The organism is Rhodanobacter sp. sgz306013, from assembly GCF_057031145.1.
In genome coordinates this window covers 563,750-794,435 of record NZ_JBXCIJ010000001.1, presented here as the reverse complement: position 1 = coordinate 794,435, position 230,686 = coordinate 563,750, and the positions used below count along the sequence as shown (strand labels likewise).

The window sequence follows — 230,686 nt, the reverse complement described above, 5'->3', positions numbered from 1 at the left end:
CGAGCCCATCCACGGCGTGTTGAGGTACTGCTGGCCGACGCGCACCAGCGTGTTGTCGGCCTTGTACTGCACGTAGGCCTGGCTGAGCGCACTGACCGAATTGGTCGGCCCCATCAGGGTGGTGTCGATCTTGGAAGCCGTGGACGACTGCGTGCCGAAGGCGTTGGCGCTGACCAGCGAGGCGCCGAGGCTGAACCCGCCGCCGAATTCGCCAGTCTGCGCGTTCAGCAGGATCGCGCCAGACAGGGCGTGCGCATCCGGCACGGAGTCGGTGGAGTACATGCGGTTGAAGTTGTACAGGCGCAGCTCGCCGTCAACATGTCCCTGCGTGAAGATGTTGTCGGATGTATCAGCGTGGGCGCTGAAGCTGGCGTAGCCGAGCGCAAGGCCCACGGCGGCGACGATCAGGGTATTACGCATGAGGCAGTGCTCCGCAATCTTGGGTTGGACTGGCCGGCCCGGGCGGCGGGTCTGCCGCGCGGGCCGGATTGTTTGGAAATCGTTGTGATGTCGCAAGGATGCGGACCTTCCATTACAGACGCTCACCAATTTCATGACAAATGCGTGACATTGCCCGGGCGGACCGGCCCGTGACTCCACGGCAGATCCGGGCCAGGGATCTTCCGGCCGGGACTTCCGGCGCGGTCAACACGCTATGATGGCGCGGTGAATTCACCTTCTTTCTCCACCTCCAAGCTTCTCTCCCAGCGCTTCCGCGGCTTTCTGCCGGTGATCGTGGACGTGGAAACCGGCGGTTTCGATGCCGAGCGCGACGCCCTGCTGGAGATCGCCGCGATCACCGTAGGCATGGACGCACACGGCTTCCTGCACCCGCAGGCCACCGTCCACGCCCACGTCGAGCCCTTTCCCGGCGCCAACCTCGACCCGCGCGCGCTGGAAGTCACCGGCATCGACCCGGACAACCCGCTGCGCGGCGCGCTGAACGAGCGTGCCGCACTGGAGCACGTGTTCCAGGCAGTGCGCACCGCGGTGCGCGACAGCGGCTGCCAGCGCGCGATCCTGGTGGGCCACAACGCCGCGTTCGATCTGGGTTTCATCAATGCCGCGGTGCGCCGCACCGGGCACAAGCGCAATCCGTTCCACCCCTTCAGCTGCTTCGACACGGCCACCCTGGGCGGCCTAGCCTACGGCCAGACGGTGCTCAGCAAGGCGGTACAGGCCTCCGGCCGGGAGTTCGACACGCGGGAGGCGCATTCGGCAATCTACGACGCCGAGTCCACCGCGGCGCTGTTCTGCGGGATCGTCAACCGCTGGCGCCAGCTGGAAATGTTCGAGCGCGAGCGGGTCGGGGCCGACATCGACTGAGCGCTGCGCATGGCCTTGTCATCTTTCTGCAATATTCATCTCATTTCATTGCAACACGCCACCGCTGCAATGAGCGGCACCCGGGCGCCGCCCGTGCCCTCCCAAGGAGCCAACGTGTTGACCTCATCCCGTTCCATGTTCCGCCTCGGCGCGCTTGCCGCGTTGGTCGCCGCCTCGCTGGCTGCGGTATCCGCGCAGGCCACCGACATCACCGGCGCCGGTTCGAGCTTCGTCTATCCCGTGATCTCGAAGTGGTCGGCCAGCTATGCCGAGAAGACCGGCAACCACGTCAACTACCAGTCCATCGGCTCGGGCGGCGGCATCGCCCAGATCAAGGCCGGCACCGTGGACTTCGGCGCTTCCGACATGCCGCTGGATCCGGCCACCCTGCAGAAGTTCGGCTTCGGCCAGTTCCCCGACGTGATCGGCGGCATCGTGCCGGCGTTCAACGTGCAGGGCGTGGCGCCGGGCAAGATGGTGCTGGACGGCGCGACCCTGGCCGACATCTACCTGGGCAAGATCACCAGCTGGAACGATCCGGCCATCGCCAAGCTCAACCCGGGCCTGAAGCTGCCCAGCGCCAAGATCACCGTGGTGCACCGCTCGGACGGTTCGGGCACCACCTTCAACTTCTCCGACTACCTGTCCAAGGTCAGCCCGGAGTGGAAGTCCAAGGTGGGCGAAGGCACCGCCGTGAACTGGCCGACCGGCATCGGCGGCAAGGGCAACGAGGGCGTCTCGGCCTACATCAAGCAGATCCCGAATTCGCTGGGCTACGTCGAGTACGCCTATGCCCTGCAGAACCATATCGGCTACGCGCTGATGAAGAACGCCGCGGGCAAGGTGGTCAAGCCGATGACCTCCAGCTTCCAGGCTGCCGCCGCCACCGCCGACTGGGCGCACGCCAAGGACTTCGACCTGCTGATGACCAATGCGCCGGGCGCCGACGCGTGGCCGATCACCGCTACCTCGTGGGTGATCATGTACAAGCAGCCGAAGAACGCCGCCAACAGCAAGGTCACCTTCGACTTCTTCAAGTTCGCCTATGAGCACGGCCAGGAACAGGCCCGCTCGCTGGACTACGTGCCGCTGCCCGCCGCGCTGGTGAGCCAGATCGAAAGCTACTGGAAGACCGAGTTCAAGCAGTAAGCCCCGATGAAGACCCCTCCTCCTTCCGGGGAGGAGGGGTTGGGGGGTGGGTCCGGATACACTACCGGGGCGACGCAATCATCCGAACCCTCGGCCGCCCGTCGGGCACCTTCCCCGGAGGGGGAGGAAATGCACCCTCCACGCGAAGATCGCATGTCATCGACCCCCGCCGCCAATTCAGCCCCGGACGCCGACCAGCGCAGCCGCATCGATGCTCGCCACGACGCCTGGTTCCGCTGGCTGCTGAGATTCTGTGCCCTGCTGGTGCTGGCCGCGCTGCTGGGCGCCGCGCTGTCCACGCTGTGGGGCGGCCGAGAGGTGCTCTTCAAGGACGGCTTCCATTTCCTCAGCAGCGACGCCTGGAATCCGGTCACCGACGACTACGGCGCGCTGGCGCCGATCTACGGCACCCTGGTGACGTCGCTGATCGCCCTGATCCTGGCGGTCCCGGTCAGCTTCGGCATCGCCCTTTTCCTCACCGAGATCGCCCCGACCTGGCTGCGCGGCCCGGTCGCCACTGCCATCGAGTTGCTGGCCAGCATTCCGTCGATCATCTACGGCATGTGGGGCCTGTTCGTGTTCGTGCCCTTCATGGCAAGCATCGAGCCGACGCTGAGCGACACGCTGGGCAGGCTGCCGCTGGTCGGCACGCTGTTCCAGGGCCCGCCGATCGGGCTGGGCCTGCTCACCGCGGGCATCGTGCTGGCGGTGATGATCCTGCCCTTCATCTGCTCGGTGATGCGCGAGGTGTTCCAGACCGTGCCCACCCGGCTCAAGGAATCCTCCTATGCGCTGGGCTCCACCACCTGGGAGGTGGTGTGGGACATCGTGCTGCCCTACACGCGCTCGGCGGTGATCGGCGGCATCTTCCTCGGCCTCGGCCGTGCGTTGGGCGAGACGATGGCGGTGACCTTCGTGCTGGGCAACGCCTACGACCTTTCCAGCTCGCTGCTGATGCCGGGCACCTCGATCTCGTCCGCCATCGCCAACGAGTTCAACGAGGCCGTGGGCACGCACCGCTCGGCGCTGATCGCGCTGGGCTTCCTGCTGTTCGTGGTGACCTTCGTGGTGCTGCTGGTGGCCCGCCTGATGCTGCGCCGGCTGGCGCGGCGGGAGGGCGCGTGATGGCCGGTTCGGTCTACCTGCGTCGCCGCATCGTCAACGTGGCGGCCCTTGTCCTGAGCGCCTGCGCCACGCTGCTGGGCTTAGTGTTCCTGGCCTGGATCCTGTGGGTGACGCTGAAGAACGGCCTCAGCGCGATCACGCCGAGCCTGTTCACCAAGATCACCGCCTACGCCGACCAGGGCGGCCTGTCCAACGCCATCGTGGGCAGCCTGATCATGGACGTGATGGCGCTGCTGATCTGCGCGCCGATCGGCGTGCTGGCCGGTACCTTCCTCGCCGAATACGCAAACCGCACCAAGCTCGGCGCCACCATCCGCTTCCTCAACGACATCCTGCTGTCGGCACCATCCATCGTGCTGGGCCTGTTCGTATACGTGATCGTGGTGTTGCCGATGTCGAACCTCACCCACGGCAACGTCTCGTTCTCCGGCTTTGCGGGCGGGGTGGCGCTGGCGCTGATCGGCCTGCCGGTGATCGTGCGCACCACCGACGAAATGCTGCAGCTGGTGCCCGGCACGCTGCGCGAGGCCACGCTGTCGCTGGGCATCCCGCAATGGAAGATGACCGTGCAGGTGCTGATGCGCGCGGCCACCTCCGGCATCGTCACCGGCGTGCTGCTGGCGCTGGCGCGCCTGGCCGGCGAGACCGCCCCGCTGCTGTTCACCGCCTTCGGCAACAACTTCATGACCATGCACCCACTGGACAAGATGGCGAGCCTGCCGGTGGCGATCTACCAGTACACCAACGATCCCAACCCGGCCCTGCACGCCATCGCTTGGGCCGGCGCGCTGCTGATCACCCTGTTCGTGCTCACGCTCAGCCTGCTGACCCGACTGATGTTCTCCCGCCACAAGGTGCGTTATGACTGACCCCGCCGCCAACGCCGCTGACTTTGCAGCCGCCGCGGAAAGCGCCACGGCACGCACCAAGATCACGGTACGCGACCTGCACTTCCACTACGCTGCCTCCCATGCGCTGAAAGGCATCAGCATGGACATCCCGGAGAAGCAGGTCACCGCGATCATCGGCCCCTCCGGCTGCGGCAAGTCCACCCTGCTGCGCATCTTCAACCGCATCTATGCGATCTACCCGAACCTGGTGGCCAGCGGCGAGGTGCTGCTGGACGGCGAGAACATCCTCGACCCGAAGTACTCGCTGAACCGCCTGCGCAGCAAGGTCGGCATGGTGTTCCAGAAACCGGTGCCGTTCCCGATGACGATCTTCGAGAACGTGGCCTACGGCATCCGCCACCACGAGAAGCTGTCCAAGGCCGACATGGCCGACCGCGTGGAGCAGGCGCTGCGCCGCGCCGCACTGTGGGACGAGGTGAAGGACAAGCTCAAGCACAGCGCGCTCGGCCTTTCCGGCGGCCAGCAGCAGCGCCTGTGCATCGCCCGCGGCATCGCGCTCAAGCCCGAGGTGCTGCTGCTGGACGAGCCCACCTCGGCGCTGGACCCCATCGCCACCAGCCGCATCGAGCAGCTGGTGGAAGAGCTCAAGCACGACTACACCATCGTCATGGTCACCCACAACATGCAGCAAGCCGCGCGCGTCTCGGACCGCACAGCCTTCATGTACCTGGGCGAGCTGATCGAGTTCGACGTCACCGAGAAGATCTTCACCAAGCCCTCGAAGAAGCAGACCGAGGACTACATCACCGGCCGCTTCGGCTGATCCATTGAAGCCCCTCTCCCTCCGGGAGAGGGGTTGGGGAGAGGGTTCGGGGACCCTCAGCGCACCACTCCGCCCGAACCCTCATCCGCCCTTCGGGCACCTTCTCCCGAAGGGAGAAGGGAAAAACCACGAGGCACACCATGAGCACCGGCAAAGAACACATCATCAAGAGCTACGACGACGAGCTGGCGCGCCTCACCGGCGAGCTGGTGCGCATGGGCGAGCTGGCGGTGAGCCAGCTGGAGGCCGCAATCGACGTGGTCGAGCGCCGCGACGAGCGCGCCGCCCAGCACGTGGTCGGCAACGACGACGCGATCGACCTGCTCGAACAGGAGATCAGCCACGACGTGGTGCGCCTGCTAGCGCTGCGCGCGCCGATGGCCGGCGACCTGCGCAACGTGTTCGCCGCGCTGCGCATCGCCGCCGACATCGAACGCATCGGCGACTACGCGGCGAACGTGGCCAAGCGATCGATCCCGCTGTCGATGGCCGCGCCGATCAACCCCACCAGCGGGCTGGCCCACCTTGCCGAACTGGCCGCCGCCGAAGTGCGCGAAGTGCTTCGCGCCTACCGCGACCGCGACGCCGAACGCGCCTACCAGGTATGGAAGGACGACGTGGAGCTGGACGACGCCTACACCGGCTACTTCCGCCAGCTGCTCACCTACATGATGGAAGACCCGCGCAACATCACGCCGTGCACCCACCTGCTGTTCATGGCGAAGAACATCGAGCGCATCGGCGACCACGCCACCAACATCGCCGAGAACGTGTGGTACCAGGTCACCGGCGAGCCGCTCACCGCCCAGCGCAACAAGCGCGACCTCACCGCCAACCCCGAGATGCCGAAGCTGGGCGACCGCACGGATTGAGTGTCGGGCCCTTCGCACCACCCGCAGGAGCGCACCCGGTGCGCTCCTGCGCTGCTTCCGTGATGGCCATCGCCATCGTCAGTCGCTGCCCCGCCCATCGCGCTTCAGCCGCATCCCGCGCGCGATGCCGTAGATGCCGATGGCGATCCACGCCACTTCGAGCAGGAACGCCGACCAGTTGAAGTTGCCGAAGGTCAGCGAGAGCAGCACGCCGAACGCGCCGAGGATGTTCATGAGCTGGTAGGCCAGCTTGTTGCCGTGCAGCTTGCGGGCCTGCAGCAGGAAGTAGGCCAGCAGCACCAGCAGCACGCCGGCGTAGCCGGCCCAGTCGTACCAGTGGAAAGTCATCGCGGTCCGCTCCGCTGGCGCAGCGCCTCGAACAGCACGATGCCGGTCGCCACCGAAACGTTGAGGCTTTCCATCGCGCCCGGCATCGGGATCTTCGCCGTGAAATCGCAGGTTTCGCGGGTGAGCCGGCGCAGGCCTTCGCCCTCGCTGCCCATCACCACGGCCACCGGGCCCTTGAGGTCGATGGCGTAGATCGACTGGTCCGTGTCGCCGGCGAGGCCGGTGATCCACACGCCGGCGTCCTTGAGCACGCGCAGGGTGCGCGCGAGGTTGGTCACCGCGATCAGCGGCACGCGGTCCGCGCCGCCGGCCGAGGCGCGGCGCACCACGGGCGTCAGGCCCACGGCGCGGTCCTTGGGCACGATCACCGCGGTCGCATTCGCCGCCGCCGCACTGCGCAGGCAGGCGCCGAGGTTGTGCGGGTCGGTGACGCCATCGAGCACCAGCACGAGCGCGGCGTCGCCGGCCTGCTCGAGCAGGGCCGGCAGGTCGCCCTCGCCCGCCAGCGCCGGCGCCTCGTACAGCGCCACCACGCCCTGGTGGCGCGCCTCGCCCGCCAGTTTGTCGAGCTGCTCGCGCGGGCGGTGGTGCACCGGGATCTTCAGCGCCTTGGCGCGCTCGGCCAGCTCGTGCACCCGGGCGTTGCGCTGGCCGTTCTCGACCAGCAGCTCGCGCACGCGCGCGGCGTCGTTGTTGAGGGCGCCATCGACAGGGTTGATGCCGACGATCCAGTGTTCGCTCATTGCCTGCCTTTCGGTTTCGGTTTACGCGCAGCCGTCTTCTTCGCCGCTTGCGCCCCCTTGGCGGCGTTCTTGCGCGGCTGGCTGCCGCCCTTCTTCGCTGCCGGCCCGGAGTGTGCCGCGACGGGTGGCGGATTATCGCGCGGCGGCGGCACGGTGGGCGAGACCGCCTGCTCGCGCCGGCCGAACATGCGGCCGATCGCCTGCGCCGCCTTGCCCATCATGCCGGGCGCCTTGCTGCCGGGCAGCGAATAACGCTCGCCCGCAGCGGCGTAGTCGTAGGACTTGCCCGTGCGCGGCGGCGGTGCGGTGGCGCCGCGCGGCGCCACCAGCCGGAAGTCGATCTTGCGGTCCTCCAGGCTGGCGCGCAGCACCTGCACGCGCACGTGGTCGCCCAGCCGGTAGTGCGCGCCGGTACGCTCTCCCTTCAGCAGATGGCGCTGCGGATCGAAATGGTAGTAGTCGTTGCTGAGCTGGCTGATGTGCACCAGGCCCGACACCTTCGATTCGTCCAGCTCCACGAACAGGCCGAACGAGGTGACGCCAGTGACGAGTCCGGCGAACTCCTCGCCCACGTGCTTGGCCATCCAGGCGCACTTGTAGCGCTCGTCCACGTCACGCTCGGCCTCCTCGGCGCGGCGTTCGCGCTGCGAGCAGTGCACCGCCATCGTGGCCATCTGCGCAGGGGTGTACTCGTAGCCGGCTGGCTTGCCGCCGGTGAGCGCATAGCGGATGGCGCGATGCACCAGCAGGTCCGGATAACGCCGGATCGGCGACGTGAAGTGCGCGTAGGCCGAGAGCGCGAGGCCGAAATGACCGCGGTTGTCGGGCTGGTACGCCGCCATGCTCTGCGCGCGCAGCAGCACGCTCTGGATCAGCTCGCGTTCGGGGCGCTCGGCCACCAGCCGCAACACGTCGGCAAAGTCGGCCGGCGTCACCTCCTCCACCGGTGGCATGCGCAGCTTGAACTCCCGCAGGAACTGCTGCAGGTCCTCGTACTTCTCCGCCGGCGGCGGCTCATGCGCGCGGAACAGCGCAGGGACCTTCTTCTTTTCCAGGAACAGCGCCGCCTGCACGTTGGCGGCGATCATGCATTCCTCGATCAGCTTGTGCGCGTCGTTGCGCGCGGTGGCGCCGGCCGACTCCACCTCGCCGCGCTGGTCGAGGCGGAATTTCACCTCGGGCGTCTCGAAGTCGATCGCACCGCGTCGCTTGCGTTGCGCGGCCATCGCCTTGTACAGCGCATGCAGGTTTTCCAGTTGCGGCAGCACGTCGGCCACCGCAGCCAGCGCGCCGGCTTCGCGCAGGCCCACCGCCTGCCACACCTGGTCGTAGGTAAGCCGTGCATGCGAGCGCATCACCGCCGGGTAGAACTTCGACTTGTCCACTTCACCGGCGGCGTCGACCACCATGTCGCACACCATGCACAGGCGCTCGACCTTCGGATTGAGCGAGCAGATGCCGTTGGAAAGAGTCTCCGGCAGCATCGGCACCACGAAGCCCGGAAAATACGTGGAGGTGCTGCGCTCGAACGCCTCCCGGTCCAGCGCGCTGCCTACCGGCACGTAGTGCGAAACGTCGGCGATGGCGACGACCAGGCGCCAGCCGCCGCCGCGCTTCGGCTCGGCATAGACCGCGTCGTCGAAGTCGCGCGCGTCGGCGCCGTCGATGGTCACCAGCGGCAGCTTGCGCAGGTCCACGCGACCCTCGCGCTCGGCGGCGGCGACCTCGGGCTCCACCTCGGTCGCATCGCGCAGCACCTCGGGCGGCCATTCGCGCGGCAGGTCGTGGCTGGCGATCGCCATCTCGATCAGCAGCGAAGGCTGCAGGCGCTCGCCCAGCACGGCGCGGATCGCACCCAGCGGGCCGCGGTGCGGCGTGGGCGGATCGGTGATCTCGACCACCACGATCTGGCCGGCGCGCGCGCCCTGCGTCTCGCCGGGCGGGATCATCACGTCCTGGTGCAGACGGCGGTCGTCCGGCGCCACCAAGGTCACGCCGTTCTCCACGACGACGCGACCGACGAGGCGCGGCGAGCGGCGCTGCAGCACTTCGGCGATGGCGCCCTGGCGGCGGCCGCGCCGGTCCACGCCCACCACGCTGGCCAGCACGCGGTCGCCGTGCAGCACGCCGCGCATCTGCTGCGGCGAAAGGTAAAGGTCCGCGCCGCCTTCGTCCGGGCGCAGGAAGCCGTAGCCTTCGGCGTTCGCCAGCACTACGCCGGGAATCAGGTCGAGCTTCCGCACCGGCGCGTAGCCGCCACGACGGCCCAGCAGCAGCTGGCCGTCGCGCACCATCGCGCCCAGGCGCTTGTGCAGCGCCTGCAGGTCGTTCGCGTCGTGCAGCGCCAGCGCCTCGGCGATGCGCGCCTCGGTGAGCAGCTCGGCGCGTTCTTCCAGCAGGGCGAGGATGGCCTCGCGGCTGGGGATGGGCCGCTCGTAGCGCTGCGCCTCGCGTTCGGCCTGTGGGTCGTGCGGGCCGGCCGGCCGGCGCTGCTTGCCGGCAGCCGGGATCGCGCCCGCATTCTTGCGGGCGGACGGGGTCTTGCGGATCGGCGTGCGGCTGCCCGCGCGCTGGTCTTCCTTGTTTTTCTTGGTCACGAAATCGCCTTGTGTGGATGGCTGCGCCGCGCACGGTGCAGCCGCATGGAATGATGCGTCAACAAAGTGTTGACAGGGCCCGGGCCGATCCCTAATCTACGCGGCTCACGCAGCCGGAACGGCTCGCGCGACACCTGCCCAGGTGGCGGAATTGGTAGACGCACTAGTTTCAGGTACTAGCGGGTAAAACCGTGGAGGTTCGAGTCCTCTCCTGGGCACCAATTGTAGACGAAGCCCGCAGCGATGCGGGCTTCGTCGTTTTCGCCATCCGCAACTGCAGCAACGGACGAGTCGCCGATGACGCCTGCGCCACATGCCCTCGCGGACCGACGGCACTGGGTGTTCGATCTCGACGGGACGCTGACCGTCGCGGTGCACGACTTCGCGGCGATCCGGCGGGCACTGGGCATCCGCGAGGACGAGGACATCCTCGCCCACCTCGCTGCCTTGCCCGTGCAGGAGGCAGGCGGCAAGCGCGCATGGCTGCTCGAACATGAACGCGGGCTCGCGCAGCACTCCCGTCCCGCCGCCGGCGCGGTACCCCTGGTGCGCGCGCTGGCGGCACGTGGCTGCCGGCTCGGCATCCTCACCCGCAACCTGCGCGAACTGGCCATGATTTCGCTGGAGGCGATCGGCGTGGCCGACTGCTTCGACCCGACCGACGTGCTGGGTCGCGAAGACGCGGCGCCCAAACCCGATCCCGCCGGCCTGCATCTGCTGGCCGCACGCTGGGCGGTCGATCCCGCCCGGTTGACCATGGTCGGCGACTACGCCTACGACCTGGCCTGCGCCCGCGCCGCCGGTGCGCAGGCCGTGCTGGTGAGCCAGCCAGGGAACCGCTGGCCCGACCTGGCCGACTGGCACTTTGCCGACTGTTTCAAGCTGGCGGCCGCGCTGGACGCCACGGCCACCTAGGCATCCGAGGCAGGCCCCTTCAACTCGACCAGGTTGCCCTGCGGGTCGTAGCAGTAGATCGACGGGCCGTTGCCGCGCGCGCCGTAGCGCATGCCCAGCTCGCCGAGGCGCACGCCGTGCGTCTCGAGGTGGGCCAGGATCGCCGCCTCGTCGTAATCCTCCACGCGCAGGCACAGGTGATCCATGTTGTGGCCTTCCCTGCCCGGCGCCACGCCACCCAGCCGGCCCAGCCTGCCGTCCAGGCCCACCAGGTCGATCAGCGAGGTGCCGGCACGCAGCTGCACCAGGCCGATTTCGTCCTGCCGGCGTTCCTCGCGACAACCCAGCACGTCGCAGTAGAAGCGCTGCATCGCGGCGACATCGATGGCGCGCAGCACGACATGGTCGATTTCGCCGATGCGGATCATGGCGGCTCCGGGGATGGGGAGGCCCCGAGCATAGCGCTTCATTGGTCTGCCCCCTGTATAATTGGCGCGGTAAACGCATGGTGGGAGAAGCGGTCGCCCTTCGGGGATGCGCCGCTGCCGAAGGCGCAACGCCCGTAATCGCTCAGGCCCCATACCATCCTGCGTACAGCACTCTGGAGAGAGCGGTTCGATCCGCCGCCGAAGGGGCACGAGGCGCAAGCCTCCAAACTCTCAGGCAAAAGGACAGAGGGGCGCCCGCGTGCGGCATGCACGCAGAATTCGGACGCCCCTCATGAGCCAGAACACTCCCTCCCTGCGCGAGCTGGAACACCACGACGCCTTCATCGCGCGCCACATCGGCCCCAACGACACCGAGATCGCGCACATGCTGCACACCGTCGGTCACGATTCGCTGGACGCGATGACCGACGCGATCGTGCCGGCGAAGATCAAGTCGGCCGCGGCGCTGGCACTCCCTGCCGCGATGGGCGAGGTGGATGCGCTGGCGAAGATCCGTGCGATCGCCGGCAAGAACCAGGTGCTCCGCAGCTTCATCGGCCAGGGCTACTACGGCACCCATACGCCCAACGTCATCCTGCGCAACATCCTCGAGAACCCGGCCTGGTACACGGCCTACACGCCGTACCAGGCGGAGATCTCGCAGGGCCGCATGGAAGCGCTGATCAACTTCCAGACCATGTGCGCCGACCTCACCGGCATGGAAATCGCCAACGCCTCGCTGCTGGACGAGGCCACCGCGGCGGCCGAGGCGATGACCCTGGCCAAGCGTTCGGCCAAGGCCAAGGGCAATGTCATCGTGGTGTCCGGCGATGCGCATCCGCAGACCATCGAGGTGATGCAGACGCGCGCCGAACCATTGGGCCTGACGATCAAGCTGGCCAACTCCGCCGGGGAATGGGACGCCGCGATCGCCGCGGACGACTACTTCGCGGCGCTGATCCAGTACCCGGCCAGCAGCGGCTGGCTGCTGGACTGGAGCGACGAGGTCGCGAAGATCCACGCCAGGGGCGCGCTGGCCATCTTCGCCAGCGACCTGCTGGCGCTGACCCTGCTCAAGCCGCCGGGCGAGATGGGCGCCGACATCGTCATCGGCAACTCGCAGCGCTTCGGCGTGCCGTTCGGTTTCGGCGGCCCGCACGCCGCCTTCATGGCCTGCCGCGACGCCTACAAGCGCTCGATGCCGGGCCGCCTGATCGGCGTGTCCATCGACGCCGAAGGCAACAAGGCCTACCGCCTCACCCTGCAGACGCGGGAGCAGCACATCCGCCGCGAGAAGGCCACCAGCAACATCTGCACCGCGCAGGTGCTGCTCGCCGTGATGGCCTCGATGTACGCCGTCTACCACGGTCCGGAAGGCCTCACCCGCATCGCCTCCCGCGTGGCACGCCTCACCGCGATCCTCAAGGCCGGCCTGCAGCAGCTCGGCTTCACCCAGTTCCACCATGACAGCGCGTTCGACACGCTGGGCCTGAAGACCGGCGAGCGCACCGACGCCATCGCGGCGCGCGCGGTGGCGCTGGGCGCCAACCTGCGCAAGGCGTGGGGCGAGTACCTGTGCATCTCGCTGGACGAGACCACCACCCGCGCCGACATCGAACTGCTGTGGCGCATCTTCGGCGGCGACGATGCGAAGCTGCCCAGCATCGACGCGCTGGACGCCAGCGCGCCATCGCTGATCCCGCAGGACCTGCGGCGTACCTCGGGCTTCCTCACCCACCCGGTGTTCAACACGCACCACAGCGAGCACGAGCTGCTGCGCTACCTGCGCGCGCTGGCCGACAAGGACCTGGCGATGGACCGCACGATGATCCCGCTGGGTTCGTGCACCATGAAGCTCAACGCCACCGCCGAGATGATCCCGGTGACCTGGCCCGAGTTCGCCAACATCCACCCGTTCGCCCCGGCCGCGCAGACGCAGGGCTACCAGGAACTCATCGCCGGGCTGGAAGCGCAGCTGGTGGAGATCACCGGCTACGACGCGGTGAGCCTGCAGCCGAACTCCGGCGCACAGGGCGAATATGCGGGCCTCCTGGCCATCCGCGCCTACCATCGGTCGCGCGGCGAAGGCCATCGCGACATCTGCCTGATCCCCGAGTCCGCCCACGGCACCAACCCGGCCTCCGCGAACCTGTGCGGCATGAAGGTGGTGGTCACCCGGTGCGACGCCAACGGCAACGTGGACCTGGAAGACATCCGCGTGCAGGCCGAGAAGCATTCGGCCAACCTCGCCGCGATCATGCTCACCTACCCGTCCACCCACGGCGTGTTCGAGGAAGACGTGGTGGCGATCTGCGACATCGTCCACCAGCACGGCGGCCAGGTGTACACCGACGGCGCCAACATGAATGCGCTGGTGGGCGTCGCCAAGCCCGGCAAGTGGGGCTCGGACGTCAGCCACCTCAACCTGCACAAGACGTTCTGCATCCCGCACGGCGGCGGCGGCCCCGGCGTGGGTCCGTGCGCGGTACGTTCGCACCTCGCGCCGTTCCTGCCGCGTGCGCTCGGCGAAGACGGTGCGCGCACCCAGGGTACCGGCAACGGCGCAATGGTCAGCGCCGCCACCTTCGGCAGCGCGTCGATCCTGCCGATCTCGTGGATGTACATCACCCTGATGGGCTCGGCGGGCCTGCGCAAGGCCACCCAGGTGGCGCTGCTCAACGCCAACTACATCGCCAGGCGCCTGGCCCCGCACTACCCCACGCTGTACACCGGCCGCAACGGCCTGGTGGCGCACGAGTGCATCCTCGACCTCCGCCCGATCAAGGACGCCACCGGCATCAGCGCCGAGGACGTGGCCAAGCGCCTGATCGACTTCGGCTTCCACGCGCCCACGCTGTCCTTCCCGGTCGCCGGCACGCTGATGGTCGAGCCCACCGAGAGCGAGTCGCAGTACGAGCTGGATCGCTTCATCGACGCGATGATCCAGATCCGCGAGGAGATCCGCGCGGTGGAGGAAGGCAAGCTCGACCGCGACGACAACCCGCTGCGCAACGCCCCGCATACGGCGTTCGCGGTGAGCGCCAGCGAGTGGACGCACGCCTATCCGCGCGAACTGGCTGCCTTCCCGCTGCCCTCGCTGAAGCTGCAGAAGTACTGGTCGCCGGTGGCGCGGGTGGACAACGTCTACGGCGACAAGAACATCATGTGCGCCTGCATCCCGGTGGATGCGTACAAGGAAGAGGCCGAGGCGTAAACGTCCGCTCCCCATCCCAGCCCGCCGGGATGGGACCGCAACGAAAAGCCCCGCCCCGTGCGGGGCTTTTCGTTGCGCGGGATTGAATCCGCGGCGCCCCGCCTCACGTATGACAGGTGCTCCCGCCCTTCGGGCCGCACCGCATGTCGCATGCCAGAATGCGGGCTCCGGGCGCCAACGTTTCCCCGGGATCGAGAGGTACCGCCTTGAACGCTTCCACGCTCGCCGAGCCTGCGCCACGCGCCGCCACGCTGCCGTTGCCGCGCACGCCGAACCTGCACGAAACCGATCCCGCGCGCATGCGCCGGACGCTGCGCGAGTACTTCACCAGCACCTTCGACCGCTACGAGTCGCTGTTCGAGACGCTCGCCGTCGACGCGGCCTGGTACGAGCCGCCGATCACGCTGCGCCATCCGCTGATCTTCTACTACGGCCATACCGCCACGTTCTTCGTCAACAAGCTGCTGCTGGCGCGCCTGATCGAGGAGCGCATCGACCCGTACCTCGAATCCGTGTTCGCGGTGGGCGTGGACGAAATGGGCTGGGACGACCTCAACGACGCCCACTACGACTGGCCGAGCATCGCCGAGGTGAAGGCCTACCGCGACAAGGTGCGCGCGCTGATCACCCGGCTGATCGACGAGGCGCCACTGACCCTGCCGATCGGCTGGGACAATCCGTGGTGGGCCATCGTCATGGGCATCGAGCACGAGCGCATCCACCTGGAAACCTCGTCGGTGCTGATCCGCCAGCACAAGCTTGCCTACGTGAAGCCGCACCCGGCATGGCAACCCTGCACCGAGAGCGGCGAAGCGCCGGACAACACCCTGGTGAAGGTGGCCGCCGGCAAGGTCGCGTTGGGCCGCGACATTTCCAGCGCTGTCTATGGCTGGGACAATGAATACGGTCGCCACGAGGCCGAGGTGCCCGCCTTCGAGGCCAGCCGCCACCTGGTCAGCAACCGGGAGTTCCTCGCCTTCGTCGAGGCCGGCGGCTACGCGCAATCCGGTTACTGGGAAGACGAAGGCAACGCCTGGCGCGAATTCGCCAAGGCCGCCCACCCTACCTTCTGGCGCAGCTCGGCCGAGGGCTGGCAACTGCGCCTGATGACCGGCGAGGTGCCGATGCCGTGGGACTGGCCGGTGGAGGTGAACTACCACGAGGCCAAGGCATTCTGCCGCTGGAAATCCGCGCACGGCGGCCAGCCGGTGCGCCTTCCCACCGAGGACGAGTGGTACCGCCTGTACGCCGAAAGCCGGCGTGGCGCGCCCGATGGCAAAACACCGGACGCCAACCTCAACCTCGCCCACTGGGCCTCGTCATGCCCCGTGAACCGCTTCGCCCAGGGCGAGTTCTTCGACGTCGCCGGCAACGCATGGCAGTGGACGGAAACCCCGATCTATCCGTTCGAGGGCTTCCAGGTGCATCCGATCTACGACGACTTCAGCACACCCACCTTCGACGGCCGCCACAACCTGATGAAGGGCGGCTCGTGGATCGCTACCGGCAACGAGGCCGAGGCCGCCTCGCGCTACGCCTTCCGCCGCCACTTCTTCCAGCATGCGGGGTTCCGCTACGTGATTTCCAAGCACCTCAAGCCGGCTCCAGCCTCGCACTACGAGACCGACAAGCTGCTCTCCGAATACGCCGAGTTCCATTACGGCGACAGCTATTTTGGCGTGCCGAACTTCCCGCAGGCGCTGGTGCAACTGGCAACTACGGCGCTGGGCGACGCGCCGAAACGCACCGCGCTGGACCTGGGCTGCGCCTCCGGCCGGGCCAGCTTCGAACTGGCGCGCCACTTCGGCCACGTCACCGGCGTGGATTTCTCCGCACGCTTCATCGGCCAGGGCGTGGCGTTGGCCCGCGGTGACAGCCTGCGCTACCTGCTGCAGGACGAAGGCGAGTTGGTCGAATACAAGTCGCGCAACCTCGCCGAGCTGGGCCTCGCGGACGTCGCCAACAAAGTGGAGTTCTTCCAGGGCGACGCCTGCAACCTCAAGCCGCAACTCACCGGCTACGACTTCATCCTCGCCGCCAACCTGATCGATCGGCTGTACAACCCGGCGCAATTCCTCGAAGCCATCCACGAACGCCTGAATCCGGGCGGCATCCTGATGATCACCTCGCCCTACACCTGGCTGGCCGAGCACACGCCACGTGCCGACTGGGTGGGCGGCTTCAAGAAAGACGGCGAGAGCTTCACCACGCTGGACGGCCTCGACGCCATCCTCGGTGCGCACTTCCAGCGGCTGGGCGAACCGCAGTCGGTGCCGTTCGTGATACGCGAGACGCGGCGCAAGTTCCAGCACACCTTGTCCGAGGTGACGCTGTGGCGGCGGCGCGCGTGAACTTCGATTTCGACCGGCCCGTCGACCGCAGCGGCACCCACGCGCTGAAGTTCGACGGCCGCCGGCAGAAATTCGGCAGCGACACCGTGCAGCCGATGTGGGTGGCCGACATGGATTTCGCCGTGCCGCCTTGCGTGAGTGAGGCCGTGACCGCCCGCGCGCGGCATCCGCTCTACGGTTACACGCTGTATCCCGACAGCCTGCTGCAGGCGCTCGTCGACTGGTGCGCGCGCCGCCACCGCCTGCCGCTCGAACGCGAGTGGCTGGTGCCAGCCAGCGGCGTACTGGCCGCGATGATCGCGGCAATCCAGGCCTGCACTGCCGCGGGTGACGCGGTGATCGTGCAGCCGCCGGCGTACCCCGGCTTCTTCCGCGCGGTGGAAGACAGCGGCCGCCGCCTGCTGCACAACCCGCTGCGCGAAACCGACGGCCGCTACGCGATGGATCTCGCGCAACTGGAGCAGCAGGCCAGCGACGGCGCACGCGCCCTGCTGCTGTGCAACCCACACAACCCGGTCGGCCGCGCGTGGACGCCGGACGAGCTGGAGAGTGTGCTGCACATCGCGCGCCGCCACGGCCTCACCGTCATCACGGACGAAGTCCACGGCGACCTCGTGCTGCCCGGCGCCAGCCACCATCCTTTGCTAGGCCTCGCGCATGCGGACGACCGCGTCATCGCCGTGCTCTCGCCCGGCAAGACCTTCAACCTGCAGGGGCTGGGCCTGTCCGTGTTGGCGGCGCCGCGCCCCGACCAGTGCGCCGCGCTGCGGCACGCGGTGGACACCCTGCACCTGGGCGACGCCAACCCCTTCGCCATCGCCGCCGCCGAAGCCGCCTGGCGCGGCGGCGACCCGTGGCTCGACGCCCTGCGCAGCTACCTCGCCGGCACCCATGACTTCGTCGCCAATGCCCTGCGCACGCGCCTCCCCGCGATCCGCCTCGTGCCCCCGGAAGCCAGCTACCTGCTGTGGCTGGACTGCCGCACGCTGGGCATGGAAGACGCAGCACTGCGCGACTTCTTCATCCACCGCTGCCAGCTCGGCCTGAATCCCGGCACCGACTTCGGCACTGGCGGCAGCGGCTTCATGCGTATGAATATCGGTACGCCTCGGGGCAATGTCGAGATGGCGCTGGAGGCTATCGAGGCGGCGTTGGGTTAACACTGCTTGCCAATGCCTATGACTCTCCAAAGCGAACACAACACGCACACTCATGAGAAGCAGTGCGAACGACCGACGTGGCAGCGGTTTACGTAGGAACCAACAGAAGGGGAAGCAATGAATGCCGAACGGTTACACGCGATTGCCGCCGCAATCCGAACGGACTTTGGTAATACAAACTTTTTGCCGAAGCTTCAGCAACTCGTACAGTCTACCGCCAATCTATCTCAACAACCAAATCAACAGCAATTCCAGAACCAAGTCGCGCAATACCGAGAAGCGGTCATCGATGCCTTACGTAGCTCCAGACTCAACGAGTTTAGCCCTGCGTGGAGGCAAGTTATCGCGGAGATAGGAGGAGAAATATTTTTCGACGGTCGACTTGAAGGAGAAATAACTAACCTCTTTTCTATCAACCAAGTGACGCCTAATGCGCTCAATAGCTCGCTTCAAAAGATTCATGCTGACGCACAGGGCTGGTTTGAAGCCATCACCGAACTTAATAATGCATTTGATAGATTGGATATAGGCAGTGAAGATTTATCGCCGGGCGAGTGCGAATTGGGAGTTCTTATTCCTCGAACCTTCGTTGACAATCGACTAGATCGCTTCTCGGCAGAGCTATCGCAACTCAACAAGATGTTTAGTGTATTTGCGGAAATTACAACTGGATCGAGGCCTGGATTCAAGATCAGGACGATTTCGTCATCTGACCTGACCATCTATCTGGAGGCTGCACCAAAAGTCTGCGCGTGCATTGCCTTGGCGATTGAACGAATTGTTGCTCTATATAAGAGCCTCTTGGAGATTCGCAAACTGCAGGGCGAGCTAAAAAAGCAAGGACTTCAAGATGATAGCCTCAAAGGCGTCCGAGAACACGCCGAAAATCTTATTACACAAGGCGTAGATAAGATTGCCGACGAAATTCTTGAAAAGAATAACGTCAAACAGCGCGATGGCCGCGAGAACGAAATTTCCATAGAATTGAGAATGACCCTCAAAAAGATCGCCGCGCGTATCGATCGCGGCTTCAATATAGAGATTCGCATGGAAATGCCCAGGAAAGAACAAGTGGGTGAAGCCGTTGAGAACGAAGCGATATCGAGCTTTGAAACGATCAAGGAGGCGGGACCCAACATGCAATTCCTAAAAATGAGTGGCGATCCCATCCTCACGCTTCCCAATGGAGACGCGGACGGAGAACCAGACAAATCGAAGTCACCAGCAAATTAAACAACGCTCGCTCAACTGGATGGCTTCATCACTAAAAACAAGGCCCCGCATGCGGGGCCTTGTCGTATCACTTACAGAAAACTCAACCGCCGTTCTTCGCCAGCCACGCGTCCACCGCCGGCAGGCGATCCTTGCGGACCATCATGCGGTACTCGATGTTGGCGATCACCGCGTTCGCCGGGCGACGCGCGGAGGGATCAATGGTGGCCTCGTAGGCCTTGATCTTGGCGATCATCGCAGGATCGAACGAGCTGTTGCCCAGCGACGGGTAGTAGCGGCTGCTGGAGGTGGAGTCGACCAGCTTGTCCACCTGCGCACGGTGCGCCATGGCGAAGTCGTAGGCCAGTTCCGGGTGCTGCCAGGACACGCCGCGGATCATCCCAGCGCTGTTGGTGGCGCCCGGCTCGGGGGTGAGCGCAAGGTCCAGTGCGCGCTGCGCCAGCGCCTTGTCCTTGGCGTAGGACAGCAGGCCGTACAGGCGATCCCTGATCATCGGCGACTTCTCGGCCTTGGCCTCGGCGTGCAGCTTGTCCCAGGTGGCCGCGTCCGCATGCTGCGCCACGATGGCGAGGATGATCTTGCGCAGGGCCGGCGGCACCGCCTTGGGGTCGGTGGCCTGGGCGTCGTAGCGGCGGCGCACTTCCTTCAGCATGTCCGCGTCGCCCAGCTCGGACAGCGCGCCGATCAGCTGCGTGCGCAGCAGCGTGGTCGAGGTGCTCTCGTCCGGCCTGGCGTCCCAGCCCACGCGCGCGAACACCGGCTTGAGCTGCGCCACGGCATAGGTGCGGAAGCGGTCCTGCCGCGCCTTGTCGCCGCGGTAGTACTGGTCCAGTCCTTCCAGGCTCCTGGTCACCTCCGCCCAGATTGCCGGCGCGGCATCGGCCGGCGTGGCCTTGGCCATATCGAGGAAATCCGAGACCGGTTCGAGGCCGGCCATGCTCTCGGCCCAGGTGTCGCTCATCAGGCCGAGCTGGTCGATCGGCGCGAGCTTGTTGAAGTCCTGCTTCAGCGCGGCGAGCTGCGCCGGCGCGTACAGTGTGCGGTAGTAGCCGGTCTGCCCTGCATTCACCAGCACCGGACCGCAGCCCTTCAGCTTCAGCGTGGCGGAGCCGTTCACCAGCGTGCTGGATGCGGCGTTGCCCACCACCTCGGCGATCACCGGCACGTGCCAGCGCAGCGGCTGCTTATTCGGGCGATCCTTGGTGAACTCGCCCTGGCTGAGCTTGAGGGTGGTCTCGCCGTTGCTGCACATGGCCGAATCCACCTTGATCAGCGGCACGCCCGGCTGCAGCGTGAAGTCGTGCGCCACCTGGGTGATCGGCTTGCCGCCGGCCACGCCGTCCATCGCATGCCACAGGTCGTCGGACACCGTGTTGCCGTAGGCGTGGGCCTTGAGGTAGTTGTGCACGCCCTGGCGCCACGCCTCGGGACCAACGTAGGCTTCCAGCATGCGGATCACCGCCTCGCCCTTGGAATAGGTGATGGTGTCGAAGGCCTGGCTGGCCTGCTCCACCGTGTCGATCTTCTGCACGATGGGATGCGTTGTGGCCACCGCGTCGACCGACATCGCGCCTTCGCGCACGCCCACGGTATCGAGCACGGTGTTCCACTCCGGATGCACTTTCTCGGTTTCGCGCTCGGCCATCCACGACGCGAAACCCTCGTTGAGCCACAGGTTGTCCCACCAGTTCATGGTCACCAGGTCGCCGAACCACTGGTGCGCCATCTCGTGCGCGGCGGTGTTGAACACCTCCATCTTGTCGCCCTGGGTGGAGTACGACGGGTCAAGCAGCATCGCGTACTCGAAGGTGAAGATCGCGCCCCAGTTCTCCATCGCCGAGAAGAACTGGCTGCTGCCCGGCGCGGCGATGTTGTCCAGCTTCGGCAGCGGGTACTTGATGCCGAAGTACTGGTTGTAGTCGTGCAGGACGGTCTTGGCCGACTCCAGCGTGAAGGCCGCCTGCGCGCCTTTGCCCTTCTGCATCACCACGCCGATCTCGGTGCCGTCCGAGGTGGTGGTGACGCGGTCGAAGTCGCCGAGGCCGAAGAACAGCAGGTAGGTGGACATCTTCGGCGTGGTCCGGAAGGTCACCTTCTCCATGCCGTCGCCGGCACCGGTCTTCGAAGCCACCGGCATGTTGCTCACCGCCATTTCATTGCTCGGCACGGTGACGCTGAGGTCGAAAGTGGCCTTGTACGCCGGTTCGTCCCACGAGGGGATGAAGCGGCGCGCATCGGAGTTCTCGAACTGGGTGAACAGCGCGCGCTTCTGCCCGGTTGCGGTGGGGTAGTCGATGGCGAACAAGCCGTTGGCCTGGGTGCCGATGGTGCCCACGTAGTCCATTGCCAGCTTGTATCGGCCCGGCGCGATGGGCTTGTCGAAGCTGAAGGTGGCGGTCTGCGTCTTTTCGTCCACCGCGACCCTGGCCTTGATGGCCGCGCCCTTGCCCGAGGCCGGCGCCAGCGTCACCGACGAGAACGTCATCCCTGCCGCGTTGAGGGTGATACTGGCGCTGGGCTTGAGCACCTGCACGTCCACGGTGACCTGGCCGTCGAAGTTCAGCTTGTCCGCATGGGGCGTGATGGCCACGGCGTAATGCGTGGGCCGGACGTTGCGCGGCAACTGCGTGGGGGTCTGCGACGCCGCGGCGGCCTCGTGCTGCGCCGGCATGGCCAGCGTCGCGCCGGCGGACACGGCGAGCGCCAGCGCGATCGCGGAAACCAGTGACTTGCGCATGGAACCTCTCCTTGGAGGACAACGGTGGGTGGATTACCCCCCATGGTGGCGTCCGGCGGAACGGGCAGGAATGGCCGGAAGTCATGCCTGTCGCACCTGCTTCGCACCGCCTTTCGCCCGTTCCGCGCCTGCCGAACCCGGCTTGGTCGCATGCCCGGCGCAACCTGCGAAAGCGGCCGCTATGCTCGCTCCCGACGGTCAACCAACGGGGACACCATCGTGATCCGGAGCTTCTTTTTCGTGGCACGGCTGCTCGTCGCCTGGCTGGTGGCGCTGTTCCTCGTCCTGGTGGTGATGGGCCACAGCGGCCCATTCCGCAGCCTGCAGCCGCTGCCGGAAATCGTCGCCTTCGTAGTGCTGGTGCTGGTCGTCAGCGGCGCCTTCTCCCACCTGCGGCGCGTGCGCCTGATCGCCGGGCAGGTGACCGTGGATACGATGGGCAACCGCCAGCGCCGGCAGATCGAGCTGCCGTTCGAGGCCGGCGAGGCGTTCGACATGCTGGACGCGACGATCCGCGAACTGCCCTACACCGAGGAAATCGAGAGCGCCCGCGACAGCCTGCAGGTGCGGGCCAAGGTGCGCCACCCGCACCCCTACGGCCGCGGCATGCGCGGCTGGCTCAACCCCTTCAGCTGGGTGGGCAGCTGGCGCAACCAGATCTTCGCCACGGTGACGCCGGGCGACGGCACCGGCAGCGTCACCCTGCTGTGCGAACCGGAGAGCGGCGCCTGGACCGACTGGTTCCGCGTGGACGACGGCAGCAACCTGGTCAACGCCGATGCGGTCACCCGCGCCCTCGCCCGCCGCGTGGCCGAACGCCGCCGCCGCGAACAGCAGGCCGCCGCGCAGACCGCCACCGACAAGGAGCTGGCGCAGGCCAAGCTCAACCTGTTGCACGCGCAGGTGGAGCCGCACTTCCTCTACAACACGCTGGCCAGCGCGCAGTACCTCACGCGCACCGAGCCGGCGCAGGCGGACCGCATGCTCGGCCACCTCATCCAGTACTTGCGCCACTCCCTGCCCAGCGCAGAGGAGACCCTGTCCACGCTCGGCGAGGAACTGGAACGCGCCCGCGCCTACCTCGAGATCCTGAAGATCCGCATGGGCGCGCGGCTGGAACTGAAGATCGAGGTGCCCGATGCGCTGCGCGCCACCACGCTGCCGCCGATGATGCTGCAGACGCTGGTGGAGAACGCGATCAAGCACGGCCTGGAACCCAAGCCCGGCGGCGGCACGGTGTGGATCTTCGCCCGCCGCGACGACGGCAGCGTGGCGATCACCGTGGCCGACGACGGCCAGGGCTTCGGCGCCGCGGGCGGCGGCACCGGCATCGGCCTGAGGAACGTGCGCGAACGGCTGCAGCTGGTGTACGGCCCGCGCGCCTCGCTGGCGGTGGTGGCCAACGTGCCGGATGGCGTCGCAGCCACGATCACCGTACCGGCGCAGCAGGCCGCGACGAACCTGACGGAGCTGCAGCCATGAGCCGCGCCGTGATCGCCGAGGACGAACCGCTGCTGCGCGATGCGCTGCGCCGCCTGCTCCAGGCAGCGTGGCCGGAACTGGACGTGGTCGCCGACTGTGACAACGGCGCCGACGCGCTCGACGCCATCGCCACGCAGCAGCCGGACGTGGCTTTCCTGGACATCCGCATGCCCGGCCTGAGCGGACTGGAAGTGGCCGCGGCGGCAGCCGAAGCCAGCCCGTCGACGCAGGTGGTGTTCACCACGGCCTACGACCAGTACGCCATCGACGCTTTCGAGCGCGGCGCGATCGACTACCTGCTCAAGCCCATCGCCGTCGAGCGCCTGGCCGCCACCGTCGAACGCCTGAAACGCCGCGCCAGCGCCGGGCACGCCGCACGCGGCGACCTCGCCCTGCTGCTGCGCGAGCTGGCGCAAGGCGCCATGCGGGCCGGCGCCGCGCCGCCGCTGACCTGGATCACCGCCGGCACCGGCCGCGAGACGCGGCTGATCATGGTGGACGACGTCGCCTACTTCCGCGCCGACCACAAGTACACCGTGGCGATGACCGCCGACGGCGAGGCGCTGTTGCGCAAGCCGATCCGCGAGCTGCTGGACCAGCTCGACCCGGCCGTGTTCAAACAGATCCACCGCTCCACCATCGTCAACCTGAAAGCGATCGCCTCCATCGTCCGCGACGACAGCGGCAAGGGCGCCTTGCGCCTCAGGCAACGCCCCGAAACCCTCACCGTGAGCCAGCCCTTCATGGCGCTGTTCCGCAACATGTGAGCCCGGCGCCCGGGCCGCCATGCGCGAGCCGGTCGCTACAACCCGACCACCACGGAAAACCCACCATGCTGAAGCCGACGATTGCCGGCCTGGCCTGCCTTTGGCTTGCCGCCTGCGCCATACAACCCATCGACCGCGAGGCGCAACGCCTGCACGCCGAGCGCGACTGCAGGGTACGCGCCGCCGTTTCCCCTGCCTATGCAGTGGACAGCACCGGCGTCGGCCTGCGCAGCGTGGCGTTCGATCGCTGCATGCGCGCGGCGTTGTTCGCGAAGGAGCGGTAAGCGCGCTCCAATCCCACGGTAGCTGACCAGCTGCATTCACTGCGGATGCGTGCCCGTCGCGGCATCGGCAACCATGATTCGCCGTTCGGCCGGCGACAGGCCGATGCATCGCCGCCACGGAAGCACCTTGAGGCCAGCAAGCGGGCATCCGGTCGGGGGCACCGAACCGCCGCGAAGCCCTCAGCGCCAACCCGCAGCCCGCGCCGCGCGTTCCTGCTGCGCGTCGAAAACGTTGCCGCGCAAGCGCGCATCAATCGCGGCCTGCACCGCGGGCGGCAGAGCGCTCCCGGCCTGGCGCAGTTCACCGCCTTCCGACGGAGCCGCCGGACCGAGTACGGGCAGCGACCAGCCCGTCGCGTCGTGGCAGGCCAGGCCGGCGCGTGCCGGTGGCGTGCGGACAGTGAAGCTGCGGCAGATGTGACCGTCGACGGCGCGGAAACTCAGGCCGATGGCGACGGCAGCACGTGCATCCGGTTCGCTTGCCAAGGACTGATCGAGCGCGCGGTTCAGGACGCCGGCAGCGTAGGGTTCGCCGTCGTGCATGCGCACCAGTTCGCCACGGGCCTGCCACCACCACAGGCCTGCGGCAAGCACCGCCAGCGAGGCCGCCAGCGCGGCGCCCGCCACCAGCCAGCGGCGAGGCGCGCGGTGGCTGGCGGGACTCGCGCCACGTCCGCCCGCGCGTACGGTGAACGGCTCGACTGCCGCCGCGGGCTTGACCGTCGGCTGCAGCAGCGCGGACAGGCGCGCAGGCACCGGCTCGTCCAGTACCGGATCGAACGCTGCCCGCAGCTGGGCGTGCAGGGCGAGCGTCCGCTGCACGCGCAGGGCGAGCGCGGCGTCGTGCGCCATCGCTGCGTCGACGCGCGCGCGCGCCGCTGCGTCGAGTTCGCCGTCCACGTAAGCCTGCAAGGTCTCGTCGTCGATCGGATTCATGCGTCGCTTCCCAGATGGGCCTGCAAGGCGGCGCGGGCACGCGCCAGGCGGCTGGTGACGGTGCCCACCGGCAGCTCCAGCAAGGCCGCGGCCTCGTCGTAGGACAAGCCCTCGACCAGCACCAGCGCCACCACTTCGCGATGGTCCGGCGGCAGCATCGCCAGCGCCCGCGCCAGATCCAGCTGCTGCGCGGGATGTGCGGCACTGCCGTCGGCCACCGCCGCGCCGGCCTCCTCGGGCACGAACAGATGTTGCTCCCGGCCGCGCGCGCGCAATTCGTCCCGCCAGGCGTTGCGCGCGATCGCGAACACCCACTTGTCCAGCGCGGCCTCCGGCCGCCACTGCGTGCACCGGGCCAGCGCCCGCTCCAGTACCACCTGCACCAGGTCGTCGGCGTCGGCCACCTGCCCCGCCAGCGCCCGCGCCAGGCGGCGCAGGCGCGGCAGCAGTGCAATCAGCCCTTCGCGCACGGCATCGCTCGAATTCACGCATCACCTTCCACTACGTCTGGCGGGGCGGATTCCTTCCCTCGCGCCCATCGGCGCGGTCCGGGGGCGTAAAGCGCAGCAATGCTAGCATCCGGCTCCATTGCTCCCGAGGTATACGGAGATGTCTTTCCGCGCGGGTCCCCTGCTGTCTGTTCCACTGCTGGCCATGATGCTAGCGTTGACCGGGAGCGCACGGGCCCAGGTGCTGGGGCCGGTGCAGCGAACCCTGCCGAACCTGCCGCTTCCGGCAGCGCCCCTGCCCGGCGCCCTGCCCACGCTGGGCCGGCAAGGCGTCGACGATCTGCTGCGACGACCGCTGGCGCTCACCCTGAAGATGCAGATCGAAGCGCTGCGGCGCGAGGAACCCCGGCGCGTGGACCTCGACCCCCACGGCGCACCGATCCTGCGCGGGGAATTCCTCGCGATCGGCCTGACGGATGCCCAGCTTGCCGCCGTGCAGGCGCGGGGCTTCGCCGTGGATCGCGAGGCCGCGACCGACGCCACGCTGGGACTGGACTTCATGCGGCTGCACGACAACCGCGGCCGCGGCACGCAGGACGCCATGCGCGCCCTGCAACAGGCCGCGCCGGGCGCGACGTTCACTTACCAGCATCTCTATCTGCCGGCCGGCGACGCCGATGCGGCGCCTGCGGCAGGTTCTACCGCACCCGTGCCGGGCGCAGCAAGGCGCAGCGTAGGAATGGTCGATGGCGGCGTCGATCCGTTGGATCCGGCGCTGGCGCACGCGCAGGTCGAGACCCACGGCTGCGCAACGAAGAACGCATCGCGGCATGGCACGGCCGTCGCCGGCCGCCTCGTCGCCGGCGACACGGACACCTTGTATGCCGCCGACCTGTGGTGCGCCGACCGGGTTGGCGGCGCCACCTCGCAACTGGTGGACGCGCTGGCCTGGATGGATCGCGAACGCGTGGCGGTGATCAACATCAGCCTGGTCGGTCCCGACAACCCGGTACTCGCGCGCGCCGTGCAAGCGATGCTGGCGCGCGGCCACGTGCTGGTCGGCGCGGCCGGAAACGACGGACCCGCCGCACCGCCGCTGTTTCCGGCGGCCTATCCCGGCGTGATCGGCGTCGGCGCCGTCGACGCGCGCGGTCGCGTGCTGCCCGAATCCGCCAGCGGCAAGCAGGTGGCCTTCTGCGCACTGGGCGTGGTGGGCCGCGGTCGCGACGGTTTGCGCGGCACCTCGTTCGCGGCGCCGATCGTGGCGCGCAAGGCCGCCCGCCTGCTGGATGCTCCCCGTCCCGGCGCGGCGGCCCAGGTGCTGCAGGAGCTGATCGGCGAAGCCAGGCCGTCCGGCGCCGCGGGCCGCGACCCGCATTGCGGCTACGGCGTGCTGTCGCCCCAAGACTGAACGCCCGGCAACCGCGCCCGACCGGCACGGAAGGATGCACCGATCCCGCGCGTAGTGGATCCCGGAAGCCGCGGATTCGCCGCCGGCAGGAGGTCCCGACATGCGCAACACGATCCTCTGCAACAAGTCCCTCGGCATCGCCCTGTGCTCCGGCGCGCTGGCGCTGGCCTCGATGACCAGCGCACACGCCCAGCACCTGGGCGGCGGCCTGGTGGGCGGCGCGGCCGGCCAGCTGCACGCGACGATGGGCCAGACGATGGGGCAGTTGAACGGCCAGATCGGCGGCGCCGCGCAAGGCATGGGCAATCTCGGCATGCCCGGCGTCAACCCGCGCGCTGCCGAGCGGCGCGCCGAACGCCTGCGCCAGCGCGCCGCATCGACCACCGCCACGGCGACGCATGCCGTCACACAGGCCGCCGGCCAGGCTGGCGGCCAAGCCGCGGCCAGCGGCGTCATCAACGCCGGGCAAGCGACGCTGAACGGCAATGCCGGGTTGGGGACGTCCGCCTCCGGCAGCCTCGATGGCGCCGGCGTGGGCAATGCCGCGAACGCTGTCGTTGGTCAGGCGCGTTCGGCCGTCTCGACGGCCAAACAGGGCGCTGCGAACGCGGCGGATCGCGCACGGAGCGCGGCAGGCGATGCCCGCGAGGATGCCGGCAACGCCGCCCGGTCGGGCGTCGGCAAGACCCGGCAGCTTGCCGCCGACGGCAGCTCCATGGCCCGCTCGCTGGGCTCGCAGGCTACTGGCAAGGTAAAGAATGCGGCCTCGTCCGCCACCAGCGGCGCGGGCAACCAGCTGGGCTCGCTCGGCAACGCCGCCAACGGCAACTCGGCGGTCGGTGCCTCGGGTTCGGGTAGCGCCAGCGGCAACGCGAACGCCGGTTCCGGCGCCGGCGCTGGCGGGAACGGCTCGGCCGGTGGCCAGGCCAGCTCCAGCGGTTCGTTCGGCGGCGTGTCTGGTTCGGCGCGAGCCAGCGGCAATGCGAACGCGAACGCGCAGGGGCATTGATCCGTGAGCCGCGATGCCGGGACGGCATCATGCGAAACGAGGAAGGCCCCGCATGCGGGGCCTTCCTCGTTTCACGACTCCGGCGACCGAAGCACTCAGGCGAACGGATCGTCCAGCACGATGGTGTCGTCGCGGTCGGCGCCGGTGGCGACGATGGCGAGCCTGCAGCCGGACAGCTCCTCCACGGCACGCAGATAGGCGCGCGCGGCGGCCGGCAGCTTGTTCCAGTCGCGGATGCCGGCGGTGGACTCCTGCCAGCCCGGGAACTCCAGGTACACCGGCTTGCACTCGTCCCAGCCGTCCGCGTCCAGCGGCGCCAGCTCGCGGCGCTTGCCCCGGTATTCGTAGGCGATGCAGACCTTGATCGTCTCCAGCCCGTCGAGCACGTCGAGCTTGGTGATGGCCAGGCCGTTGATGCCGTTGATCTGTACCGCGCGCTTCAGCGCGACGAGGTCGATCCAGCCGCAGCGGCGCGGGCGGCCGGTGCTGGCGCCGAACTCGTTGCCCACCTTGCGCAGGCGCTCGCCCATCTCGTCGTGCAGCTCGGTCGGGAACGGGCCGCCGCCCACACGCGTCGCGTACGCCTTGCAGATGCCCAGCACGTAGTCGATGTCGTGCGCGCCCACGCCGGTACCGGCCAGCGCGCCACCCACCGTGGTGTTGGACGAGGTGACGTAGGGGTAGGTGCCGTGGTCGATGTCGAGCAGTGCGCCCTGCGCGCCCTCGTACAGGATGTTGCCGCCCTCGCGGCGCACGTCGTGCAGGATGGTGGCGACGTCGTCCACCAGCGGCTTGATGTACTCGCCCCAGGCCAGCGCGTCCTTCAGCACGGTGTCGTAGTCCACCGGCTCGGCCTTCAGCCACTGGGTGAGGATGAAGTTGTGGTAGTCCACCGCGGTCTTCAGCAGCGCGGGCAGCTCGTGCGGGTACATCAGGTCGGCCACGCGGATCGAACGGCGCGCCACCTTGTCCTCGTAGGCCGGGCCGATGCCGCGGCCGGTGGTGCCGATCGCGCTCTTGCCGGCGGCGGCCTCCCGCGCTTTGTCCACCGCGATGTGGTACGGCATGATCAGCGGCGTCGCCGGGCTGATCTTGACGCGCGAGCGCACGTCCACGCCCTGCTCCTCCAGCTCGGCGACTTCCTTGATCAGCGCCTCGGGCGAGAGCACCACGCCGTTGCCGATCAGGCACTGCGCATCGTCGCGCAGGATGCCCGAGGGAATCAGGTGCAGCACGGTCTTCTTGCCCTTGATGACCAGGGTATGCCCCGCGTTGTGGCCACCCTGGAAACGCGCCACCGCGCTGACCCGTTCGGTCAGCAGGTCGACGATCTTGCCCTTGCCTTCGTCGCCCCATTGCGCGCCGAGGATGACTACTGACTTGCCCATGATGTTCTCGCTCAAGTTGAAATGATCCGTTGGGGGGCGCCGTCGGCGACTAACTTCGCGATCCATCGCTCAGCAAGTCGCCCGGCCTCCGGCATCCTGCCTCCGGCGCTCGCCGGGACGGAATGCCATTCAAGGCATTCCGTCAATTCCCGGCTCGCCCCCATTGCGCGCCGAGGATGACTACTGACTTGCCCATGATGTTCTCGCTCAAGTTGAAATGATCCGTTGCGGGGCGCCGTCGGCGACTAACTTCGCGATCCATCGCTCAGCAAGTCGCCCGGCCTCCGGCATCCTGCCTCCGGCGCTCGCCAGGACGGAATGCCATTCAAGGCATTCCGTCAATTCCCGGCTCGCCCCCATCGCGCGCCGAGGATGACTACTGACTTGCCCATGATGTTCTCGCTCAAGGTTGAAGCGCCCCTGGCTGAAGCGCGAAAAGATAACCGTGCCGGCGCCTCGCTGCCGTGAACCCTTGCAGTGACGCTCGCGCCACGCCGCCTTCCCGGCGACGCGTCGCTCAATGCTTGGCCGGCTCCGGGTTGCCGAAGTAGCGCAGGAATTCCGAGTCCGGCTTGAGGATCAGTACCCCTTCGCCATCCTCGAACGACTTCTTGTAGGCGGCGAGGCTGCGGTAGAACGCGAAGAATTCCGGATCCTGGCTGTAGGCCTGGGCGTAGATCGCCGCGGCCTGGGCGTCACCCTCGCCGCGCACCTTGGCGGCGTCGCGCTCGGCGTCGGCGCGCAGCACCTGGCCCTGGCGATCGGCATCGGCCTTGATCTTCTCCGCCGCTTCCTGGCCGGTATAGCGCAGCTCGTTGGCCAGTTGGAGGCGCTCGGCGCGCATGCGCTTGTAGACCGACTCGCTCACCTCGTCCGGCAGGTCGATGCGCTTGATGCGCACGTCGACCACGGCGATGCCGAGGTTCCTCTGCGCAGAGGCATCGGTCTGCTGGCGCACCCGCTCGGTGATGTCCTTGCGGCCACCCGAGATCAGCTCCTGCAGCGTGCGCGCGTTGAACTCGAAGCGCAGCGCGTCCTTGATGATCGGCGTGAGCCGCTGCTCCGCCTGCAGCTGGTCGCCGCCGGTGGCCCGGTAGTAGGCCGCATTGTCGGCGATGCGCCACTTCACGTAGAAATCGACGTTGACGCTCTTCTTCTCGGAGGTGAAGTAGCGCTCCGGCTGCGCGTCCAGCGACAGGATGCGCTTGTCGAAGTGCAGCACCTGCTGGACCACCGGCAGCTTGAAGTGCAGGCCGGGCGCATAGTCGGCGCGCACGATGCGGCCGAACTGCAGCAACAGCGCGCTCTGTCCCTCGCTCACCACGAACATGCTGTTCAGGCCGAGCAGGACCAGCACGACGACCACGGCGATCGCGACGATCCGCTTCATGGCTGGCCTCCCTTGGCTGCAGCCGCATCGCCGCCGGAGCCGGACGGGGCCGGAGCCGCGGCGGCAGCAGCGGCCTTGCCGGCGGCATCGGCCGCAGTGCGGGCCTGCGCGCCGGCCGGCAGGTTGATGATGTTGCGGCCGCCGGAGCCGTCGATCACCTTCGGGTTGTCGGCCATCACCTGTTCCATCGTCTCCAGCCACAGCCGCTTGCGGGTCACCGCGGGCGCGGCCTTGTATTCCTTCAGCAGCAGGTCGAAGCGCGCGGCGTCACCCTGCGCATGCGCGATGCGCTCGGCCTTGTAGCCCTGGGCCTCGGCGGCGATGCGCGCCGCGTCGCCGCGCGCCACCGGCACCACCTTGTTGGCGTAGCCGAGTGCGTTGTTCTCGATGCTCTGCTTGTCCTCGCGCGCGTTGTTGACGTCGTCGAAGGCATCCTTCACCTCGGCCGGCGGCGCCACGTTCTGGAAGCTCACCTCGGTGACGCGCAGGCCGCTGTGGTAGCTGTCCAGCGTCCGCTGCAGGGCCTGCTGCGCCTCGGTCACCAGGTTCGCACCGGCGGCGGAGAGGATCTGGTCCATGTCGCTGCCGCCGACCACCGAGCGCACCGCGGCCTCGGCCGCCGCGCTCACGCTGCCGTCCGGATCGCTCACCGAGAACAGGTACTTGCGCGCGTCGTCCACCTGGTACTGCACGGTGAAGTCGATGGTGATGATGTTCTCGTCGCGGGTCAGCATGGAGACGCGGTCGTTGACCGAGCGGATGCGCGTGGCCTCGACCTTGTCCACCGACTCGATCGGCCGCGGCAACTTGAGGTGGAAGCCCGGCGGCAACGTGCGCGAATATTCGCCGAAGCGCAGCACCACGCCCACCTGGCGCGCGTCGATGATGGTGTAGCTGCTCATCAGCAGGCCCACCACGACGAGCACGATGACCGCGGTGAGGATGCCGCCGGGGCCGCGGCCCAGCCGACCGAAGTGGCTGCCGAGGTTCTTCAGCAGCTGGTCCGCCGAAAACTTGTTGCTGTTCGGGCGCTGCCGGTTCCAGGGATCCTTCTGCCCGCCGCCGGGTTCATTCCAGGCCATGGTCAGTCTCTCCTTCGGGACGCTGGGGAGGCCGGCTATGAGCGCCGGAACGAGTCGGTTTGGTCGCAACGAGCATGTAGCGGAACCAGGCTGCCTGTCGGGGGTCGCGCCGAGGTTTTTCGGCCGCGCAAACGACCGGGATTCTAGCAGAGCGTGGCGGAATCCGGGGCTGCGGCGGCCAGCAACGCACGCAGCAGCTCGGTTTCCGCCGCACTGCCGCCGTTGAGTGGCGCGATCACGCTGCGCGGCGCGTCGATGCGCAGGCGCCAGCCGTGCTCGTCCACCTGCTCGCCGGCGATCGCACCCACCGCCTTGAGCCGCGCATGCAGCCGTCCTGCCGTCAGCGGCAGGCGCAGCTCGGACTGCACCCGCTCGCCGCCCAGCAGTTCGCCCAGCGCCTGGCGCAGCAACTCGATGCCGGCGCCGGTGGCGGCCGACAGCCACACCGCCTGCGGCCGGCCCTCGGCATCGCGGTCGATGCGCGGCTGCATCGTCGCAGCGGGTGACGCTTCCGCGTCGCCCGCTTCATCTCCAACCAAATCTATCTTGTTGAACACCCGCAGCTGCGGCACGTCGCCGGCGCCGATCTCCTCCAGCACCTGGTCGACCACGCGGCGCAGCGGTTCGCGCTCCTCGTCGGCGGCATCGCTGACGTGCAGCAGCAGGTCGGCGTCGCGCGCCTCGGCCAGGGTGCCGCGGAAGGCGGCGACCAGGTCATGCGGCAACTCGCGGATGAAACCCACGGTGTCGGCGATCACCGCGGGACCGCAGGCGAGGTCGTCGAGCCGGCGCACGGTAGGGTCGAGCGTGGCGAACAGCTGGTCGGCGGCGTACACGGCGCCGGCGGTCAATGTGTTGAACAGGGTGGACTTGCCGGCGTTGGTGTACCCCACCAGCGCCACCCGCGGCACCGTGTTGCGCAGGCGTGCGCGACGCTGCTGGCCCCGCTGGGTCTGCACTTTTTCGAGGCGCCGGGTGAGCTGCTTCACCCGCTCGGCAAGCAGGCGGCGATCGGTTTCCAGCTGGGTTTCGCCGGGACCGCGGTTGCCGATCGCGCCGCCGCGCTGGGCGTCCAGGTGGGTCCAGCCGCGCACCAGCCGGGTGGCGATGTGCTTGAGCTGGGCCAGTTCCACTTCCAGCTTGCCTTCGTGCGAGCGGGCGCGCTGGGCGAAGATGTCCAGGATCAGGCCGGCGCGGTCGACCACGCGCGCACCGAGGTGCTTTTCGAGGTTGCGCTCCTGCACCGGGCTGAGCAGGTGGTCGACCAGTACCAGGTCGGCATCCAGCGCGCGCACCATCTCGGCCACTTCGTCGGCCTTGCCGCTGCCGATGTAGAAACGCGGATTGGGAGCATCGACGCGGGCGGCAACACTGCCCAGGATCTCGGCGCCGGCGGACTTCACCAGCTCGGCGAATTCGGCGGCGCGACGCCCGGCGTCACCGCCGCCGCGGGCATGCGGGAGCACGAGGATGGCGCGCTCGCCTTTCTTCTGACGATCAAACACGTGGGACGACGGCCTCTGTGCGTGGACGGAACCGGGGAGATTCCGTCTTCATGTGGGCCGACCGACGATCAATCAAGCATCCGGCGCGTCGGCGGCAGGCGCGGCATCAGCATGTCCCTCGTGACCGTCATGGCCGTTGCCGAGGCGAACGTTGCGGCTGGGCACCACGGTGGAGATGGCGTGCTTGTAGACCATCTGGCTGACCTGGTTGCGCAGCAGCACCACGAACTGGTCAAAGGATTCGACCGTGCCCTGCAGCTTGATGCCGTTGACCAGGTAGATGGCCACCGGCACCCGCTCGCGGCGCAAGGCATTGAGGAACGGATCCTGCAGCGATTGTCCCTTGGACATTTCTTGTTCTCCCCTGAGCGGCGAACCGGCCGGGGAAAAAACGCCTGTGGCGCCCCGGCCCAACTGCGGGGATGTTAACCGGGTTCAAGGGCTTGAAGGAAGCGGTTTTCGGCGAATCGGCGCACGAAAACGAGGCCTCGCCGCGGCCATTCAACTCACGCCGGCGCGCCGAGGAACAGCCGCACCGCGTCGCCCGCCCGCGCCAGCGGCGGCGAAACCTCGGGATCGAGCACACGTGCATCCAGCTCGGCGCGCAGCCAGGTGATCTGCCGCTTGGCGAGCTGGCGCGTGGCGAAGATCGCGCGCTCGCGGAATTCCGCGGCGTCGGAACAGCCGTCCAGATGCTCCCAGCCCTGCCGGTAGCCCACCGCGCGGATAGCCGGCAGGTCGGCATGCAGGTCGCCCCTGGCACGCAGCGTGCGCACTTCGTCGAGGAAACCCGCTGCCAGCATCGCGTCGAAGCGTTCGGCGATGCGCGCGTGCAGCGGCCGGCGGTCGCCCGGCAGCAGCGCCAGCTTGAGCACGCGCCAGGGAAACGCCTCGCCGCGGCCACCGCGCTGCAGCTCGGACAAGGGTTGGCCGCTGAGCGCTATCACCTCCAGCGCGCGCTGCAGCCGCTGGGCGTCGTTCGGGCCGATGCGCGCCGCGGCAGCCGGATCGAGCCTAGCCAACCGCTCGTGCAAGGCCGGCCAGCCTATGCGTGCCGCCTCCTCGCCCAGGTGCGCCCGCAGCGCCGGATCGGCCTGCGGCAGATCGGACAGCCCACGCTGCAGCGCCCGGAAATACAGGCCGGTACCCCCGACGAGGAGCGGCACCCTGCCCCGCGCCGTGGTCGCCCGCATCACCGCCAGCGCATCCTCGCGGAATTCCGCCGCGGAATACGGCTGCGCCGGATCGCGGATGTCGATCAGCGCGTGCGGCCAGCGCGCCAGCGTGACCGCGTCGGGCTTGGCCGCGCCGATGTCCAGGCCGCGATAGACCAGCGCCGAGTCCACGCTGACCAGCCCCACCGGGAAACGGTCCGCCAGCTCGCAGGCGAGCGCGGTCTTGCCCGATGCCGTGGGGCCCATCAGGAAGATCGCGGGGGGACGGATGTCGAGGCTCATGCGGATCGGCGTTGGCGCAGGGCGGCAAGGGTAACCCAAGCGCGCCTGGGCAAAACTTCGCCAATGCGTGACAAGTACTTGTTGCGGCGGCGCGAACCCGACTTGTCCACACGCTTGTCCAGTGCGTATCCACATGCGCTGTGGATAGAAAAGCGGAGGGCCGCCGGAAGGCGGCCCTCCGCGCCATGTATGGCATGGCCTAATTCGCCGGCACGCCCATTTCGGCGAGCAGCCAGTGCGCCGGGTAGACTTTGTCCATCAGCCAGCGCATGTAGCACAGATCCACGTGGATCGCGCGCTTGTAGCGCGGATCGAACATCCAGCTGGCGCTGACCGCCTGCCCTGCGCGGCCTGCGTCAGCGGCAGGCAGCCCCGCCGCGCCCGGCCGGCGGCGGCAACGCCAGATACACCGTGCTCCACAACTGGGCGGCGTTGGACTCGTCCTCGTGCGCCCCTTGCGCCCCGAAGGGTTCGATGCGGTAACGGCCGTCAGCGTACGACCACGACCACAGTTCCGAATTGCGCACTGCGCTCGCCGCGCAGATCGCCTGCCACAGGCCGGTCTGCGCCTTGTCCAGCAGCATGCGGGTGGCGGAAGGCAGATCATCGCGGGCCAACTGGCGCTTGAGCCCGGCGGCCATCACCGCCTGCTGCCAGGACCACACCACGGTGCCGTGGTAGGCCTGGTTGCCGAAACGCGGCCATACCTCGCGACCAGCATAGGCAGGGTTGGCCACCACCATGCCGACCGGTGTCATCAATCCAGCCGGGAACGGACGCGTGACATCGCCAACCAGACGATCCAGCACCGCCGCATCCGGCTTGCCGAACAGCAGCTGGAAGCCAACGTCCGTGTGCAGCACCGGCACCGGATGGCCCTGCGCATCCAGCGAAATGGCGGGGAACTCCACCGGATTCCCGCCGAGGGAGGCCAGTGCGGAGGCGTCGCCCACGCCGACCGCCGCCGCATAGGCGCTTACCTGCCCGGCCGCGCGCCGCGCGCCCAGGCGGACGTCGAACAGCGCGGGCGCCTTGCTTTCCCAGACGCCCACGCCCCCGACCGCCGCACGCAGCTGGGCGCGCTGGGCGCGCTGGGCGGGCGTGGCGTAGTCGTCCAGCAGGCCGGCGTCGAGAAAGCGGCCGATCGCGTGCAAGGCAGCCGGCACCCAGACCACGTTGACATCGTAAGGGTAGCGACCGCGACCGATGCCCTCGTTGCTGTCGCGCCATTGCCCGACCGGGCTGCCAGGCTTGAGCGCGACCAGGTTCGAGTACACCGGCTGCCGCGCAAAGGCCACGCTGTGGGCGGCGACGAACAACAGGTTGCGCACCAGTGCATCGCCGCGGCGGCGCCCTTCGGCGCCGCCGGCGAGAAAGGTGCGGGCAGCGGCACGGCCGCGTGCGTCGTCCAGCAGCCACGCAGCGGCCACCGGCGCCAGCATGTAATTGCCGTCGATCATCGTGTAGTCGTAGATCGGCGCTGCCGACGGCTTGCCGCTGTCCTTGAGGTGCTGCAGCACCGCGAACTCGCCGATGCCCTCCTCGTGCGCGACTTCACCCTCCGGCGACAACCGCGCCAGCACCGAACCGATGCCGGCGTCGATCGCATCGGGCTGCAACACAGGCATCAGCAGGCGCAGCGACATCAGGGTGTCGCGGCCGAAATAGGTATCGAAGCGCCAGGAACCGGCGAGAAACTTCTGCCGGTAGCTGAGGAAGCGCAGCACGTCCTGGCTGCGGATGTCGGGTTGCGCCTGCGCGTCGAGCAGATGCGTAAGCGGTGTCAGCGGCCGCTCGCCGGTGCTCGCCGCGATGCGCAGGTGGATCGCCGCGCCGGCGCGGTCTGGCCGCAACACGATGCGACCGCCTTCGCGCACGAAGCGGCCGTCGTCCGTGCTCAGGCTGAGCGCATAACCGGGCGCGCCGTCCAGCCGCTGGCGCTGCCAATGGACGGAGCGCGCGGACAACTGCGGCACGGCGGCGACCTGGCCCGGATAATGCTGCTCCAGCTGGTAGTCGCGCAGCACCCGGATGCTGCTCAGCACCGCATCCTTCACTACCAGCCGATCGGCCGTCACCGTGGCGTCGGCCTCGATGCCGTTCCATGCGTGGCCGTCGACCGTGCGGTGCTGCCCGCGCACCTTGCCTAGCGTCCACTGCACTGGCCTGGCGGTCGGCTCGAACCACACACCCGTACCGCTGTTGCCCGCCGGAAACGCCACGAGGATGCGCGGCTGCCGGCCGGAGCTGAGCAGCAGATGGGCCGCGATGTCGCCGTCCTGGTAGAACGCGTTCTGGATCGGCCCCTCGGTGATGCGGAACTGCAGCGGCGGCGCGGCGACGCTCCCCGCAGTCGGCGTGGCAGCAAGCGACAACGCCGGCAGCGTCGCCAAGGCGGCAACCAGCAGCATCGGGGCATGCCGCCCGCCCCGTTTGAAGCGCCGGGCCGCCCCGACCCCGGCTGCCCGCGCCACCCTCTGCATCAACGCCCGCACCTGCATACGTTTCTCCCGCCTGTCGACTCTCGCCACCGCGAACTTAAACGGAAGCCGCCGCACCGACAACACCGCACTGCGGAAGCGATCCGTGGGCCGCCGCCGTATAATGCCGGACTTCCCCGCCCGCCTCGCGGGCCATCCACTGGACTCCCCATGCCGCAGACGATGAAAGCCCTGGTCAAGCGCAAGCCCGAACAGGGCATCTGGATGGAAGAGGTGCCGGTGCCCGAGGTCGGCCCGAACGAGGTGCTGATCAAGCTGGAGAAGACCGCGATCTGCGGCACCGACCTGCACATCTACAAGTGGGACGAGTGGAGCCAGCGCACGATCAAGCCGGGCCTCACCATCGGTCACGAGTTCGTCGGCCGCATCGTGGAGATCGGTCCCGGCGTCACCGGCTACAAGGTCGGCGACCGCGTCTCGGCCGAGGGCCACATCGTCTGCGGCCACTGCCGCAACTGCCGCGCCGGCCGCCAGCACCTGTGCCCGAACACCGTCGGCATCGGCGTGAACCGCAACGGCGCGTTCGCCGAGTACATGACCATGCCGGCCTCGAACCTGTGGCCGATCCCCGACCAGATCCCGTCCGAGCTGGCCGCCTTCTTCGACCCCTACGGCAACGCCGCGCACTGCGCGCTGGAGTTCGACCTGATCGGCGAGGACGTGCTGATCACCGGAGCCGGCCCGATCGGCATCATCGCCGCCGGCATCGCCAAGCACGTCGGCGCGCGCAACGTGGTGGTCACCGACGTCAACGACTACCGCCTGAAGCTGGCCGCCGACATGGGCGCCACCCGCGTGGTGAACGTGGCCAACCAGTCGCTGAAGGACGTGATGAAGGACCTGCACATGGAAGGCTTCGACGTGGGCCTGGAGATGAGCGGCAACCCGCGCGCCTTCAACGACATGCTCGACTGCATGTACCACGGCGGCAAGATCGCCCTGCTCGGCATCCAGCCCAAGGGCGCCGGCATCGACTGGGACCGGGTGATCTTCAAGGGCCTCACCCTGCAGGGCATCTACGGCCGGCGCATGTACGAGACCTGGTACAAGATGACCCAGATGGTCCTGACCGGTTTCCCGCTGCAGAAGGTGCTGACGCACCAGATCCATATCGACGATTTCCAGAAGGGCTTCGACCTGATGGACGCGGGCAAGTGCGGCAAGGTGGTCTGCTCCTGGAACTGAACGGGCGTCGTGGCGGCGGCGGACCCTCGCCGTCGCGACACCTCGACGCGGTATCTGCGTAAACTTCCCCGGCCGGCAGGGCTGCCGGCCGGGGAAGTACCCGGCGACCATCGCCGGTCCATGACGCCAACGGGATACCGCCAGCATGAACGATCCTCGCCCTTCGGCCACCTCCCGTCTGGCGATGGCACGCAGCCGGGCGGAACGGCTGTATCGCTCGCACCGGCTGCGCCGGGCCGCGCTGATCGTCGCCATCGTGCTGGCCGTGTTCGGCCTGCTCGGCTTCTTTGCCGCTCCACCGATCATTCGTGGCCAGCTGCAGACGCGGCTCACCACCCTGCTCGACCGACCTGTCAGCGTGGGCGCGGTGCATCTGAACCCGTTCACCCTGCGCCTGCAGCTGGACAAGCTGCACATCGCCGAACGCGACGGCCATTCGCCGTTCGTCGACGTGGACACGCTGGTAGTCAATGCCTCGTGGACTTCGCTGTTCCGCATGGCGCCGGTGCTGGACGAGCTCTCGCTGCAGCACCCGCAGTTGCACATCACGCGCACCGCACCGCAGCAGTTCAACTTCTCGGACCTGGTGGACAAGTTCGCGGGCGGGCCGCCGAAGCCGGACAGCAAGCCGGCGCGCTTCGCCCTTTCCAACATCAGCGTGCGCGACGGCGACGTCGTGTTCGACGACGCGGTGACGCAGGCCACGCACCGCATCGACCACCTGGAGCTCGGCATCCCGTTCATCGCCAACCTGCCGCGCGACACCGATGTGTTCGTGCAGCCGCTGCTGGCGATGCACGTGGACGGCAGTCCGCTGCGCATCGCCGGCCAGACCAAGCCGTTCGCGGACAGCCGCGAGTCGGCGATGGATTTCACGCTGGACCATCTCGACCTGCCGCGTTATCTCGGCTACGTGCCGGCAAAGCTGCCGGTGGGGATTCCGCGCGGCCAGCTGTCCGGCCAGCTGGAGCTGCACTTCGCGCAGGCGAAATCCGGCCCGCAGGTCCGGCTGGGCGGCCAGCTGCAGCTGGACGACTTCGCGCTGGCGACACCTGACGGCGCCCCCATCCTCGAACTTGCCCATGCCGGCGCGACGCTGGACGACGTGGAACCGCTGCTGTCGCGCTACCGCCTGGGTGCGGTGCAGTTGGACAAGCTCGATCTGCATTACACCCGCAAGCCCGGCGGTCACAGCAACTTCGATGCGCTGACCGGCGGCACTTCCGCCCGGCCCGCCGTGCCTGCGGCGCCGGCCACCGAGGTGCGCATCACCACGCTTGCCCTGCAGGACGGGCGCTTCGAGTACACCGACGCCAGCGGTCGCAAGCCAGCCACGCTGGCGCTGGAAAACATCCACGGCAGCCTGCGCGGCCTGTCCACCACCGCCGCACCCGCGGCTGTCATCGATCTCGCCGCCACGCTCAACGGCGGCAACGTCGCGGTTGCCGGCGGGCTCGACCTCGCGGCCAGCCGCTACGTCGGCAAGCTGGGACTCAAGGGCGTGGGCCTGGCACCGCTGCTGCCACTGGCACCGCCGATGCTGAATGCCGACCTCGCCAAGGGCACGCTGAGTGCCGACGGCCAGCTGCAGGCGGACTGGAGCAAGGCCCTCAACCTCAGCCTGCAGCCCGCCAGCGTCACGATCAGCGATCTCGCCCTGCGCCGGGGCGGCCGCACGCCGCTCGCCTGGCAGTCGCTCGAGGCCGGCATCACGCGCTTCGACCTCGCCAGCAGTACGGCGCAACTCGACCACGTGACATTGCACGGTCTCGCGGTCGAAGCACGGCGCCTGCACGATGGCGGCATCGACCTGGCCGACCTGCTCAAGCCGGAGCCGGCGCACGGTTCGCGCAAGCCATCGTCGGCACCGCCGGCCTGGCACTGGAGCATCGCCCAATTCGGCATCGATGGCAGCACGCTGGCGCTCACCGACCCGCGCATCCGCGGCCGGCGCGGGCGTACCGAATTCAAGCTCACCCATGCCGGCATCGACGGCCTCTCCGACGACTTGCGCAAGCCGCTGAAGCTGTCGATGGACGGCGGCATCGGCCGTGGCAGCCTGCGCGTCGACGGTACGCTGCGCCCGGAGCCGCTGGATGCGGCGCTGCGCGTGCGCACCACCCGCCTCGACATCGCCCCGCTGCAGTCGCTGGTCGAGACACCGCTCAATGTGACGCTCACCAGCGCCCTGCTCAGCGCGGACGGCCGCATGCGCTACCGCGACCACCGGCCGCAGGCGCTGCTGGACTGGCGCGGCCGCGTCACGCTGGGCGATGTGCGCGTGCAGGACAAGCTCACCGGCGAGGACTTCCTGCGCTGGAACTCGCTCAACGCCAGCGGCCTGACCGTGCGGATGGGCGAGGACGTGCCGCATGTGTCGGTGGCCGGGCTGGCGCTGGACGACTTCTATGCCCGCGTGATCATCAACGCGAACGGGCGGACCAACCTGCAAGACGTGGTGGCCAACCCGGCCGCCGCCCCCGTCTCGGTGACCCAGGCACAGAATGCGCCAGCCGCGTCCGTACCTGCGCCGAAGCCGCAGACGACGACGGTGCCGTCGGGCACCACCGCCGCCCCGGCCGCCGATATCCAGATCGGCCAGATCACCCTGGCGCGCGGCCACCTCAACTACACCGATGACTTCATCAAGCCGAACTACACCGCCAACATCACCCAGCTCGACGGCAAGGTGGGGGCGTTCGGCACCGCCGGCGGACCGCCCGCCGAGCTTACCCTGCAGGGCCAGCTCGACGACAACGCGCCGGTGGACATCACTGGCACGATCAACCCGCTGACGCCGGTGGCCTTCCTCGACGTGAAAGGCAAGGCCGACGGCGTGGAACTCACCCACTTGTCGCCCTACTCGGGCAAGTACACCGGCTACCCGATCACCAAGGGCCGGCTGACGATGGATGTGCACTACCAGCTCGACAACGGCAGGCTCAATGCCGACAACCACATCTTCATCACCCAGCTCACCTTCGGCGACGCCATCCAGGGCCCCGGCATCAGCCACTTGCCGGTGAAACTGGCGGTTGCGCTGCTGAAAGATGCCGACGGCAACATCGACGTGAACGTGCCGGTATCCGGCTCGCTCGACGATCCCCGGTTCAGCGTGGGCAGCCTGATCTGGCATGCCTTCGTCAACCTGATCGGTCGCGCCGTGACCTCGCCGTTCCGCCTGATCGCCTCGGCGATGGGCGGCGGCAAGCAGCAGGACCTGGGTTACGTGGAATTCGCCCCCGGCTCGGCGGTGCTCGATGCGAAAGCGCAGGACAAGCTCGGGCAGATCGTGAAGATCCTGCAGCAGAAGACCTCGCTGAAGCTGGACATCATCGGCCGCATCGACCCGAAGTTCGACGAGAGCGGTCTACGCAAGGTGATGGTGGACGACCTGGTACAACAGGAGGCGGGCGAAGGCGCCGACCTCTCGAAGCTGACGCCCGACCAGTATGACAAGTACCTTAAAAAAGCCTACAAGCACGCGAAATTCCCCAAGCCGCGCGACGTGATCGGCCTCACCAAGTCGCAGCCGCCGGACGTGATGCGCAAGCTGCTGGAAACCAACATGCCGGTGGACGCGGACGCCCTGCGCCACCTTGCCGAGCGCCGCGCCGACGCAGTGCGCGGGTGGCTGCGCGGCAAGCTCGACGACAGCCGCGTGTTCGTGCTGGCGCCCAAGCTCGACGCCAAGGGGATCGACGACCACGGCAAGACCACCCGCGTCGATTTCGGCCTGCATTGATTTTTGCGATCATCCCTGATCGCGAGGATCAAACGGGCGGCCATCCATGGCCACACTGTTCAACAAGATTTTTGCGATCATCCCTGATCACAAGGATCAAACGGGCGGCCATCCATGGCCGCACTGTTCAATAAAATCCCTCTTTCATTTCCTTACCAGCGGAATCCCGACATGAGCTACCCCGGCCAGGCGCGCTACGCCAGCGAACTGCAATCCATCCGCGAGCAGGGCCTGTTCAAGGCCGAGCGCGTGATCGTCTCGCCGCAGTCGGCCGAGATCGAACTGGAAGGCGGCCGCAAGGTGCTGAACTTCTGCGCCAACAACTACCTGGGCCTGGCCGACCACCCGGAGGTGATCCAGGCTGCGAAGGACGCACTCGACACGCACGGCTTCGGCATGGCATCAGTGCGCTTCATCTGCGGCACGCAGGATCTGCACAAACAGCTGGAAAAGAAGATCGCCGAGTTCTTCGGCACCGACGACACCATCCTCTACGCCGCCTGCTTCGACGCCAACGGCGGCCTGTACGAGCCGCTGCTGGGCGAGGAGGACGCGGTGATCTCCGACGCGCTCAACCACGCCTCGATCATCGACGGCATCCGCCTGTGCAAGGCCAGGCGCTACCGGTACGCCAACAGCGACATGGCCGACCTGGAGAAGCAGCTGCAGGCTGCCGATGCCGCCGGCGCGCGCACCAAGCTGATCTCCACCGACGGCGCGTTCTCGATGGACGGCTTCATCGCCAAGCTCGACCAGATCACCGCGCTGGCCGCGAAGTACAACGCGCTGGTTCACATCGACGAGTGCCACTGCACCGGCTTCCTGGGCGACACCGGCCGCGGCTCGGCCGAGGTCAACGGCGTGATGGACAGGATCGACCTGTTCACCGGCACGCTGGGCAAGGCGCTGGGCGGCGCACTGGGCGGCTTCACCACCGGCCGCGCCGAGATGATCGAGATGCTGCGCCAGCGCTCGCGCCCGTACCTGTTCTCCAACTCGCTGCCGCCGCACGTGGTGGCCGCGGCGATCAAGGTGTTCGACATGCTGGAAGCGGCTGGCGACCTGCGCGAAAAGGTCAAGGAAAACACTCGTTATTTCCGCGAGGCGATGACGAAGGCCGGCTTCGACATCAAGCCCGGCGTGCATCCGATCGTGCCGGTGATGATCTACGACGCGCCCAAGGCGCAGGCGATGGCCAGCGCCCTGCTCGACGAAGGCATCTACGTCACCGGCTTTTTCTACCCGGTGGTGCCGCAGGGCCAGGCGCGCATCCGTACCCAGATGAGCGCGGCGCACTCCCGCGAACACCTGGATCGTGCGATCGCGGCGTTCACCAAGGTGGGCCGGCAGCTGGGGGTGATCGGCGGCTAACGCTGCCTGAGCCGCGCCACCTCGTCCGCATCAAGGTGGCGCCATTGCCCCTTGGCGAGGGCGCCGAGCGCCAACGGCCCGATCGCCACACGGACGAGGCGCAGCACGTCGATGCCCAACGCCGCCAGCAAGCGCCGGATATGCCGGTTGCGGCCCTCGTCCAGCACCACTTCCAGCCACGCGTTCTTCTCGCCGGCACGCAGTAGCGCAACGCGCCTCGCCCTGAGCAGGTCGGTACCCTCGCGGACGCCGTCCTGCATCGCGGCCAGCACTTCCGCGCCCGGTTGCCCCGCCACCTGCACGTGATAGGTCTTGTCCAGGCGCGCATCCGGTTCGGTGATGCCGGCGGCCCAGACACTGTCGTTGCTGAGCAGCAGCAGGCCCTCGCTGGCCTTGTCCAGCCGCCCCACCGGTCCCAGCCACGGCAGACCCGCATCACGCAGCAAGTCGTAGACCGTGTCGCGGCCGCGCTCGTCGGCCGCGCTCACCACAATGCCGCGCGGCTTGTTCAATGCGAGGTAGACGCGCCGTGCCGCTGCCACGGCGACGCCGTCCAGGCTGAGTTGCTGGCGATCCGCCTCGACCGGGTATTCGGGATCGTGCACCACGCGGCTGTCCACGCTCACGCGACCCGCACGCACCGCGGCCTCGGCCTGGCTGCGTGAACACACGCCCAGCTTGCTCAGGACGCGGGCCAGGCCATGGCGCTTGCCGCCTGGTGTTACGGATCGTCGTGCGGGGGACATCGTGCAAGCCTAAGTGGCGTGGATCCAAAGAAAAAGCCCGGCATGCGCCGGGCTTTTTCGTGACACTGCGACAAGTCCGATTACTGCTGGACCTGCAGCTCCACGCGGCGGTTCTGCGCACGACCCGCGTCGGTGGCGTTGTCGCCGATCGGGTTGTCCGCACCGTGGCCGATCGGACCCTCCAGGCGGCTCGCGTCGATGCCGTGGCTGGTCAGGTAGTCGTACACGATCTGCGCACGACGCTCCGACAGCGCCTGGTTGTAATCCGCCTTGCCCACGCTGTCGGTGTAACCCGCCACCGTCACGTGCACGTCCGGATAGCGCTTCAGCGTGTCCACCGCCTGGTCCAGGATCGCGATCGAGTCCGACGTCGGCACGGCCAGCGCCTTGTCGATTTCCGAAGCGTGCACGTGGCCCTTCTTCGGGTAGTCGAACTTGAAGTTCACGCCACGCAGGTCGATCACCACCTTCTGCGGCGCCGGCGCCTCAGCCGGCGGCGGCGGGGGCGGCGGCGGCGCTGCCACCGGAGCCGGGGCGGCCGGCACCGCGCCGAAGCGCGAAACGATGCTCAGGCCCAGGAACCAGTCGCCGTAGCCACTCTTGCTCGGCTGGCTCTTGTCGTCCCAGTCGTAGCGGTAGCCGCCTTCCACGCGCACGTCGGAGCTGTCGGTCACCGACTTGGACAGGCCAAGGCCCAGCTCGGCCGCCGGCGCCCAGTCGCTGTCCATCGGGTCCTTGTGGTGGCTGCCCATCACGGCACCCAGCAGGTACGGACGGAACGACCAGTTGGTGAAGTACCAGCGCGCGGCTACGCCGACATTGTTGCTGGCCCAGGTACCGGCGTTGTGGTCGATCTTGCGCTTGGTACGGTCGAAGAACACGTCCAGCGAGAGATCCGGGGTGAAGAACTTGCCCACGCCGAGGCCATAATAAAACTGGCGGCTGTGCGTGTTGCGGTCCGAGTCGTTGTAGTAGCCGCCGATGGTCGGCGCGATGTACCAGCGGTCATCGAAGCCGTTCGGCCATGCCGGGGCGGCAGCGCTGTCGCTGCTGGCCGCGGTCGTCGTATTGTCCTGTGCATGAACGGCACCCACGCCGCCCAAGGCCAGGGCAACCATGAAATAAAGGCCCTTGTGTTTCATCAGGTCTCTCCTCGTCAATTTGGTCTTCGCGTCCGTTACACGCCAAACGGGCACTGCATGGCGTTGCTTTTAACGTCTTCGACGGCTTGTATCGCTTGATGCTTGGCGTCCGTACTCTGCAAGCGGGAGCAAGTGTAGCAAAATCGTTAAACGTCACGCATGGGCATCAAACAGCTTTTGCACTACTCGGTACACTAACGTTCAGGGTCGGCATCGCCATTTCCCTACTCCTGCCGGTGTGTATTTTTTGTATTGAATGCGCTGATCCGGTCGAATCGACCGTTGCCATCCCGCTCATGAAAAAGCCCGGCATGCGCCGGGCTTTTTCGTGACACCGCGACAAGTCCGATTACTGCTGGACCTGCAGCTCCACGCGGCGGTTCTGCGCGCGACCCGCGTCGGTGGCGTTGTCGCCGATCGGGTTGTCCGCACCGTGGCCGATCGGACCCTCCAGGCGGCTCGCGTCGATGCCGTGGCTGGTCAGGTAGTCGTACACGATCTGCGCACGACGCTCCGNCTGCCACCGGAGCCGGGGCGGCCGGCACCGCGCCGAAGCGCGAGACGATGCTCAGGCCCAGGAACCAGTCGCCGTAGCCGCTCTTGCTCGGCTGGCTCTTGTCGTCCCAGTCGTAGCGGTAGCCGCCTTCCACGCGCACGTCGGAGCTGTCGGTCACCGACTTGGACAGGCCAAGGCCCAGCTCGGCCGCCGGCGCCCAGTCGCTGTCCATCGGGTCCTTGTGATGGCTGCCCATCACGCCGGCCAACAGATAGGGGCGCCATGCGGCGCTGCCCAGGTAGTAACGCACGGCGACGCCCAGGTTGTTGCTGGCCCAGGTACCGGCGTTATGGTCGATCTTGCGCTTGGTGCGATCGAAGAACACGTCCACCGAGGTATTGGACGACAGGAACTTGCCCACGCCCAGGCCGTAGTAGAACTGCCGGCTGTGCGTGTTGCGGTCCGAGTCGTTGAAGTAGCCGCCGATGGTCGGCGCGATGTACCAGCGATCATCGAAGCCGTTCGGCCATGCCGGGGCGGCAGCGCTGTCACTGCTGGCCGCGGTCGTCGTGTTGTCCTGTGCGTGAACGGCGCCCACGCCGCCCAAGGCCAGGGCAACCATGAAATAAAGGCCCTTGTGCTTCATCAAGTCTCTCCCTTTTTGGTATTGAAACAATCGCTGCTGTTTTCCAGTGCGGCAACTCTCGCCCGCCCCGGATTGATCCATTCGCCTTTACACAAATATAACACGCCATCTATGTCGCTACAATTTGCGCCGGCTTTTATTGTCAGGCGGCGCAGGCCTGGGGGAGGTTTGCCGCCGGTACGTATTCAGAGCGTGAACAAGCCGAGGAACTGCTGGATGGGCATGGCGTCCAGCTTTGCCGCATCGCGACTGGCTTCGAGGATGGCCCTGACCTTGTGCGCCGGCAGATGGCCGCGCATGGCCGCCTCGAATTTTTTCAGCAGCACCGGGATACCCTCGGCGCGGCGCTTGCGGTGGCCGATCGGGTAGTCGATGGAAACCTTCCCGGTCGACGTGCCGTCCTTGAAGAACACCTGCACCGAGTTGCCGATGTAGCGCTTGTCGGGATCAAAGTAGTCCCTGGTGAACCGAGTATTCTCGCTGACCGTCATCCTTGCGCGCAGTGCGTCGATGCGCGGGTCGGCGGCCACATCGTCGTTGTAGTCGTCCGCGGTGAGGCGGCCGAAGATCAGCGGCACGGCCACCATGTACTGGATGCAGTGGTCGCGGTCGGCATAGTTGGCCAGCGGGCCGGTCTTGTCGATGATGCGGCAACCCGCCTCCTGGGTCTCGATCGCCACCTTCTCGATCTGGTCAAGCTTGCCGGCGACCTGCCCGTGCAATTCCATCGCGCACTCCACCGCGGTCTGCGCATGGAACTCGGCCGGGAAGCTGATCTTGAACAACACGTTTTCCATCACGTAACTGCCGAACGGGCGCTCGAACTCGAACGCGTTGCCCTTGAAGGCCGCGTCGTAATAGCCCCAGGTCTTCGCCGACAGCGCCGACGGATAGCCGGTCACGCCCCGGTACACCGCATTGGTCGCATGGATGACGGCTCGACGGCAGGCATCCCCGGCGGCCCAGCTCTTGCGCGGCCCGGTGTTGGGCGCGTGACGGTAAGTGCGCAGCGCGCCGTTGTCGATCCAGCTGTGCGACACGGCGGTGATGATCTGCTCCCTGTCGCCGCCCAGCATGTGCGTGGCCACCGCGGTGGAAGCCAGCCGCACCAGGATGACGTGATCCTGGCCGACGCGATTGAAACTGTTCTTCAGCGCGTAGCAGCCCTGGATCTCGTGCGCCTTGATCGCGTAGCCCAGCACCTCGCGCACGGTCAGCGCCCGGCCGCCCTCGCGCTCGGCCCTGCGGCCCAGCCAGTCGGCCACGGCGAGAATGGACCCGAGATTGTCCGACGGATGGCCCCATTCGGCCGCCAACCAGGTGTCGTTGAAGTCCAGCCAGCGGATCTGCGTGCCGATCGCGAACGCGGCCTGCACCGGATCCAGCTCGTGGCTGCTTCCCGGCACGCGCGCACCACCTGCCAGCGTGGCGCCGGGCACCACGGGGCCGAGATGTTTCACGCACTCGGGGAACTTCATCGCCATCATCGCGGTGGCCAGCGAATCAAGCAGTACGTAGCGCGCAGTGTCGTAGGCTTCCTTCGACTCGATCCGGTAGTCGGCCACGTAGTCGGCGATGTCGACCAGCGGCTGATCGGGATCGGGGCGGACGGCGGAACGGATGTCATGAGCACTCATGGCGGTTCCCGCGGCAGGGAGAAACGCCGATTGTATCCAGCGCGTTCCGCCGGCAGGGGCGCAGCCGCTTGACCCCTGCGTTGCCGGCAACGAGAATGACCGTGCTACCACCCAAGAGGGAGTAGTTCCGGATGCGGTCCTGCATCCGTGCGGTGTTCGTCACCACGGGCGGCAACTCGCCCCGGGCACCGCGGCGGCCGATGTCGCGAACGAGACTTTTGCGGTGACGACGGTCCTGCGCGCGTCCGTCGTCGCTGCATGTGCTCGGCGCGCCGGTCCATCGCATGGAATCCCTCCCCAGCTTCCTCTCCGGCCTGTTCACCATCGTCCTGCTCGATCTGGTGCTGGCCGGCGACAACGCCATCGTGATCGCGCTGGCCGCGCGCAAGCTGCCCGCACCGCTGCAGAAGAAAGCGGTGTTCTGGGGCAGTTTCGGCGCCGTCGCCGTGCGCGTCGTGCTTACCGCGGCGGTGGTCTGGCTGCTGGAGTTGCCGGGTCTGATGCTGGCCGGCGGCTTGTTGCTGCTGCCGATCGCCTGGAAGCTGCTGAAGCCGGACGAAGCGGCGCACGACGTCGCCGCCGCCGAAGGCTTCTGGGCCGCGCTGCGCACCATCGTCGTCGCCGACGCACTGATGGGGCTGGACAACGTGCTGGCGATCGCCGGCGCCTCGCACGGCGACCTGCTGCTGGTGGTGCTTGGCCTGGCCATCAGCGTGCCGCTGGTGGTGTGGGGCTCGACCCTGATACTCAAGCTCATCGAGCGCTTCCCCGTGATCATCTACCTCGGCGCCGGCGCGATCGCGTGGACCGCGGCGCGCATGATTGCCCACGAGCACCTCTGGTCGGGCTGGTTCGCCGCGCACGGCTGGGTCAAATACCTGCTCGACGCCGCGCTGGTGGCCGGCGTCTGCGGCGGCGGCTGGCTGCAGCGGCGCCGGCGGCGCCCGGGGGCAACCTGACTGACCGGCGACCCGCTCAGAAGGCCATCGGCACGCGCACCGTCATCAGCACGTCGGGCGTATCGCGGGTCACGCCGACGCCCAGCGTGAAGTTCACGGTCCGCTTGGGATCGATGCGATACGAGCCGCCCACCAGCAGCGATCCCAGCCAGACCTTGGTCGAGCCGGGCACCTTGGAGCCTGCCTCGCGCGTCACGCCGATGAAGCTCTGGTCGTAGCCGAGGCTCAACGACACCTTGTCGTTCATCGCGAAGCCGACGCCTATGCTGGCGTCGGCGACGTTGCCCACCTTCACGTTGCCGATGAACTGCTTGCCGACCACCAGGTTCTCGGACACGTTGTGCCGCTCGAAGTTGTACATGTAGCTGAGGTTGCCGAAGATCACCACCGGATCGGACGGCAACAGCCAGGTGAGCCCGGGCTGCAGGGAATAAAAGCCCGAGCCGGTCGGCAACTCCAGCGGCAGGCCCGTGCCGGTGACATTCTCGACGCAGCGCGTCTGGCAATCGGTACGCACCTCGAAGGGATCCCGACCGGTACGGGACTTGAAGCGGAGCCAGCCGATGTAATACGGCTTGTCCGCACCGCCGTCGTTGAACTGGTAGCGTGCGGTGGCCTCGATGTCGCCGATGCCGCTGCCGCTGGAACTCAGCACGTTGTTCGTCGCCGTGCCGGTGAACACCTCGCGGCTGACGATGTTGCTGCCCTCCCAGACATAAGGCACGCGCATTTCCAGCTCGAGGCGATTGGTGAGGCCATAGCGCCCGGTGAGCGTCACGGTATGGCTGGTGGTGCGCACCGTGCGGATGTCGATCAGGCCGATCAGGATGGCCGGGATGACGGTGTAGCCGACCAGGTCGACCTGGTTGGCGGCGGAGTAGCCGAACTGGTACGAGGGCTCCAGCACGAAGCTGTGCCTCGGCGTCAGCACGCCGGGCTGGTTGGAGATGGGGGCCACCTCGGGCGGACGGGTGTCCTTCGGCGGTGCCTCGCCGACCACCTGCGGACTGGAGGCCGCCACTGTCTGCACGGCGGATGCGGCCGGCATGGGCTGCGTCGGCGAATTCACTCCTGTTGTCTGCAGGTTGCCGCCGCGCTGTCGATCCAGTTCGCGCACGCCGACGGCGTGACGCAATGAGGCGTAGTCGGCCGCCTGCTGGGCCAACTGCTGGCGCATCAGCTTGAGCTGCGCCATCTGCGCGTCGATCTGGTGGCGCATCGCGTCGATCTGCTCATCCTGCTGCCGCAGGCGCTGGCGGATCGTCGCCGAAGACGATGGGGCGCCACGCCCCGCGTCGACGGATGATCTGTGTCCCGGCTCGGCGGGCGCCGCGGGTGGCGACGCTTCCTGCGCGCTCGCCCATCCGCCGAACGCCATCAACCCGGCGCAGCTGGCTGCGCATGCCCATTGCCGACGATTGCGTTCCATTTCAACTCCTTGTCTAACCGGTCTTGGGAGACTCCGGAACCATCAGGCACGCGCAGGCAGTGTTCGGATGGCGCTCAATGCCCGAGCGAGAGCATCTGCGCCGACTGCAAGGTGCTCTGCAGATTCATCTGGCGCAGTGCCTGCAAGGTGTTCACCGAGACGTTGAGCGTGGTGAGGGTCTGGATGGATTGATTGTTCAAGGTGTTCTGGATGACTTGCGCCAATCCCCCACCCTGCGCGAGTGCCGAGGCCGCGGCGGCGGCACTCAAGGTGTTCCGGGTGGCTGCGGAGGTGACGTCGCCGCTGCCGACTACGGGCACGCCCAGCGCCCCCGGTGGCGCATCCACGACGGGAGCGATGGTGGCTGGCTGATTCGGGACATGCCCGACGACGACGCCGCTCGATGCGCTCGAGCCGGGATCGGGGGTGACTACCGCCTTGCCGGAATGGACGCTGTTGCCCGCCCCGTTCTGCACGAGACTCAGGCCATCGAGCGTCGATGCCAGAGCGCTGGCCTGTTGCTGCGTGATCTTGCTGATGTCCGGGATATTGATGCTCGTGGACATCACCAGGAGTCCATTGATGTAGGTCTCTTCCTGGAGGCCGAACGAGGCCACCAGGCCACCGCCGAGGTCGAAACCGCCACGCGCACCGTCAAGACTGGCGTCGCTGACCGGCCGCCCGAGCCCGGCAATGTCGGATGGCGCCTGATCCGCCGGCGGCGCCGTCGAGGGTTGCGGAGCGACGGCGCTGCCTGCTTCGCCTCCGGGCATGGCATGGGCAACGCCTGCGCTGCCGAGCAGGCACAGCGGCAACACGACTCGCAGACCCTTTCTCGATTTTGGATTCTTGCTTTGCATCACCATCACCTCAGTACTGCCCGGGCCCGAACTTCGGCATGGTGGTGTAGTCCATCAAGCGTCGGTCGATGCCCATGCTCAGCGGCGCAAGAGGCGCCGCACGCCAATCGCTGACCAGGTTGAAATGCGCCTCATCGCGCCGGTTGTGAATCACGAACAGCAGTTTGTCCTTCCACAGTTTTTCGAAGCGATCCCGCGGGATCGAGCGCGTGCCCAGGGCGGGATCGCCCACCAGCACGCGGCCGTCCAGCAGGCCCTTGACGACCACGAAGTGGTGGTAGCGGTTTTCCTCGATCAGCACGATCGCCGGCAGGTGTTCCTGGGCGAGCTTGTCCAGCGGCAGGCGGAAGCCGTCCGCCTCGAAGCCGAGGGTCTGCAGGTAGTTCTTGATGTCCAGCAGGGAGAAGCCTTCCTTGTTGATCTTGGCGCGGTCGCCGTGTGCGTACATCTGCGCGAATGCCGCCTGCTCGCTGACCGGATAGCCGTATTGGTAAGTCAGCAGGGTGGCCACGGCGGCGGAGCCGCAGCTGAAGTCGTACTTCTGCCGGATGGTGTTCCTGAATTTCGCCTCCTTGAGGGTGGTCAGATGCAGCGTGTAGGTGGAACCCGTACCGCTGTTGATCTCCACCGGCCCGGTGGCAAGCAAGCCCCCGGACCAGGCCAGCGCCAGCGCGATCGCAAGCGACGGCAAGGCCCTGCTCATGGTTGCTTGAACTGCACGTTGACGACGACGCCGCTCTGGATCAGCACGTTGTTGCCGGTGTTCTGCACGATCGTCGACACCCCGGTCGAGCCGCTGAAGGCGCTGGAACTGACCGAGTTCGAACCGGTATCCACCTGCGTCGCGCTGTTGCCCGTCACCACACCGTTGAGGTTCTGGATGTTGCTGACGTTCGTGCCGCCGCTGGAGTGTTCCAGCGTGCTGGTGCTCACGACCGGCCCGAGGCCGTCGACACACCGGCCCGCGACCGGCGCTGCCTGCGCACAGCCGTCGGCATGTGGTGCGACACCGGTTGCGGTGCCAGCCGACGGATTCGCGGCGGATGCCGCCATGGGTGCCATCAGCAGACAGCACCAGACCCAAGCCTTTGACGCGGACATGACCCACCTCCCGTGGCGTTCGGCGCACTTGCAACGACTCCCACCCGGCCGGTCGCCCTTGGCAACCGGCCGGCCAAGTCCGGTGCGGCGGGACGTGATCGCCCCGCCGCACCGGCCCGTCGCCACTCAGTGACCCACGTTCAGGTTGGCTTGCACCGTCACGCCCTGCTGGATCAGCGAGGACGCGCCGCTGTTCTGGGCGATCGTGGTGATGCCAGCCGCACCCTGGGCAACGCTGCTCATGCTGTTGGCCATGTCGAAGGAACCGGCGTCAGCCGCGGCGGTGCCGCCATTGCCGCCATTGCCGCCCGCGCCCATGCCCGAACCGCCCGAGCCACCGGCGCCGCCCGCTCCACCCGCGCTGACGCTATCGCCGCTGTTGCCACCAGAGCCCGAGGCCGCACCGCTGCTCGCATCGGCACTGCCGCTGCCACCGGCACCGGCCGCCCACGAGCCACCGCCACCGGCAGCCGAACTCGAGTCGTTGCCGCCGTTGCCCCCACTGTTCTTCTTCCAGCCCAGCAGGCCGCCGTTCGATGCCATGCTGTCGTTGTTGCCATCACCCGCCCGGCCGTTGCTGTTGCCGCCATCAGCCGAATTGGAGCCGCCTACCGCGGCGCTCAGGCCCAATCCCGCTCCGCCGTCACCGCTGTGGCTGTGGGCATCGCCGCCGTTACCGCCAGGAGCGGAGGTTGCGCCCACGCCCAAGCCGAGGCCGCCGCGACCGCCATTGGCGTTCCCCGAGTTCATCGCGCTGTTGCCGATGCCGAGGACCACGTTGTTCGAGACCGCGCCATTCAGTTCGGTCTTGCCCACCGCGACGCTCTTGTTGAAGGCATCGCTGACCGAGCTGCTGGCGTAGCTGCTGTTATTCGCCGCGGCATTGCCGATGCCGAGGCCACTGGCGTCGCCGCTGTTGTTGCGGTCGTTGCCATTGGCATTGATGGTCTTGTTCTTGGTGACGGTCTTGGTGTGCGTGCTCGCATTGACAAACGCCAGGTTCGTCGAGTTGTTGTTGTTGTGGCTGTTGTCGTTGTTGTTGTTGTAGTTGTGGTCGGCCATCGCCGGAACCGCGATGGCCAAGCCGATCGCAGCCAATGCCGTGACAATCAGAGTCTTGCGCATGATCCGTTCTCCTTCGAAATGCCTGATCAGGCCTGTGCATCGTCCATTCCGGCCAAAACCGGAACCGTTTGCCTGCAGCGCCAGACACCCCGCCACATTCCGGCCTGCGCCGGGTTGCGGTTTTGCTCGGGAATCCCCTGATTGACCTGGGCCATCCCGCCTAGTCTTGCGTGTGCAGCAAGCTGAACTGGCAAGGGAAATGCCAAGCGGGCGTGTTCTGGAACTTCATTTGCGAATCATGCGGTTGCGTCGGTTTCATCAGCGACGCGACACCACCTCGTCCCAAGCAGTGTGCCAGGAGTGTTACAGGTTGCGGCGGCGGGACGTGTCGATGCATTTGCTTGGGCGTTGCAGGACAAGGCCCGACGCCCGGCGATCTGTGGCATGCCCACCTGTATCAGATCCGCAACACCTGTAACGGCTGCAGGCAGCGGCAACGCGAACGCGCGCCGCGTTCACGAAAAAGGGAGCCTCGCGGCTCCCTCTTGTTCCGGATCTGCGGTATTTCAGCGCTTGTCGATCGGCACGTAGACCTGGTCTTCCGGGCCGGTGTAGTTCGCGCTGGGGCGGATGATCTTGCCGTCCTGGCGCTGCTCGATCACGTGCGCGCTCCACCCGGAGGTGCGCGCGATCACGAACAGCGGCGTGAACATCGCTGTCGGCACGCCCATCATGTGGTAGGCGCTGGCCGAGTACCAGTCGAGGTTGGGAAACATCTTCTTGATCTCGCCCATCACCCTCTCGATGCGCTCGGAGACGTCGAACAGCACCGGGTTGCCGCCGTCGGTGCAGAGCTTGCGCGAGATCTCCTTGATGATCACGTTGCGCGGATCCGCCACCGTATACACCGGGTGGCCGAAGCCGATCACGATCTCCTTGCGCTCCACGCGGGCGCGGATGTCCGCCTCGGCCTCGTTCGCGTTGCGGTAGCGCGCGATGATCTCCATCGCCACCTCGTTCGCGCCGCCGTGCTTGGGGCCGCGCAGCGCGCCGATCGCGCCGGTGATGGCCGAGTACATGTCCGAGCCGGTGCCGGCGATCACGCGGGCGGTAAAGGTGGAGGCGTTGAACTCGTGTTCGGCGTACAGCACCAGCGACTTGTCCAGCGCGTTGGCGTGCAGCTCGCTGGGCGCCTTGCCGTGCAGTACGTGCAGGAAGTGCGCGGCGATGGATTCGTCGTCGGTCTCGGTCTCCACCCGTTTGCCGTTGTGGCTGAAGTGATACCAGTACAACAGCATGGAACCGAAGCTGGCCATCAGGCGGTCAGCGATGTCGCGCGCGCCGGTGACGTTGTGGTCGTCCTTCTCCGGCAGCACGGTGCCCAGCACCGAGCAGCCGGTGCGCAGCACGTCCATCGGGTGGGTCGCGGCGGGCAGCAGTTCCAGCGCCGCCTTCACCGGCGCCGGCAGGCCGCGCAGGCGCTTCAGCCTGGCCTTGTAGTTCTGCAGTTCGGTCCAGTTCGGCAGCACGCCGTAGACCAGCAGATGTGCGACTTCCTCGAAGCAGCCCTTCGCCGCCAGGTCATGGATGTCGTAGCCGCGGTAGTGCAGGTCGTTGCCGCTGCGGCCCACCGTGCACAGTGCCGTGTTGCCGGCGGCGACGCCGGACAGCGCCACGGATTTCTTGGCCTTGGGAAGGACTTGCTCGCTCATCGGATGTCTCCAGTGATGCAGTGGATTGCAAAGGGTGGAACGATGTGTTTCCGCCGGAGCGCATCCTGGACGCGAAGGCCGTGATGCTTGATCGAAGCCAAAAAGGTTCGCGCACAGGGTGCACCCCTGCGTGACCGGCGTCAGCTTTTCCGGGCGAACAGCGCGTCGAGCTTGTCCTCGTAGGCGTGGTAGCCCAGGAAGTCGTACAGCTCCTCGCGCGTCTGCAAGGTGTCGATGATGTGCTTCTGCGTGCCTTCGCGGCGCACCGTCTCGTAAAAATGCAGCGCTGCCTTGTTCATGGCGCGGTAGGCGCCGCAGCAGTACAGCGCGATGTCCACGTTGGCCGAACGCAGCTCGTCGGTGGTGAAGAACGGCGTGGAGCCGAATTCGGTGAGGTTGGCCAGGATCGGCACCTGCACCGCGGCCCTGAACTTGCGGTAGTCGTCCAGCGTCTTCATCGCCTCGGGGAAGATCATGTCGGCGCCGGCCTCGACGTAGGCCACCGCGCGCTCGATCGCCGCGTCGATGCCCTCCACCGCCGCCGCGTCGGTGCGCGCCATCACCACGAAGCCCGCGTCGGTCCTCGCGTCCACGGCCGCCTTCACGCGGTCGACCATCTCCTCCTTCGGCACCACTTCCTTGCCGGGACGATGGCCGCAGCGCTTCTGGCCCACCTGGTCCTCGATGTGCACTGCCGCCACGCCGACGCGCTCGAAACTGCGGATCGTGCGCGCGATGTTGAAGGCGCCGCCCCAGCCGGTGTCGATGTCCACCAGCAGCGGCAGCCCGGTGGCGTCGACGATGCGGCGCGCATCGATCAGCACGTCCTCCATCGTCGAGATGCCCAGGTCAGGCATGCCCAGTGAGTTGGCGGCCACGCCGCCGCCGGACAGGTACAGCGCCTTGTAGCCCACGCGCCTGGCCATCAGGCCGGCATAGGCAGTGATCGCGCCAATCACCTGCAGCGGCGATTCTGCGGCGAGGGCGGCGCGGAAGCGCGCACCGGCGGATTCGAGTGGGGACATGGCGATACTCCGAAACTGCTTATTCTAGGCGATACGCCGATCGGGCCGTGTGGCGGCGCACTACCCGCACGCCGCCGCACGCCTTGATCCGGAACGCTACGCATCGCGGCTGGCGTTACTGTGCCCCTGCAAAACATATTGATCAATCTTGATCCAAGCGATCAATATGTCAGCCATGGCTGCCGACCATCTTTCCGCCCGTGATGCCGCCGCCCGGCTGGGCGTCAGCGTCGCCACGCTGTATGCCTACGTCAGCCGCGGCAAGGTCGATTCGCGCCCGGGTGCTGACGGACGCAGCCGCGAATACCGCACCGGCGACATCGAGCGCCTGATCGACCTGCGCCGGGCCGGGCGCGGGGCGGCCCAGGCCGCCGCGCACAGCCTTACCTGGGGGCTACCGGTGCTGGAGACGCAGATCTCGCTGATCCGCCCCGGCGGGCACTATTACCGCGGCGAGTCGGCGATCGAACTGGCGCGCCACGGCGCCAGCCTGGAGGACGCCGCCCGCCTGCTGTGGGAATGCGGCGACCGCGATCCGTTCGCAGCGCCGCCGCCGCGGACCTGGCCCGCGGCCGTGCGGGTGCTGCTGCGCCAGCACGGCCTGCCGCCACTGGAACGCACCGCCGCGGCGTTGCCGCTGCTGGCGCTCTCCGCGCCGCACGCACACAGCACTGATCCGCTGCAGCGCCGCGACGGCGCCGCCCAACTGCTACGCGAGACAGCCGCACTGCTCTGCGCGACGAAACCAGGCCGGCTGCCGATCCATCAGCTGCTGGCCGCCAGCTGGCACAACCCGGGTACTCGGGTGGCATCGCTACTGCGCAGTGCCCTGGTGCTGTGCGCGGACCACGAGCTGAACGCGTCCGCCTTCGCCACGCGGGTGGCGGCCTCGACCGGCGCCAGCCTACATGTAGCAGCCAGCGCCGGACTTGCCGCGCTATCCGGTCCGCAGCACGGCGGCGCCACCGCACGTGCCCATGCGTTCATCCGCCAGGCCTTGCGCGAGCGCGATCCCGTGGATCGCGTACGCGAACGCCTGCGCCATGGCGACGAGTTGCCGGGCTTCGGCCACCCGTTGTATCCCGACGGCGACCCTCGCGCTGCATTGCTGCTGCGCCTGCTGGCCGAATCGCGCCCGCGCTTGCCGGGCATGGCCCGCGTGCAGCGGCTGGTCGACGCGGCAGCCGCAAACTGCGGCCGCGCGCCAAGCCTGGATTTCGCGCTGGCCGCGATCGCCCTCCTGCACGACCAGGACGCGGACGCCGCGCTGTCGCTGTTCGCCGCCGGCCGCATGGCCGGCTGGTTGGCGCATGCGCTGGAACAGCAGGAAGCCGGCGGGTTGATCCGCCCGCGCGCGAACTACGCCGGCGCCATGCCGGCGCGCCAGCGTTGAAGGTCGCCCTTTCGCGCCATCGTCGCCGACGCGCACATCGCGTGACGTCGGGGTTCCCATCCGCGCGACCCGCCTGCCGCGCCGGCCTGCCGACCACGACCGGCACGGCGGCTGCATAGGTTCTGTCAATTCATCCAATCTCAACAATCAATTGGAACAATCGAAAGCAGCCCCTACAATTGAGCCACCGATTCACTGCACCCCACCAATGGAGACTCACAAGTGTCTTTGATCAATACCGAAGTGAAGCCGTTCAAGGCCCAGGCGTTCAAGGCCGGCCAGTTCATCGAAGTGACCGAGGCCGACCTCAAGGGCAAGTGGTCCGTGGTGTTCTTCTACCCCGCCGACTTCACTTTCGTCTGTCCGACCGAGCTGGAAGACCTGGCCGACCACTATGGCGAATTCCAGAAACTGGGCGTGGAGATCTACAGCGTCTCGACCGACACCCACTTCTCGCACAAGGCGTGGCACGACACCTCCGACGCGGTGAAGAAGATCGGCTACACCATGGTCGGCGACCCCACCCACGCGATCAGCCGCAACTTCGAGGTGCTGATCGAGGACGCCGGCCTGGCGGACCGCGGCACCTTCGTGGTCGACCCGCAGGGCAAGATCCAGATCGTCGAGATTACTGCCGGCGGCATCGGCCGCGACGCCAAGGAGCTGCTGCGCAAGGTAAAGGCCGCGCAGTACGTCGCCAGCCACCCGGGTGAAGTGTGCCCGGCCAAGTGGCAGGAAGGCGAGAAGACCCTGGCGCCCTCGCTGGACCTGGTCGGCAAGATCTGATCCACCTGCTGTAGCCGTACTGGAACCGGGCGCCGCGGCGCCCGGTTTCCTCCCCGAGGATGCTTGTGCCAGCGGCTTGCGCCCGGCTTCGCTCCCCCTCCGCAGCCGCCCCTCCCCCTCGATGGCGCCGGCCGCTGCCACAAGTGCCCTATCCCCTTCCCCGCATCCGAACCCGGAGTGCTCGCCATGCTCGACGAAGCCATCAAGGCCCAGCTGAAGGGCTACCTGGAAAAACTCACGCAGCCGATCGAACTGGTCGCCGCGCTGGACGACAGCGCGAAATCGCACGAGCTGGACGAACTGCTCGGCGAGATCGCCGCGATGAGCGACAGGATCACCCTGCGCCGCGACGACAGCGAGCCGCGCAAGCCCTCGTTCGCGATCAACCGCGTCGGCACCGACATCGGCGTGCGCTTCGCCGGCATCCCGCTGGGCCACGAGTTCACGTCGCTGGTGCTGGCCCTGCTGCAGGTGGGCGGCCATCCGTCCAGGGCCGCCGCCGAGACCATCGCCCAGGTGCAGAACCTCGAAGGCCCGACTTCCGACGGCGTGTACCGGTTCGAGACCTATTTCTCGCTGTCCTGCCAGAACTGCCCGGACGTGGTGCAGGCGCTCAACCTGATGAGTGTGCTGAACCCAAACATCAAGCACGTGGCCATCGACGGTGCGCTGTACCCCGACGAAGTGGAACGCCGCCAGATCATGTCGGTGCCCACCGTGTACCTGAACGGCGAACTCTTCGACCAGGGCCGCATGAGCCTGGAACAGATCGTGGCGAAGCTCGACACCGGCGCCGCCGCGCGCGCCGCCGAAGCGATCAAGACCAGGCAGGCGTTCGACGTGCTTGTGGTGGGCGGCGGCCCGGCCGGCGCGGCGGCGGCGATCTACGCCGCGCGCAAGGGCATCCGCACCGGCGTGGCGGCCGAGCGCTTCGGCGGCCAGGTGCTGGACACCATGGCGATCGAGAACTTCATCTCGGTGGACTACACCGAAGGCCCCAGGCTGGGCGCCGCGCTGGAGCAGCACGTGCGCAACTACGACGTGGACATCATGGACCTGCAGCGCGCCACCAGGCTGGTGCCGGCCAGCGAGTCCGCCGACGGCCTGGTCGAGGTGCAGTTGGAGAACGGCGCCAGCCTGAAGTCGAAGACGGTGATCCTCTCCACCGGCGCGCGCTGGCGGCAGATGGGAGTGCCCGGCGAGGCGGAATACCGCAACAAGGGCGTGGCCTACTGCCCCCACTGCGACGGCCCGCTGTTCAAGGGCAAGCGCGTGGCGGTGATCGGCGGCGGCAACTCCGGCGTGGAGGCGGCCATCGACCTGGCCGGCATCGTGGCCCACGTCACCCTAATCGAGTTCGATCACAAACTGCGTGCCGACGAGGTGCTGCAACGCAAGCTGCGCAGCCTGGCCAACGTGGAGGTGATCGTCGGCGCGCAGACCACCGAGGTGCTGGGCGACGGCCATAAGGTCAATGGCCTGGTCTACAAGGACCGCGCCGACGACCTGATGCACAGTCTGGAGCTCGAGGGCATTTTTGTGCAGATCGGCCTGCTGCCCAACACCGAGTGGCTGAAGGGTACGCTGGAACTCAGCCCGCGCGGCGAGATCGTGATCGACGCACGCGGCCAGACCTCGCTGCCCGGCGTGTTCGCCGCCGGCGACGCCACCACGGTGCCGTACAAGCAGATCGTGATCGCGATGGGCGCCGGTTCCACCGCGGCACTCGGTGCATTCGATCATCTGATCCGCACCTCGGCGCCGGTGGTCGAGGCGGCCGCAGCCTGAGTTCCGCCCTTCGCATCAAGACAAGCTGCAAGCGGGCTATCCGGCCCTATCACCCAGCCCTTCGACTTCGCTGCGTACGCTCAGGACGAAAGGGGTAAGTAGTCCCCAAGCCGCTCGCACTGAGCGCAGGCCCAAAGGGCCGAAGTCGAAGGGCGGCCCTGAACCAGTCAGCTTCCCTGGTCCGGCCCGCGCTCCAGCGCCTTGCGGATCTCGTCCAGCGCCGCCGGATCGTCCAGCGTCGAAAGATCACCGGGGTCGCGCTGCTCGGCCAGCGCCTGCAGCGAACGCCGCAGCAGCTTGCCGGAGCGCGTCTTCGGCAGCGCGTTGACCAGGTAGACCCGTGCGGGTTTCGCCACGCTGCCGAGCTGGTCCACCACGCACTGCTGCATGCCGCGCGCCACTTCGGCGGCGCCCTCGCCCCCTGCCTGCTTCAGCGTGGCGAACACCACCGGCACCTGCCCTTTCAGTTCATCGCGCACGCCGATCACCGCCGCCTCGGCCACCGCCGGGTGGCCGGCCACGGACTCCTCGATCTCGCGCGTGCCCAGGCGGTGCCCGGCCACGTTGATCACGTCGTCGGTGCGGCCGAGGATGAAGGTGTAGCCGTCGGCGTCGCGGATCGCCCAGTCCAGCGAGCTGTAGACGAGTTCGCGGAAATGGCTGAAGTAGCTGTGCACGTAGCGGTCGTCGTCGCGCCAGATGGTGCTGAGGCACCCCGGTGGCAGCGGCGGCTCCAGCACCAGCACGCCCTTGCTGCCAGGCGGCACTTCGCGGCCGCTGTTCTCGTCGATCACCTTCATCCTGTAGCCGGGCGCCGGCAGGCCGGGAGAACCAGGCTTGGCCGGCTTCAGGTCCAGGCCCGGCATCAGGGTGATCGCGGGCCAGCCGGTCTCGGTCTGCCAGTAGTTGTCGATCACCGGCACGCCAAGCTCGGAGTTGATCCAATGCGAGGTGGGCTCGTCTAGCGGCTCGCCGGCCAGGAACAACCACTTCAGCCTGGACAGGTCGTGTCTGTGCAGCCAACCCGCGTCCTGCTTCTTCAGCACACGGATCGCGGTGGGCGAAGAGAACATGCTGCGCACGCCGTATTTCTCGCACAGGTCCCACCACACGCCGGGGTCGGGCCGCGTGGGCAGGCCTTCGTAGAGCAGCGAGGTGGCGCCGCCGATCAGCGGCCCGTACACGTTGTAGGAATGCCCCACCGCCCAGCCCACGTCGGAGGTGGAGAACATCACCTGCCCCGGCGCGATGTCGAAGATGCAGCGTATCGACATCGCCATCGCCACCGCATAGCCGCCGGTATCGCGCTGCACGCCCTTGGGCTTGCCGGTGGTGCCCGAGGTATAGAGCAGATAGCTGGGTTCGTTCGACTCCAGCCACACCACCGGCACCTCGGCAGCTTCGTGCTGCGCGCGCAGTCCGGCGTAATCCACGTCGCGGTCGCTCACCCGGTTCATCTGCGGATCGAGCCCGCGATCGACCACCAGCACCTTCGGCGGCGGCGCCGAGGCCTCGTTCACCGCCGCGTCCACCAGGGGTTTGTACGGAATCACCTTGCCCGCGCGCATGCCCGCGTCGGCGCAGACCAGCAGCTTCGGTTGTGCGTCGTCGATGCGCAGTGCGAGGTTGTGCGCCGCGAATCCGCCGAACACCACCGAGTGCACCGCGCCGATGCGTGCACAGGCCAGCATCGCGAACACCGCCTCGGCGATGTTCGGCAGGTAGATCACCACGCGGTCGCCGCGCTCCACGTCCAGCGCCTGCAGCACCGCGGCGAAGGCGTTCACTTCGCGGTGCAGCTCGCGGTACGTGAGCTCGCGGGTGATGCCTGTCTCGCCGGAAACCGCAACCAGCGCCAGCTGCTCACCGCGTTCGGCGAGATGCCGGTCCACCGCGTTGTGGCAGAGGTTGGTGGTGCCGCCCACGAACCAGCGACGGAACGGCGGCCTCGACTGGTCGAGGATCTGCCGCGGCGGCGTTTCCCAGTGGATGCGCCGCGCCTGCTCGGCCCAGAACAGTTCCGGCTGCTCGACCGACTGACGGTAGAACGATTCGTAGTCCATGCCCGCCTCCCGCGCCGACCTGCTTCAAGCCTAGCTCCGGTACAACCGCCTGGGCAGCGCGACGATGGTCGCAAGCACCGCCCCGCGCCGAAACGGAGAAGGGCGGCCAAGGCCGCCCTTCTCCGTCAAGCAGGCACGCTGCGCCGCTTACTTCGCGAACAGGTGCTCGACGCCCGCGCGCTCCTCGCGCAGTTCCTTCTCGGTGGCGTCGATGCGCGCCTGCGAGAACGCGTTGATTGCCAGGCCCTGCACGATGGCGTACTTGCCGTCCTTCACGGTCACCGGGTAGCCGAAGATCACGCCCGGCGCAATGCCGTAGGAACCGTCGGACGGAATGCCCATCGACACCCAGTCGCCCTCGGCCGTGCCCAGCGCCCAGGTACGCATGTGGTCGATCGCGGCGGAAGCGGCCGAGGCGGCCGACGAGGCGCCGCGCGCCTTGATGATGGCCGCGCCGCGCTGCTGCACGGTGGGGATGAAGTCGCTCTCGTACCAGGCCTGGTCGACCAGGCCCAGCGCCGGCTTGCCGTCCACGGAGGCGTGGTGCAGGTCGGGGTACTGGGTGGAGCTGTGGTTGCCCCAGATAGTGACCTTCCTGATGTCGGTGGTGTGCTTGCCGGTCTTCTCAGCCAGCTGGCTCAGCGCACGGTTGTGGTCCAGGCGAACCATCGCGGTGAAGCACTTCGGGTCCAGGCTGGGGGCGTTCTGCTGGGCGATAAGCGCGTTGGTGTTGGCCGGGTTGCCCACCACCAGCACTTTCACGTCGCGCCTGGCGTGGTCGTTCAGCGCCTTGCCCTGCGGGGCGAAGATCGCGCCGTTGGCTTCCAGCAGGTCCTTGCGCTCCATGCCCGGACCGCGCGGGCGGGCGCCGACCAGTAGCGCGTAGTCCACGTCCTTGAAGGCGACGTTGACGTCGTCGGTGGCGACCACGCCGGCCAGAGTCGGGAATGCGCAGTCGTTGAGTTCCATCACCACGCCCTGCAGCGCGGGCAGCGCCGGGGTGATTTCCAGCAGGTGCAGGATCACCGGCTGGTCCGGACCCAGCATGTCGCCGGCGGCGATGCGGAACAGCAGGGCGTAACCGATCTGGCCGGCAGCGCCGGTAACGGCAACTCGAACGGGGGCTTTCATGATGAAACTCCTTCAACGGGCAGGATCAGGCAGGAGCGCACCACGTGCGCGACGGTTACCGCGGAACATCCATCGCGCACAGGGTGCGCTCCTACGGGTGCGGGATTCAGGCGAGTTCGGCGAAGAACTCCTGGATGCGCTGCAGGCCGGGCTGCAGCTGAGTCGCCGGACAGGTGTAGGAGATGCGCAGGGCGCGCGGCTCGCCAAAGGCCGAGCCGGGCACGCAGGCCACGCCCTTGGCTTCCAGCAGCGCGGCGCAGAACTCCACGTCGTTGGAAATCCTGGTGCCATTGTGGCTCTTGCCGAAGGCCACCGAGATGTCCGGGAACGCATAGAACGCCCCCTGCGGCCGCGGGCAGGTGACGCCGGGGATCGCGCCGAGCGCGGCGACCACGGTGTCGCGCCGCGCCGCGAATTCGGCGCACTTGGCCTGCGGCACGTCCTGCGGGCCGGTGAACGCGGCCACCGCCGCCGCGGTGATCACTTCCGGCACGCTGGTGATGTGGTTGGAGTTGAGCGTGGTGACCGCCTTGGCCACCGGCTCCGGCCCGGCCAGCAGGCCCACGCGCCAGCCCGGCATGCCGTAGGTCTTGGACACCGAGTCGACGAAGACCAGGCGCTCCTTCAGCTCAGGCTTCGCGAATACGAAGTTGTGGTAGCCGATGCCGTCGAACACCATCGAGTTGTAGATGTCGTCGGTGATGATCCAGGTGTCCGGGTACTTCGCCAGCACCTCGGCCAGCGCGGCGATCTCCTCGCGCATATAGACCATGCCGGTGGGGTTGGACGGATTGTTGAACAGGAACACCTTGGGCTTGCGCGCCAGCGCGGCGTCGAGCTGCGCGGGCGTCAGCTTGTAGTTCTGGTCCGGACCACAGTGCAGCACGTTGACCCTCGCGCCCACGATGTCGGCGATGTCGCGGTAGGTGGTCCAATACGGCGCGGCGAAGGCGATCTCGTCACCTTCGTCCAGCAGCGCCTCAGCCAGGTTGTACAGCACCTGCTTGGCGCCGATGCCCACCGACAGGTTGGCATGGCCGTAGCCGGCGAAGCCCAGCGCCTCGATGTGCTTCAGGAACGCGTCCAGCAGCGGCTCGGCGCCACGGTTGCTGCCGTACTGGCCGCTGTCGTGGCTGAGCGCCTCGCGGGCTGCCGCGTACACGTGCTCGCCGGGCAGGAAGTTCGGCACGCCGATGGAGAAGCTGATGATGTCGCGGCCGGCGGCCTTGAGCTGCTTCGCCTTGGAGGCGATGACCATGATCGCGCTGGGCTTGGCGCGACCGACGCGCTGGGCGAGCTGGGGCATGACTTCCTCTGTACCGTGGGGAGGGGATCGTCGGATTCGATGCGGCGAACCGCCGGATTTTAGCATGCGGCGGCGCGTCAATCGCTTGCAGTCGAGATCCCGGCCTATCGCTTGGGCCTGGTACTGCTGGCATGATGCGGCCACCGCCAGATGAACCGGCGGTGGATGCCATCGGTCCTTCCACCTGAAGATTTCAGACAGACTGAGGGGTAATGCGCATGTTCCATATCATCTGGTCCATCATCGTCGGCTTCTTCGTTGGCCTCATTGCACGCTGGATCGTACCGGGCGCCGACCACCATGGTTTCTGGGTCACCGCGATCATCGGCATCGTCGGTTCCATCATCGGTGGGTTCATCGCCAGACTGTTCAGCAAGCCGGCACCCGGATCGAAGTTCCACACCGCGGGTTTCCTGATGTCCATCGTCGGCGCGATCGTCCTGTTGTACGTGCTCAAGTTCACCGGATACTGAGCCAACCTTGGGGCACATAAAAAAGCGCGGCAGGCTGCCCTGCCGCGCTTTTTTTGTTCCTTGCACATCTGGAGGGTACGGCCAGGATGGTCGCCCGTCTGATCCGCGCGATCAGGATGATCGCAAGGATGGCACCCCTCAGGCACCGCGCGCCGCGAGCAGCTTCTCGGCCAAGCCTCCCAGCATCGAGAGGTTGAAACCGCCACCGTCAGCCGGCGCCTGGCCATCCGGCGTCAGGTGATCGACCGCGTGCGGCAGCACCTGCGACAGCTGGCCCAGCAACTGGCCAGGATCCATGCCCAGCTTGGCCGCCGCCTCCTGCACCACCGAACCCAGGCCACCATTCTGCAGCGCCTGGCCCAGCTGCTCGCCCGACACCGGCTGGTTCGCACCGGTGCCGATCCACGACTGCACCGCCTCGCCCAGTCCTCCCTGGTGCAACATGCTGGCCAGGCCCTGCACGCCACCGGCCTGCTGGATCAGCTGGCCAGCCACCGCGACCAGCGAACCGCCGCCCGCCGCATTGGCCTGGCCGCCGCCGAGCAGATCATTAAGTATCGACATCGCTGTGCTCCTTGATGGTGACTGTTGGACGGGGTGAAACCGCTTGGCGAATACCGCCGGCGCGGTGACGGCACCGTGAACGAGAAAACCGCCGTGGCAGGCACGGCGGCTTTCGATCGTTCATTCCGCTGTGCAAATGGATCAGCCGCGCTGGTCCAGCACGCCGTTCCATTCCTTCACGCGGTCGGCCTTGGCCGCCAGCAGCGCGTCCACGTCACCCTCGACCGTGACCTTCTCGATGACGTCGTTCTGGCGGATGGCATCGACCACCTGCTGGTCATTCGCATCGATCACTTCGCCGAACACGCTGTGCTTGCCGTCCAGCCACGGCGTGGCGCCGTGGGTGATGAAGAACTGGCTGCCGTTGGTGCGCGGGCCGGCGTTCGCCATCGAAAGCACGCCCGGCTTGTCGTGGCGCAGCGAGGGGTGGAACTCGTCCTCGAACTTGTAACCCGGGCCGCCGCGCCCGCTGCCCTCGGGACAACCGCCCTGGATCATGAAGTCGGCGATCACGCGATGGAACGACAGGCCGTCGTAGTAGCCGCGCTTGGCCAGGTTCACGAAATTCGCCACGGTCAGCGGCGCCTTGTCGTCGTGCAGGCGCAGGCGGATCGGGCCGCGGTTGGTGTGGAGGGTGACTTGGATGGCCATGGGTATCCTTGGGTTTGGCGGGGCGCCAGCAACAGGCGCGCGTGGGCCGCCAAGGATAACGCCTGGGGCCGCCGCGCCACAAAACGGCGAAGCCCCCGGGTTCAGCGCGGTAGATCCAACTGCTCGCGGGTCAGCGCGGCAGCGCCGCGGGGACGCGCGGCTGGCGTGGGCAGCTCGTCCGGCCACGGCCCGCCCGTATGCAGGTGCGCCCACAGCCGGTCGAGCGCGGCGTAGCCGTAGGGCAGCAGCGGCACGTGGCGTTCGCCGAAGCCGGGCAACGCGAGGAAGGCGTCGAAGTGCTGCGCCGTCGGCACTTTCCAGTATAGCGGACGGCGGCCTTCGGCACGCAGCCACGCGACGTAGGGCTCGGAGGTGAACGCGGTCGGCAGCAGGCCGTCGGCGGCGCCATGCAGCACGAAGACCGGCAGCCCCGCGCGCGGCAGCCGCGCCGCCAGCGATGCCACCGAGGCATGCAGCGTGCGCGCGTCTGCCCCGTCACCCGTCCACAGGGCACGCAGGCAACGCAGGCCCGGCAGCACGGGATCGGCCGACGCATCGGTGCCGCCGGCCAGCGCCACGCCATTGCCAGGCGGAATGCCGGAGGCGTCCGCCCACCAGGACGCTTTCACCGCGGGATCGACCGCCCCCGGCGTGCCGACCGCAGCCACGCCGCGATAGCTGTAGCCGCAGGGCATCTGGCCCACGCCACGGCGCAGGTAGGCCGAGGCGTAGCCGGCCGCCACCGCGCGCCACACGTCGAACGCCGTGCTGCTGGCACCCGTGGCGACGGCCTCGTCGCGCCAGCCGCTGTCGTGCAGCTTCTGCAAGGCTTCGGCGGCCTGGCCCATCGGCGTAGCCGCGCCCAGCACGCCGTCCACGTGCAGGCTGGCACAGCGCGTGAGGAAGGCGGGCGGCACCGCACCGTCCGCGCGCGCAAACGGCGTCTCGGCAAAGCGCGCGTCGGCCAGCGCGCAAGGCATCAGCAAGGCAGCCTCGGTGACATAGTCGTACAGCGCGCGGCCACGGCCCGGCACATGCACGTTCGGCTCCAGCGCCACCACGCCGGCCAGCATGTCCGCGTCGTCGATGCCCGCCGCCTGCAGCACCGCACCGCCGCCGTTGGACAGCCCGGTGGCGATGATCCGCGTGTTCTGCGGCGTGAACGGCGCGGCGTCGGGATAGGCGCGATCCAGCATCGCCAGTCCGAAGCGCGCCGCCTGCAGCACGTCGCGGCCCCAGTCGGCCTCTGGGTTGTCGCCCGAGTGCGCGTGCTTCACCGCGATGCCGGCGTCTGCGGGCGCATTGGCCGGCGCGAATTCAAGCTTGGCCTGCCCGGCCTTGGCGCGCGTGCCGTCCAGCGCCACGCCGCTGCCATCGGCGGTGTCGTAGTAACCCGAACCCGTGCCCTTGTCGGTATAAGCCACTGCACAACCCTTCGGCAGGCCCCAGGCGCCGGCCAGCGCGATCGCACCGTAGACGCCGCGCGAGCCGGACGAGGCAGTGACGACCAGGCAACGCGCCGCGCGGTCGAAACGATCCGGCGCCTGCAGCAGCACGCGATGGGGTGCATGCGCGCCGGGCAGACGCGCGAACGCGGTGTACTCGCGACCCGGCACGTCGGGCACGGTGCCGTACACGCTGCCGTAGCCGCCCAGCGGACCGAGGTCGGCGATGCCCTTCCAGCTGGCCTGGATCGCGCGGCGGCGCAGCTCCGCCGGCGTCGGGTGCAAGGGATCGGCATACGCCGACGTTGCGCCGCGCAAGCCGTCCAGGCCCAGGCCCGCGCTGAGCAGGTCGTCGCTGCCGCGGTGCACGGTCTCCAGGATCGGACTGACCACGAAGGAAGGCGTCATGGCGGTTTTCCCGGGCGGTGGCAACGCGGCGCAGGCCGCCAGCGTGAGCGCGGCGGCGGCGAGGCTGGACAGGCGGACGATGGTCGGCATCCCCGCACGATAGCGTGCCGGCACGCGCAGGCCATGGTACGAAAGTCCGATGCCATGGCCGTGCAACCCCGCTACGCTCGTCCCTGTAGGCTAGTCCGATATCCCGCGCAGGCCCTCTGATGCCGCACCTGCTGATCGCCGACGACCATCCGCTGTTCCGCGCCGCATTGCACCAGGCCGCGCTGGCGGCGCTGGACGACGGCAGCATCAGCGAGGCCTGCGACCTGCCCGCCACGCTCGACGCGCTGGGCGAAGTGCCGGACACCGACCTGGTGCTGCTCGACCTGCACATGCCGGGCAGCCGCGGCCTGTCGGGGCTCGCGGCGCTGCGCGGACAGTTCCCAGCGGTGGCGGTGATGGTGGTATCCGCACACGACGAGCCGCGCGTGGTGCGCCGCGTCCTGGACCATGGCGCCGCCGGCTTCATCTCCAAGAGCGCCAGCCCCGACGAGATCGCCGCCGCCATCCGCACCGTGCTCGACTGCGGCGAATGGGTGCCGCCGCACCTGGGCGAGAGCGTCGCCGCCCTGCCCCCCGACCCGGGCGACAGCGACCTCGCCGCACGGCTGGCCCGCCTCACGGGACAGCAGTACCGCGTGCTCGGCCTGCTCGCCGAAGGCCTGCTCAATAAGCAGATCGCCGACCGTCTGGCGATCCAGGAGCGCACGGTGAAGGCGCACGTCACCGCGATCTTCGAGAAACTCGGCGTGCGCAACCGCACCCAGGCCAGCCTACTGCTGCGTTCGCTGGACCTGGTCGATCCCGCCCGGGTCGACTGAGCGATCCCATTTCGCCCCGGCGAGAGCGCATCCTGCGCACGATGGCTTGTTGCCCCGAGCGAAGCCGGGAGCCATCGCGCACGGGGCGCGCTCCTGCGGTCACGCCGGCGTCGTATCGCGCAACGCCGTCATGTGGTGCTGGATAAGTTGCCGCAGCGCCAACGGCCTGAGCGGCTTGTACAGCACGTTGACGCCCGCTTCGAGCAGGCGCTGGCGCAGGACGGTATCGCGATCGGCGGTCAATACCACCGCGGGCACGGCGCCGAAACGTGCACGCAGCCCGGCCAGCGCATCCAGCCCTGTAAGCCCGCCGTCGAGGTGGTAGTCGAGCACCAGCAAGTCGGGCCTCCACGGCACCCGTTCCGCCTGCGCCGGTGTGCGCGCCTCGTGCACCTGCCATTGCCAGCTCGCCAGCAGCGCGCCCATCGCCGCCAGCGCGGCCGGTTCGTTGTCCAGCACCAGGGCGCGCCCCTGCGGCAGCTGGCGTGCCGGCGCAGCCGCGGGTTCGCGCGCCACGCGGCCGACGGCGGCGCGCGGCAGTTCCACCGCGAACACGCTGCCGCGCCCGGGCCGGGAGCGCAGCGACAGCCGATGCCCGAGCAAGCCGGCCATGCGCTCGGCGATCGCCAGGCCCAGTCCTAGCCCCTGCCCGCTGGCCGCGCTGCCGCGGCGGAACTGTTCGAAGATCAGCCGCTGCTCGGACTCCGCGATGCCGGGGCCGCTGTCCCAGACCTCGATACGCCACTGCCCATCCGCGCGGCGGCAGCCCAGCAGCACGCGGCCCTGCTCGGTGTAGCGCAAGGCATTGGCCAGGAAGTTCTGCAGCACGCGACGCAGCAACTGCGGATCCGAATGCGCCCAGCCTCGCGTGCCGACCACGCACAGGCGGATGCCGCGCTCCTCGGCCATCGCGCGGAACTCGGCGGCCAGCGGATCGAGCACCTCGGCCAGCGCGAAGTCACGCGGGCGGACGCTGAAACGCCCGCCTTCCAGCTTGGCGATATCGAGCAGGCCGGCCAGCAGGTTCTCGGTGGCGGCCAACGCGCCATCCAGGTGCTGCGCGGTGGCGGCCGCCTCGTCGCCCGCGAGGCGCACCTGCAACGCGTGCGAGAACAGTTGCGCGGCGTGCAGCGGCTGCAGCAGGTCATGGCTGACCGCGGCGAGGAAATGGGTCTTCGCCTCGTTCGCGCGCTGCGCGGCGTCGCTGGCCAGCGCCAGGGCCTGCGTGCGCTCGGCCACACGCTGCTCCAGCGTCTCGTTGATCCGCTTCAATTCGCGTTCGGCATTGCGAAACGCGGTGACGTCGGTATAGGTCGCCACGTAACCGCCGCCCGGCATCGGGCTGCCGCGGATCTCCACCGCCACGCCGTTCGGGAACTGCCGCTCGGACTGGTACGGCGAGCCGGCGTGCATGTGCGCGAGGCGCCGGCGCACGTCGGCGTCGATCTCGCCGCCGCCGGCCAGCCCGGCCGCCAGGTTGTGGCGCATCAGCTCGGCTACCGGGCGGCCCACTTCGAGCAGGCCGGGCGGATAGGCGAACAGCGCCTCGTAGGGGCGGTTCCACGCCACCACGCAAAGCTCGGCATCCACCACGCAGATGCCCTGGCTCATGCTGGTCAGCGCGGCGGCCAGTACGCGCTGGTTGAAACGCAGGTCCTGCGTCGCCTCGCCGACGATCGCGGCCACCGCGTCGAGATCCTGCCGGCCCTGGTGGCGCATCACGTCCAGCAGCAGGCGCGCGGAGGCCGCGCCGATCACCGCGGCCAGCTCGTGCTCCACCGCCGCGATGCGCGGCGCATCGGCCAGCACGCGCTCCGGCGCATCGCGGAACAGCTCGCGGACGCGCGCCGCCGGCAGGAAACGCTGCGCCAGCGCACGCAGCTCGATCAGCATCACGCCGCCCCCGGGCGCCGGCGCCGGATGCGCGTGGCGCGAGCGCGCCACCAGCCACATCGCCGCCACGTTCGCCGCGAGGCTCAGCACCACCGCACGCGCCAGGCGGCTCCAGCCGTCCAGCCCGAACAAGTGCGAAGGCGCCAGCCAGATCACGCCGAACGGCCCGGTGTGCACCCACTCCGGCTGCGGCGCGAACAGCGCCGGAAGCAGCGCATACAGCCACACGAGCGTACCCACCAGCAGGCCCGCACCCACGGCGCGCGCGCCTATCTGCGGTCGATACACCGCGGCCAGCGTGGCCGGCGCGAGTCCCGCCAGCGCCGAAAACGAGATCGCGCCGATGTCGGCCAGCGCGTCGCTGCGCGCCAGCACGCGACTGTAGGCCCAGGCCAGCAACACGATGGCGAGGATCGCCAGCCGCCGCTGCGTCAGCACCGCACCGCGCAGGTCGCCGCGCTCGCCGCGCCCCCAGCCCGCGCGCACCAGCAGCGGCGCCACGAAGTGGTTGCTCACCATCAGGCTGAGCGTGAGCGTGGCGACCACCACCATGCTGGTCGCCGCGCTGAGCCCGCCGAGGAACGCGGTCAGCGCCAGGCCATGCTCGCCGCGCGCCAGCGGCAGCACCAGCACGTAGAGATCCGACGGCACGCCGACCGGGCGCAGCCAGCTGTCGCCCAGCCGCGCCAGCGGCAGGATCGGCAGCGAGATCAGCACCAGGTACAACGGAAACAGCCAGCGCGCGGTGCGCACGTGGCCGTCGTCGCGGCATTCCACCACGCCGGCATGGAACTGGTGCGGCATGGTGAACATCGCCAGCGCGCCGAGCAGGATCAGCGCCGGGAAACTGTTGCTGTCCTGCGGCGGCGGCGCCCCCACCGCCGCGGTCGCAGGCACTGCGGTGAGCAGCAGCGAGCCCAGCGCCAGCATCGCGCCCAGCTTGAACAGCGACTCGAACGCCACCGCCAACACCAGACCGCGGTTGTGTTCGGTGGCCGCCGCGCGGCGCGTGCCGAACAGCATCGTGAAGGCGGCCATCGCCAGCCCCACGTACAAGGCGCTGTCCTGCCACGCCGGCGTACCCGCGTAATGGCCGCGGCTGAGCACGCCATAGCTCATCGCCACCGCCTTCAGCTGCAATGCGATGTACGGCACCATGCCGATCAGCATCACCGCGGTGACCAGCGCCGCCAGCCCGGAATGCCGCCCCAGCCGCGCCGCGATCAGGTCGGCCAGCGAGCTGGCGTTGTACTCGCGCGCGATGTGCACCAGGCGCCGCAGCCAGCCCGCTGCGAACAGGTAGACGAGAATCGCGCCGACGAAAGTCGGCGGCAGCCACCAGCCCGAACGGCTGGCCTGGGTCACCGTGCCGTAGAACGTCCACGAGGTGCAGTGGATCGCCAGTGACAGGCCGTAGACGATCGCCCAGCGCTTGTTGAACACCTTGGCATGGCGTTCGCCGTACAAGGCCACGATGAACAGCAAGCCCAGCCACAGCAGGGCGGCGGTGGCGATGAGGGCGGTGCTCAGCATGACGCGCCCCACTTATTCCCCTCGCCCGCGTGCGGAAGAGGGAATGGGGGAGAGGGCGCTTTTCCCTCGCAAGATTCAGAGCGGTTTCGTCCACCTTCCGGTGGCCGAGCTACTTCTCTTTTGCTTGTCCAAAAGAGAAGTAGCCAAGAGAAAACGACACCCCGGTTGGCGCTTGCCGGGCATCCTTGCCCGACAAGTCCGTGAGCCGTGGCCGGGCTTTTCGAGCGGACTCCTGTCCGCGCGAAAAGGCGAGTCCATCCCTGGACTCGCCCGCTGTGCGGCCTTCTCGTCCCCGCCTCACCGCCGCCCAGGGGGCCCGGGAAGAGCGGGCGCGCATCGTGCACGCCAGAAGCAAGAGCAAGAGCAGGAGCCAAACCGCGCGAGCATGTTGTCTCCCTCCTCTGCCTGCAGGGGACGGCTGGGGCGCGGTGCCGTTGCCGCTGCTTCTGCGCGCTTGGAGCGCGCTGCTTTTCCGGGGCCCCTATGGCGCGGCGGGCGGGCGAAGGAAAGTCCGCAGGATGGCCCGCAGGGATGCGGGCCAGTTTTTCGCCGGCACAGGAAGTGCCGTCGAAAAACCCCGTAATCCGCCCGCGCACCCGCAGGGCAGGAGGCCCGGAGGGCGCGCCATCGGGGTGCCCCTCTCTTTGGTTACTTTCTCTCGGGCACGCGAGAGAAAGTGACTCGGGCCGCGGCAGCGGCTCGAAACCGCTTTGTCGCTTGCAAAGATTTGAGGGCGAGGGCGCCCTCTCCCCTACCCCCCTCCCGCAAGCGGGCAACGCGAGAATCACCGCGCAGCCATCTGCGCCCACCCTCACTTCTCGATGGCGCGCACCGCGTTCACCAGCCAGCGCTGCTGCACGCCGGCGCGGGTGTCGTAGTTCGTGCCGGAGTATCCCCACCAGTCCCAGCATGCCTGCGGATTCAAGGGCGCGAAGCTTGCGCGGGTCTGAGGGTACAGCACGGCCACGTGGTAGGCGTCGGCCCAGCGGTTGAAGCCGGCGTCGCGCACGAAGGCCTCGCCCACCGCCTCGGCGTTCTGCTTGCAGCCGTGGAGAGCGACCAGCAGGCCGCAGGGCTTGCCGGCGAGGCAGGCGGGGGGCAGGTAAACGTAGCCGCTGGCAGCGAGGAACGCATCGGCGCCGCCGGGTCGCAGCTTATTCTGGTCGAAGGTGCGCAGCTGCCCCTTCGGCGCCGCGGCCGGGCGCGGCGGCGGCCCGTAGAGCTGGGCGAAGATCGCGCCGGCGGCGTCGAAACCGCAGTGGCCAAGGTAGGGCGATTCGGATTTGCCACAATCGTCGCCGCGCGCCGCCACCGGCAGGTTGTGGGCGAAGTCGCGCCGGCCGTCGTCCACCACCTGCATGCCCTTGAGACCGGGCACGTCGTCGCGCAACTTGCGGTAGAACGCGGCACCTGCCTCGGCCACGGCGGGGGCAACCACCGCGTCGGCACGCCCGTGCAGCAGGTAGACGCGGGCCTGCGCCAGCGCGGCGATTGAACCGAGCTCGCCCGCCTTGGCGCGCTGCTCGGCCTGCGCCACCAGCGCGTCCACGTCGGGCGGCGGCGTGCCCTTCATGCAGCTGCCCAGCGCCGCGTTCAACTGGCCGTTTGCGCAGCCGTACGGGCCGCCGGCCACCAGCGCCGCGCCACGGAAGATTTCCGGCCAAGCCAGTTGCGCCTGGGTCGCCATGTAGGCGCCCGAGGACAGGCCAGCCACCGCCACGCGCTGCGGATCGATCCGCAGCTTCGGCAACGGCGCCGCCTCGTCGGCCTGCGCCGTCGCCGCCAGCAGCAGGGTCGCGGCCAGACACCGGTTCATCCATCGCATCGCCCTGCTCCTATTCGGTCCGCTGCCCATGCCTGCATCGCCATCAGAACGTGTAGCGCGCGCTCAGCGTCACCATGCGCGGATTGCCGTAGTAACCGGTGACGATGCCCAGCGCCGCGATGTTGTAGCCGGTGGTGCGGTAGGACTTGTTGGCAAGGTTCGTGCCCTGCAGGCTCAGCGACCACGGCCGGTCGATCTGCCAGGTCACGCCGGCGTTCCACAACCCGTAGGCGGGTTGTGCAATCAGCGGCGACAGGGTCGTCTCCGGGTATACCAGGCTCTGGTAGCTGTAGTTGATCCGGCCGCTGAGGCTGCCGCCGCCGGCCAGCGGGATGGTGTGCTCCAGCGTGAGGCCGCCGGAGAACTTCGGCGCGTTGGTGAATTTCTGCGTGTCGGCGATATTGACGCCGCCGCTCATGAACTTCGTGTACTTGGTGTGCATCCAGGCGAGGTTGCCGCGCAGCGTGGTGTTTTCGCTCGGCATCCAGGCGAACTCCTCCTCCAGGCCGTCGATGTGGCCCTTGCCGGCGTTGGTGAAGTCGCCGAAGAAGCCCTGCTGGCCGTTCGGCAAGGTGTAGGAGGTGAACACCGACAGCTGGATGTTGGAATATACGTTGCGGTACAGCGCCGTGTTCATCATCAGGCGGTCGTCGAAGAAGGTCATCTTGCTGCCCAGTTCGAAGGACTGCACCTTCTCGTCGTCGATCGGCCGGCAGGAGCTGGGGATCGCCGCGCAGTTCGCGCGGATGTTGTAGCCGCCCGAGTGGAAGCCCTCGCCGTAGCTGGCGTACAGCTTGATGTTGGGATTCACGCTCCAGTCCAGCGACACCTTGGGTGACAGGTTGTCGGACCCGTGCGAGCCGTTGAAGTTGGCCAGGGTCAGGATCGGCGTGCTGAAGGTGGCATCGGCATAGCCGAAGTTCTGGATGCGGGCGGTCTTGGTCTCGTGCGTGTAGCGCAGGCCCACGTCCAGGCTCCAGTCCGGGGCGAAGTCCCAGCTGAAGTCGCCATAGCCGGCGTAGCTCTTGGTGCCCATGCTGCCGCCGGTGCTGCCGTACTGCGCATAGCCCAGCAAGGAGTACGGCGGCGAGCCGAGGAAGATGTTGTGGATCTCACCGTTCGCGCTGCCGTCGAAGTAGTACGCGCCGAACACGCCGTGCACGCTGCCGCCGGCGTCGTAGTTCGCCTGCAGTTCCTGGCTGAACTGGTGGTCGCTGTACAGCGCGTTGACGTCGGTGAGCTGCGGCGGCAGGGTGTCGAAGTCGATGTTGGTGTCGGTGGACGAGCCGCGCACCGCAGTGACCGACTTCAGCGACCATGCCTGGCTGGCGATCCAGTTCATCGTCAGCGCGGTGCCGTACAGCTTGGTGTGGTTGAGCTGCGGCATGCCGCTGCGTGTGTCGAAGTCGCCGGCGAGCGGCTGGTACTGCGGGTAGAACTTGTTGACCTCCAGCATCTTCGCGCCGCGCGGGTTGGAGTTGTCGCGCACGCCGTCGAATTCCAGCTGGGCGTTGAAATCGTTCGACGGGAAGAAACCCAGGGTGAGCCGTGCCGCGTTGGTGTTCTTGTTGCCGTTGCGGCTGCCGGTGAGCAGGTCCTTGCCGAAGCCGTCGTTGTGCAGGCTGGCCACCGCGAGGCGGCCGCGCCAGACCTGGTCGGCGCTGGCACCACCGAGGCTGGCCTTGACGTCCTTCTCGCCGTGCGTGCCCACGGTGACTTCCGCCGAGCCCTCGGTCTTCACCGGTAGCGGCCGCGAGATGTACTTGATTGCGCCGCCGATGGTGTTCTTGCCGTACAGCGAGCCCTGCGGGCCGCGCAGCACCTCGATGCGCTCCACGTCGAACACGTCCAGCATCGCGCCCTGCGGCCGCGCGAGGTAGACGTCGTCGAGGTAGATGCCCACCGCCGGGTCAAAGCCCCAGGTGGGGTCGGCCTGGCCGATGCCGCGGATGTAGGCGGTGAGCGTGGTGTTGGAGCCGCGCGCGGCGTACACCTGCAGCGAGGGCACCTTGCCCTGCAGATCGCCCAGGTTCTGCACGTTCTGCGTGCGCAGGTCCGCGGCGGTGAAGGCGCTGACCGCGATCGGCACGTCCTGCAGCGTTTCCGCGCGCTTGCGCGCGGTGACCACCACCTGGTCCAGCTGTTTCACCTTGGTCGGCGCGTTGCCGTTGCCGGCATCGGCGGATTGCTGCGCCCGGGCCGGCGCGGCGAACACCGCGCCCACCGCAAGACCGACCGCCAGACTCAGATGCGTGCGCTTCATGGACTCCCCCCTCATCGTGGACGCATCCAGCAGGCGTGGATGCCGGTTTTGCGGCGAGCTTAGGCAGCGCCGGCAACCGCCACACTTGTACCTTCGTACAGTGCCGGCGCGGCGCGGTGGTGCCGAATACTGCAGTCATCGCTCGATGGACCCCGGGGACTCGCAAGCATGGCATTCCTGATCGTGCTGGCCGCGCTGTGTTTTCTGATGCTGGCGGCCTATCGCGGCCACAGCGTGATCCTGTTCGCGCCGCTGGCCGCCCTGGGCGCGGTGCTGCTTACCGATCCCGCGCTGGTGGCGCCGATCTTCACCGGCCTGTTCATGGAGAAGATGGTCGGCTTCCTCAAGCTGTATTTCCCGGTGTTCATGCTGGGCGCGCTGTTCGGCAAGCTGATCGAGCTGTCGGGATTCTCCAAGGCGATCGTGGCCGCCACCATCGGCCTGGTCGGGCGCAGCCGCGCGATCCTGTCGATCGTGCTGGTCTGCGCCTTGCTCACCTACGGTGGCGTGTCGCTGTTCGTGGTGGTGTTCGCGGTGTACCCGTTCGCGGCCGAACTGTTCCGCGCCAGCGACATCCCGAAGCGGCTGATCCCCGGCACCATCGCGCTGGGCGCGTTCACCTTCACCATGGACTCGCTGCCGGGCACGCCGCAGATCCAGAACATCATCCCCACCGCGTTCTTCGGCACCAGCGCCTGGGCGGCGCCGTGGCTGGGCACGCTGGGCGCGGTGTTCATCCTGGTCGTCGGCCTGGCTTACCTGGAATCGCGCCGGCGCAAGGCCGCCCGCGCGGGCGAAGGCTACGGCAACGTCCTCGTCAACGAGCCGGCGCCGTTCGAGCACGGCAAGCTGGTGCATCCGCTGGTCGCGCTGCTGCCGCTGGTGCTGGTCGGCGTGGCGAACAAGTGGCTCACCGGCCTGATCCCGCGCCTGTACGGCAGCACGGCAGCGTTCCGGCCCAGCGTGGTCGGCAAGAGCGCGCCGGTGGTGCAGGAGGTGGACAAGATCGCCGCGATCTGGGCGGTGGAGGGCGCGCTGTTGCTGGGCATCGCCTGCGTGCTGGTGTGCGCGTGGCGGCCGGTGCGCGAACGCTTCGCCGAGGGCAGCAAGGCCGCGGTGGGCGGTGCGCTGCTCGCCTCGATGAACACTGCCTCGGAATACGGATTCGGCGCGGTGATCGCCGCCCTGCCCGGCTTCAAGCTGGTGGCCGACGCGCTGCACGCCATCCCGAACCCGCTGGTGAACGAGGCGGTCACCGTGACCACGCTCGCCGGCATCACCGGCTCGGCTTCCGGCGGCCTCGGCATCGCACTGGGCGCGATGGCCGACACCTTCATCGCCAACGCACAGTCGGCCGGCATCCCGCTGGAGGTGCTGCACCGGGTGGCGGCCATGGCCTCCGGCGGCATGGACACCCTGCCCCACAACGGCGCGGTGATCACCCTGCTGGCGGTGACCGGGCTCAGCCACCGCCAGTCCTACCGCGACATCTTCGCGGTCACGGTGATCAAGACACTGGCCGTGCTCGTGGTGATCGCGGCGTATGCGCTGACCGGGCTGGTCTGAACCGGGGGTAGGCAAGCGCGAGGCAAGGCGAGCAAGCGCACGCAAGTGTGCGTATAATCGACCGATTCGCCTTCCGAAACCCTGCGCGACGATCCCCGCATCGCCCGAGCCTGCCCCATGTCCATCGAAAACCTGCGCAATATCGCCATCGTCGCCCACGTCGACCACGGCAAGACCACCCTCGTCGACCAGCTGCTGAAGCAGTCCGGCACGCTCTCCGAGCGCACCGTGCTGGCCGAGCGGGTGATGGATTCGAACGACCAGGAAAAGGAACGCGGCATCACCATCCTGGCCAAAAACACCGCGATCAAGTGGAAGGGCAACCGCATCAACATCGTCGACACGCCCGGCCACGCCGACTTCGGCGGCGAAGTGGAGCGCGTGCTGTCGATGGTCGATACCGTGCTGATCCTGGTCGACGCGATGGACGGCCCGATGCCGCAGACGCGCTTCGTGACCCAGAAGGCGTTCGCCATGGGCTTCAGGCCGATCGTGGTGATCAACAAGATCGACCGCCCCGGCGCCCGCCCGGAGTGGGTGGTGGAGCAGGTGTGGGACCTGTTCGACCGTCTCGGCGCCACACCGGAGCAGATGGAGTTCCCGATCGTCTACGCCTCGGCGCTGAACGGCTACGCCAGCCTCGACGAGAACGTGCGCGAGGGCGACATGACCCCGCTGTACGAAGCGATCATGCAGCACGCGCCTAAGCCTGACGTGGACCCGGAAGGCCCGTTCCAGATGCGCATCAGCCAGCTGGACTACAACAACTTCGTGGGCGTGATCGGCATCGGCCGCATCCAGCGCGGCACGCTGAAGAAGAACATGCCGGTGGCGATCATCGACCGCCACGGCAAGAAGCGCCAGGGCAAGGTGCTGCAGGTGCTCGGCTTCATGGGCCTGGAGCGCATCGAGCAGGACAGCGCCGAGGCCGGCGACATCGTGGCCATCTCGGGCATCGCCGAGCTGACCATTTCCGATACCGTGACCGCGCTGGAAGCGCCCGAGGCGCTGCCGGCGCTGACCGTGGACGAGCCGACCATCTCGATGACCTTCCAGGTCAACAATTCGCCGTTCGCCGGCAACAAGGACCTCAGTGGCGGCAAGTTCCTCACCAGCCGCCAGCTCAAGGATCGCCTCGACCGCGAGCAGGTGCACAACGTGGCGCTGAAGGTCGAGCAGGGCTCGGACGCCGACAAGTTCCTGGTGTCCGGCCGCGGCGAGCTGCACCTCTCGGTGCTGATCGAGAACATGCGCCGCGAGGGCTACGAACTGGCCGTGTCGCGTCCCGAGGTCATCATCAAGGAGATCGACGGCCAGAAGATGGAGCCGTTCGAGCAGCTGGTGATCGACGTGGAAGAAATCCACCAGGGCCCGGTGATGGAGCGCATCGGCGTGCGCAAGGGCCAGCTGAAGAACATGGAGCCCGACGGCAAGGGCCGCGTGCGCCTGGAATACATGATTCCGGCGCGCGGCCTGATCGGCTTCCAGAACCAGTTCAAGACCCTCACCCAGGGTTCCGGCCTGCTGTTCCACGTGTTCGACCACTACGGCCCGAAGGAAGAAGGCCAGATCGCCAAGCGCCTCAACGGCGTGATGATCGCGAACGCAGGCGGCACCACGCCCGCCTATTCGCTGGGGCCGCTGCAGGAACGCGGCAAGCTGTTCGCCGCCGAGGGCGACAACGTGTACGAGGGCCAGCTGGTCGGCATCCACGCCAAGGACAACGACCTCACCGTCAACGCGATCAAGCCCAAGCCGCTGACCAACATGCGCGCCTCGGGCAAGGATGATGCGATCCAGCTGACCCCGGCGACCAAGTTCTCGCTGGAGCAGGCGCTGGACTTCATCGACGACGACGAGCTGGTCGAGGTGACGCCGAAGGAAATCCGCCTGCGCAAGAAGCACCTCACCGAGAACGACCGCAAGCGCGCCTCGCGCGGCGGCTGAGCAAGCCGCCCCGTGCTACATCCGAAGGCCGCCGCAAGGCGGCCTTCGGCTTGATCGGGAGCTTGCGACGGCGATCCGGGGGCGTAGGATGCAGCCGGTCTTCACCGAAGCGTGCGATCACGACTGCCTGCCGCGGAAGGATCGCCTCACCCCTCCCATCATCCGGAGAATCCGACATGCAGACCCGCATCCAGGGCACCACGATGCCCGTGCTCGAAGTGCAGCTAGATCCCGGCGAAAGCGTGTTCGCCGAGAGCGGCGAGCTGTCGTGGATGAGCGCCTCGGTGCAGATGACCACCCATACCCAGATGGGCGGCGGTGGCGGCCTGTTCGGCATGTTCAAGCGCGTGGCCGGCGGCGGCAGCCTGTTCATGACGGACTACCGCGCCGTGCAGTCCCCCGGCATGGTGGCCTTCGCCACCAAGGTGCCCGGCCATATCGTGCCCGTGCCGGTGGCGCCGGGCAGCGAGTACATGGTGCACCGCCATGGGTTCCTCTGCGCCACGCCACAGGTCAGCATCGGCGTGGGCTTCCAGCAGTCGCTGGGCGCCGGCATCTTCGGCGGCAGCGGCTTCCTGCTCCAGCACGTCGGCGGCACCGGCACGGCGTGGCTGGAACTGTCCGGCGAACTGATCCAGAAGGAGCTGGCCCCCGGCGAGACGCTGCGCGTGCATCCCGGCCACGTCGGTGCCTTCCAGGCCTCGGTGAGCTTCCAGATCACCACCGTGCCCGGCATCCGCAATGCCATCTTCGGTGGCGACGGCATCTTCCTGGCCGCGCTCACTGGACCCGGCACGGTATGGCTGCAGACCCTGCCGATCTCGCGCCTGGCCCACCAGATCGCCGAATACCTGCCGGGCGACGGCAACCGGGCGGCATCGACCGGCATCGGCGCCGGCCTGCTCGGCGGCGTTGTCGGCTCGCTGCTGGGCGGCGACAACAACTAGCCGACGGGCTCGCATGACCGTATCCGCGGCGGCGAGGATGGCCGTCCGGCGGGGCCGCGCCATGCCTCGCACCCGGATCTTCCGGCAAGCCATCCTGTCGCGTTGACAGGCTGCCGTGCCGCAACTACAGTGCGCGCGCCTTCAGCCCGGCTGCCGGCACCCTCGGCCACTCCCAGCGAGAAATGGACAGTATTCCCAGTAGCTGCGCCGGCGCCCGCAAGCCCTTGCGTATGCCGGTGTCGACCCAACCGATGAACGCCTGCGACCGCGCGCGGTCGGCCCGCGTCTTCCTCGACTGAGGGATACGGGCCGCCTCCATGCGCCGCGGGCGCATGTTGAGGCGAGCCCATGTTGCTCCACCGCTTCCCCGTTGCGACGCGCCCGCGCCGCCCCGTTGCCGACCACCTTCGCGCGCGTCGCGCGCCCGCCCATGCCTGCCATCCGCCCGCCATGCGCAAGCCGCATGCTTCGGCCGGTGCCACCGCCGATCACGGAGGCCCCTGATGCCCAGCGACAGTCGACCTCCCTCCGCGCCCCGACCGGGCGCATGTCAACGACCCCTACTCCGGACCGCGGCGTCCGGCGTGATGCGCGGCTGATCGTCCGGCGTGCATCCGCCGCCACCCGACCGGGCCGCCACGGATGCAAGCCATGTTCAAGAACACCCTTCCCCCGCGCGTCGCCACCCGCACGCTCCTCATCGCCATCACCATCGCCTGCCTGCTCGGCGGTGCGCTCGCGTTTTCCCGAAGTGCAAGCGCCGGCGAGGCGCCGCTGTTCGTCCCGCAATGGCTGGGCGCGCAATACACCTTCGTCGACCAGCACCAGTTTTCGCTGCATTCGCCCTACGCCGGCCCGCTGAGCCTGCACGCGCGAAGCGACACCGGGCGCTCGCACACCTTCGGCGCCTACTTCGGCGTGGCGCTGCCGGCCCATCTGGCCTACTACTTCGACGTGGAGATGTTCCGCGGCGAAGGCGTCAGCGGGGCCACCGGGCTGGGCGGACTCACCAACGGCGACGTGATCCGCGCCGGCGTCGCCGGGCTGGGCCGCGGCGCCTACGTGGCGCGGCGCTACCTGCAATGGACACTGCCGCTGGGCGGGTCGCGCGAAACGGTGGAGCGCAGCCAGGACCATCTGTCGGGCACGCAAGCCACGCAGCGCCTCGAGGTGAAGCTGGGCACGATGGCGGTGAACGACGACTTCGACCGCAACCGCTACGCCAACGGCACGCGCACCCAGTTCATGAACTGGGACCTGTTCAATGCCACCAGCTGGGACTTCGCCGCCAATACCCGCGGCTACACCGACGGCCTGATGCTGGCCTGGGTCAATCCTGCCTGGACGCTGCGCTACGGCATCTACCGCATGCCCTGGGAGGCGAACGGGCAGCGGCTGGAGAGCTCGCTGCGCCGCGCGCGCGGCGAGCAATGGCAGCTGAGCCTGCACCCGCATCCCGGCGGCTGGGTGCTGCGCCTGCTCACCTTCCGCAACCTCGCCCGCATGGGCAGCTACCGCGACGCCATCGACCGGGCGCTGGCCACCGGCCAGGCGCCAGACGTGCGCGCCGACGATGCCCCCGGCCGCCATAAGTTCGGCTGGGCGGTCAACGGCGAACTGCCGCTGGCCGACGGCGGCGAGACCGGCCTGTTCGCGCGCGCAGGCTGGAACGACGGCCACACCGAGTCCTTCGCGTTCACCGAGGTGGACCGCACCCTCAGCGGCGGCCTGCAGCTTTCCGGCGTGCATTGGGGCCGTTCGGCCGATCACCTGGCCGTCGGCTTCGCGGTCAACGCACTGTCACGCCCGCATCGCGAATATCTGGAAATGGGCGGCGCGGGCTTCGTGCTGGGCGATGGCGCGCTGGATTACGCGCACGAGGAGATTGCCGAGGTGTATTACAGCTATGCGCCATGCGCCCACCTCACGCTCAGCCCCGACCTGCAGTGGATACGGAACCCCGGCTATAACCGCGACCGCGGGCCGGCGACATTTGCGGGGGTGCGGGCGCATCTGGAATTCTGACGCCTGTACCACTCCGACACTCGCGCAAGAGCGGAAAAGCTACGCGGGCAACCGAGCCAGCTCCAGCGCCGCAATCCGCCGACCCAGGCGTGGCGCCAGATAGCAATGCGACCCGCACGGCAGCAGCCCAGCATCGGCGAAGGTGCGCAGGTACCAGTCCGGCGAGCGCTTGTGGAAGCCATCCAGGTCACCCGCCACGCCATCGTGGCTGGTGAACACCTCCAGGAAGGCCACGCCCTCGACCATCTCCGCGATACCGACGAGGCCCGCGCGGATTTCCGCCGGCTTGAGGTAATGCAGCACGTCGCTGCAGACGATGAGGTCGAAACGGCTTTCGAAGCGCAGGTGTTCCAACTGGCCGAAACGCGCCAGCCCGATGTTGCGGCTGCGGCCGTAGCGCGCCACCACGTACTCGCTGGCGTCCAGCCCGCGATAGTCGATGCCGGGCCGCAACGCACGCAGCGGCGCGCGCCAGCCACCTTCGCCGCAGCCCACGTCGAGCGCGTTGCGGACCGGCCGGCCGAGGTAGTACTCCGCCTGCGCCACCACCATCGCCACCTTGCGCTTCAACTCGGCCGGCGATCCAACCGCATGCGTGGGATGGCGGTACCACTTGTCGAAATAGGCGCGGTCGTAGGTCTTGGGCATCGCATCGCTCCAGCGGGGGAGCGCATGGTAACCGGCGCGACCGGTGCGCAAGAGGTTGCGAAAGCTGAATCACCGGAGAATCCACCCGATGCATCACGGTTCCGCGGTCATCCGCCCGGCACCCTCGCCGTTGAAGCTACTCGACACCCTCGCCGGAGAACGGACGCATGCCTGCCGCACCGATACGCCGCCGCAGCCTCGCGCTTGGCCTGTTGCTGGGATGCCTGCCCGCGATGGCCTGCGCGGGCCAGGCCACGCTGCAGCGCATGCCCGCCGCCACCGTCACCGCGAAGGTGGATGGCCTCAGCCTCTCCGACATCGCCTGGCTGCGCCGCGACGGCTTCGGCCTGGACAGCGCCACGCTGGCACGTTATCGCCAGCTCGGCCGCACGCGCTTCCTCGACGAGCAGCTGTCCGGCGCCGACGACACGCTGCCACCCCGGGTGGCCGCGCAGATTCGCGCCTTCCAGGCGGTGAACACGCCGGTGCCCGAGCTGTGGGCGGATTTCCGCGACCGCCAGAAGCAGTTCAAGGACACGCCCGCCGACGCGGCCAAGGACGCGGCGAAAAAGGCGCTCGCGCAGTACCGCCGCGCCCTCGAACAGCAGGCCGCGCAGGCGGAGCTGCTGCATGCAGTCTACGGCGGCGACCAGCTCAAGGAGCAGCTGGTGTGGTTCTGGCTCAACCACTTCAGCGTGTACGCGAACAAGGGAGCTGTGCGCGTGTTCGCCGCCGACTACGAGGAAAACGTGATACGCCCGCATGCGCTGGGCAAGTTCCGCGACCTGGTGATGGCGACGCTGCAGAGCCCGGCGATGCTGGTGTTCCTCGACAACGTGCACAACGTCAAAGGCAAGACCAACGAGAACTACGCGCGCGAGCTGATGGAACTGCACACGCTGGGCGTGGGCTCGGGCTACACCCAGGCCGACGTGCAGCAGCTGATGCGGATTCTCACCGGCGCCGGCCTGCTGCCGCCGAAATTCGCCGAACGCGCAGACCGCATGCGCCGTGAGCCCCCCGGCTTCGTGCGCGACGGCCTGTTCCGGTTCAACCCGAACCAGCACGACTTCGGCGACAAGACCTTCCTCGGCCAGACCATCAAGGGCAGCGGTTACGCCGAGATCGGGCAGGCGGTGGACCTGATCGTGCGCCAGCCAGCCTGCGCGCACTTTGTCTCGCAACAGCTCGCCGAATACTTCATAGCCGACAAGCCCCCGCCCGCCCTGGTGGACGCCATGGCGCACACCTTCCAGCGCACCGACGGCGACATCGCGGCGGTGGTTCGGACGATGCTGCTGTCGAAGGAAGCCGCCGCCGTGGACGGGCACAAATTCAAGGATCCGATGCGCTTCCTGATTTCCGCGATGCGGCTGACCTACGACGGCCAGCCGATTCCCAACGCCGTGCCCCTGGTGAACTGGCTCCGCCAGATGGGCGAGCCGCTGTACGGGCGCATCACGCCCGATGGCTGGCCGCTGGATTCGGCCAGCTGGACCGGTTCGGGCCAGATGAGCAAGCGCTTCGACTTCGCCCGCGTGATCGGCAGCGGCCGCAACCGGCTGTTCGCGGGCGCTGACGGCGGCGCCAGCCCCGCGAACGATCCGCCGCCCGGCCCTCCGGATCTGCAAGGCTCCGCGCTGTACCGCGATGCCATCGCGCCACGGCTCGCCGACGCCACCCGCAACGCGCTCGCGCAGGCCAAATCGCCGATGGAGTGGAACACCTTCCTGCTGTCTTCGCCCGACTTCAATTACCGTTGAGGTGCCGTCATGAACCGTCGCGAATTCCTGCTTGCCGCCGCCGGCGCGGCCGCCGCGTCCACCCTGTCCTTCTCGGGCCGCCTGTTCGCCGCGCCGGCGAGCTCGCCGCGCTTCCTGCTGGTGTTCCTGCGCGGCGGCTACGACTGCAACAACCTGCTGGTGCCCTGCGGCAGCGACTTCTATTACGAATCCCGCCCCACCCTCGCCATCGCGAAACCCGACCTGGGCAACCCCGACTGCGCCGTGGCGCTGGACGCGGACTGGGGCCTGAACCCCGTGGTGCGCGATTCGCTGTACCCGCTGTGGCAGAAGAGGCAGCTTGCCTTCATCCCCTTCGCGGGCACCAACGATCTCTCGCGCAGCCACTTCGAGACGCAGGACCACATCGAGCGCGGCGAGCCGGTAGGTACAAGCGGCAACTACCGCTCCGGCTTCCTCGCGCGGCTGTCCGGCCTGCTCACCGGCGTGCCGGCGATCGCCTTCACCGACAACCTGCCGCTCTCCTTCCAGGGCGCGAGACACGACATTCCCAATATCTCGCTGAAGGCCGACCCCAAGGCGCATTTCAACGAGCGGCAGGCCGCGATCCTCGCCGGCATGTACAAGGGCACGGCGCTGGCCCAGGCCAGCGCCGACGGCCTCGCCCTGCCGCAAAGCATCTCCAGGGATCTGCGCGACGAGATGGTGGCGGCCAGCCGCGGCGCGCCCAGCGCGCACAACTTCGCCGCCGAGACGCGGCGCATCGCCACCCTGATGCGTGACCGGTACCGGCTCGGCTTCGTCGACGTGGGCGGCTGGGACACCCATGTCAATCAGGGCAGCACCAAGGGCGGCCTCGCCTACAACCTGAAGAATCTCGGCGAAGGCCTCGCCGCCTACGCCGAGGCGATGGGCGACGACTGGAACGACACCACCGTGGTGGTGCTCTCCGAGTTCGGCCGTACCTTCCGCGAGAACGGCGACCACGGCACCGACCACGGCCACGGCACCGTGCACTGGATGCTGGGCGGCAAGGTCGCCGGCGGCAAGGTCGCCGGCGAGCAGGTGGCGGTCACGCAAGCCAATCTGTTCCAGAACCGCGACTACCCCATCCTCAACGACTACCGCGACGTGCTGGGTGGGATGTTCGCCCGGCTGTGGGGCTTGAACGCCAGCCAGTTGCAGACGGTGTTCCCGCAGGCGAAGGCCAGGGATCTGCGGCTGGTGTGAGCGTGCCACGTCGAGCGCCGCTCAGGCAGGAAAAGCCGGATACCGATGTCGACACCACGACGCGAAGTGCACCCCGAAAAGCTTACGAACCCACGGCTGGTTCCGGAGCGTTCGGAAAATATCGCATCGCGACATCGCACCGTTCGTACTCGGCCCCGTAGCGGCCCATGATGTCCTGGTCGTGCCGAAAACCGAGCTTCTCGTACAAGTGCACCGCTGCGGCGCAGCGCTTGTTGGTGAGCAGATACAAGGGATCGGCGCGCATGGCCATCGCGCGCCGGATGATCTCGGTCAACAGGAACTCGCCGGCCTTCAGTCCGCGCGCACTCTCGCGCACGCCCATCTTGGTCAGCTCATAGGCGCCGGGGCCGGATTGCAGCAGCGCGCACGTACCGACAATGCCCAGCCCGCGCGCCTCGACGAAGAGGATCACGCCGCCGGCGTCGATGATCTTCTCGCGCGGGTGGTTCAGGACTTCGTTGTCGACCGCCTCGAGACGGAACATGGCATTGATCCACTCGGCATTGATGTCGCGGAACTCCGCCGCGAGCGTGTCGTCGTACTCGCGGATCGTGAGCACTTCGCGGCGGCTGCGTGCGGCGAGGACATCGATCGGCGCCGTGGACAACACGTTTTCCAGCTGGCTGATCTGCTCCATGAAGGTGTCGAGCCTGCCATCCATCAAGGCATGGACGGCGTCCTCCACCGCCGGTATGACGTGCAGACGGGCGCGTGCCAGCGCGGTGACTCCGGCCGGCGTCAGCGATACCAACCGCTTGCGCTGATCGACACCCTGCTGCGACTGGACCAAGCCCATCTCGACCAGCTGGCGCACGCCGCGCGTGATCCCCGGCTGACTCGTGCCCACGGCTTGCACCAGCTCCCCCACCGTCAACGCCTGTCCATCCAGCGCGGAAAGCAGTGGCATGTGGCTGGGCTGCATCGGCAGGCCCGCATCCGTGGTGAGCCGCGCCGCACCCGCCTGCATGCGTTCGCCAAGACGTTTGAGGCGACTGCCAAGGTAAGCAGGCCCAAGCTCGCGCAAAACATCGGCAGCCATAATACATATCTCGTTATATACCGTTGCATGTTTGTACTCCTCGCCTTCGCCGCGCGCAAGCCATCGCAGGTGTCCATGGCCATGCAGCGCTGGCCGAGCCGGGATGTTTCGAGGGCCTCAACGTATCCATCCAGCCACCTCGATCCTGTGGATTGCCGGCATGGCAATCCGCTGCGCATGATTCGTCTGGCCGCGGATGCTCGTCGCCGGGTTCGCCGTGTCCAGCCGCAAACGCATTCCTGCCGAGGTCGATAGCTCATGCGACTGACACGTTTCCGCTCTCGCATTCGAAGGTACGCGAGCACCGCCCTGCTCGCGTCGCTGATGCTGTTGCTTGGCGCCTGTGCAACTGCACCTGCGTATTCCGATACGGCGAACACGGGCAGCGTCCTCACCCGCGACGACCTCACGTGGCTGCGCCGCGATGGCTTCGGCGTGGACAGCGCGGACGTGGCGCGCTATCGCGAGCTCGGTCGCGCGGGATTGCTGGACGCCCAGTTGGCCGACCGCGTGCCCGGCGCACTGCCGCCGCCGGTCACGGGCCTGATCCACGGTTTCGAGGCCGTGCGCACGCCCATGCCGCAATTGCTCGCCGACCTGCACGACGCCCAGGAGCAAGCCAAGGCGCTGCCCGCCGGGCCGGAGCGGGACGCCGCCAACAAGGCCTGGCAGAAGCACGGCTACGAGCTGATGCAAGAGGCGCGGCAGGCCGAGCTGCTGCAGGCTGTGTACGGGTCGAACCAGCTCAAGGAGCAACTGGTGTGGTTCTGGCTCAACCACTTCAGCGTGTACGCGCCCAAGGGCCGCATCCGCTGGGAACTGGCCGACTACGAGCAGCACGTGATCCGTCCGCATGCCTTGGGCAAGTTCCGCGACCTGGTAATGGCCACGCTGGAAAGCCCGGCGATGCTGGAGTACCTCGACAACGCGCAGAACGCCAAGGGCCATGTCAACGAGAACTACGCGCGCGAGCTGATGGAGCTGCACACGCTGGGCGTGGGCTCGGGCTACACCCAGCAGGACGTGCAGCAGCTGGCGCTGATCCTCACCGGCGTCGGCATCGCGCCCATCGCCGGCAAGCCGCAGCACTTCAACGCGAAGGCGGCGCCACTGGTGGTGCGCCACGGCCTGTTCGAATTCAACCCGTACCGGCACGACTTCCGTGACAAATTGTTGCTCGGTCAGCACATCAAGGGCCGCGGCTTCGACGAGGTGAAACAGGCGGTGGACATCATCGTGCGCCAGCCCGCCTGCGCGCGGTTCGTCTCGCGCCAGCTCGCGCAGTATTTCGTGGCCGACAACCCGCCACCCGCGCTGGTGGCGCGCATGACGCAGACCTTCCAGCGGACGGACGGCGACATCGCCGCGCTGCTGCGCACCATGTTCGACTCGCGCGAACTGCTGGCCAGCGGCAGGCAATTCATGGATCCCATGCGCTTCGTGGTCTCGTCCGTGCGCATGGCCTACGACGGCAAGCCCATCGCCAACGCCCTGCCGCTGGTGTACTGGCTCGACCAGCTCGGCGAACCGCTGTACGGCCGCATCACGCCCGACGGCTGGCCGCTGGAAGGCGGCAGCTGGACGGGATCGGGCCAGCTCGCGACCCGCTTCGACATCGCCGCCGCCATCGGCAACGGCAACACCCAGCTGTTCACGCCACCCGGCAGCAAGGGCCGCCAGTCCGGCTTCCCGATGCTCGCCACGCGGCTGTACTACGACGCCATCGAGCCGCACCTCTCCGCCGGCACCCGCAATGCGCTGACCAAGGCCGACTCGCAACAGGAATGGAACACCTTCCTGCTGGCTTCGCCGGATCTCAACTACCGCTGAGGTTTCGCATCGGCGAAATGCGACAATGCGCCGATGTCCCCGCTGAAATATCTCCATGCGTATCCGCCCGCCGTGCAGGACAAGGTGCGCCAGCTGATCGCGCAGGAGCGCCTCGGTGAATACCTGGCCGCGCGCTACCCGGATCGCCATGACGTGCAGAGCGACAAGGCGCTGTACGGCTACGTGGCCGCGCTGAAACAGCAGCACCTGAAGCAGGCGCCGGCCATCGACAAGGTGCTGTACGACAGCAAGCTCGACGTGGTGCAGCGGGCGCTGGGCCTGCACACCGCGATCTCGCGCGTACAGGGCAGCCGGCTCAAGGCGAAGAAGGAGATCCGCGTGGCCAGCCTGTTCAAGAGCGCCGCGCCGGAGTTCCTGCAGATGATCGTGGTGCACGAGCTGGCGCACCTTAAGGAAAGCGAGCACAACAAGGCGTTCTACCAGCTGTGCCAGCACATGCTGCCGGACTACCACCAGCGGGAATTCGACCTGCGCATGTACCTGACCTGGCGCGAGTTGCCTTCGACCGCGTTGCCTTCGACCAACCCCACCAACCCGCAGGAATGACGATGGATGGCGCGGCACTACAAAAAACCCTGTTGCGGCTGTTCGAGCAGAACGGTGTGGAACTCGATGCCGACGAGGACGGCTGGCTGACCACCGACGGCGATTTTCCCTCCGTGCGTGCCCAGTGGCACGCGGCCACGGCCAGCGAACCGGGACACCTCGACATCGACGTCGTGTTGAGCGAAGAACGCTGCATCGAGGAAAGCTTCGCCGGCCACGGCAGCGGCGCGGACGCATGCACGGCCGCCCTGCGCGCGTTCGAGCAAAGCGCGCTCCATCCGCTGCTCGCCGCCTGCTGGTACGTCACCGACGAGCGCAAGCTGACGATCACGGCATGGGAGACCGGCGTCCGCACCTGGGATGTGTTCGCCGGCCCGTTCGCCCTGTACGGCGCGGACATCACCGAGCTGGAGATGCTGGGGCAAGTGCCGACCGCCATCGAGACGACGCTGCAGCGCGAAGCCTTGTCCCCCGAACTGCACTGGCTGCGTCTGGTTTACCGCCGTACGGCGGAGGGCGAAGCACGCTGCGAAGTCCTGCTCGACAACGAGCCCTGGGCGGCGGGAACCGATGCGCTGGCCGCGCTGCCATGGCCACAGCAGGGCCACTACAGCGTCCACGGTTCCATGGTGCTGGATGTGCGGGATTACTGAGAGTTGGCGCCCCTCAATTCACGTGGTCGAACTCCGGCATGGCCTTGAACAGCTGCCCGCTACGCCACTCTTCCGCCCCCTTCCGTTCGTACACCACCTTCCCGCCCACCACCGTGTACAGCACCCGCGTGCGCAGGATCTGGTCGTCGGGAATGGTCAGCAGGTTGCCGGAAAACACCACCATGTCGGCCAGCTTGCCGGGGCTGAGCGAGCCTAGGCGCTGATCCTCGAACACTGCATAGGCGTTGTTCCAGGTGTAGGAGCGCAACGCCTGCATCCGCGTCTTCACCTGGGCCGGGAAGAAGCGCTGGCCGCGGCCGTTGTCGCGCGTCACCGCGCAATAGAAGCCGGCGATGGGGTTGGTGTCCTCCACCGGGGTGTCGCTGCCGTCAAGCACCATCGCGCCGCTCTCGATCAGGCTGTGCCACACGTAGGCGCCCTCCTTCGCGCGCTGCTCGCCCAGGTGCGCCACCACGTAGGGCGCGTCCGAGCAGGCGTGGATGGACTGCATCGAGGCGATCACGCCCATCTGCGCGAAGCGGGGGATGTCGGAAGGCGCGAGGTGCTGCGCGTGTTCGATGCGCCAGCGCAGGTCATGTGCAGCGGGATATTCGTCGAAGATCTTCTGGTACATGTCCAGCACTTCGCGGTTGGCGCGGTCGCCGATCGCGTGGATCGACACCTGGAAGCCGTCGCGCGCGGCGATGCGCGCGATCTGCGCCAGCGTGGCCATCGGCGTGACATTCTTGCCCGTGATCTCCGGCGCATCGTCGTACGGCTTGAGGAACCACGCGCTGTGCGTGCCCAGCGCGCCGTCGGAAACATCCTCGCCCACGCCGCGCACGGTGAAGTGGTCGTCGGCGTAGCCGATCATGCGATATTTGGCGAGGTTCTTGTCGAGGCTGGCCACGTCCAGCACTCCGACGTTGACGTACAGGCGCAGCGGAAAGCCCTTGGCCGCCTGCTGCTTGAGCCAGGCTATCGTCTGGAAATCCTGACCCATGTCCACGAAGCCGGTGATGCCCTTGCTCACCTCGTTCTGCATGGCGAGCTTCAGCGACTGCTCCCTGCGCGCGGCCAGCTCCTGCGGCGGCAGGCTGGCCAGGTAGCGATCGTAGGCGGCGTACACCGCGTCGCCCGCGGTGTCGCGCAGGGCGCCGATGGCGTTGCCCTGGGCGTCGCGCACGATGGTCCCGCCGACGGGATCAGGCGTGTCGCGGACTATGCCGGCGAGCTTCAGCGCCATGGCATTCGCGTAGATCGCGTGGCCGCTGGTGTGGGCGAGCAGCACCGGGTTGTTCGGCGACACTGCATCGAGGCTGGCCGGCAGCGGCAGGCCGTCGATGTTGGGCTGCGGCACCTTGTCCCATTTGCTCTGCTGCCAGCCCTGGCCGACGATCCACTCGCCCGGCCTGGCCTTGGCCACCGCGGCCTTGACCATCGCCACGATGGCGTCCCAGTTCGGCGCCATGCCCACGTTGAGCTGCATCAGCGAATCGCCGGTGTCCATCAGGTGGCCGTGGCCTTCGATGAAGCCGGGCGTGACGAAGGCGCCGTGCAGGTCCAGCACCTTGGTATGCGGGCCGATGTAGCGGGCAATGGCCTCGTCGCTGCCCAACGAGGCGATCTTGCCGTCCTTCACCGCCAAGGCCTGCGCATGCGGCTGCAGCGGATCGAGCGTGGCGATGCTGGCGTCGCGCAGCACCAGGTCGGCGGCGGACAACGCAGGCGGAAAGCCCTTGATCGGCGCGTCGGCGGCAAACGCGGCCATCGACGCCAGCAGGAAGAACGGAAGGCACGAACGACGCAAGCGCATGCTGTTTCCCCGGTGAGCGCGCACGGGCGCACCGGGGGAGCGTAGAAAGGCGGCCGGACGGGGTCAACCGGACGAACGGCACCCCATCCCGGCCCCCGCACGCAAGGAAGGGCGACGGCTAGGCCGAACGTCGATAGCTGCCGTGCATCACCGGCTCCCAGTGCACGCCGCCGTCAAACGAGCTTTCCAGCGTCAGCTCGTGGGCACCCTCGCGAAAGGTGTAGGTGTGCCGAGTCTGCCCGCGCGGCGAGCCGCGCAGGAACACCAGCCGTCCGCCGTCCCAGTGGCCCGGCGCCGGTTGCGCGGGAACAAAGCCGTAGCTGTCGAACCAGTACAGCGCGTACTCGTCGTGGCCGGGGCCGGTGGTGAACACCGCATGCGCCTGCAGCGCGGCCCGGCCGTCGCGTTCTTCGCGGTAGTCCATCAGCAGCACGCGGCCGCCCAGGTCCAGGCGGGCGGAAAAGCATCCGCGCGCCGGGCCGCCTTCGCCCCAGCGCGTGGTGGCAATGGTTTCTTCGCCCTCCCATTCGCCGGCCAGCCGGCTCAGTGCGTTCTCCATCGCCACGGTCAGGCCCTCCGCACCAGCAGGTGCTTGGCAAGCAGCCCGTGCAGGTGGCCGAGGCCGCGCACCACGTGCAGCAGCAGGAAGAACAGCAGCAGGCCCAGCACGCACAGCACGGTCGCGCCGCCCCAGCTGTTCAGCCACCCGACGCTGTCGCAGATCCACCACGGCGCGCCGACGCAGGTGCCCACATCCCAGTCCCCCCGCACGGCGACCAGCTTCAGGACGGGTGCGGCAAGAAAGCTCAGCGAGACGGCAAGCCAGGTCACGATCAGCGTGAAATAGAAGATACCCAGCGGCAGCTGCAGCAGCCCGTACAGCATCGAGCTCCAGCTGCGCGGATCGGTGAACATCGCGCCGATGCGCTGGAACAGCGACATGTCCCGCTTCTGCGGCGGGTACGGCGGCCGGCGCGGCATGCGCACGCCCAGCATGGCCTCCACCAGCCGCCCTTCCAGCAGCGCGAAGCTGCGCACGCTGCCGAAAAACAGCACGATGAACGGCAGGCCGATGATCAGCACCGAGAAGCCCAGCGACATCGCGAGGCCGGCGACCACCCAGGTGAAGTAGGCGATACCGGTGACCAGGCCGAACAGCAGGTAGAACAAAGCGCCCCAGGCCCGCGGGTCGGCGACCACGCCGAAGAAGCGGCCGGCGGCCGAACGCCGTTTCGGCGGCGGCGGCGGGCGGATCGCGCGCTGGATCCTGATCTCCTGGTCGCGGTAGATCTCGGCTACCTCGTCCGGCGCACCGTAGCTCTCCACCACATGCTCCAGCATCGCCGCCTCGTCGCGGCCGGGGCGCTCATACAGCTCGGCACGCAGGTGTTCCTCGGCGTCGTACAACGCGTCCTGGATCAGCGCAGGATCGGCGCCGCGCAAGGCGGCACGCAATTGCTCGAGGTATTCCGCGATCGTGCGCGGCGTCCGCTTGCTCGATGCATTCATCACCACTCTCCCTGCAGCAACTTGTCGACGGAATCGCGGGTGGCGCTCCACGCGGCAACCCACTCGCGCAGCACCTCGCGGCCGAATTTCGTGATGCGGTAATAACGGCGAGGGGGACCGCTAACCGAAGGCTCCACCTCGCTGGCCAAAAGGCCGGCACCCTCCAGGTTGCGCAGCACCGGGTACAGCGCGCTCTGCTTGCCGGCGAGCACGCCCTCGCCGGCCTCCTCCAGCCGCTTGGCGATCTGGTAGCCGTACAACGGCTGGCGCGACTGCCCCAGCACCGCCAGCAGCACCAGCGAGACCGTGCCGGCGGATAGCTCCTTCTGGAATTTCTTCAACTGGCTGGCGCTGTCGTCCACGGCCTCACCCGCACTGCCACATAGCTTGGACTGAAGCATAGTGTTGACTTCGACCTAGAACATGCGCCGGAAGTCATGGGCGCCCAGACCGACCAAGTGGGCATGACACCAATGTTTGTGCACTTTGTACAAACATTGGTGTCAGGGGCGATGTACAAACATTGGTGTCAAACGGCCGAAGTGAAGTGCAAAAAAAGCCCAACTTCAGGGACCTTGAGCGCCGGCAGATGCCACGAGGCTTAGCGGCACCTGACCGCAGCAACCGACTCGCCAGCTGCCGCGGTGTAGCCAAGCCCAACTGATCATGACGCTTGCTGTATCGACGATATCTGGGCAAGCTCGACCGGCGGAAGTCGACCCGTCTCGGCCAGTCGCGAATGGCTGCTTTCGGGAAGGCCCTTCTTCAACACCTGAGCTCAGCCGTCGGCAGCCCGTACAGCGGGTTGACAATCGGGCCTATCCGGGACTGATCGTGCTGGCTGCATTGTTCGCGGCCTATCAGCTTTACCGCACGGCTGTGGCGGCCCTCTCGCCGAGCAATCTCGGATTGGCGCTGGTTGATCTGCTGATCATCGCCCTCACCGCCGTGGAGTACGTCAAGCTGCGCTCTCATCCCCGCCGCGTGCGACACACGTCGCCGACACACCATGACCGGAAGGCGTGAGGGCGTGGCCGCAAGTGGATGATGCACCAGCGGCATCCCTGGGCCGTCGTCCCGAAAGAGCCGCTGCTGGCTCCTCGGTGAGAAAAGAGTGGCCATCCTTGGCCGTCCCCCCTTTCAACCTTAGAACTTCCAGTCGAGGCTGATGCGGGCGGACTGGTCGGTGGTGTGCCGGCCGAACTGTCCCTGGTAGCTGCCGTTTACCGAAACCTTGGGCGCGATGGTGAAGCTGAGGCCGGCGTTGACCACGCCTGCATTCTTCGCCACCGGCAGGCCGGCGATGGCGAAGCTGCCGCCGCCGCTCTGGAAGCGCATCGTGTCCACGGGCAGGGTGTCGCCCCAGGCATGCTGCCAGCCGAGGCTGGCGTGGGCGTGCAGGCCGTGGTCCGGCGCGCCGAGATCGAACGTGGCGCGCAGGCCCAGCGTGCCGTAGCCGAGGGTGCTGTGCTGCGGGGTCACGTTCAGTGCCGCGGGTGTGCCGTGCTCCATGATCGTCGGAGTGTTCAGCCGTTCCACGGCCAGGTTCGCGAACGGGGCCAGCGTGGCGTGGCCCTGCACGAAGGGCAGGCTGGCATCGGCGTAGGACTGCGCGGTGTGCGCGTGGTAGCTGCTGACGGCGGTGCCGTTGAACTTGCCGAAGCCGATGAGGCGGTTCGTGTCCACCTTCTGCCAGCCATAGACCGCGCCGCCCTGCCATTGCAGCGCGCCGGTCTGCAGGCTGCCGTATACGCCCAGGTGCTGGTCGACGACGTGCGACGAGGAGCCCAGCGCGTTGATGCGTGCCGAGCCTTGCCCTGTGCTCATCACTGCACCGAGCCGAGCCGTCCCGTCCACCGGCAGGTCGGCGCCGATCAGGAAGCCGCTGCCGTCGGCGGCAAGGTCGGACGCGTTGTCGCCGCCGTCATGGCTGCCCCAGTGGCCCCACACGGCCGTCCAGGCGGTGACGCCGCCGGCGTCGGTGACGTTCAGGCCGTTCGCGTTGTTGCCCTGGCCGGCGAGATGCGCGTTGATCGCATCGCGCACGTAATGGTCATTGTCGGCGACAGCGGTGCGGGTGGAGGCGTGGATCTCGCCACTCAATTGATCGAAGGCGTGACGGGCGGTGGGCGCGTCCAGCACCACCAGTGCGTCGTAGACCGGGTTGCCGAATCCCAGCGCATTCGCCGTCGTTGCCACAGCGGCCTGGTTGGGTGTCTGCACCACGCTGTTGAAGTTGATGTCGTTGCGCTGTAGCGACAGCGTCACCGCGTTCCTGGCATAGCTCAGTACGGGCGTAAGGAAAGCCAGGTTGACGCTGGTCGAGGCGAACTGGCCGCTGACCCCGCCGGCGGCGGTGAGCACGGTGTAGTCCGTGCGCGGTGCCCAGGTGCCGGTGTCAACCAGCACCAGCGCCGTGCCTGCCAGGGTTGCCGTGCCGCCGACATTCAGGAGGCTGGCCTGGCCGCCCGGAGTGGCTTCCACCTCGAACACGCCGTTGACGGCCTGGGTGTAGTTGCCCTGGATCGTCAGCGTGCCGATCGAGCCGCCCGCCCACACGGTGCCATCATTCGTGACATTGCCGCCGAGCGTGCCGTGGCCGCGCAGCGTGCCGCCGCCTGCAACGGTGACGCTGCCGCCGAGCACGGCCGAAGGCGTACCCGCATCGCCCACTTCCAGCGTGCCGGCGTTGACGGCAGTGGAGCCTGTGAACGCACCGTTGTTGCTGTTCAGGACCAGCGTGCCGGCACCGGTCTTGGCGAAGCTGCCGGTCCCGCTGATCGCATGGCTGAAGGTACCGTCGTTGGCCTGGTTAAAGACCAGCGCTGCGTTGTCGGTGACGGCACCAGGCAGGCTGGTGCTGTCGACCACCAAGGTGCCAGCGCTGATCGTGGTGCTGCCGGTGTAGGTGTTGGCGCCTGTCAGCGTGAGCGTGCCGCTGCCCTTTTGCACCAGCGAGCCATTGCCGGAAACCACGCCGGCGAAGCTCACCGCCTCGCTGCGCTCGAAAGCCAGCGAGCCGTTGTTCGCCACGTTGCCGGTGATCGCGCCCGCGGTACCGCCGTTGCCCAACTGCAAGATGCCGGCCGCGATCGTGGTACCTCCGGAATACGTGTTGGTGCCGCTGAGGGTCAATGTGCCGCCGCCGCTCTTGGTGAGCGCACCAGCGCCGACAATCACTCCGGAGACGGTGAAATTGGCATCGGTCTGCAGCGTGCCGCTGCCCGCAAGGCTGATGGATCGTGCGGTGGCAAATGCTGCGTTGTTCTCCAATGTTCCGCCGCTCAGCGCGATGGCGTTCGACGCTGCCCCCAGATTGGCGTCGCTCGATACCGACAGCGTGCCGCCGTTGACCGTGGTCGTGCCGGTGTAGGTATTGGCGCCGGCCAGCACCAGGGTGCCGAGGTCGGTCTTGGTGAGTCCCGCGCTGCCGGCAATGACGCTGTCGATCGTCGCCGTCATGGCGGCGCTGCTGCCATCTCCCACGCGGATCACCGGAGCGACGCCGCCGTTGGCCGCCAGGGTCAGCGTATCGCCGCCCAGGGTGTAGCCATTCGTGGCGAACTGCAGACCCGCTACACTCACACTGCCGGCGCTGTCGTCCACGCTCACCGTGCCAGGCGTACCGCCGAAGACGGCAAAGCTCGGTTGTGGCGACATCGGGCCGTTCGGCACCGTACCGGTCGCATCCGTCCACACCTGCGAGCTGGTGGACCAGGTGCCGCTACCGCCGCCCATCTGTGTGGACGTAGCCAGGCTATTCGCATTCCACGTGCTCACCGTGTACCCCGTGGTGTCCACGAGGTTGATCTGTTTCTGCCCTGTCAGGTTCTGCAGGAACAGCGCCTGACCTGCCGGCGTGCTACCCAGGCTCAGGCCACCGTTTGTTTCCGTCAGCGCGCCACCGTAGCTGAAGACGGTGTACAGGCCCGGCCCCATGCTGCCCGCATCGGTGACGTTGAGCGTAGCGCCGTTGAGGACGAGGTTGCCGCCCACGGTCACGCTGTCGCCCATGCCGGCGGTCTGGAAGCCGGCGCCCGGCGCGCCGAAGGCGAAGTTCATCTGGCTGCCCTGCGCGGCGGTGAAGTCGCTGGCGACGGTGAGCGTGCCGATGGAATCGCCCGGTGTCACGATGCCGCCGGATTGCACGTCGACATTGCCGCTGATCGTACCGTGGCCGCGCAGCGTGGCATTCGCATATACCGTCACGTTGCCGCCCAGCGTGGCGCCGTTGCCGACGACGCTGCCGACCACCAGGGTGCCGGCGGCCACCGTGGTGCTGCCGGCAAAGCCGTTGCTGTTGCCGTCGAGCGCCAACGTGCCGGCACCGATCTTGGTCAGCATGCCGCTGCCGGAAATCACGCCGCCGTAGGTGCCGTCGCTGGTCTGGTCGAACACGACCCCCACCGGCGCGCTGCCGGACGGCAGGAACGCGATATTGCCGGTCAGTGCAGTCGCATCGCCCTGCAGCGTGCCACCGGTGATCGTCCAGTTCTCGCCGGTCGCTCCGTTGCTGGCGCCGGAGCCAGTCAGCGTCCATATGCTGTTGCCGGTTTTCTCGAATGCATGGAAGCCGACGTACTGTGTGTCGGTATAGCTGCCCGGCAGCGAGGCCACGATGTCGGAGACGTTGAACGTGTTGATGATGTTGGCCGTGCTGTCGCCACCCAGCGCCAACGTGTCGCCGCCGTTTATCGTATCGCTGGTGCTGACCACGTTGCCGGTGAAGCGGTAGCCGTTCTCCAGCGTCAGCACGTTGCCGCCGCCGGAAAGATCGACCGCGTCGGCCTGCGCGCCTGTGCCAGCATTGGCCCTGCCGCCTGAAATCAGGTTGCTGGTGGTGATGGAGGAACCGCCCGTGCTGACCAGGCCCACACCGCCGCTGCCGGCGTTCCCACTGCCAAACATGACGAGGCCAGCGCCGCCGCCGTTGCCGCCAACGATGCTGCCGCTGTTGGTCGAAGCAAATCCGCTGCCGCTGACGCCTGTCCCGCCATTGCCGCCGTTGCTGCTTGAGCCGTTGCCGCCGACGCCACCATTGCCGCCAGCGATGCTGCTGCTGTTGATCAGGGTGAAACTGCTGCCGCCGACGCTGGTCCCGCCGTTACCGCCGTTACCGCCGGAACTGGGGATGGTGGAGCTGCCCGTGCCCATGGCGGCGCCGTTGCCGCCGCCGCCGCCGTTGCCTCCAGTGATGCTGTTGTTATTGGTCAAGGTGAAACTGCTGCCGCTGACGCTCGCCCCACCGCTACCGCCGCTGCCGCCATCGATCCCGACGCTTCCATTACCACCATCACCGCCGACGATGCTGCTGTTGTTGGTCAAGGTGAAACTGCTGCCGCTGACGCTTGCCCCACCGCTGCCGCCGCTGCCGCCATGCCCTCCGTCGCCGTCGCCACCACTGCCGCCGCTGCCGCCGGCAATGCTGCCGCCGTTGGTCACCGTGAAACTGTTGCCGCTGACGCTTGTCGCGCCATTGCCGCCATTGCCTCCAACGACAGTGCCGTTGGGAATGTCATTACCGCCATTACCGCCAGCGCCACCGGCAACGGCACTGCCTGCCTGGATCGACAATGTGCCGTTCACCATTCCGGTAATGGCGATGCTGGCATTCCCGCCACCGCTGCCGGCGTAGCCGTTGGCACCTCCGGCGCCGACGATGCTTGCGGCGATAGTGCCGTCACCTACCCGCAGGGTGCTGCCGGTGTTGACCATCCACACCGCCCCGCTACTGGTGCCGGTGTAGGCCAGCTCGCCGCTGCCCTGCTGGGTCACCGTGCCGGTGCCCGTGATGTTGCCCGCAAAGGTGCTGGCGAGGGTGTTGTTGAAAACCAACGCGGCGTTGTCGGTGATGTTGCCGGCGAGTGTGGCATCGCCGCCGCTGGCACCGGTGCCCATCTGCAGGGTGCCGGCGCTGATCGTCCATGGCGTGGCTGCCGTGCTGCTGCCGGTCAGCGTCCAGGTGCTGTTGCCGGTTTTCGCGAAGGCGTTGAAGCCGACGAATTGCGTGCCCGCGTAAGTGGGCGACAGCGTGGCGAAGACCTGTGCCAGGTCGAAGCTGCCGTTGCCGGTCGCGCCGGTGCCCGCGCTGTCGCCGCCCAGCGCCAGCGTGTCGCCGCCGTTGCTCGTGCCGCTGGCGCTGACCACGTTGCCGGTGAAGCTGTAGCCGTGCTCCAGCGTCAGCGTGTTGCCGCCGCCGGAAAGGTCGACGGCGTCGCCTTGCACCGGGGTCGCGTCGCCGCTGAGGCCGCCGCCTATGCGGCCTGCGCTGACAATGGCGTCATTGCCGGTGGCCACCACGCCAACGCCGGCGGCTCCCCCGGATACGCCAAGGAACGGGTCCAGGGCATAGCTGCCGCCGTTGCCGCCAGTGATGCGGCCGCTGCCGGCATTGGACAGGGTCGAACCTGCAGCCAGCGTAATGCCCGCCCCGCCATTGCCGCCTTCGCCCCGGCTCGTGGTGATCGTTGCATCTCCTCCCGGGCCGCCTGAGCCGCCAGCCACGAGGCCGTTATTGCTGACGACCGAACCGCCGCCCACCGTCAAGCCCGTACCGCCGTTGCCACCGAAAGACACGGTGTGCGCCATGCTGATCCCTTGCCCGGTGCCGCCTTCGATACTGCCCGCGTTGATCAGGGTCGAACCGTCACCCAGACTGGCGCCACCGCCGCCGGAGCCACCAACTACGCTGATACCGGTCTGCTGAGCCAGGATCGCGAGATTTCCGCCGTCGCCGCCGCTCACCGCGCCATCGTTCACCACTTGGGAACCAGCGCCCAAGGCAAGGCCTGCGCCACCGTCGCCTGAGACCGTGGATTCTGTGGTCTGGGCTGTTGCACCACCGTTGCCGCCGGTGATCGTGGCGCCGGCATCATTGGTGACGGTAGCCGCGGCTGCCGAAAAAACGGCGGTGCCTCCCGCACCGCCGCTGCCCCCTCCTTGAACGGTCACGCCCCCGCCAGGGAGGGGGGTTATCGTCGCACCGGCAAGGCCGCCTTCACCGCCTTGCCCCCCGGCGATCAGCGCATGATTCGCCACGCTAGCCGAATTGGCGAGGGAGATGCCAAGACCACCGGCACCACCTGCTGCGCCGGCGGAGCTCGACCCTATGACGGCACCACTGGAGGCGCCACCGGTGCCGCCTACGCCACCTCGGACCTGTCCGTAGTTCGCGACGGCGATGGCATCGGCCGCCACGCCAGTGCCTCCAAGTCCGCCCGCACCGCCAGGGGGAGCCACCAGGCCGCCGCCGCTTTGGCCACCAGTGCCACCGGCGCCGCCCAGCAGTGTTCCGTGGTTTTCCAGACTGTAACCGCCGGTCAGCGAACCGGTCGCCTTGATGCCGGCGCCGCCGTTGCCGCCGCTGCCGCCCAAACCTCCCGCGCTGCCGCTTTCGCCGAGCCCGCCGGCTCCGCCCGCGCCGCCCTGAAACGTGGCGCGGATGAGTGCGCTGGTGTTGCTCAAATAGGCTGCAGTCCCGCCGTTGCCGCCATCGCCGCCATTGCCGCCATAGAAGCTCGATATGTTGCTGCTGCTGCCGCCGCCAGCTCCTCCCGCTCCGCCGCTGACCGTCCCTGTAAAGGTCTTCAGGCCCGATTGAAGGATGACCAAGCCATAACCGCCCTGGCCGCCGCCACCGCTGCCACCCGCGTTGCCTGCCGATGCCGACGTTCCTGTGCCGATGCCTGTGCCGCCGGCTCCGCCCATGCCCCCTTGTCCGCCGATGAACGTATTGGACAGCGTGGTACCGGCGAGCCCGATGGCAGTAAAGGCATTGGCACCGCCGCCGCCACCGCCGCCACCACCGCCGCCATAGGTCGTGCCTGAAGCCGACACGCCGTCGCCGCCATTGCCGCCGCCGCCACCGATGACCGTGGTGACGCCGCCCCCCGTGCTGCTGGTCGAACCGGTACCGGCAGCCCCGCCGGCGCCCCCAGCGTTTCCTGCGGAGCTGCTGCCGCCAGCGCCACCGGTGGCACCCATTCCGCCACCGCCGCCACCGTATCCGCCTCCTTGAACGGTCTGCGTGCTGACGGTGGAGACGACACCCGTGGCGCCGGAGCTTCCTGCCTGTCCCGTAACACTGCCTCCCGCGCCCCCCTTGGCGGGGGTCCCCGCAATAGCGCTGCCTGATGCCAGGAGTGCGGCGAGTGCGACGGCACAGGCCAGCACCAGCGCACGCTGGCGCAGTACGCCCGACCCCGGGCCTGCCGCTCCACCGCCGGACTCACCGCTGCGCGTGAGCTCCGAAGCGACTTGCAGAATGTGCAGCGCGCGGTTCCAGACGAGGCGGTAGATGCGGTTCATGGCGGACTCCCCCTGGAGTGCGACGAAATGGTGTTGGTGAAGGACGGTGTGACGGGCAGATCGCGTCAGACGACGCGCAGCTCTGCAGGCAGGCGCTGCGGGTCGTTCCAGAAGGCGTCGCCGGCGAAGCGCTGGAACAGGTCGGGCGGCAGCAGGGTCTTGCGCGGCTCGGCCTTCACCTGGCCGCGCACGGTGTGCAGGCCCGGCGTGCCGGCGCGGCGGTCGAACTCGGCCACGTCGTAGTCGACGTGCTGGAAGTCGTGCGGGAAGAGCGGCTCGCCGATGAAACCGTAGATGGCCTCCAGCGCCCGCGCCGGCTGGCTGGCGAGGGTTTCATAGCGCACCAGCAGCAGGCGGTCGGCCTGGGCGCCATAGCAGGCCTGCTTCAGGGCGTCGTAGGCAGCGCCCACCATGCCGTCGGCGCCGGCCACGCCATTGGCGCGGGTGTACACGGTGCCGCCCGGCGTGTAGTTGAAGATCGACGAGGGGCTGTAGAGGTTCTTCTGCACCAGCCGCTCGATGCTGTCGATGACCCACGGCATCTCGCGCACGCAGGCGATGACCTTCGCCTCGGGAAACATATCGGCGATGACCGGCATGCGCGCGCACCAGGCGCGGCTGGTGTCGAATACCACCTCGGCCGTGCTGTCGGCGTAGTACTCGTCGAACAGCGCGCGGAGGATGCGGCGGCGCCTGGTGTCGTCAAGGAAGACGGCGAACTCGTTGCGCTCGCTCATCTCGCCCAGCAGCGCGCCGAACATGCCGGCCAGCGGGCCGCTCATGCCGGCGTGGAAGCGCGGGTTCTGGCGCAGCAGGGCGGCCAGCAGGGTCGAGCCCGAGCGCGGCAGGCCCGAGATGAAATGGATACGTTGCAACACTGGCTTGCCTCTCCCGGATGGCGCGCCCTTGGGCGCCGCTTTGTGAGCGGCGTCACGCTATTCGGGAGGGGAGGGCTTGGGTATCCCCGAAATTAGGGGTGCCGGATCAAGCCAGCGGGCATTCCAGAAGCAGGGCGGCACCCGCGCCGGGCGTCGCCTGGATGGCGAGCCGGCCGCCGAGGCGGGCGGCGCGGCTGCGCAGGCTGGCGAGGCCGGCGCCGTGCGAACGGTGATCGGCGGGATCAAAGCCGCGTCCGTCGTCGCGCACCTCGGCATGCAGATGCGCGCCCTCATGGCGCACGCAAAGTTCGACGCGGCAGGCGCTGCTGTGCTTGAGCACATTGGTCAGCGCCTCCTGCAGGAAGCGCAGCAGCTCCAGGCTGCGGGCGGGACCCAACTGCAGGCCGTCGAGCCCATCCAGTCGCCAGCAGACGTCGATGCCGGCCAGTTCCAGACGCTGGTCCCAGCGGTGGCGCAGCGCCGCCAGCAGGCCGGCCAGATCCAGGTCCTGCGCTTGGGTGGTGGTGTCGATCACCAGGCGCAGGTCGTCGCGCAGTTCGCGCAGGGTGGCGGTGGTCGCGGCGGCCTCGGCCGAAGGCGTGCGTTCGAGCCGGGCGATGGCCGCGACCAGGCTGCCGCCGAAGCCGTCGTGCAGGTCGCGCACCAGGTTCAGGCGCTCGCCGCTGCGCGCGTTGGTCACGGTGAGCGCGTGCTCGCGCTCCAGCGTCTGGCGCAGCTGCGCGGTGGCGGTGTCCACTTCGCGGCGCAGCTCCAGGTTGAAGCCTTCCGTGCGGCGCATGGCGGCGGAGAAGCGGTGGGCCAGCACGAAGCCCATGCCGACCAGGGTCAGCGGCGAGGCCAGCGCGGCGATGTAGCCGCTGGCGCGGATCAGTCCGTAGAACGCCAGCACGTCGTGGATGGACACGAACATCGGCAGCAGCATGCAGGCTGCGAGCACCCGCTGCTCGGTGCCACCCTTGCGTACCGCGTAGACGGCGAACAGCAGGGTAGAACTATAGGAAAGGGTCACGCCGGCCACGCCGGGAACGCCGCGCCAGGCGCCGGCGCTGGCGGGGGAAAGCATCGTCCACGCGACGATCGTCGCCAGCGACAGCCAGAGGGCGGCTTCCGTGCGCGGCCAGCGGCGCCCGCAGTAGCGCAGCAGGAAGGTCAGGAAGCTGATCAGTCCGGCGAAGTAGAACACCGAATTCCAGGCCTGGAAGGCATCAGTGCTGGTGAAGGGCCACGGGCTGGTGGCGACGTAGTTCCAGGCCCATGCCGATGACAGCAAGGTGCTGAGCGCGAACCAGCCGTAGGTGGTGTCGCGGCGGCGGAACAGCCACAGCATCAGGAACAGTCCGCCCAGCACCAGGTTGACCGCCATGCTGAATAGGCGAACCTGGTAGCGGGTGAAGCGGCCGGCGGCGAAGCGTTGCTGGAGCACGCCCGGATCGCCCACTTCCACGGCGCCGAAGCCGGGCTGGTAGGCCGACAGGCCCGAGACGCGCACGAGCAGGGTGTTCTCGCCCGCGCGCAGCAGCGGCTTGTCGAGCAGGAAGTACTGCGGCTGCGTCCAACTGCGCGAAAGCGGCTCGACCAGGCTAGGGTCGCGGTGGAGCAGGCTGCCGTTGACGTAGACGGCATCGGCCAGGCACACGTAGTCCAGCAGTAGCCCTGCCGGGGTGTCGGCATCCGCCTGGTTCCAGTGCAGGCGGTACCACACCACGCCGTTGTGGTGCGGCCAGTGGCTGGTCCAGAAATCCATCAGCTTGACCGGCGTCCAGCCGGTGGCGGGCGGCGCCGGGGCATCCCAGTCCGAAGGCGCGGCTTCGGCGTGGTCCAGCACTTGCACGGCCGGCGGTGGCGTCGGTCGGCCGGCCGCGGCGGTGGCGAACGCCAGCAACAGGGCCAGCACGGCAGCCCGGTGCAACCAAGGCTTCAACGCAACAGCCCCAGCGCCCTGGCCTCGAACACTGCCGCGGTGCGCGAGTTCACCGCCAGCTTGCGGTAGATGCTTTTGGTGTAGCCCTCGATGGTGAAGCGCGAAAGATCGGTCGCGCTGGCGATCTCCCGGTTGCTCAGGCCACGGGCTACTAGATGCAGTACTTCCGCTTCGCGCTCGGACAAGGTGTCGGCGGAAGCTCCGGGCGAGGTATCGGCTGCATGCGCCGCCGGCTTGGCGTTGGGCAGCAGGGTGAGGATGCGTCGGGCCACGAAGGGATCGATCGACGCACCGCCGCGGCGGATGCTTTGCAGCGCGAGTTCCAGTTCGACGTCATCGCGCTCTTTCAGCAGATAGCCGATTGCGCCTGCCTGCAAGGCTGCAAGCACGGTGTCCTCGTCGCCCCAGGCGGAGACCACCACGGTCGACACGTCAGGGTGGTTGTCTTGCAACCATCGGATCAGGTCGACGCCGCTGCCGTCGGGCAGGCCGATATCGACTAGGGCGAGGTGCGGAACCTGTGCGGCGATCCGCGCCTTGGCCTCGGCGATACTGCCGGCGGTACCGATGTCATGCACGCCGCCGTAGCCCAGACCGGCAAGCAGGCGCGCGAGACGCTGCTGCGTCGTGGCATCGTCCTCGACGATCAGCGCCGGATCGAGTTCGATGCCGTCGGTCGTTCCCATGCTTTGCATCCACCCCTGCGTCATGACGCCATTATGCGTGGATCACGCTGCAGCTGCATGCGGCCGGGCTCGGTGTCCCCCGGCGCTCAGTCGAGCGCGGCGAGCGCGTCGCGCGTGAGGTTCTCCGGCGCGTCGCCGGTGCAGACCACGCCGTCCTCGATGCGGACGCCGCCGTACTGGCGGAACGCATCCACCTTGGCCCAGTCGACGTCGGCGGCGAGCGGTTTGTCGCGCAGCTCGGCCAGCAGAATCTCGACGAAATGGTCGAACCTGAAAAGCCCGCCAGACTCGACAGAGTCGAACGACCATGGATACGCCTGGTCGTCCATTGATCCACCCTGAAGAGCAACTGCGGTTAGGGCAAGTGATTAGCCCGTGTTATGAGCCAGCCCATGCTGCACAGACTTTGGTTGCCGATCCCGCACAGACTTTGCTGTCATGCCCAATTTGGGCATGACACACAATGTTTGTGCTCGTTGTACAAACAATGGTGTCAGGGGCGATGTTCAAACATTGGTGTGAGAACCCTCTGCGCATCGCTGCTGTCATAGCCGCCGTCAATCACTGACCGCTTGATCCGATGGGCAGCCCCGACGTCCAACAGCTTGGCATGTTTTCGTATGTATCGGTCGAGGATCGCGTGCCGCCCGATCATCCGATCCGCAAACTGCGGGTGCTGGTAGACGCGATCCGGGGCGAGCTCGGTGAGCTGCTGGCGGCGCGCTATGCCACAGGCGGTCGCCCGTCGGTCCCGCCTGCGCGATTGGCCTAGCCTGCGAGCATCACTCGGTGGTCATCCGGCTCGCGTGCACGGGTGAATATGGTTCTAGTCGAACGCAGACATTACGCATCAGACCTCACGACGGTGCCGCGCCCGCTCCGCTCGCCATGCACGGGTACAAGATCCGGATAGCCGGGACGGGCGTTCCGGCGGAAAGTGGCTCTATCAACATCCACGGAACCACGGAACTCTCATGTCCTTCCGCATCAGCGGGCTTTCGCCCAACCCCTTCCGTCACCTGTTCGGCGCGAGCGACGCCACGCTGAGGGCGCATCGTGCGGTGCGATGTATCGTCGACGCGGCGCACTGCTACCCCGAACGCATCGAGCTGCGCGACGCGGCCGTCGGCGAATCCTTGCTGCTCGTCAACTACACGCATCTGCCGGCTGACACGCCTTACCACGCCAGTTACGCGGTCTACATCCGCGAGGGCGCCGAACAAGCCTATTCCGTGGTCGACGAGGTGCCCGACGTGATGCATCGCCGGATCATCGCGCTGCGCGCCTTCGACCGGAACCACATGCTGGTCGCCGCCGACCTGGCCACGGGTGATGACATCCGGGACACGATCGAGCGCCTGCTCGCCGACGAGCGCACCGGCTACCTGCACGCGCACTACGCCAAACCCGGTTGCTACGCCGCCCGCATCGATCGATCCTGAACGCCCGCGGGTGGCGCGGGCACACCAAGGTGACTGGAGGGAGCGCGCGCCCACGATTTTGTGTGGGCGGACTTCAGGCAACGCATCGACGTCAACCCCGACGCGAACTCCCTACGGCTGCCCGCTCATGTACACACCTTGCTTGTCAAAGCGAGGTCTCCGCCCTCGCAGGACAGTCGCTAAGCCGCTGATCCGGCTATCGGCGCACCTACTTTGCTCTGCGACACCAGGCAAAGTGTGTGCATAGCCAGCCCGTGCTGCACAGACTTTGGCTGCCGATCCCGCACAGACTTTGCCGTCATGCCCACAGGACATTGGCGGGAATCGCGGCTTTCTTTTATCGTGGCGGCCCGTCCACGACCTCGGCGCCCGCATGACCGTCTCCACGGAGCAACCGGATCACCTGAGGCGCAGCCTCTCCAACCGCCACCTGCAGCTGATCGCGCTTGGCGGCGCCATCGGCACCGGCCTGTTCATGGGCTCGGGCAAGACCATCAGCCTCGCCGGGCCTTCGATTCTCTTCGTCTACCTGATCATCGGCGTGATGCTGTTCTTCGTGATGCGCGCGATGGGCGAGCTGCTGCTGTCGAATCTGGAGTACAAGTCGTTCATCGACTTCTCCACCGACCTGCTGGGACCGTGGGCCGGTTTCTTCTGCGGCTGGACCTACTGGTTCTGCTGGATCGTCACCGCGATCGCCGAGGTGATCGCGATCGCCTCCTATGTGCAGTTCTGGGTGCCACACCTGGCGCCGTGGATACCGGCGCTGCTGTGCGTGCTGTTGCTGCTGGCGCTGAACCTCACCACGGTGAAGATGTTCGGCGAGCTGGAGTTCTGGTTCGCGCTGATCAAGATCGTGGCGATCATCGCACTGGTGCTGGTCGGCTTCGCGCTGGTGGCCTGGGGCTTCCATTCGCCGGCCGGCAACAAGGCTTCGCTGGCGAACCTGTGGGACGACGGCGGCTTCTTCCCGCACGGACTGGGCGGCTTCTTCGCCGGCTTCCAGATCGCGGTGTTCGCCTTCGTGGGCATCGAGCTGGTAGGCACCGCCGCCGCCGAGACCGCCGACCCGCGGCGCAACCTGCCCAAGGCGATCAACTCGATCCCGGTGCGCATCATCATCTTCTACGTGCTGGCGCTGGCGGCGATCATGACCGTGACGCCGTGGCGACTGGTGGAGGCGGACAAGAGCCCGTTCGTGGAGCTGTTCGTGCTGGCCGGCGTGCCGGCGGCGGCCAGCCTGATCAACTTCGTGGTGCTGACCTCGGCCACCTCCTCGGCCAACAGCGGCATCTTCTCCACCAGCCGCATGCTGTTCGGCCTGGCCGGCGAGAACCACGCGCCGAAGGCGTTCGCGCGCCTGTCCAGGGCTTCCGTACCCTCGCTGGGCCTGCTGTTCTCCTGCTTCTGCCTGCTGCTGGGCGCGGCGCTGATCTACCTGGTGCCGAACCTGATGACCGCGTTCACCCTGGTCACTACGCTGTCCGCCGTGCTCTTCATGTTCGTGTGGTCGCTGATCCTGTGCGCCTACATGGTCTACCGGCGCAAGCGCCCGCAGCAGCACGCCGACTCGGCCTACAAGATGCCCGGCGGCGTGTTCATGTGCTGGGCCTGCCTGGCGTTCTTCGCCTTCGTGCTGGTGTTGCTGTGCCTGCAGGCCGACACCCGCGCCGCCCTACTGGCCAGCCCGGTGTGGTTCGTGCTGCTGGGGATCGGCTATGCATGGAAAAAGCGGCGCGACGGCAAAGCAGCCGGCGAAAGGGGTTAAGCCATCCGTGGCTGCCGGCGCGTGCCGGCAGCCAAGTAGAATGGCGCGCCATTCGCCGCAGGGAAGACACATGCAGGATTCGCCGGGAGTTTCGATCATACATCCGCGCGTGCTGGAATCAGCGCAGGCTTGCCGGGCCGAGTTCGCCTCGGCGGTGCCCTTCCCCCACGTAGTGATCGACGATTTCCTCGCGCCGGATTTCGCCCAGGCACTGCTGGACAATTTTCCCGCCTTCGAGCGCGGCAACGCCGTGGGCGACGACGGCAAGCCGGGCGGCAAGTCCACGCTGGCGAAGATCCGCCAGCTCGGCCCGGTCTGGCAGCAGCTCGACGATGCGATCCAGAGCCCCGAATTCCTCGCGGCGGTGGCCCGGCTCACCGGCATCGACGGTCTGATCTACGACCCGTGGTACCTCGGCGGCGGCACCCACGAGAACCGAGACGGGATGAGCCTCGACCCGCACGTGGATTTCAACTACCACCCCAGCGAACGCTGGCACCGGCGGCTCAACCTCATCGTCTACCTCAACCCGCACTGGGAGGAGGCGTGGGGCGGCTGCCTGGAGCTGTTCCGCGATCCGCACGCCGACGCGCGACCCGCGCGCTCGGTGGCGCCGGCGTTCAACCGCTGCGTGATCTTCGAGACCTCCGAGCGCTCCTGGCACGCCTTCGACCGGATCGCGCTGCCACCGGAGCACGCCGGCCTCACGCGCCGCTCCGTCGCCCTGTACTTCTACACGAAGGACCGCCCCGCCGCGGAAACGGCGCCGCGCCACACCACTTATTACGTGAACCGCCAATTGCCGCCGCACCTGGACGAGGGTCGCACGCTGACGCGCGGCGACGTGGCCGAGATCCGGCAGCTGATCGAGCAGCGTGACGGGCACATCCGCATGCTCTACGCCGAGAACACTGCGCTGCGCCAAGCCCAGGATGCTGGCCTCACCGGGCACCTGCTGTACCTGGCCAAGCGCGCCTTCGTGCGCTTCCGCAAATAGCGCACAGGCAAGCCCGCTCCTGCTAACGTGCCGCGACGCCAACGATCCGGGGAAACCACCATGCGCCATCATCTTGCCGCCGCGGTCGCGATGACGCTGACCCTCGCGACGACACCCACTTTCGCCGCGCAGGACAAGCCCACGCCCACCGCGAAGGAGCTGCTGGCGGCGTCGAAACCTTCCGAATGGCGCACGCCCGACCCGGCGAACCTGCTCTACATGCAGCTGCCGCAAGGCCGCGTGGTGATCGAGCTGGCGCCGGACTTCACGCCCCTGCACGCGGCCAACATCCGCACCCTGGTGCGCCAAGGCTACTTCGACGGCCTGGCCATCGTGCGCGTGCAGGACAACTTCGTCACCCAGTGGGACGACCCGAACGGCGACGACGGCGGCGACAAGGCGAAGATGCACCCGCTGGGCAAGGCCAAGGCCACGCTGCCGCCGGAATTCATCCGCCCGGTCGATACTAAGCAGCCGTGGACGCCGCTGCCGGACGGCGACGTCTACGCACCGCAGGTCGGCTTTTCCGGCGGTTTCCCGGTGGCGCGCGACCCGGCCAGCGGCAAGGAATGGCTGGTGCAGTGCTACGGCATGGTCGGCGTGGCGCGCGACGTGCCGCCCGACAGCGGCAACGGCAGCGCGCTGTACGCCGTCATCGGCCAGGCGCCGCGCCGCCTGGACCACAACCTGGCGGTGGCCGGCCGCGCGCTGCAGGGCATGCAGTACCTGTCGGCACTGCCGCGCGGCACCGGGCCAATGGGCTTCTACGAAAAGGCCGGCGAACGCACGCCTGTCCTGTCGGTCAAGCTCGCCGCCGACCTGCCGCCCGCACAGCGCGAACGCATCCAGGTGCTGCGCACCGGCAGCCCCACCTTCGCCGCCCTGATCGACGCCGCGCGCCATGGCCACAACGCGTTCTATCCGACGCCGGTGGGCAAGGTCGGCATCTGCGACATCAGCGCGCCGGTGCGGGTGGACGGCAAGCTGCTGTGACGCGCCGTACCGTCGCAAACGCGGATTCCGCCCAGCCGTTCTCCGAAGATTCCGGCGGGTGGCTGCGATCGGCGGGATAACCGTATCCGAACATCCGGTTCGGCCGTTCCGGTTATGGTGGCCGCCATGCGCCGACCGGCCCGCCATCGATGCCCCTGAACGACAGCCTGCATCTGCTGCGCGCCTGGTTGCGTGACCCACGCAGCGTGGGTGCACTGGCGCCATCCGGCCCTGCGCTGGCCCGGCTGATGACTGCTCATGTCGACCACGCGCATGGACCGGTGATCGAACTGGGCCCGGGCACCGGTGTGTTCACCCGGGCGCTGCTGGAACGCGGCCTGCCGGGACATCGGCTGGTTCTGGTGGAGACCGATCCGGTGCTGGCCGGCACGCTGTCGCAACGCTACCCACATGCACGGGTGCTGCGCATGGATGCGGCCCGGCTGGGCCGCTCGTCGTCGCTGTTCGGCGACGAACGCGCCAGCGCCGTGATCAGCGGACTGCCCCTGCTGTCGATTCCGGCCGACAAGGTCGAAGCGATCGTCGAGGGCGTGTTCGAGCGGCAGCTGCAGCCCGGTGGTGCGCTGTACCAGTTCACCTACGGCCTGCGCTGCCCGGTGCCGCGCGCGTTGCGACAGCGCCTGGGCCTGGAGGCCGAGCGCATCGGCGGCGCCTGGCTCAACCTGCCGCCGGCCTGGGTCTGGCGCGTCCGCCGCCGCAACGGCTGAGCTTCGACGGGAAAAGGCTTGCCCGGTCGCTCGCGCTTGCATACGACATATCTTAGATATATCTTGACCGCCCGGATTCGATATATCGGAGTTTGCCATGCGCATGCACCACCTGTTCCATCGCTTCTCGCACCATCACCACGGCTCCCAGGCTTTTTTCATGGATGGCGATGAACACGGCTGTCACGCCGGCCGCCACGGTCCGTTCGGCGAGCATCGCGGCGGCGACGCTTTCGGCGGCTGGGATGGGCTGCGCGGCGGCGGCCGGCGCGGCGGCGGCCGCGTGTTCGGCCACGGCGACCTCAAGCTGCTGCTGCTGTCGCTGATCGAGCAGCAGCCACGCCACGGCTACGAGCTGATCCGCACCATCGAGGAGATGTTCCACGGCCAGTACACGCCCAGTCCCGGTGCGATCTACCCCACCCTCGCCATGCTGGAGGACATGGGCTATGCGCGGGTGGAAAGCGAGACGGGCAACCGCAAGCTCTACGGAATCACCGACGAGGGCCGCGCCTTCCTCGACGAGAACCGCGCCGCGGTGGACGCGGCGACCGCGCGCACCGAGCACAGCGCGCGCATGGCCGCGAAGATGAGCGCGCCCATGGCCGTGCGCAAGGCAATGCACGCGCTGAAGCATGCGCTGCTGATGCGCACGAGCTGGGACAAGGCCGAGGCGGAACGCGTGGCCGCGATCCTGCAGCGCGCCGCCGGCGAGGTCGCCAGCGGCCGACAGCACGACTGAGTCCGGCGGACGCCGGGCCGCGGCTGCCCTCCCGTCGACGCGCCAGCCGTCGCCAGCGCCGCACCCACCAGGCAACCACGATGACTCCCCACATCCACCAGCGCCTGCGCCACGAGGTCAGGCTGCGCACGCTCGACGTGCTGCGGGTTGAGCGCCTCACCCCGCACATGCAGCGGGTGACGCTCGGCGGCGCGGAATTGCGCGGCTTCCACAGCGCCGCAGCCGACGACCATGTGAAGCTGTTCTTTCCCAATCGCGACGGCGAACTGGTGCTGCCCACGCTGGGCGCGAACGGCCCGGAGTTCCCGGCTGGCCTGGAGCCGTCGCCGATGCGCGACAACACGCCGCGCCGCCACGACGCCGTGCGCGGCGAATTGACGGTCGACTTCGTGCTGCACGGCGATGGCCCCGCCTGCCGCTGGGCGACGCAGGCTGCGCCCGGCCAGCGCCTGGGCGCGGGCGGCCCGCGCGGCTCCCTCCTGGTGGCCGACGATTTCGACCGCTACGTGCTGCTCGGCGACGAGACCGCCCTGCCCGCCATCGGCCGCTGGCTGGAGGCGATGCCTGCCGGCACACGCGCCACCGCGCTGATCGAGATCCCCGACGCCGCCGACCGCCAGGCGCTCGCCACGCGTGCCGACGCCGAGATCGTCTGGCTGGAGCGCAACGGCGCAGCGGCCGCCGACAGCGGCCTGCTGGAACACGCGCTGCGCGAACTGCCGCCCCTCGAAGGAGACAGCTATTACTGGATCGCCGCCGAATCGCGCCGCGCCCGCGCGATGCGCCAGTGGCTGGAGCAGAGCGGCGTGCCCAGGGACTGGATCAAGGCCAGCGGCTACTGGAAGGCCGGCACGGACGACGACGCGGCGTGAGCGCCCGATGAACGCGCCGTAAGCAGAACCGCGCTGCCACCACGAAACCTTGCCGCGCCATCGGTTATGCCATGACGCACGGCCATCGTGGCGCAGGAGACCGGCATGAGGCGCAGGCGCAAGTTGCTCGCATGGGGCATCGGCATACCGCTGGTGCTCGTCGTCGTGCTGGTCGCGGCGCTCGCGCTGTTCGACTGGAACCGGCTGAAGCCGACCATCGACGCCCGCGTCAGCGCGGCGATCGGCCGCCCGTTCGCGATCAAAGGCGATCTGGACGTGCACTGGCGCCGCGAGCCACAGGCGCACGGCCTGCGCGCCTGGCTGCCGTGGCCGCAGGTGGCGGCGAACGACATCACCATCGCCAACCCTCCTTGGGCGAAACAGCCCGAGTTCGTGCGCCTGGATGCGCTGCGCTTCAGCCTCTCGCCACTGGACCTGCTGCTGCACCGCGTGCGCATCCCCGCCCTGCAACTGGTGCATCCCCGCGTTGACCTGGAGCGCGACAAGCAGGGCCGCGCCAACTGGACCTTCAACCTGCCACAAAGCAACACGCCCTCTGCCTGGACGTTGGATCTGGGCGCGATCGGTTTCGACGCCGGCCGGCTCGCGCTGGACGATACCGTCGGCCGCGTGAAGATCGATGCCCGCATCGAACCGCTGCAGCAGGCGATTCCCTATGACCAGGTCGTGGCGCAGGCAACCGCGGACGCGCGCACGCAGGCGATCAGCAGCGCCGGACGCGGCGCCGACCAGACGATGCGCAAGAACGAGGAGCAGAACCACCCCGAAGACGCGACCGCGCGGCAAACCCGCTACCAGTTCGCCTGGACTGCAAAGGGCAGCTACCAAGGCGCAGCGCTGGACGGCAGCGGCAAGACCGGCGCCGTACTGGCCCTGCAGCGACCCGACCGGCCGTTCCCGGTGCAGGCGCGGCTGCGCGTCGGCGACACCCACATCGCCCTGGTCGGCACGCTCACCGATCCCGTGCACCTCGGCGCGCTGGAACTGCGCCTGTGGCTGGCCGGCTCCAGCATGGCGAAGCTCTACCCCATCCTCGGGGTGACTCTGCCCGACACCCCGCCTTACGCCACCCGCGGCCGGCTCACCGCCACACTGGGGCGCCACGGCAGCCGCTTCGGCTACCACGGGTTCCGCGCTCGCGTGGGCGGCAGCGACCTCGCCGGCGACGTCGAGTACGTCACCGGCGGCGCGCGTCCGAAGCTCAGCGGCAAGATGCAGGCCACGCAACTGCGCTTCGCCGACCTGGCGCCGCTGATCGGCGCCGGCGGCTCCAGCACCACCACGCCGCCGGCCGCCGCCTCGGACCGCGTGCTGCCCACGCAGGCCTTCCGCACCGACCGCTGGAAGGCGATGGACGCCGACGTGACGTTCGCCGCCGGACGCATCGAGCACGGCCGGTCGCTGCCGATCGAGTCGCTGTCCACCCGCCTGGTGCTGGACGACGGCGCGCTCACGCTGGATCCGCTGCGCTTCGGCCTTGCCGGCGGCCAGGTGGGCGGCAGGCTGCGCCTCGACGGTGGCGCTGCGGCCATGCGCGGCGCGCTGCAATTGCGCGCCCGCCACCTCAAGCTGAAGCAGCTGTTCCCGAACTTCGAGCCGATGCATACCAGCCTGGGCGAGATCAACGGCGACGCCATGCTCGATGCGCGCGGCAACTCCGTCGCCACCTTGCTCGGCAGCGCCGGCGGCGAACTGAAGCTGCTGATGAACGACGGCGCGATCAGCCGCAATCTGCTGGAAACCGCCGGGCTCAACGTGGGCAACATCGTGCTGGGCAAGCTGTTCGGCGACCGCACGGTGAAGATCAACTGTGCCGCCGCCGACCTCGCCGCCCAGGACGGCTTGTTCCGTACCCGGCTGTTCGTGTTCGACACCCAGGACGCGCTGATCGACGTCAACGGCACGGTGAACTTCGCCGACGAGAAGCTCGAACTGGACGTGACGCCGCATACCAAGGGCTTGCGCGTGCTGTCGCTGCGCTCTCCGCTTTATGTGCGCGGCACGCTGAAGCATCCCGACGTGGGCGTGCACGCCGGGCCGCTGCTGGCGCGCGGTGCCGGCGCCCTGGCGCTGGGCGTGGCCGCCGCGCCCGCAGCGGCGCTGCTGGCGGTGGTGGTTCCCAGCCACGACGCCGGCGACGCCAACACCTGCACCGCGGTGCTGCAGCGGATGCGTGCGCCGACCCGGCGCTGAATCCTTGCGACCTTCACGGATCGCGAGGATCACACGGGTGGCCATCCTTGGCCGCACTTTTCAAGAGTCCTTGCGATCATCCTTGATCGCGGGAATCAAACGGGCGGCCATCCCTGGCCGCACTTTTCAATACATGGGTGCACGGGCACGACGTAGAATGCGGCCTTCCACCATCGACGCGTCCCCATGCAAGCCAGCAGCCAGGCCCGCCTGCAGATCCACTTCTGCGTACTGTTGTGGGGCTTCACCGCGATCCTCGGCAAGCTGATCACCTTGCCGGCGCTGCCGCTGGTGTGGTGGCGCATGCTGCTGGTGACGGCCGCGCTGCTGCTGGTGCCTCGGGTGTGGCGCGGCCTGCGCGCGATGCCGGCGCGGCTGCGCTGGGCCTATGCAGGCATTGGCGCCCTGGTGTCGCTGCACTGGCTCACCTTCTATGCCGCGATCAAGCTGGCCAACGCTTCGGTGGGTGCCACCTGCATCGCACTGGGGCCGGTGTTCCTGGCCTTCGTGGAACCGTGGATCGCCAAACGCCGGTTCGACCCGCGCGAACTGCTGATCGGCGTGGCGGTAGTGCCCGGCGTGGCTATGGTGGTGGGCGGCGTACCGCATGGCATGCGCCTGGGCATCGCCGTGGGCGTGCTGTCGGCGCTGTTCGTTGCACTGTTCGGCTCGCTCAACAAGCGCCTGGTGGAACACGGCGACCCGCTTACCGTCACCTGCATCGAGCTGGGCACCGGCGCGGCCTTCCTCACCCTGCTGGCGCCGCTGCTGCCGCACGCCGGGGCGGCCTTCGTACTGCCCGACACCCACGACGCGCTGCTGCTGCTCGCGCTGGCGTTCGGCTGCACCTTGCTGCCGTTCGCGCTGGCGCTGGTGGCGCTGCGCCACCTGAGCGCGTTCGGCACGCAGATGGTCACGAACCTGGAGCCGGTCTACGCGATCGTGCTGGCGGTGCTTCTGCTCGGCGAGCAGCACCAGCTCGACGGCTGGTTCTATGCCGGTGTGGCGGTGATCCTCGCCGCGGTGTTCCTGCACCCGCTGCTGGCGCGCAAGCAGCATCTGGCGGCGCAGCCGGAACTGCTGGGCACCACGGAGAGCCACTCCATCGTGGAATAGCGCCTGGCGCTTCCGGCTGCGGGGGCGGTCAACCCGCCTTGCTGGCGATGCTCGCGCGCAGATGCTCGATGAAGACGCGCACTTTGGCCGGCGCGTGCAGATTGGCGTGCACGGCATGGAAGCTGCCCTCGGGCAGGCGTTGTGAGGGCAGCAGGTGCAACAGGCGGCCGGCGGCGAGGTCGGCTTCCACCATGAAGTCGGGCAGCACCGCCACACCGGCTCCGGCCAGCGCCATCGCAAGCACCGCCGCCGCGCTGTCGGCCTGCGCGCGCGGCGCCAGTTGCACGCGCGTCTGCGTGCCGTTGCGCGCACTGAAGCTCCAACGGGCCGGCGTGCTCAATACCGAAAGCAGGACCGCGTCGTGTGCAGCCAGATCCTGCGGTCGACGCGGCCGGCCGCGGGCTTCGAGGTACTCCGGCGCAGCCACCAGCAACTGGCGGAACCCGGCCAGGCGCACCGCGCGCAAGCCGGAGTCGCGCAACGGGCCACCGCGGATGGCAAGGTCGAAGCGGCCGCCGATCAGGTCGCTGATGCCGTCGTCCAGCGCCAGTTCGGCGCGCACATCCGGGTAGCGGCGAAGGAAGCCCGCCAGCGCGGGCGCGACCACGGTGCTGCCGTAGTTCACCGGCGCCGTGATGCGCAACAGGCCGCGCGGCACGGCGCGGTTCTCACCCGCGCGCGCGATGGCCGCGTCCGTCTCCGCGAGGATGCGCTCGCAGTCGGCGTGGAAGGACGCGCCGGCCTCGGTCAACGCCATCCGCCGCGTGCTGCGCACCAGCAGGGTCACGCCCAGCTCGCGCTCCAGCCGCGCCAGGTGCTGGCTCACCATCGCCTTGGTCAGGTCCAGCTGGTCCGCCGCCGCGGTGAACGAGCCGGCACGCACCAGGGCCGCGAACACCGCCAGCCGGTTGAGGTTGACCTCCCCCATGGGCATTCCTCCACCATCAATCAATAATTGACAGTGAATTACCGAACGGGCCGTTTTTCAAGTCAATCTGCCGGCGCATGCTGTCCCCGTTCCCCCCACCCAGGAGACAGCACCATGCGCATCGCACTGTTCGGCGCCACCGGCCACATCGGCCATGCCATCCTCGACGAAGCCTTGGCGCGCGGCCACGAGGTCACCGCCATCGTGCGCGACCCGGCCCGCCTCGACCGCCACCGCGAACGGCTCTCTGTCATCACCGGCGACGTGGCTCGCCCGGAAACCTGGCTGGCCGCCGTGCACGGTAGCGATGCGGCGGTGGCCAGCCTGTCGGCGCGCCGCGATGGCGACCAGGCGCTGCTGGTCGCCAATGCGCGCACCCTGCTCGAACGCCTGCCCGACGCCGGCGTGCCACGCCTCGTCTGGGTCGGCGGCGCCGGCAGCTTGGAAGTCGCGCCGGGCCTGCGCCTGCTGGACACGCCAAACTTTCCCGCTGAGTGGAAACCGGAAGCCGAAGCGCATGCTCGCGCACTGGACGCTTTCCGCGCCAGCGACTCGGCCATCGACTGGACCGTGCTCAGTCCCGCCGCACTGATCGAGGACGGCGAACGCAGTGGCAGCTATCGCATCGGCGGCGACCAGTTGCTGGTCGATGCCGAGGGCAACAGCCGCATCAGCGTGGCCGACTACGCCATCGCCTCGCTCGACCGCGTCGAGAAGCACGACGCCTCGCGTCGCCGCATCACGGTGGCCTACTGAGCGGGCTTGCGTGCCGTGGCTGGCGCGGGGGCGGTAGCCGCGTCGGGCGGCATGGCCATGCCGGCATCGGCACGGGCGGGCGGATGGTCACCGTCCATATCCATGTCGTCGTCCGGCGGCGCCCTGCCCACGATGGCCTTGTACTCGGCCGGCGTCATGCCCGGCAGCTTCCGCACGAAGGCCACCATGCTCCAGATCGTGGGGTCGTCGTGGCCGGCCATGCCCCAGGCCGGCATCGCGCTCATCTTGATGCCGTGCTTGATGACCCAGAATGCTTTCTTCGGATCGACATGCGTCCTGGAAAGGTCGGGCGGTTGCGGGTACATGCCCTTGCGCAGTTCGGAATCGCCCTCGCCAGGCGTGAGGTGGCAGCCGGTGCACATCGCTGCGTACTGGCCCGCGCCCTTGAGTATCAGCTGCGGATCGTCCAGGTTCGGCACCACGACATGCTTCGCGCGCGCCTCGATGGAGCGGTCGCGCACGGTGGCCAGGAGGGCGTAGGTCGGCTTCCAGTGATGGACATCCGCGCCGATGTCGTAGAGCCCCGACCAGGCGAAAGCGAACGCACCGACGGCCAGCACCAGCAGCACCGCGACCACGGTGAGCGTGCGTTCGAGCAGCTTGCTCATGGCTTGATCCTCAGAACCAGATGCGCAGGCCGGCGACGAACTGCCGGTCGAAGACAGGTTGATGTTGCTCACGGGCGAAGTCCGCCGTGCCACCATGGCGACGCGTCCACACCACGCCGAGGTAAGGCGCGAATTGTCGCCGGAATTCGTAGCGCAGGCGCAGGCCGAGGCTGGCGTCGGCCAGGCCGCTGCCGATCCGACGCGCCGGATCGGCCTTGCCGTACAGGTTCGCCTCCAGCTCCGGCTGCAGGATCAGCCGCTGGGTGAGCAGCAGCTCGTACTCGGCGCGCAGGCGCGCCGCCGTGCGGCCGGACGGGCCGGCATAGGCGGTCGCCTCCAGCTCGAACCAGTACGGTGCCAGGCCTCGTACGCCGAAGGCCAGCCACTGCCGCGACGGGCCGTCGCCGAAGTCGTGGCGGACGCCGAGCTGGGTGTCCCAGTACGGTGCCACGGCGCGGCTCCACAGCGCCTCGACGTCGCCCACGCCGGACTGTCCACTTTCGCGCTCGCCCTCGCTGCGCAGCCACAGTTTGTCGGTATCGGTGCCGTACCAGCCATTGAGCTCCCAGGCCTGGCCATCGCCGTGTTTAGCGTGGAAGGCTTCCAGCCGATCGAAGCGCAGCATGCCCAGCGGTTTGGCGTCCAGCATGTCCATGCCACCGATGTCGCCATGGCCGATGCCGCCGGAGTAATCCGCGCTGCGCGCATCCGTCGGCGCTGCGCCGCCCTGCATGCGCATATCGTGCATGTCATGCGCACCGTGCGTGGCGCCCATGCCTTGCATGGCGCCCGCGGCCTGCAGCTGGCCGTGAGCCATCGGCGCACCGGCGGCACGCGGAGGCATGGCCATCCCCGGCATGGCCATGCCGGCATGAGTGTCAGGCTGCGCCGCCGGCAGCGCGTGATCCATGCCAGGCATGGGCATGGCCATCGGTTTGGCAGACTGCGCCGCCGCGGGCGCGTGCTGCTTCGCGCCCTGCGTGCCACGCCGCACAGGTCTCGACTTGCCCTTCCCGCCCTTCGGCGCGGGCTGTTCGTGCCCTACGTGCGCCATGCCGGGCATGCCCATCATGTCCATGCCAGTGCTGCTGGCCGGGGCCGGCGCGGTCTGCGCTAATGCGGCCAGCGACAGCGACCACGCGAGACAGGCGAGACAGGCGAGGGTGTTGCGCAGCAGCGTCTTCATGCCACCACCACCTCGCGCATCATCCCCGCCTCCATGTGGTAGAGCATGTGGCAGTGATAGGCCCAGCGCCCCGGCGCATCGGCCGTCACGCCATAGGCCACGCGCTGCGCGGGTTGCACGTTGACGGTGTGCTTGCGCACCTGGAAACCGCCGTCCGGATTCTCCAGCTCGCTCCACATGCCGTGCAGGTGGATCGGGTGGTTCATCATGGTGTCGTTGACCAGCACCATGCGCAGCCGCTCGCCGGCACGGAAGCGGATGGGCTTGGCGTCGGAGAACTTTACGCCGTCGAACGACCACATGTAACGGTGCATGTTGCCGGTGAGATGCAGCTCGACCTCCCGGCCGGGTTCGCGCGGGTCGAGCGAGCCCCCGACGGTGTGCAGGTCGGCGTAGGTGAGCACGCGGCGGCCGTTGTCGCGCAGACCGGTGCCGGGATCGTCGAGGTTGGTGCGCGGCATGTCCACGCGCATGTCCACGCCGGGATTGCGGTACTCCGTGCGGGCATGGCGCACCGCCGGAGTGGCCGCATCCATCGCCATGCCGGGCATTTCCGTACCACCGCGGTCCACGCCCGGCATGGTGCCGGAACTGCCCATCGCGCCCATCATGTCCGCCATCGAGAGCGGCACGCGCGGGTCCATCGCCGGCACGGGCGCCGCCATGCCGGGCCGCGGCACCAGCGTGCCGCGTGCATAACCGGTGCGGTCGATCGATTGCGCGAAGATCGTCCAGGCACGGTCGTCGGCCGGCTGCACAATCACGTCCAGTGTCTCGGCCACGGCGATGCGGAACTCGTCCACGCTCACCGGCTCCACGTCCTGGCCGTCGGCGGCGACCACGGTCATCTTCAGGCCCGGAATGTGCACGTCGAAGATCGTCATCGCCGAGCCGTTGATGAAACGCAGCCGCACCTTTTCGCCGCGCTTGAACAAGCCCTCCCAATTGGCAGCGGGCGCCATGCCGTTCATCAGGTAGGTATAGGTGGCGCCACTCACATCGGCGAGGTCGGACGGACTCATGCGCATGCGGTTCCACATGCGCCGTTCGGCCAGCGCCTTGCGCAGGCCTTGATCGCCCGCGTCGCGCAGGAACTGTGGCGCGGTGGGCTCGGCGTAGTTGTAGTAGTCGCCCTGCTTCTTCAGGTGTCGGTAGATCGCTTCGGGATCCTCGTCGGTCCAGTCGCTCAGCAGCACCACGTGATCGCGGTCGGCGGGAAAACGTTCGCCGCAGGCCGGCTCGACCACGATCGGACCGTACAGGCCGGTCTGCTCCTGGAAACCGGAATGGCTGTGGTACCAGTAGGTGCCGCTCTGCCGCACCGGGAAACGGTAGGTGAAGGTCTCGCCCGGCGCGATGCCGGGGAAGCTGATGCCCGGCACGCCGTCCATGCCGAACGGCAGCAGGATGCCGTGCCAGTGGATCGAGCCGGGCACGCGCAGATGGTTGTGCACGCGCAGCGTTACCGTGTCGCCCTCGCGCCAGCGCAGCAGCGGTGCCGGCAACTGGCCGTTCACCACGGTGGCCATGCGCTTGCGTCCAGTGAAATCCACCGGCAATTCGCCGATGGCGAGGTCGAAATGCGTGCCGTGCAATTCGCGACGCGGCAGGCTCGCCTGCGCCAGCACGGCGCCGGGCCTGAAACCCAGGCCGGCGGCCACGCCGCCCAGCATCAGGCCTTGCACGAAATGTCGGCGCGACAGCAGCGCGTCGCGCGGATCTTGCTTGTTCATCATTCACTCCGGCGCGGAACCCGCGGGTTCCGCCTCATGCCCGGACACGGGCGAATGCCGACTGGCGTCGGACGAGCGGGAGCTGATCAGGCCGGCGGCGGCCGCAAGGGTGGCGCGCGGGCAAGCTCTGGCGCGGCGGCCGGCCATGCCGGCCACGCTTGGGCGGCAAAGGACGGGGGCGAGGCCGCCCCCGCCGGCACGGGCAAGGTCGCCGCGGTCATGTGCGCACAGACGCAGCCGGCATGCATGCCGTCCGCGTGCAACGGCAGCGGCATGCCATCGTGGTGCACCATAGTCGTCGCGCCCGCCATGCCGCCCATGGGTGCGCAGCAGCGATGTTGCGCAAACACCGAGCCGACCAGCCCCAGCCACGCGCACAGCGCCAGCACGAACAGCGGGCGGCAACGGCGCAGGTGGCGGAAGCGGGAACGGCGCATGCCGGGAGCATAGCCAGGCCGGGCGCATGCGCTCAACCCTGGAGCGGGCTTCATGCGGCCTGCACGCCGGCCGCAGCCTATACTTGCGCGCCATCTCCGCGACCGCCGCCATGAACTATCGCCACGCCTACCACGCGGGCAATTTCGCCGACGTCCTCAAGCACACCGTGCTGCTGGCGTTGATCGATGCGCTCAAGCTCAAGCCTGCGCCGTTCTGCCTGGTCGACACCCACGCCGGCAGCGGCTGCTACGCGCTGGACAGCGCCGAGGCCGGCAAGACCGGCGAGTACAAGGACGGCATCGCCCGCCTGCTTTATCCCGACCTGTACGCCGATACCCGCACGGCCGCGGCTCTACCGCACCTGCTGCGCCGCTGGCTGGAGGGCATCCTCGCCGTGCCCGGCAACGAGGAAACCCTCAAGCTCTACCCCGGTTCGCCACTGCAGGCCGCGTTGGCGATGCGAGACATCGACAGCGCGCAACTGTGCGAACTGCAGCCGGAGGAAGCGGCGCGGTTGCGCGAGTTGTTCCGCCGCGACACGCGCATGCATGTGCACGAACGCAACGGCTACGAGGCACTGAAGGCGCTGCTGCCGCCGAAGGAAAAGCGCGGCCTGGTGCTGATCGACCCGCCCTACGAGGCACAGGAGGCCGAATACCGGCTGATCGAGCAGGCCCTGAAGGAAGCGCTGGCGCGCTGGCCCACCGGCATCTATGCGGTCTGGTATCCGATCAAGCGGCGCAGCCAGGTACAGCCCTTCCTGCGCTGGCTCGGCCATTGTGGCGCGAAGCGCGTGCTGCGCGCGGAACTGCTGGTGCACGGCGACGATTCACCGCTGCGCCTCAACGGCTCCGGCATGGCGATCGTCAACGCACCCTGGCAGCTCGACGAAACCCTGCGCGAACCGCTGCGCGCGCTGGCGCGCCTGCTCGCACAGGAACGCCCCGCCGAGTGGACGCTGGACTGGCTGGTGGCCGAATCCGCCGGCGCGCCCGCGAAGCCCGCGCGGCTACCGCCCACCACGCGCCGCCGCTAAGCTCAATCCGTTGCCTCGACCCGGGAATTCGCCATGCGCCTCGCCGCCGTTTCCGCCCGCATCATCCTGGCCGCCTTGCTGCCGGTCCTCGCCGCCTGCGCGCCCGCTCCGATCTACAAGGTCGCCCCGGGCACCGTCGCCGCCACGCCGATGCAGGTGGCGCAGGCGCCCGAGCAATACGCCCACGGCCAGGTGATCTGGGGCGGCCGCGTGGTGGGCGTGAACAACCTGCCCGACCACAGCGAAATCGAGATCCTCGCCTACCCGCTGGATTCCTCGCAGCGGCCGAAATTCGGCGCCGGCGGCAACGGCCGTTTCATCGCCCTCGTCCCGGGCTACGCCGAGCCAATGAACTACCCCAATGGCGCGCCGATCACCGTCGACGGCCAGCTTGCCGGCAGCCGCGCCGGCAAGGTCGGCGAGGCCGACTACGTGTTCCCGCTGGTGCAGACCGCGCAGTCGCATGTGTGGACCGCCGAGGAAATGCGCAGCGGGCATCCCAATGTCAGCTTCGGCGTGGGGCTGGGCGTGGGCATCCACTGAGCCCCGGCTCGTCGCGGCAACTTCCTATGCAACCTGGCTGCGTGCAGCCAGCCGGCTCTGCATCAACGCCGCGGCATGCAGCATCAGGAACAGCGGCACCAGGAACGCAGGGATCACCAGCAACGGCAGCGTCGCCATCGGCGCAGTCGTGATCTCGCCCGGGGCGCCCGTGGACAGGCTGGCGCTCAAGGTACCAAGGACGATGGCCACGGCGAGGTCGAGCATGCCGAGCACGTTCCAGCGGACGAACGCGCGGCTGGCGGCAAAGCCCGGGCGACGCACCAGCGCCAGGATCATCCACGGAGCCGCAAAACCGACCGCCATGTCGCCCAGACCCGCCGGCAGCGCGAACATGGCCGGCAACACGTCGTGCGCGTACAGCGACAGGAAGCCGAGGCCGGCCCATCGCCAGCCCTGCATCGCCACGATCAGGCGCAGGTCCAGCGAGAGAACGAACGCGCGGAACGCCGGCGAGAGCCGCAACCACGCAAAGAACAGCAACAAGGGCGCACCGACCGCGATGGCGATGGCGACCGGCGGCTGCCCCGGGCGCCCGACGAAGGCGCCGGATGCGCCGAGCAGCATGACCAGCGAGAACCATGCGGCCAGGGACAGCAAGACTCCCGTACGGCTGCCGCCTCCCGCGGGCTGCGGACCGAACGGGCGTGGAAGAACAGTGGCGGACATGGCACCCTCCTCTAGTGACTTGCATTTTGCAAGTTTGTAGCGACGCTATCCCTTTTACTTGCATAATGCAAGTGACAAGCCTCCCCGCCGCGGAGAACCGCAGGAATGAGTACCCCCAAGCCCTTTGCACGCTCCGCCTGCGCCGTCGCGAATTCGCTCGACATCGTGGGCGACAAATGGACCTTGCTGGTGGTGCGCGACCTGTTGCACGGCAAGAGCACCTACGGCGAACTGGCGGACTCGCCGGAACACATCCCGACCAACATTCTCGCGGAGCGCCTCAAACGCCTGGAGGCGGCCGGCATCATCGTCGGCACGCCCTACCAGGAGCGCCCGGTGCGCTACGCCTACACGCTGACCCCGAAGGGCCACGCGCTGGGCGACGTGCTGCTCGCGTTCGTACGCTGGGGCAGGCGGTATCTGCCGGGAACGATGGTGATGGGCCACGGGCCGGCGCGCGGCGAAGCCGGAACAAAAGCGGCGCCCGCACGGCGCACCCGCAAGGCGCGCGCAAAATAAGGCCCGCGGGGCTGGCCACGGCGACGGACACGCGCCACTACAATGACGCCTCCAGACCATGGCCCGCATGCACGACCATGCCGACGTCGCAAGCCGAGCCCTTCACCGCCCACGCCATCGCCCACGTGCGTTCGCCGTACGCGCGGCGCATCGACGCGCCACACCAGCCCTCCGTGGTGGCGGGCACCGCGACCGGCGCCGAGGTCGAGGCGCGCATCGAGTTCGTGGACGGCCTGCCTGGCGAGGCGTTCCGCGACCTCGCCGGTTTCGAGCGGATCTGGCTGATCTTCGCGTTCCACCGCAGCGAGGGCTGGAAGCCGCAGGTACGGCCCCCGCGGGGCGGCGGCAAGCGCGGCGTGCTCGCCACGCGTTCGCCGCACCGGCCTAATGCGATCGGCTTGTCCGCGGTGGAACTGGTCGCCGTGGAGGAACGCGCGCTGCGCGTGCGCGGCGTGGACCTGCTGGATGGCACGCCCATCCTCGACATCAAGCCCTACGTGCCCTACGCCGACGCCTTTCCCGATTCACGCGCCGGCTGGATCGACGCGATCGACGCGGCGCAGGGCCGGCGTTCCGCGCCCGGCCCGAAGCGGCCGCGCAAGCCGGTGCTCGGCGGTTGAGCCTGAACCGCAAGGCCTGCGCAACTGCGGCAAACCGGCGCAAGGACTTGTGCCTCCGCTGGATTCGGATCATGCTGCATTGCACACAATACGCAGAAGTATTGAGATGATCTCCGGCAGCCTGCGCTCGACTACCTCGCCCCCGCCGCTGCCCCCGCGCAGCCGCGAACGCTATGCCCCCACACTCGCGGTGCATACCGCCCACGGCGAGCGCATGCGCAGCCGCGACGGCCGCGAGCTGTGGCTGCGCGGGATCGAACCCGGCGACGTCGCGGCGCTGCGACGCTGCTTCACCCGGCTGTCGCCGGAGGACATCCGCCGTCGCTTCCTGCACGCGATGTCCGAACTCCCCCTGCCGATGGCGCAGCGCCTGTGCACCATCGATCCGGCGCGCGAAACCGCCCTGGTGCTGATGGACGAATCGGTCCGCCCCGCCGAGGTCCGCGGCGTGGGCCGCATCTACGTGGACGAGTCGGCCGACAGCGCCGAATTCTCGGTGCTCGTGGAACACGACTGGAGCCGCATCGGCCTCGGTGCACTGCTGATGCAGCGCCTGGTCGACGATTGCCGCCGGCGCGGCCTCGCCGAGATCTGGGGCTACGTGCTGCTGGAAAACCGCCCGATGCTGGAACTGTGCCGGGAACTCGGTTTCGCCCAGCACCTGATGCCCGACGAGCCGGGCACGGCGCAGATCATGCTGCGGCTGTAAAAGCCCCCTCGCACCGGCGCCATTCCCGCAAACGGGAGAGGCGCCGGTGCGGCACGCTACACTTGGGCGCTTTCCCGGCGCGGCCCGACCTTCGCGCCTCCAGCGCAAACGTGTCCATGCCCACCCCGATCCCGCATCCCCCGCTTCCCACCAATCCGAAACAGCGCCGCTACTGGACGCCACCGCACGGCTCCGCGCGTGCCCTGCTGCTGGCCGAGGCGGCACGCTCGCACGAAGGCCTGCTGGTCGCGGTGACCCGCGACACCCAGCGCGCCTCGGCGCTGGAGGACGAGTTGCGCCTGTTCGCCGGCGACCTGCCAGTGCTGCATTTCCCGGACTGGGAAACCCTGCCCTACGACGCATTCAGCCCCCACCCGGAAATCGTCTCGCAGCGCATCGCCACGCTGTACCGCCTGCCTGGGGTGAGGCGCGGCGTCCTGGTGGTGCCGGTGGCCACGCTGATGCAGCGTATCGCGCCGCGCTCGCACATCGCAGGCTCCGGCCTGGTGGTGGCGAAAGGGCAGAAATTCGACCTTGCCACCGAGCAGCGCCGGCTGGAGGCCAGCGGCTACCGCAACGTGCCGCAGGTGGCCGAGCCCGGCGACTTCGCCGTGCGCGGCGCGCTGATCGACATCTACCCGATGGGCACCGACCAGCCCTACCGCATCGAGCTGTTCGACGACGAGGTCGATTCCATTCGCAGCTTCGACCCGGAGACCCAGCGCTCCGCGCAAACGGTGGAGAAAGTGGAGCTGCTGCCTGCGCGCGAGTTTCCGCTCACCGATACGGCGGCGAAGGACTTCCGCAACGCCCTGCGCGAACGTTTCCCCATCGATGTGCGCCACTGCCCGCTGTACCAGGACATGAAGGAAGGCGTCACGCCCGGCGGCATCGAGTACTACCTGCCGCTGTTTTTCCCTGTGAAGAGTCCGCACATGGACGTGCGGGGTGTCGCGGAGGATCCGCAGGAAGGGAAAGGCACCTCGACGCTGTTCGACTACCTCGCCGATGACGCGCTGTTCGTGCTCGGCGAGGGCTCGGGCGAAGCCAGCGAGGCGTTCTGGACACAGACCGCCGAGCGCTATGACCAGCGCGCCCACGACATCGAGCGTCCCGTGTTGCCGCCGGCCGAGCTGTACCTCTCGCCCGAGCAGCTGCGCGGGCAGTTGAACAAGCGCCTGCGCGTGGAAGTGGTGGAGAGTGGCCACGCACACGCAGTGGACGCCGGCACGCAACCGGCGCCGGAGTTGCCGCTGAACCGCAAGGGCGAGGAGCCGGGCACCTCGCTGCGCCGCTTCCTTGGGAACTACCCCGGCCGCTTGCTGGTCGCCGCCGATTCGGCGGGGCGACGCGAGGCGCTGCTGGAGATGCTGGCGGGCGCGGGGCTCAAGCCGGAAAACGTCGACGGCTGGCCGGCGTTCCTCCGTCCCGCGCAGGCAGGAGGGGGCGAGGAGGGAGCGAAATTCGCCATCACCATCGCCCCGCTGGAACAGGGTTTCGCGCTGACGAAGCCCGCGCTCACCGTGCTCACCGAACGCGAGCTGTTCGGCGAGCGCGTGCGCACCGAACGCCGCCGGCGCCGCGGCGCGGCGCGCGATCCGGATGCGATCATCCGCGATCTCACCGAACTCTCCGTCGGCTCGCCCATCGTGCACGTGGACCATGGCGTGGGCCGCTACCAGGGCCTGCTGTCGATGGAACTGGGCGGCATGGAAGGCGAGTTCCTGGTCATCGAATACGCCAAGGGCGACAAGCTCTACGTGCCGGTGGCCCAACTCGGCCTGGTCAGCCGCTACTCCGGCACCGCGCCGGAGCTCGCGCCGCTGCACTCGCTGGGCGGCGATGCCTGGGAGCGCGCGCGTAGGAAGGCCGCCGAGAAGGTGCGCGACGTGGCCGCCGAACTGCTGGCCATCTACGCGCAGCGCGAGGCGCGCGGCGGCGAATCGCTGTCCATCGACCGCCAGCTGGTGGAGGAATTCGGCGCCAGCTTCCCGTTCGAGGAAACGCCTGACCAGGAACAGGCCATCGACGCCGTGCTGCGCGACCTCGCCGCGCCGCGCGCGATGGACCGCGTGATCTGTGGCGACGTGGGCTTCGGCAAGACCGAAGTGGCCCTGCGCGCCGCCTTCGCCGCCGCCACCGCCGGCAAGCAGGTGGCCGTGCTGGTGCCCACCACCCTGCTCGCCCAGCAGCATTACCGCAACTTCGCCGACCGCTTCGCCGACTGGCCGGTGAAAGTGGACGTGCTGTCACGCTTCAAGTCGACCAGGGAAGTGAACGAGGCGCTGAAGCGCCTTGCCGACGGCCAGATCGACGTGATCGTGGGCACGCACAAGCTGCTGCAGCCGGACATCAGGTTCAAGAACCTGGGCCTTGTGATCGTCGACGAGGAGCAGCGCTTCGGCGTGCGCCAGAAGGAGCAGCTGAAGAAGCTGCGCGCCGAGGTCGACCTGCTCACCATGACCGCCACGCCGATCCCGCGCACGCTGAACATGGCGATGAGCGGGCTGCGCGACCTCTCGCTGATCACCACGCCGCCGGCGCACCGCATGGCCGTGCGCACCTTCATCTCGGCGTGGGACCCGGCCACCATCCGCGAGGCGTTCCAGCGCGAGCTGCAGCGCGGCGGCCAGGTGTATTTCCTGCACAACGAAGTGGAGAGCATCGAACGCACCGCGCGCGAGCTGGAGGAACTGGTGCCCGAGGCGCGCATCGGCGTGGCCCACGGCCAGATGGCCGAGCGCGAGCTGGAACGCGTGATGGCGGACTTCCACCGCCAGCGCTTCAACGTGCTGGTGTGCACCACCATCATCGAGACCGGCATCGACATCCCGACGGCCAATACCATCATCATCGACCGCGCCGACCGCTTCGGCCTCGCCCAGCTGCACCAGCTGCGCGGCCGCGTGGGCCGCTCGCACCACCGCGCCTACGCCTACCTGATCGTGCCCGACCGCAAGGCGATCACCGCCGACGCCGAAAAGCGCCTCGAGGCGCTGGCCTCGCTGGAGGAACTCGGCGCCGGCTTCACCCTCGCCACGCACGACCTGGAAATCCGCGGCGCCGGGGAGCTGCTGGGCGACGAGCAGTCCGGCCAGATCCAGGAGATCGGCTTCGGCCTCTACACCGAGCTGCTGGACCGCGCCGTGCGCGCGCTGCGGAGCGGCAAGGTACCCGACTTCGACCTGTCCAGCGAACACGAGACCGAGGTCGAGCTGCACCTGCCGGCGCTGATCCCGGACGACTACCTGCCCGACGTGCACGCGCGGTTGACGCTGTACAAGCGCATCGCCAGCGCGCGCAACGACGACCAGCTGCGCGACCTGCAGGTGGAGATGATCGACCGCTTCGGCCTGCTGCCCGAACCCACCAAGACCTTGTTCGCGCTGTCCGGCCTGAAGCTGATGGCCACGCCGCTGGGCATCCGCAAGCTGGATTTCGGCGCCAACGGCGGGCGCATCACCTTCCGCGACAAGCCCGAGGTCGACCCGATGGCGATCATCAAGCTGATCCAACGCCTGCCGCGCGTGTACAAGCTGGACGGCCAGGACAAGCTGCGCATCACCCTCGACCTGCCCGGCGCCAGCGAACGCATCCGCAGCGCGCAGGAGGTGCTGGTGCTGCTGGGCGCACGGCGGCCCAGCTGAGGCCAGCCTGGCGGACACGCGCCACCCTCAGGAGCTGCACGAGAGCATCGAACAGCCGGGTTTGTGCCGCGCCCAGTCGGGACGCCTGCGTGCGAACGCTTCGCGGTCGGGCTGATCCTCATAGGGCTGGCGCAGCACGTCGAGCAACTCGTGGACGCCGCCGCAGTCGCCCTGCTCCGCGCGCTCGATCGCCTGCTGGGCGAGGTAGTTGCGCAGAACGTACCGCGGGTTGGCGGCGCGCAGGCGGGACCGGCGCTCGTCGGCGGGTAGCGGGTCGTTGGTGAGGCGGGCGGCGTAGCGTGCCAGCCAGTCCGCGAAGGCCGGCCCGTGCGCCTGCCGTTTCGCCTCGTCATAGAACGCCTCGCGCAGCGGTTCCGGTCCGGGACATCGCGGATCGAAATCGACGAGGCCGCGGAACCACAGCGTCATGTCCACCTCGGCTTCGTGCAGCAGCGACCGCAGCGATTGCATCAGCGCCACGTCCTCGTCGCGGCATGCGGCCAGGCCGAGCTTGGCGGCGGTGTTGGCGCGATCCGCCCCGGCGTAGACGGCCGCGTAGCGGTCCAAGCCGGCCTGCAGCGGGGCAATGTCCCCGAACAGCGGCGCCAGGGCGCCGGCAAGCCGGGACAGGTTCCACCATGCCACGTTCGGTTGCTGGCCGTAGCGATAGCGGCGGCGATGCGCGTCGGTGATGTTCGGCGTCCAGTCCGGATCGTAGTCGTCGACCCAGCCATATGGGCCGTAGTCCAGGGTGAGGCCGATGATGGAGAGGTTGTCGGTGTTCATCACCCCATGCACGAAACCCACCCGCATCCAGTCGGCCATCAGGCGCGCGGTGCGCGCGCAGACCTCGCCGAACCAGTCGCCGTACAAGGTATCGCCCTGCCCCGTGAGCTGCGGGAAGTCGCGGCGGATGGTGAAATCCACCAGCTGCCGCAGCAGCGCCGTGTCGCCGCGCGACGCGGGCAACTCGAAGCTCCCGAAGCGGATGAACGACGGCGCCGCGCGACAGACGATGGCGCCCGGTTCCGCGTGCGGATGGCCGTCGTAAAGCAAGTCGCGCACGACCTCCTCGCCGGTCCCGACCAGGCACAGCGCGCGTGTGGTCGGGATGCCGAGATGGTGCATCGCCTCGCTGCACAAGAATTCGCGGATCGAGGAGCGCAGTACCGCGCGGCCGTCCGCGCCGCGCGAATACGGCGTGGGGCCGGCACCCTTGAGTTGCAGTTCCCAGCGCCTGCCGCCGTCGGTGACCGCCTCGCCCAGCGAGATCGCGCGGCCGTCGCCGAGCTGGCCCGCCCACACGCCGAACTGGTGGCCGCCGTAGTTCGCCGCCCAGGACTGCGTGCCGGGGAGCATCGCACTGCCGCCGAATACCTGGGCGAAAGCCTGGTCGGCGAGATCGCCGGCGTCGAAGCCCAGCGCCGCGGCCATCTCCGTCGAATGGGCGAGCAGCCGTGGCGCGGCCACGGGCGTAGGCATCACCAAGGAATACAGTGCACCCGCCACCTCGCGCGGACCGGGGGCATCGGAGGGATCGGCGGGGAGCTCGCGCAGAAACGTGTTGTCAAAGTGCAGCCGGTGCATATGGCGATGGTAGCTCGCAAGATGCACCGGGCTGCAGGGTCGCTTCCCGATGCCGGCCGGTCATGAAAGGATCGGCCGGGTGCGGGACATCCATGGTCCGCTTGCGGCATCCCGCTACTTGGCGGGCTTGCGGAAGCGATAGATGAACTGGCTGGTATGGCCGCGGATCGACGGATCGAACACCTTGTTGGTCAGCGGATCCTTGGGATTCAGCAGCGCGTCGCTCTCGCCGTCGAAGACGAAGCCGGCGCCCTCCACCTCCTTCTTCACCACGGCGGGATCGATGCGATGCAAGGTGTCGGTGTCGGCCAGGCCCGAGCCGGCCGGCGCCATGTGATCGATCACCACGAACACCCCGCCGGGCTTGAGCGCGTCGAACACCTGCTTGTCGAACCTGGCCATGTCCACCGGCCCCATGAACGGATCGTGGTAATCGTGGTAATTCTGCGCGGTGAACACCAGATCAGCCTTGGCCGGCACGCCGAGTTGGGCAGCGGGCCGCTTGAGCAGGCTGACATTCTCGTAGTGCGGCGTGGTGATCAGCTGCTGCCAGTTCGCATAGTCCTTGGCCGAATACTTCGCCATCTCGTCCGGCCACACGGTGTAGACATGGCCCTGCGGCCCCACGATGGCACTGAACACCCGCGTCCAGTAGCCGCTGGCAGGTACCAGCTCGATCACGGTGCCGCCGGGTTTCACCTGGGTGAAGCTCATCACCGCGGCGATCTTGCGACGTGCATCGTCGTGGCGATCGGCGGCGCGCGCGGGATCGTTGATCGCGGCGGTGACATAGGCGGGTGCGGCCTGCTTGCCGGGCGGCGCAGCGGCCATCGCTGGAAGGGAGAGCGCGAGCAACGCGGCAAGAACGGTCGTACGCATGACGAACTCCGTTTTCAGCGATGGGGAGGCGCATTGTGCGCCCTATCCGCGCATGGCGTGGCCATGACCTCTGGTACAGGCCCTCAGTCCCCCAGCGGCCAGCTCGCCAGTGTGCGGTAGTCGTGCTGTCCGGGCGCGCTCTGGATCAGCGCAAGCCCACTTACCCGCCAGTGCACCGGCTCGATTTCTGCCTCCGGCAGCCATTCCCGGCCGTAGGCCAGCGTGACGTGCGGCACGAAGCTGCTCTCCAGCCGCAGTCCCGGCACCGAGCGCAGCAGGGCCTCGCGCCAGCTCGCCCACAGCGTCTGCAAGGGCTCGGGCGACACGCTGGCACAGAGCACGCGCGGCGGACGCCGGCCACGGAAGCTGCGCACGCGGTCCAGCGTCCACTCGAAGGCCGCGCCGTGCAGCTGGCCGGCGATGCGCTCCGTCGCCGCCACGAGATCGGGACGCGGCGACGCGTGGTCGCCGAGGAAATGCACCGTGACGTGGTAGCGCTGCGGATCCACCCAACCGGCGCCCGCCCCCGCCCGGGCGCCCAAGCTGGCCGCCGTCCGTGCCAGGGCGGCACGCACGTGTTCGTCCGGCAACAAGGCCAGGAACAGGCGATGGACGGTCACGGCGGGCACGGGCCCGCCGCCGAACAGGTCATGCTGGGATGGGTGTGGCTGGCTCATGGCACTCGTCACCGGGGCACCGATTTTGCCAGCCTGCAGGGCTTCCCACCGCTTGTGTCCGGCAAAGGGGGATACGCCCTGCCGCGCCCTGCAACCTGTGATGGCACGCACAGCCGACGGGAGGCAATTGTGCAGGCAGTGCGAATGCGGTTAGAGTGCTGCCGACGGTCGCGCAGGGGCGACCGAGGGGTAAAGCATGCACATGCCGCTGACCCGCTCCGCAGTGGAACGTGGAGCATCGAGGGTCGCAGGGATGCTCGCCGGAAAGACTCCCGTGGTACCGACACCGCAGCGCCCGCCCGTGACTCCGCCTGCGCTGGTGTCGTGGCATTCGGAAACGCATTCGCGCCGCGCCGACGAGGCCGCACGCCGCGCCAAACTCTGCGAAACCGACTGAAAGCCGGCGCACCGTCTACACGCAGCTCGCGCGGCGGCCGTGACCGGGCTCCTGGCCCGGTGCGCCGGCTCGTCAATGCGCCGGTGCGGTCGATGGCGGTCGCGCTGTCAGCAGGTCGCGGATCGTGCGCAGCCTGGCCTTGAGTTCGGCTTCGTTCGCCGGCCCCAGCCGCAGCATCAGCTTCTGCCCCACCGACAGCGACTCCAGTGCGGGATCGACGTAGACGTAGCGCCCTTTCTCCAGCTGCAGCGCGGGCGGCTGCGCGGGTGTGGGCGCGGCCAGCATGTCGTCGATCGCCACGATCAGCCGGTCGTTGAAATAGCTTTTGGGGTAACCCAGTTCGCGCCAGGCCTGCTGGAACAGCGGGTAGCTGTGCACGTACCACGCCACCAGCGCCTGCGGATCGGCGTGCTGCACGATGGCCATGTAGGGCGCGTAGCGTCCGGCATTGCCCGCGTCGACGGTGAGGATGCCCTGGGTCTCGGTAGTCCGGAACGCTCCGTGCGGGGTGCGCAGCGGCAGGATGAAACTGCTGCCCAGCTCGTGCCGCGGCAACGCGTCGACAGTAGCCACGATGTGGTTCACGACGGATTGCGGCAACAGCAGGTCCTGCAGCCCGTCGCCACCCAGCGCGACCAGTGCCGAACGCACGCTGGCGTCGCTGTCGACCAGCGCCGGCAGCGGCGCGGTGGAAGCGGAGGCCGGCACGGCGGCCTGCGCGATCGGATGCCGGATGGTGGCCGCCGGCGCTGGCGCCGGCGTGCCCGATGCGGCGGTAGCGGTGGACGCCGGTGCCGGCCCGGCACCTTGGCCCGGTTGAGCAGCGCGCCACGCCACGTAGCCTCCCACCGCGGCGATGGCCGCCACTGCGATCACCGCCGGTACCCAGCCGCTGCTGCCCGATTTGCGCCGGTACGTCACCGTCCACCTCCACGCCGTCGTCTCGATCCGCTTTCGACTCGCCCGCGGCCGAATCGTTCAGTCGCGGAGCAACCACACTCAGACCTTCAGCCGGTAGCCGGTCTTGAAGATCCACCACACCGCGGCCAGGCACAGTGCGAGGAAGGCCAGCGTGGCGACGAGGCTGATGCTCACGCCGACGTCGGCCAGGCCGTAGAAGCTCCAGCGGAAACCGGAGACCAGGTAAACCACCGGGTTGAACAACGTCACCTTTTGCCAGAACGGCGGCAGCATGTGGACAGAGTAGAAGCTGCCGCCGAGGAAGGTGAGCGGCGTGATCACCATCAGCGGCACCACCTGCAGCTTCTCGAAATTGTCCGCCCAGATGCCGATGATGAAGCCGAGCAGGCTGAAGGTGATCGTGGTCAGCAGCAGGAAGGCCACCATCACCAGCGGATGGGCGATCGAGTAGTCCACGAACAGGCGCGCGGTAGCCAGGATGATCAGCCCCACGATCACCGCCTTGGTGGCGGCCGCGCCCACGTAGCCGAGCACGATCTCCAGGAACGACAGCGGCGCCGAGTGCACCTCGTAGATGGTGCCCACGAACTTCGGGAAGTAGATGCCGAACGAGGCGTTGGAGACGCTCTGCATCAGCAGCGACAGCATCACCAGGCCGGGAATGATGAAGGCGGCGTAGCTGACTCCGTCCACGCTGGTTATGCGTGAACCGATCGCGGAGCCGAACACCACGAAGTACAGCGAGGTGGAGACCACCGGCGAGGCGATGCTCTGCATCAGCGTGCGCCCGGTGCGGGCCATTTCGAAGCGGTAGATCGCGCGGATGCCATACCAGTTCATGCGGCATTCTCCTTCACCAGTTGGAGGAAGATCTGCTCCAGCGTGTCCTGCCGCGTACTGAGGTCGCGGAAGCGGATCCCGGCGGCGGCGAGGTCGGCCAGCAGTGTGGTGATGCCGGTGCGCTCGCCCTGCGTGTCGTAGTTGTAGACCAGCTCGTTGCCGCCGGCGGCCAGTTCCAGCCGGTGCGACGCCAGCGCATCGGGTACCGCGTCCAGCGGATCGTGCAGCTGCAGGCGCAGCTGCTTGCGGCCGAGCTTGTGCATCAACGCGGCCTTTTCCTCCACCACGATCAGCTCTCCCTTGTTGATCACGCCCACGCGGTCGGCCATCTCCTCGGCCTCCTCGATGTAGTGCGTGGTGAGCACGATGGTGACGCCGCTCTCGCGCAGCCGCCGCACCATCGCCCACATGTCGCGGCGCAGCTCCACGTCAACGCCGGCGGTGGGCTCGTCGAGGAACAGCAACCGCGGTTCGTGCGACAACGCTTTGGCGATCATCACGCGCCGCTTCATGCCGCCGGAGAGCATCAGCATCTTGTTGTCGCGCTTGTCCCACAGCGACAACTCCTTCAGCAGCCGCTCGATGTACGCATCGTCCGGCGCCTTGCCGAACAGGCCGCGGCTGAAGCGCACCGTGTTCCACACCGTCTCGAACGCGTCGGTCTTCAGCTCCTGCGGCACCAGGCCGACCAGCGAGCGGCTGGCGCGCCAGTCGCGCACCACATCGTGGCCGTCCACCGTGATGCTGCCGGCGCCGAGGTTGACGATGCCGCAGATGATGCTGATCAGCGTGGTCTTGCCGGCGCCGTTGGGTCCGAGCAGCGCGAAGATCTCGCCGCGGCGGATCGCGAGGTCGATCGGCTTGAGCGCCCGGAAGCCGCCCGGATACACCTTGTCCAGCCCGCGCACGACGAGGATGTCGTCGTCCGCTGCCTGTGCCACTGCATTCATGCCTGCCTCCAGCGTCTCGCTGGCCACCGTGCGGCGGCCAAGGTCTGGAAATACTAAACCAAGAAGTTTTGAAATCAAGCGGTTCGACCCGGAAGCGCTGCGCAAGCCATCCCGCCCGATCGCCGAGATATGAAGTTTACCTTTGCAGTTTAGCTGTACATGGCGTAGCATCCGCGCCATGAAGACCGTCCGCCCCGACCCGCGCGTCGCCCAGGCCAAGGCCACCGCACGCGAACTGCGCGGCCTGATCGGCAAGCTGAAGCGCCAACTGCGCGAGAAGGTCGGCGTCGAGGGGCTCACCCTGTCGCAGATCGCGGTGCTGATCCACCTGGATCGCCACGGCAGTGCCACGGTCAGCGAACTCGCCCGCGCCGAAAACGTCCGGCCGCAGTCGATGGGCGCCACGGTGGCCGGCATGCAGGCGCTGGCGCTGGTCGAGGGCACGCCCGACCCAGGCGACGGGCGGCGCACCCTGCTGTCGCTGACTTCGCTCGCGCACGAAAAGATCCGCACCATCCGCACGGCGCGCGAGGACTGGCTGTTCCACGCCATCCGCGAGCGTTTCAACGCCGGCGAACAGGACGCCCTCGCCCGTGGCGTCGAACTGCTCAAGCGGCTCGCCAGCGACTGAGCCGCTTCCCCCCCTCGTTACAAGGCCCTCCCATGGCACTGACCACGCTCGACCCCAGGACCGCCCTGGTCGTCATCGATATCCAGAAGGGCATCGTCCAGCTGTCCTGCGCGCACCCCATGGCCGGCGTGATCGATCGCATGGTGGAAATCACGCAAGCCTTCCGCCGACACGGCGCACCGGTGGTGCTGGTGAACGTGTCGGGCGGCGCGCCCGGCCGGAGCGAGCAGCCGAGGCGCATGGGCGACCTGCCGCCGGACTGGGCCGAACTGGTTCCGGCGCTGGATGCGCAGGCGGGCGACCATCGCGTCACCAAGCGCAGCTGGGGCGCCTTCGCGCACACCGACCTGCACGAACACCTGCAGAAACTCGGCGTGACCCAGGTGGTGATCGTGGGTGTGGCCACCAGCATCGGCGTGGAGTCCACCGCACGCCAAGCCTACGAGCTAGGCTACAACGTCACCCTCGCCATCGACGCGATGACCGACATGAACGCCGACGCGCACGAGAACAGCGTGGCGCGCATCTTCCCGCGGCTGGGCGAGACCGGCAGCGTGGCCGAAGTCATCGACCTGCTCGTGCGCTCCCGCGGCTGAGGAGGAAGCAACCCATGCCCTGGCTCCACTACGTGTCGTGGTTCTTCGGTGGAGCCCTGCTCGCCAACGCCGTGCCTCACGCCGTCAGCGGGCTGATGGGGCGCGCGTTCCAGAGCCCTTTCGCCAGGCCGCGCGGCGAAGGGCTCTCGTCCTCGGTGACGAACGTGTGGTGGGGCTTCCTCAACCTCGCACTTGGCTACGCGCTGCTGGCGCGCGTCGGCAATTTCGACACGCACGACGTCGCATGCATGGCCACGGCGTTCGCCGGTGCGCTGCTGCTGAGCCTTTGCATGGCACGCCACTTCGGCCGCTTCAACGGCGGCAACACGGTGGAGCGCACGTGAGCGCGAGCCGCTCCGGCATGTTCGGTTCGCTGTGCATCCGCAACTACCGGGTCTGGGCCGGCGGCGCGCTGGTGTCCAACGTCGGCACCTGGATGCAGCGGGTGGCGCAGGACTGGCTGGTGCTCACCGTACTCACCCGCCACAACGCCAGCGCGGTGGGCGTGGTGATGGCGCTGCAGTTCGGCCCGCAGTTGCTGCTGTTGCCGTGGAGCGGCTACGCCGCCGACCGCCTCGACCGCCGCAGGCTCCTGATCGCCACGCAGGCCGCGCTGGGCCTGCTGGCGCTGGGCCTGGGGCTGGTGACGGTCGCCGGCCTGGTCACGCTGTGGCAGGTGTACGTGTTCGCCTTCCTGCTCGGCTGCGTTTCAGCGTTTGATGCGCCGGTGCGGCAGGTGTTCGTCAACGAGCTGGTGGGCGACGAGCACCTGGCCAACGCGGTGGCGCTCAACTCCACCTCGTTCAACGCCGCGCGGATGATCGGCCCGGCCGTGGCCGGCCTGTTGATCGCCGCCGTGGGCTGCGGCTGGGTGTTCCTGATCAACGCGGCCTCGTTCGCCGGCGTGCTGGCCTCGCTGAGGCTGCTGCGCGTGGAGCGGTTGCACCAAGGCGAGCGCAAGGCGCGCAAACCCGGCGGCATTGCCGAGGGCTTCCGCTACGTATGGGGGCGGCCCGACCTGATGGCCGTGCTGGTGATGTTGTTCCTGATCGGTACGTTCGGCCTGAATTTCCCCATTTTCATCTCCACCATGTCGCTCACCGCGTTCCACGGAGGTGCCGGGCAATACGGCCTGCTCACCTCCGCGTTCGCCATCGGGTCGGTGGGCGGCGCGCTGTACTCGGCGTACCGCAGCCAGCCTGGCATGGCCGTGCTGTGCGCGGCCTCCGCGGCGTTCGGCATGGGCTGCGCGCTGGCCGCCATGGCGCCGGACGAAGGGTTGTTCGCCGCCGCCCTGGTGCTGACCGGCCTCGCCGCGCTGGTGTTCGCCACCGGCACCAACAGCCTGATGCAGCTCACCACGGAACCGGCGATGCGCGGCCGCGTGATGGCGCTGCGCATCGCAGTGGCAATGGGCGGCACGCCGATCGGCGCGCCCATCGTCGGCTGGATCGCCGACCACTTCGGGCCGCGCTGGGCGCTGGGCGTGGGCGCCGCCTCGGGACTGGCCGCGATGCTGGTGGCACTGCGTTACATGACCGGCTTGCGGGTGCGGCCAGCGGAAGCGCAGGCCTGATTCCGCCCGCCTGGATCGGGCAACCATGAAGTTGCATTTCCACTGATGTAGTGGCAATATGCAACCCATCGGTTGCATCCTGTCACGCTTCGGAGAATCCACATGAATGCGAGCACCGATCGCATCGAGCGGCAAATCTTGCTGCGCGCGCCGCGCGGCAAGGTCTGGCACGCCCTGGTGGACGCCGAAAGCTTCGGCGACTGGTTCGGAGTGAACCTGAAGGGGCAGCGTTTCGTCACCGGCGAAACCTCCCGCGGCCACATCACCTACCCCGGCTACGAGCACCTGGTGTGCGAGGTGCAGGTCGAGCGGATCGAGCCCGAGCATCTGTTCGCGTATCGCTGGCACCCCTACGCGGTCGACCCCGCCGCGGACTATTCGCAGGAACCGACCACGCTGGTGGAATTCACGCTGGAAGACCACGCCGACGGCATCCTGCTGCGCCTCGTCGAGTCCGGCTTCGACCACATCCCGCTGGCGCGTCGCGCCGAGGCCTTCCGCATGAACAGCGGCGGCTGGGACGAGCAGATGCAGAACATCCGCAACTACCTGGCTGGTCGCTGAGCGCGCCATGCTGAAACAAGCCGCCTGGCAGAAGAACGCGCCGTTATTCGCCGCGCTGGGCGATCCCACGCGACTGCGCCTGCTTGCGGCCCTGTGTGCCGGCGGCGCGCTGTCGATCGCGCAGCTCACCGCAGGCACCGCGATCACCCGCCAGGCTGTCACCAAGCACCTGCAGGTGCTGGCGGACGCGGGGCTGGTACGCGACAGCTGGCAGGGGCGCGAACGACAGTGGGAGCTGGAACCGTCGCGGCTGGCCGAGGCGCGCCGCGCGCTGGACGCGATCGCGGCGCAATGGGATCAGGCGTTGCTGCGCCTGAAACGCCTCGTCGAACACTGAGCCTTACGCCTCTGGGCAGGGCTCCATCACCTGGCGCACTTCGCACTCGATCTCCCACTCGTCGCCATGAACATCCAGGAAGCGGCGAGTCAGCGCCAGTGCCTCGTCCATCGAGGCAGCCTGCAGCATCGCGTAGCCTCCGATCACCTCCTTCGCCTCGGTGAACGGGCCATCAGTCACCGTCTGCCGGCCCCGCGACAGGCGCACTCGCTTGCCTTCTGACGTCGGATGCAGCCCGGCGGTGTCCAGCAGCGAACCGGCCGTCGTCATCTCGGCCATCAGCCTGCCCATGTCTTCCATCAGTCTTGCACTGGGTTTCTGGCCGTTGCGTTCGTTGATCCGCACCATCGAAAGGAATCGCATCACGTCTCTCCTGTGGGTATCGACGCCGCGAGGCACGCGGCGTTCGTCTGGACGACGAATGACGCGACGACCGATCGACAAGCCGCGCAAGGTGCCGAACGCCCGGCGCTGCCGTTGCCCGCGGGAGGCCCGGCGCGATACAGAGCGCGCAGGCCATCGCCTACGCTATTCGCCGTCGCTGGAAGTGGCGTTCCGCATCGCCGATGTGTTCGGCAAGCGGCTGGACGAGGTGTTCCACTGGAATCCCGGCGGCGGGGGCGCAAGCGCCACCCCGACGCCGTGAGGGCGCGGCGCTATTTGCGCGCCGCAATGATCTGGTCGAGGTAGTCCGGCGTACCGGCGATGCGCTGCAGGTGCGGGTATTGCAGGCCGCCGTGGTAGTCCACCGGCACCGTCTGCACGTTGCCTTGGAACTTCAGCAACAGCTGGATCGGCGCACCGCCGCCCTTGGCCGCCACGATCGCCGCCTTCAACGCGTCGGACGAATAGGCCTGCCCGTTCACCGCCACCAGGGTGGCGCCGGTGCTGACGCCGGCCTTGAAGGCGGGACCGCCCCAGCGCACGTCGTTGACTTCGCCGCTCTTGGTGAGGGTCAGGCCGATCGACCAGGCGAAGTTGTAGATGTGGCGCGGGGACTCGGGCCGGCTGTCGTACTGCTTCTCGTAGGCGCTGGGCTGGTCGGTGTAGACCATTTTCCAGCCGGTGGCGGCGAGGCCGTCCAGCAGCGGCGGATCCAGCGCGTCGGCGCGGGCGCGCAGGAACGCAGCCCAGTCGTATTTCGCCACGCCGTCCAGCGCGGCGACCACGTCATCCAAGGTGTAGGTCTTCGTGACGAAGCTGCCGTCGTCCACGCCGAAGAAGGCCTGCGCGAAATCGTCCAGCGATTTCTTCCCGTGGGTGAGCTCGCGCAGCTTGGCGTCCGCCGCCAGCCACAGCATCTGGCCGCCCGAGTAGTAGTCCTCGCTCATCTGCCAGCTGCGGTACGGCAGCCCGGAGCGGTGCGCGGCGGTGGCGTCGTTGGTGGTGTCCTCCAGCGTGCGCCACTGGAAGCCGGGACGGTTGCGGTCGTAGTTGGCCGCCGTCATCGCCAGCGCGTCGCGGAACTGCTCCGGCGTCCACAGGCCGGCGCGCGCGGTGAGCACGTAGCCCCAGTACTGCGTCTGGCCCTCGTATACCCACAGCAGCGAGTCGCCCATCGGCACGTTGAGGTTCGGCGTCCAGAGGTCGGCCGGGCGGCGGAACTTGCCGTTCCACGAATGCACGTATTCGTGCGCCAGCAGGTCGCGGTTCGGCGCGTCGTCGCTCCAGGCGGTGAAGTAGTCGGCGCCCATGCCGTCCTCGCTGGACTGGTGGTGCTCCAGGCCATTGCCGGCCAGCTGGTCGGACAGCGAGAACAGGAAGTCGTAGTGGTCGTAGTGGTGCGAGCCGAACAGTTTCACCGCCTGGGTCACCAGCGCACGGTGTTCCTCGAGCTGCTCCGGCGTCATCTCCAGGTACTTCGGTTCGTCGGCCACGACGTCGAGGTGCACCGGCGCCTTGCCGCCGGGGTTCAGGTCCACGCGCTTGAAGTAGCGGCCCGCGTACATCGGCGAATCGACCAGCGTGTTGTAGCTCACCGGCTTGAACGCGGTGCGTGTACCGGACGGCGACGCCTGGCTTGCATCGGCACGTTCCAGCGCGCTGCCGAACTGCCAACCCTGCGGCAGGGTCACGCTGGGCGCGAAGCGGATGTCGCGGCTGTAGTGGCCGGCCGGATAGAGCGACACCTTGTCCCATTCCAGCATCAGCATGCGGTCGGTCATCTCATAGCCGCCGTCGCGCGGCGAGAGGTACTGGAAATCCGCATCGAGCGTGGTGGCGCCCACTGGCACATCCAGGTGGAAGGCGTACACGTCGTACTTGTCGCGCTTCCACGCGACCGGCTTGCCGTTGGCGCTGAGCTTCAGGCCTGCCAGCATCGCGATCGGGCCGCTGGGCGAATGGTTGCCCGGGATCCACTCCGGATACAGCAGGGTCAGCTTGCCCGGCTCGACCGGAATCGTTTCGTGCACGCGGAAGATGCCCTGCCGCGTGTCGCTGGCATCGACGTGGATGGCGATAGTGCCGGGATACGGCGTGTCCTGCGGCACCGGCACCTGCGTGCTGCGCGATACCTGGGCGCCGGCGGTGCCGGCAGCGAGCGCCAGCGAGACGGCCAGGGCGAGGCGGCATTGGGCGCGTGGCGGACGCACGGACGAAGCGAGGGACATGGCGGCACCTGCGGACGGCTGGGGATTTCCCCAACTTAGCACCAGCCGCGGGCCGCGCGGGGGTGACGACTGGCACTGTGCGACGATGGCGCATTACCTCACCGACGGGCACGCCATGACCGCAAGCCATCAGCCGCAGGACGTCGTCCGCTTCTGGCGCGAGGCCGGACCCGACAAGTGGTTCGAAAAGGACGATGCGTTCGACCGCAGCTTCACCGCGCGCTTCCTCGACACGCACATGGCCGCGGCGCGGCGCGAGCTCGACCGCTGGCTGGACGAGGCCGATGGCGCGCTGGCGCTGCTGATCCTGCTCGACCAGCTCCCGCGCAACGCCTTCCGCGGCACCGCCCACATGTTCGCCACCGACCCGCTGGCGCTGGCCTTCGCGAAGCAGGCCGTGGCGCGCGGCCACGACCGCGCGGTGGAGCCGGCGCTGCGTGTGTTCTTCTACCTGCCGTTCGAGCACAGCGAGACGCTGGCCGACCAGGATCGTTCGATGGCGCTGTGCGAAGGACTGGGCGACTACGCCAGGTACGCGCGCATCCACCACGACGTGATCGCACGCTTCGGCCGCTTCCCGCACCGCAACGCCGTGCTCGGCCGCGAGACCACGGCCGGGGAACAGGCATTCCTCGATGCGGGCGGCTTCGCCGGCTGAGCCGGCTTTTCGCAGGAGCGCACCCTGTGCGCGAAGGCTCTGGTGCTGGATCGAAGCCAGGAGCTTTCGCGCACAGGGTGCACTCCTACACGATGGCGGTCAGGCCAGCTTGCGCGCCGCCGCCACCACGTCCGCCTCGCCCGGCAGCACCAGGAAGGCGGCGCCGGCTAGCGGGGTGAAGGTGTCCGCACCCACCACGCGCTGCAGCGGCGTGGCGCCGAGGCCGGCTTCCACGATGGCGGTGATCACGCCCTCGCCCACTCCGGCGCTCTTGCGGCCCTCGTCCAGCACGACGATGCGCTTCGCATCCTTCGCCTGCGCGGCGATGAAGGCGTCGTTGAGCGGCGCCAGCCAGCGCAGGTCGACCACGCGCACCTTCCACTTCAGCTCGGCCTCGATGGTTCGCGCGGCGCGCAGCGCCATCGGCACGCCGTTGCCGAAGGTAAACACCACCAGGTCCTTCGCCTTCTCGTTGTAGACGCGGCCCTCGCCCAGCGTCATCGCCTCGCCCGGCGCGGGATAGGCGAACTGCCACTGCCCGTCGCCGGCCTCGTGGAGGTCCTTGGTCATGTACAGCGCGATCGGTTCGAGGAAGGCACAGACGCGGCCGTCCACCCTGGCCAGCGCGGTGAGCGTGCGCAGCATGGTGGCCGCGTCGTCGCCGCGCGAGGGACAGCCCACCACCAGGCCGGGGATGTCGCGCAGCGCGGCGATCGAGTTGTCGTTGTGGAAGTGGCCGCCGAAGCCCCGCTGGTAGCCCAGAGACGCCACGCGCATCACCAGCGGGTTGCGGTACTGGTCGTTGGAGAAGAACTGCAGGCTGGCCGCCTCGCCGCGGATCTGGTCGCCCGCGTTGTGGAAGTAGGCGAGGTACTGGATCTCCGGGATCGGCAGCATGCCCATGTTGGCGTAGCCCTGGGCGAGGCCGAGGATGACGGTCTCGTCCAGCAAGGTGTTGAACACGCGGGTGTTCTTGAATGCCTTGTGCAAGCCCTTGGTGACCGTGTACACGCCGCCCTTCTGCGCCACGTCCTCGCCGAACAGCAGCGACTCGGGATACTTGGCCATGACGTCGTGCAGGGCCTGGCCGATCTGGATGGCGAGATGGCGCGGCGGCTGGTTCTCCGGCAGCTTGTCCGCGCCGCCGAAGGCCTTGAGGCGCGCCTCGGCGTAGTCGGCGCGCTCGGCCTCGGCCTTCACCTTGGTCGGCGTATACGGCGCCAGCGGCTTCATCACGTCGTCGAGGCGCTCCAGCTTGGGACGGCGGTCGGCTTCCTCGGCGGCGGCGAAGCAACGCCTGCGGATGGTCTCGTTGAGTTCGAGCAGCGCGTCCTTGGTGTACAGGCCCGACTCCAGCGCAATGGCGGCCGAACGCAGCAGCGGATCGCTCGCCTCCACCGCCACCAGCTCTTCGATGCTGCGCCACTCGATCTCGAAGTCGGTGCCGGCGTGGCCCATGATGCGGGTGGTGCGCAGGTGCAGGAAGGTGGGGCGGCGCGTGCTGCGGCAGTGCTCCACCGCGCGCTGCACCTGGGCGTAGCCTTCGGCGAGGTCGAGGCCGTCGGCATAGAAATAATCGAGGTTGGAGCGCGACTGGAAGTTGCTGGCCACCCAGCCGGTCGGCGTCTTCACCGAGATGCCGATGCCGTTGTCCTCGCACACGAACAGCACCGGCGCGGGCAGCTTCTGGTAAGCCGTCCACGCCGCTGCGTTGAAGGCCGTCTGCGCGGTGGCGTGGTTGCTGGAGGCGTCGCCGAACGAACAGATCGCGATGGAGTCGTCGGGAATCGGCAAGCTGTGGCCTATGCGTCGCGCATGGTCGATGGCGATCGCCGTGCCCAGCGCCTTGGGCAGGTGCGAGGCGATGGTCGAGGTCTGCGGCAGCACCCAGAGCGGCTTGCTGCCCCACACCTTGTGGCGACCGCCGGAGGCCGGGTCGTCCTTGCTGGCGGCGAAGGACAGCGCCGAATCCATCACCGGATCCATGCCCGGCAGCTTGCGGAACCGCTCGGCCATGAAGCCGCCGCTGCGGTAGTGCAGGAAGGCCGGGTCGGTGTGGCGGGTCAGCCGCGCCACCATCGCGTTGCCTTCGTGGCCGGACGATCCGATGGTGTAGAACACCTTGTTCTGCACGCGCAGCACGCGTGCCATGAGATCCAGGTGACGCGAGATCAGCTGCGATTCCAGCAACTCGCGGAACCCCCGCGCGTCGAGCGCGCTGCCCGGCAGCACCGGCGCGTCGTCGCGGGGCGCGGCGTGCACGTCGCCCTGCCGCAGCTGCACGAACTCGGTGAAATTCTGGTCGACGATCTCGGCGCGGTTGAAGCCCTTGTGGCGGGCGGCGATGGGGGCTGGCGTGGTGGTCATGGCAGTGTCGTGTCGGTAAGCGGCTGTGCGGCCGTCAGGAAGAGGAAACGATGGGAAGCGCGGATGGCTGGCGCAGGCGGCGCAAGGCGGTAGCGCGCTCGCGATCCTTGTCGCGGCCGAAGGATTCGAGGATGCGGATCTGCTCGTCCAGCGAGGGCACCGGCACGGCCATGCCTTGTACGCCGGCCAGTACCAGTCGCCCCGGCGACACGGGTTGCCAGCCGTTGCCCTGGTCCAGTTCCAGCCCGCCCATCACCTCCACCGGCAGGCCGGGGAAGCGGAAGCGGGCGAAACGCGAACAGAAGCGGTCGCTGTCGGCCGGCTCGTGCAGGGTGTCGCGACGGTCGGCCCACAATGTCGCCAGCGTCTCGGCATCGGCCCGCGAGACCAGCACATCGACGTCGGCCACGTCCACCTCGGCGCCGAGCAGGCGCGCCGCCGTGCTGCCGATCAGGCACCAGGGCTCCGCACAGTGCACGTGCAGATCCGGCACCAGCTCGGCGAGCGCGACGAACAGCGCGGGCGGGATGTGGCTCATGCGTCGCAACCCATGCGCAGGACCGAGCCATCGATCTCGATGTAAATGTCGCGAACGCGCAAGACTCGGGCTCCTGGAAGCCCCTCTCCCAGCGGGAGAGAGGTTGGGATGAGGGTTCATGCTTGCGGCTCGCCGGCGCCAAGACCCTTTCGAGCGGGCGCCATCGCAAGAGCGGCCCTCACCCCTGCCCTCTTCCCGCAGGGGAGAGGGCGTTGATGGTCAGAACGCGTTGATGCCGGTCAGCTCGCGGCCCACCACCAGCTCGTGCACGGTCTCGGTGCCCTCGTAGGTGATCACCGATTCCAGGTTCAGCGCGTGGCGGATCGCGCCGTGCTCGGTGGTGATGCCGGCGCCGCCGAGGATGTCGCGGCACTGGCGCGCGATGTCGATGGCCATGCGGCAGTTGTTCCATTTCGCCAGCGACACCTGGGTGGGCTGCATGGCGCCGGCGTCCTTCAGGCGGCCGAGCTGCAGCGAGAGCAACTGCGCGGTGGTGATGCGGCGGGCCATGTCGGCCAGCTTGAGCTGGATCGCCTGGTTCGCAGCGAGCGGGCGGCCGAACAGCACGCGCTCCTGCGTGTAGTCGATCACTTCCTTCAGGCAGGCCTGCGCGGCGCCGATCGGGCCCCAGGTGATGCCGTAGCGGGCCTGCGTCAGGCAGCCCAGCGGCCCCTTCAGGCCCTTCACGTTGGGCAGGCGGTTGGCGTCCGGCACGCGCACGTTGTCGAGGAACAGCGCGCTGGTGACCGAGGCGCGCAGGCTCATCTTCTTGTGGATCTGCTGGGCGGTGAAGCCCTTGCTGTCGGTGGGCACGATGAAGCCCTGGATGCCGTCCTCGGTCTGCGCCCACACCACGGCGACCTGCGCGAGATTGCCGTTGGTGATCCACATCTTGGCGCCGTTGATGACCCAGTCGCCGCCGTCCTTCTTCGCCTGGGTCTTCATGTTGGCCGGATCGGAACCGCCATGCGGTTCGGTGAGGCCGAAGCAGCCGATGATCTCGCCCGCCGCCATCTTCGGCAGGTACTCCATCTTCTGCGCTTCGCTGCCGTAGGCGTAGATCGGGTACATCACCAGCGAACTCTGCACCGACGCGAAACTGCGCAGGCCCGAATCGCCGCGCTCCAGCTCCTGGCAGATCAGGCCGTAGCTGACGCCGCTCATGCCGGCGCAGCCGTACTTCTCGGGGATGGTGGCGCCGAGCAGGCCAAGGCTGGCGATTTCCGGAACCAGTTCGCCGGGGAAGCGCGCCTGGTCGAAGCAGTCGCCGATGATCGGCAGCACCTTTTCGTCGACGAAACGGCCGACGGTGTCCTGCACCATGCGCTCCTCGTCGGTGAGCAGCGAGCGGACGTCGTACAGGTCGAGCGGGTTCAGGCGGGCGGCAGCCATGGGCGTTCCAGTGCGAACAGGGAAACCCGGGATTCTACCCGGGGTGGCCCGTGCCGGTCATGGCGGGGCGCAGCAGACGGTCGTGCGATCATGCGAGCCCCTCCCACGCCACACGGAAACCCCATGATCAAGGGTGTGCTGCTGGGCTTCGCCAGTTTCGCGGCCTACGCGATCAGCGACGCCTTCGTGAAGGCCCTGCACGGCAGCGTGCCGCCGTACGAATCGGTGTGCATCGGCGCCGCCATGGGCCTGGCCGCCCTGCCCTTCATCATGGACAAGGGCGACCGCTGGCATGACCTGTTCGCCGCGCGCCGGCCGACGCTGTGGTGGGTGCGCGCCCTGGCCGGCGCGGTCGGCAATATCGCCTCGGTCACCGCGTTCACCCTGCTGCCGATGGCCGAGGTGTTCTCGATGATCTTCCTGATGCCGATCTTCGTGACCATCCTCTCGGTGCTGCTGCTCGGGGAACACGTGGGCTGGCGGCGCTGGACCGCGGTGTTCGTGGGCTTCGCCGGCGTGCTGGTGGTGCTGCGCCCCGGCTTCCGCCACCTGGGGCTGGGCCATTTCGCGGCGATCGCCTGCGGCGTCGCCGCGGCGGGGTCGATGGTGGCACTGCGCATGGCCGGGGGCGACGAGAAGCGCATCAGCCTGTACGGCGCCGGCGCGGTCGGCCCGCTGGTGGCCGGCGGCGTGCTGATGCTGCCGCACTTCGTATGGCCGGACCTGGCGCAATGGGGCCTGCTGGCCGGCTACGGCCTGCTCGCCGCGCTGGCCGGCGTGCTGCTGATGTACGCCACCCGGCTCGCCCACGCCAACCGCGTGGCGCCCACCCAGTACAGCCAGATGCTGTGGGCGATCGCCTTCGGCTACTGGCTGTTCGGCGACCGGCTCGACTGGCCAATGCTGGCCGGTATCGTGATGATCCTCGGTGCGGGGCTGTTCACCCTGGTGCGCGAGGAACGGGTCACCTCGTGGTGGAAACGCACCAAGATGGTCTGATTCCCCCCTGTTTCCCCTCCCAGCGAGCCTGCCATGACCCCGCCGACCCCATCCCGTCCCGACCTCGCGCTCTCCCCGATCGTTGCCGGCCTCTGGCGCATCCGCGACTGGAATCTCGACGTGGCCGGACGCGTGCACTGGATCGAACAGGCGCTGGAGCTCGGCATCACCTCGTTCGACCACGCGGACATCTACGGCGACTACCGGGCCGAAACGCTGTTCGGCGAAGCCCTGCGGGCGGCACCGACGCTGCGCCGGCGCATGCAGCTCGTCACCAAGTGCGGCATCCGCCTGCGCTCGGCCAGCCGGCCCTACCGGATCAACTATTACGACACCTCGGCCGCCTACGTGCGCGCGCAGGTGGAGCAGTCGCTGCGCAACCTGCACACCGAGCAACTGGATCTGGTGCTGATCCACCGTCCCGACTACCTGATGGATGCCGCCGCGCTGGCGGAGACGTTCCGCACGCTGACGGGCGAAGGCAAGGTGGCGCACTGGGGCGTGTCCAACCACACGACCAGCCAGTTCGCGCTGCTGCAGGCGCACCACCCACTCGCGACGAACCAGGTCGAGCTGTCGCCGCTGGCGATGGATGCGCTGGACGACGGCACGCTGGACCAGGCCCAGCAACTCGGCCTGCGCCCGATGATCTGGTCGCCGCTGGGCGGCGGCCGGCTGTTCGGCGGCGAGGACGAACAGGCCGTGCGCGTGCGCCGCGAGATGGTCGCCATCGCCGCGCGCCTCGGTACCAGCCTCGCCACGCTGGCCTATGCCTGGATCCTGCGCCATCCCGCGCGGCCGCATCCGATCACCGGCACGGGTCGCATCGACGGACTGCGCGACGCCGTTGCGGCGCTGGGCGTGAAGCTCGAAGCGGAGGACTGGTACGCCATCTGGATGGCGAGCAAGGGGCACCCCGTGCCATGACATGCGCAGCCGGGGCCGGCCTGCGCCGGGTCCGGCGGGTGAGCGTGTGAAAGCGGGCAGGCCCCCGGCATCCGGTCAGAGACGCAGCTCCATGTCGACGCGGTGCATGCCCGGCCCCCAGCCGTCGGGAACCACCTTGATCGCCCGGGCGCCGAACCTGCCGAAGAACGGCGCGGATTTGTGGCTCGCGGCGATGCAGACCAGCGCACTCCCCGAAGCGCGTGCCAAGGCCTCGACGCGATGCATGATGGCCGAGCCGATGCCCGCTCCCTGGTAACGCGGATCAAGCAGGATCCAGTTCAGGTGCTTGCGCCCCGCGCCATCACCGATGAATCCGAACGCCCCCACGATTTCCCCGTCCACCACACATACCTCATAACCCTCCGGGCCTGGCTTCAGGAAAGCCGAGTAATCCGCCCTCTCGTTCGGTGCGAAGAACTCGGGGCAGTTGGCGTCGAAAAGGTCTAGGCAAGCCGCGAAGTCGGCGACGGCGTAAGGCCTGAACCTGATGCTGGATGCTGCAAGACCTGACACGCCTCTCCCCCTTTGGGGTTCGTTGCTACCGGTTGCTCACTCCGTGCGGCACATGCCCCGTGGCCACGTGCTTGCGCGCGGATTCCACGTTGGCGGGCGAGTCGTCGAAGAAGATGTCGGCACCGAAGGCGTCGAGGAAAGGGCCCTTGTCGCGACCGCCGAGGAAAAGCGCCTCGTCAATGCGCACGCCCCAGCGGCGCAGGGTGAGGATGACGCGCTTGTGCGCAGGCGCCGAGCGCGCGGTGACCAGCGCGGTGCGGATCGGGGAATTCTCCGCGGGGAACGCCGCCTGCAACCGGTGCAGCGCGGTGAGAAAACCGCGGAACGGACCGACCGAGAGCGGCTCGTCGGCATGCTCGGTCTCGCTGCGATGGAAGGCCTCCAGGCCTTCCTCGCGCGAGACGCGCTCGCCCTCGTCGCCGAAGATCACCGCATCGCCGTCGAAGGCGATGCGCAACTGTTCGCTCATGCGCGGCGGCGCGACGCTGGGCAGGATGGTCGCCGCCGCCACGCCGGCCTTCAGCGCGCGGCCCACGTCCTCGGCGTTGGCGGAGAGGAACAGGTCGGCCTTGAACGGTGCGATGTAGTCGGAGGTGGGCGCCCCGCTGGTGAAGGCGGCGCGGCTGATCTCCAGGCCGTAGTGCTGGATCGCATTGAAGATGCGCAGGCCGGTGTCGCCCGAGTTGCGCGACAGCAGGATCACCTCCACCGGCGGCACGTCGCCCGCCAGCTTGTTGAGATCGAGCAGCTTCTGCACCAGCGGGAACGCGACGCCGGGCTTGAGGATCTCGTTCTCGTGCGCGATCTGGAAGCTGCGGTAGGCATCCAGCCCCTCGCGCTCGAACAGCTCGTGGCTGTTGCCGAGGTCGAACAGCGCACGCGAGGAGATGGCCACGACGAGACGGTTGTCGGTAGCGGCGGAAGGGTCGTGGACAGGCATGTGGGCAATCTAGCGCATGCCACGTGCATAGCGTGAGACCGGCTTCGCCGTAGGAGCGAACCCTGTGCGCGAATGCTTTTTGGCTTCGACCAGGCACCAGAGCCATCGCGCACGGGGCGCGCCAGCAGGCAAAGGCGGTACCAGACCAGCCGGGGGAGTCGGCAAAAAGCCGGTCAATCCGCGGCGAACTGCTCGTCGAGGATGCGCTGTTCCAGGTTGTGTTCGGGATCGAACAGCAGGCGCACGCCCTGCCCTTCGGCCTGGCGCACGACGACGTCGCGCACGTCGCGCACCTCGTGGAAATCGGCGGTGGCGCTGACCGGGCGCTTGCCGGGGTCGAGCACGCGCAGGCTGACCTGGGTGCGATGCGGCAGGATCGCGCCGCGCCAGCGGCGCGGGCGGAACGGGCTGATCGGGGTCAGCGCGAGCACGTTCGCGTCCAGCGGCAGGATCGGCCCGTGGGCGGAGAGGTTGTAGGCGGTGGAGCCGGCCGGCGTGGCCACCATCACGCCGTCACAGATCAGGTTGGGCAGCTTCACCGCCTCGTTGAGCTTCACCTCGATATGGGCGGCCTGGTTGCTCTGCCGCAGCAACGAGACCTCGTTGAACGCCAGCGCGCGATGGGTGTCGCCCGCGGCGTCGGTGACCAGCATCTCCAGCGGGAAAAGCTCGGCCGCGTGCGCACGCGCCACCCGCTCCGGCAGGCCGTCGAGCCGGTGCTTGTTCATCAGGAATCCCACGCGGCCGAGCTTCATGCCGTACACCGGCACGTCCAGCGCGAGATGCGCGTGCAGGGTGCGCAGCATGAAGCCGTCGCCACCCAGCGCCACGATCAGTTCCGCCTCCGTCGCCGGTACGTTGCCGTAGCGCTCCACGAGCTTGCGCCGCGCCTGCTGGGCGACGTTGGTGTCACTGGCGACGAAGGCGAAACGCATGGGCGATGGCTCCATGGGAATGCGGCCGAGCTTACCGCATGGGTGCGATGGCACGTCGAAAAAGCGAAGCCCCGGACTGGCCGGGGCTTCGGACACCACAGGGAGGTTTTCCCGGAGCCGCCCACACACCACCCCCTCCCCGAGGGGAGAGGGGGTGAAAGGCATTACACCGGCACCTGCGCCAGCTGGGCCAGCCGGCGTACCGCGACCGAGGCGATCGGGTAATCGGCGTTCTGGGTGAGGATCTCCGCCAGCATGCCGCGGGTATGCTGCAGGGTGGCGTCGTCGCGCCGCAGCCAGACCTGCACCGGGGAGGCGTCCTTGCTGCCGCCGGCCAGGGTCAGCACCTGCTGGGCCAGTGCGCGATGCTGGTGGTTGAGTTCGTCCAGCAGCGAACCGCGCGCCTGCGCATGCCAGTGGCCTTCCACCGGCAGCGCCTCGATCTGGCCGCGCAGCCACTCCAGGTCCAGCGCCTCGCCCAGTTCGTAGAACACGCTGGCGACCTTCTCGATCGGCTGGCCGCTCTGCTGCGCCACCTCGACCATGTCCAGCGCGGCACGCAATTCGGACACGCGCGCCAGCCGCACGGCCAGTTCGGCGGGCAGGCCGAGGCCTTCCCACTTTTCCTGGCTGCTGGCGAAGTCGCCCTTGCCGGTGGCGGTGAGCACCTCCGGGAGCGCCTTGCGCAATGCGCTCACGCCGGCCTGGTAGCGCTCGACGTTGGCGGCGATCTCCAGCGTGCCGCCGGGGCGGTTGAGCAGCCAGCGGGTCAGGTGGCGCAGCAGCGACCAGATCTGCATCACCGCGTCGACCTGGGTGCCCTCGGCGACCTGGCTGTCCAGCGCCTCGATCTCGGCCCACAGCTCGCGCGCGTCCAGGATCTCGCGCGCGGCGGTGTAGGCCTTGGCGATCGCCGCCGGACCTTTGCCGGTGTCCTCCTGCATGCGCATCATGAAGGTGGCGCCCATGCGGTTGATCGTGGAGTTGGTCACCGCGGTGGCGATGATCTCGCGCTTCAGGCGGTGGCGCTGCATGTGCGCGGCGTACTTCTCGTGCAGCGGCGCGGGGAAGTAGCGAACCAGTTCCTTGGAGAGGTACGGGTCTTCCGGCACGTCGGAATCCAGCAGCTGCTGGTACAGGCGGATCTTGTCGTAGGACAGCAGCACCGACAGCTCCGGGCGCGTCATGCCCTGGCCGCGCGTCTTGCGCTCGGTCAGTTCGGCCTCGCTCGGCAGGTTCTCCACCTGGCGGTCCAGCGAACCCTCGGCTTCCAGCGTGCGGATGAAATGCGCCATCGAACCGATGCGCTTCACCGACTGGTGCTCCATCAGGGTGATCGCCTGGTTCTGGCGATAGTTGTCCCACAGCACCAGCTGGCCGACCTCGTCGGTCATCGCGGCCAGCTGCCTGTTGCGGTCCGCCTCGCTCAGTTCGCCGCGCTGCACCGCGTCGTTGAGCAGGATCTTGATGTTCACCTCGTGGTCGGAGGTGTCCACGCCGGCGGAGTTGTCGATGAAGTCGGTATTCAGCAGCACGCCCTTGTGCGCCGCCTCGATGCGGCCCTTCTGGGTCATGCCGAGGTTGCCGCCCTCGCCCACCACCTTGCAGCGCAGCTCGTTGCCGTCCACGCGCAGACCATTGTTGGCGCGGTCGCGGGCGTCGGCGTGGGTCTCGCTGCTGGCCTTGACGTAGGTGCCGATGCCGCCGTTCCAGAGCAGGTCCACCGGTGCCTTGAGGATGGCGTTGAGCAGCTCGTTCGGCGCCATCTGGGTAACTTCGGGCTTGAGACCCAGCGCCGCGCGCGCCTCCGGCGAGACCGGGATGGCCTTCGCCGTGCGCGGCCACACGCCGCCGCCGGCGGAGATCAGCGACTTGTCGTAGTCCTCCCAGCTCGAACGCGGCAGCTTGAACATGCGTTCGCGCTCGGCGAAGGAACGCGCGGTGTCCGGGTTCGGGTCGATGAAGACGTGGCGGTGGTCGAACGCGGCGACCAGGCGGATGTGCTTCGACAACAGCATGCCGTTGCCGAACACGTCGCCGGACATGTCGCCGATGCCCACGCAGGTGAAGTCCTGCGTCTGGCTGTCGCGGCCCAGCGCGCGGAAGTGGCGTTTCACCGACTCCCACGCACCCTTAGCGGTGATGCCCATGCCCTTGTGGTCGTAGCCGTTCGAGCCGCCGGAAGCGAACGCGTCGCCCAGCCAGAAGCCGTGCTCGATCGAGATCGCGTTGGCGATGTCGGAGAACGTGGCCGTGCCCTTGTCGGCCGCCACCACCAGGTAGGGATCGTCGGCGTCGTGGCGCACCACGTCGTGCGGGTTCACCACCTTGCCCTCGACCAGGTTGTCGGTGATGTCGAGCAGGCCGTTGATGAACAGCTTGTAGCAGGCGATGCCCTCGGCCTGTTGCGCGTCGCGGTCGGCTGGTTGTCCGGTGATGGCCGGCGGCTTCTTGACGAAGAAGCCGCCCTTCGAGCCCACCGGCACGATCACGGTGTTCTTCACCATCTGCGCCTTCACCAGGCCCAGCACCTCGGTGCGGAAATCCTCGCGGCGGTCGGACCAGCGCAGGCCGCCGCGGGCCACCGGACCGAAGCGCAGGTGGATGCCTTCCACGCGCGGCGCGCACACCCAGATCTCGCGGTACGGCACCGGCTTCGGCAGATCGGGCACGGCATGCGAGTCGAGCTTGAAGCTGATGTAGTCGCGGTAGGCGCCGTCCCACTGCTGGAAGAAGCTGGTGCGCAGGGTGGCGTGGATCACCGCCACGAAGCTGCGCAGGATGCGGTCCTCGTCCAGGCTGGCCACGTTCTCCAGCAGCAGGTTGATCGCACCCTCGATCACCTTGACCTGTTCGGCGCGCGGCTGCGCCAGCGCGGCGGCGAGGTTGCCCACGAGTGCCGGATGCGCCGACTGCACCTGCGCCGGGATCAGCGCCGACATCTCGCCGTGCAGCAGTCCGGCGGCCGCCGTCTGCTCGTCGGCCGACAGCGACTCGCGGCGCGGGTCGAACTTGGCCAGGAACAGCTCCACCAGCAGGCCGGCGATCGCCGGGTAGCGGTTCAGCGTGTCCTCCATGTACGGCTGCGAAAAGGTGCTGCCGGCCTGCAGCAGGTACTTGCAGTAGCCGCGAAGCATCGCGATCTGGCGCCAGCCCAGCCCGGCGCCCAGCACCAGGCGGTTGAAGCCGTCGTTCTCGGCGTTGCCGCGCCAGATCTGCTCGAACGCGTGCTCGAACAGCGAGCCCACCTGCTCCACGCCGAAAGTGAGCTTGCCCACCGGCTGCACTTCGAAGTCCTGGATCGACAGCGGCACGCTGGCGCCTGGGATCTCGTAGACGTGCTCGGTGAGCACGCGCAAGCCCAGGTTCTCCAGCTGCGGCAGCACCTCGGACAGCGCGATGTCGCCGCCGGAGCGGTAGACCTTGAAGCGCAGCGTCTCCGGCGCCTTCGGCGGGTGGTAGAACGACATGCGCAATGCGTTGTCGCCCTCGAGCAGCGACAGCTGGTGCACGTCCTCGGCGGCCACCGCCGGGCTGACGTCGTCGATGTAGCCGGGCGGCAGCACGCGGGCGTAGCGGTTCGCCAGCACCACGCCCTCGTGTTCGCCGCGCTGCCTCACCAGCGCGTCGCGCACCTCGTCGTGCCAGTTGCGCACGATCGCCGCCACGCCCTGTTCGAGCGCGGCCAGGTCGTACCCGGGCTGGTCGCCGATCTTCGGCCGCAGCACGATGTACAGGCGCGCCAGCGCGGCTTCGCCCAGCAGCACCGAGGAATCGATCTGCTCGGCGTGCAGGGCCTCGCCCAGCAGCGCCTCGATGCGCTCGCGCACCGAGGTGTTGAAACGGTCGCGCGGCACGAACACCTGGCAGGTGAAGAAGCGGCCGTAGCGGTCGCGACGCATGAACAGGCGCGTGTGCGCGCGCTGGCGCAGCTCCAGGATGCCGGTGGCGATGGCGAACAGTTCGTCCGCGCTGCTCTGCAGCAGCTCCTCGCGCGGCAGCGTCTCCAGAATGTGGCGCAGCGACTTGCCGGAATACGAGTCGCGCTTCAGGCAGGATCGCGCCAGCACCGCCTCCACCTTGTGCCGCACCAGCGGCACGTCCTGCGGGCGCGCCATGTAGGCGCTGGAAGTGAAGAGGCCGAGGAAGCGCTGCTCGGACACGGCGCGGCCGTCGGCGCCGAACCTGAGCACGCCGATGTAATCCATGTAGCCCGGACGGTGCATGCGCGAACGCGCATTGGTCTTGGTCAGGATGATCGCGTCGGTCGCCCCGGACTGCGGCAGCTCGCTGGCCGCGAGCGTCTTCAGCGAGCGTGGCGCCATCGACTGCTCGCTCTTGCGCAGGATGCCCAGGCCCGAGCTGTCGATCGCGCGCAGCACGCGGTCACCGTCGGCATCGGCCACTTCGTATTCGCGGTAGCCGAAGAAGGTGAAGTTGTCGGCGGCGATCCAGCGCAGGAATTCGCCGGCCTCGCGCGCCGAGGCCTCGTCCAGCGCGGGCTTGCGCCGCGGCAGTTCGTCGGCGATCGCCAGCGCCTTGTCGCGCATCGCCGCCCAGTCGCCCACCGCCACGCGCACGTCTTCCAGCGCGGCCTCGACCTGGGCGACCAGCTGCGCCTGCTCGGCCGCATCGGCCACGCGGTCGATCTCGAAGTGCATCACCGACTCGGCCACGCCCGCGTCGCCGCCGATGCCCAGCAGCTTGCCGCCGGCATCGCGCCTTACGGTGACCACCGGATGGATCACCGCGTGGATCTGCAGGTGTGCCGAGACCACCATGCTCACCGTGTCGACCAGGAATGGCATGTCGTCGGTGACGATCTGCAGCCAGCCGTGGCCCGCGTGGCCCGTCTCGGGGTTCAGCACGCGCACCGCCGCTCGCCCTGGCGTGCGCTGCTGCATGAAGTCCAGCAGGCCGCCGGTCAGGGCAGCCCATTGCGCCGGCGCATGCAGGTTGCGATCGCCCTCCGTGATCCGCGCGAAGAAGGCGCCGATAAAAAATTGCGCCTCATCAAGGCGCGGGGTGGAGTATCCGGCGTGCTTCAACGCCTCGAAGACGGCGGACTGAAGCGGAACTTCACTGGCTGCACGAATGGCATTCATGGCATCTGCTGGTAGTGGGGACGAAAGTGACGCGACAAAGCCCCAAAAGGATACGCTCCGCGTCAGGGTGAATCCACCGCACCACCATGGTGCACAGCGTCATGAAACCGGGCCTGTCCGTACCCGCGCGCAGCGTGCGCAGGCGCACCGATGCAGCGACGAGACTGCCACTGCAACCGGCGCAGCTTTGCCTGGAGCGCGAGGCGGTGGTGTCGACGATGCGTTGCGGCAACCGCGCATCCGCGCGGCGTGCCCGCGCCGGACCGAAACGTGCCGGGCCTGGGCCGCCGGCCAGACTCGCCGGCCGGCAAAAGGCGGCGCAAGCCCTTCAATAAATTGTGAACTGTACGGTATAGTAGCGCCCCGCATGCCCGTGCCCGCTCCGTCAAGCCCGGGTCACGCTCAACCTTTGACACACGACATGCAGGTGGTGGTGCGGTCATGCTCTGAGCCTGGCGCAGGCTGGACGCGCTCCCCTCGCGACACCCCATCACGATCAGCACGCTTCGGAGTCCCCATGAAATCCCCGTCCCTGCGCGCCCCCGCGTTGTGCCTCGGCCTGCTGGCCCTGACCGCTTGCGGCAAGAAGGAACAAGGCCCGCCGCAGATGCCGCCGCCGCAGGTGGGCGTGATCACCGCGCAGCCGCAGAACGAGCCGCTGACCAAGGACCTGGTCGGCCGCCTGTCGGCCTACCGCAGCGCCGACGTGCGCGCCCGCGTCGCCGGCGTGCTGCTGAAGCGCACCTACACCGAAGGCACCGACGTGAAGAAGGGCCAGTCGCTGTTCCAGATCGACCCGGCGCCCCTCAAGGCCGCACTGGCTGCGGCCGAGGCGTCGCTGGCGCAGGCCCAGGCCACGTACACCAACGCCAAGGTCAACGCGAAACGTTCGCGTGACCTGGCGCCGAAGGGCTACATCTCGCGGTCCGACCTCGACAACGCGCTGGCTGCCGAACGCACCGCCGCCGCCGCGGTGCAGGCGGCGCGCGCCAACGTGCAGACTGCGCGCATCAACCTCGGCTACGCCAACGTCACCTCGCCGATCGACGGCCGCGCCGGCCAGCAGCAGGTGACCGAAGGTGCGCTGGTAGGCAGCGGCAGCGCCACCCTGCTCACCACGGTGGACCAGATTGACCCGCTGTACGTGAACTTCACCATGAGCGTGGCCGACATGGAGCAGCTGCGCCAGGCGCAGACCAGCGGCGGCGTCACCCTGGCCCAGCCCAACGAGGCCAGCGTGCGGGTGACCCTGCCCGACGGCAGCGCCTATGCGGAACCGGGCACGCTGGACTTCACCTCCGCCACGGTCGACCCGGCCACCGGCGCGATGAACCTGCGCGCGAAGATCCCCAATCCGCAGCACAGCCTGCTGCCCGGCATGTACGTGACGCTGCAGGCGAAGCTGGGCGAACAGCACAAGGTGTTCCTGATCCCGCAGCAGGCGGTGCTGCGCGACACCGTGGGCGCCTACGTGTTCGTGGTCGGCGCCGACGGCAAGACCAAGCGCCACGACGTCACGGCGGCCAGCATGAGCGGCAGCAACTGGGTGATTACAAGCGGCCTTGCCGCCGGCGACCAGGTGGTGGTGTCCGGCGTGCAGAACGTGCACGAAGACGCGCCGGCCAAGGCCTCGCCGTGGCAGCCGCAGCCAGCCGCGGGCGCCACCGCGCCGGCTGCCGGCAAGTAACGGAGTCCGACGATGCCAAGTTTCTTCATTGACCGCCCGATCTTCGCCTGGGTGGTGGCCATCCTGATCTCGCTGGGCGGCGTGCTGGCCATCCTCAACCTGGGCGTGGAGTCCTACCCGAACATCGCCCCGCCATCGGTCACCGTGAACGCCACCTACCCCGGCGCCAGCGCGGACACCACCGAGAAGACCGTCACCCAGGTGATCGAGCAGCAGCTCACCGGCATCGACCACCTGCTGTACTTCAGCTCCTCTTCCAGCTCCAGCGGCCGTGCCAGCATCACGCTGACCTTCGAGACCGGCACCGACCCGGACATCGCCCAGGTGCAGGTACAGAACAAGGTGGCGCTGGCCACGCCGCGCCTGCCCAGCGAGGTGACCCAGCAGGGCGTGGTGGTGGCCAAGGCCAACGCCGGCTTCCTGATGGTGGTGGCGCTGAAGTCCGACAACCCGAACATCGACCGCAATCGCCTCAACGACATCGTCGGCTCGCAGGTGCTCGACCAGATCTCGCGCGTGCCCGGCGTGGGCAGCACCCAGCAGTTCGGTTCCGAGTACGCCATGCGCATCTGGCTGAACCCGGACAAGCTGCAGGGCTACAACCTGTCGGCTTCGCAGGTCTTCGCCGCGATCTCCGCGCAGAACGTGCAGTTCGCCGCCGGCTCGCTGGGCGCAGACCCGGCCGTGCCCGGCCAGGGCCTCACCGCCACGGTGTCCACCGAGGGCCGCTTCACCACGCCCGCGCAGTTCGCGGCGATCATCCTGCGCGCCAACCCCGACGGCACCACGGTCAAGCTCGGCGACGTCGCCAGGATCAGCTTCGGCCCGGGCAACTACGGCTTCGACACCACCTGGGACGGCAAGCCGATCGGCGCGTTCGCGATCCAGCTGCTGCCCGGCGCCAACGCGCTGGACGTGGCCACCGCGGTGCGCGCGAAGATGGACCAGCTGGCACCGAGCTTCCCGCCGGGCGTGAGCTGGTTCAGCCCCTACGACAGCACCACCTTCGTCCGCATCTCCATCGACGAGGTGGTGCATACCCTGGTCGAGGCGATCATCCTGGTGTTCCTGGTGATGCTGCTGTTCCTGCAGAACATCCGCGCCACCATCATCCCCACCCTGGTGATCCCGGTGGCCCTGCTGGGCACCTTCCTCGGCATGCTGGTGCTCGGTTTCACGATCAACCAGCTGACCCTGTTCGGCATGGTACTGGCGATCGGCATCGTGGTGGACGACGCGATCGTGGTGATCGAGAACGTCGAACGCATCATGACCGAGGAGAACCTCTCGCCGAAGGACGCCACGCGCAAGGCGATGGGCCAGATCACCGGCGCGGTGGTGGCGATCACCGTGGTGCTGGCGGCGGTGTTCGTGCCGTCCGCGCTGCAGCCGGGTGCCTCGGGCATCATCTACAAGCAGTTCGCGCTGACCATCGCGGTGTCGATGGGTTTCTCGGCCTTTCTCGCGCTGAGCTTCACGCCCGCGCTGTGCGCCAGCTTCCTGCAGCCCGAGCACCACAAGAAGAAGAACGTCGTTTTCCGCAACTTCAACCGCTTCTTCGAGTGGACCACGCGCACCTACACCGGCCACGTCGGCCACGCGGTGAAACATGCGCCGCGCTGGATGGCCGTGTTCGTGCTGGTGGCGATCCTGGCCGGCTTCCTGTACACCCGACTCCCCGGCAGCTTCCTGCCCGAGGAAGACCAGGGCTACGCGCTGTCCGTGATCCAGCTGCCGCCTGGCGCCACCAAGCAGCGCACCGGCGAGGTGATGGCGCAGATGCGCGCGATCCTCAACAAGGATCCGGCGGTGGAAGGCGTGCTGCAGGTGACCGGCTTCAGCTTCATCGGTTCCAGCGAAAGCGCCGGCATGGCCTTCATCAAGCTGAAGGATTGGGCCAAGCGCGACGTCACCGCCGCCCAGTTCATCCAGCGCGCGAACATGGAGCTGTACCAGATCCATGACGCCCGCATCTTCGTGGCGAACATCCCCACGGTGCAGGGCCTGGGCCAGTTCGGCGGCTTCGACATGTACCTGCAGGACCGCGCCGGCCTCGGCCGCGACGCGCTCACCCAGGCACGCAACACGTTGCTCGGCAAGGCCAGCCAGGACCCGGTGCTCACCGGCGTGCGGCCGAATGCGCTGGAGGATTCGCCGCAGCTGAAGCTGGACGTGGACCGCGTGCAGGCACAGTCGATGGGCCTGTCGGTCAGCGACGTCTACAACGCGGTCAGCCTGATGCTGGCGCCGGTGTACGTGAACGACTTCACCTACGGTGGTCGCGTGAAGCGCGTGATCATGCAGGCCGACGCCCCCTACCGCATGGGCCCGGACGCGCTGAAGCACTTCTACACGCCGAGCACCACGCAGCAGAACGCCGACGGCACGCCGGCGATGATCCCGATCTCCAACGTGGTGCATGCGAAGTGGGAGATGGGCTCGCCCGCGCTGACCCGCTACAACGGCTATTCCGCAGTGGAAATCGTGGGCTCGCCCGCCCCGGGGCATGCCTCGGGCGAGGCGATGAACGAGATGCAGAAGATCGTCACCAACGACCTGCCCAAGGGCTACGGCTACGACTGGACCGGCCAGTCCTACCAGGAAATCCTTTCCGGTAACGCCGCCACGCTGTTGATGGTGCTGTCGATCCTGATCGTGTTCCTAGCCCTGGCCGCGCTGTACGAGAGCTGGTCGATCCCGGTCTCGGTGCTGCTGGTGGTGCCGCTGGGCTTGCTCGGCGTGGTGGTGTTCACCATGCTGCGCGGCCTGCCCAACGACGTCTTCTTCAAGATCGGCCTGGTCACGGTGATCGGCCTCGCCGCAAAGAACGCGATCCTGATCGTGGAATTCGCGGTGGCCGAGCAGCAGGCCGGGCGCACGCTGCGCGAGGCGACCATCGACGCGGCCCGCCTGCGCTTGCGCCCGATCCTGATGACCTCGCTGGCCTTCATCCTCGGCGTGTTCCCGCTGTTCATCTCCAGCGGCGCCGGCGCCAACTCGCGCCACGCGATCGGCACCGGCGTGATCGGCGGCATGCTGTTCGCCACCTTCCTCGGCGTGCTGCTGATCCCGGTGTTCTACATCGTGGTGCGGCGCCTGCTGGGCGACAAGCTGGACGGCGACGGCAAGCCGCATCCGGCCTCGGGCACGGACATGCAGTCGTTCGACTCCGATCCGCGGCGCGGGCACTGACGAAATCCAGCTACGGATGGCTGCCAGCAAAAAGCCCCGGCGCGAGCCGGGGCTTTTTGCTGTCCCGAATCCCAACGCTTATCGCAGGCCGGTCTCGTTGCGCGCGATCACGATGCGCTGGATCTCGCTGGTGCCCTCGTAGATCTCGGTGATCTTGGCGTCGCGGAAGTAGCGCTCCAGCGGCATCTCCTTGGAATAGCCCATGCCGCCGTGGATCTGCACCGCCTGGTGGGCGATCCACATCGCCGCCTCGGAGGCGACCAGCTTGGCGACGGAAGCCTCGGTGCCGAAGCGGCCGCCATTCTTCTCGGCCTCGCCCTTGGCCCAGGCCGCGCGCAGCGTGAGCAGGGTGGCGGCGTCGAGCTTGCACTTCATGTCGGCGATCTTGGCCTGGGTCATCTGGAAGCTGCCCAGCGGCTGGCCGAAGGCCTTGCGGTCGCGCGACCATTGCAGGGTGGCTTCGTATGCGGCGCGGGCGATGCCCACCGCCTGCGAGGCGATGCCGATGCGGCCGGCGTCGAGCACGCCCATGGCGATGGAAAAGCCCTTGCCTTCCTGGCCCAGCAGGTCGTCCTTCGAGCACACGTAGTCGGTGAACTCGATCTCGCAGGTGGCCGAGGCGCGGATGCCGAGCTTGGGTTCGGTCTTGCCGGCATGGAAGCCCGGCTTCTGCGTGTCGATGATGAAGGCCGACACGCCCTTCGCTCCAATACCCGGAGTCGTTATGGCAAACAGCACGATGTAGCGGCACACGGGGCCTGAGGTGATCCAGCTCTTCTTGCCGTTGATCACCCAGTCGCCGTCGTCGTTCTTCTGTGCGCGCGTGTGCATGGCCGAGGCGTCGGAGCCGGACTGCGGCTCGGTCAGCGCGTAGGCGCCGATCGCTTCGCCCTGCGCGATGGCGCGCACGTACTTCTGCTTCTGTGCCTCGCTGCCATGCTTGAGGATGCCGTTGCAGAACAGCGAGTTGTTCACCGACATCACGGTGGCGGTGGCGGCGTCGGCGGCGGCGATCTCTATCATCGCCAGCACATAGCCCACCGGGTCCAGCCCCGCGCCGCCGTACTCGTGCGGCACCTCGATGCCCATCAGGCCGAGCTGGCCCATCTCGCGGATGTTGTCCAGCGGGAACTCGCCCCTGGCGTCCAGTTCTGCCGCCACCGGCGCGATGCGCTTCTGGGCGAAGTCGCGGGCAATGGCCTGTATGGCCAACTGGTCTTCGGTAAAGCTGAAATCCATGGGGGACTCCGGTAGCGAAACGGGAATGGAAAGCCGCCCATTTTAGCCGCGGCGGCGCCCGCACCTTGTGCGGGTGCAGCAGAGCTGCACGATCCACCGCACCGCAGGTTTCGCCCTTGACGATTCCGCAGGCTGGCTCTAGCCTTTGCATCGCTTTATCGCGATACAAGGATAACGATGGATCTGGCGACCGCTTCCAGCGTGCTGCGCCTGCTGGCCGACCCCACCCGCGTGCGCTTGCTGGCCCTGCTCGAAGGCGAGGAGCTCACCGTGGCCGAGCTGGCCGCGGTGCTGCACCTGGCGCAGCCGCGCGTCTCCACCCACCTGGCCAAGCTGAAAGAAGCCGGCCTGGTGCGCGACCGCCGCGCCGGCGTTTCCGCCTACTACCGCGCCAACGCCGAGGGCGACGAACACCAGCAGGCGCTGATCGCGTCACTGCGCGAGAACATCGACGACGCCCTGCTGCGCGAGGACGCCGAACGCCTGCCCGCCGTGCTGGCCAACCGCGCCCGCGCCGAAGGCTGGGCCGACACCGTGGCCGGCGACATGGAACGCCACTACTCGCCCGGCCGCACCTGGGAAACCCTGGCTCGCGCGCTGCTGCAGCTGCTGGGTACCGGCGACGTGCTGGACATCGCCTCCGGCGACGGCATCACCGCCGAGCTGCTGGCGCCGCACGCGCACTCCATCGTCTGCGTGGACTCCAGCGAACGCGTGACCGAGGCCGCGGCGAAGCGCCTGCAGGCCTTCCGCAACGTCGAAGTGCACCGGGGCGACATGCATGCGCTGGACCTCGGCGAACGCCGCTTCGACCTGGTGCTGATGCTGCACGCGCTCACCTACGCCGAGCGTCCGGCCCAGGCCGTGGCCGCGGCCGCGCGCCTGCTGCGCCCCGCCGGCCGCCTGCTTGCGGTGACCCTGGGCAAGCACGACCACCGCGCCACGGTGGAACCGTTCGACCACCGCAACCTCGGCTTCACCGAGGCGGAATTGCGGGATTACGCGACCGCCGCCGGCCTGCAGGTGGTGAGCTGCAACCGGCTCAGCCGCGAGCGCAAGGCGCCGCATTTCGAAGTCATCAGCCTGCTCGCGCAGAAGAAGTGAGAACACCCAAGATGAGGACCGTCCGATGAGCACCCTGCCCTGGCTGCATCCCGAGCGCGTTGCCCTGCTGGAAGCCGCCCTCGCCGAACGCATCCTGATCCTCGACGGCGGGATGGGCACCATGCTGCAAGGCCACCGGCTGGACGAGGCCGGCTTCCGCGGCGAGCGCTTCGAGCACGGCCACGACGGCGAGCATGCCCACCACCACGATCACCCAGGCTGCGACCTCAAGGGCAACAACGATCTGCTGACGCTGACCCAGCCCGACATCATCCGCGGCGTGCACGAGGCCTACCTGGAGGCCGGCGCGGATCTGGTGGAAACCAACACCTTCAACTCCACCCGCATCAGCCAGGCCGACTACAAGCTGGAACACCTCGCGTACGAACTGAACCGCGAAGGCGCGAAGCTGGCCCGTGCCGCCTGCGACAAGTTCACGGCGCTCACGCCCGACCAGCCGCGCTTCGTGATCGGCGTGCTCGGCCCCACCAGCCGTACCGCCTCGCTGTCGCCCGACGTCAACGACCCCGGCTTCCGCAACGTCAGCTTCGAGGAGCTGGCGCGCAACTACACCGAGTCCGCCAGCGGCCTGATCGATGGTGGCGCCGACGTCCTGATGGTCGAGACGATCTTCGACACCTTGAACGCCAAGGCCGCGCTGTACGCGCTCGATACGCTGTTCGTGGAGCGCGGCGCGCGGTTGCCGGTGATGATCTCCGGCACTATCACCGACCGCTCCGGCCGCACGCTCTCCGGGCAGACCGCCGAGGCGTTCTACTACTCCGTGCGCCATGCGCGGCCGCTGTCGGTGGGTTTCAATTGCGCGCTGGGCGCGGACGACCTGCGCCCGCACATCCAGGTGCTTGCCGACATCGCCGAGAGCAGCGTCAGCACCCACCCCAACGCCGGCCTGCCCAACGCCTTCGGCGAATACGACGAGACGCCCGAGCACATGGCCGGCGTGATCGCCGGCTTCGCCCGCGACGGCCTGCTCAATCTCGTCGGCGGCTGCTGTGGCACCACGCCGGCGCACATCAAGGCGATTGCCGAGGCGGTGCGGAATTGCGCGCCACGTCGCCTGCCCGGTGAACAGCGGGAAGCGGCGTGACGCCGCATCGCCGCGCGTCCTGCCTCGCTCCCCTCCGGGGAGCAGGTCGGGATGAAGGGACGCGCTGGCGATGAAGCCTCGCCCCAGCACGCTTTGACCAACAACACGGCGATCAACCGCCACTCACCTCAATCCTCTCCCCCAGATGAAATTGGAGCCGGGGGAGAGGAGGCCAACGCAAGAAGCCCTTCCCCATGACCACCCGCCACACCCGTCTCTCCGGCCTCGAACCGCTGGTCATCACGCCCGACCTGCTGTTCGTCAATGTGGGCGAGCGCACCAACGTCACCGGCTCGGCGAAGTTCAAGAAACTGATCAAAGAAGACCGCTACGACGAAGCGGTGGAAGTCGCCCGCCAGCAGGTGGAGAACGGCGCGCAGATCCTCGACGTGAACATGGACGAGGGCCTGCTCGACGCCGAGGCGGCGATGGTGCGGTTCCTCAACCTGATCGCCGCCGAGCCCGACATCGCACGCATCCCGGTGATGGTCGACTCCTCGCGCTGGAGCGTGATCGAGGCCGGCCTGCGTTGCCTGCAGGGCAAGGGCGTGGTGAATTCCATCTCGCTGAAGGAAGGCGAGGAGGTGTTCCTTGAGCAGGCCAGGAAGATCCTTCGCTACGGCGCCGCCACCGTGGTGATGGCCTTCGACGAGCAGGGCCAGGCCGACACCGTGGCGCGCCGGCTGGAAATCTGCGAGCGCTCCTACCGGCTGCTCACCGAGAAGGTGGGCTTCCCGCCCGAAGACATCATCTTCGACTCCAACATCTTCCCGATCGCCACCGGCATCGAGGAACACGCTGACAACGCGGTGAACTTCATCGAGGCGGCGAAGGAGCTGAAGAAGCGCTTTCCGCTGTCGCACCTTTCCGGCGGCGTCTCCAATGTGTCGTTCTCCTTCCGCGGCAACGACACCGTGCGCGAGGCGATCCACAGCGTGTTCCTGTACCACGCCATCAAGGCCGGCATGGACATGGGCATCGTCAACGCCGGCCAGCTGGCGATCTACGACGACCTAGAGCCGGAGCTGCGCGAGCGCGTGGAGGACGTGGTGCTGAACCGCCGTCCGGACGCCACCGAGCGGCTGATGGAAATCGCCGAGAAGCACAAGAAGGGCGCGCGTGAGCAGGAGAGCGGCAACGCGCTGGCCTGGCGCGAACTGCCGGTGCGCAAGCGGCTGGAACACGCACTGGTGCACGGTATCGACCAGTACGTGGTCGAGGACACCGAGGAAGTGCGCCAGACCGTCACGCGCACGCTGGACGTGATCGAAGGCCCGCTGATGGACGGCATGAACGTGGTCGGCGACCTGTTCGGTGCCGGCAAGATGTTTCTGCCGCAGGTGGTGAAATCCGCCCGCGTGATGAAGAAGGCGGTGGCCTACCTGCTGCCCTTCATGGAAGAGGAGAAGAAGCGCAGCGGCGACGCCAGCAAGTCCAACGGCAAGATCGTGATGGCCACGGTCAAGGGCGACGTGCACGACATCGGCAAGAACATCGTCGGCGTGGTGCTCGCCTGCAACAACTTCGAGGTGGTCGACCTCGGCGTGATGGTGCCGGCGCAGAAGATCCTCGACACCGCGATCGCCGAGAACGCGGACATGATCGGCGTCTCCGGCCTGATCACCCCGTCGCTGGAGGAGATGGCCCACGTCGCCAAGGAGATGAAGCGGCAGAACTTCAACATCCCGCTGCTGATCGGCGGCGCCACCACCTCGCGCGCGCACACCGCGATCAAGATCGAGCCGAACTACGGGACCGCCTGCGTCTGGGTGAAAGACGCCTCGCGCGCGGTGGGCGTGGCGCAGTCGCTGGTCTCGAAGGAGCTGGTGGACGGCTTCCTCGCCAAGGTGCGCGCCGAGTACGCCGAGATCCGCGAGCGCCACAAGCAGCGCGGTCCGGGCAAGAAGCTGGTGACCCTGGAACACGCACGCGGCCAGCGCTTCGGTTGCGACTGGGCAAACTACCAACCACCGCAGCCGCGCAAGCCGGGCCTCACCGTGTTCGACGACTACGACCTCGCCGAGCTGCGCCAGTACATCGACTGGACGCCGTTCTTCCAGGCCTGGGAACTGGCCGGCCACTACCCCGCCATCCTCACCGACGAGGTGGTGGGCGCGCAGGCCAGCGAGTTGTTCGCCGACGCGCAGAAGATGCTGGACAAGATCATTGCCGGGAAGTGGCTGAAGGCCCGCGCGGTGATCGGCTTCTGGCCCGCGGCGAACCTCGGCGATGACGTGGAGATCTACGCCGACGCCGCGCACACGCAGCCGCTCGCCACCTTGCACCACCTGCGCCAGCAGGCCGACAAGCCCGCCGAGCGCCCCGACTTCTGCCTCGCCGACTTCATCGCGCCGAAGGCCTTCGGCAGGCCCGATTGGATCGGCGGCTTCGCGGTGACCGCGGGCCTGGGCATCGAGGAGCACCTGGAACGTTTCCGCGCCGATCTCGACGACTACTCCTCGATCATCCTCAAGGCGCTGGCCGACCGCCTCGCCGAGGCCTTTGCGGAGCGCATGCACCAGCGCGTGCGCAGGGAGTTCTGGGGCTACGCGCCCGACGAGACACTCGGCAACGAGGCGCTGATCGCCGAGCAATACCAGGGCATCCGCCCCGCTCCCGGCTACCCCGCCTGCCCGGACCATACCGAGAAGACCATGCTGTTCAAGCTGCTGGACGCCACGGGGAACGCCGGTATCGAACTCACCGAAGGCTTCTCGATGTACCCCGCGGCGGCCGTCTCCGGCTGGTACTTCTCGCACCCGGGTAGCCAGTATTTCGTGGTCGGCCGGCTCAGCCGTGAGCAGGTCGAGGACTATGCAAAGCGCAAGGGCTGGACACTCGCGGAAGCCGAACGCTGGCTGGCCCCGAACCTCGATTACGACCCGGATTAGTCATCGCCGCCTGCGCGCGCGTGGTACACGGGCGCGCCACGCGGGACGGCCGGCGGCTGGCCGCCGCTCATGCCGCCACGTCGTCGCCCATGCTGTTCTTGCGATGCCGCAGGTGCACCACCAGGTTGTAGACCGACACGAACACCGGGAAGAAGTTGGAGATGATGCCCACCGAGTCGTTCTTGCCGAACACGAAGTACAGCAGCAGCAGCGCGCTGCCGCACACGGACAGCCACCAGAACGACAGCGGCATCACCACCCGCCGGTGCTTGCGCGTGTAGTACAGCTGCACGAACCAGCGGCTGGTGAACATCAGCGTGCCGGCAAAGCCCACCACCTTCCACGGCGTGAGTTCGAATTGCTGCAGGGCCTGCAGGACGTGGGCGAGATCGTGGGGCATGGTGCAAACCGGTGGGCGTGGGAGCCACGCATTCTACGCGAGCGCCCCGCCCCGGTTGACCTCGCCGCCGCCAGCCCGTATATTTGCGCGCTCCCGGCGGGCGGTTAGCTCAGCGGTAGAGCACTGCCTTCACACGGCAGGTGTCACAAGTTCGATCCTTGTACCGCCCACCACCGAATCGAAGACGAAGGGCCCGGCATCGCCGGGCCCTTCGTCTTTTCGAGTCCGGCGACAGGCGCCCCGAACCTTCGGCGCCTCCCACTGCCACCGCATGCGGCATGCGGACCGGCATTTCAATTTCCCGTCCTTCAAACGTCTGGTCCCGGATGGAGGAGAGTCCCGCCCGGGGGCCGGAGGGGGCGGACGGATACATCACACGAAATCCGGCATTGCCGTCGCTGCAAATTCAAAACGGGGAGAGAAATACGTGAGCAAGCTCAATCTGCGGCCGCTGCCGTTGGCACTGGCGTGCCTGCTGGCGCCGTTCCACCAGGCGTTCGCCACCGGCACCAGCACCAGCACCAGCATTCCGCTGGACCTGATCCAGGAAAACTACGGCGGCGGCCAGTACGGCTATCGCCTCGGCATCAACGTGGGCGTGAACGGCGCCACGCCGGTGGAATACCTGTTCGACACCGGCTCGGACTCTTTCAACATCGACGTGGGCGCAGGCAACAACGGCCACGCGCCGGCTTGGTTCCCGAACCAGCCGGGCGTGGCGCAGAGCGCGCCGTACGCCTATCTCTATGGCAACGGCACCTACGGCTACTGGCAGACATCCACCACCGTCGCCAGCCTGCAGTTCTACAACTCCACCACCGGCGCACAGGCCGCCAGCTACGCCACGGCGCAGGGACTGCCCGTGGCCACTGCCGTCGACTGGATGGTCACCCCGCAGAGCGCCGGCGGCGACACGCTGGGGCCGGCGGTCACCACCCAGGGCGGCGTCACGCTGTACCAGGACCTGACCTGGCAGCAGAACCTCAACCAGGGCAACCCGCCCGAGGAAGGGCTGTTCTACGGCACCTTCGGCGCCGGCGATTTCGGCCACGGCGTACCCGGCATGCTCACCGGGAGCGGCTACATCGTGGAGGCGAACGGCACCGGCAAGGCACCGGGCGCCTGCGCCCAGGCCTGCCTGATCATGGGCCTGACACCCGCGCTGCGCGCGCAGTTCCTCAGCGTGGTGCCATGGCTGCCCACTCAGGGCCAGACCAGCCAGTTCCCGCTGTCGGGCGCACCGTCGGCCTGGCAGTTCGACACCGCTTTCCTGTACACGCTCACCGACGGCAGGGGCCACAGCGTGAGCGCGCCGATGATGACGCTGTTCGACACCGGCACGCCGAACATCATGCTGATCGACAACGGCGACCTCGGCCTGGTCAGTACCGAGCAGGCTGCCGGCAACATCAATGCGAACGGCAACCTGGTTCCCGGCATCACCCTCACCGCCACCGGTCTTGCCGTCACCGCGAACGGCCTGGTCATCTCGGGCCTGCCGGCCTCGGTCGCCAGCGGCAGCGACAGCCAGGGCGACTACAGCAACGTGGTCACGCTGGGGGCCTACGGCGGCTTCCCCGACGCGGCGATCTACGGTCTATCGTTCTTCATGCACAACGCGGTGATGTATGACCTGGCGAACCAGTCCACTGCGTACACGCCGTTCTACGTCTCCACCGCGGACATCACCACCGGCTTCACCGTGACACCGGACATGGGTCCGCTGGGACTCGCCGGCACGATCTCGGGCAGCGGCCCGTTCCAGGTGGCAGCCGGCGGCATCGCCGATCTCTCCGGCACCAACACCTACACGGGCGCCACCCTCGTCGCCGACAACGCCTGGCTGGCGCTGGCCGGCCCGGGCAGCATCGCTGCCTCATCAGACGTGCACGTGGACGGCATCTTCGACATCTCGCGCACCTGGCAGACCACCACGGTGCAATCGCTTTCCGGCGCCGGTCTGGTGCAGCTGGGCGGCACCACGCTGGATCTCACCAACGCCAGCGGCAGCTTCAGCGGCCAGATCGCCGACGGCGGCATCGGCGGCGGCGGTGGTGGCCGCCTGATCGTGTCCAGCGGCAAGGAGACGCTCACCGGCAACAACACCTACACCGGAGCCACCGGCGTCAGCGCGCCCGCAACGCTGGACATCGAAGGTTCGCTGGCCAGCGGCGTGGTCAACCTGGGCATGCTGGTCGACAACGGCCGCATCGCGGGCAACGTCGCCAACGCCGGCCTGCTGATCGGCCACGGCAGCATCGGCGGCAGCCTGGCGACGACCGGCACGGTGGCGCCGGGCAACGGCCCGGGCCAGTACCTGACGCTGGGCGTGGGCGGCAACTTCACCCAAGCCGCGGGCTCGGCCTACCTCGTGCAGCTCGACCCGGTGCAGGCCGGCGTGTCCAGCCTGATCGGGGTAAGCGGGAGTGCCATCCTGGCGCCGGGTGCGCAGATCGGAATCGCTTCCGTCACCGGCAACGGGCTCTATCAGTTGGGCGCGCATTACACCGTGCTCGATGCAGGCCACGGGCTCAGCGGCAGCTACACACTGGCCGGTGCCGACATGCTGAGCGCGGTGCTGGGCATCGCCCCCGCCTACGATGCGCAGCACGTCTACCTCGACGTGGTGCAGACGCGCGCCCTCACCGACGCCGCGCAGACGCCCAACCAGCGCGCCACACTGGGCGCGGTGCAGGGCCTCTCCAGCGCCGTCGCCGGCCAGTCGAGCGGGGCCGGGATCCGTCCGCTGGCCTGGCGCGCCGTGGCGATGCCGGCGGCTGCCGGCGCTGCGCCTTCCTCTGCGCTCTACACCGTGCTCGCCAACCTGCCCACCGACGGCGCCTTGCGCGCGGCCACCGACCAGCTCTCCGGCGAGATCCACGCCACCACGCAGGGCGTGCTGCTGGAAGACAGCCGCCACCTGCGTGATGCCGTCACCGGCCGCCTGCGCCAGGCCGGTGAGGGCGGCAGCGGGCCGTCGGTGCAAGACGGCCAGGGCGGGCTCGCCTGGTGGGGCCAGTTCGTGGGGGCCTGGGGCCATCACGACAACGACGGCAATGCCGCCTCGACCCGGCACACCCGTGGCGGTTTCCTCGTCGGTGCCGACCACGCGCTAGGCGACGGCACCCGGCTTGGCGTCGCCGCCGGCTACACGCAGACCGCGGTGAACACGGCGGCGCGCGCCTCCTCGGTGTCCAGCCGCGATCTCGACCTCAGCGTCTACGCCGGCACCCAACTCGGCGGACTGGGCCTGCGTGCCGGTGCCGCCTACGGCTGGCATGCGCTGGACGGCACCCGCTTCGTCGCCGTGCCAGGCCTCGTCGGGCACGAGCTGAGCCATTACGACGCGGACACTGCCCAGCTGTTTGGCGAAGCCGGCTACCGCTTCGCGTTCCGGCATGCGTCACTGGAGCCCTTCGCCCAGCTCGCCCGCGTGCGCCTGCACACCGCCGGCTTCCAGGAACACGGCGGTACAACGGACCTGACTGGCATGGGTGAAACGCGCTCGGTCAGCTACAGCACGCTTGGCGCACGGGCGGCCAGCAACTTCGCGCTGCACGGTGACCAGGCGCTGAGCGTGCACGCCATGCTGGGCTGGCGTCGCGCCTACGGCAGCACGGTCACCGCCACGTCGATGACCTTCGCCGGTAGCCAGTCGTTCGTGGTGCAAGGCCTGCCGATCGCCCGCAACGCGCTGGCCGCCGACGCCGGCCTCACCGTGCAGCTGGCGAAGCACGCCTCGTTCGACCTGTCGTGGCAGGGTCAGCTCGCCCGCCATGCGGTGGACAGCGGCTTCCGCGGCAGTTTCGACTGGCGCTTCTGAGCCCGCAGCCGCAAGCGCACGTCCCTGGACGTGCGCTTGCGTTTTGCCGCATGAAACAGCGCCGGCGGCAAGCCGTGCGCAGCCGGCCTGATGTACCATCCGTGGCTTGGGCACAGGGGGAAAACCGATGGCGCGCCACGATCTGGAATCGCTGCTGACACCGCTTGCCGACGAGGCCCCGAGCGGCCCCGACCTGGAATACGACGCCGACTTCCAGACCCTGGAACGCACGGCCACGCCGAAAGCCGAGCGCGCGATCGGCGACAGCGTGAAGACCGCCGAGGAACCCGACTGGGACAAGGTCTCGTCGCTGGGCGAAGACCTGCTGGGCCGCAGCCGCGACCTGCGCGTGGCCGTGCACCTCACGGCCGCATGGACGCGCATGCACGGTCTCGCCGGCTGGTCCGACGGCCTGGCGTTGATCCGCGGCCTGCTGGAAAACCTCTGGGACAGCGTGCATCCGCAACTGGACGCCGAGGACGACAACGACCCCACCGCGCGCGTGAATGCGGTGATGCCGCTTGTCGACATGCAGGGCGTGCTCGGCTACTTCCGCGGCACGCCGTTCGTGCAGTCGCCGCGCCTCGGGCGCTACTCGCTGCGCGACCTGCGCATCGCCAACGGCACGCTGAAGATCCCGGCACCGGAAGACGGCTCCGCCCAGCCGAGCATGACGGACATCGAGGCCTGCTGCCTCGACTGCCCCGAACAGCAGCTGGCCGATGCCGCGAACGCCACGGCGTCGGCGATGGAGCATGCCCGCGCCATCGATGCGATCTTCACCGACCGCATCGGCACGGCAGGACCGGATCTCAAGCCGCTGCTCGGCGAGATCTACGAGCTCAAGAAATTCCTCGACGTCGAGGTCGCCAAGCGCATGCCTGCGGCCGATGCGGAGGTCCCGGCCGGCGAGGAAGGCACCGCGTCGGGCGCCGCACCGGCCAATGCGGCCAGTGGCCGCATCGAAACGCCGCAGGACGTGATCCGCCGGCTCGACGATATCTGCGAGTACTACGCGCGGCGCGAGCCCTCCAGCCCGATCCCGCACCTGCTGCGGCGCGCGCAGCGGCTGGTCGGCATGGACTTCGTCGACCTGATGAAGGAACTGGCGCCCGGCGGCCTGTCGGAATTCCAGGTCATCTCCGGTTCCAGCGGCGAGGAGTGAGCCGCGGCGGCTTCAGCCGCTGCCCCGGCAGAGGTTCGCCGCGGCGCGCGCGAACAGGCTGTGGATGGCCGGGTTCCAGCTCAGCGTCAGTCCGCCCGGCAGACCGGCGGTGATGCCGGCATCGGCCGGCTGCGTGAGCGGCCCCACCGTGGCCTGGTCGCCATCGCCGAAATGCGCGGTGGCGCTGATCGTGTAGCTCTCGGGATTCGTGCAGGCCGCCGCATCGATCGCCTGCGACACGGTGGCGCCCTGCGTCGCGATGGCCGGCAGGCTGCCGTGTCCCAGGGTGAGCTGCCCCTGTCCGCGGCAGGTCGCGCTGAGCGTATAGTCGATGACCACGTGCAGCGGCGCCGCCACCTGCAGCGTCGCCACCGCCTCGGGCTGCTTCGTGCAGCCCACCAGGAAGGCCTTGCGCTGCGGCACCACGTGCAACACGTAACCGCCCGGCGCCAGGCCGGCCGTGCCGGCGAGCTTGAGCGCGATGCGCTGCGGCGTGATGCCGGTGATGACGGGTTGCGCGTCGACCGGCTTGCCCTGCGCATCGGTCAGGCTCACCTGGGGATTGGCGCACTGCGCATCCAGCAGGTTCGCGCCGAGTATGGCGAAGGCCAGCGGTTGCGGGGCGGGATGGATCACGAACAGCGGCTGCTGGTCCGTCGTCTCCACCGCGTCGATCACCGGCGGCGAAGGTTTGTCGGAGGCCGGCGCCGCGGCGAGCTGTCCGACGGCCAGCGCCAGCGCCGCCGCCAATGCCTTCGCGTCGCTGCCGCGGCAACCGGGCGAAGCCTTCAGCCAGGCCTGGGTACGTTGCGCGGCGGCATCCGCACGCAGCGCGGCGCCCTTGGTCTTGTCGCCGAGGATCTCGATGGGCTGCGCCGTCGCGCCGCCCAGCCGCTGGCGCAGGGCATCGCCGATCTGCCCTAGCCGTCGCCCGGCTTCGGCCAGGGCGGGATCCGGCTGCTGCGTCGCGCGCTGCGCCAGTGCCTGCCGCGCGACATCGAGCTGCGCGAGCACGTAGTCGCCGGTGGGGCGCGCCGCATCCTGCGCCAGCGCTCCCCGGCCGCCACCCGCCAGCAGCAGGCCGAAACCCGCCAGCGCCGGCAACAGGCGCGGACGACGCCACCTCCGCCGCGGCTCAGTCATTGTCGGGGCAATCGGCCGATGCGGGCTGGCCGGGCTGGCAGGCCTGCTGGTCGGCCGGCAGCAGGATGCCGGACGGCACGATGCCGAACGAGCGGTAGTTGGCGTTGATCACGCTGGGGTCGATGTAGGCATCGCCATGGTTGCCGTTCTGTGCGCGGCTGGTCAGCGCAGAGGTAGGCACGTTGACGCTGGGCGCGCCGACCACCGGCAGCAGGTTGCCCTGCGCGTCCACCGCGTAGAAGTAGGCCGGCGGCGTGCCGACCATGGCCACCGTCTGGTCGCTCACGCCGGTGACGTAGATCGGCGCGGCGACGGTGCCGATGCGGCCGGTCGAGGACCAGGTGCCGGTGCCGTCGTACGTCCAGTTGGTGCCCTGCTGCAGCAGGTCGCCGCCGCTCACCCCCAGGTACAGCGGCGATGTGCCGGCATTCACCGTGTACGCGCTGCCGCCCACCGAAGCCAGCGTCAGCGTCTGCGCGTCGGTGAAGCTGAAACCGGCCGGCGAGGAGAAGCCGCCCAGCGTGCCGACGTGATTGCCCATGAACTGTGTGGCCGAGCCCAGCGTGGTCGGGCCGGCCGCGCTGCCGGTCAGCGTGGCGGCGGTGATGCTGCCGCCTGTTCCGCCGTCGATGGCGCCCGCGGATTGCAGCGTGACGAGCTGGGCGGACAAGGCGCCGGCGATCGCCACGCCGCCGCTGGTGGTCTGCAGCGTGATGCCACTGCCGCCGTTGACGCTGCCGGCGACGGTCAGCGCCTGGCCATTGAGCAGGGTGAAACCGTTCGCCGTGAAATTGCCCAGCGTGCCGATCATGTTCGCCGGGTCCAGCGTGGTGCTGCCGGTCGACTGGCCGGTCAGGATGCCCGCGGTGACCGCGCCGTTGCCGCCTTCGCTGATGGCGCCGCCCGAGAGCAGCGTGGTCGTGCCGCCGCCGCTGTTCACGCCGGCGTTGATCGCCAGGCCGCTGCCGCCGTTGAGGGCGACGGCGCTGCCGGCGACGTTGCCGTTGACCGTCAGCGCGCCTGCCGTGGTGGTGATGCGGGTGGCGCCGTTGCCGCTGTTCACCGCGCCCGCCACGGTCAGCGCCTGCGCGTTGTCCAGGCTGAATCCGTTCGCGCTGAAGCCGCCTAGGCTGCCGACCCTGTTGCCACCGTCCAGCGCGGCCGCGCCTGCGGCGTTGCCGATCAGCGTGCCCGCGGTGACGACGCCGTTGCCGCCCTCGCCGATCGCGCCGCCCGAGGCCAGCGTGGTGGTGCCGCTGCCGCTGTTCACGCCGCCGTTGATCGTGAGGCCGCTGCTGCCATCGAGGTTCACCGCGCCGCCGGCGACGCTGCCGTTGACGGTGAGCGCGCCCGTCGTGGTGGCGAGGCTGGTCGCGCCGCTGCCGCCGTTGACCGTGCCGCCCACCGTCAGCGCCTGCGTGTTGCCCAGGCTGAACCCGTTCGCCGTGAAGTTGCCCAGGTTCGCGATCGCGTTGGCGCCCCCCAGCGTGGTCGCGCCGCCGGCGCTGCCGGTGAGCGTGCCGGCGGTGATGATGCCGCCGCTGCCTTCGCTGATCGCACCGCCGGAACTCAGCGCGGTGCTGCCGGCGCCGCTGTCCACGCTGCCGTTGATGCCGAGGCCGCCCTGCCCGCCCAGTGCAACCGAGCCGCCGGCAACGCGGCCGTACACGGTGAGCGTGCCTGCGGTGGTGGCGATGCCGGTGGCACCGCTGCCACCGTTCACCGTGCCGGCCACCGTCAGTGCCTGCGCATTCGCCAGGCTGAAGCCGTTCGCGCCGAAGCTGCCCAGCGTGCCGATCTGGTTCGCCCCGTTCAGCGCGGTCGCGCCGGCGGAGCTGCCGGTCAGCGTGCCGGCCGCGATGATGCCGCTGCTACCTTCGCCAATGGCCCCGGCCGAAGTCAGCGTGGTGGTGCCGCTACCGCTGTTGACGCTGCCATCCACCGTCAGGTTGCCGCCGGTGGTGGCCAGCGTGACGCCAGCCGCGCCGCCGCCCACCGCGCCGGTCACCGTCAGCGCCTGCGCGTTGGTCAGGCTGAAACCGTTCGCGCTGAAGTTGCCCAGGTTCGCGATCGCGTTGGCTCCGCCCAGCGTGGTCGCGCCACTGGCGCTTCCGGCCAGTGTGCCGGCGGTGATCGTCCCGCCGCTGCCTTCGCCGATCGTGCCGCCGGAAGTCAGCGTGGTGGTACCGCCGCCGCTGTTCACCCCGGCGTTGATCGCCAGTCCGCTGGCGCCAGCCAGCGTCACCGCGTTGCCGCTGACGGTGCTGCCCACGGTCAGCGCCCCTGTCGTGGTGCGGATGGCCGCGGTGCCGGTGCCGCCGCTCACCACGCCGCCCACCGTCAGCGCCTGCGCGTTCGTCAGACTCAAGCCGTTCGTGCCGAATGCCCCCAGCGTGCCGATCAGGTTGGCGTTGCCCAGCGTCGTCGCACCTGCCGAGCTGCCGTTGAGCGTGCCGGCCTTGATCGTGCCGCCGGCTCCCTCGGTGATCGCGCCGGTGCCGGTCTGCGTCAGCGTCGTCGTGCCTGTGCCGCTGCTAACCGCCGCATCGATGGCCAGGTTGCCAGCCGCGCCGAGGCTCACCGCCGTGCCGGTGACGCTGTTGCCCACCGTCAACGCACCGGCCGAAGCTAGCGTGATGGCGCCCCCGCTCAGCGCGGTGTTGACGCTCAGCACATTGCCGCTGCCCGTCGTGCGCAGGCTGACGTTGCCGGTGCCGCCGGTCGTCGCGAGCGGCCCCGCCACGGTCAGCGCCTGCGAGTCCACAAGGGAGATGTCCTTGGCGCTGACGCTGCCCAGCGTGCCGACGAGGTTGGCGCCGCCCAGCGTGAGGTCGCCGGTCGCACTGCCGCTCAGCGTGCCCGCCTTGACCACGCCATTCGCGCCTTCGCCGATCGCGCCGGCCGAAACCAGCGCCGTCGCGCCGCCGATGTTGCCCAGCGTGCCATTGATCGTCAGGCCATTCCCTGCACCTGTCGTCGTCAGCGTGGTACCGGCCGTGCCGCCGTCCACCGCAGCACCCGCAGCCACCGTCAGCGCACGCGCATCCGTCAGGCTGAAGCCGTTCGCGCTCAAGTTGCCCAGGTTGGTGACCGCGTTGGCGCCGCCCAGCGTCGTGCTGCCCGTCGAGCTGCCCGCCAGCGTCGTCGCGTCGACCACGCCGCCGGCACCTTCACTGATGGCACCGGCCGAGACCAGCGTCGTCGCCGTGCCCTGCACCGTGCCGTTGACCGTCAGGCCACCCGACGTCGTCGTCAGCGTCGTGCTGCTGCCGCCGTTGACCGTGTCGCCTGCGGCCACCGCCAGTGCCTGCGCATTGGTCAGGCTGAAACCGTTCGCGGTGAAGTTGCCCAGGTTGGTGACCGCGTTGGCGCCGCCCAGCGTCGTACTGCCCGTCGAGCTGCCCGCCAGCGTCGTCGCATCGACCACGCCGCCGGCACCTTCACTGATGGCACCGGCCGAGACCAGCGTCGTCGCCGTGCCCTGCACCGTGCCGTTGACCGTCAGGCCACCCGACGTCGTCGTCAGCGTCGTGCTGCTGCCGCCGTTGACCGTGTCGCCTGCGGCCACCGCCAGCGCCTGCGCATTCGTCAGGCTGAAACCGCTCGCGGTGAAGTTGCCCAGGTTGGTGACTACGTTGGCGCCGCCCAGCGTCGTGCTGCCCGTCGAGCTGCCCGCCAGCGTCGTCGCATCGACCACGCCGCCGGCACCTTCACTGATGGCACTGGCCGAGACCAGCGTCGTCGCCATGCCCTGCACCGTGCCGTTGATCGTCAGGCCACCCGACGTCGTCGTCAGCGTCGTGCTGCTGCCGCCGTTGACCGTGTCGCCTGCGGCCACCGCCAGCGCCTGCGCATTGGTCAGGCTGAAGCCGTTCGCAATGAACGCGCCCAGATTGGTGACCGCGTTGAGGTCGCCCAGCGTGGTGCTGCCGCTTGAGTTGCCGGTCAGCGTGCCCGCCGTGAGTACGCCCGAAGTCTGGCTGATCGAGCCATTGCTGCTGTGGAGGCCGAGCGTCCCATTGGCGGCCGTCGTGACGTTGCTGCCCAGGCTCAGTCCGTTGCTGCCGGTGAGGTAGACGTTGGCGCCGCTCAGGTCGCTGCTGGTCGTCAGCGTGCTGCCGGAAGACAAGGTCAGGTCGCTGGTACCGGTGTCGATGGCCGCACCCGAGAGGGTGAGGTTGCCGCCTGCTATCAGGCTCAGCGCACCATTCGTGCCGTCGGTCAGCGAGGCGATCATCAGGTCGCCCGCTGCGGTGATCGCAATACCGGTGCCGCTGGCCGTGACGGTGCCGCCGAAAACGTTGTTGTTGGTCAGGCTAATCGACTGGCCCACTGCACTGAAGGTCGAGGGCCCCGACACCGCGAACACGCCCGTGCCTTGGGTGATGCCGCCTGTGGCGGTCGTCACCGAAAGGCCGCCGCTGCCGATGTTCAGGGCATTCGCGCTGAACGAGCCGCTGTTGGTGGCCAGGCCAGCCAGTGCGCCGTTGCTGCCTCCCACTACGCCACCGAACGATACGAGGCCGTTGGTGGCGTTCACCGTCAGCGCTTCCGGCGTACCGCTCGTCGCGTTGTCCACTGTCCCGGAGAAGCTCACGTCGCCGTTGTTGGCCGTCAGCGTGCTGGCGCCACCCAGCAGCACCGCGCTGCGGTAAGTCTGCGTGCCGCCCGTGTTCACGCCGCCGTTCAGCACGATGCCGCCGCCGGCGGTCAGGTCGAGGGTGCCGCCCAGCGTCAGCGGCGATGTCACGGCGATGGCCGCCGCGGTGTAGTCCAGCACCAGGTTGGTCGGCGCGACCGTGAGGGTCGGGAACAGCGCCGCGGCGTTGCTGTCGGCCAGGCTGAGCGTGCCGATGCTGCCGCCGCCGCTGGCGTTCACGGTGACCGTCTGGCCGCCGAAATTGTTCGGCGCGGCGACCGTGTTCAGCAGGATGCCGTGTTGGCCGCCGGTCACCGTGAAGCTGGAGGTGCCCGTCACGCCCAGCGCGCCCGTTTCGGTGATGTCGCCAGCGGCCGTGGCGACCAGCGCGCCGCCCACCGTACCCTGCCCGAGGTTCACGCCGCCGCCGAGGCTGATCGCGGTCAGCGCACCGGTGCCCAGCGAGCCCAGCGTCAGTGCGCCGCTGTTGGTGATCTGTGTGGTGCCGCCGGTGAGATCCACCGTGCCGTGGAACTGGTTGCCGGTATTGGTCAGCGTGATGGCGCTGGTGCCAGCCTTGAAGTTGGAGGCGCCGGCCACGCTGAACGCGCCACCCTGCATGATCGCGCCGCCGGTCGTGGTCACCAGCAAGCCGCTGGAGCCGACGTTCAGCGCATTTGCGCTGAACGTGCCGCTGGTCGTGGTGATACCCGCAAGTACGCTGCCGCCGCCCACCGTACCGCCGAAGGTAAGCGCGCCACCGGTGTTCACCGTGAGCTGGTGCGCACCGTCCAGCGTGGTGGCGAAGCCGATCGCGCCGCCGCCCGTGCTGGCCAGCGTCAGGTCACTGCCCAGCAGCACCGCATCGTTGTAGGTCTGCGCACCGGTCGTGTTGACGTTGCCGCCGAGCGTCGTGCTGCCGGCCGCGTCCGTCGTCAAGCTGCTCAGCGCCGCCGTGCCGCCCACTACGCCACCGAAGGTGGTGACGCCGCCGGTGTTCACCGCCAGATTGTGCGCGCCGTTCACCGTCGAGGCGAAGCCGACCGCACCGCTGCCCGTGCTCGCCAGCGTCGCGTCGGCGCCCAGCGTCACCGCGTCGTTGTAGGTCTGCGCACCGGTCGTGTTGACGTTGCCGCCCAGCGTCGTGCTGCCGGCGGCGTCCGTCGTCAGACTGGTCAACGCTGTCGTGCCACCCACCGCGCCGCCGAAGGTGGTGACGCCGCCGGTGTTCACCGCCAGGTTGTGCGCACCGTCCAGTGTCGAGGCGAAGTCGATCGCGCCATTGCCCGTGCTGGTCAGCGTCGCGTCGCCACCCAACGCCACCGCATCGTTGTAGGTCTGCGCGCCGGTCGTCCTGGTGTTGGCACCCAGCACAGTGCTGCCGGCGGCGTCCGTGGTCAGGCTGGTCAACGCTGTCGTGCCACCCACCGCGCCGCCGAAGGTGGTGACCCCGGCGGTGTTCACCATCAACGCGTGCGCACCGTCCACAGTCGAGGAGAAATCGACCGCGCCGTTGACGCCCGTCCCGCTGCTCGCCAGCACGACGTCGCTGCCGAGCGCCACCGCACCGCCATAGGCCTGCGTGCCGGCGGTGCTGATGTTGCCGTTCAACGAGGTGCCGCCGGAAACGCTCAGCGAGGCGAGATCCGCGGTGCTGTCGAAGACGCCATAGCCGGTGATCGTGAGGTTTTCGGCGGATTGGTTGAGCGCGCTGTGCAGCGTCACCGTGCTGCCCGCAAGCGTCGTGCTGGCACTCACGAAACTCAGCGCGCCGGTATAGCCCTGGGTGCCCGAAGTGCTGACGTTGTTCGCCAGGCTGATGCTGCCGGCATTCACGGTCAGCGAACCCAGCGGGGTGAGGCTGCCGACAAGCTGGCCGAAGCTGACGCTGCCGTTGCTGCTGGTGATCCCGAGGCTCGCGCTGCCGTCCATCAGTGAACCGAAGCTGATGGCGCCGTTGGCACCGGTTCCGTTGCTGACCAAGGTGGAGCTGCCGGTCAGCGTCACCGCGCCGGTATAGGACTGCACCCCGGCGGTGGTCACCGAGCCCTGCATGGAGGTGGTGCCGCCCACCGACAGGCTGGACAGCGTCGAACTGCCCTTCAGCACGGCGTTGCCGCCGCCGGCGCCGCCGACGATGCTCAATGCACTGCTGCCGCCGACGCCGGCGTTGAGGCTCACCGTGCTGCCGGACAGCGTCGTCGCTGCATTGTTCAGCGTCAACGAATCGTTGTAGGTCTGCGTACCCGTCGTGGTGACGTTGCCGCCCAGCGAGGTGCTGCCGGCCGCGTCCGTGGTCAGGCTGGCCAGCGCCGTCGTGCCGCCGACCGCGCCGCCGAACGTGGTGACGCCCCCGGTGTTCACCGTCAGCGCATACGCACCGTCCACCGTCGAGGCAAAGTCGATGGCGCCGTTGCCGGTGCTGGCAAGGGTCACGTTCGCCCCCAGCTCCACTGCGCCGTTGTAGGTCTGGCTCCCGCTGGTGGTGACGTCGGCCCCCAGGGCAAGCTTGCCCGCACCTGTCTGCGTGAGACTTCCGCTGCCGCTGACCGCATTGGCCAGGGTCAGGGTGGTGCCGCTGTCGTTCTGCAGCGTCCCGCCGTTTGTCCCCAGTGCGATCGCCCGGCTGGTGGTGAACGACGCCGTGTTCTCCAGCGTGCCGCCGTCGAGCGTGAGGCCACCGCTGCTCGCCCCCAGGTTGTTGTCCGCCGTGACCGCCAGCACGCCGGCGTTTACCGTCGTGCCGCCGCCGTAGGTGTTGGTGCCACTCAAGGTCAACGTGCCCGCGCCGGTCTTGGTCAGGCCGCCGGTCGCGCCGCTGATGACGCCCGATGCCGTGAGCGCGGCATCGGTCTGCAGCGTGCCGCCAGCCGCACCCAGCGCGATCGCGCGGCTGGTGCTGAACGCCGCCGTGTTCTCCAGTACGCCCCCGTTGAGCGCGATGCCGCCGCTGGCCGCGCCCAGATTGCCGTCAGCCGCGACCGCCAGCGTGCCAGCATCCACCGTCGTGCCGCCGCCGTAGCTGTTGGTACCGCTCAAGGTCAGCGTACCCGTGCCGGTCTTGGTCAGGCTGCCACTGGCGCCGCCGATGACGCCCGACGCCGTGAGCGCGGCGTCGGTCTGCAGCGTGCCGCCGCCCGCACCCAGCGCGATCGCGCGGCTGGTGCTGAACGCCGCCGTGTTCTCCAGCGTGCCGCCGTTGATCGTCACGCCGCCGGAGGTCGCGCCCAGTGCGCCGTCCGAGGCGACCGCCAATGTGCCGCCGTTGATCGTCGTGCCACCGGTGTACGTGTTCGCACCGGTCAGGTTTTCCGTGCCTGCCGTCAACACCAGGCTGCCGCCGGAGCCGCCGATGGCACCGCTGAACGTGTCCGAGGAACTGGCGTTGCTCAACGTCAACGCGTTGCCGCCCAGGTTCACTGTGCCGCTGCCCGCCAGGCTCGTGGCCGTCGCCCCGCTGCTGGTGCCCGAGATGTCGAACGTGCCGTTGTCGGTCAGGCTGCCGATCGACATGGCGCCGGTACCCGCAAGCGACAGGCTGCCACCGCTGCCGATGAGGGTGGTGCCGCCGGCAACGGCGTTTTCCTTGCTTGCCCCGGTGCCGTTCGTGGTCGCGGGATTCAGCGTCAGGCCAGCCGTTCCGCTGGCCGTCACCAGCGCATTGATATTGATGTTGTCGGCCGCGGTGAGCGTGAGCGTGTTGGCGCTCCAGCTCACGTTGTCGTCGACGTTTATGCTGCCGGTGCCGCCGGCGTTCTTCGTCCCCTGATACGACTGCAGCGTGACATTGCCGGCCGCCAGGTTGGTGCCCAGCGTGGCGCCGGTGATGTCTCCGCCGCTGGCGGCGATGGTGAAATCCTCCGGGTCGATCAGCCAGTCGCCGCTCTGCCCGCGCGGCGCCAGCGTGTTGACCAGGGTGCCGTCGGCGACGTGGACGTGTCCGCCCGAAGTCTCGACGCCGCCGCCGTTGCCACCCAGGGCGCCACCGCGGGCGCTGAAGTGTCCCGCGATGGTGCTGGCCTGGTTGCCCCAAACGGCGATGGAGCCGCCATTGCCTGCCCGCGTGGCGTCGGCGTTCAAGACCGACCCTGCGGCCACCGTGGTGTCGGCTGCTTGCATCAGGCCTTCGCCGCCGCCCGCACCGCCACCCACGCGGATGCTGCCGCCACCCAGCGTGCCGGAAGCATCCACGCTGCCGTCCACGCCCACGTCGTGGTCGGACAGCAGCTGCACGCTGCCACCGTGCACGCCACTGGCATCGATGCTGCCGCTGCTGGCGGTGTTGCCGCCGCTGGCGACCAGGCGCACCACGCCGCCGTCGGTGCTGATGCCGTGGGCGTCGATCACGCCGCTGTTGTTGACCAAGTTGGTGAACAGGTCCTTCGCGGCCGAGGCCTGCAGCACCACCGTGCCGCTGTCGCTCCGCAGGGCGCCCTTGTTCGCCACTGCGGTTTCGTCTGTGCTCAATCGCTGCTGCAGGGCGCCGGTGACCTGCACGCTGATGAGGCCGTCGCCGTCGAAATCCAGCACGGCCTTGTCGGCGCCGTCGAGGTTGATGCGGCCGTAGTTCGCCACGATCAGGCCGTCGTTCTCGACCTTGCCGGCGACCAGGCTCACCGAACCGCCGCTGGCCGCCTGGATGGTGCCGTGGTTGACGACGCCGGCGCTGCCGCCGTGCGCGTCGAGATTGAAGTGGTTCGAGAGGAAGTCGTTGGGCGTGAGGTCCAGCGTGCTCGCGACCAGGCCGCCCACGTTCAACTGCGCGCTGCTGCCGAAGATGATGCCGTGGGTGTTGATCAGGAACACCTGGCCGTTGGAGTTGATGTGGCCGAAGATCTGGCTGGGGTTCTGGTCGAGGATGCGGTTGAGCGCCACTGCGTTGAACGAGGGCTGGTTGAACAGCACCGTGGCGTCCTTGCCCAGGTTGAAGCTCTGCCAGTTCAGCGCCAGCAGCGCCGAGTTCTGGTTGATCACGGTATTCACGCCGTTCTGCGTGATCGAACCGGAACCGCCGACCACCACGCCGCCGATCGGCGTGCTGCCGGGCGCCACGCCGCCGGCCGCGGCCGCCAGTGCGCCGCCGCAGAACGACATCGAACCGAGTGCCACCGCCAGGCTGAGCGCCAGCCGCTGCTGCCGCAGCCGCGGCAGGGCCGTCGCCGTCGCCGACGCCGCCGACCGGCGGGACGTGCGCTGGGTGGTGCGGGAAGTCGTGTTCATGGTCGTTGTCCGTCCGAATCGTGGTGCATCAGAACGTGAGGCCGAAACGCGCGTACAGGTGGTAACCGTGGTCGTCGGAGGCCTTCTGGCTGCCCAGCGGCACCGCGCCGTCGAGATGGAATTCGAGGTGGTGCCAGTACGGCAGGCGGAAGATGAAGCCGGCGCCCGCACCGCTGTAGGTCACCGGCGCGAGGCCGCTGGCGCGTTCTTTCGCCACCGGGAAGCCGCGCGCGTAGTCGAGGAAGGTTTCCACTTCCAGCAGCTCGCGCCACGGCCGGCCGTGGAACGGCGACGCCTTGTTGCTGAAGCCCGGTGCGTCGACGTGGTATTCCAGCGAGGTGTAGTAGCCGCGCGCGCTCAGCGCGTCGGCGATCGGGTAGGCCCGCACGCTGTCCGGGCCGCCGATCGCGAACTGCTCCAGCGGCGCCAGCACGTCGTTGCTGTATTGCCCATTGAACTTGAAGTACAGGCGCTGGGTGCGGGTGAGGAATTGCAGGCGGGTATAGCTGATCCGCTCGGACAGGAAGCTGCTCGCATGGTCGGGGCTGACCAGGTCTGGCTGCTTCGAGTCGTCGCTGATCGACTTGCGCACGGCCACCTGCAGGAGGTCCACGCCGTGGAAGCGCTTGTCGGTGTGTTCCATGCCGAAACCCAGCTCGGCCACGTCGAAGCGTTCGTCGGACAGCGGGAAGTCGAAGCCGCCCAGCTTCAGCTTCGACTCTTCGCGGATGTAGTGCAGCGAGCCGAGCAGCTTCAGGTCGTCGGTGTTGACGAATTTCCAGTCGGCCCCGGTGAAATACGAGGAGCTCGGCCCCTTCACCTGGAGCTTGGCGAACTGGCCGGAATTGATCTGCAGCTCGCTGCGGGTGGCTCCCGCCACCGCGCTGAGGCCGGGCACCACCACGGTGGGCGCGCGGTAGACCAGCGATCCGTAGACGTTCTGGCTGGGGTCCAGCGCGTAGTTCACGTTGGCGGCGAGGCTGTCGCCGATGCCCAGCGGGCTGTTCCAGGTGATGCCCGCCTCGGCGCGATAGCGCCCGGTGAGCGCGGTGCCGTAGTTGTTCGCGCCCAGCGTGACGGTGAACGGCCGCGGTGCCTCGCGCGCGACCATGATGAGGTCGGTGGCGCCGGTCTGTTCGCCCGGCTGGAAGGTGGAGGTCACCGACACGCCCGGCAGGTCGCGGTCATACAGCAGCGCCGTATCCACGTCGCCCTTCTGCAGCGCCTTGCCGCGCAGCTTCTCCGCCGGCGCCGCGATCACGCCCGGGTGGTAGCGCCGGGTGCCCTTGACGATGATCTTGCCGATCTTCCCCTCCAGCACCTGGATGCGCAAGATGCGGTCGTCGCCGACTGTCTGCGCCGGCAGGAAGGCGGTGGCCACGATGAAACCGGCCTTGCGGTAGCGCTGGGTGATCGCGTCGGCCACGCCCTGCAGTTGGTCGAAGCCGAGCTTCGCCGGCTGCCCGGCGCCGCCGCCGAGCTTGCCGAACTGCGCGTCCGCCAGCGCCTGCATGCTGGCCGGCGTGATGCCGGCATCCTTGTGCTCGCCCACGCCCTCCACGTGGAAGCCGCTCACCGCAATCTGCTGCGTCTGCGCGCTGCCGACATCGCGATCCTTGAGTGGCGGCACCACCCGGTCGGAGGGCGCCGCCGGCGCCGCGGCCGGCAGCGCGCCAACCGTCGGCGTCGGCACCGCCGCGGCGACGGCAGCCTGGCCGGCGGACGCCGCCCCATGCACGGTGTAGGCCACCACTTGGTCGGGCAGGTAGGCGTGCGCGTTCGGGTAGCCGGCCTTGTGCAAGGCCAGGGTGATCCGGTCGGCCAGGGCCTGCAGCTGCACCGCGGTCAGGGCGGCGGGATGGCCGTCCGCCGCCAGCGTCTGCTGGTATTCGCGGTCGATGATGCCCTGCACCGCGGACTGCGCGGTCGCTCCCGCCGCAGCCGGCACGCCGCTGACGAGGATCTGCGGCGGAGTTCCCCCGGCCGCCTGCGCCCATGCCTCCCCGGTCCCCAGGACCAGCGCCAACGCTGCTGCCAGACAGACCCTGCGCACGGCATTCCCCTTCATGATCGATGACGCACATGCACGGGCGCCGTTGACGCCCCTGCCATCCCGTGGTTCGGCCATGCAGGCTCGGTGGCGGGCGCCGGGCCGCCTCCGGCCCGGATCCACGATCATCGAAACCAGACCGTCCCGGGGATGCTCTGGTCAACCCCAGCGCAGGCGGCATGATGCCCAGAGGGTTCGCAGATGGTCGTGCGTGGCGCAGTCCAGACGGGTGGTCTGGGCAAGACGCGCGCGGCGATATGCGGACCCTCTGGGCATCACCTCGTCATTTGCGTTCAAGAAGTTGAGGCCGGTCTGTCCGACCGCATCCCGTCGGCCCGCCGCCCCGACAGGCAACCAGCCTGCCTTCGACGACGCGCCTGCGGGCTGCGGACAGACAGACCGGTGACGCCTGCACTGGGGTAGACCAGAGCATCCCTTGATATTCAAATGCGCAAAACGCCGACTTTTCCGGTCACGCCACGCGGACCGGATGCGCGAGTTGCGGAACAGGCCTCAATTCGCGCGCAGCAGCCAGTACAGCAGCAGCGCGCACAGCACCAGGCCGAGGACGAAGGCCAGCAGCGGCTTCCAGGCTACGGCGTACCGGGCGGCGAAGGGCGCCGGCAGCGATTCGGCCGGCGCGGCCGCCGCGTGGGTCGGCCGCCCGCCCTGCTGAGTGATCCGGGTACGCAAGGTATTGCGGGCAGTGATGCCATGGCTGTCGCACAGTGAGCCGAGCAGCTGGCGGCGCCGCTTGCGGTATTCCTCGCGGTTGATCCGCCCGCTGTAGTGGGCCTCGTCGAGGACACGCAGCCCCTGGTTGACCCGTCGTTCCCGTTCGCTCATTTCAGCTCCCGCAGCACCCGGAACCCGACATCCTTCTGCGCGCTGCCATTGTCGCTCCGATGGCTGTCCACCGTGCAATCGGACCAGTAGCTGTTGTAGCTGCCGCCGCGCACTATCACGCCGCCGCCGCTGGTCACCCATTCCCAGACGTTGCCGGTCATGTTCACCAGTCCCCAGGGATTGGGCTCGCGGCCCAGCGCGGAAATCGGCCCGGCGGTGCCGTCGTCGCTGGACGAGGGCGGGATGCAGTTGCTGTCCGGCGACTGCTTCCAGCCGCCGCCGGCATGGGCTGCATGCATCCACTCGGCGTCGCTGGGCAGGCGGTAGGTATAGCCGCTGGCGCTGCTCAGCCACTGTGCGTAGGCCCTGGCCTGGGCCAGGCTGATGTTGCTCACCGGCAGCTGGCCATCGCTGTCGGTCACTCCGGCGCAGGCATGGCTGGCGCGGCAGTAGCGGTTGAACTCGCTCACCGTGATCTCGGTGCGCGACATCGCATACGGTTTGCCGCCGCCGCTGCCGGGTATCACCACCAGGGCTGGTCCGCGGCCGCTGGCACCCAGGGTGTCGACGCAGGCGCGGCCCTTGCCGGCCAGTCCAGGACGCGCGCAGGGATCGGCGACGGCGGCGGCCGGAGCCGTATTGCCGGCCGCCGCGGCCACGGGCGTGGCGGCGGTGCCCGGGGTGGCCTTGGTGGCCGGCGCCCCGGCCGGCGCGTGGCCGGGCGCGGCGGCGGCTGGTGCAGTGGGCGCGGCCGGCAGGGGTACGGCGGCGGTCGGCGTTGCCGTCGCCGTGGCGCTTGGCTTGAGGCTATCCAGCAAGGCGGCCAGGCTGCCCTGCGCCAGGTGGCCGTGCTGCTTCAGTTCGGACTCCAGCGCGCCCAGGCCCTGCGCATCGGCCTTGCGGATGGCGGCCAGCTGGCTGCGCAGGCGCTGGTAGTCGGCCTCGGCGAGCGGTTGGCCGTTGGCCTTCAGCAGCGCGGCGGCAAGCTCGTAGCGCGCCTGCGCATTGCGCAGGTCGCCGCGGTTGCCCAGCGCCTTCAGGCCCTGCGCCAGCAGGCCGGATGCGGCCTGGTACTTGCCGCGCTGGAACGCGTCGTCGGCCTGGCCCAGATAGGCGGAGGCCACCAGTTGCGGACCTTCCTTGGCGAGGAAGGGATTGTCCGGCTGCAGGGTGCGGATGCGGGTCAGCGATTCCAGCGCCTTGGCGCTGTCGTCGGCAGCGGCCGCGCGCCGCACCGATTCGATGCGCGTGGCCACCTCGGCGGTCGCCGCCTCCTGGTCGAGCTGGGCCTGCGCCTGGCTCTGCAGCGCGGCCAGCTTGTCGCGCTGGGCAAGCAGCGGCGCCGACTGCGGCGCGTATTGCAGGCCGAAGTTCACCAGCGCCAGATCCTGCGGCAGGTGCATCGGATCGGTCTGCTGCCCCGCGGCACCGGCGATGCCGGTGCCCAGCGCCGCCACCAGCTTGCGCGTTTCCGGCGACTGGTCGTTGTGCAGCACGGCCATCGCGCCTGCCACCGACTGTTGCCAGCCGGCACTCGACTCGGGCCTCGCCACCAGCGCGGCCAGCGCGCTGCGCGCCTGCGTGAGGCTCTGCACCGGCGCGGCCGCCGCAGGCGCAGCCGGTACGGGGACGGCCAGCGCAGCCAGCTGCGCCGCGCGCTGCTTCAGCCGCGTCGAATCCGGGAACAGCCGCGTGGCCAGGGCGAGCCGCCGGCGCGCCTCGTCCGTGAGGTCGGCGCTCAGCGACTGTCCGATCGCGATGTCGTACTTCAGCTCCAGCTCGGCGTTGTGCAACAGCGCACTGTTTGGATCGATGGCGCGGATGCGGTCCAGCGTGGACAGCGCGTTGTCCGGCTGGCTCTCGAAGATCGCGCCGGCGGCGATGCGCTGCGACAGCTCAGTGTCCAGCGTGTTGAGCAGGTCGTTCTTCTGCTGGGTCACCGCGGTGCGGCGGGCATCCAGCTTGGGCGAGTACAGCTTCAGCTGGTCGCGCAGCTGGAACACGTGCTGGGCGCCCGGGAAGTCGTAGCGGCCCTGCGCCGGATCCCAGTAGGCATCGATGCGCGCGAGCAGGAAGTTCTGGATCGCCTCGCCCTGGTCCAGCACGAGCCGCTTGCGGTCATCCTCGTTGAGGCCGTCCAGCGCCTGCATTGCCTGGTTCTCGTTCGCGTAGTGGTGCGGGTTGCCGGCCGCGAAGCGCGCTATCACCTGCGACAGGTGATGCTGGTGCAGGTAGCTGATCGTGCCCCAGGTACCGCCGGCGATCACCACGGCGGCGACCGCGCCGTAGCCCAGCCACGGCACCAGCCGCTCACGCAGGCCGATCTCGCGCAGGCCGTCGATGAGCGCACCCGCCGTCTGCAGCCGCTGTTCGGCGCGGAACTCCACGCTGTCGCACAACGCCTTGTACTGGCGCCGCGTCAGGCCCGGTACCGGCGGCGGCTTGCGTCCTTCTTTGAGCGCGACCTCGGCGCTCACCTTGTCGAAGGGATGCTTGCCGGTGAGCAGCTCGAACGCCACGCAGCCCAGTGCATAGATGTCGTCGCTCGGCGAGGGCTCCTTGCCCTGGATCATCTCCAGGCTGGCGTAGGCGGGCGTCAGCGCACCCAGCGTGCCGGCGTCGAACACTGTCTCCTCGCCGGTGGCCTCGCTGAGGTGCTTGCCTGCGCGGGCGATGCCGAAGTCGAACACCTTGGGCACGCCATCGCGCGTCACCATCACGTTGCCGGGCTTGAAGTCCGAGTGCACGATGCCGGCCGCGTGCGCGCGCTTCAGCGCCCAGCCCATGCCTTCGATCAACGGCCGCGCCTCGACCAGCGACAGGCCGTGGTACGCACGCTCGCGGATCAGCGTGCGCAGGTCCGTGCCGTCGATATACTCCATCGTCATGAAGACGATGGTGCGGTCCTTGTCGAAGTCGTAGACGCGCACGATGTTGTCGTGCGCCAGCAGTTGCGCGCGGCGCGACTCGCGCTGCAGCGCGATCAGCGAATCGGGATGGCGGCGGAACTCGTCGTTCAGCACCTTCACCGCCACGTAGGGGTCGCGGTCGCGCGCCTCCACCTTGCGTTCGTCGCGGGCGAGGTAGACCACGCCCATGCCGCCGCGGCCGATCTCGCGTTCGAGCAGGAAGCGCCCCTTCAGCAACATGCCCACGGTGGCGTAGTCGCCGCCTTCGGCCGCGGCCATCTTTTCCCAGCTGGTGCGATTGAAACTGCTGCTGGAACCGGTGCCCTGGGTACCGGTGACGGCGGTGGCCTGCGGCGCATCGGCCGCTGCAGGCCGCGAGGCGGGCGCGACCACGGTGGCGTCCGCCTCGCCCGCCGGCGCCGGCGGCCGCGAGGCCGGCTGCACCATGGTCATCTCGGCATCCGGCGGCGGCGCGGCGCGGCGGCCGGACACCTGTACCTTCGTCACGTCCTCGTCCGCCGGTGCCGGCGGCGTTGCGGGCGCCGGCGCGGCCGGCTGCAGGCTGCGCAGCTTCGCGGCGAGCGCACGTGCCAGCGTCGGTTCGATCCGGTCATCGGCCGCCATCGCCTCGAGCAGGGCCTGCTCGTCGCGCATGACGTCGTCCGGCAGCGCACCGCGTGCGGCCAGCGCCTCGAACAGCCCGGGCAAGGTGAGCCGCTTGGCCTGGTAGTCGGCAATCAGTTCAGCGATGGATCTCATGGGAAACAGTCTTTCCTTTCGGCCGCGGAATCACGGCATCGTGGCGGATGCGTCGCTGCAGAGGATTTGCCGGGCCTGGTGCATGTCGCCGGCATCAGCCGACCACCAGCATGGGGACCTGGTTGGTGCGCACTTTCTGGCCGTCCATGTACAGCGTGGAGCTCATCGAGTAACGGCCTTCCTGGATGCCCTTGGGCAGGTTGAAACCGAAGCTGCTCTCGTACTCGCCGGTGCCGTTGATCGCGTCGACGTCCTTGGTGGCGGTGGCCAGCTGCTTGCCGTCGGGTGAGTACAGGGTCAGCTGTTCCTTCAGCTGGGGGGGCACGTCGTGCACGCCGCGCAGCAGCGTGACGTGCGACTGCATCTCCACCGTGCCGCCGGCCTGGACCGTGCCGCCGGGAACCAGCGCGCTCTGGTAGGAATCGACCGTGTTGACGGCCGGCAAGGCACCGCGCTGGCGCCGGTACTGCGCTTCCACCGCCTGCGCGTCGCGGACCCGCCGGCTGTGGTAGTTGTAGGCCATGCAGGCGAACGCGCCGACGCCGGCGCCGATCGCCGCGCCCGCCAGGTGCCCCTTGCCCTTGCCAAACAGCGATCCGGCGAGCGCGCCGATGGCGCCGGTCACCACCGGATTGCACTCCTGCGCCGCCGTGCTTCCGGCGCTGGCGCTGGCACCGGGATTCGCAGTGGCCGCGCCCGGCGTGCCGAGACCGCCCATGTCAGCACAGCCGCCGAGCAGGATCACCGCGATCGCCATCGCCGGAAGTCCCACGCCCCGAATTTCGTGTGCATGCATGACAACACCTCCTTCAATTGATCGTGATGTTGCTCATCGCCCGCTGCTGCGCCTGCTGCGCGCGTTGCAGCAATTGCCTGGCCCCCGTGTCCCCGGGGGCAATCTGCAGCGCAGCCTTGGCATTGGCAATCGCCGCGGAATACTTCTGTTGCGCGTAGTTTTGCCGGCCTTCCCGCAACAGCTCTTCCACCACCTTGCGCATCCGTGTTGCATCGGCATCCGGGCGTTCCGCGGGCCCGGGCTGCGCCGTCGCCGGCGGCGGCGACGCCACGGCCGCGACCACCAGCGGACGCGGTGGGCCGGCCGGCCTCGCCACCGGCTTGGGCTGGTCGAGGTCGTGCTTTTCCTTGTCCACCGCGAGGCGCCTAAGCTCCAGCTGCGGCAGGAACAGGTGCAGTTGCGCGGGCAAGGCGAAGACCCGGCTGGCCGCGGCGTAGTCGCGCCGGCCGTGGGCCGGGTCCCAGTACGCATCCACGCGCTCGAGCAGGTAGGACTGCACCAGGTCGCCGTGCGCCAGCATCAGCTGCCGTCGCCCGTCGTCGCCCAGGCCGGCCAGCGCGGCGAATGCCAGGGTCTCGTTCGCGTAGCGATGGGCAGCACCGGGCTGGAAGCCGGCGACGACCTCGGCCATCTGCCGGACGCGCCACTGGCCGAGCGCGAACCAGCCGCCGGCCAGCAACAGCAGGACGGCGGCCAGCGCATAGGCCAGCGGTCGGCCGGCGCGTTCGCGCAGGCGGATCTCGCGCAGACCCTCGACCAGCGCCTCGACGTTCTTCAGCCGCTGCCCGGCGTGGAACGCCACGCTGTCGCACAGCGCCTTGTACTGGCGCCGCGTCAGTCCCGGCACCGGCGGCGGCTTGCGTGCCTCCTTCAGTGCGACCTCGGCGCTCACCTTGTCGAACGGGTGCTTGCCGGTGAGCAGCTCGAACGCCACGCAGCCCAGCGCATAGATGTCGTCGCTCGGCGACGGCTCCCTGCCCCGGGTCATCTCCAGGCTGGCGTAGGCAGGCGTCAGCGCACCCAGCGTGCCGGCGTCGAACACTGTCTCCTCGCCGGTGGCTTCGCCCAGCCGCTTGGCCGCCCGTGCGATGCCAAAGTCGAACACCTTGGGCACGCCATCGCGCGTCACCATCACGTTGCCGGGCTTGAAGTCCGAGTGCACGATGCCGGCCGCGTGCGCGCGCTGCAGCGCATGGGCCATGCCGGTGATCAACGGTCGCGCCTCCGCCAGTGGCAGGCCGTGGTAGGCACGCTCGCGGATCAGCGTGCGCAGGTCCGTGCCGTCGACGTATTCCATCGTCATGAAGACGATGGTGCGGTCCTTGTCGAAATCGAACACGCGCAGGATGTTGTCGTGTGCCAGCAGCTGTGCGCGGCGCGACTCGCGCTGCAGCGCGATCAGCGAATCGGGATGGCGGCGGAACTCGTCGTTCAGCACCTTCACCGCCACGTAGGGGTCGCGGTCACGGGCCTCCACCTTGCGTTCGTCGCGGGCGAGGTAGACCACGCCCATGCCGCCGCGACCGATCTCGCGTTCGAGCAGGAAGCGCCCCTTCAGCAGCATGCCGACGGCGGCGACCTCGGCATCCGCAGCCACCATCCGCTCCAGATCGGTCCGGTTGAAGCTGCCGGCGGAAGCGGTCGGCTGTGCGCCGGTGGCCCCGCCGGTCGACGCACCCGTGGGCGTCGTGGCAACGGGCGCCACCCGCGTGGCGTCCTCGGCAAGCGGCCGCACGGACCGCGACGCCGGCTCCACCCGGGTGACTTCGGCACCGTCCGGCACGTCGGCGGGATACGCTTCGACGCGCACCCGGGCGCCCCCGCCGTCGACCGGCGCCTGCAGCGTGCGCAGCCTCGCGGCCACCGCCTTGGCGACCGCCGGGTCCAGCCGGCCGTCGGCCGCCATCGCCTCGACCTGCTCCAGCTCGGCGCGGTGCTCATCCGCGCTGGTCGCTCCGCGTGCACCGAGCGCGTCGAACAGCCCCGGCAGGGTGAGCCGCCGGGCGTTGAAGTCGTCGAGCAACCGGTGGAGAGCCGTCATCGACGCGACCCCGCCATCAATCCTGCAGCCGCACGATCACGGCGGAAATGTTGTCGCGTGCGGCACGCTGCAGCGACAGGTCGAACAGGCGCGCCAGCAGCATCGACGGGTCAGGCAGCTGGCGGCATTCGCGGTCCAGTTCCTCGTCGCCCAGCTCCTTGTTGATGCCGTCGGAACAGAGCAGGAACTGCGTGCCGGGACGGTTGCTCGCCACCACCCAGTCCATGAACAGGCGCTCCTCGGCGCCCACCGCACGGCTCAGCACGCCGGCACCCGCCTGCGCCGATGTCGTGCCGCCGCCGAACTGGGTGACGTCGTCCTTCATGCCGTGCACGTGGTCGCGGGTGATCTGGCGCAGCTGGCCGTCCTCGTTGCAGTAGGCTCGGCTGTCGCCCACCCAGCCGCACAGCATGAAGTCCTTGTCGTGCACCAGCAGCACCACGGTGGAACCGATGATGTCGCTGCCGCGTTCCAGCGCGGTGGCGATCAGGTCGGCATTGATCTGCTGCAGGCAGTCCTCGATGGCCTCGATGAAATCGAACACGCTGCCCGTGCGCCGCAGCGCGCCGAGCCGCTCGACGATCATCTGGCTGGCGTAATCGCCCGCGGCGTGGCCGCCGAGGCCGTCGGCGACCACCCACAGGCCGACGTCGTCGCGCAGCAGGATCGAATCCTCGTTGTGCCGTCGCACCTTGCCGGTCTCGGTGCGCCCGGCGGAAAGGTAATGCAGGGTCATGGCTGCACCTCGATCACGGCCAGCGGCCAGCCGGCCGCGTGGATTCCCAGCCCGGCCGCGGCGGCGATGTGCGCGCACGCGGCATGCGGCGACGGCAGCGCCAGCGCCTCGGCCAGCAGCGACGACGGCAATTCGGCCAGCTTGCGGGTAGCCAGTAACAGCAGGCGGTCGCCGGTGTCGATCTCGCAGACGATCTCGTCGCAGATCGGCTGCGCGGGTGCGCCCAGCCCCGGTGCCACCGTCGAAGTGCGGCTGAACAGCAGGTCGTCCAGCTCGCCGCCCAGCCCCGCGCCATCGGCCGGCAACTCGCCGCCGCCGGCGGCGAACAGCGCATGCAGCTGTCCTGCGCGCCAGTGCCAGGCGCTTGCGGTGCCGATGCGCAGCAGGTCGGCCCAGCGCCCGGTGACGCGCACGGCGATCACCGCGCCATCCTCGTGCACCGGTTCGGCATGGTCCTCGGCCAGCTGCCGAAGGCGCGTGTGCAGCACCAGCAGGCGTGTGCGCAGCGCCTGCATGCCGGCGACGAAATCGCTGGGCACGAAGCGGCCGATCAGTTCGCTGACGGCAGCGGCCGCCTGGCGCCGCGGATCCGGCTCGCCGTCGTCGGCCACCACCATGGTCAACGCGCAGTCGTAGCGGTGCAGCACGCGCGCGCCGCCCACGTCGGCGGCGCGCTGCGTGGTCTCGGTCGCGCCGGGTTCGACCGCGTCCAGATGAGGCGCGAGGTCGGCAAACAGTTCGGACAAGTCGTCCGGCAGGCGCACCGGCGTCGGGGCGGCCATCGCGGCCGCAGGCACCGGTGCGGTCCGCGGCGCCGCAGGCGCGGGCGGCGTGCGCGCCGCGGTGACGGCATCGAGCGTCTTCTGCCAGGGCACATCGGCGTGGGCCGCGTCGAGCATGCCGGCATGCGCGGCCGGCTCGGGCAGGCCGCGGCTGACCATCACGCCGGGCGGCATCCGCGGCGCGCCCGTGGTCCACCACAGTGCGTGCCCGGGCAAGGCCGACAACCCGGCCCAGAGCGCGGACAGGAAGGTCGTGTCCACCACCGGCGGCAACGGCAGGCGCCAGAGGGCGGCGCTGCCCCAGTCGAGCCGGGGCACGACGGCATCCACGGCAGCCGCCGCGGCGGACAGGTCCGGCAGCGCGACGACGCGCGCATCGAACGGCTCCACGCCCTCGCCGCTCGCCTGCGCCTTGCGGTGCGCGCGTTCGGCGGCGGCGAACCAGGCATCGTTGCGCAACGCCGCCTCGACGGCAGCTTCATCCGCGAGCGGCGCGGCGATCACCATCGGGAAGCTGCGCCCCACCCGGTCCGTCGCCGCCCCCGTCACGCCGGCCCACGCCCCATCGCCGCAGATGCCCGGCGCAAGCAGGAAGCGCCACACCGCGGCTTCGCGCCACGCCTGCGGCCAGTCGTCGCCCAGCCGCGCGCGGCTGGCGCTTACCGCCTGCTCGAAGTGACGGTCCCACACGTCCACGAAGGATGCCGGCAACCGGCGCTGCACGAAGTCGCCGGTGCCGGGAAGTTTGCCGAAAAAACCCGCCCCTGTCGGATTCGGCATGCGGTCACCCCCCGCACCGGAAACGTTGCACCTCGGTGTTGAGAAACGGGTTCTTCAGGTTGCTGGCCTGGATGGTCAGCTTCGCCGTCTTGCCGCCGAAATTGAAGCTGGCGAGGAAGCTCAGGTCCGACTGCTTCTGCAGGTGCGCGGCCTGCAGTGCGCGGAAGAACGCCCAGTCGCCCTGATAGTCGAAGGTGCTGAGCAAGGTGCCCGAGCTGTCCCAGGCGGACACGGTGACGTGGCCCGGCTGCGGGCCCGGCCACTTCATCGCCATGCTGGTGGCGCCGCCGGGCTGGTAGCTGAATTTCTGCCCGTCGACGTCGAACTCCAGCTTGCCGATGCCGGGATCGAGCAGCGGCGCCTGCACAGTGAAATCCACTTCGGGCTGGTTGCCGTTGCGGAAATACATCTGGCGGATGTCGTCGGCCATCTGCGCCTGCGCCAGGATGCCGGGCGGACCGGCCACCGCGCCGGGACCGGTCTTCCACTGCCAATTGCGGCCGCTGGCGTCGACCAGCTTGGACAAGGTCTGCTTGTTGAACGTGTCGAAGCTGCCGCCGTTGCCGAACAGCTCGCCGAAGTTCTGCAGCGGGATGTCGGTGCGGCTGTCCGGCGCGAACGGATAGCGGCCCCGCACGAAGCTGGCGCAATCCTTGCCCACCGCTTGCTGGAACTGGTCGCCGAGTGCCCCCTTGGTGCCGCTGGCCACCAGCGAGGCGCTCTTGCCGGTGAGCGAGGCTACCCAGCCGGACACCGGAGCCGGCAGTTGCGACGCCTGCTGCTGCGCCAGCAGCAACTGCGGATTCGGCTGGCCTGCGGCGTTGCTGAAATCGGTCATGGTCAGCAGCGTCTTGCTCAGCTGGTCGAGCACCTGCAGGGTCTGGTCGATCGGCGCCGCGCCCGGCGCACCGGCACTCAACTGGTCGAGCGTGGCGAAGTGCGCGCTGATCGCCGCGCCCGGCGGCGCGGCCGCAGTCGCGGCGGCGCCACCGCCGCTGGCCGCCAGCGCACGCGCCAGCGCGTTCTGGGTGAGCTTCTGCGCCGCCTTCTTCTCCGCCGCCTGCTGCGCGCCGGCCAGCGCCTTGTCCCCGGCGTCCTGCGGCGGCGCCTTCATCATGTCGCTGGTGTTGTCGCGCACCGTGTTCAGCAGTGCCTTCAGCGGCGAACTGGGGCCGGCAAGCTTGGCGGCGATCGCGCTGGCGTCCTGGATGCTGGTGACCGACTGCAGTTGCAGGTCGGCGAGCAGGCCGTCCCAGGCCTTGATGTAGTCCTGCTCGTACAGCGCCAGCACCTGCTGCGCGAGGCGGGCCTTCTGCAGGCTGTCGATCGGCGTGGCGCCGAACACCCAGTCGTCCTTGGCGAACTGGTCGACCGCCTGGGCGACGCCCTTGCTCGCCTCGTACTGGAACATCGGCTGGGTGTACAGCGCGGGGATCGGCTCGGACAGCGACGCACCGCTCTTGCGGACGAACACGTTGCCGAGGAGGCCCAGCGCCTTGTCGAGCTGCAGCGGCGGATAGTCCACGCCGCCGGCGCCAAGCTTGAGGTTGCCGTAGATCAGGGTGGGCAGGTCGGCGGTGCGCAAGGTGTTGCGCGCCTGCTCCACCAGGGTCTTGTCCAGGCTCAGCGCGCGCAGCCGGCCCGGCTCGGCCACCAGCGCGTGGAAGTGCTTCGCCAGCGCCTGCTGCAGCACCGTGTCGCTTGGGAATACCTTGCGCCACTCGATGTCGGTAAGCGCGGCCAGCTCGTCGGCGTTCTGGTGCTGCGGCTCACCCAGCATCAGGTAGCCCTTGAGGTAGTAGTACAGCGCCTGCGGATCGCCGGCGTTGCCGGTGAGTCCGCTGCGGAACTGCGCGGCCACGCCCGGCAACAGCAGGCCGTTCAGCTCGCGCAAGTAGGCGTCGTGCACCTCCCCGCCCACCGCGCTGCCCTGGTAGAGGCCGAAGCGCATGCCCACCGGCACCTGGCCCCGGTACTTGTTCGCCGCATCCTGCACGGCGGACAGGCCTTCCAGCCGGGCCAGCACGCGCGCGAAGTACTCCTTCTGGGTGGTCGCTCCGTCGACGTCGCTCGTGGCCGGATAGCCCTGCAGCGCAGCCTGCACTTGGGCGAGGTAGGCGCGGTTGCGCCCGTAGCTGGTGCCGAAGCCGGCCAGCAGCAGCACGGTCAGCAGCAGCACGCCCGCGTAGGAGGCGACCTGCAGCAGCACCTTCTGCCGCTCCAGCGCCGGGTTGGTGCCGGCGAAGCCCGACTCGCCGAACAGCACTTCCTTCAGCAGACGCTCGACGAAGAAGGTGCGCCGCTGCGCACCGGGCACGTGCAGCTGCGCCGCGTCCACGCCGAAGGTGCGCGCCACCGCACTCATCATGCGGTCGATCGGCGTGCCTTCCTGGGTACCCGAGGTGAGGTAGACACCGCGCAGCAGCGGTTGTGCGGCATAGGCGTTTCCGCTGAACACGCCTTCCACGAAGCGCCGCGCGATCTCGCGCACGGCGGCCAGCTGCTGCGGGAACGACAGGATCGCCGCGCGCCGGTTGCGGTCGCGTTCGGCGTGCAGGCGATCGAGGATGCGCGTGTCCAGCTGGCGCAGCAGCAGGTCGAACTCCTCGCCGAAGCGCCTGGCGGCGCTGCCGTCCATGGTTTCCTGCAGCGGGAACGAGAAGCCCCATACCTGGCTGCGCAGTTCGGGATTGAGGTCGTCGAAGAACTCCCCGAAACCTGCGACCAGGTCGCACTTGGTGAAGGTGAGGTACACCGGCACGCCGATGCGCAGGTGCGTGGCCAGCTCGTCCAGCCGGCGCCGGATCGCCTGGATGTGTTCCGCCAGCCCCGACTCGTCCAGCGTCAGCAGGTCGGACATGCTCATCGCGATCACCACGCCGTTGATCGGCCGGCGCCTGCGGTACTTGCGCAACAGCTTCAGGAACTCCGCCCATGCCGAGGCATCGGCGTCGCGGTCGGAATCCTGCATGGTGTAGCGGCCGGCTGTGTCGAGGAACACCGCTTCCTCGGTAAACCACCAGTCGCAGTTGCGGGTGCCGCCGACGCCGCGCAGCGCCTCCTTGCCGAAGCGCTCGGACAGCGGAAAGTTGAGCCCGGAGTTCTGCAGCAAGGTGCTCTTGCCCGAGCCCGGCGGACCGATCACCACGTACCACGGCAGCGCATAGAGGTTGCCGCCGCGGCGGGTCTTGCGCAGCGTGTCCACCGCCTCCTGGAAGCGCGCCTGCAGCTGGCTGCGCTCGGCCGCGCTGCGCTGGTCGCGATCGCCGGCACCGGGCTGCGCCCCCTGTCCGGCCAGCTCGCCGGACATCTGCTGCGCCTTGCCGCGCGCGCGCCAGGCGCGGATCTGCAGGATCGCCAGCCACGCCACCACGATCAACACGATCAGCAACAGGCGTGCCGCCACGCCGGCCAGCGGCTGCGAGGCGCCGATGCCGAGATAAGGGCCACCCAGCCAGATCAGCAGCGCCAGCAGCACGATACCGACCAAGGTGATGAACCAGCCGGTCTTCAACAAGCTCAGGAACTTGGCCACTGGCTCAACCCTCGGGGATGTACATCAGTTCCACGCGCCGGTTGCGCGCACGGTTCGCCGGCAGGTTCGGCGGCAGCGCGATCGGCTGCGAGTCGCCCGCGCCGCTGGCCTCCAGTCGGCCGGGGTTGTCCAGGCCGTCGCCGAGCACCTGCTGCACCGCATGCGCACGCGCCGCGGACAGCGCGAAGTTGTCCTTGAACTTCAGCGAGTGGATCGGCTGGTCGTCGGTATGCCCCACCACGATCACCCGACCCGGCACCTGATTCAGCGCCGCGGTGATCTTGTGCAGCAACGGCAGCTCGGCATCGCTCACCTCCACGCCCCCGGAGGCGAACATGCCGGTTGCGGAAAGCCGCACCAGCTCGCGGCCGTTGCCCTGCTCGACTATGGCGAGCTGGCCGGCCTGCTCCTCGGGCGCCAGCAGCTGCTTCAGCGTGGGATGCACGGGCGGCGGGTTGGCCTTGTCCAGTTGTGCGGCGGCCGGCGGCGTCGCGCCTTCCAGGCCGATCTGCGCCAGCTGCGCGCTTACCGGCGAGGACAGCGTGTTCAGCCGCGTGTGGAAATACAGGAAGGCGCCCAACAGCACGCAGGCTGCCGCGGCCACGATCACCCACAGCGGCACGTAGCGGATCAGCGGGTTGCGCTTGTCCTGGATGCCGCGCCAGTGCGGCGCCAGCTCCTGCGCGGCCGGCGCGCGCTGCGCACGGATGCGCCGATACAGGTCGTCCTGGATGTCGGCCAGCTTGGCGCGGCCGCCCGCCTCGATCAGGTAGCGCCCGCCGAAACCCAGCGCGAGGCAGATGTACATCAGTTCGATCAGGCCGATGTGGCGCGAGAAATCCGCGCACAGCCGCTCCAGGATCTGGAAGAACTTCGCGCCGCCGTAGGACTCGCCGTGGAAGGTCACCAGCAGGGTCTGCTGCGCCCAGCCGCTCTGCTCGCCCCAGGGCGCGTTGAGCACCGCCTCGTCGAGCATGGTGCACAGCACGTAGCGCGCGGCCAGCGCGGTCTGCTGCGGAATGTTCGCCTGCTGCGCGTGGCTCTCGAACTTGCGCACCTGCGCCACCACCTGTTCGCGCAGGTGGCTGGCGTCCGGCGGCGTGGCGCTGTGGCGCAGCTGCACCGCGAGCAGCAGCAGCGGGCTGGCCGCCTGTACCAGCGGGTTCATGCCGCCGCCGAGGAAGGCGCTGATCTCGGCCGGGGTGGCCGCCACGCCGCGCGGCGCGGGCGCAGGCGCCGGTGCGGCCGCAGGCGGCGCGGCCTGCGCGGGCGCGGGTACCGGCGCTGGCGCGGCGCCGCGCGGACGCACCACGGTGGCGTCGCGCATCGGATCGTCGTCGAACGGACCCTTGGGAGTACTCACATCACCCTCCTCGAATCGCCCACAGCTGCAGGTCCAGCCCGGCGAAGCCGCTGCCGAAGTGGAACGCGATGCCGCCGGAGGTCTTCAGCTCGCGCCACATCGCCGCGTGGCGGTCGAACTCGAAATACAGGTAGCCGGCGTTGTACGGGATCTGCCGCGGCGCCACCGGCATCGGCGCCACCGGGATGCCCGGCAGCTGCAGGTTCACCAGGTCGCGGATCTTCTCCACTGGGCCGATCTTCGACTGCGCGGGCAACTGCCGGCGCAGCTCCTCGGACTTCACGTCGGCCTTCGCCGCCAGCACGAAGGCGGCGTTGTCCAGCAGGGTGAGGTCGGGCACCACCGCCACCCACACGCCGTACTTGCGTTCCTGCAGCGGGATCGGCGTGGCGGTCTGCTCCATCACCGCGCTGAGGCTGGCGCGCAGGGCGGCGATCACCGGTTCGAAACTCTCGCGCAGCGCCTCGTGGCGGTACGGCGGCAGCGCGGGCGGCCGCTTGCCGGGCGCGGTGAAGGTGGCCAGCTCGCCGGCCATCGCCACCAGCACACGGTACAGCTCCTCCGGATGCAGCAGCGGCGCCTCGGCCAGGTGCGCCACCAGCGGCTGGCAGCGGTTCACCACCTGCAACAGCAGGAAGTCGGCGATCTCCGCGGCGCCGCCGCGGTCGGTCAGCGCCACGCGGCTGGCCAGCGCCTCGCCGCGCTGGTGCAGCAGGCCCAGCAGTTCGGTGAGGAAGGTCACCAGCCGCGGCACGCCCTGGCAACTGAGGCCGGTGGGCATGAAGGCGTCATCCAGCGTCACCCGGCGGTCGCTGCGACATTCGACGATGCGCGCCAGCGGCATGCGGGTGAGCCCTTCCATCGGCTGCGACTGCGGCAGCAGGCGGCTGCTCATGCCACCCACTTCCAGCGGCGTCGCGCCGTCGGTGCTGCCCGAGGCATCGCGCACCTCGGCCTCGCGTACGCGGAAGCGGAAGAGTTTCTCCGCCGGCGCCTCGGGTCGCCCGCTGTCGGGCTGGGTGGGCGAGCGCAGCGGCAAGGTGAGGAACACGGTCTGGTCGCGGCAGTTCGCATCCACGTCCAGCGGCGGCGGCAGCGGATCGTCGCCGGGCATCGCGAACGGCGTGCCGTCCGGGAAGATGCCGCGCGCGCGCTTGATGCCGAGCTTGCCGATTGCCAGCAGGTCCGCCTCCAGCTCCAGCTCGTGGAAGCCCCAAGCGTGGGGGCGCAGGCTGCCGGCGCGCAGCTCGACGAAGCGCTCCAGGTAGCGTTCCTGCTGCTGCATGTGCTGGGGCCTGAGGAACAGGCCTTCGCTCCAGATCACCTTGTTGTTCTGCGTCATGCCGCTTGCTCGCTCATGGTTGTTCCGGTCTGCCCCGGGTCAGGGGCGGCGCGCCTGTTCCGCCCTTCGCACCGACTTCAATCGCGCCAGCTGTTCCTCGTAGGCGCGCGCGAACTCGTCGCCGAAGAGGCGGCGGAAGCATTCGTCGGGATTGCCCATGAGCTCCTCGAAGTGCTCGCGGTAGCGGTCCCAGTAGCGGCCCTTGCCGCCGAACGCCGCGCGCTTCGCGCCGCCGTCGGCCTCGTGCTCGAAGCGGTCGGGATTGAAGTGCACCAGCAGCGATTCGAAGGCGGCGCGCACGCCGGCCAGCATCGCCATCTGGTGGCAGCGGATGTCCTCGAAGGCATCCTGGAACGCGGCGCTGCCGGAGAGGAAGGCCGGTCCGGCGGGCGCCAGGATGCGCTGCACCGCCTCGTCCGCGGTGGGCGCGAACTTGAGCGGATTGTTCTCCGAGCGCTGGATGATGGTCACCGGCAGGCGGAAGGTGTTCTTGATCTCGGCGCGGGCGCGCAACACGTCCATCACGCCGTCGGCCACGATCAGCAGGATCCGCTCCAGCTCCGCGGGCAGCACCGCCGTCGCCGCCGGGCCGATGGCCGGCGCGGCAAACGCGGCGGTGGCCGGCGGCGCGGTGGGCGGCGCAGCGGGCGCGGCAGGCTCCGCCTTGGGCGCGAAATCGCCCATGGTCAGGTCCCAGTTCTCAGGCAGCACCTGGGCCTGGCGCTGCACGTCGGTCACCGGCGGACGGAAATGGTCGGCGCTGCCGGGCGTGTGGTTCCAGCTCGGGATCGGCGCCGGCCGCGGCGGCGCGGGCTCCGCCACCGGCGTTGCATAGGGCGCGTCGAGGAAACTCAGCGGATCGAGGTCGCCGCCGACCGCGGCAGCGTCGGGTATCAGGCTGGCGCCCGCGGCCGGCGGCGGCGCCGGCGCCAGCAGGTCGGACAAGCCGAAATCCAGCGGATCGCTCGCCAGCGGCGCAGGCGCCATCGCCGGCGCGGGCGCGGGCGGCGCCTCGGCGGCTGCCTGGCCCGGCGCCCGTACCTGCACCGAGATCTCGAAAGTGTCGATCTGCAGGCGGTCGCCGTCCTTCAGCGCGGAGGGCTCGCCCTTGGGCAGCGGCGCACCGTTGAGCAGCATGCCGTTGGTGCTGCGGTCCTCGATGAAATAGATGCCGTTGAGGCAACGCACCATCGCGTGGATGCGCGACACACCGGGCGCGCCGAGCACCCAGTCGCAATCCTCGGAGCGGCCGATGCTGCCGCCGACCTCGGGAAAGGCTTTCTGGCTGCGGCTGCCGAATTGCGCGGCCTGCCGGCCCAGCACTTCCAATGTCAGGATCTGCATCGGCACGCTCAGGCTCCCTTGCCGCCCGCGCCGGCCGCTTCGCCGGTGCCGAGCAGGCTCAAGGCGCGGGCGACGAACTCGGCGCGCCGCGCCGCGAAGCGTTCGGCCACCAGCGCCGCCATCAGGTTGATCGCCGCCACCGTGGCGCAGGCGGTGAGCTGGTCCGGCGGGGGCACCGGCGTCTCCTGCGCACTGGGCGCCAGGCTGCCGCCCGACCAGCCGGCCGCCGCGGCCAGCCACGCGCCCAGCGACTTGTAGCCGCCGGAATTCGCGAACTCGTACGCGGCGCGACGGTTGCTCTCGGTGGGTTCGCGCACCCACTTCTCCGCGAGCGAGGCGCCGGCCTTGTCCTCCAGCTCCAGTGGCTGGTCGCGCGCGCACTGGCACAACCACGCCACCGCGTAGCGCTTGGGCAGCAGTCGCGCCAGCAACTTCAGTGCATCCTGCGCCGCGCCGGCGTCCAGCAGCGACTGCACCGCCGCCTGCGGCGCCATCTCCGGGCGCAGCCGCGCGCTGGCCTCGGGCGACAGGCCCATCTGCATCGATGCTTGCAAGATCGCGGACATGGCCTGCCTCCTCAGCCGATCATCGTGATGCCGCCGCCGAGCTTCGCCATGCCGTCGCCGGTGAGCTGCAGCATCGCCCCTTTCACCGTGGTCATCGCCCCGCCCTCCACATTCATCATCGCGTCCGAATGCACCTTCACGCTGGCGCCGGCGCCGATGTCCACGGTGGCCTGGCCGGCCATCTTCACCGTGGCGTCGCCGGTGATCTTGATGTTGACGCCCTTGATCTCGATGTCGCCCGACGCCTTCAGCGTGATGCTGGATGCGCCGCAGACCAGGTCGATCTCGGTGCCCGCGTCGAGCTTGAACTTCTGGCCGATGGTGGTGGTGCCGTTGGCGGTGACGTCGAGCTTGTCGTCGTTCTGCACGGTAACCTTGCGGTCGTGCTTGATCGTCTCGGTCTGGTCGTTGTCGACGGTGAGCGTCTGGTTGTTCTTGACCTCCACCGTCTCGTCGTGGGCTATGCTCACCACGTGGTCGTTCTCCACCTCCTCGTGCATGTCCTTCTGCGCGTGGATGACGAAGTCCTCGCTGCCCTGCTTGTCCTCGAAGCGCAGCTCGTTGAAGTCGTCGGCGCCCCCGAGCAGGCTGCGGCTCTTGATGCCGCTCTGGGTCTTGTTGTCAGGCAGGCCGTAGGGCACGGTGTTCGTGGCGTTGTAGACGCTGCCGATGATCAGCGGCCGGTCGGGATCGCCTTCGAGGAAGCTCACCACCACCTCCTGGCCCACGCGCGGGATGCTTACCGCACCCCAGCCCTTGCCGGCCCACGGCGAGGCCACCCGCACCGGGCAGGAGCACTTCGCGTTCGGCTTGTCCGGCATGTTCCAGTGGAAGTTCACCTGCACCCGGCCGTACTGGTCGACCGCGATGTCCTCGTCGGTGTCGCTGCCGGTGACGATGGCGGTCTGCAGGCCGACGACCTTGGGCTTCGTCGTCCTTATGGCTTTGCGGAACGGAATGCTGCTCGGGATGGCGCGGAACTGGCACTGGAACTCGAGGTGGCCGCCGCTGCCCGACGCATGGCCGCCACCGCGCAGGTAGCTCTGGGTGGCGGTCAGCAGGTACTCCTGGTTCAGTTCCCTGCGCGCGTAGTCGCTCAGGGTGAACAGGTTGCCGGCCTCCGCGCCGCACGCGTCGGTGGTGCCGTGGTAGCCGGAGCGCGCGGCGGTCAGCGCCTCGGCGCGCACGCTGGCGTAGTGCTGGCCCACGCTGGCGTCCCCGTGCGCGCCGGGGAAATCGAAGGCGGTGTGGGTCGTCGCCGGCTGGTTGCCGTCGCTGGTGTGCGAAGACAGCAGCGAGGCCTTGGGCGTAAGCGGGTTGTAGTCGGTCAGCTTGAAGGTGGCGCCGTCGACGCCGCGCACCGCCCCGAAGGTGGCGATCGTCGCTGCCTTGCCCAGCGCGCCGCCCGCACCGGCCGCGAACGGCACTTTCTTGAATCCGTCGGCGGCGGCATGCGCGCCCACGCCATCGGCCAGCACCATGGTGTGCTTGCTGCTGTCGTGGGTGAAGTAATAATAGATGCCTTCCTGTTCCATCAGGCGATGAATGAAGCCCAGGCAGTCCTCGCGGTACTGCACGCAGTAGTCGCGCTGCGCGTAGTTGCCGGTGAGGCTGTTCTTCACGTCGGTGTAGCCGGACTCCTCCAGCAGCTTCTGGATGATGTCCGGTGCGGTCATCTCGGTGAAGATGCGGCAGTCGACGATCTGTTCCAGCAGCCACGGCTTGGGCACCAGGGTGACGGCGTATTGCGCGTAGACCAGCGTGTCGACGGTGGCGACGCCGGTCTGCGACGCCTCGCAGACCATGCCGTTGAAATGGCGCTTGAAACTGTTCTCCAGGGTCAGCGTCACGGTCATCGACGAGCCCAGCAGCGAAGTCAGGTCGATGCCCGCGTCCGCGCTTTCGAACTGCACGTCGAAGCGGAAGAGCTCGCCAAGTTCCTCGTCCGCGCTCATGCCGACGAACATCAGGTTGTCGCACTTGCTGGAAGTGATCTTGACGGGATCGCTCATGCGACTGCGCTCCTGGTAAAGGGCCGGAGCCGGTCGTGCCAGCGGTGGTGCCGCACCGCCGCGCCGACCGGCGCGCCGCGCCCGGACGGCCCGCATCGCAGGGACGCCGGACAGGGAAAGCGGCCCCGGGACACGGGGCGGACATGCGAACTGGCAAGGCGGGCGACGGGCGGCATGGGAACTCCTCCCCCTGTAATGCGCAATCGAACGGCATTTCGGGTCACGCACCGTCAAAATCGCCCTGACGGTGCCCCGACCTCCTGGCCGGTGCGGCTTTTCCGGCGGCGACGCGCCGACAGCGGGAGCGGCCCCTGGCGCGCCACCCGGTACCCGCGCTATCGCCCTTTGCCCGCCATGCCCATCGGGCGGCATTGCCGGTCCATCGTCACCTGTCGGCCACCGATCGTGAGACGGTTGTTGCGCAGCCGCGTCGGTCCGTGGAAGGGGTGGCTGCGCCACAGCACGCGGCAGCTCTTCGTGTCCACCGCGTAGAGGCGGTTGTTGCTGCCCGAGTAGGTCGGCACGTACAGCGTGCCGTCGCCAAGCACCACCGGGGCCTCGACAATGCTGACCTCGTCGCTGACCGTGCAGGCAGGCGCACTCCCCATGCTGATCCGCAGCGGCCCTTGCCACGCGGTCGGATGCAGCACATCGTCGGCCTCGCCGAACGCCACCGACACATTGCCCAGCTTGCCGACCCCGCCGTCGATGCCCATGGGCCGCAAATGGCAGGCACCGGCGGCGGCCGGAATCAGCGCCAGGAGAACGATCGGCAGGCAACGTGGGATACGCATCAGTGCCCCTCCGGCACGGGTTTCGCGTAATAGTCGACCTTGGGCAGGTCGCGATGATTCCACGACCAGTTGATCCCTGTCTTCTCCCGTCCCACGCCGCCCAGCCGTCCCCAGTAACCCACCGGATAACGGCTGCCCGGCGGGGTGGGCACGATCACCACGACGTGCCCGTGCCCGGCCGCCTTGAGGCCGGCGATCACGAGGAAGCCGCGGTTGGCGTAGCCGATCGCCAGTGCCGGGTCGTGTCCCAGGTCGACCCAGCCGTTGGCCTTGACAGCCATCGTGTCGACCATGGCATTGGCGTTGCCCGACAGGGCAATGCCGAGGTCGCGGGCCACCGCATGGACGAAGCCGCTGCAGTCGCTTTTCCAGCGCGGCCATTCCTGCCGCGATGCCGTTTCGACGGCGGACTCGGCAGGCATGCTCACCCCGCGCTCGTCCTCGTCTGGCCGGCATCGCCACCGCGGTGGGCCAGCACCACCCAGCTGCGCACCGGCTGGCCGAACTCCTTGCGCAGGCTGTCCTCGGCGATACGGATGTCACGGAAGCCGGCTCGCTCCAGTGCGCGCAGCACGTGGGCACGCGAATGGCGGTAGCGGCCGCTGGCGGTGAGCGTCACGCGGTCCGGCTCGCCCTCTTCCGCCTCCAGCGAGAAAGCCAGCCAGCCACCCGGCCGCAATGCGGCATGGGCCGCTTCCAGCACCGTGTCCAGCTCGCCGAAGTACACCAGCGTATCGGCCGAGAGCACCACGTCCCAGGCAGCGGCCCGTTCCTGCAGGTAGGCGGTGAGCTCCGCCACGGCGAGCGCGTCGTAGCCGCCGCGCTGGCGCGCCTTCTCCACCATGCCGCCGGAAAGGTCCACCCCCGCCAGCCGGCGCGCATGCGGTCGCAGCAACGGCGCGCAAAGGCCGGTGCCGCAGCCGGCATCCAGCACGTCGAGCGCGGCGGCGGGCGCCGGCAACACCGCACCCAGCGCCTCCGCCAGCACCTGCGGCGCGCGGTAGTCGAGGTTCTGCAGCAGCTGCTCGTCAAAGCTGTCCGCAAAGCGGTCGAAGATATCGCGCACATAGGCGTCGTCCGCGCGCACCGGCGCGTCGGCGCCGCCGCAGGCGGCCAGCATGTGGCGCGGAACCGGATTGTCGGGCTCGCGCGCCGCCCAGTCGCGGTACACCTGCACCGCTTCGCTGGTCCGCCCAAGCACGTACAGCGACACGCTCAGCGCCTCCAGCGCCTGCACGAAACGGGGTTCCAGCGCATAGGCCTCGCGGAAGCACGCCACCGATTGCTCGATGTGCTCGAGGTTCTGCGCGTGGTTGCGCAGGAACAGCCCCAGCAAGTAGTGCCCCTGCGCATGCCGCGGTGCCTGCCGCAGCAGCTTTTCGTAGACCTCGAAGGCTTCCTGCGGGCGCTCCTGGGCCTCCAGCACCACGGCAAGGTTGCTCAGCGCGTTGTGGTGCTGCGGGCCGCATTCCAGCGCCTTGCGATAGCAGGCCTCCGCATCGCGCAGGCGGCCGCATTCCTTGTGGATGTTGCCCAGGTTGTTGTGCGCGTCAGGATGCCTGGGCGTGACCTGCAGCGCGGTGCGGATCAGCTCCGCGCCCTCGTCGCTGTGCCCGCGCTGGTGGCACAGCACGCCCAGGTAATGCAGCGCATCGGGCTGCGCCACACGCAGGTCCAGCACTTCGCGGTACAGGCGCTCGGCCGTATCGAGATCCTCGGCCTGGTGCGCCTGCATCGCCTGCTGCAGCAAGGCGCGCCAGTCCGGCACGGCTGCCGGGCGGGCCACGATCTGGGCCGAATCGTGATGCATGCGCCCGCTCACGCGATCAGGACGGTGAAGCAACCGAGCACGATCGTGCCGCCATGCGCGCAGGAGTCGCCCAGGCGTGCTGCCGGCTGCCCGCCGATCAGTACTGTTGGCGAGCCCATGACGATGCTGTCCGGGGGTCCCACGCAGACGGCCATGTCGCCCAGCCGCGCCGCCGGCAGGCCGCCGATCAGCACGGTGGGCGCGCCGGGCGCGGAAATCGGCCCGCCCACGTGCGGCACCACGCCGGTGACCATGGGACAGACATGCATGTCGGTAAGGCGGGCGGCTGGCTGCATAGAGGCTCCTCCACTGTCCAATGCGCAATCGCCCGGCGATTCGCGTCATGCATTGCCGTGCCCAGAGCGGATCACGGAAAAAACTGCCGGCATTCGATCACCTTGTGCTTGCTCAGGTTCGTCGCACCGTCGACATGCCTCGTTCCGAGGATTGGCTGGGTCTTGTCGTAATCGAACCCGCCCCACGTCTGGTAATAGAACCTCCAACCACCCGGGGAATAGAAGCCGAACACACTGGTCGTTGAGCCATATGCCACATTGGCATAACCCTTGGCGATGAGCCTCTGCACCTCGGTGGCAACCGCGCGGTTGTAGTCGCTCTTGTAAAGGGACGCCAGGCCCATCTTGGTCCCGGGATAGGTCGCAAGCATCGCATTCCGGTCGTTCATGAGCTGGTTCTTTGCGCCCACTGGGAAAAACCCCGGATTCTGCCCCACGTTCACCCCCACCACCCCGAGCGCATACGGTGCAGCCGCGTTGGCATGGGCAATGATCAGCCGCGGCCGGTTGTCCGCCGCACCGAGCGGCGTGGTGTACGTTCCGGCAGTCGGCTGATAGGCATCGATGAAGATCGCGCACGCCGTCAGCCGAATCGTGAAGAAAAACTTTGGCTCGCCGACACCCGGATTCAAGGGAAGGCTTACCGATGTAATTCCATCCACCTGGAACGGCAGGTAGTACGAGTCGCCTCCCGCCACTCCGGCAAACGAAATCTGGTGGATCCGCGTCAGACCGGTATTCAAGGCAAGCGGTGCGCCGATCGTATGCGCAACCTGGTCATAGGGGTCGTATTTGGTGCAGGTGCCGTTAACCGCTGCAATCGCAGGACCCCGATTGATACAGTCGTAGCAATTGTTTTGAAGATTACCTGTAGTAATCGGCATACCCGGTCTCCAGTATCCATTCGTCATGGCCCCGCTTAGAACGCGGCGCAGCGGCAACCTCGTCGAACCCCGTTCTCATGACCGAGGGACACGATCGCCGTGCCGCCCGGGCGGCACCGCTTTCGTGTCGGATATCGCATCAAACCGCCCGCACCCAGCCCCGCTGCAGGGTCTTCTGCAGACCGTCCTGGTACCGCTCCGGGCTGACCGCACCGTAGTTGATCGCCGCCTGGACCAGCCGCGTCCCCTTCAACTCGTTGAGAGCGAAGACGGTCTCGCACTTCTGGCTGTCGGCAAAATCGATCATGACGAAGTTCGGCATGAACCGCTTCAGCACGCTGGCGGAGCCGTAGGCATCCCGCATGATGTAGAGCGGCAGGTTGTCGTCGATGTATTCGCCCACGCCATCGAGCCACAGCCTGACCATGCCGTCGCCGAAGCCGCCCTTGGTCCAGTTGAAGTTGTCGCGCGACTTGATGCTCCGGAACAAGCCAGTCGAGGTCCAGTAGATCATCCCCATGACCCGGGGATCGCCGCCGTTGATCTTCCGTCCCGAGCTGATGATGGTCGTCTGCTTCTTGACGTTCTCGTTGATCTTCTTGTCGTCGGACTTGCCGTTCATGGCGCTGGTACCGCCCTTGCCGTGGTACTGCAGGCCGACATAGTTCGGATCGTAGGCTTTCTGGTTCTCGCCTTTCTCGTACAGGCTCTTGATGCCGACGATTCCCTGCCCCGGCCTGGCGCCGCCGATCTCCTGCAGGCCGGCGTTGGTGAACAGCACGATCACCTTGCCGCCCAGATCGCCGGCCGTTTTCGTGTTGAGGTTGCCGCCGCCGGTATAGATCGCGTTCCCGAGCACGTCGACGCACATCTCGGCGATCTTGCCCCAGTTCTTGCAGTGGTCGAACTTGAGGAAAAGGAATTCGGTGGACTTGGTCGTCACGAACCGCCTGGCGTCCTGCAGCATGCTCTCCAGCCCGCCGCCCCAGGTGCCGGCCACCAGGCGGTTGCCGCCGATGGACTTGTGCAGGCCCTGGCCGTGATAGGCCTTTAACACCCCCGAACCCGTGAGGCCGGTGGATTTCGCCGCGATGCGCAGGTCGAAGATGCGGGCGCCCGCCGCGGCCTGGCCGCCGATGTCCAGATCCTGTGTCTTTTCGTTTCCCGAGCCCTTGTTGATGCCTGCATCGTGGGTGCCGGCAAACACGAGTTCGTTGATGCGGCTGTCCTGGTAATTCCGGTATGAGACGGTCACAACCCTGTCCTCCAAAAATTCTTCTTGCCCGGCACAGGGCAAAGCGATGAAAGTTCACGCCGTCGCGATCGGTCCGGCACGATCCTGCGAGCTCAGGCAAACGCGTACGAGAACCCGGCCTCGCCCGCCCCGACCCTGACCCCCGTCACCGGCACGCCCGCGATCATGCGGGTGAGGAACTCGCGCGACACGTCGGGCAGCATCGAGTTGGTGAGGATCGCGTCGATCATGCGGCCACCCGACTCGCTCTCGGTGCAGCGGCTCACCACCAGCTTCACCACGTCGTCGCCGTACTCGAACGGGATGCGGTAGCGCGCCTCGATGCGTTTCTTGATGCGGCCCAGCTGCAGCTTGACGATCTCGCCCAGCATCGTCTCGCTCAGCGGGTAATACGGAATCGTCACCAGGCGGCCCAGCAGCGCCGGCGGGAAGATCTTGAGCAGGGGATCGCGCAGGGCTTTGGCCATGCCGTCGGGATCTGGCATCAGCTCCGGGTCCTTGCACAGGCCGGCGATCAGGTCCGTGCCGGCATTGGTGGTGAGCAGGATCAAGGTGTTCTTGAAGTCGATCGACCGGCCTTCGCCGTCTTCCATCACGCCCTTGTCGAACACCTGGAAGAAGATCTCGTGCACGTCGGGATGGGCCTTTTCCACCTCGTCCAGCAGCACCACGGAGTACGGCTTCCTGCGCACGGCCTCGGTGAGCACGCCGCCTTCGCCGTAGCCCACGTAGCCCGGGGGCGCGCCCTTGAGCGTGGAGACGGTATGCGCTTCCTGGAACTCGCTCATGTTGATGGTGATGAGGTTTTGCTCGCCGCCGTACAGCGCCTCGGCCAGCGCCAGCGCGGTTTCGGTCTTGCCCACGCCGGAGGTGCCGGCAAGCATGAACACGCCGATCGGCTTGTTCGGGTTGTCCAGGCCCGCGCGGCTGGTCTGGATGCGCTTGGCGATCATCTCCATCGCGTGGTCCTGGCCGATCACGCGCTTGCCCATGATGCTGGCAAGGTTCATCACCGTTTCCAGCTCGCTGCGCACCATGCGGCCCACCGGGATGCCGGTCCAGTCGGCGACCACCGAACCCACCGCGGTGTAGTCCACCGTGGGCAGGATCAGCGGATGTTCGCCCTGCAATTCGGTGAGCTGCGCCTGCAGTCCCTTGAGCTGCTCCAGCGTGGCGGCGCGCTCGGCGTCGCCGAGGCCCGTAGGGACTTCGGGCGAGGCCTCGGCCTCGGCGTTGGCGGCCGCCTCCAGCTTGCTGCCGGTGCCTTCCACCGGCGCGGCGTCGCCGCGCAGTTTCGCGCGCAGGGCGAGAATCTGCTCCACCAGGGCCTTCTCGGCCTGCCAGTCGGCTTCGAGTTTTGCCAGCCGCGCCTGCTGAGTCGCGAGCTTCTCGTTGGCCGAGGCCTCGCGCTCGGCCACTTCCACGCCCACGCTCTTTTCGCGGGCGATGATGGCCAGCTCGGTTTCCAGCGCCTCGATGCGCTTGCGGGTGTCGTCCACTTCGGGCGGCACGGCGTGCTGGCTCACCGCCACGCGCGCGCACGCGGTGTCGAGCAGGCTGACCGCCTTGTCGGGCAGCTGGCGCGCGGGGATGTAACGGTGCGACAGCTTCACCGCCGCCTCCAGCGCCTCGTCGAGGATCTGCACCCGGTGGTGCTTCTCCATCACGCTGGCCACGCCGCGCATCATCAGGATGCCCTTTTCCTCGCCCGGCTCCTCCACCAGCACGGTCTGGAAGCGGCGGGTGAGCGCGGGGTCCTTTTCGATGTGCTTCTTGTATTCGGCCCAGGTGGTGGCGCCCACGGTGCGCAGGTTGCCGCGCGCGAGCGCCGGCTTCAGCAGGTTGGCGGCGTCGCCGGTGCCGGCCGCGCCGCCCGCACCCACCAGGGTGTGCGCCTCGTCGATGAACAGGATGATGGGCCTGGGCGAGGACTGCACTTCCTCGATCACCTGGCGCAGGCGGTTCTCGAACTCGCCCTTCATGCTGGCGCCGGCCTGCAGCAGGCCCACGTCCAGCGTGCGCAGTTCCACGTCCCTGAGCTGCGGCGGCACGTCGCCGCGCGCGATGCGCAGGGCGAAGCCCTCGACCACCGCGGTCTTGCCCACGCCGGCCTCGCCCACCAGCATGGGGTTGTTCTGGCGGCGGCGCATCAGGATGTCCACCACCTGGCGGATCTCCTCGTCGCGGCCCACGATGGGATCGATCTTGCCGCTGCGCGCCTGCTCGGTGAGGTCGACGGTGAACTGGCGCAGCGCCTCCTGCTTGCCCATCTGCGCGGGGCCCATCGCGCCGCTGGCCTCGCCCGGCGCGTCGGCGCCGCCCAGCCTGAAGCCGTCGCTGGCGCCCTGGCCGTCCTCGGGCGAACCGGCCACTACCTCGGCAAACTTCTCCACCAGGGTCTCGGGCTTGACCTTCTCGAACTCCTTCGAAACGCCCAGCAGCGTGTTGCGCAGGTGGCGCATGCGCAGCACGCCCACCATGAGGTATCCGGTACGCACCTGCGCCTCGCCGAACATCAGGGTGGCAAACACCCAGCCGCGCTCGACCGCTTCCTCCACGTCGCTGGAGAGGTCGGAGATGCTGGTGGAGCCGCGCGGCAGGCGATCCAGCGCGTCGGTGACGTCGCGCGCCAGGTTCGACGGATTGAGGTTGAACTGCTTGACGATGCGGTGCAGATCCGAGTCCTGCAGCTGCAGGATCTGGTGGATCCAGTGCACCAGCTCCACGTAAGGGTTGCCGCGCAACTTGCAGAACACGGTGGCGCTCTCGATGCCCCGGTAGGCCAGCTTGTTGAGCTTGCCGAACAGCGCGCTGCGACTGATCTCTGCCATGGATCTACCCCTGAAGTGACGTGGGCGGCTGCAACGCCGCGAATTCGATGGTGGTGATGCCGCTGCGCCACTTGCCGCGCGGACGCTGGCTATGGAGTTGGAGTCCATCTCCCCAACCCCTCTCCCGGAGGGAGCGGGGGTTTTGGCGCATGTGGGCCTGGGTATGCATGCCCTACCCCACCGGCTGCAGGATCACGTGGTCCGGATCGGCATCCCGACGCGGCGCGCCCATCCAGGTGGAGAGCCCCATGCGTCCAGACTGGCCCAGCTTCGTGGTCGGCACCTCGGCGCGCTTCAGCACCAGCTGCACGTCCCAGGCCTTCTCCTCACCCACGTAGGTCCTCACCGCGGCCACCAGCTGGCGCAGCGCCTCGCCCCCGGGCAGGAAATTGTTGAACTCGGCGCGTGTCAGCGGGCCGAGGCGCAGCCGGAAGCGCTGCTGCGAGCCCCAGACGTATCCGCCCAGCACCGCGGTGCGGCCCAGGCCGGCCACCTCGGGCGTGGCGCCCAGGCGCAGGTGCGCCTCCCGCGGCAGGCGCATCCATCCCGCCACGAACTCCAGCACGCGTACCGGGACGCGGAAGAAATGTTCCAGCAGGCCGCGCAGCCCCTCGGCATTGCGGGCCTGCGCCACCAGGCGGCCGGCGAAGAAGCGCTTGTACTGGTCGGGCAGCGCATCGCGCGCCTCTAGCCCTTGCGTGGAAAGCCCCACCAGGGCGCCCATGTACAGGCGGAAACGATCCTCGTCCGGGCGATCGAGCTGCACGGTGGGTTGGGCGTTGGCCCAGGCGCGGTAGAACAGGCTCAACATGCGGTGGTGGAAGATGTCGGCGAACGCCACCAGGGTGGAATCCTTCGCGTTGCGCTGGCGGTCCATCGCGTATTCCGTGAGGTGCAGCGGCAACGGCGCGTTCGGCCCGAACAAGCCCAGGAACAGGCCGTGCAGCCGGGCCGGCCGGCCGTCGCCTGCCGGCTCGTAGCGATCCACGGCTCGCGGCGGGAATGCCAGCGAGGGCGTGTGGCACAGGCGCACGGCATCCTCCGCCGGCTTGGCGGACTCGCCCAGCCGCGGCCGCTGCGGATGCGCGCATTCGAGCCGGCGCAGCGCCTCGAAGAACTCGAAGCCCTCCGGCTGCTCCCGCAGCGCCAGCTCGAGCTCCGTCCGGGCCGCCGCTACAGGATCTGGCGCTTGCCGAGCCGTGCCGGCCATCGGGCCACCTCGTTGCGTTCCAGGGTGCGCAGCACGGTCTCGGTGAAGGAATTCACCGAGACGTGCCGCGCGAAGAAGTGCTGCATCACCGCGCCGAGCAGGAAGGCGCCGGTGCCTTCGAAGGCGCCGTCGTCGCAGGTCAGCGTGATCTCCAGGCCGCGGCCGAAGCTGATCGGCCCAGGCACCGGGATGCGCCGCACCACCGGCTGCGCGGCTACCGCCTTGACGCCTTCGATCTGGCGGCGCGCAGCGGCGTCGAACTCGTCGCAGTACAGCGTGAGCATTTCGCGCAGTGCCGACGCACCCTCCTCGCCGCCATCGCCCAGCAGCGAGACATAGTTCAGCTGCAGGTGGCTGATCAGCCGCCACGCGGTTTCGCCGCTGGCGGTCGGCGCGCGCGGCTTGGTGGGGCCGGCCACGCAGCGGATCGACGCCACCGGAGCACCGGTATCCAGGGTGAAGTCGGTGCGCGACTTGCCCACCGGCATCTGCAGCGGCAGGTCGCGGTTGGTGCACAGCAGGCGCATGCCAAGCTGGCGCAATTGCGTCGGATACGGCGCATCGTTGGCGTCGACCAGCGAGATGAACACTTCGCTGCCGACGTAGCTGGAACGCGCACCGTGCAGGCGCTGGCGCGCGGACAGCAGGCGCGGTTCGCGGCGGATGGTGTGGAATGCCGCCGCACCGCTGTGCCAGGTGCGCTCGTCGCTGCCGTAGAACGGCTGGAAGCGCTGCTCCGGCTCCTGGCGATCGCCGAATCCCTCGACGTCGGCGACGCTGTGGATCTCGAAATCCATCGGCCGGGTACGGTCGGCCAGGACGTGGTACTCGGTGCGCCCCGGCTGCAGATGGATGCGGTCGGCGCGGCGGGGAAACAGGTTGATCGCCGGGGTGCAGAACAGCCGGAAGTTGCCTGCGTCCACCGCGTTGTGCAGGCGGCTCACGCTGCGGTCGAACAGCGTCACAATCTCGAACTCGCAGGCCGACGAGCGCGCCAGCACCGGCTTCAGGCCGGTGAACACCGCAAACAGGAAGCGCTCGGGGCAGGCGAAGTATTCCTGCAGCAGGCGGTAGCCGCTGAACGAGCGGTCGGTGTACGGCAGCAAGGCCTCGTCGTCGGCGAAGCCCTTGTCGCGGATGCAGTTGCCGTCGAAGAACTCGCTGACCACGCCGCCCGCTCCCGGCGTGCGCACCAGGTAGCCCACCGCGTTGCCGAGCAGTTGCTCGTACAGGCGCTTCGGCAATTCGTCGGTGCCGGCGATGAACAGCGGCAGTTCGTCCAGCGCCAGCATGTTCGCCTGCGCGCCGGCGGTGACGGTGAATTTCAGCCGCAGGCCCGCGCGCACGGTGCGGTCGCTGGGCAACGGCACGCCGGCGGCGGCCAGTGCGGCCGGCGTCTCGAAGTATTTCGCCTCGGCCAGCTCCAGCGGCCACAAGGTGACATCGTGCGCCGTGCGGTATTCGCAGGCGGTGCGCTCGTCGTGGCCGGTGAGGCCGCGCAGCGCGGTCTGCCGAGCCACCACGGGGCCGGTGGCGAGCGCGCTTTCCTTGGTGTCGGGGTTCAGCTGCACCACCGCCATCGACGGCACCGGTGCAAGGTAGTGCGGGTAGATCATCTCCAGCAGGTGCTGGGTGAACACCGGATGCTGCGCGTCGAGCTTGAGCTGGATGCGGGCGGCGAGGAAGGCGAAGCCTTCCAGCAGCCGCTCCACGTAGGGGTCGGCGCACTCGAAGCCTTCCATGCCGAGGCGACCGGCGATCTTCGGGTATTCGCGCGCGAACTCGCCGCCCATCTCGCGGACGTGCTGCAGCTCGCGGTTGTAGTAGCGGAGCAGGCGCGGATCCATGGCGGTCAGCCCAGGCCTTCCGACACGTTGATCCGCCCGGTCTCCAGGTCCACCTCGGTCTTGAGGTAGAGGTTCAGCGGAATCGGCTGTGCCCACATCTCCGAGGCAATGTTGAACACAAGCGACTGGCGATCCATGCGATCGGCATCTGCCTTCACGACGACCTGCAGGGTGCCGGGTGTCAGCCGCGGCTCGAAGGCGAGGATGGCATCGCGCACCTGGCGCTGCAGCACGTCGGCCTTGACGCCGGACAGCGCCGCGCCGGTGAGGTCGGGGATACCGAAGTTGAGCACGGAATTCGCCACGTCCGGATAGTCCGCCAGCTCGGCGTCGGCACCCAGGTTCACGCAGTTGAGCAGCCAGGACATGTCGCGGGCCACACAGTCGCGCAGGCGCGTGGCCGAGATCACCCGTTTCTCGCGGCTCTCGTCGGCCTTGCCGGGCTCGTCGTCGGTGAGGCGATCGAGCAGCGAAGGCTGCAGGCGCTCCTGGGTGGTGAGTTCGGCCATGGTTCAGGCCGCGTTGAACGTGATGCTGCGGACGTCCAGCAGCGGGTATTCGCCCGCGTCGGTGGCCAGCATGCGCTGGCCGCAACCGGCGAAGCAATCGCCGCCGAGATCAGCCCAGTCGGTACGCCGCGCCAGCACCAGTTCGCTGTCCGGCGCCCGTTCGGAACCCGGGTAGCGGCACGGCACGAAACCCACCGCCTGGCCGCCGTTGCTCCAGGTCACCTGCACCGGCGCCCATACCTTGTCGCGCAGGTCGGCAGGTGCCTCGAACACCAGCTTCTTGAGGCGCGTGAACGGCACCCAGGCGTAGCCGCCGTTGACGATCATCTCCAGGCAGGGCCCGAAGCGCGGGTCGGCGTCGGCGATCCACTCGAACGGCGTGCCGTCGATCTCGCCGGCCGCCGCATCGGCCTGTTCGAATGCCTGCTCGCGCAGGGGTTGCGCCTGTGCGTGGCGGCCCTCGGCCTGCAGCTTCAGCGACTGCAGCAACAGCGCCAGCCATTGCGCCGGCTCGCCGATCACCATCGGCGAGCGCGCGCCGGCCATCACCTGCTGCCGCTCCAGCTCGCCGGCCAACGCACGGTTGTAGGCCTCCACCATCAGCGTGTTGGCCGGGTCGAGCTCGCCACTCACCTTGAGCTGGTTGTGCGCCCGCTCCCACTGCCCCAGCACGGCCAGCAGCTGGAACAGGAACACCCGCGCCTTCGCGTCCGCCGGATTGCCGCGGACCTGTGCGGTCAGCCCTTGCAGCGCCTCGTCCAACCGACCTTCTTTCAGCATGTTCTCTGGGGTCATGCACACACCCGGCTAGTGGAGGGCTGGTGGAACGAGGAACTGCAAGAGACCGATCGGCATCAGGCGCTGGCCACCTGCTGCATGTCGAAGGTGAAGTCCTTGGTGCCGCCGTCCTTGCCGCCCTTGTCGTCCTGCGGCTGGAACGAGTACTTGAACTTGCCGAAGTGCAGGGTGATGTTCTCGGTGAGCTTGTCCTCGCCGCCGCTGCCGCCGGTGGACACCGAGGTGACCAGCACGCCTTCGCTCAACTCGATGGTGAGGAAGTCGGTCTGCTCGCCGGTGGCATTGGTGACGTACAGCCAGGCGTTCTCCACGCGGCCGCCCGTGCAGCAGGCGTTGATCAGCGCGTTGGAGCAGCCGTCCACGTACTTGGTGATGGAGATGTCCTGCACGTGCGCCTTGCCGCCGCTGGCCGAACCCGCGCCGCTGTGCAGGTCGCCGGTGTTGCTGACGCCCCACGACCACGCCAGGATCGGCACCTCGCCCTTGTGCTTCTTGTGGTTGGACGCCCCCTTGATCTCGACCTTGCCCGAGCCGAACTTGATGTGCATGTCGAATGCCATGAACCTTCTCCTCGATCACCTGTTGATGAATGGATCCGCCCGGCCGGGCTGTTCCCTTGCCGGTTGCCACGTGTTTGCCTTCACTTTCCCCGCGATGTCATCCAGACGATGCCCCGCACTTCCGACGGCGTCCGGCAGCGCCGGCGCGACCCCTGTCGCCCGCGGCCGGCGCGACGGCCTGCGACGGGCGCGCCAGCGGCCGGCGTCCGTCAGGCCTTGGCCGCCGACGGCAGCCGCGACACCAGCCGCAGCGATACGGTGAGGCCTTCCAGCTGGTAGTGCGGCTTGAGGTAGAACTTCGAGGTGTAGTACCCCGGAGCGCCTTCCACTTCCTCCACCACCACTTCCGCCGCCGACAAGGGCTTGCGCGCCTTGGTCTGCTCGCTGGAGTTGGTCGGGTCGCCGTCGACGTACTGCATGATCCAGTTGGTCAGCCAGTTCTGCATCGACTCGCGGCTGCTGAACGAACCGATCTTGTCGCGCACGATGCACTTCAGGTAGTGCGCGAAACGGCTGGCCGCGAACAGGTAGGGCAAGCGGCAGCTCAGCGCCGCGTTCGCGGTGGCGTCCGGATCGTCGTACTCCTCCGGCTTGGCCAGCGACTGCGCGCTGATGAACGCGGCCATGTCCGAGTTCTTGCGGTGGACCAGCGGCATCAGGCCCATCTTGTCCAGCTCGGCCGAGCGGCGGTCGGTGATCGCGATCTCGGTAGGACACTTCATGTCCACGCCACCGTCGTCGGTGGGGAAGGTGTGCACCGGCAGGCCTTCCACCGCACCGCCCGACTCGATGCCGCGGATGCGCGAGCACCAGCCGTATTCCTTGAACGAGCGGTTGATGTTCACCGCCATCGCGTAGGCGGCGTTCTGCCAGGTGTACTTGGACGAGTCGGCGCCCGAGGTGTCCTCCTCGAAATCGAACTCCTCCACCGGATCGGTCTTGGCGCCGTACGGAAGACGCGCCAGCGTGCGCGGCATCGCCAGCCCGAGGTACTTGGCATCGTCCGACTCGCGCAGCGCGCGCCAGGAAGCGTACTCGGGCGTGGAGAAGATCTTCGCCAGATCGCGCGGGTTGGCCAGCTCGTTCCAGTTGTCCATGCCCATCAGGGTGTGGTTGGCCGAGGCGATGAACGGCGCGTGCGACGCGGCTGCCACCTGGGCGATGCCGCCGAGCAGCTCCACGTCGGGCGGGCTGTGGTCAAAGTAGTAGTCGCCGATCAGGCAGCCGTAGGGCTCGCCGCCGAGCTGGCCGTACTCCTCCTCGTACATCTTCTTGAAGATCGGGCTCTGGTCCCACGCCGTGCCCTTGTAGCGCTTCAGCGTCTTGCCCAGCTCCTTCTTGGAGATGTTCATCACGCGGATCTTCAGCTGCGTGTCGGTCTCGGTGTTGTTGACCAGGTAGTGCAGCCCGCGCCAGGCGCTTTCCAGCTTCTGGAAATCCTCGTGGTGCATGACCAGGTTGAGCTGCTCGCTGATCTTGCGGTCCAGCTCGGCCACGTAGGCATTGATGGTCTGGGTGACGTCGTCGGAGACGATGTCCGCCTTGTTCAGCACCTGCTCGGCGAGCGTGCGGACGGCGGACTCCACTTCTTCCTTCGCGCGGTCGCTCTTGGGCTTGAATTCCTTGCTGAGCAGCGCGGCGAAGTCGTCGGGTACCAGGGTCTGGGTCGCGCCGCCCTGTTCGGCCAGTTTCTCGGTTGCCATGGTTGCTTACTCCCCGTCCTTGCCGGCATCGCCGGGCTTAGCTGCAGATACCAGCGACTGCAGCAGCGCCGGATCGTTGATGGCCTGCGCGATCAGCTTCTCGGCGCCGGCCTTGCCGTCCATGTAGGTGCCGAGGTTGGCGAGCTGGGTGCGCGCCTCCAGCAACTTGGCCACCGCGCCGACCTTGCGGGCGACCGCGGCAGGCGAGAAGTCGTCCATGCTCTCGAAGGTGATGTCCACGCTGAGGTTGCCCTCGCCGGTCAGCGTGTTCGGCACGGCGAAAGAGACCCGCGGTTTCATCGACTGCAGGCGGTTGTCGAAGTTGTCCACGTCGATCTCCAGCGCCTTGCGCTCCTCGATCGGCGGCAGCTCGGCGTTGTTGGTACCGGACAGGTCCGACATCACGCCCATCACGAACGGCACCTGCACTTTCTTCTGGGCGCCGTAGACCTCGACGTCGTACTCGATCTGCACCCGCGGCGCGCGATTCCGCGCGATGAACTTCTGACTGCTCTGCTTGGCCATGCGATGTCTCCCGGGACGTGGGTACTGCCTGATTGCAAGGTGCCGGCTTGCCGTGCACGCGAACTGCCGCAGGGGAGACGGCGCCGCGCGATGGCCTCGCGCGCCACGGTTCCCCGCCGAGCCTGATCCCGGGGCGCATGCCGCACCGGCACGCGCGGGCATGGCCAGCGCGGCGGAACGATCGCCACCGAGTTTTCCTCTCACTACCCAATGCGCAACGGCGCATGAAAGACAGGCACGCCCACCGGAAACATTCAGCCGGCATTCACGTTAAGGATCGCGCGCGGACACTGCCTTGCTGCGCCGCCGCACGGCCCGCGCGGAGCGCCGTACTAGAATGGTCGACTTGGTTCGTCGCGCCGGCCCGTCCGGAGCGACGCATCCGTGCAGTTGCTGTTCCCCGGCGGCCATCGCTGCGATGCCGTCGTCCTGGATGCCCGCGGGCACCTCTCCATGGAGTCGCCGTACCAATGATTTTCGAAACCATCGCCAACACGGGTCACGAAGAAGTCGTCTTCTGCCACAACAAGGACGCCGGCCTGAAGGCCATCATCGCGATCCACAACACGGTGCTGGGCCCCGCGCTCGGCGGCCTGCGCATGTGGCCGTACAAGACCGAGCAGGAAGCCGTGAACGACGTGCTGCGCCTGTCGCGCGGCATGACCTACAAGAACGCCGTGGCCGGACTGAACCTGGGCGGCGGCAAGGCGGTGATCATCGGCGATCCCTCCAAGGACAAGTCCGAGGCGCTGTTCCGCGCGTTCGGCCGCTTCGTCAACTCGCTCAACGGCCGCTACATCACGGCCGAGGACGTCGGTATCGACGTCAACGACATGGAGTACGTGTTCCGCGAGACCGAGTACGTCACCGGCGTGCACCAGGTGCACGGCGGCTCGGGCGATCCCTCGCCGTTCACCGCGTTCGGCACCCTGCAGGGCCTGATGGCCGCGCTGAACTTCAAGCACGGCAACGAGGACGTGGGCAAGTACAGCTTCGCGGTGCAGGGCTGCGGCCATGTGGGCAGCGAGTTCATCAAGCTGCTGCGCGAGCAGGGCGCCAAGGTGTTCGTCACCGACATCAACAAGGACGCGGTGCAGCGCTGCGTCGACGAGCTGGGTTGCGAGGCCGTGGGACTGGACGAGATCTATGACGTGGACGCCGACGTCTACTCGCCCTGCGCGCTGGGCGGCACCGTCAACGAGCAGACCATCGACCGCATCAAGGCCAAGATCATCTGCGGCGCGGCCAACAACCAGCTGGCCACCGACGCGATCGGCGACGAGCTGACCCGCCGCGGCGTGCTGTACGCGCCGGACTACGCGGTCAACGCCGGCGGCGTGATGAACGTCTCGCTGGAGATCGACGGCTACAACCGCGAGCGCGCGATGCGCATGATGCGCACGATCTACTACAACCTGGGCCGCATCTTCGAGATCAGCAAGACCCAGGGCGTGCCGACCTACAAGGCGGCCGACCGCCTGGCCGAGGAGCGCATCAGCGCGATCGGCAAGATCAAGCTGCCGCACATGGGCAACGGCGGCACCCGCTTCCAGGGCCGCATGCGCGGCCAGTGAGCCCGCCTTGCATCTCCGGACAGCACGAAAGGCCGCCGCAAGGCGGCCTTTTCATTGCCGCCGCCCTGCCGTCCGTCATGTCCGGTCGGCGGCGGGGCTCTGTTACACTGCGCCGGGTGGCGGCACGCGGCTCCGGTCGGCATCCGCGACACAGGGGATCCATCTCGTCGGGAAGACCGGCATCGCCGATGCCGGTCCGGGCAAAGTGCCGCCGGCAGCGGCCCGCCCGCCCCGCACGGAACAACCGCCCCGGAAGGCGTCACGACACGCATGGAACAACAAGAGCAGAACGCGCTATGAGCACCATCCTGGCAACCGGCATCAGCGACGCGGACATCCTCGAACGTCTGCGCGAAGTGCTGCGCGACACTTTCGAGATCGAGCCGGCGCGGGTCATGCCGTCCGCTCACCTGTTCACCGACCTCGGCCTGGACAGCATCGACGCGGTGGACCTGGCGATCCAGGTGCAGGAGATGACCGGCATGCGGATCAAGCCGGAGGACTTCAAGAACGTGCGCACCGTGGGCGACGTGGTGGGCACGGTGCGCGGCCTGCTCGAACGCTGAGCCGGGCCATGCCGGACGCCTGCGGCCGCTTCGCTCCCTGCGCGCTGATCCCGATCTACAACCACGGCAGCACCATCGCGGCCACCGTGCAGGCGTTGCGCGCGCATGGACTGCCCGTGCTGATCGTCGACGACGGCAGCGACGCCGCCACGCGCAACGTGCTCGACGCACTGGTGCGCGATACCGACGAGGTGCGACTGCTGCGGCTGCCCCACAACCAGGGCAAGGGCCGCGCGCTCGACACCGGCCTGCGTGCCGCGTATGCGGCCGGCTACACGCACGCACTGCAGATCGACGCCGACGGCCAGCATGACACCGCCGACGCACCGCGCTTCCTTGCCGAGTCGCGCGCGCGCCCCGAGGCACTGGTCTGCGGCGCGCCGCTTTACGACGCCAGCGTGCCGCGCGCGCGGCTGTACGGGCGTTACATAACCCACGTCTGCGTATGGCTGGAAACCCTGTCACTGGCGATCCGCGATTCGATGTGCGGCTATCGCCTGTACCCGCTGGCAGCCGTATGCGCCGAGATCGCGCGCAAGCCGTTGCCCGCGCGCATGGACTTCGACACCGAGACCGCGGTGCGCCTGGCCTGGCGCGGCGTGCCGGTGGTCAACCTGCCGACCCGGGTGATCTATCCGGCAAATGGTTTGTCCCACTTCCGCATGTTCCGCGACAACCTGCGCATCTCGGCGATGCACACGCGGCTGTTGCTTGGCATGCTGCCCCGGGCGCCGCGGTTGTTGTGGCGCCGCTGGCGTGGAGAACCCGCATGCGTCGCCTGATGACCCTGTTGTTACTGTGCTGCCTTGCACCGCTCGCCCATGCGCAGGCGGACAACGCCTTGTTGCAGGACGTGCTGGCCGAACTGGGGCGGCACGCCGCGGTGCGCGCCGACTTCACCCAGACCCGCAGCAATCCCGCGCTGACCAGGCCGCAGGTAAGCCAGGGCCGCCTGTTGTTCGTGCTCGGCCACGGCATGCTGTGGCAGACGGTTTCGCCCTACCGGGAAACCATCGCGCTCACCGGCAGCCGCAGCGCGCGCATCGACGCGGACGGCAGCGCCCATCCCATGCGGGGCGATCGCGGTGTCAGCCAGGTGTCGCAGATGCTGCAAGGCATGCTGGGCGGCAAGCTGGACGAGGCGCTGCGCCAGTTCAGCGTCGAGGCCAGCGGCGCGCCCTCGCAATGGACCCTGCGTTTCGTGCCCAGGCAGGAGCGCGTGGCGCGCGTGCTCGGCAGCATCGAGCTGCAGGGAGACGACTACCTGCAAGGCATCACCATCGCCATGCAGGACGGTGCACGCACCGAGATCCGCTTTGCACACACCCGCGATGCCGGCCCGCTGGTGGTGCTGGAAAAGCGCGCACTCGGCCTGCCATGACAGCGCGCACGCTCAAGCTGCGCGCCGGGCTGTTCGCGCTCGCAAGCGTGCTGGTCGCGGCATGGGGGGCATACCTGCTGTTCGGCCGCGGCCCGCTGCCAATCCAGACCGACCTACTGGCCATGCTGCCCGCCACCGAACAGAACCCGCTGGCGGAGGCCGCGGTGGAGCGGCTGGCCCATGCCAACGGCGACCGCATAGTGCTGCTGGTGGAGAACGCCGATGACGCGCGCGCCAAGGACGCCGCCCGCGCACTGGGCAAGGCGCTGGCCGCGCAGCCGGTGTTCGACCGGGTCGTGGCCGAACTGCCGCCGTTCGATCTCGCGCAGATGAGTGCGCCCTACCTCGCCCACCGCGACTGGCTGCTCGCCGACGCCGACCGCAAGGCACTGGCCACGCCCGGCTACGACCCGGCGCGGGCCCTGGCGCAACGGCTCAACGAGCCTTTCCTCACCGGCGTGGGCGTGACGCTGGCGCAGGACCCCTTCGGCTGGCTGCAGCACTGGCTGGCGCAGCAGCCGTGGAGCCGTTCGCCGCTGGTGCCCGAGGACGACCTGCTGGTGGCGCACCGCGGCGAGACGACCTGCGTACTGGTCACCGCCACCCTGCGCGGCTCGTCCTACTCCGACGAGGTGCAGCACCGCGTACTGGCTGCACTGGACGGGGCGGAACAGCGTATCCGGCGCGACTACCCCGGCACCCGCCTGTTGCGCACCGGCGCCGTGTTCTACGCCGCTGCCGCGCGCGCCGGCGCCGAGCGCGACGTGCACATGGTGGGTTGGATTTCCTCGATCGGCATTGCCCTGCTGCTGCTGGCGGTGTTCCGGTCGCCCGGGCCGCTGCTGCTCGCCTTCCTCTCCACCGCCGTAGGCGTAGTGGCGGCCACCACCCTCTCGCTGCTGGTGTTCGGCCAGATCTACCTGCTCACCCTGGTATTCGGCGCGGCGCTGCTGGGCGAGGCCGTGGACTACTCGATCCAGTATCTCAGCGCGCGCGCCAACGCCGGCTCCCAGTGGCAAGCGGGCGCGGGCCTGCGCCAGGTGCGTGCCGCCCTCCTGCTGGCGCTGGCCACCTCCTTGCTGGGTTATGCCCTGCTGGGGCTGGTGCCGTTCCCCGCGCTCCGGCAGATGGCGGTGTTCGCGATCAGCGGCATGAGTGCCGCCTGCCTCAGCGTGTTCTGGCTGCTGCCGGCCCTGTTGCAGCGCCCGGCCAGGCCGATGAACGGTACGCTGGTGCGCGGCGCGCTGGCGCTGCAGCGCGCGCTGGCCGCTCCCGCACGCGGCTGGCGCGGCATGTTGGCGGTGCTGCTGTTGCTGGCACTCGCGCTGCCCGGCTGGCTGCAGCTGCGCCACGACGACGACGTGCATCGCCTGATTGCGCAACCGGCCGCGCTGCAGCAACAGGAAGCGCAGATCCGCGAACTCACCGGCCTCGGCAACGGCAGTCAGTTCTACCTGGTGCAGGGCAAGGACACCGAGCAGACCCTCGAACGCGAGGAGGCGCTGGAGGCACGCCTGCAGGCCCTGGTGGATAAAGGCAAGCTGGACGGCTGGCTGGGCCTGGCCGGCATGGCACCTTCGCAGGCGCGGCAGGCGCGGGATCACGCCGTGCTCGCGCGGCTGTTCGACGACCCCGCGCGCCTGCGCCAGACCCTGGCCGACGCTGGCTTCCGCACCGACGCCATCGACGGCTGGATCGCCGCGTGGCCTGGCACGCCGCTGCAACTGGGCGACTGGCTGAAGACCACGCTGTCCATCCCGTTCCGGCAGTTGTGGATGGGCTGCGCCGCGCGGGGCTGCGCCTCGCTGGTGCTGCCGCAGGGCGGCGACGATGCGGCCCTGCTTGCGCAGGCCGCCGCCGGCCTGCCCGGCGTGAGCCTGGTCGACAAGGCGGCCAGTGTGTCCCACCTGTTCGGACGCTACCGCGGCTACGCCAGCGTGTGGCTGCTCGCCGCCGTGCTGCTGATCGTGCCGGTGTTCGGCTGGCGCTACGGCTGGCGCCGCGCGCCGCGCGTGCTGGCCCCGCCGGTGCTGGGCATCGCGCTCACCCTTGCCGCGCTGGGCTACCTCGGCCAGCCGCTCAGCCTGTTCCACTGGATGGCGTTGATGCTGGTGCTGGGGGTGGGTGCGAACTACGCGGTGTTCCTGCACGAAGGCGAACCGCACACCGCCGACAAGCCCGGTGCGATGTACGCCAGCGTGCTGCTTTCCGCGCTCACGGCGCTGCTCTCGTTCGGGCTTCTCTCGCTGAGTTCGTTGCCAGCGCTGCGGGATTTCGGCCTCACCCTGCTACTCGGCATCGCCTTCACCGCGGTGCTGGTACCGGCGAGCCGGGCCGATGGCGAGGTCACGCCATGATTCGCGCTACGGTAGCTTGCCGGGCTGTGGCCGGGGTTTCGAGCCCCTGTCGGGGCCCGAGAAAAGTAACCACACGCGCGCCTGGAGCGCGCGTGAACGGCGAAGCCGACCCGAAGGGCGAAGGGCAGGATGCCCGGAGTAAAAGAGAGGCCACCCCGATGGCGCGCCCTCCGGGCATCCTGCCCTGCGGGTGCGCGAGCGGGTTGCGGGGTTTTCCGACGGCACCTCCGTGTGCCAGCGGAAAACTGGCCCGCATCCATGCGGGCCATCCTGCGGACTTTCCTCCACCCACCCGCCGCGCCATAGGGGCCCCGGGTAGAGCAGCGCGCTCCCGGCGCGCAGAAACGGAAGCAGAGCAAAAGCAGCGAGCTCGCGGCGCGCCGCGTTTAGCTTTTGCCGTTGCTTCTGGCGCGCACGACGCGCGCCTGCTTTTCCGGGGCCCCTGGGCGGCGGTGAGGCGGGGACGACCAGGCCGCGCAGCGGGCGAGCCCAGGGATGGGCTCGCCTTTTCGCGCGGGCAGGAGCCCGCTCGAAAAGTCCGAACCCGCCTCACGGACTTGCCGGGCAGGAGCCCGGCAAGCGCCAACCGGGGTGCCCTTCTCTTTGGTTACTTTCTCTTGGGCACGCAAGAGAAAGTAACTCGCCCGCCGGCAGGCGGACGAAATATCAGGCCGATTCCGGCCGAGGAATCTCACGCATGAAACGCGTCGTCGTCACCGGCATGGGCGGCATCACGCCCCTCGGCCACGACTGGGCCACGATCTCCGCCCGCCTGCGCCAGCACCGCAATGCGGTGCGCCGCATGCACGAATGGGATTACTTCGACGCGCTGAACGGCCGCCTCGGCTGCCCGGTGGACGACTTCGCGACGCCGGCCTGGCCGCGCCAGAAGACCCGCTCTATGGGCCGCGTCTCGCAGTTTGCCGTGGCCGCCAGCGAACATGCGCTGCGCGACGCCGGGCTGCTCGACGACGCAAGCATCCGCGACGGCCGCATGGGCGTGGCCTACGGCTCCTCCGGCGGCAGCGTGGAGCCGGTGCGGGTGATGGGGCGCATGCTGGATACCGGCTCCATGCAAGGCGTCACCGCGACCAGCTACATCCAGATGATGGGGCATACCACGGCGGTGAACGTGGGTGTGTTCTTCGGCCTGAAAGGCCGCGTGATCCCCACCTCCAGCGCCTGCACCTCCGGCAGCCAGGCGATCGGCTACGGCTACGAGGCGGTCCGCTACGGCAAGCAGAAGCTGATGCTGTGCGGCGGCGCGGAGGAACTCTCCGGCCCCGGTGCCGCGGTGTTCGACACCTTGTTCGCCACCAGCACGCGCAACGACGAACCGGCACTCACTCCGCGCCCGTTCGACGCGCGGCGCGACGGCCTGGTGGTGGGCGAAGGCGCCAGTACCCTGGTGCTCGAGGAGTACGAGCACGCGAAGGCGCGCGGCGCCACGATCCACGCCGAGGTGGTCGGCTTCGGCTCCAACTCGGACGGTGCCCACATCACCCAGCCCACCGCCGAGACGATGGCGACGGCGATGCGTCTCGCGCTGGACGACGCCCGGTTGCCGGCCAGCGCCATCGGCTACGTCAGCGCCCACGGCACCGCCACCGACCGCGGCGACGTGGCCGAGAGCCACGCCACCGCCGAAGTGCTGGGCACGCGCACGCCGATCAGCGCGATAAAGAGCTACGTGGGCCACACGCTGGGTGCCTGCGGCGCGCTGGAGTCCTGGTGGGCGATCCGGATGATGCGCGAGGGCTGGTTCGCACCCACCTTGAACCTCGACGAATGCGCCGCCGACTGCGCCGAGCTGGATTACCTCACCGGCACGGGTCGCGCCATCGCCACCGACGTGGTGATGAACAACAACTTTGCGTTCGGCGGCATCAACACCTCGCTGATCTTCAGGGCGGTCGATTGATGCATCTCGCCGACGCACGCGGCCTGCCACGCGTCGCGGTCACCGGCATGGGCGCGGTGAGCTGCGTGGGCACGGGCGTGCCCGCGCTGCTCGACGCACTGCGCACGCGGCGACATGGCCTGCGCACCATGGATGCCTTTGCCGCGCTGGGCATGCGCGGCACGGTCGGCGGCCCGGTGGACGAAGCGGCGCTGCCGCCGGAGCCGCCACGCAAGCTGCGCCGCTTCCTGGCTCCTCCCGCGCTGTATGCCTGGCATGCGGCCAACGAGGCGCTGGCGCAGGCCGGCGTGCCGCTGCAGCGCCTGGCCGGAGCCGACTGCGGCCTGGTGCTCGGCGGCGGCGCCGCGCTCAGCGAGCACGAGGGAGCACTGGAAAGCCATCGCGCCCGCGGCATCGCGAAACTTTCCCCCTTCCTCGTGCCGCGCGGGATGAGCAGCGCGCTGTCGGCCGGGCTCGCCCAGGCCTACGGCGTTGGCGGCAGCAGCTACACGATCAGCTCGGCCTGCACCAGCGCGACGCAGGCGATCGGGCATGCCATGGAACTGGTGCAGTCCGGGCGACAGAACCTGGTGATCACCGGCGGCGCCGAGGAACTGCACCCGAGCACCGCGATGTGGTTCGACGCGATGGGTGCGCTGTCACCGCAGGCGGAACCGGCGCGCGCCTCGCGCCCGTTCCATCGCGAGCGCGACGGCTTCGCGCTGGCGGCGGGTGCGGGCGTGCTGGTGCTGGAATCGATGGAACACGCGCACG

Annotated in this window: 173 protein-coding genes, 2 tRNA genes, 3 pseudogenes and 1 riboswitch (2 of these 179 cut by a window edge); of the genes and pseudogenes, 79 read left to right on the top strand and 99 right to left on the bottom strand. The window is 68.6% G+C overall.

Annotated features, from left to right (window positions below; translation table 11 throughout):
- Positions 1 to 420, bottom strand: the 5' portion of a protein-coding gene (locus AC2EWF_RS03510) for an OprD family outer membrane porin (RefSeq protein ID WP_483637959.1). Its footprint begins 903 nt before the window's first position; only the first 420 of its 1,323 coding nucleotides appear in the window; it begins with the start codon at positions 418 to 420; its stop codon lies off the left edge, out of view.
- Between the two features lie 246 nt (positions 421 to 666).
- On the opposite strand from AC2EWF_RS03510, the gene rnt reads away from it, so the two are divergent.
- The 6 genes from rnt to phoU all read left to right on the top strand — a co-directional run bounded on the left by rnt (position 667) and on the right by phoU (position 6,146).
- Positions 667 to 1,326 carry a ribonuclease T gene (gene rnt / locus AC2EWF_RS03505; RefSeq protein ID WP_483637958.1) on the top strand — a complete coding sequence of 220 codons (660 nt, stop codon included), beginning with the start codon at positions 667 to 669 and terminating at the stop codon, positions 1,324 to 1,326.
- Positions 1,327 to 1,461: 135 nt separating this feature from the next.
- Positions 1,462 to 2,475, top strand: coding sequence for a phosphate ABC transporter substrate-binding protein PstS (gene pstS / locus AC2EWF_RS03500; protein WP_483638258.1), 1,014 nt, complete (start codon positions 1,462 to 1,464; stop codon positions 2,473 to 2,475).
- 153 nt (positions 2,476 to 2,628) lie between these two features.
- On the top strand, positions 2,629 to 3,600 hold the full coding sequence (pstC, locus tag AC2EWF_RS03495) for a phosphate ABC transporter permease subunit PstC (protein WP_483637957.1): 972 nt from the start codon (positions 2,629 to 2,631) through the stop codon (positions 3,598 to 3,600).
- On the top strand, positions 3,600 to 4,469 hold the full coding sequence (pstA, locus tag AC2EWF_RS03490) for a phosphate ABC transporter permease PstA (RefSeq protein ID WP_483637956.1): 870 nt from the start codon (positions 3,600 to 3,602) through the stop codon (positions 4,467 to 4,469). The genes pstC and pstA overlap by 1 nt, the downstream gene beginning before the upstream one ends.
- Positions 4,462 to 5,274 carry a phosphate ABC transporter ATP-binding protein PstB gene (gene pstB / locus AC2EWF_RS03485; RefSeq protein WP_483637955.1) on the top strand — a complete coding sequence of 271 codons (813 nt, stop codon included), beginning with the start codon at positions 4,462 to 4,464 and terminating at the stop codon, positions 5,272 to 5,274. Before pstA ends, pstB begins: the two co-directional genes overlap by 8 nt.
- Positions 5,275 to 5,414: 140 nt before the next feature.
- Positions 5,415 to 6,146, top strand: a complete 732-nt coding sequence (gene phoU / locus AC2EWF_RS03480; RefSeq protein ID WP_483637954.1) for a phosphate signaling complex protein PhoU — start codon at positions 5,415 to 5,417, stop codon at positions 6,144 to 6,146.
- 78 nt (positions 6,147 to 6,224) lie between these two features.
- Here phoU and AC2EWF_RS03475 read toward each other — a convergent pair whose 3' ends face one another.
- Genes AC2EWF_RS03475 through rnr form a run of 3 tightly spaced genes read right to left on the bottom strand, consistent with a single transcriptional unit; the run spans position 6,225 to position 9,834 of the window.
- Positions 6,225 to 6,494 carry a CBU_0592 family membrane protein gene (locus AC2EWF_RS03475; protein ID WP_483637953.1) on the bottom strand — a complete coding sequence of 90 codons (270 nt, stop codon included), beginning with the start codon at positions 6,492 to 6,494 and terminating at the stop codon, positions 6,225 to 6,227.
- On the bottom strand, positions 6,491 to 7,237 hold the full coding sequence (rlmB, locus tag AC2EWF_RS03470) for a 23S rRNA (guanosine(2251)-2'-O)-methyltransferase RlmB (RefSeq protein ID WP_483637952.1): 747 nt from the start codon (positions 7,235 to 7,237) through the stop codon (positions 6,491 to 6,493). Before rlmB ends, AC2EWF_RS03475 begins: the two co-directional genes overlap by 4 nt.
- Positions 7,234 to 9,834, bottom strand: a complete 2,601-nt coding sequence (rnr, locus tag AC2EWF_RS03465) for a ribonuclease R (RefSeq protein WP_483637951.1) — start codon at positions 9,832 to 9,834, stop codon at positions 7,234 to 7,236. The genes rlmB and rnr overlap by 4 nt, the downstream gene beginning before the upstream one ends.
- A 136-nt stretch (positions 9,835 to 9,970) precedes the next feature.
- On the opposite strand from rnr, the gene AC2EWF_RS03460 reads away from it, so the two are divergent.
- Together AC2EWF_RS03460 and AC2EWF_RS03455 are read left to right on the top strand one after the other, a co-directional pair.
- Positions 9,971 to 10,055, top strand: a tRNA-Leu gene (locus tag AC2EWF_RS03460).
- 76 nt (positions 10,056 to 10,131) lie between these two features.
- Complete coding sequence (locus AC2EWF_RS03455; protein WP_483637950.1) at positions 10,132 to 10,749, top strand: HAD family hydrolase; 618 nt, start codon at positions 10,132 to 10,134, stop codon at positions 10,747 to 10,749.
- Here the strand turns inward: AC2EWF_RS03455 and AC2EWF_RS03450 are convergent.
- Positions 10,746 to 11,156, bottom strand: coding sequence for a VOC family protein (locus tag AC2EWF_RS03450; protein WP_483637949.1), 411 nt, complete (start codon positions 11,154 to 11,156; stop codon positions 10,746 to 10,748). The two genes, AC2EWF_RS03455 and AC2EWF_RS03450, sit on opposite strands and share 4 nt — an antisense overlap.
- Positions 11,157 to 11,319: 163 nt before the next feature.
- Positions 11,320 to 11,413: riboswitch (glycine riboswitch) on the top strand.
- A 35-nt stretch (positions 11,414 to 11,448) separates the two neighbouring features.
- Between AC2EWF_RS03450 and gcvP the strand changes: the two genes are divergently transcribed.
- From gcvP to AC2EWF_RS03430, 4 genes are all read left to right on the top strand, one after another.
- Positions 11,449 to 14,370 carry an aminomethyl-transferring glycine dehydrogenase gene (gene gcvP, locus AC2EWF_RS03445; RefSeq protein ID WP_483637948.1) on the top strand — a complete coding sequence of 974 codons (2,922 nt, stop codon included), beginning with the start codon at positions 11,449 to 11,451 and terminating at the stop codon, positions 14,368 to 14,370.
- Positions 14,371 to 14,576: 206 nt separating this feature from the next.
- The gene (gene ovoA, locus AC2EWF_RS03440; RefSeq protein ID WP_483637947.1) at positions 14,577 to 16,721 is read left to right on the top strand and encodes a 5-histidylcysteine sulfoxide synthase; all 2,145 of its coding nucleotides are present in this window, start codon (positions 14,577 to 14,579) and stop codon (positions 16,719 to 16,721) included.
- Positions 16,718 to 17,881: a MalY/PatB family protein gene (locus AC2EWF_RS03435; RefSeq protein ID WP_483637946.1), complete on the top strand. Its 1,164-nt coding sequence runs from the start codon at positions 16,718 to 16,720 to the stop codon at positions 17,879 to 17,881. The genes ovoA and AC2EWF_RS03435 overlap by 4 nt, the downstream gene beginning before the upstream one ends.
- Before the next feature lie 117 nt (positions 17,882 to 17,998).
- Positions 17,999 to 19,114, top strand: a complete 1,116-nt coding sequence (locus tag AC2EWF_RS03430) for a hypothetical protein (RefSeq protein WP_483637945.1) — start codon at positions 17,999 to 18,001, stop codon at positions 19,112 to 19,114.
- Positions 19,115 to 19,196: 82 nt separating this feature from the next.
- Here AC2EWF_RS03430 and AC2EWF_RS03425 read toward each other — a convergent pair whose 3' ends face one another.
- Entirely contained in the window at positions 19,197 to 21,851 is a 2,655-nt protein-coding gene (locus AC2EWF_RS03425) for a M1 family metallopeptidase (RefSeq protein ID WP_483637944.1), read from the bottom strand.
- Positions 21,852 to 22,070: 219 nt separating this feature from the next.
- Here AC2EWF_RS03425 and AC2EWF_RS03420 point away from each other — a divergent pair, with 219 nt between their 5' ends.
- The 3 genes from AC2EWF_RS03420 (at position 22,071) to AC2EWF_RS03410 (ending at position 24,384) form a co-directional block, all read left to right on the top strand.
- Entirely contained in the window at positions 22,071 to 23,333 is a 1,263-nt protein-coding gene (locus AC2EWF_RS03420; RefSeq protein ID WP_483637943.1) for a sensor histidine kinase, read from the top strand.
- Positions 23,330 to 24,100: a LytR/AlgR family response regulator transcription factor gene (locus tag AC2EWF_RS03415; protein ID WP_483637942.1), complete on the top strand. Its 771-nt coding sequence runs from the start codon at positions 23,330 to 23,332 to the stop codon at positions 24,098 to 24,100. The genes AC2EWF_RS03420 and AC2EWF_RS03415 overlap by 4 nt, the downstream gene beginning before the upstream one ends.
- Positions 24,101 to 24,165: 65 nt before the next feature.
- A complete protein-coding gene (locus AC2EWF_RS03410; protein WP_483637941.1) occupies positions 24,166 to 24,384 on the top strand; it encodes a hypothetical protein in 219 nt (72 codons plus the stop codon).
- Between the two features lie 180 nt (positions 24,385 to 24,564).
- On the opposite strand, the gene AC2EWF_RS03405 is transcribed toward AC2EWF_RS03410, so the two are convergent.
- Both AC2EWF_RS03405 and AC2EWF_RS03400 read right to left on the bottom strand, forming a co-directional pair.
- On the bottom strand, positions 24,565 to 25,320 hold the full coding sequence (locus tag AC2EWF_RS03405; RefSeq protein ID WP_483637940.1) for an anti-sigma factor family protein: 756 nt from the start codon (positions 25,318 to 25,320) through the stop codon (positions 24,565 to 24,567).
- Positions 25,317 to 25,808 (bottom strand): RNA polymerase sigma factor, encoded by a 492-nt coding sequence (locus tag AC2EWF_RS03400; protein WP_483637939.1) that lies wholly within the window; start codon positions 25,806 to 25,808, stop codon positions 25,317 to 25,319. Before AC2EWF_RS03400 ends, AC2EWF_RS03405 begins: the two co-directional genes overlap by 4 nt.
- 121 nt (positions 25,809 to 25,929) lie before the next feature.
- Here AC2EWF_RS03400 and AC2EWF_RS03395 point away from each other — a divergent pair, with 121 nt between their 5' ends.
- Positions 25,930 to 27,180, top strand: coding sequence for a S8 family serine peptidase (locus AC2EWF_RS03395; protein WP_483637938.1), 1,251 nt, complete (start codon positions 25,930 to 25,932; stop codon positions 27,178 to 27,180).
- Positions 27,181 to 27,280: 100 nt separating this feature from the next.
- The gene (locus AC2EWF_RS03390; RefSeq protein WP_483637937.1) at positions 27,281 to 28,189 is read left to right on the top strand and encodes a hypothetical protein; all 909 of its coding nucleotides are present in this window, start codon (positions 27,281 to 27,283) and stop codon (positions 28,187 to 28,189) included.
- A gap of 95 nt (positions 28,190 to 28,284) precedes the next feature.
- On the opposite strand, the gene AC2EWF_RS03385 is transcribed toward AC2EWF_RS03390, so the two are convergent.
- The 8 genes and pseudogenes from AC2EWF_RS03385 to AC2EWF_RS03350 all read right to left on the bottom strand — a co-directional run bounded on the left by AC2EWF_RS03385 (position 28,285) and on the right by AC2EWF_RS03350 (position 37,422).
- The gene (locus tag AC2EWF_RS03385) at positions 28,285 to 29,577 is read right to left on the bottom strand and encodes an adenylosuccinate synthase (protein ID WP_483638257.1); all 1,293 of its coding nucleotides are present in this window, start codon (positions 29,575 to 29,577) and stop codon (positions 28,285 to 28,287) included.
- A 517-nt stretch (positions 29,578 to 30,094) separates the two neighbouring features.
- Positions 30,095 to 30,967: a protease modulator HflC gene (gene hflC / locus AC2EWF_RS03380; RefSeq protein ID WP_483637936.1), complete on the bottom strand. Its 873-nt coding sequence runs from the start codon at positions 30,965 to 30,967 to the stop codon at positions 30,095 to 30,097.
- On the bottom strand, positions 30,964 to 32,049 hold the full coding sequence (hflK, locus tag AC2EWF_RS03375) for an FtsH protease activity modulator HflK (RefSeq protein WP_483637935.1): 1,086 nt from the start codon (positions 32,047 to 32,049) through the stop codon (positions 30,964 to 30,966). Before hflK ends, hflC begins: the two co-directional genes overlap by 4 nt.
- 143 nt (positions 32,050 to 32,192) lie before the next feature.
- Entirely contained in the window at positions 32,193 to 33,554 is a 1,362-nt protein-coding gene (gene hflX / locus AC2EWF_RS03370) for a ribosome rescue GTPase HflX (protein ID WP_483637934.1), read from the bottom strand.
- Positions 33,555 to 33,626: 72 nt separating this feature from the next.
- Positions 33,627 to 33,905, bottom strand: coding sequence for an RNA chaperone Hfq (gene hfq / locus AC2EWF_RS03365; RefSeq protein ID WP_483637933.1), 279 nt, complete (start codon positions 33,903 to 33,905; stop codon positions 33,627 to 33,629).
- A 155-nt stretch (positions 33,906 to 34,060) separates the two neighbouring features.
- Positions 34,061 to 35,011 carry a tRNA (adenosine(37)-N6)-dimethylallyltransferase MiaA gene (gene miaA / locus AC2EWF_RS03360; RefSeq protein ID WP_483637932.1) on the bottom strand — a complete coding sequence of 317 codons (951 nt, stop codon included), beginning with the start codon at positions 35,009 to 35,011 and terminating at the stop codon, positions 34,061 to 34,063.
- Between the two features lie 199 nt (positions 35,012 to 35,210).
- Positions 35,211 to 35,351: pseudogene (locus tag AC2EWF_RS03355) on the bottom strand (S46 family peptidase); the annotation flags it as partial.
- A 16-nt stretch (positions 35,352 to 35,367) separates the two neighbouring features.
- Positions 35,368 to 37,422: a hypothetical protein gene (locus tag AC2EWF_RS03350; protein WP_483637931.1), complete on the bottom strand. Its 2,055-nt coding sequence runs from the start codon at positions 37,420 to 37,422 to the stop codon at positions 35,368 to 35,370.
- 252 nt (positions 37,423 to 37,674) lie between these two features.
- On the opposite strand from AC2EWF_RS03350, the gene tdh reads away from it, so the two are divergent.
- From tdh to kbl, 3 genes are all read left to right on the top strand, one after another.
- Positions 37,675 to 38,697, top strand: a complete 1,023-nt coding sequence (tdh, locus tag AC2EWF_RS03345; protein ID WP_483638256.1) for an L-threonine 3-dehydrogenase — start codon at positions 37,675 to 37,677, stop codon at positions 38,695 to 38,697.
- A 145-nt stretch (positions 38,698 to 38,842) separates the two neighbouring features.
- Complete coding sequence (locus AC2EWF_RS03340; protein ID WP_483637930.1) at positions 38,843 to 42,442, top strand: DUF748 domain-containing protein; 3,600 nt, start codon at positions 38,843 to 38,845, stop codon at positions 42,440 to 42,442.
- 171 nt (positions 42,443 to 42,613) lie between these two features.
- Positions 42,614 to 43,813: a glycine C-acetyltransferase gene (gene kbl / locus AC2EWF_RS03335; RefSeq protein WP_483637929.1), complete on the top strand. Its 1,200-nt coding sequence runs from the start codon at positions 42,614 to 42,616 to the stop codon at positions 43,811 to 43,813.
- On the opposite strand, the gene AC2EWF_RS03330 is transcribed toward kbl, so the two are convergent.
- The 3 genes from AC2EWF_RS03330 to AC2EWF_RS03320 all read right to left on the bottom strand — a co-directional run bounded on the left by AC2EWF_RS03330 (position 43,810) and on the right by AC2EWF_RS03320 (position 48,480).
- Complete coding sequence (locus AC2EWF_RS03330; protein ID WP_483637928.1) at positions 43,810 to 44,559, bottom strand: pseudouridine synthase; 750 nt, start codon at positions 44,557 to 44,559, stop codon at positions 43,810 to 43,812. The genes kbl and AC2EWF_RS03330 overlap by 4 nt on opposite strands.
- 80 nt (positions 44,560 to 44,639) lie before the next feature.
- Positions 44,640 to 45,701 carry an OmpA family protein gene (locus AC2EWF_RS03325; protein WP_483637927.1) on the bottom strand — a complete coding sequence of 354 codons (1,062 nt, stop codon included), beginning with the start codon at positions 45,699 to 45,701 and terminating at the stop codon, positions 44,640 to 44,642.
- A gap of 1,327 nt (positions 45,702 to 47,028) precedes the next feature.
- The gene (locus AC2EWF_RS03320) at positions 47,029 to 48,480 is read right to left on the bottom strand and encodes a bifunctional 2-methylcitrate dehydratase/aconitate hydratase (protein WP_483637926.1); all 1,452 of its coding nucleotides are present in this window, start codon (positions 48,478 to 48,480) and stop codon (positions 47,029 to 47,031) included.
- A gap of 284 nt (positions 48,481 to 48,764) precedes the next feature.
- On the opposite strand from AC2EWF_RS03320, the gene AC2EWF_RS03315 reads away from it, so the two are divergent.
- A complete protein-coding gene (locus tag AC2EWF_RS03315; protein WP_483637925.1) occupies positions 48,765 to 49,439 on the top strand; it encodes a TerC family protein in 675 nt (224 codons plus the stop codon).
- Between the two features lie 16 nt (positions 49,440 to 49,455).
- Here the strand turns inward: AC2EWF_RS03315 and AC2EWF_RS03310 are convergent, their stop codons facing one another.
- The 7 genes from AC2EWF_RS03310 to prpB form a co-directional block, all read right to left on the bottom strand.
- Positions 49,456 to 50,868 (bottom strand): FlxA-like family protein, encoded by a 1,413-nt coding sequence (locus tag AC2EWF_RS03310; RefSeq protein ID WP_483637924.1) that lies wholly within the window; start codon positions 50,866 to 50,868, stop codon positions 49,456 to 49,458.
- A gap of 74 nt (positions 50,869 to 50,942) precedes the next feature.
- The gene (locus AC2EWF_RS03305) at positions 50,943 to 51,728 is read right to left on the bottom strand and encodes a hypothetical protein (RefSeq protein WP_483637923.1); all 786 of its coding nucleotides are present in this window, start codon (positions 51,726 to 51,728) and stop codon (positions 50,943 to 50,945) included.
- Between the two features lie 10 nt (positions 51,729 to 51,738).
- Positions 51,739 to 52,431, bottom strand: coding sequence for a C39 family peptidase (locus AC2EWF_RS03300; RefSeq protein WP_483637922.1), 693 nt, complete (start codon positions 52,429 to 52,431; stop codon positions 51,739 to 51,741).
- On the bottom strand, positions 52,428 to 52,661 hold the full coding sequence (locus tag AC2EWF_RS03295; protein ID WP_483637921.1) for a hypothetical protein: 234 nt from the start codon (positions 52,659 to 52,661) through the stop codon (positions 52,428 to 52,430). The genes AC2EWF_RS03300 and AC2EWF_RS03295 overlap by 4 nt, the downstream gene beginning before the upstream one ends.
- Positions 52,662 to 52,955: 294 nt before the next feature.
- Positions 52,956 to 53,954, bottom strand: coding sequence for a hypothetical protein (locus tag AC2EWF_RS03290; protein ID WP_483637920.1), 999 nt, complete (start codon positions 53,952 to 53,954; stop codon positions 52,956 to 52,958).
- A gap of 506 nt (positions 53,955 to 54,460) precedes the next feature.
- On the bottom strand, positions 54,461 to 55,606 hold the full coding sequence (gene prpC, locus AC2EWF_RS03285; protein ID WP_483637919.1) for a bifunctional 2-methylcitrate synthase/citrate synthase: 1,146 nt from the start codon (positions 55,604 to 55,606) through the stop codon (positions 54,461 to 54,463).
- Positions 55,607 to 55,746: 140 nt separating this feature from the next.
- On the bottom strand, positions 55,747 to 56,631 hold the full coding sequence (gene prpB / locus AC2EWF_RS03280) for a methylisocitrate lyase (protein ID WP_483637918.1): 885 nt from the start codon (positions 56,629 to 56,631) through the stop codon (positions 55,747 to 55,749).
- 166 nt (positions 56,632 to 56,797) lie between these two features.
- Here prpB and AC2EWF_RS03275 point away from each other — a divergent pair, with 166 nt between their 5' ends.
- The 3 genes from AC2EWF_RS03275 (at position 56,798) to ahpF (ending at position 60,598) form a co-directional block, all read left to right on the top strand.
- Entirely contained in the window at positions 56,798 to 58,024 is a 1,227-nt protein-coding gene (locus tag AC2EWF_RS03275) for a citrate/2-methylcitrate synthase (protein ID WP_483637917.1), read from the top strand.
- A gap of 222 nt (positions 58,025 to 58,246) precedes the next feature.
- Positions 58,247 to 58,810: an alkyl hydroperoxide reductase subunit C gene (gene ahpC / locus AC2EWF_RS03270; protein WP_483637916.1), complete on the top strand. Its 564-nt coding sequence runs from the start codon at positions 58,247 to 58,249 to the stop codon at positions 58,808 to 58,810.
- Positions 58,811 to 58,996: 186 nt separating this feature from the next.
- Positions 58,997 to 60,598, top strand: a complete 1,602-nt coding sequence (ahpF, locus tag AC2EWF_RS03265; protein ID WP_483637915.1) for an alkyl hydroperoxide reductase subunit F — start codon at positions 58,997 to 58,999, stop codon at positions 60,596 to 60,598.
- Positions 60,599 to 60,765: 167 nt separating this feature from the next.
- Here ahpF and prpE read toward each other — a convergent pair whose 3' ends face one another.
- From prpE to AC2EWF_RS03250, 3 genes are all read right to left on the bottom strand, one after another.
- Positions 60,766 to 62,661, bottom strand: a complete 1,896-nt coding sequence (gene prpE / locus AC2EWF_RS03260) for a propionate--CoA ligase (RefSeq protein WP_483637914.1) — start codon at positions 62,659 to 62,661, stop codon at positions 60,766 to 60,768.
- A 147-nt stretch (positions 62,662 to 62,808) separates the two neighbouring features.
- Positions 62,809 to 63,792, bottom strand: a complete 984-nt coding sequence (locus AC2EWF_RS03255; RefSeq protein ID WP_483637913.1) for a malate dehydrogenase — start codon at positions 63,790 to 63,792, stop codon at positions 62,809 to 62,811.
- A gap of 106 nt (positions 63,793 to 63,898) precedes the next feature.
- Positions 63,899 to 65,098, bottom strand: coding sequence for a pyridoxal phosphate-dependent aminotransferase (locus AC2EWF_RS03250; protein WP_483637912.1), 1,200 nt, complete (start codon positions 65,096 to 65,098; stop codon positions 63,899 to 63,901).
- A gap of 218 nt (positions 65,099 to 65,316) precedes the next feature.
- On the opposite strand from AC2EWF_RS03250, the gene AC2EWF_RS03245 reads away from it, so the two are divergent.
- Positions 65,317 to 65,571 (top strand): GlsB/YeaQ/YmgE family stress response membrane protein, encoded by a 255-nt coding sequence (locus AC2EWF_RS03245; protein ID WP_483637911.1) that lies wholly within the window; start codon positions 65,317 to 65,319, stop codon positions 65,569 to 65,571.
- 138 nt (positions 65,572 to 65,709) lie between these two features.
- Here AC2EWF_RS03245 and AC2EWF_RS03240 read toward each other — a convergent pair whose 3' ends face one another.
- The 3 genes from AC2EWF_RS03240 to AC2EWF_RS03230 form a co-directional block, all read right to left on the bottom strand.
- Positions 65,710 to 66,252, bottom strand: a complete 543-nt coding sequence (locus tag AC2EWF_RS03240; protein WP_483638255.1) for a YidB family protein — start codon at positions 66,250 to 66,252, stop codon at positions 65,710 to 65,712.
- A gap of 24 nt (positions 66,253 to 66,276) precedes the next feature.
- Entirely contained in the window at positions 66,277 to 66,786 is a 510-nt protein-coding gene (locus AC2EWF_RS03235) for a peptidylprolyl isomerase (protein WP_483637910.1), read from the bottom strand.
- Between the two features lie 101 nt (positions 66,787 to 66,887).
- Entirely contained in the window at positions 66,888 to 68,729 is a 1,842-nt protein-coding gene (locus AC2EWF_RS03230) for a 3-hydroxybutyrate oligomer hydrolase family protein (protein WP_483637909.1), read from the bottom strand.
- A gap of 119 nt (positions 68,730 to 68,848) precedes the next feature.
- On the opposite strand from AC2EWF_RS03230, the gene AC2EWF_RS03225 reads away from it, so the two are divergent.
- The gene (locus tag AC2EWF_RS03225; protein ID WP_483637908.1) at positions 68,849 to 69,508 is read left to right on the top strand and encodes a response regulator; all 660 of its coding nucleotides are present in this window, start codon (positions 68,849 to 68,851) and stop codon (positions 69,506 to 69,508) included.
- Positions 69,509 to 69,607: 99 nt separating this feature from the next.
- Here the strand turns inward: AC2EWF_RS03225 and AC2EWF_RS03220 are convergent, their stop codons facing one another.
- The 3 genes from AC2EWF_RS03220 to AC2EWF_RS03210 form a co-directional block, all read right to left on the bottom strand.
- On the bottom strand, positions 69,608 to 72,934 hold the full coding sequence (locus tag AC2EWF_RS03220; protein ID WP_483637907.1) for a hybrid sensor histidine kinase/response regulator: 3,327 nt from the start codon (positions 72,932 to 72,934) through the stop codon (positions 69,608 to 69,610).
- Between the two features lie 811 nt (positions 72,935 to 73,745).
- The gene (locus tag AC2EWF_RS03215; RefSeq protein ID WP_483637906.1) at positions 73,746 to 74,789 is read right to left on the bottom strand and encodes an extracellular catalytic domain type 2 short-chain-length polyhydroxyalkanoate depolymerase; all 1,044 of its coding nucleotides are present in this window, start codon (positions 74,787 to 74,789) and stop codon (positions 73,746 to 73,748) included.
- Between the two features lie 13 nt (positions 74,790 to 74,802).
- On the bottom strand, positions 74,803 to 77,022 hold the full coding sequence (locus tag AC2EWF_RS03210) for a TonB-dependent receptor (protein WP_483637905.1): 2,220 nt from the start codon (positions 77,020 to 77,022) through the stop codon (positions 74,803 to 74,805).
- A 168-nt stretch (positions 77,023 to 77,190) separates the two neighbouring features.
- Here AC2EWF_RS03210 and AC2EWF_RS03205 point away from each other — a divergent pair, with 168 nt between their 5' ends.
- The 4 genes from AC2EWF_RS03205 to AC2EWF_RS03190 all read left to right on the top strand — a co-directional run bounded on the left by AC2EWF_RS03205 (position 77,191) and on the right by AC2EWF_RS03190 (position 83,507).
- Positions 77,191 to 78,588 carry a GntP family permease gene (locus tag AC2EWF_RS03205; protein ID WP_483637904.1) on the top strand — a complete coding sequence of 466 codons (1,398 nt, stop codon included), beginning with the start codon at positions 77,191 to 77,193 and terminating at the stop codon, positions 78,586 to 78,588.
- A gap of 117 nt (positions 78,589 to 78,705) precedes the next feature.
- Complete coding sequence (gene typA / locus AC2EWF_RS03200) at positions 78,706 to 80,535, top strand: translational GTPase TypA (RefSeq protein ID WP_483637903.1); 1,830 nt, start codon at positions 78,706 to 78,708, stop codon at positions 80,533 to 80,535.
- A gap of 176 nt (positions 80,536 to 80,711) precedes the next feature.
- Positions 80,712 to 81,482 carry a TIGR00266 family protein gene (locus tag AC2EWF_RS03195; RefSeq protein WP_483637902.1) on the top strand — a complete coding sequence of 257 codons (771 nt, stop codon included), beginning with the start codon at positions 80,712 to 80,714 and terminating at the stop codon, positions 81,480 to 81,482.
- 651 nt (positions 81,483 to 82,133) lie between these two features.
- Positions 82,134 to 83,507: a carbohydrate porin gene (locus AC2EWF_RS03190; protein WP_483637901.1), complete on the top strand. Its 1,374-nt coding sequence runs from the start codon at positions 82,134 to 82,136 to the stop codon at positions 83,505 to 83,507.
- A 39-nt stretch (positions 83,508 to 83,546) separates the two neighbouring features.
- Here the strand turns inward: AC2EWF_RS03190 and AC2EWF_RS03185 are convergent, their stop codons facing one another.
- Complete coding sequence (locus AC2EWF_RS03185; RefSeq protein WP_483637900.1) at positions 83,547 to 84,155, bottom strand: class I SAM-dependent DNA methyltransferase; 609 nt, start codon at positions 84,153 to 84,155, stop codon at positions 83,547 to 83,549.
- Between the two features lie 167 nt (positions 84,156 to 84,322).
- On the opposite strand from AC2EWF_RS03185, the gene AC2EWF_RS03180 reads away from it, so the two are divergent.
- A complete protein-coding gene (locus AC2EWF_RS03180; protein ID WP_483637899.1) occupies positions 84,323 to 85,918 on the top strand; it encodes a DUF1800 domain-containing protein in 1,596 nt (531 codons plus the stop codon).
- A gap of 9 nt (positions 85,919 to 85,927) precedes the next feature.
- Positions 85,928 to 87,127, top strand: a complete 1,200-nt coding sequence (locus tag AC2EWF_RS03175) for a DUF1501 domain-containing protein (protein ID WP_483637898.1) — start codon at positions 85,928 to 85,930, stop codon at positions 87,125 to 87,127.
- 82 nt (positions 87,128 to 87,209) lie between these two features.
- Here the strand turns inward: AC2EWF_RS03175 and AC2EWF_RS03170 are convergent, their stop codons facing one another.
- Positions 87,210 to 88,187, bottom strand: coding sequence for a bifunctional helix-turn-helix transcriptional regulator/GNAT family N-acetyltransferase (locus AC2EWF_RS03170; protein ID WP_483637897.1), 978 nt, complete (start codon positions 88,185 to 88,187; stop codon positions 87,210 to 87,212).
- A 258-nt stretch (positions 88,188 to 88,445) separates the two neighbouring features.
- On the opposite strand from AC2EWF_RS03170, the gene AC2EWF_RS03165 reads away from it, so the two are divergent.
- Genes AC2EWF_RS03165 through AC2EWF_RS03155 form a run of 3 tightly spaced genes read left to right on the top strand, consistent with a single transcriptional unit; the run spans position 88,446 to position 91,237 of the window.
- A complete protein-coding gene (locus tag AC2EWF_RS03165; protein WP_483637896.1) occupies positions 88,446 to 90,017 on the top strand; it encodes a DUF1800 domain-containing protein in 1,572 nt (523 codons plus the stop codon).
- Positions 90,018 to 90,050: 33 nt separating this feature from the next.
- Positions 90,051 to 90,584 carry a M48 metallopeptidase family protein gene (locus AC2EWF_RS03160; protein ID WP_483637895.1) on the top strand — a complete coding sequence of 178 codons (534 nt, stop codon included), beginning with the start codon at positions 90,051 to 90,053 and terminating at the stop codon, positions 90,582 to 90,584.
- A 2-nt stretch (positions 90,585 to 90,586) separates the two neighbouring features.
- Positions 90,587 to 91,237, top strand: a complete 651-nt coding sequence (locus tag AC2EWF_RS03155; RefSeq protein ID WP_483637894.1) for a DUF6348 family protein — start codon at positions 90,587 to 90,589, stop codon at positions 91,235 to 91,237.
- 13 nt (positions 91,238 to 91,250) lie between these two features.
- Here AC2EWF_RS03155 and AC2EWF_RS03150 read toward each other — a convergent pair whose 3' ends face one another.
- The 4 genes from AC2EWF_RS03150 to AC2EWF_RS03135 form a co-directional block, all read right to left on the bottom strand.
- A complete protein-coding gene (locus AC2EWF_RS03150; protein ID WP_483637893.1) occupies positions 91,251 to 93,053 on the bottom strand; it encodes an amidohydrolase in 1,803 nt (600 codons plus the stop codon).
- A 118-nt stretch (positions 93,054 to 93,171) separates the two neighbouring features.
- Complete coding sequence (locus tag AC2EWF_RS03145; RefSeq protein ID WP_483638254.1) at positions 93,172 to 93,612, bottom strand: DUF1579 family protein; 441 nt, start codon at positions 93,610 to 93,612, stop codon at positions 93,172 to 93,174.
- A gap of 8 nt (positions 93,613 to 93,620) precedes the next feature.
- Positions 93,621 to 94,562: a sensor domain-containing protein gene (locus tag AC2EWF_RS03140; protein ID WP_483637892.1), complete on the bottom strand. Its 942-nt coding sequence runs from the start codon at positions 94,560 to 94,562 to the stop codon at positions 93,621 to 93,623.
- On the bottom strand, positions 94,562 to 94,924 hold the full coding sequence (locus AC2EWF_RS03135; RefSeq protein WP_483637891.1) for a PadR family transcriptional regulator: 363 nt from the start codon (positions 94,922 to 94,924) through the stop codon (positions 94,562 to 94,564). Before AC2EWF_RS03135 ends, AC2EWF_RS03140 begins: the two co-directional genes overlap by 1 nt.
- A 472-nt stretch (positions 94,925 to 95,396) precedes the next feature.
- On the opposite strand from AC2EWF_RS03135, the gene AC2EWF_RS03130 reads away from it, so the two are divergent.
- Positions 95,397 to 95,588 carry a hypothetical protein gene (locus AC2EWF_RS03130; protein WP_483637890.1) on the top strand — a complete coding sequence of 64 codons (192 nt, stop codon included), beginning with the start codon at positions 95,397 to 95,399 and terminating at the stop codon, positions 95,586 to 95,588.
- Between the two features lie 120 nt (positions 95,589 to 95,708).
- On the opposite strand, the gene AC2EWF_RS03125 is transcribed toward AC2EWF_RS03130, so the two are convergent.
- Entirely contained in the window at positions 95,709 to 101,342 is a 5,634-nt protein-coding gene (locus AC2EWF_RS03125) for an autotransporter-associated beta strand repeat-containing protein (protein WP_483638253.1), read from the bottom strand.
- Positions 101,343 to 101,588: 246 nt separating this feature from the next.
- Here AC2EWF_RS03125 and AC2EWF_RS03120 point away from each other — a divergent pair, with 246 nt between their 5' ends.
- Positions 101,589 to 102,389 (top strand): hypothetical protein, encoded by an 801-nt coding sequence (locus AC2EWF_RS03120; RefSeq protein WP_483638266.1) that lies wholly within the window; start codon positions 101,589 to 101,591, stop codon positions 102,387 to 102,389.
- Positions 102,390 to 102,737: 348 nt separating this feature from the next.
- On the opposite strand, the pseudogene AC2EWF_RS03115 reads toward AC2EWF_RS03120, so the two are convergent.
- The 5 genes and pseudogenes from AC2EWF_RS03115 to AC2EWF_RS03095 form a co-directional block, all read right to left on the bottom strand.
- Positions 102,738 to 102,869: pseudogene (locus AC2EWF_RS03115) on the bottom strand (ESPR domain-containing protein); the annotation flags it as partial.
- A 65-nt stretch (positions 102,870 to 102,934) separates the two neighbouring features.
- Positions 102,935 to 103,747, bottom strand: coding sequence for a sulfotransferase family protein (locus tag AC2EWF_RS03110; RefSeq protein ID WP_483637889.1), 813 nt, complete (start codon positions 103,745 to 103,747; stop codon positions 102,935 to 102,937).
- A gap of 106 nt (positions 103,748 to 103,853) precedes the next feature.
- Positions 103,854 to 105,662 carry a sensor histidine kinase gene (locus AC2EWF_RS03105; protein ID WP_483637888.1) on the bottom strand — a complete coding sequence of 603 codons (1,809 nt, stop codon included), beginning with the start codon at positions 105,660 to 105,662 and terminating at the stop codon, positions 103,854 to 103,856.
- Between the two features lie 23 nt (positions 105,663 to 105,685).
- On the bottom strand, positions 105,686 to 106,375 hold the full coding sequence (locus AC2EWF_RS03100) for a response regulator transcription factor (protein WP_483637887.1): 690 nt from the start codon (positions 106,373 to 106,375) through the stop codon (positions 105,686 to 105,688).
- An 86-nt stretch (positions 106,376 to 106,461) separates the two neighbouring features.
- A pseudogene (locus AC2EWF_RS03095) lies at positions 106,462 to 106,638 on the bottom strand (Xaa-Pro dipeptidase); the annotation flags it as partial.
- Between the two features lie 317 nt (positions 106,639 to 106,955).
- Here AC2EWF_RS03095 and AC2EWF_RS03090 point away from each other — a divergent pair.
- The 10 genes from AC2EWF_RS03090 to AC2EWF_RS03045 all read left to right on the top strand — a co-directional run bounded on the left by AC2EWF_RS03090 (position 106,956) and on the right by AC2EWF_RS03045 (position 117,247).
- Positions 106,956 to 107,147 carry a transposase gene (locus tag AC2EWF_RS03090; RefSeq protein ID WP_483637886.1) on the top strand — a complete coding sequence of 64 codons (192 nt, stop codon included), beginning with the start codon at positions 106,956 to 106,958 and terminating at the stop codon, positions 107,145 to 107,147.
- Between the two features lie 202 nt (positions 107,148 to 107,349).
- Positions 107,350 to 107,817, top strand: a complete 468-nt coding sequence (locus tag AC2EWF_RS03085; protein WP_483637885.1) for a DUF1203 domain-containing protein — start codon at positions 107,350 to 107,352, stop codon at positions 107,815 to 107,817.
- A 373-nt stretch (positions 107,818 to 108,190) separates the two neighbouring features.
- Positions 108,191 to 109,585, top strand: a complete 1,395-nt coding sequence (gene cycA / locus AC2EWF_RS03080; protein WP_483637884.1) for a D-serine/D-alanine/glycine transporter — start codon at positions 108,191 to 108,193, stop codon at positions 109,583 to 109,585.
- Between the two features lie 154 nt (positions 109,586 to 109,739).
- Positions 109,740 to 110,582, top strand: a complete 843-nt coding sequence (locus AC2EWF_RS03075) for a 2OG-Fe(II) oxygenase (RefSeq protein ID WP_483637883.1) — start codon at positions 109,740 to 109,742, stop codon at positions 110,580 to 110,582.
- Between the two features lie 60 nt (positions 110,583 to 110,642).
- Positions 110,643 to 111,575, top strand: a complete 933-nt coding sequence (locus AC2EWF_RS03070) for a peptidylprolyl isomerase (RefSeq protein WP_483637882.1) — start codon at positions 110,643 to 110,645, stop codon at positions 111,573 to 111,575.
- 149 nt (positions 111,576 to 111,724) lie between these two features.
- Entirely contained in the window at positions 111,725 to 112,303 is a 579-nt protein-coding gene (locus tag AC2EWF_RS03065) for a class I SAM-dependent methyltransferase (RefSeq protein WP_483637881.1), read from the top strand.
- A 97-nt stretch (positions 112,304 to 112,400) separates the two neighbouring features.
- Positions 112,401 to 113,045, top strand: coding sequence for a PadR family transcriptional regulator (locus AC2EWF_RS03060; RefSeq protein WP_483637880.1), 645 nt, complete (start codon positions 112,401 to 112,403; stop codon positions 113,043 to 113,045).
- 80 nt (positions 113,046 to 113,125) lie between these two features.
- Positions 113,126 to 113,917 carry a siderophore-interacting protein gene (locus tag AC2EWF_RS03055; protein WP_483637879.1) on the top strand — a complete coding sequence of 264 codons (792 nt, stop codon included), beginning with the start codon at positions 113,126 to 113,128 and terminating at the stop codon, positions 113,915 to 113,917.
- Positions 113,918 to 114,022: 105 nt separating this feature from the next.
- A complete protein-coding gene (locus AC2EWF_RS03050) occupies positions 114,023 to 116,131 on the top strand; it encodes an AsmA family protein (protein WP_483637878.1) in 2,109 nt (702 codons plus the stop codon).
- Positions 116,132 to 116,317: 186 nt separating this feature from the next.
- Positions 116,318 to 117,247 (top strand): DMT family transporter, encoded by a 930-nt coding sequence (locus AC2EWF_RS03045; RefSeq protein ID WP_483637877.1) that lies wholly within the window; start codon positions 116,318 to 116,320, stop codon positions 117,245 to 117,247.
- 28 nt (positions 117,248 to 117,275) lie between these two features.
- Here the strand turns inward: AC2EWF_RS03045 and AC2EWF_RS03040 are convergent, their stop codons facing one another.
- A complete protein-coding gene (locus tag AC2EWF_RS03040) occupies positions 117,276 to 118,175 on the bottom strand; it encodes a LysR family transcriptional regulator (RefSeq protein ID WP_483637876.1) in 900 nt (299 codons plus the stop codon).
- 114 nt (positions 118,176 to 118,289) lie between these two features.
- Between AC2EWF_RS03040 and AC2EWF_RS03035 the strand changes: the two genes are divergently transcribed.
- Positions 118,290 to 118,931 (top strand): NAD(P)-dependent oxidoreductase, encoded by a 642-nt coding sequence (locus AC2EWF_RS03035; RefSeq protein WP_483637875.1) that lies wholly within the window; start codon positions 118,290 to 118,292, stop codon positions 118,929 to 118,931.
- On the opposite strand, the gene AC2EWF_RS03030 is transcribed toward AC2EWF_RS03035, so the two are convergent.
- The 4 genes from AC2EWF_RS03030 to AC2EWF_RS03015 form a co-directional block, all read right to left on the bottom strand.
- Positions 118,925 to 119,560: a c-type cytochrome gene (locus tag AC2EWF_RS03030; protein WP_483637874.1), complete on the bottom strand. Its 636-nt coding sequence runs from the start codon at positions 119,558 to 119,560 to the stop codon at positions 118,925 to 118,927. The two genes, AC2EWF_RS03035 and AC2EWF_RS03030, sit on opposite strands and share 7 nt — an antisense overlap.
- Positions 119,561 to 119,570: 10 nt before the next feature.
- On the bottom strand, positions 119,571 to 120,746 hold the full coding sequence (locus tag AC2EWF_RS03025; RefSeq protein WP_483637873.1) for a copper resistance protein B: 1,176 nt from the start codon (positions 120,744 to 120,746) through the stop codon (positions 119,571 to 119,573).
- On the bottom strand, positions 120,743 to 122,479 hold the full coding sequence (locus tag AC2EWF_RS03020) for a copper resistance system multicopper oxidase (RefSeq protein ID WP_483637872.1): 1,737 nt from the start codon (positions 122,477 to 122,479) through the stop codon (positions 120,743 to 120,745). Before AC2EWF_RS03020 ends, AC2EWF_RS03025 begins: the two co-directional genes overlap by 4 nt.
- An 86-nt stretch (positions 122,480 to 122,565) precedes the next feature.
- Positions 122,566 to 122,916 carry a hypothetical protein gene (locus AC2EWF_RS03015; RefSeq protein ID WP_483637871.1) on the bottom strand — a complete coding sequence of 117 codons (351 nt, stop codon included), beginning with the start codon at positions 122,914 to 122,916 and terminating at the stop codon, positions 122,566 to 122,568.
- Between the two features lie 110 nt (positions 122,917 to 123,026).
- Between AC2EWF_RS03015 and AC2EWF_RS03010 the strand changes: the two genes are divergently transcribed.
- Both AC2EWF_RS03010 and AC2EWF_RS03005 read left to right on the top strand, forming a co-directional pair.
- Positions 123,027 to 123,953, top strand: coding sequence for a 23S rRNA (adenine(2030)-N(6))-methyltransferase RlmJ (locus AC2EWF_RS03010; protein WP_483637870.1), 927 nt, complete (start codon positions 123,027 to 123,029; stop codon positions 123,951 to 123,953).
- Between the two features lie 33 nt (positions 123,954 to 123,986).
- Positions 123,987 to 124,496, top strand: a complete 510-nt coding sequence (locus tag AC2EWF_RS03005) for a Slp family lipoprotein (RefSeq protein ID WP_483637869.1) — start codon at positions 123,987 to 123,989, stop codon at positions 124,494 to 124,496.
- 24 nt (positions 124,497 to 124,520) lie between these two features.
- Here AC2EWF_RS03005 and AC2EWF_RS03000 read toward each other — a convergent pair whose 3' ends face one another.
- On the bottom strand, positions 124,521 to 125,183 hold the full coding sequence (locus AC2EWF_RS03000; protein WP_483637868.1) for a hypothetical protein: 663 nt from the start codon (positions 125,181 to 125,183) through the stop codon (positions 124,521 to 124,523).
- Between the two features lie 105 nt (positions 125,184 to 125,288).
- On the opposite strand from AC2EWF_RS03000, the gene AC2EWF_RS02995 reads away from it, so the two are divergent.
- From AC2EWF_RS02995 to mfd, 4 genes are all read left to right on the top strand, one after another.
- Complete coding sequence (locus tag AC2EWF_RS02995) at positions 125,289 to 125,702, top strand: winged helix-turn-helix transcriptional regulator (RefSeq protein WP_483637867.1); 414 nt, start codon at positions 125,289 to 125,291, stop codon at positions 125,700 to 125,702.
- A 77-nt stretch (positions 125,703 to 125,779) separates the two neighbouring features.
- Complete coding sequence (gene tsaA, locus AC2EWF_RS02990; protein WP_483637866.1) at positions 125,780 to 126,322, top strand: tRNA (N6-threonylcarbamoyladenosine(37)-N6)-methyltransferase TrmO; 543 nt, start codon at positions 125,780 to 125,782, stop codon at positions 126,320 to 126,322.
- Between the two features lie 106 nt (positions 126,323 to 126,428).
- Entirely contained in the window at positions 126,429 to 127,031 is a 603-nt protein-coding gene (locus AC2EWF_RS02985) for an N-acetyltransferase family protein (RefSeq protein ID WP_483637865.1), read from the top strand.
- Between the two features lie 116 nt (positions 127,032 to 127,147).
- Positions 127,148 to 130,678: a transcription-repair coupling factor gene (mfd, locus tag AC2EWF_RS02980; protein WP_483637864.1), complete on the top strand. Its 3,531-nt coding sequence runs from the start codon at positions 127,148 to 127,150 to the stop codon at positions 130,676 to 130,678.
- A gap of 27 nt (positions 130,679 to 130,705) precedes the next feature.
- Here the strand turns inward: mfd and AC2EWF_RS02975 are convergent, their stop codons facing one another.
- The 6 genes from AC2EWF_RS02975 to AC2EWF_RS02950 all read right to left on the bottom strand — a co-directional run bounded on the left by AC2EWF_RS02975 (position 130,706) and on the right by AC2EWF_RS02950 (position 136,929).
- Entirely contained in the window at positions 130,706 to 132,265 is a 1,560-nt protein-coding gene (locus AC2EWF_RS02975; RefSeq protein ID WP_483637863.1) for a protein adenylyltransferase SelO, read from the bottom strand.
- Positions 132,266 to 132,379: 114 nt separating this feature from the next.
- Complete coding sequence (locus AC2EWF_RS02970) at positions 132,380 to 133,144, bottom strand: class I SAM-dependent methyltransferase (RefSeq protein WP_483637862.1); 765 nt, start codon at positions 133,142 to 133,144, stop codon at positions 132,380 to 132,382.
- Between the two features lie 83 nt (positions 133,145 to 133,227).
- Positions 133,228 to 133,821: an RNA 2',3'-cyclic phosphodiesterase gene (thpR, locus tag AC2EWF_RS02965; RefSeq protein WP_483637861.1), complete on the bottom strand. Its 594-nt coding sequence runs from the start codon at positions 133,819 to 133,821 to the stop codon at positions 133,228 to 133,230.
- 469 nt (positions 133,822 to 134,290) lie between these two features.
- Entirely contained in the window at positions 134,291 to 135,139 is an 849-nt protein-coding gene (locus tag AC2EWF_RS02960) for a DUF3014 domain-containing protein (RefSeq protein WP_483637860.1), read from the bottom strand.
- A 78-nt stretch (positions 135,140 to 135,217) separates the two neighbouring features.
- Positions 135,218 to 135,979, bottom strand: coding sequence for an ABC transporter permease (locus AC2EWF_RS02955; protein ID WP_483637859.1), 762 nt, complete (start codon positions 135,977 to 135,979; stop codon positions 135,218 to 135,220).
- Entirely contained in the window at positions 135,976 to 136,929 is a 954-nt protein-coding gene (locus AC2EWF_RS02950; protein WP_483637858.1) for an ABC transporter ATP-binding protein, read from the bottom strand. The genes AC2EWF_RS02955 and AC2EWF_RS02950 overlap by 4 nt, the downstream gene beginning before the upstream one ends.
- A 178-nt stretch (positions 136,930 to 137,107) precedes the next feature.
- Here AC2EWF_RS02950 and AC2EWF_RS02945 point away from each other — a divergent pair, with 178 nt between their 5' ends.
- From AC2EWF_RS02945 to AC2EWF_RS02920, 6 genes are all read left to right on the top strand, one after another.
- Positions 137,108 to 137,560 carry a MarR family winged helix-turn-helix transcriptional regulator gene (locus AC2EWF_RS02945; protein WP_483637857.1) on the top strand — a complete coding sequence of 151 codons (453 nt, stop codon included), beginning with the start codon at positions 137,108 to 137,110 and terminating at the stop codon, positions 137,558 to 137,560.
- Between the two features lie 32 nt (positions 137,561 to 137,592).
- Positions 137,593 to 138,156: an isochorismatase family protein gene (locus AC2EWF_RS02940; protein WP_483637856.1), complete on the top strand. Its 564-nt coding sequence runs from the start codon at positions 137,593 to 137,595 to the stop codon at positions 138,154 to 138,156.
- 14 nt (positions 138,157 to 138,170) lie between these two features.
- Complete coding sequence (locus AC2EWF_RS02935) at positions 138,171 to 138,500, top strand: hypothetical protein (RefSeq protein ID WP_483637855.1); 330 nt, start codon at positions 138,171 to 138,173, stop codon at positions 138,498 to 138,500.
- The gene (locus tag AC2EWF_RS02930; RefSeq protein WP_483637854.1) at positions 138,497 to 139,732 is read left to right on the top strand and encodes an MFS transporter; all 1,236 of its coding nucleotides are present in this window, start codon (positions 138,497 to 138,499) and stop codon (positions 139,730 to 139,732) included. The genes AC2EWF_RS02935 and AC2EWF_RS02930 overlap by 4 nt, the downstream gene beginning before the upstream one ends.
- A gap of 102 nt (positions 139,733 to 139,834) precedes the next feature.
- Positions 139,835 to 140,296: an SRPBCC family protein gene (locus tag AC2EWF_RS02925; protein WP_483637853.1), complete on the top strand. Its 462-nt coding sequence runs from the start codon at positions 139,835 to 139,837 to the stop codon at positions 140,294 to 140,296.
- Between the two features lie 7 nt (positions 140,297 to 140,303).
- Positions 140,304 to 140,633, top strand: a complete 330-nt coding sequence (locus AC2EWF_RS02920; RefSeq protein WP_483637852.1) for an ArsR/SmtB family transcription factor — start codon at positions 140,304 to 140,306, stop codon at positions 140,631 to 140,633.
- 3 nt (positions 140,634 to 140,636) lie between these two features.
- Here the strand turns inward: AC2EWF_RS02920 and AC2EWF_RS02915 are convergent, their stop codons facing one another.
- On the bottom strand, positions 140,637 to 140,996 hold the full coding sequence (locus AC2EWF_RS02915) for a YciI family protein (RefSeq protein WP_483637851.1): 360 nt from the start codon (positions 140,994 to 140,996) through the stop codon (positions 140,637 to 140,639).
- A gap of 58 nt (positions 140,997 to 141,054) precedes the next feature.
- Here AC2EWF_RS02915 and AC2EWF_RS02910 point away from each other — a divergent pair, with 58 nt between their 5' ends.
- Entirely contained in the window at positions 141,055 to 141,279 is a 225-nt protein-coding gene (locus AC2EWF_RS02910; RefSeq protein WP_483637850.1) for a hypothetical protein, read from the top strand.
- A gap of 10 nt (positions 141,280 to 141,289) precedes the next feature.
- Here AC2EWF_RS02910 and AC2EWF_RS02905 read toward each other — a convergent pair whose 3' ends face one another.
- A complete protein-coding gene (locus AC2EWF_RS02905) occupies positions 141,290 to 143,245 on the bottom strand; it encodes a M61 family metallopeptidase (RefSeq protein ID WP_483637849.1) in 1,956 nt (651 codons plus the stop codon).
- Positions 143,246 to 143,360: 115 nt separating this feature from the next.
- Here AC2EWF_RS02905 and AC2EWF_RS02900 point away from each other — a divergent pair, with 115 nt between their 5' ends.
- Positions 143,361 to 143,903, top strand: a complete 543-nt coding sequence (locus AC2EWF_RS02900; RefSeq protein ID WP_483637848.1) for a DUF924 family protein — start codon at positions 143,361 to 143,363, stop codon at positions 143,901 to 143,903.
- Positions 143,904 to 144,002: 99 nt separating this feature from the next.
- On the opposite strand, the gene AC2EWF_RS02895 is transcribed toward AC2EWF_RS02900, so the two are convergent.
- The 3 genes from AC2EWF_RS02895 to AC2EWF_RS02885 all read right to left on the bottom strand — a co-directional run bounded on the left by AC2EWF_RS02895 (position 144,003) and on the right by AC2EWF_RS02885 (position 148,200).
- Positions 144,003 to 146,270, bottom strand: coding sequence for a thiamine pyrophosphate-dependent enzyme (locus tag AC2EWF_RS02895; protein WP_483637847.1), 2,268 nt, complete (start codon positions 146,268 to 146,270; stop codon positions 144,003 to 144,005).
- A gap of 34 nt (positions 146,271 to 146,304) precedes the next feature.
- Entirely contained in the window at positions 146,305 to 146,808 is a 504-nt protein-coding gene (locus AC2EWF_RS02890; RefSeq protein WP_483637846.1) for a nucleotidyltransferase family protein, read from the bottom strand.
- A gap of 219 nt (positions 146,809 to 147,027) precedes the next feature.
- On the bottom strand, positions 147,028 to 148,200 hold the full coding sequence (locus AC2EWF_RS02885) for an acyl-CoA dehydrogenase family protein (protein ID WP_483637845.1): 1,173 nt from the start codon (positions 148,198 to 148,200) through the stop codon (positions 147,028 to 147,030).
- A gap of 123 nt (positions 148,201 to 148,323) precedes the next feature.
- Between AC2EWF_RS02885 and AC2EWF_RS02880 the strand changes: the two genes are divergently transcribed.
- Complete coding sequence (locus AC2EWF_RS02880; protein WP_483637844.1) at positions 148,324 to 149,199, top strand: DMT family transporter; 876 nt, start codon at positions 148,324 to 148,326, stop codon at positions 149,197 to 149,199.
- A 33-nt stretch (positions 149,200 to 149,232) separates the two neighbouring features.
- Positions 149,233 to 150,126: an aldo/keto reductase gene (locus tag AC2EWF_RS02875; protein WP_483637843.1), complete on the top strand. Its 894-nt coding sequence runs from the start codon at positions 149,233 to 149,235 to the stop codon at positions 150,124 to 150,126.
- A gap of 75 nt (positions 150,127 to 150,201) precedes the next feature.
- Here the strand turns inward: AC2EWF_RS02875 and AC2EWF_RS02870 are convergent, their stop codons facing one another.
- The 4 genes from AC2EWF_RS02870 to AC2EWF_RS02855 all read right to left on the bottom strand — a co-directional run bounded on the left by AC2EWF_RS02870 (position 150,202) and on the right by AC2EWF_RS02855 (position 157,640).
- Positions 150,202 to 150,660 (bottom strand): GNAT family N-acetyltransferase, encoded by a 459-nt coding sequence (locus AC2EWF_RS02870; RefSeq protein ID WP_483637842.1) that lies wholly within the window; start codon positions 150,658 to 150,660, stop codon positions 150,202 to 150,204.
- Between the two features lie 25 nt (positions 150,661 to 150,685).
- Positions 150,686 to 151,600 carry a 5'-nucleotidase gene (locus tag AC2EWF_RS02865; RefSeq protein WP_483637841.1) on the bottom strand — a complete coding sequence of 305 codons (915 nt, stop codon included), beginning with the start codon at positions 151,598 to 151,600 and terminating at the stop codon, positions 150,686 to 150,688.
- A gap of 173 nt (positions 151,601 to 151,773) precedes the next feature.
- Positions 151,774 to 152,535: an NAD kinase gene (locus AC2EWF_RS02860; RefSeq protein ID WP_483637840.1), complete on the bottom strand. Its 762-nt coding sequence runs from the start codon at positions 152,533 to 152,535 to the stop codon at positions 151,774 to 151,776.
- A 164-nt stretch (positions 152,536 to 152,699) separates the two neighbouring features.
- A complete protein-coding gene (locus tag AC2EWF_RS02855) occupies positions 152,700 to 157,640 on the bottom strand; it encodes an NAD-glutamate dehydrogenase (RefSeq protein ID WP_483637839.1) in 4,941 nt (1,646 codons plus the stop codon).
- Positions 157,641 to 158,157: 517 nt separating this feature from the next.
- Here AC2EWF_RS02855 and AC2EWF_RS02850 point away from each other — a divergent pair.
- Together AC2EWF_RS02850 and AC2EWF_RS02845 are read left to right on the top strand one after the other, a co-directional pair.
- Positions 158,158 to 159,327 carry an efflux RND transporter periplasmic adaptor subunit gene (locus AC2EWF_RS02850; RefSeq protein ID WP_483637838.1) on the top strand — a complete coding sequence of 390 codons (1,170 nt, stop codon included), beginning with the start codon at positions 158,158 to 158,160 and terminating at the stop codon, positions 159,325 to 159,327.
- Positions 159,328 to 159,339: 12 nt separating this feature from the next.
- Complete coding sequence (locus AC2EWF_RS02845; RefSeq protein WP_483637837.1) at positions 159,340 to 162,519, top strand: multidrug efflux RND transporter permease subunit; 3,180 nt, start codon at positions 159,340 to 159,342, stop codon at positions 162,517 to 162,519.
- A 78-nt stretch (positions 162,520 to 162,597) separates the two neighbouring features.
- Here AC2EWF_RS02845 and AC2EWF_RS02840 read toward each other — a convergent pair whose 3' ends face one another.
- The gene (locus AC2EWF_RS02840; RefSeq protein WP_483637836.1) at positions 162,598 to 163,758 is read right to left on the bottom strand and encodes an acyl-CoA dehydrogenase family protein; all 1,161 of its coding nucleotides are present in this window, start codon (positions 163,756 to 163,758) and stop codon (positions 162,598 to 162,600) included.
- A 177-nt stretch (positions 163,759 to 163,935) separates the two neighbouring features.
- Between AC2EWF_RS02840 and AC2EWF_RS02835 the strand changes: the two genes are divergently transcribed.
- From AC2EWF_RS02835 to metH, 3 genes are all read left to right on the top strand, one after another.
- Positions 163,936 to 164,862 carry a metalloregulator ArsR/SmtB family transcription factor gene (locus AC2EWF_RS02835; RefSeq protein WP_483637835.1) on the top strand — a complete coding sequence of 309 codons (927 nt, stop codon included), beginning with the start codon at positions 163,936 to 163,938 and terminating at the stop codon, positions 164,860 to 164,862.
- Positions 164,863 to 164,887: 25 nt separating this feature from the next.
- Positions 164,888 to 165,970 carry a homocysteine S-methyltransferase family protein gene (locus tag AC2EWF_RS02830; RefSeq protein WP_483637834.1) on the top strand — a complete coding sequence of 361 codons (1,083 nt, stop codon included), beginning with the start codon at positions 164,888 to 164,890 and terminating at the stop codon, positions 165,968 to 165,970.
- 194 nt (positions 165,971 to 166,164) lie between these two features.
- The gene (gene metH / locus AC2EWF_RS02825) at positions 166,165 to 168,861 is read left to right on the top strand and encodes a methionine synthase (RefSeq protein WP_483637833.1); all 2,697 of its coding nucleotides are present in this window, start codon (positions 166,165 to 166,167) and stop codon (positions 168,859 to 168,861) included.
- Positions 168,862 to 168,928: 67 nt separating this feature from the next.
- Here the strand turns inward: metH and AC2EWF_RS02820 are convergent, their stop codons facing one another.
- Positions 168,929 to 169,261: a lipid-A-disaccharide synthase N-terminal domain-containing protein gene (locus AC2EWF_RS02820; RefSeq protein ID WP_483637832.1), complete on the bottom strand. Its 333-nt coding sequence runs from the start codon at positions 169,259 to 169,261 to the stop codon at positions 168,929 to 168,931.
- A gap of 98 nt (positions 169,262 to 169,359) precedes the next feature.
- Here AC2EWF_RS02820 and AC2EWF_RS02815 point away from each other — a divergent pair.
- From AC2EWF_RS02815 to tssA, 3 genes are all read left to right on the top strand, one after another.
- Positions 169,360 to 169,434 (top strand) — tRNA-Val (locus tag AC2EWF_RS02815).
- A gap of 254 nt (positions 169,435 to 169,688) precedes the next feature.
- Positions 169,689 to 173,084, top strand: coding sequence for an autotransporter outer membrane beta-barrel domain-containing protein (locus AC2EWF_RS02810; protein WP_483637831.1), 3,396 nt, complete (start codon positions 169,689 to 169,691; stop codon positions 173,082 to 173,084).
- Positions 173,085 to 173,211: 127 nt separating this feature from the next.
- Positions 173,212 to 174,249 (top strand): type VI secretion system protein TssA, encoded by a 1,038-nt coding sequence (gene tssA / locus AC2EWF_RS02805; protein ID WP_483637830.1) that lies wholly within the window; start codon positions 173,212 to 173,214, stop codon positions 174,247 to 174,249.
- Positions 174,250 to 174,261: 12 nt separating this feature from the next.
- Here the strand turns inward: tssA and AC2EWF_RS02800 are convergent, their stop codons facing one another.
- The 29 genes from AC2EWF_RS02800 to tssB all read right to left on the bottom strand — a co-directional run bounded on the left by AC2EWF_RS02800 (position 174,262) and on the right by tssB (position 222,134).
- Entirely contained in the window at positions 174,262 to 175,392 is a 1,131-nt protein-coding gene (locus tag AC2EWF_RS02800; protein WP_483637829.1) for a hypothetical protein, read from the bottom strand.
- Positions 175,385 to 185,251 carry a filamentous hemagglutinin N-terminal domain-containing protein gene (locus AC2EWF_RS02795; RefSeq protein ID WP_483637828.1) on the bottom strand — a complete coding sequence of 3,289 codons (9,867 nt, stop codon included), beginning with the start codon at positions 185,249 to 185,251 and terminating at the stop codon, positions 175,385 to 175,387. The genes AC2EWF_RS02800 and AC2EWF_RS02795 overlap by 8 nt, the downstream gene beginning before the upstream one ends.
- A gap of 28 nt (positions 185,252 to 185,279) precedes the next feature.
- On the bottom strand, positions 185,280 to 186,989 hold the full coding sequence (locus AC2EWF_RS02790) for a ShlB/FhaC/HecB family hemolysin secretion/activation protein (protein WP_483638252.1): 1,710 nt from the start codon (positions 186,987 to 186,989) through the stop codon (positions 185,280 to 185,282).
- Between the two features lie 825 nt (positions 186,990 to 187,814).
- Entirely contained in the window at positions 187,815 to 188,147 is a 333-nt protein-coding gene (locus tag AC2EWF_RS02785) for a hypothetical protein (protein WP_483637827.1), read from the bottom strand.
- The gene (locus tag AC2EWF_RS02780) at positions 188,144 to 191,815 is read right to left on the bottom strand and encodes a bifunctional serine/threonine-protein kinase/formylglycine-generating enzyme family protein (RefSeq protein ID WP_483637826.1); all 3,672 of its coding nucleotides are present in this window, start codon (positions 191,813 to 191,815) and stop codon (positions 188,144 to 188,146) included. Before AC2EWF_RS02780 ends, AC2EWF_RS02785 begins: the two co-directional genes overlap by 4 nt.
- A 94-nt stretch (positions 191,816 to 191,909) precedes the next feature.
- Positions 191,910 to 192,611, bottom strand: coding sequence for a hypothetical protein (locus AC2EWF_RS02775; protein WP_483637825.1), 702 nt, complete (start codon positions 192,609 to 192,611; stop codon positions 191,910 to 191,912).
- Positions 192,612 to 192,624: 13 nt separating this feature from the next.
- Positions 192,625 to 194,517, bottom strand: coding sequence for a protein kinase domain-containing protein (locus AC2EWF_RS02770; protein ID WP_483638251.1), 1,893 nt, complete (start codon positions 194,515 to 194,517; stop codon positions 192,625 to 192,627).
- 151 nt (positions 194,518 to 194,668) lie between these two features.
- Positions 194,669 to 195,388 (bottom strand): PP2C family protein-serine/threonine phosphatase, encoded by a 720-nt coding sequence (locus AC2EWF_RS02765; RefSeq protein ID WP_483637824.1) that lies wholly within the window; start codon positions 195,386 to 195,388, stop codon positions 194,669 to 194,671.
- Entirely contained in the window at positions 195,385 to 196,950 is a 1,566-nt protein-coding gene (tagF, locus tag AC2EWF_RS02760) for a type VI secretion system-associated protein TagF (RefSeq protein WP_483637823.1), read from the bottom strand. The genes AC2EWF_RS02765 and tagF overlap by 4 nt, the downstream gene beginning before the upstream one ends.
- Positions 196,951 to 196,954: 4 nt before the next feature.
- The gene (tssM, locus tag AC2EWF_RS02755; RefSeq protein ID WP_483637822.1) at positions 196,955 to 200,485 is read right to left on the bottom strand and encodes a type VI secretion system membrane subunit TssM; all 3,531 of its coding nucleotides are present in this window, start codon (positions 200,483 to 200,485) and stop codon (positions 196,955 to 196,957) included.
- Between the two features lie 4 nt (positions 200,486 to 200,489).
- Positions 200,490 to 201,812 carry a type IVB secretion system protein IcmH/DotU gene (gene icmH / locus AC2EWF_RS02750; protein ID WP_483638250.1) on the bottom strand — a complete coding sequence of 441 codons (1,323 nt, stop codon included), beginning with the start codon at positions 201,810 to 201,812 and terminating at the stop codon, positions 200,490 to 200,492.
- Positions 201,813 to 201,849: 37 nt separating this feature from the next.
- The gene (gene tssK, locus AC2EWF_RS02745) at positions 201,850 to 203,190 is read right to left on the bottom strand and encodes a type VI secretion system baseplate subunit TssK (protein WP_483637821.1); all 1,341 of its coding nucleotides are present in this window, start codon (positions 203,188 to 203,190) and stop codon (positions 201,850 to 201,852) included.
- A gap of 39 nt (positions 203,191 to 203,229) precedes the next feature.
- Positions 203,230 to 204,534 (bottom strand): type VI secretion system-associated FHA domain protein TagH, encoded by a 1,305-nt coding sequence (tagH, locus tag AC2EWF_RS02740; RefSeq protein ID WP_483638249.1) that lies wholly within the window; start codon positions 204,532 to 204,534, stop codon positions 203,230 to 203,232.
- 8 nt (positions 204,535 to 204,542) lie between these two features.
- Positions 204,543 to 205,100, bottom strand: a complete 558-nt coding sequence (locus AC2EWF_RS02735; protein ID WP_483637820.1) for a DUF6931 family protein — start codon at positions 205,098 to 205,100, stop codon at positions 204,543 to 204,545.
- An 11-nt stretch (positions 205,101 to 205,111) separates the two neighbouring features.
- Positions 205,112 to 207,112, bottom strand: coding sequence for a type VI secretion system Vgr family protein (locus AC2EWF_RS02730; protein ID WP_483637819.1), 2,001 nt, complete (start codon positions 207,110 to 207,112; stop codon positions 205,112 to 205,114).
- Positions 207,113 to 207,447: 335 nt separating this feature from the next.
- On the bottom strand, positions 207,448 to 207,906 hold the full coding sequence (locus AC2EWF_RS02725) for a hypothetical protein (RefSeq protein WP_483637818.1): 459 nt from the start codon (positions 207,904 to 207,906) through the stop codon (positions 207,448 to 207,450).
- The gene (locus AC2EWF_RS02720; protein ID WP_483637817.1) at positions 207,906 to 208,328 is read right to left on the bottom strand and encodes a hypothetical protein; all 423 of its coding nucleotides are present in this window, start codon (positions 208,326 to 208,328) and stop codon (positions 207,906 to 207,908) included. Before AC2EWF_RS02720 ends, AC2EWF_RS02725 begins: the two co-directional genes overlap by 1 nt.
- A 2-nt stretch (positions 208,329 to 208,330) precedes the next feature.
- Positions 208,331 to 209,641 carry a class I SAM-dependent DNA methyltransferase gene (locus AC2EWF_RS02715; RefSeq protein ID WP_483638248.1) on the bottom strand — a complete coding sequence of 437 codons (1,311 nt, stop codon included), beginning with the start codon at positions 209,639 to 209,641 and terminating at the stop codon, positions 208,331 to 208,333.
- 83 nt (positions 209,642 to 209,724) lie between these two features.
- Positions 209,725 to 210,012: a PAAR domain-containing protein gene (locus tag AC2EWF_RS02710; protein ID WP_483637816.1), complete on the bottom strand. Its 288-nt coding sequence runs from the start codon at positions 210,010 to 210,012 to the stop codon at positions 209,725 to 209,727.
- Positions 210,013 to 210,083: 71 nt separating this feature from the next.
- On the bottom strand, positions 210,084 to 210,896 hold the full coding sequence (locus tag AC2EWF_RS02705) for a hypothetical protein (RefSeq protein WP_483637815.1): 813 nt from the start codon (positions 210,894 to 210,896) through the stop codon (positions 210,084 to 210,086).
- 139 nt (positions 210,897 to 211,035) lie between these two features.
- Positions 211,036 to 212,151: a phosphatidylinositol-specific phospholipase C domain-containing protein gene (locus AC2EWF_RS02700; RefSeq protein ID WP_483637814.1), complete on the bottom strand. Its 1,116-nt coding sequence runs from the start codon at positions 212,149 to 212,151 to the stop codon at positions 211,036 to 211,038.
- 92 nt (positions 212,152 to 212,243) lie between these two features.
- Complete coding sequence (gene tssH, locus AC2EWF_RS02695; RefSeq protein WP_483637813.1) at positions 212,244 to 214,982, bottom strand: type VI secretion system ATPase TssH; 2,739 nt, start codon at positions 214,980 to 214,982, stop codon at positions 212,244 to 212,246.
- Between the two features lie 172 nt (positions 214,983 to 215,154).
- Positions 215,155 to 216,192, bottom strand: a complete 1,038-nt coding sequence (gene tssG, locus AC2EWF_RS02690; RefSeq protein ID WP_483637812.1) for a type VI secretion system baseplate subunit TssG — start codon at positions 216,190 to 216,192, stop codon at positions 215,155 to 215,157.
- Positions 216,156 to 218,039 carry a type VI secretion system baseplate subunit TssF gene (gene tssF / locus AC2EWF_RS02685; RefSeq protein WP_483637811.1) on the bottom strand — a complete coding sequence of 628 codons (1,884 nt, stop codon included), beginning with the start codon at positions 218,037 to 218,039 and terminating at the stop codon, positions 216,156 to 216,158. The genes tssG and tssF overlap by 37 nt, the downstream gene beginning before the upstream one ends.
- Positions 218,040 to 218,044: 5 nt before the next feature.
- Positions 218,045 to 218,548, bottom strand: coding sequence for a type VI secretion system baseplate subunit TssE (tssE, locus tag AC2EWF_RS02680; RefSeq protein ID WP_483637810.1), 504 nt, complete (start codon positions 218,546 to 218,548; stop codon positions 218,045 to 218,047).
- A 3-nt stretch (positions 218,549 to 218,551) separates the two neighbouring features.
- Positions 218,552 to 219,349: a type VI secretion system accessory protein TagJ gene (locus tag AC2EWF_RS02675; protein ID WP_483637809.1), complete on the bottom strand. Its 798-nt coding sequence runs from the start codon at positions 219,347 to 219,349 to the stop codon at positions 218,552 to 218,554.
- Between the two features lie 53 nt (positions 219,350 to 219,402).
- On the bottom strand, positions 219,403 to 219,906 hold the full coding sequence (locus tag AC2EWF_RS02670; RefSeq protein WP_483637808.1) for an Hcp family type VI secretion system effector: 504 nt from the start codon (positions 219,904 to 219,906) through the stop codon (positions 219,403 to 219,405).
- 209 nt (positions 219,907 to 220,115) lie between these two features.
- Complete coding sequence (gene tssC, locus AC2EWF_RS02665) at positions 220,116 to 221,609, bottom strand: type VI secretion system contractile sheath large subunit (RefSeq protein ID WP_483637807.1); 1,494 nt, start codon at positions 221,607 to 221,609, stop codon at positions 220,116 to 220,118.
- A gap of 6 nt (positions 221,610 to 221,615) precedes the next feature.
- Positions 221,616 to 222,134: a type VI secretion system contractile sheath small subunit gene (gene tssB, locus AC2EWF_RS02660; protein WP_483637806.1), complete on the bottom strand. Its 519-nt coding sequence runs from the start codon at positions 222,132 to 222,134 to the stop codon at positions 221,616 to 221,618.
- Positions 222,135 to 222,604: 470 nt separating this feature from the next.
- Between tssB and AC2EWF_RS02655 the strand changes: the two genes are divergently transcribed.
- The 7 genes from AC2EWF_RS02655 to AC2EWF_RS02625 form a co-directional block, all read left to right on the top strand.
- A complete protein-coding gene (locus AC2EWF_RS02655) occupies positions 222,605 to 223,708 on the top strand; it encodes a Glu/Leu/Phe/Val dehydrogenase dimerization domain-containing protein (protein ID WP_483637805.1) in 1,104 nt (367 codons plus the stop codon).
- 296 nt (positions 223,709 to 224,004) lie between these two features.
- Entirely contained in the window at positions 224,005 to 224,274 is a 270-nt protein-coding gene (locus AC2EWF_RS02650; protein WP_483637804.1) for an acyl carrier protein, read from the top strand.
- An 8-nt stretch (positions 224,275 to 224,282) separates the two neighbouring features.
- A complete protein-coding gene (locus AC2EWF_RS02645; protein ID WP_483637803.1) occupies positions 224,283 to 225,056 on the top strand; it encodes a glycosyltransferase family 2 protein in 774 nt (257 codons plus the stop codon).
- On the top strand, positions 225,044 to 225,655 hold the full coding sequence (locus tag AC2EWF_RS02640; protein WP_483637802.1) for a LolA family protein: 612 nt from the start codon (positions 225,044 to 225,046) through the stop codon (positions 225,653 to 225,655). Before AC2EWF_RS02645 ends, AC2EWF_RS02640 begins: the two co-directional genes overlap by 13 nt.
- Positions 225,652 to 228,012, top strand: a complete 2,361-nt coding sequence (locus AC2EWF_RS02635; RefSeq protein WP_483637801.1) for an MMPL family transporter — start codon at positions 225,652 to 225,654, stop codon at positions 228,010 to 228,012. The genes AC2EWF_RS02640 and AC2EWF_RS02635 overlap by 4 nt, the downstream gene beginning before the upstream one ends.
- Before the next feature lie 697 nt (positions 228,013 to 228,709).
- The gene (locus AC2EWF_RS02630) at positions 228,710 to 229,933 is read left to right on the top strand and encodes a beta-ketoacyl-ACP synthase (RefSeq protein WP_483637800.1); all 1,224 of its coding nucleotides are present in this window, start codon (positions 228,710 to 228,712) and stop codon (positions 229,931 to 229,933) included.
- On the top strand, positions 229,933 to 230,686 hold the 5' portion of the coding sequence (locus AC2EWF_RS02625) for a beta-ketoacyl-[acyl-carrier-protein] synthase family protein (protein WP_483637799.1). 494 nt of this gene lie beyond the right edge of the window; only the first 754 of its 1,248 coding nucleotides appear in the window; it begins with the start codon at positions 229,933 to 229,935; its stop codon lies beyond the right edge, outside the window. Before AC2EWF_RS02630 ends, AC2EWF_RS02625 begins: the two co-directional genes overlap by 1 nt.

Bases quoted from the DNA above. Each gene is read 5' to 3' on its own strand.
- AC2EWF_RS02850 (WP_483637838.1), top strand. From the start codon at position 158,158: ATGAAATCCCCGTCCCTGCGCGCCCCCGCGTTGTGCCTCGGCCTGCTG.
- pstC (WP_483637957.1), top strand. From the start codon at position 2,629: ATGTCATCGACCCCCGCCGCCAATTCAGCCCCGGACGCCGACCAGCGC.
- AC2EWF_RS03300 (WP_483637922.1), bottom strand. From the start codon at position 52,431: ATGAGCAGGGCCTTGCCGTCGCTTGCGATCGCGCTGGCGCTGGCCTGG.
- pstB (WP_483637955.1), top strand. From the start codon at position 4,462: ATGACTGACCCCGCCGCCAACGCCGCTGACTTTGCAGCCGCCGCGGAA.
- AC2EWF_RS03030 (WP_483637874.1), bottom strand. From the start codon at position 119,560: ATGAGCAAGCTGCTCGAACGCACGCTCACCGTGGTCGCGGTGCTGCTG.
- tagF (WP_483637823.1), bottom strand. From the start codon at position 196,950: ATGCCGAATCCGACAGGGGCGGGTTTTTTCGGCAAACTTCCCGGCACC.
- AC2EWF_RS02775 (WP_483637825.1), bottom strand. From the start codon at position 192,611: ATGCATGCACACGAAATTCGGGGCGTGGGACTTCCGGCGATGGCGATC.
- AC2EWF_RS02950 (WP_483637858.1), bottom strand. From the start codon at position 136,929: ATGAATGCAGTGGCACAGGCAGCGGACGACGACATCCTCGTCGTGCGC.
- AC2EWF_RS03430 (WP_483637945.1), top strand. From the start codon at position 17,999: ATGAATGCCGAACGGTTACACGCGATTGCCGCCGCAATCCGAACGGAC.
- AC2EWF_RS03190 (WP_483637901.1), top strand. From the start codon at position 82,134: ATGTTCAAGAACACCCTTCCCCCGCGCGTCGCCACCCGCACGCTCCTC.
- AC2EWF_RS02915 (WP_483637851.1), bottom strand. From the start codon at position 140,996: ATGCGATTCCTTTCGATGGTGCGGATCAACGAACGCAACGGCCAGAAA.
- AC2EWF_RS02730 (WP_483637819.1), bottom strand. From the start codon at position 207,112: ATGAGCGATCCCGTCAAGATCACTTCCAGCAAGTGCGACAACCTGATG.
- miaA (WP_483637932.1), bottom strand. From the start codon at position 35,011: ATGAGCCTCGACATCCGTCCCCCCGCGATCTTCCTGATGGGCCCCACG.
- tssC (WP_483637807.1), bottom strand. From the start codon at position 221,609: ATGGCAACCGAGAAACTGGCCGAACAGGGCGGCGCGACCCAGACCCTG.
- AC2EWF_RS03425 (WP_483637944.1), bottom strand. From the start codon at position 21,851: ATGCGCAAGTCACTGGTTTCCGCGATCGCGCTGGCGCTCGCCGTGTCC.
- AC2EWF_RS02835 (WP_483637835.1), top strand. From the start codon at position 163,936: ATGGATCTGGCGACCGCTTCCAGCGTGCTGCGCCTGCTGGCCGACCCC.
- pstS (WP_483638258.1), top strand. From the start codon at position 1,462: ATGTTCCGCCTCGGCGCGCTTGCCGCGTTGGTCGCCGCCTCGCTGGCT.
- AC2EWF_RS03085 (WP_483637885.1), top strand. From the start codon at position 107,350: ATGTCCTTCCGCATCAGCGGGCTTTCGCCCAACCCCTTCCGTCACCTG.
- AC2EWF_RS02765 (WP_483637824.1), bottom strand. From the start codon at position 195,388: ATGACCCTGCATTACCTTTCCGCCGGGCGCACCGAGACCGGCAAGGTG.
- AC2EWF_RS03020 (WP_483637872.1), bottom strand. From the start codon at position 122,479: ATGAACAAGCAAGATCCGCGCGACGCGCTGCTGTCGCGCCGACATTTC.
- AC2EWF_RS02795 (WP_483637828.1), bottom strand. From the start codon at position 185,251: ATGAACACGACTTCCCGCACCACCCAGCGCACGTCCCGCCGGTCGGCG.
- AC2EWF_RS02935 (WP_483637855.1), top strand. From the start codon at position 138,171: ATGCCCTGGCTCCACTACGTGTCGTGGTTCTTCGGTGGAGCCCTGCTC.
- AC2EWF_RS03325 (WP_483637927.1), bottom strand. From the start codon at position 45,701: ATGAAACACAAGGGCCTTTATTTCATGGTTGCCCTGGCCTTGGGCGGC.
- AC2EWF_RS03455 (WP_483637950.1), top strand. From the start codon at position 10,132: ATGACGCCTGCGCCACATGCCCTCGCGGACCGACGGCACTGGGTGTTC.
- AC2EWF_RS03170 (WP_483637897.1), bottom strand. From the start codon at position 88,187: ATGGCTGCCGATGTTTTGCGCGAGCTTGGGCCTGCTTACCTTGGCAGT.
- AC2EWF_RS02770 (WP_483638251.1), bottom strand. From the start codon at position 194,517: ATGGCGGCCGACGGCCGGCTGGACCCGGCGGTCGCCAAGGCGGTGGCC.
- AC2EWF_RS02920 (WP_483637852.1), top strand. From the start codon at position 140,304: ATGCTGAAACAAGCCGCCTGGCAGAAGAACGCGCCGTTATTCGCCGCG.
- hfq (WP_483637933.1), bottom strand. From the start codon at position 33,905: ATGTCCAAGGGACAATCGCTGCAGGATCCGTTCCTCAATGCCTTGCGC.
- AC2EWF_RS03050 (WP_483637878.1), top strand. From the start codon at position 114,023: ATGAGGCGCAGGCGCAAGTTGCTCGCATGGGGCATCGGCATACCGCTG.
- AC2EWF_RS03340 (WP_483637930.1), top strand. From the start codon at position 38,843: ATGAACGATCCTCGCCCTTCGGCCACCTCCCGTCTGGCGATGGCACGC.
- AC2EWF_RS02880 (WP_483637844.1), top strand. From the start codon at position 148,324: ATGATCAAGGGTGTGCTGCTGGGCTTCGCCAGTTTCGCGGCCTACGCG.
- AC2EWF_RS02865 (WP_483637841.1), bottom strand. From the start codon at position 151,600: ATGCCTGTCCACGACCCTTCCGCCGCTACCGACAACCGTCTCGTCGTG.
- AC2EWF_RS02780 (WP_483637826.1), bottom strand. From the start codon at position 191,815: ATGAGATCCATCGCTGAACTGATTGCCGACTACCAGGCCAAGCGGCTC.
- AC2EWF_RS02975 (WP_483637863.1), bottom strand. From the start codon at position 132,265: ATGCACCGGCTGCACTTTGACAACACGTTTCTGCGCGAGCTCCCCGCC.
- gcvP (WP_483637948.1), top strand. From the start codon at position 11,449: ATGAGCCAGAACACTCCCTCCCTGCGCGAGCTGGAACACCACGACGCC.
- AC2EWF_RS02645 (WP_483637803.1), top strand. From the start codon at position 224,283: ATGCCGGACGCCTGCGGCCGCTTCGCTCCCTGCGCGCTGATCCCGATC.
- AC2EWF_RS02710 (WP_483637816.1), bottom strand. From the start codon at position 210,012: ATGCAGCCAGCCGCCCGCCTTACCGACATGCATGTCTGTCCCATGGTC.
- AC2EWF_RS02640 (WP_483637802.1), top strand. From the start codon at position 225,044: ATGCGTCGCCTGATGACCCTGTTGTTACTGTGCTGCCTTGCACCGCTC.
- ahpF (WP_483637915.1), top strand. From the start codon at position 58,997: ATGCTCGACGAAGCCATCAAGGCCCAGCTGAAGGGCTACCTGGAAAAA.
- AC2EWF_RS03320 (WP_483637926.1), bottom strand. From the start codon at position 48,480: ATGAGTGCTCATGACATCCGTTCCGCCGTCCGCCCCGATCCCGATCAG.
- AC2EWF_RS02715 (WP_483638248.1), bottom strand. From the start codon at position 209,641: ATGCAGGCGCACCAGGCCGAGGATCTCGATACGGCCGAGCGCCTGTAC.
- AC2EWF_RS03475 (WP_483637953.1), bottom strand. From the start codon at position 6,494: ATGACTTTCCACTGGTACGACTGGGCCGGCTACGCCGGCGTGCTGCTG.
- AC2EWF_RS02830 (WP_483637834.1), top strand. From the start codon at position 164,888: ATGAGCACCCTGCCCTGGCTGCATCCCGAGCGCGTTGCCCTGCTGGAA.
- AC2EWF_RS03165 (WP_483637896.1), top strand. From the start codon at position 88,446: ATGCGACTGACACGTTTCCGCTCTCGCATTCGAAGGTACGCGAGCACC.
- kbl (WP_483637929.1), top strand. From the start codon at position 42,614: ATGAGCTACCCCGGCCAGGCGCGCTACGCCAGCGAACTGCAATCCATC.
- tssK (WP_483637821.1), bottom strand. From the start codon at position 203,190: ATGACGCAGAACAACAAGGTGATCTGGAGCGAAGGCCTGTTCCTCAGG.
- typA (WP_483637903.1), top strand. From the start codon at position 78,706: ATGTCCATCGAAAACCTGCGCAATATCGCCATCGTCGCCCACGTCGAC.
- AC2EWF_RS03180 (WP_483637899.1), top strand. From the start codon at position 84,323: ATGCCTGCCGCACCGATACGCCGCCGCAGCCTCGCGCTTGGCCTGTTG.
- AC2EWF_RS02900 (WP_483637848.1), top strand. From the start codon at position 143,361: ATGACCGCAAGCCATCAGCCGCAGGACGTCGTCCGCTTCTGGCGCGAG.
- AC2EWF_RS02875 (WP_483637843.1), top strand. From the start codon at position 149,233: ATGACCCCGCCGACCCCATCCCGTCCCGACCTCGCGCTCTCCCCGATC.
- prpB (WP_483637918.1), bottom strand. From the start codon at position 56,631: ATGTCCCCACTCGAATCCGCCGGTGCGCGCTTCCGCGCCGCCCTCGCC.
- AC2EWF_RS02630 (WP_483637800.1), top strand. From the start codon at position 228,710: ATGAAACGCGTCGTCGTCACCGGCATGGGCGGCATCACGCCCCTCGGC.
- AC2EWF_RS03120 (WP_483638266.1), top strand. From the start codon at position 101,589: ATGATTCGCCACGCTAGCCGAATTGGCGAGGGAGATGCCAAGACCACC.
- AC2EWF_RS02895 (WP_483637847.1), bottom strand. From the start codon at position 146,270: ATGACCACCACGCCAGCCCCCATCGCCGCCCGCCACAAGGGCTTCAAC.
- AC2EWF_RS03395 (WP_483637938.1), top strand. From the start codon at position 25,930: ATGTCTTTCCGCGCGGGTCCCCTGCTGTCTGTTCCACTGCTGGCCATG.
- AC2EWF_RS03090 (WP_483637886.1), top strand. From the start codon at position 106,956: ATGGGCAGCCCCGACGTCCAACAGCTTGGCATGTTTTCGTATGTATCG.
- AC2EWF_RS02995 (WP_483637867.1), top strand. From the start codon at position 125,289: ATGAGTACCCCCAAGCCCTTTGCACGCTCCGCCTGCGCCGTCGCGAAT.
- AC2EWF_RS02655 (WP_483637805.1), top strand. From the start codon at position 222,605: ATGATTTTCGAAACCATCGCCAACACGGGTCACGAAGAAGTCGTCTTC.
- AC2EWF_RS02650 (WP_483637804.1), top strand. From the start codon at position 224,005: ATGAGCACCATCCTGGCAACCGGCATCAGCGACGCGGACATCCTCGAA.
- AC2EWF_RS03410 (WP_483637941.1), top strand. From the start codon at position 24,166: ATGCTGAAGCCGACGATTGCCGGCCTGGCCTGCCTTTGGCTTGCCGCC.
- AC2EWF_RS03155 (WP_483637894.1), top strand. From the start codon at position 90,587: ATGGATGGCGCGGCACTACAAAAAACCCTGTTGCGGCTGTTCGAGCAG.
- AC2EWF_RS03010 (WP_483637870.1), top strand. From the start codon at position 123,027: ATGAACTATCGCCACGCCTACCACGCGGGCAATTTCGCCGACGTCCTC.
- AC2EWF_RS02735 (WP_483637820.1), bottom strand. From the start codon at position 205,100: ATGTCCGCGATCTTGCAAGCATCGATGCAGATGGGCCTGTCGCCCGAG.
- metH (WP_483637833.1), top strand. From the start codon at position 166,165: ATGACCACCCGCCACACCCGTCTCTCCGGCCTCGAACCGCTGGTCATC.
- hflC (WP_483637936.1), bottom strand. From the start codon at position 30,967: ATGAAGCGGATCGTCGCGATCGCCGTGGTCGTCGTGCTGGTCCTGCTC.
- AC2EWF_RS03210 (WP_483637905.1), bottom strand. From the start codon at position 77,022: ATGAAGCGCACGCATCTGAGTCTGGCGGTCGGTCTTGCGGTGGGCGCG.
- AC2EWF_RS03055 (WP_483637879.1), top strand. From the start codon at position 113,126: ATGACTCCCCACATCCACCAGCGCCTGCGCCACGAGGTCAGGCTGCGC.
- AC2EWF_RS02955 (WP_483637859.1), bottom strand. From the start codon at position 135,979: ATGAACTGGTATGGCATCCGCGCGATCTACCGCTTCGAAATGGCCCGC.
- AC2EWF_RS02725 (WP_483637818.1), bottom strand. From the start codon at position 207,906: ATGCGTATCCCACGTTGCCTGCCGATCGTTCTCCTGGCGCTGATTCCG.
- AC2EWF_RS03160 (WP_483637895.1), top strand. From the start codon at position 90,051: ATGTCCCCGCTGAAATATCTCCATGCGTATCCGCCCGCCGTGCAGGAC.
- AC2EWF_RS03220 (WP_483637907.1), bottom strand. From the start codon at position 72,934: ATGCTGAGCACCGCCCTCATCGCCACCGCCGCCCTGCTGTGGCTGGGC.
- AC2EWF_RS03205 (WP_483637904.1), top strand. From the start codon at position 77,191: ATGGCATTCCTGATCGTGCTGGCCGCGCTGTGTTTTCTGATGCTGGCG.
- hflK (WP_483637935.1), bottom strand. From the start codon at position 32,049: ATGGCCTGGAATGAACCCGGCGGCGGGCAGAAGGATCCCTGGAACCGG.
- tssG (WP_483637812.1), bottom strand. From the start codon at position 216,192: ATGGCCGGCACGGCTCGGCAAGCGCCAGATCCTGTAGCGGCGGCCCGG.
- AC2EWF_RS03385 (WP_483638257.1), bottom strand. From the start codon at position 29,577: ATGGGCAAGTCAGTAGTCATCCTCGGCGCGCAATGGGGCGACGAAGGC.
- tssE (WP_483637810.1), bottom strand. From the start codon at position 218,548: ATGGCCGAACTCACCACCCAGGAGCGCCTGCAGCCTTCGCTGCTCGAT.
- AC2EWF_RS03230 (WP_483637909.1), bottom strand. From the start codon at position 68,729: ATGCCGACCATCGTCCGCCTGTCCAGCCTCGCCGCCGCCGCGCTCACG.
- AC2EWF_RS03250 (WP_483637912.1), bottom strand. From the start codon at position 65,098: ATGCCCCAGCTCGCCCAGCGCGTCGGTCGCGCCAAGCCCAGCGCGATC.
- tagH (WP_483638249.1), bottom strand. From the start codon at position 204,534: ATGCAGATCCTGACATTGGAAGTGCTGGGCCGGCAGGCCGCGCAATTC.
- tssH (WP_483637813.1), bottom strand. From the start codon at position 214,982: ATGGCAGAGATCAGTCGCAGCGCGCTGTTCGGCAAGCTCAACAAGCTG.
- phoU (WP_483637954.1), top strand. From the start codon at position 5,415: ATGAGCACCGGCAAAGAACACATCATCAAGAGCTACGACGACGAGCTG.
- icmH (WP_483638250.1), bottom strand. From the start codon at position 201,812: ATGCGCGACGCCACCGTGGTGCGTCCGCGCGGCGCCGCGCCAGCGCCG.
- AC2EWF_RS03185 (WP_483637900.1), bottom strand. From the start codon at position 84,155: ATGCCCAAGACCTACGACCGCGCCTATTTCGACAAGTGGTACCGCCAT.
- AC2EWF_RS03145 (WP_483638254.1), bottom strand. From the start codon at position 93,612: ATGGAGAACGCACTGAGCCGGCTGGCCGGCGAATGGGAGGGCGAAGAA.
- AC2EWF_RS02670 (WP_483637808.1), bottom strand. From the start codon at position 219,906: ATGGCATTCGACATGCACATCAAGTTCGGCTCGGGCAAGGTCGAGATC.
- AC2EWF_RS02940 (WP_483637856.1), top strand. From the start codon at position 137,593: ATGGCACTGACCACGCTCGACCCCAGGACCGCCCTGGTCGTCATCGAT.
- AC2EWF_RS03040 (WP_483637876.1), bottom strand. From the start codon at position 118,175: ATGGGGGAGGTCAACCTCAACCGGCTGGCGGTGTTCGCGGCCCTGGTG.
- AC2EWF_RS03100 (WP_483637887.1), bottom strand. From the start codon at position 106,375: ATGGGAACGACCGACGGCATCGAACTCGATCCGGCGCTGATCGTCGAG.
- AC2EWF_RS03035 (WP_483637875.1), top strand. From the start codon at position 118,290: ATGCGCATCGCACTGTTCGGCGCCACCGGCCACATCGGCCATGCCATC.
- AC2EWF_RS03245 (WP_483637911.1), top strand. From the start codon at position 65,317: ATGTTCCATATCATCTGGTCCATCATCGTCGGCTTCTTCGTTGGCCTC.
- AC2EWF_RS02635 (WP_483637801.1), top strand. From the start codon at position 225,652: ATGACAGCGCGCACGCTCAAGCTGCGCGCCGGGCTGTTCGCGCTCGCA.
- AC2EWF_RS03215 (WP_483637906.1), bottom strand. From the start codon at position 74,789: ATGGGCAGCGGACCGAATAGGAGCAGGGCGATGCGATGGATGAACCGG.
- AC2EWF_RS02945 (WP_483637857.1), top strand. From the start codon at position 137,108: ATGAAGACCGTCCGCCCCGACCCGCGCGTCGCCCAGGCCAAGGCCACC.
- AC2EWF_RS02820 (WP_483637832.1), bottom strand. From the start codon at position 169,261: ATGCCCCACGATCTCGCCCACGTCCTGCAGGCCCTGCAGCAATTCGAA.
- AC2EWF_RS02905 (WP_483637849.1), bottom strand. From the start codon at position 143,245: ATGTCCCTCGCTTCGTCCGTGCGTCCGCCACGCGCCCAATGCCGCCTC.
- AC2EWF_RS03045 (WP_483637877.1), top strand. From the start codon at position 116,318: ATGCAAGCCAGCAGCCAGGCCCGCCTGCAGATCCACTTCTGCGTACTG.
- AC2EWF_RS03000 (WP_483637868.1), bottom strand. From the start codon at position 125,183: ATGTCCGCCACTGTTCTTCCACGCCCGTTCGGTCCGCAGCCCGCGGGA.
- pstA (WP_483637956.1), top strand. From the start codon at position 3,600: ATGGCCGGTTCGGTCTACCTGCGTCGCCGCATCGTCAACGTGGCGGCC.
- AC2EWF_RS03405 (WP_483637940.1), bottom strand. From the start codon at position 25,320: ATGAATCCGATCGACGACGAGACCTTGCAGGCTTACGTGGACGGCGAA.
- tsaA (WP_483637866.1), top strand. From the start codon at position 125,780: ATGCCGACGTCGCAAGCCGAGCCCTTCACCGCCCACGCCATCGCCCAC.
- AC2EWF_RS02845 (WP_483637837.1), top strand. From the start codon at position 159,340: ATGCCAAGTTTCTTCATTGACCGCCCGATCTTCGCCTGGGTGGTGGCC.
- tdh (WP_483638256.1), top strand. From the start codon at position 37,675: ATGAAAGCCCTGGTCAAGCGCAAGCCCGAACAGGGCATCTGGATGGAA.
- AC2EWF_RS03225 (WP_483637908.1), top strand. From the start codon at position 68,849: ATGCCGCACCTGCTGATCGCCGACGACCATCCGCTGTTCCGCGCCGCA.
- AC2EWF_RS02705 (WP_483637815.1), bottom strand. From the start codon at position 210,896: ATGCCGATTACTACAGGTAATCTTCAAAACAATTGCTACGACTGTATC.
- AC2EWF_RS03275 (WP_483637917.1), top strand. From the start codon at position 56,798: ATGTCAGCCATGGCTGCCGACCATCTTTCCGCCCGTGATGCCGCCGCC.
- rlmB (WP_483637952.1), bottom strand. From the start codon at position 7,237: ATGAGCGAACACTGGATCGTCGGCATCAACCCTGTCGATGGCGCCCTC.
- prpE (WP_483637914.1), bottom strand. From the start codon at position 62,661: ATGGACTACGAATCGTTCTACCGTCAGTCGGTCGAGCAGCCGGAACTG.
- AC2EWF_RS03350 (WP_483637931.1), bottom strand. From the start codon at position 37,422: ATGCTGCTGGTTGCCGCCTTGGCGACGCTGCCGGCGTTGTCGCTTGCT.
- AC2EWF_RS02720 (WP_483637817.1), bottom strand. From the start codon at position 208,328: ATGCCTGCCGAGTCCGCCGTCGAAACGGCATCGCGGCAGGAATGGCCG.
- AC2EWF_RS03025 (WP_483637873.1), bottom strand. From the start codon at position 120,746: ATGAAGACGCTGCTGCGCAACACCCTCGCCTGTCTCGCCTGTCTCGCG.
- AC2EWF_RS02855 (WP_483637839.1), bottom strand. From the start codon at position 157,640: ATGAATGCCATTCGTGCAGCCAGTGAAGTTCCGCTTCAGTCCGCCGTC.
- AC2EWF_RS02925 (WP_483637853.1), top strand. From the start codon at position 139,835: ATGAATGCGAGCACCGATCGCATCGAGCGGCAAATCTTGCTGCGCGCG.
- mfd (WP_483637864.1), top strand. From the start codon at position 127,148: ATGCCCACCCCGATCCCGCATCCCCCGCTTCCCACCAATCCGAAACAG.
- AC2EWF_RS02885 (WP_483637845.1), bottom strand. From the start codon at position 148,200: ATGGCTGCCGCCCGCCTGAACCCGCTCGACCTGTACGACGTCCGCTCG.
- AC2EWF_RS02910 (WP_483637850.1), top strand. From the start codon at position 141,055: ATGACGCGACGACCGATCGACAAGCCGCGCAAGGTGCCGAACGCCCGG.
- AC2EWF_RS02985 (WP_483637865.1), top strand. From the start codon at position 126,429: ATGATCTCCGGCAGCCTGCGCTCGACTACCTCGCCCCCGCCGCTGCCC.
- prpC (WP_483637919.1), bottom strand. From the start codon at position 55,606: ATGAGCGAGCAAGTCCTTCCCAAGGCCAAGAAATCCGTGGCGCTGTCC.
- AC2EWF_RS03175 (WP_483637898.1), top strand. From the start codon at position 85,928: ATGAACCGTCGCGAATTCCTGCTTGCCGCCGCCGGCGCGGCCGCCGCG.
- AC2EWF_RS03415 (WP_483637942.1), top strand. From the start codon at position 23,330: ATGAGCCGCGCCGTGATCGCCGAGGACGAACCGCTGCTGCGCGATGCG.
- AC2EWF_RS03070 (WP_483637882.1), top strand. From the start codon at position 110,643: ATGCGCCATCATCTTGCCGCCGCGGTCGCGATGACGCTGACCCTCGCG.
- AC2EWF_RS02785 (WP_483637827.1), bottom strand. From the start codon at position 188,147: ATGAGCGAACGGGAACGACGGGTCAACCAGGGGCTGCGTGTCCTCGAC.
- AC2EWF_RS02970 (WP_483637862.1), bottom strand. From the start codon at position 133,144: ATGCGTACGACCGTTCTTGCCGCGTTGCTCGCGCTCTCCCTTCCAGCG.
- tssB (WP_483637806.1), bottom strand. From the start codon at position 222,134: ATGGCCAAGCAGAGCAGTCAGAAGTTCATCGCGCGGAATCGCGCGCCG.
- AC2EWF_RS03255 (WP_483637913.1), bottom strand. From the start codon at position 63,792: ATGAAAGCCCCCGTTCGAGTTGCCGTTACCGGCGCTGCCGGCCAGATC.
- AC2EWF_RS03390 (WP_483637937.1), top strand. From the start codon at position 27,281: ATGCGCAACACGATCCTCTGCAACAAGTCCCTCGGCATCGCCCTGTGC.
- AC2EWF_RS03065 (WP_483637881.1), top strand. From the start codon at position 111,725: ATGCCCCTGAACGACAGCCTGCATCTGCTGCGCGCCTGGTTGCGTGAC.
- AC2EWF_RS03450 (WP_483637949.1), bottom strand. From the start codon at position 11,156: ATGATCCGCATCGGCGAAATCGACCATGTCGTGCTGCGCGCCATCGAT.
- AC2EWF_RS03150 (WP_483637893.1), bottom strand. From the start codon at position 93,053: ATGCGCTTGCGTCGTTCGTGCCTTCCGTTCTTCCTGCTGGCGTCGATG.
- AC2EWF_RS03235 (WP_483637910.1), bottom strand. From the start codon at position 66,786: ATGGCCATCCAAGTCACCCTCCACACCAACCGCGGCCCGATCCGCCTG.
- AC2EWF_RS03060 (WP_483637880.1), top strand. From the start codon at position 112,401: ATGCGCATGCACCACCTGTTCCATCGCTTCTCGCACCATCACCACGGC.
- AC2EWF_RS03315 (WP_483637925.1), top strand. From the start codon at position 48,765: ATGGAATCCCTCCCCAGCTTCCTCTCCGGCCTGTTCACCATCGTCCTG.
- thpR (WP_483637861.1), bottom strand. From the start codon at position 133,821: ATGAGCCAGCCACACCCATCCCAGCATGACCTGTTCGGCGGCGGGCCC.
- cycA (WP_483637884.1), top strand. From the start codon at position 108,191: ATGACCGTCTCCACGGAGCAACCGGATCACCTGAGGCGCAGCCTCTCC.
- AC2EWF_RS03290 (WP_483637920.1), bottom strand. From the start codon at position 53,954: ATGCGCAAGACTCTGATTGTCACGGCATTGGCTGCGATCGGCTTGGCC.
- tssF (WP_483637811.1), bottom strand. From the start codon at position 218,039: ATGGATCCGCGCCTGCTCCGCTACTACAACCGCGAGCTGCAGCACGTC.
- AC2EWF_RS02800 (WP_483637829.1), bottom strand. From the start codon at position 175,392: ATGACTGAGCCGCGGCGGAGGTGGCGTCGTCCGCGCCTGTTGCCGGCG.
- AC2EWF_RS03015 (WP_483637871.1), bottom strand. From the start codon at position 122,916: ATGCGCCGTTCCCGCTTCCGCCACCTGCGCCGTTGCCGCCCGCTGTTC.
- AC2EWF_RS03330 (WP_483637928.1), bottom strand. From the start codon at position 44,559: ATGTCCCCCGCACGACGATCCGTAACACCAGGCGGCAAGCGCCATGGC.
- AC2EWF_RS03310 (WP_483637924.1), bottom strand. From the start codon at position 50,868: ATGGAACGCAATCGTCGGCAATGGGCATGCGCAGCCAGCTGCGCCGGG.
- tssA (WP_483637830.1), top strand. From the start codon at position 173,212: ATGGCGCGCCACGATCTGGAATCGCTGCTGACACCGCTTGCCGACGAG.
- AC2EWF_RS02840 (WP_483637836.1), bottom strand. From the start codon at position 163,758: ATGGATTTCAGCTTTACCGAAGACCAGTTGGCCATACAGGCCATTGCC.
- AC2EWF_RS02860 (WP_483637840.1), bottom strand. From the start codon at position 152,535: ATGCGTTTCGCCTTCGTCGCCAGTGACACCAACGTCGCCCAGCAGGCG.
- AC2EWF_RS03005 (WP_483637869.1), top strand. From the start codon at position 123,987: ATGCGCCTCGCCGCCGTTTCCGCCCGCATCATCCTGGCCGCCTTGCTG.
- AC2EWF_RS03305 (WP_483637923.1), bottom strand. From the start codon at position 51,728: ATGCAAAGCAAGAATCCAAAATCGAGAAAGGGTCTGCGAGTCGTGTTG.
- AC2EWF_RS03140 (WP_483637892.1), bottom strand. From the start codon at position 94,562: ATGAATGCATCGAGCAAGCGGACGCCGCGCACGATCGCGGAATACCTC.
- AC2EWF_RS02890 (WP_483637846.1), bottom strand. From the start codon at position 146,808: ATGAGCCACATCCCGCCCGCGCTGTTCGTCGCGCTCGCCGAGCTGGTG.
- AC2EWF_RS03195 (WP_483637902.1), top strand. From the start codon at position 80,712: ATGCAGACCCGCATCCAGGGCACCACGATGCCCGTGCTCGAAGTGCAG.